Origin of the sequence: Paenibacillus sp. SORGH_AS_0306, from assembly GCF_030819345.1 — a bacterium.
Taxonomy (GTDB): Bacteria; Bacillota; Bacilli; order Paenibacillales; family Paenibacillaceae; genus Saccharibacillus; species Saccharibacillus kyungheensis.
In genome coordinates this window covers 57,672-288,357 of sequence record NZ_JAUTBP010000001.1, presented here as the reverse complement: position 1 = coordinate 288,357, position 230,686 = coordinate 57,672, and the positions used below count along the sequence as shown (strand labels likewise).

Here is a 230,686-nt window from a genome sequence, read left to right as displayed (position 1 = left end):
ATCAGAAATTAACACCACAAGATATGACACGCGGTTATCGGACAGAAGGATTAGCGATTGTTCTTGGCGGTATGTTCAATGCTTTTCCATACAATACATTCGCTCAAAATGTGGGGCTGGTCGAACTGTCCCGCGTCAAAACACGTAATGTGATCGTTGCGGCGGCAAGTATTCTGATTGTACTTGGACTGGTTCCCAAAATCGCTGCACTGGCTACGGTTATTCCTGCCGCTGTTCTAGGAGGTGCTACTGTCGTGTTGTTCGGTATGGTCGTCGCTTCAGGAATTCGGATGCTGACTGAAGTAGACTTCAAAGAACAACGCAACTTGCTAGTTGTCGCTTGCTCGATCTCACTTGGTATTGGCGCAACAGTTGTCCCTGAACTTTTCGCAGGCTTGCCTTCAGCATTACGCATTATTGTCAGTGACGGTACGATCACAGGTAGTTTATCCGCTATTCTATTAAATGTATTTTTCAACTTACCTCTCAAATGGAAACGTCCTGCGACTATTCCTGCGCAAGTTGAACCGATCAAACAACATGGATAGATAGCCAATTCTACGATAGACATAAACATTACCGGATAAGTCTTTCTTGTCTATTGTATGTACTGATACGAGAAATACCGATTCATATACTGACATCCAACCTATCCAAAAGCTACTTTTTTGTGAGTATTCTTTCTCATAAAAAGTAGCTTTTTGGGTATATAACGATAGAGACTATACTGAAATACAAGACACAACTCTCGATTGACGGTTATAATAGAGTCATACTGTGTACACCAAAAATAGATAACAACGATAGGAGCTACCCATGTCTAATCAAAGTATTATCTTTTTCGACATTGATGGAACGTTATTGGATTTTGATAAAAAATTACCAGAAAGCACTAAAAAAGCTGTATTCGAGCTCAAAGCACGTGGTCATGAAGTGGCTATTGCTACCGGTCGTGCTCCTTTTATGTTTGATGATATTCGCAAAGAACTTGAAATTGATACGTATGTTAGTTACAACGGTCAATATGTTGTTTTGCGTGGCGAAGTGATCTATACCAATCCACTGAACAAAGACGCCTTACTTCAATTGACTCAGACAGCGCTAGAGCAAAATAATCCGCTTGTCTATATGGATGCTGAAGATATGAGAGCTAGCGTGCCGGAAGAAGACGAAATGATCACAACCAGTATTCACACTTTAAAAGTAAGTAAATTCCCGACCTATGATCCGTTATATCATCAAGGTAGAGAGATTTACCAGTGTCTACTATTCTGTATAGGAGATGCGGAGAAAAAGTATGAGCAAGACTTCAAATCATTCGATTTTATCCGCTGGCATCCAATGTCTGTCGATGTTCTTCCAGCAGGTGGTTCCAAAGCACATGGTATAGCCAAAATCACCGAAAAATTAGGGTTCCCGCAAGAAAGACAATATGCGTTCGGCGATGGACTGAACGATGTTGAAATGCTCAAACAAATCTATAACAGTGTCGCTATGGGTAATGCTGAACCTGAAGCCAAAGCAGTCGCTCGCCATATTACCAAATCTGTCGATGAAAATGGTATTTTACATGGACTACAAATGGTAGGATTGTTAGACTAAGCCACTGATATTTTATATCCACTATCTTCATTTCTTCCCCTTATTCTCCGATATTTTAAAAGGATGTAGATTCTGCATCTTTTTATGATATCTAGAGAAAAAGGGGATTTTTCACAATGAACAAAAAATGGTTACGTGTATGGATCTGGATGATGGTGTTTGCTATCGTCATACCGGCTCAGACGATTCATGCTGTCAATGTAAAAGGAAGTACATATCAAAGCGTTTCTTTATTTGTAAATGGTAAATTCCAGATCACTCAGCAATACACCCAGTTCGTGAATAACAACAAACTATATATTCCTATCAAAATCATGGATCGGATTCCAGGTATCACAATTCAATATGGTAGTCCACTTACGATTACAGGTAACAAAGGTAGTATTACAGTCAACGATTCCAATTCATTTGCTTATGCCGGGGTTACTTATGTGATGTACAAATCGTTATTAGCGATTACTGATTTGGATGGCAAATATGCGTCCAGTGCTCAAGTATTATTTCTATGGAGCGATGATGAAGGCAAGCGTGCATCCAGTGAGATTTTAACAAATATTAGTCAATTGCCTGCGAATTTCGGTTACTTTGTCGGTGAGAAAATATATCCGTTTTATTATCCGGGAGCCTATTGGATTACCGATATAAGTTATGCTTCTTCCAGCTTGTATATAACGATTCAAAATAAATCAGGTGATACGTATGAGTTCAATAGTCCAGTATCTGATTTGGACTTTCTGTTAGATAGCGAGCTGACATCATTTAATCAGAACTGGCATGGCAAATATGTCTGGTTCGACAATCGTGCGTATAATGGAAGCGGTCTTAACCATCTGGAAAAGTTAACATTTATCGCTGTGCAAGTAAATGACCAAAATGATGCTTTTGTGACGTTACAAAAATCCAATGGCAAGCAAGTCGGGATCAAACTCAATCGACAATATGATGTTGGTATGATGCTAAGTGATATTTTATGGTCCAAAAATCCACGTACTTTATACAATTGGAGCAATAGCGTCTGGACAGCCATCAGTAAAAATAAATTATTAAATAATATGACCCGTGAACAAGTGATATTATCCTGGGGCGAACCTTCTGATAAGAATACGTATCAATCGTCTTCGTTAACGTATGAACAATGGATCTATTCTGGTGCTTATCTGTATTTCTGGAACGGCCGCCTCAATTCAGCGCAAAGTCGATAATACAAAACCAACTACAACAAAAAGAGCTATCGCAGTGATAGCTCTTTTTTGCATAAAATATAATCTATTCATACTTATTCAAATCGTTTACGGTGTTGTTCCCCATACCAATGTGCCTTTATTGTAGATACTTGCTTTATTCCAATCGGTTAGCGCTGTCTGATTAGCTCCATAAGAGTAATCGTTAGCTTCATTGTAATTACTCCAATCGGCTGGATGAATACGAGCTTGAATATCTCCGCTTTGACCTCCGGCTGGAATCGAACCGGCTCCACTACCAAAACTCAATTCAACATAGCGATTCGCTGTTGTTTTGGATGTTGTCGGTGTACCAAATGCACCGCTAATATTCGTTCCACCTACACTCGCCCAGTCGATAAAAAATTGTTGCTTTTGCTGACTCTCATCACTGTAATAGTAACGAATTTTGAGATCACTTAGATTGACCGCTGTACTACCGTTATTTTTGATATTAAAAACAGGTCGAATCGCATTATCGGTCGGATTGCTATCGCCGTTACGATATTGCAATACCAACTTCCCTTTAGGATCGATTGGTGTGGTTGTACCTGTATCGCCACCTCCTGTAGTCGGAGGAGATGTATCGGTATCACCGCCTGTCGTTGGAGGTGTTGTTGTATCTGGATCTGCTGTACTGGTAGTTGCTCCAAGACGAGTCTCATCACGTACAAATTTGCCTGAAGCTGTTAAGTTATTGACTGTCCATCCACCTGTTGAACTTGCTCCTGACTGAAGAGCGGCTGATGCTTCGTTTTTATCTGCAAGTGACCAGTTCGCCCAACTAATTTTGCGATTAGCTAAGAAGTTAGTCCATACTTTCGATTCACTCAGGAATGGCCCTCCATTACCAGATGCATCGCTTGTACCCCATTCTGTTACAAATACAGGTGCTTTTTTGCTTAACGCATAATCGATGCGATCACGTAAAAATTGTCCGTGTGTTCCTGCATAGAAATGCACAGCATACATTGTATTTTTATCAGGTAACTGGTTATCTGCTGCATCGTGTACATCCTGACTCCATGTTCCTGTTCCGACGATAATAATATTGTCTGGATCTTTGGCACGAATCACTTGAGTCACTTCTTGCGCATACGGACGAATCTGTCCATTCCATGTGACTCCACCATTAGGCTCATTGGCTAACTCATAAATAACGTTTGGTGAATCTTTGTACAAGCCAGCCATTTCGCTAAAAAAGGCTTTCGATTGCGTTTTGTAAATATTCGGATCATTATCTGAAAGTATATGCCAATCGATAATCACATAGACACCCAAATCCTGCGCCGCTGCGACCGCTTCTTTCACTTTGTTTTTCAGTGAAGGATTTGAAATATATCCATTCTCTGCGGTATACATCGCTACCCGGAATACAGTAATGCCCCAATCATCTCGTAACCATTTCATCGTATCTTTATTCACATAGTTACCATACCACTGAATGCCATGAGAACTCATACCTTTTAATTGGACAGGGGTACCATTCTTATCCACCAATTGTCCGTTAGCGATCGATAATTGTCCGTGCTTCTGCACTGGTGTTGTAGCTGCATTTGCTTGTGGTACCCAGACAGAAGTGGTTAGCGATAATGTCAATACAGCCGTTAACACAGAAGCACTCCACTTCTTCAACATCGTTTTTTTCATTAATTATCAGCTCACTTTCTTAATTAATGTAAAATTATGTTATTTTAGGACACTCACCTAATATAGAGTAACTTTTGCAAGAAATATAGTTTTTTGTGTAAAAATGACTAATTAATACCATACTATAGGTGATAGTATGTATTACCTTATGTTAGGTATATGAATCTTATTTAGCGCGATTTTCCTTATTTTTATATCGTACCGGTAACGATTGACATATTAGAAAAAAAGCCAGCATAGTTACGGCAATTGTCCGCATCTATACTGGCTTTATCATTTTTATATTTCGTTTATTAGGAATTGATCGTTCCCTCGGTAGGTGCCAATTCAGTCTGTTCGATCTGCATATTCGATTCTTTGGCATACAATACATAAGTAATCAGACTGAATAAAGCAACAATCGCCATCATCCATTGAACATAAGAAGGAGATAACGTATCTAGCATACGCCCTGCTACAACAGAGAACAATCCTCCACCAATCGCACAACCAGCCATAACGATACTGGTATTACGAGCAATATTTTTGGGCATTAGTTTTTTCATATAGACCAGTGTGACTACGTATAGACCTGATAACATCAGACCTAACAATACGATCAAAATATAACTTATTACCGGATTTAGATTCAGTGCAAATAAAGACAGCAATACGATCATACTGATCCAATGAATAAATAAATAGCGACGATAACCGATACGTTCTGCTTCATAACCAGCAAACATCCGTCCGACAATCATAGCCGCCCAGAATACTGTAACACTGATCGGCGCTGTGTCTGCATCTGCCATTCCTGTCTCTAACATCAGCGATGGCAAATAATTCACTAACCCGATATCGGTTGCTCCGTATAAGAAAAATAGAAAAACAAACGATGGTAATAACAGACTGCCACCGACCCATAATCGCTTGAGACGAGCAGAAGGATGATTGGTTGCCGCCGCTGCCACTACAGCACCTACAGGCCCAGAAGAAGCTGCTGTTGCTGGAACGACATGAGGTAGATCGGTCAAATGATGTGGCAAAAATAACGCTTCTACACCTTCAAATCGGCTAAATCGTACGAATAAAGATAAAAAGATACAATACACAGCGATTCCAAGCAACGCATAATTCCACAATCCTGAGCGCACTAGCATACCGATCGCTAATGGGAATAATAGTGAACCTACACCAAATGCAATCTCTAAGCGACTCATAGCAATCGCGGCATTGGATTGTAATCCTTCCAAAATAACAGCCGCAATAACCGATTCAATAATACCGCCCAGAAATCCTGCAATAGCGATACCGACAATTAAGATCGACCATGGTGGTAAAAAGGCGATCAAAATATAACAAATAGCTACACCGATCGCGCCTATATGTAACATTGTTTTTTTCGATATTCGATTCGCTAACCACGGTTGAATCAACATCCCGATAATCGATGCTCCAAATTCTATAAAAATCAGTGCTCCAGCATCTGTATAATCCCGATCATACAATGGCAATAATACGGTAACAATCGCTGCCACCGTCACTTTGATAGCACCCATTAATAAATAAAATAAACTTCCCATCCAAATCAAACGTTTCAAGACTGCCTTCCCTCCTTTATAAGTCTGGTTATACTGACCCAGATACAACGCTAACTGCATGAATTATACTTCTTCTTTTGCACAGATGCATTAGATTTTCACTATTTTTTAAATTTTCATGAAAAGCATTGTTATTTACTATTTTCTTACATTTATAGACAATACAAAAGTCATCTGCATGCTTAGTGTTACAGCATTAGCAGATGACTTGTATACATTTTTCAATATAGCAAAGATTAGATTAATGCATTACTCTTCGTCTATTCTTACATCAAGCACATGTTCAGCTAGATCGACATAATTGTTATCAAGCTCTACTTTCACTTTGCCTTGTCTACGCTTTTCGCGCCATGAGGCTAGATCTGCTTCCGATTCTAATCGTAATTCAGCTAATTCTTCTGCACGATCAAACATATATTTACTTGTATATAACAATGTATAGATACCCTGACCTGCTAGTAAAATAGGACTTGTCCGTTCTTCCCAACGTGTCACTGTGAATTTCACATATAAAAGATTCGCTTTCTGCGGATCAGCAGGAATCTCAGTAATATCAGATCGCTTGACGATATCCCATCTGTCTACTTTGCCATAATAGCTTATACCCGTTCTACCGAGGGATTCAAACTTTCGTCTGGATTCACACATTGCTACATACTCTATCTGCGTAATCACCTGTGTATCCACAAAGTTAGCCAGTGGCACATGGTAGAACTGTTCCGCCAGTGCAATCTGAATTTGCTCTGGTCCACGTACCGATCCCACCAGCATATTTTTGTCTAGCAATTTGTTCTGGTAATATGCTTTTGTTCCACGTGGTGCTGTAGAACGTTCGTAGGCTTTTTCGGGACTATCTTGAATCAATTCGTCTAGAAATTGCTCTACGAGCGTAGTGGCATTCGGCAAAAAAGGTAACGCTCCTACATTTAACTTACGAATACTACGGTAAAAGTGGTGTTCACGAAATTGCTCTTCATCTCCATACGGAAATAATACATACGCGCCAAACATACTGCGTTCATACTTCTCACCAGCAGACGAATGTACAATCGCATCCCGATAACGGTGCATTGTGTTAATATCTTCTTCCTGTGGCCCGGGATGTTGGTACGCAGAAGCATAAGGTGAACCTTCTACAGCGGCGTTCAACTTGTATTTGGCATCGAAAATAAAGCTGTATTCTTTTTTCTGTCCGGCATCTACTTTCATTAAAGAAAGCACATTATCCGGTCGCTGTGGCAACGTCGGAGTAAGTTCTTTGCTCGGCAGACTGTTATAATAAAGCACAAATGTCTCGTTATTACGCGGATTCAGATATTCCATACGAGATTGTTGCCCTCGACCTAATGTGACAAATAATCCGCTATGGTTGAGCCTGATCAGATTTTGCTTAATTAATGGATATTTACGACTCAGCAATTCATTTAATTTCAAAAAGCACCAGTATTCATAGATTTCTGCAATATCTTTCATCGAAAGCCGTAATAGATCACTCTGGATCGATAACCCTTTGAGGAGCAAAAGATAATAACGATACATTTCCCGATACCCTGGTGCCATCTGAAGAACCAGACTTGTACTCATTTGCCGTATCGGTGAAATCTGCTTTAGCCATTCTAACGATAATAACCGCTCTAACCGCGAGATCATCTGGCTAACACGCTTTACAAAAACAGGATCATACGCCCGACTACGAAAATTCTGCGGTCTGGTTAGCTGGTTATACTGTTCTTGTAATTGCTGTAACTTGCTCAATATGCGCTCTAACATCCAGCGTAGAAAACGGTTCTCCGCGGTATCATAAGAGATATGCTTGATCGTATCTAGTAAATGAGTCGGCTGGTAGCGTTCTGCTCCTATCGGTAACCATCCATGCACAGAGTCCTGTTCTAAATACTGCGGATGTCTGGCAAGATACGCATTGTTGCGATTACTTCCCCGCTTGACCCGTGAGGCAGGCTTACGTTCTAGGGATTTGTCCAGCTTATGATGAGGTTGCCGATTAATCCGTTCCATCGCAATCTCCATCTGTTGAAAAAGATGCGTAATCAATGCAAAAAATTCACTCAAACTCTGGTGCTGTGTATCTCGAATACGAACCGACTGATATGTCCGCTTGAGAAAATCAAACGATAAATTGTACACCTGCTCATTCACTTCACGTAGCAACTGGATATAATCTTGCTTGTAATCCAGCTTAGACGGGAAAATTTCCAGTTCGATCGTTATCAACCGCTGTCCTCCGCTATGCAATTCCAACTCTGTAAAGCCGACTTCATTTTTAAAATTCAAAATGCCAGATAAGACCTGCTCACCCTTAGGCGTAACCGCTTCACGAATCGCTAGATTATCATGATGAAATTGAACAGGCAACTGCATATCATCATACTTAATCAGCACAAATTCGTAGTTCTGTTGCTCGTAAAAACAAGGAAAAGACGGTGTAGTCCCGTCCCATCGAATTAATTGATTTGCAGTTGGTGAAAATACAGAGATATCGTCGATCGTCACCTCAGGCGCAAGTGAACGACAGATTAGATGGGCATTCACCCATTCGCCCTGATCGCGATGCAACTGCAATGTCTCCACTACCGGATGATACGGTTTGCCTTTGATATAGATCGTCCCGATACTACACTTCACTTCTAACAGCTCGGTACTCTGATTAAGAAATCCAGTAGGATGTGAATCCATCTTCATCTAACCTCACAATCATATCCGCCAGCTTATGTGCTGTCTGCGGATAGGTCGCCTGTGGCGGTGTATTTCCGCGATCCCATTGTGCCCAGAAGACATCATCATCTTCCATCGGTGACGGAATACGGACACTATCTTGTAAGCACAGACGTAACAGCTTCACCAATACACGCCGTACTCCAGACTGACTTCCTTGGATACGTGGCAAAATCTTCTGCATCATCTGTAGATCAAACGCTTCTGCTTCACTCATCAATCCAAAACGTTCATTATAGATCACATAAAAGCATACGGCATCTCGTATCCGAAACCCTACATGCGCATGAATATCTTCCAGTATCTCGTTCACGGTTACCAATCGCTCGGTAGTACGGGTGATCAAGTCTGCATAATGGTCATAAGCATCGATCAACTGCAAATAATCTGCGCGTAAAAAAGACTGCTCCACCGGTACAGCTTCGACCACCTGTTGGCTCTCCTCACGCAACTTCGGTAACTGCATCAGATCAATAGAGTTGAATTCAAGCGTATTCGCCCGATCGAGCACCTTTTTGCTAAAGGGATAGGTTGTCTCATCCATATTAACGGTTCCGATCAGATATACATTTTCCGGTATACCCAGATTCCCATATCGCTCTAGATCGCTTTCCAATTCTAACGTAGCTGCTGGGATCACCGGATCCGTGACAATATGTCTGCCCTGCCACGATTGAGTCTCCAATAGACTCAAAATATCGCTAAAATAATGTTCGACTCGTGCCAGATTCATTTCATCCAGACAGATAAAATAAGGCTTGTTCCGATTCTCTGGTTGAGATGCTTCAGCAATCACCGATGTGAGTGGGCCAGGCTTGAAGGTGCCAGACAAATCTTTGTACCCGATCAGATCTGTCGGATCACTCCAATCTGGACGTACAGGAATCAACCGAAATTGCCCGTTCAACGCAGTCGCCCCAACCGCTTCAGCGAACAAACGGATCAACCGCGTCTTCCCTGTGCCGGAGATGCCTGCGAGAATAACAAACGGGCGTGTTTTGAGCGAGAGGTAGAAGTTGTCGATTAAGTGGGCTGGGAAGTAGAATCCACGTTGGGTGATGTAGTCGCGGATATGATCCAATACTTCTTTGATCTCAGCATCATGGATAAGTACAATAGATTCTTCTTCGACTTCGTCCACTTCTTCCTCTTCTTCATCATTCAACTGACTTGCCCACTCTGTATTCGGTGTTGCATCTATACTTTGCACATAAGACAGATAAGTCTCTACTGCGTCCCATAGATCGTCTACCAATTGCTCATTATTAGGCATATCATTCAAATCATAACGAGTATAAGCAATCGTAGATGCCTGATAATCTTTGGCATACGTACTTTCACCCAAATCAATATTTCCTTCTAAATTCAATCGCGTTGGCGGTAACATAGCTCTGATTTCTTGTGCTTTTTGTTCAAATTGTTCATAGGCTTTTTTAGTCCCTAGACGGTTCTTCATATCGGTCACACCGTATTGCAATACAAGGTACACAGACTGCAAATCTTCTGCAAACAAATAAGCTACATATAATCCACGTTGGGTAGTATCAGTAATTTGACGGTGCATGATCGCAATCCATGGAATATACGCCCAATTTCCTTGCCCGAGCGAACCTTGTACGCGAAAATAAGTATGAATAAATTGCAGTGAACGGATATGTTCAGGAATTACATTTCGCATATATTGAGCTAAAGGATTACGCTTAAATGGTTCTCTACGCGCTTCTGGATAGTCCATCATAATCCGCATCAAATCATCTCGAATCGAGAAATCCGAAGGCGGTTGTGCATAGTATAATTCCAGTTCATCTATTGTAAATTGGTATAATTCATCTAAAACAGACTGATCCCATTGGTCGTACAGGTCTTTTTTAAAGCCAATTGTATATTGCTCACTAGGCACATGTAAGATGGAAGATAATGCTTTGATTGGCGTGTTCATCACATATTGAATCCGACTTAATTGCACATCTGCCCATCGCGTTGCTTTCACTTGAGAAGGTGGTTCATCTACACGCAGACTTTGTGCTTCTCGTTGTTGTAAGTAGGATAAGAAACGTTCCCTTACTTTAAGCATAGATACTTCATGAAGATTAGACTCTTTCATCTCGTCCAATAGAGATAACATGAGTATCATTTTATATGATTTTTGTTTGTGATTATAAATGGATTGTAATTCTAAAGGCAATGTCATAAGTATTCTCCCGTAAACGAATTAGATATTTTAATTATACTAAAGAAAGATAAATTCTCTAAATATTATGTATACATGCAATATGATAAGTTACTAATTCTTCTATATAAACAGATGTATAATATATAAACATGATTTAGGTATTAAAATGTTGACGATAGCTTATTTTTAAATTCACATAATCAATCCATATCACCTATGATCTAAATTAATTACATGATAAAATAACACTATAATACATTTTAGAAAGGAGAATTAAATATGGCAGTTAGTTTGAGACAAAGACCTGTACTTACAGGCGAAGAAGCCAAACGTTTTATAGAGAAAAATCAAAAAAATGAAGAACTTATGAAAAAACATGCCGAAAAGAAAATGAAGGAGTATCATGAACGATTATCCCATTCCTAATATTGAGAGTTTGCAATTAGACCATAAAATTATATCCATAGAGTATTTACCTCATGTAAAAAATTTCTCTTGTGGTAATCATTCTATGGATTTTTTTCTGCAAGTCGAAGCTTATCCTTCTCACATTATTCGTGAGTCTAGTACAACATTAGTTTTCTACCAGAATCAAATTGTTGGTTATTACACTCTTCAACATACCCTTCTATCCTCTTTGATTGATGATCCTGCTATTTCAAAAGAACAACATGTACTTGATATTGCTAGATTAGCTGTCAGTGATCATTTTCAAAATAAAGGAATAGGCGTAGAAATAGTTAATCACATTTTACATATGGCAATACAATTGAATGAACGTTACATTGTTCTAGATGCGTTGAAAGAAAAATGGACATGGTATCGAGATAAATTCAATTTTGAAAGTTTATTTGAAGTCGATCTTCTTCAAGATAGTCCATTTGTAACTATGTTTATGGATTTATATGATGAGGATTTAATCAAGAAATACTATGATGAATAAGTATTATAATTACAAAAAGATCATTAATTTTAGACAAGTTATTTTTGTGATACATGTTTTAGATTTCACTTGTTAAATATAGAATCTTATTTTTAAAATAATAAATAAAAAGAAAGTGATCCCTTTATAGAGATCACTTTCTTTTTGGATTTATTTCAACTCTATGCGATTCTCTCTACGACTCACCATATAAACCGCAAACAACCCCATCATTGGCGCTAATGTACCTACATTTATCGTCCAATCGCGATACATAATTTGCTGTGCGATACTCGCTGTAAAGATAACTACACAAAAGATCACCGACAAGAACATAAGTGTGTGCAGGGTGCTTGGAACGTTTATAGATCATACGAATAATTCCCCATATAGCTAATCCGTACACCATCACATTAAAGAGTATGACTAATACCAAACCAGATACATCTGACATCCTATAACCTCCTTACTGCATGTTCTATGTATTTCTATTGGGATATACACTTATCTTTTTACTTATTTTACTATAAAATGAAATAAAGTATAAAAGCAACCATATAAGGAGGGTCATTATGGCTTGGGGAGCAATTTTGCCGTTTGTGTTATTTGTGGTGATGCTAGGATTATTCGGGCTGTTTGTGTATGGATTTGTTGTCTTTATTTCTTATCTGAAACGAAAACAATAACAATAACTTTATGCCTACCTGTCTATGTCACTTACCTACTCTATAACTACAACTACATGCTACCTTAAAAAAGCTTACTTCTTGCTCTTTGACCAGAGAAACGAAGCAGGCTTTTTGTTAATCCCTTTTGACTCTTTTAAGCGTAAAATAACTAAAACACATATATCCAATGCTCATATCTATAGAAAAACAAGAAAATTTATCAAAAAGCACCGTTCTTTATTTTTGAATCGGTATACCTATATTTCAAATTTTCGACACTTTTAACAGACTATAATTGGTTGATTTCACTTAAACAGCACTTTCATCCAGTACCTACAACATGATAAAATAGATAGAACGACATCAAGCAAATCGTTCGCCATTATATAGAAGAAACCCAATAGCGTGACCCTCAATTTGTTGTATTCATTGCATGCTTGTACTATACTTTAACTCCCCAGCTATCGCACTTTTTCCATTCTGTTGACGTACTATGGTGAGGACCTTCTGGATCATAGCAAGATTTGATATAGATGTTAGGATATACAGCTTCATAACTTATTGTTAAGTAACTTATTAATTGATATTAAGGTGAGATGATAAATGACAATTGAATTACTAGATCGTTTACGCAAAGATACTGCTGTATACCATGAACAGATTGAAGGAAACTTTTATGCTAAAGGTATTATGGCGAAAACGCTCACTTTGGATGAATACCGTACGTATCTTGCCAAGTTCTATGGCTTTTTACAACCATTAGAACAACAAGCTGTAGAGCATATGAATACGCTAGAATCTGATTCTGGATTTGATATGAATGTACGTGCTAAATCGCCGTTGTTGGAACAAGATTTGATTCACTTAGGTATGACAACAGAAGAGATTCAACAATTGCCATTATGTACAGACTTGCCGGATATTTCGACACCTGCACGTATGTATGGAGCTTTCTATGTTATCGAAGGGTCTACTCTGGGTGGACAAATTATTACCAAGCAATTAATGAAATTTTTGCCGGTTGATCCTGACGGGGGTCTGCATTACTTTAACGCTTATGGTGCAGAGACTCGTGAACAATGGTCGGCTTTCCGCGATCTATTGCTACAAGCTGGTGTAACAGAAGAAAATAAAGAACAAATCATATATACCGCCAAAGAAACATTCAGATTACTTGATCTATGGTTAAGTACCGATCCGAACTAGCACAGTAATGACATCATGATATACAGGAGGCTAACCAACTAATGTCAGTTTCAAAAAACAATGAATATGATTTGCTCAATCGTACGCTTTTAACAGAAGGTAAATTTACCACTCAGGAACCGATCGATCTGACCAATTGTGATAAAGAACCGATTCATATTCCCGGGCAAATTCAACCTCATGGCGTATTGTTAGCCATAACCAAAGATAATGAGCATACGATTGTACAAGCTAGTCGTAATACGATGACTTTATTTGGTATTGAAGCCGAAGAATTGCTAGGTCAGCCACTAGCTTCACTGATCGGTGAAGAACAACTTCTCTCCTTACTTCAATATGATCTTAGTACAGAATCTACTTCTGATCTCCAATATACGCGTTTAATGATTACTCTACAGGATACAAGCACTGAATTTTTTGTGATTTTGCATGAAAGTGAAGGACTGATTATTTTAGAGTTCGAACTGGATGCGATTGATGAATCTACTGTTGTGAATGATTTTGAATGGATTCGTGCCTTTTTCGGACGGGTGAAACAGACCAAAAACCGATTTGAAGCGAGTCAGGTGGCAGCAGAACAGATCAAAGAAATGCTCGGTTATGATCGTGTGATGATCTATGAATTCGATGAGAACTGGAATGGCAAAGTTATTGCTGAAGCGAAAGAAACAGCGCTTGAACCTTTTCTAGGGCATAACTATCCTGCTTCTGATATTCCAAAACAAGCTCGTGAATTGTATCTGCGTAACTGGTTACGTACGATTGTCGATGTCCATTATACACCGGTAGAGATTATTCCAACTGTACAACCGGTAACAGGCAAGCCACTTAATCTAAGTCTATCGATTCTACGCAGTGTATCGCCTCTTCATATTGAATATTTGCATAATATGGGTGTCGGCGCTACTGTTACGATTTCACTGATTCATGATAATCAGCTATGGGGACTGATTACGTGTCATCATTATTCACCTAAATATATTCCGCATCGTGTGCGTAATTTGTGTAATTTCCTAGGTTCGTTCTTCTCTAGTGAATTGTACCAACGTCAGCAGATCGATGATTATGAATCTGAACTAGCTATGCGTCGTCAGGCTTCACGAATAGCGGATGTTTTTATCGGAAATACAAGCTTTGTGCGCGTTATTGAACAACTGCAAGAAGAAGAAACAACGTTGCTTAGTCTTATGAGTGCTTCGGGAGCGGCTATTAGTTATCAGGATAAATTATTGCTATACGGACAGACACCAACAGCTGGACAAATTCGTGAATTAGCCGGTTGGTTAGGTAGCAAAGCCAAAAATCATGTCTATGCAAATTCTCGTCTAAGTCTGGATTATGAGCCTGCCAAAGCTTACAAAGAAAAAGCATCTGGAGCGCTCTATCTTGCTCTTTCTCCAGGGCAACAGAATTATATTATCTGGTTCCGTCCTGAAGTGCTTCAGATAGTAGATTGGGCAGGAGATCCGGTCAAAGCTGTTATTCAAGATAATGATGGTATGCGCCTTTCTCCGCGTAAATCATTTGAGAAATGGAGACAGGTTGTTCAATCTACTTCATTTTCTTGGAAAGCCAAAGAAATTAATATCTTGCCTGAACTCAAAAACGATTGTGCATCGGCAAACCGAAAATCAATTGCAACAAGTAGAAGAATTAGCGCTACAAAATGCTCGTATTTTACGGCAAAACGAACAGCGTTATTTGCAATTGATGGAATTGTCTCCTGTCGCTTTTATGACGATTACAAACGGGCAAATTATTTATTCTAACAGTGAAGCAGCCGAATTGTTTGGCGCCAAAACTACACAGGCGTTAATCGGCAAAGAGTTTGCACAGTATATCGGTAAGCAGTCTCAAGACGATATGCAAAAAAGTCTGGATGAATTGCAGGAAAATGTTGTTCAATTGATCTCGACCAACGGATTCTTTATCGATGTCGATCAGAATATGATGCAATTGGAAGTGACATTAACTTCGATTACGTATGGTGGCAAGCCATCCGTTATGATGATTGCTCGTCTAGTGGCTTCTAATATCGAGCAGGCTGAAGCATATTCTACCATGTCTGATCAATTGCACAGCTATCTAGCTACTGATCCATTAACAGATATTCCGAACCGACCTGCTTTTGAAAAATCGCTAGAGTTGAACTGGGATACTGCGCTTGCAGAGCAACAATATCTGACTGTATTTTTAATCGATCTGGATGGTCTACGAGCTTATAATGCAATTCATGGTCTCAATGGGGGCGATCTGTGTCTACAATGGGTAGCCGATGTATTAGCTATGATAGGTAGTATCCATGATGCTACCATTGCTCGCTTTAGTGGTGGTGCTTTTACAATGATGTTATTAGGATCAGATCAGGCACACGCCAAAAGTCTTGCACAAGAAATCAGCCAGAGTGTGCTCGCTCTACAAATTCCAAGAGACACTTCGAATTCCGGTGAATTTATGACTGTTACAATCGGTGGTGTATCTGTTATTCCTACTTCTTCTATGCGTCCTTCTGACATGATCGATCAGGCTGAACGATCGTTGATGAGAGCCAAAAATAAAGGGAAAAATCAAATTTTCTGCTGTGATGGTGAATAATCATCTAGCTTAATTACAAAACCCCCTTTCGATCTATCCTTGATTCAGTAGGATAGATCATAAAGGGGTTTTTGATATGCAAATTATACTGTTATCACAAAGAATGTTGCTTTTGATGAATCGAATATTTACTATCATCTTGCTCGATCTTACGATATCTTTTTTCATTTTCTGTCCATGAATAGATACCTGCTATAACTCCCAGAGTAACCACAATAATAAGGCTTGCGATTAGTGTCGTAGGGGTCAATAGCAGTAACCATTCGCTCCATACTAATCCATAGCTAAATAGTTGAAATAAGATCACCATGCCTATTAATAAAAGTGCCGCCTTCACACTTTGCCAGATCATATGAAAAGCAAATCCTCGCTGACGAGCTATATTCCACTTCTGATAAAACTTTTTCTCATATCGCTTGTAAGCTACTTCTCTATATATCCCTAGTGCTATCAAGCATAGCAACCCTATATAGTACCAGATAGGATAATAGATATTGGTGAACAAAGGTACTAATAATAACACCAGACTCGTCATCATCGTTCCTATCAATTGTATCTTTCGTTCCCGGTTCATATGTAGGCTCCTTTCTGCTGTATCTTACTTCTGTACGTGCTCTACTCTATTCTATCATTGCTAGTTTGGTGATATCCAATCTATATGTTATTAACGACTTATTGATTATGTTCGCAGTATCATATCGTACATTTCATTGCTTGTATCCTTTGTTTGCAGACGTTATTATACAAAGTGGAAAAGCGTTTCGTCTGTTGAGAAACAGTGTATTAATACAGATTGAAAGGCTTGATCCAAACCATATACATAGACAAGATTAGGGGGCTATCTCGAAGTGGCTGAACAACCAGAAAAAGAAAGTTTGATGTCTTTAGTGAAAAAAGGAAATACCTCTTCGGCTGTAGCGATGATCGGTAATGCTGTACTGGCGATTTGTAAAGGCGGTGCCTTTTTGGTTAGTGGAAGTGGAGCAATGTTCGCTTCTGCGATGCACTCACTTGCCGATGCGGTCAATCAAGGATTCGTATTTGTAGGTAGCGTATTGTCTGAGAAAAAGCCTACACCTCGCTTCCCTACAGGCTTCGGACGGGTGATTAATATCTTCTGTATGATAGCCGTTATTGTAGTTACGATTATGGCATATGAGACGATTCACGAGGGAATTCACTTGTTGCAACATCCAGTCGCTCATACTGGTGGCGTATGGATCAATATTGCGGTATTGGTACTTAATATTTTGATCGATGGAGCGATTCTCATCAAAGCGATGAAAGAAATTTTGAAAGAAGCTCGCGCACCACAAGCGAAAGGCTTTGCACTGATGCCAGCGGCTTTCAAAAATGTAGGACGTGCGGCTCCACCTACACGCCTTGTCTTTTATGAAGATATTGTAGCAGTACTTGGTGCTCTGTTTGCTCTAATTTCTGTTGTTGTTATCGCTCTAACTAACTTTGCACTTCTTGATGGTATGGTAACTACATTGATCGGTCTATTGATGATCGCAGTTGCTTTCCGCGTCGGATACGACAATATGATCGGGCTAATTGGAGTTGCAGCGCCCAAAGATATCGAAGACAAAGTATCACAGATGATTCTTGCTGATGAACAAGTCGCTGATATTCAGATGATGCGTATTATTCAAGAAGGACGCTATTATCATGTAGAAGGTCTGATTGAACTGCACAAAGGACTTACACTTGCTGATGCTGATGATATTAAGTTCCGTGTTCAACAGCAGTTGATGACTAATCCCGATATTGCTGATGCTTCGATCTCTATCATAGAAGATGATGGTATTCATAGCTGGGGTAACAAGCAAGCCGATGTATTAAAATAAAAAGGTAAGATAGAACCTCTAGTGAACTGTTGAGTGAACAGCGAACTAGAGGTTTTTGGCTTGTTCTGAAAAATGCTTTTCAATTAATGAAATAAACATCGTAGCGGCGGCGCTCATATAGCGATCTGTCCGATATAGCAGTTCGATACTTCGTACAGGCGTATGATTTACGATCGGAATTGCGGTCAGTTCATCATCTGACAGAGCCGTAAGTAACGCATGAGGATGAATACTGAATCCGATGCCTGCTTTGACCAGTTGTAGCTGAGACGCGGCTGATCCGTTATCCATCATCGTCTGTACTTTCCACCCTTTCGACTGAAAACAATCGTCAAGTAATTTGCGACCGACAAAACCTACAGGATACAAAATTAAAGGTAACTGCAACAGTTCTTCTAATTCAATCTCTACACGTTGAGCCAGTGCATGATTCGCAGGCACAAACAAACTATAACTTTCAGTACCTAAAGGAATCTGTACTAACCTTTGATCCGGTAAAGCAGCCAATCCGATCCCAATATCCACTTTATCTTCAAATACCATATCTTGAATTTCAATTGTAGGTATAATCTCTAAGCGCACATTAGGAAATAATTGATGAAATGCGATCCAGATCGATCCCATTCGATAATCCAGATCAGACGGCAATACAGCGATTCGTAATGTGCCACGTTGATTAATCTGTAATTCAGCAATCGACATTTTCGCATTTTGTAGATCACGTAACATCTGTGTGCTGTATTGTTGAAGTAATTTGCCTGCTTCTGTAATTCTTATTTTTTTGCCAATCCGATCAAATAAAGGCGTATTCAATTCGTCTTCTAACACTTTGATCTGTTGACTTAATGTCGGTTGAGAAATACCTAGTCGATCAGCAGCTTTGGTAAAATGTAATTCTTCACATACGGTTATAAAATATTGCAGTTGGCGTAATTCCATCGTCAACCTCCTGAATGGTTCTAATTAAATCATAGCCTTGTACTATCATAATAATAGAAACAATAGTATGGCACAATCGTTATTCTTTTCTTATACTATACCTAATTGATCATATTTAATATAGATAAGGAGCTTTCCAATGCGTATACGATATTTAACGATTCTTTTATTATTAGCGGCTCTTAATTTGCGCCCTGCAATTACATCGATCTCTCCTTTACTGGAAAATATACGAGCTGATCTTCATATTCAAGGTGTAACTGCCAGTCTTTTAGTGACTTTGCCTGTTTTATGTATGGGATTATTCGCTCCACTCGCTCTATCATGGAGCAAGCGATGGGGATTAGAAAAAGTGATTACTTTTTCCTTATTATTGATAGGACTTGCTACTCTGTTACGTCTGATGGCTGATTCGACTGTGATCTTAATGAGTAGTGCTTTACTCGCAGGGATTGGGATCGGATTAATCGGGCCTTTACTATCTGGATTTATTAAGCAATATTTCCCTAATCCAGCGGCTATGGTCAGTGTTTATTCGGTATCGCTTGTTATCGGAGCAGCATTAGCAGCAGGTCTAGCAGTGCCTTTACAACAAGTATTAAGCGGTTCCTGGCAATACTCTTTATCGTTCTGGGCGATCTTAGCGATTGTTGCAGGATTGAGCTGGTTGCGATTAGCTCGTGCTCCTCAATCTAAAACAACTACAGCTTCGGTGTCTTTACCTTTACGTCAGAAAAAAGCTTGGCTATTAACGATTTTCTTCGGCTTAATGGCAGCGATATTCTATTCATTGACCACATGGTTATCTCCTATGATGGCACATGCAGGATACAGTAAAATTCAAGCCGGTTATATGATGACTTTATTTACAATTATTCAGATTCCGATCAGTTTTTTAATTCCAATTGGAGTGAGTACATTCGGCAAACGTGCGTGGTGGTTAGTCGGATGTAGTGTTATGGAAATCATCGGACTATTGGCATTACACTTGCCTGTATCCCCCTGGTTAGCGATAGCGATTCTTGGTATTGGTGCAGGTGGATTATTCCCATTAGCTCTTATGCTACCAATTCAAGAAGCTCATAATGCAGGTGAAGCGAATGCGTGGTCTGCGATGACACAAAGCGGTGGTTATACGTTGGGCGCAATAGGCCCATTGATTGTAGGGTTATTATTTGATCATTCTGGAAGCTTTGTCACTGCACAATGGGGTCTGGGTGTAATGATTGTACTGATGATTATTGTGCAATGTTGTATCGGTAACGGAGCCAAAGATGTGATGAAGCACAAGCCTGTAGTTGCAACTGCCAACAAAAGTGCTTGATAGTGCTTGATTCATAGTAAATGCTATTCTCTTCAGACAAATTTTTTATATCGCATAATTTCGGATAGATATTTCCAATCAAGATGCAGTATCCTATTCAGTTAGATTTTAGGTGATTTTAAGCTATACGATATATCTTGTTCATGGTCGGCTAATATACTGAATATATTATTTAGTCAGTCCTATAGTCACAACTGTGAATGGAGGTTCTACCTATGTTACCTATATTATGGATGATCTTGAGTCTACTATTTGTTATCACAGCAATTTATTTTACAAAGCAACAGGTATTGCAAGGGCGGTATGCTGTCTTATGGCTATCCACCAGTAGTTTTATATTAGGTATAGCGTTGCTGAACTTATATCAGACCCCTATTCACTTGTTATAACATCATTGTCTGGCATTATTATTTGTATAGTAAAAAGGCTTCCTTATCATCATTGCTGATGGTAGGAAGCCTTTTTTTGTTCGCTATTTTGATATTCTTACAAACAATCACTTTTATCCTCTGTAGAAACTACCTACGATTTTCAAATGCTTGGAACGCATAATTCGAAAAGGATAAATATAACCATGATTGCCAAGTTTCAACGGACGCGGCCATACATTGATTCCAGATGTAAATAAATACGCTTGATAAATAAATTTCGAACAGTAACTCCGTTCAACCTGATCCAAATTCGTATTCAGACGATACGCTTGAACTTGTTGATAATGCTCTTGTGCCCATAATGCTGCGGCTTGTCCGGCTTGTGGAGATTGTGGACGAAATACGATAAATCGATCTTGATCATAAAATCGCTTGATATACCATTCGACTGAATCTGAAAATACAGGGCCATACGGGTGCACATGATATACTTTGCCGTCTTCCCCTAATATGCCCATATGCCCTGCATAGTACGTAGATTCTGAACTAGGTGTATACAGAATATCGCCTGCTTGCAAAGGCAATTGCCGAATTTGAGAGACTGGAAGATCGGCTTGCTGTTGACGGGTAGCTGTCCATTTGCGCGGTTGTTCTACTACTACACGATGTATCGCTCCTACAACAGCAAGATAGATTTCTGCCCAATTTATTTTTTGGAACCATGATTGGGAGACTGTATTTATTTTATTAAGCTGTAATTTGGCATGTAGATTAATCAAGAGATTCCCACCTTTATTTCAAAGTTACAATGATGACTATCTATCCTATATACGTATCATGTAGCATTTGGTATCACTTCATTCTATTATGCAAATAATTAAATCTACTATATGCTTGAAACAACACCAAAGTACAATTTGAACAGCAAAGGATGTTGATGATGAACATTATTGATTTGCATTGTGATGTTTTGTATAAATTTGGGGAAGCCAAAGGAAAATTAAATTTTGCGGATTCGCCTGAACTGGATACTAATCTTGAGCGTCTAATTGAAGGGCAAGTCAAAGTACAAGGATTCGCTGTCTTTGTAGACCCTGCACTCAAAGACCCTGAGAAATTCCAATCGTGTCTCGATCAGATTCATTATTTTTATACCGAAGTGTTGGAAAAAAATCCACAGATGGTGCATATTACGCAGTGGTCGCAGATAGAGCAATTGCAAGATGATCAGATTGGTGCTTTTCTAACTTTAGAAGGAGTCGATCCGATCGGAAATGATCTGCACAAAATGAATCTGTTGTATCGATTGGGTGTTCTTTCGGTAGGATTAACGTGGAATTATGCTAATCTGGCGGCAGACGGTGCATTGGAGAAGCGGGGAGCGGGATTGACTGCATTTGGTAGAGAATTGATTCTGTTGAACAATAAATATAAAATTTTATCCGATGTCAGTCATTTGTGTGAATGTGCTTTCTGGGATGTGATTGAGATTGCCGATTATCCGATAGCCAGTCATTCCAATGCCAGTCAGATGTTTGAGAATCCTCGTAATCTGAAAAACGATCAAGCCAGTGCCTTATTTGCCAAACAGGCTATGATTCATGTCGTCTATTGTCCATATTTTATAAGTGAGCAGGAGATTGTAACGATCCCTGAACTGATCCACCATATCGATCATTTCTGTTCATTAGGTGGAGAAAAGCTAATCGGACTCGGATCAGACTTTGATGGGATTATGTATCATATTCAAGGCTTAGAACATGCCGGACAAAGTCAGAATCTGATTAATGAGCTGTTGAAGCATTATAGCGAAGAGCAAGTACGAGGATTCGCTTATCAAAATTTTATGAATTATGTACTGCGATAAACAAAAAATTATTATATTCTAAAAAAACCTATCTGAATATACCCTTTAATAAAGTATAGTCAGATAGGTTTTATATTTTAATTAATCTTCAAACGAATACTTGAGTCCCCATTGTCCGCGGACTTGATCGAGTAGACGCATAATATCTAGAGATTCTTCCAGTGAGATAACTTCACTTTCCAGTTCTCCTGCTTGGATCAAACGACCGACTTCTTCGGCTTCAAAAGCATATCCTTCACTTGGACGATCATCTTCGAATTTCTCGACTTCTTCATTGTTAACATATAAAGAAGCTTCGCGGCTGAACAGAAATTGTGGAATACGAATATAACCTTCTGTTCCATGAATATACGCTTCATTCGGTAAGTCTACACGAATCGCACCATTCAATGTTGCTGAACGTCCACCTTCATAAGCAAGCAAGATCGAGAACTGCTCATCGACTCCTGTCTCGCCAATACTTGCAGTACTGTATACTTTCTCAGGCTTCGCTCCAAAGATCATCGAAGCAAACGATACCGGATAGATACCTGCATCTAGCAATGCACCGCCGCCCAATTCTGGATTCAACAGACGGTGTTCCGGGTCCCAACCCATACGGAAACCAAATTCAGCTTTGACCAGACGTACTTCGCCGATCTTGCCATCTCTGATCCATTCACGTACACGACGAATCGGTGGTAAAAAGCGTGTCCACATCGCTTCCATTAAGAACAATTTTTTCTCGCGCGCTACAGCGATCATTTCTTCTAATTCAGCCGCATTCATCGTAAATGGTTTTTCGCACAATACATGCTTGCCTGCATTCAAAGCATCGATAACATTAATCTTATGTAAAGGATGCGGAGTACCTACATAGATCACATCTACGTCAGGATCTTGCAACAATTTGTCATAGCTATCATAAGCTTTGGGAATATTATATTTACCTGCAAATTCATCAGCACTTTCCTGATTACGTGAACCCACAGCATAAGCGATACCGTTAGATGTGTGTCCTAGATCAGCGACAAATTTGTTAGAAATCATTCCTGTACCGATAATTCCCCATTTCAACTTACCTTCGTTCGATGTAGACATATAACTATTCCTCCTATCAGTTGATGTTGCCTTTTGCAGTATTTCGTTATTCTAATACTTCCCCAATAATAGGTTATATTAAGCGTACAAGTTCAGATTTGCGAAGTATAGCAGTATTCTGACCTTTTATAACAGATATTTGTTGTAACATGAATTACTCGCTTAATAGAACAGTCGAAAATGGATATAGATGGATATTACAAAGAAAAAGGTGAAAAAACAGAACTATTCTGCTTTTTCACCTGTGAAGATATCGTCTATTGACTTGATTGATTGTGATCAAGATAGATGGTTATTCAGATATCAGATGCTATTGATTTTGCGTTTTATGATTGTTGAACTTTTTCCCGATCTTTGCCTTTGTCAGATTCACCTGCATTTTTGTTAGCGGCATCTCGATCTTCTTGCATCTCAGCAACCGTTTTGACTTTTAGACGAGCAGCTCCTGCATACTCACGAGTCGGAATCAGTTGATCTGAAGCCAGTCTTTCTTTGGCAGCAACAATTGCATCTGTGTATTGAGGTAACCATGCTTCTCCAGCTACCAGCATTTCATCGACCATTTGCCAGATTTCTTTGGGATTGCAGACAGCGCCTACTAACGGGTCCATCATAAAAGCTTGACGTAGAAGCAAATCATCTCCTGTAATTGCCGCTTCAACAGCTAGACGTTGTACTGAAATACTGACGTTACAGACAGCCGCAGGACCCAGAGGTAGATTGCCTACATGTGGCATAGAAATCCCATTTCGATCGACATAACCCGGAGCTTCGATAATCGCATCATCCGGTAGATTAGCAATCACACCGTTATTGATCACATTAAAATGCCCGCGATAGACACGTCCTGTCTCCAAACCTTCAATAATATACGAACCATGCTCTTCGCCACGCTTTTCCGGTGCAAACTTCATTGGTTCGTCTTTCATCCAGTTAGGGAAATCAGTCTCAAACCAATTACGTCCTTCAGTACATACACGCAAATACCCACCTGTCTCTCCATTGATCCAGTTGTTGAGATCGATCCATTCACCGATTTCTTGAGGACGCTTGCGATACCAGGGTACATATTCACTTAAATGCCCGTTCGACTCTGTACTGTAATAACCGAAGCGACGCATCATATCGATGCGTACTTTCTCAGTACGGCTATATTCTTCATGATTTTCAAATGCTTCTAAAAGCCCTGCGGTTAAATCTTTCCCTTGATGAGACGCTTGAATATACCATGTCTGATGATTGATACCTGCACAGACGATATCTACATCTTTCTTCTCCAGACCATAGACTTCAGCGATCTGGTGATGTCCATGCTGTACTCCATGACATAGACCGACAGTATGGACTCCACCATAGGCGTTGCACGCCCATGTCATCATTGCCATCGGATTCGAATAATTAAGTAATAGTACATCTGGCTTCGAAACTTCGCGGATATCTTTACAAATATTCAGCATTTCAGCTATGCCACGCTGTCCGTACATAATTCCACCTGCACACAATGTATCGCCGACACATTGATCGACTCCATATTTGAGTGGAATATCAACATCGGTTGCAAAAGCTTCCAGTCCACCTACACGAATTGTACACAATACATACTTGGCATCTTGCAGGGCAGCACGTCGATCTGTTGTCGCTTGAATCTGAATCGATAACCCATTTTCAGTAATATCGCGCTGACATAACTGAGTCACCATATCGAGATTGTGTTGACTGATATCGGTAAAAGCAATCTCAATATTATGGAACTCCGGTACTGTTAACAAATCGCGTAACAACCCGCGCGTAAATCCTATACTTCCTGCTCCTACAAAAGCTACTTTAAAAGACATATACATATCCTCCATTCTAAAATACGCTCTACTAGCGCTTACCCACCTAAAGGATTGATTATGCTTTTATTGTAGCGTGATTGTACAAGGAAGCGTTACCAAGATCATGACTACTTTATCGATTTGTTGTCTAATATCCTAACTTAAGCACTTGAGACTTCAAGTGCGACTGCATGTCAATCAAAAGTGATTTTTGCTAAGCAAAATATCTTACTATAAGCACTTGAGACTTTAAGTGTAGCTATTCTTCAACATATTGCCGATCATAACGAACCACATTCCCACGGTATTCCGCAGGAGTCTGTCCGGTATGCTTTTTGAAAAGCAAATGAAAATATTGTCTGCTACTCACACCGATATAATCAGCAATTTCTTGAATCGGAATATCGGTCTGCCCTAAAAGCATTCCTGCCTTTTCCATTCGTAAACGGGTTAAGTAATCGGTAGGTGTAGTATTCATATGCTTTTTGAAAATACGATGAAGATAACCGGGATGAACATTCACCGCAGAAGCAATATGTTCAACACGAATCGGACGATCATAATTTTGATGAATATATTGAATACTACGCTTCACATACCATTCTGTCTGCGATGTACTATTGATCTGTGTCTCCTGCCACAAGCGGGCTATACGAACCAATAACTGAATAAATAATAAATCCGCCATCGTACCGGAGCGATGTTGTTGATCCAGCTCCAATACCAATGACTTCAGTACATAATAGACTTCTTCTGGATCAGACAGCACAAAGTAATGCTGAGGTTGAGATAACAATTCAGCGAGTGCTACTTCTTCGCCAGCCATCTGAAATAGAGAAGGAAGAGGCAATGATGATGAAGCAAAGCCAAATTCTACATTAAGCATCCGACAAGGCGATTCTCCTTCAACGATCAAACGGTGAGGAACATTCGCATCGATGACAATAAACTGACCTTTTTTCAATTGCACTTGAACCGTAATCGCAGATACTGGAGATTGGCTTGTATCTGACTGTACTTGCAATTCGATCAAGCAATGTCCAGAGATCATATACATAATTTCAGTCGATGGATGTTGATGATACGCCATACTGTAGTTATGCCATTGCTTATAATAATAAGCATAAAATTCAGGACGATACGGTTCTTCCATCATGCGTTGACCGAATAGACTTCCTGTCCCCTGTGTATACGAATCTGCATCACGATAAGACTGAATCGGCTGAGTTAACGGATTGGCAAAAGGTCGCTCTGACTTGTGCTCCATCGGTGGCATTGTTGTTCTTCCCTCCTCACTTGAGCAAATATCTTAACGGAATTCTGGTGGTGTACGGCGTGCTACTCCGGTACGGATAGCGGCTTCTACCACTCCACGACGAACATACTCGACTACTTTTTCATTAAATACCCCTGGAATAATATATAGTTCATTCAATTCATCTTCTTTTACAACAGAAGCGATCGCTTTCGCTGCCGCTACTTTCATTTCTTCGTTAATTACACTTGCCCGGCAATCTAGCGCACCACGAAAAATACCCGGGAAGCACAAAACATTATTAATCTGGTTCGGATAATCGCTTCGTCCTGTTGCTAATACACGTACATGTGGCTCAGCCAGTTCAGGTTCAATCTCAGGATTGGGATTCGCCATTGCAAAAACGATCCGATCTTCTGCCATCGATTGAATATGTTCAACAGTTAGCAATCCAGGACGGGATACACCAATAAATACATCCGCTCCTTGAATCACTTCGGTCAGTCCTCCACGTTCTTGATGAGGATTCGTATGTTCTGCGATCCAGTTCCACATATCATGCGGATATTCTTCACCTGATACCAATGCACCACATTGATCAACAGCGATCACATTATGAGCGCCTGCTGACAATAACATTTTGATACAAGCTGATCCGGCTGCGCCTACCCCAAGCAGTACAATTTTGGCATTTTCTAGCGGTTTATCTACAATTCGTAGCGCATTTAATAGACCTGCAAGAACGACTACTGCTGTTCCATGCTGATCATCGTGGAATACAGGGATATCCAGTTCTTCTGTTAAACGACGTTCAATTTCAAAACAACGAGGTGACGCAATATCTTCCAGGTTGATTCCTCCAAACGAAGGAGCCATCCATTTAATCGCATTGATAATTTCTTCGGTATCTTTGGTATCCAGACAGATTGGAAAAGCATCTACGCCGCCCAACTGCTTAAATAACATCGCTTTACCTTCCATAACAGGCATAGCGGCTTCAGGTCCAATATCGCCAAGGCCTAAGACAGCCGTACCGTCAGATACGACAGCGATCATATTCCGTTTGATCGTTAGTGAAAATGCTTTTTGTTTATCTTCGTGTATTGCCATACATACTTTGGCAACGCCCGGTGTATAGACATGAGATAAATCTTCACGGTTTTTAACCGGAAATTTAGGTTGAACTTCGATTTTACCGCCTAAATGCGCAAGGAACGTACGGTCAGATACGTTGACTACTTTAACACCACTTAGTTCTCCAACCGATTTGAGAATACTTTCTCTAACGGTCTCCGGTAGATTAACCGTCAAATCGCGGGTAGTACTTTCAGGGCTAGCATGAATAACGTCAATTGCTACAACGTCTCCACCGGCATCACTAATCGCAGCAGCCACTTCACCAAATGTAACTTGTTTTTTATCCATTTCCAGACGAATGATCATACTTGTTCCGAGCGCCATAAGGATACCTCCTAATAATGTGGGTAAGATGATTTTGCACTATTCATTCTTTTTTAGATAACGCTTACATTATAAAGTTCGGACTTATTATAGCACAGTTTACAGGTAAAAAACTTCCAGTTTCTATCGCTCATTATTCACCTGTGATTAGGTAGGAATAATGATGTACTGATCAGCTTGATTTAGCTTTCTTCACGTCTTACCCATTCCCGTATATACTCCAAAAATCGCTTGGTCGCTGGTGAAGCTTGTTTCATCGAATGTACAGCTAATCCTAATGAACGGTAACTCGGATATTCCAGTTCTAACATTTTCACTTTATGATCCCGTCCTTGTAGAACAAGTTCTGGCAAAATGCTAATTCCCAGACTATTTTCGACCATCGCAATAATCGCATAATCATCTCCGACCGAAAATTTGATATCCGGTGTAATCGCAAAGCGTGATAATAACCGTCTCACATCGTAATCTGATCCTTCGCGCGGCATAATAAATGGTTCATTCGCAATCTGTTCTAATGGAAAATTCTCCAGATGACTGAGTGGATGATCCAGCGGAACAATCGCTAACATCCGATCTTGTTTTAATGGAATCACTTCAAATGAAGCCTGACTAGGAATCGTAATAAATCCACAGTCGATCTGTCCATTAGAGATCCAGTCTTCGATTTCTTGATAATCTCCTTCGACTAATTTGAATTGGATATTGGGATACTCCTGTTGAAAATATTTAATCATTCCTGGAAGCCAATGCACCGATACGCTGGTAAATGTACCCATCCGAATAGTACCTGATTCCAGTCCATGAATCGATGTGACTGTCTGTTTCAATTGCTCATTCCAATTCATAATTTCGGTAATCGGTTGTAATACCTGTTCTCCATTAACCGTTAACCGCACACCTGAACGATCTCGTAACAATAACGGAAAGCCAAATTCAGTCTCTAAACTATGTATAATATGGCTTACACCGGATTGTGTAAATCCCAGCACTTCTGCCGCTCTCGTAAGACTTCCTAGCTCAACGACTTTTAGTAACACTTCAAATTTGTGAATGCTCATTGGTGCGCCTTCTTCCCTTATTTTCCGCTCTTGGTGTAGTCTCCAACATCCATTAGTTTTACTCATGTGATCCATGACAAACATTCAGTGTACTTGGGGATATAATCTTACTATACTGAATTTGGAACATTTTGATAATACGTTATTTTGAAGGTGGGACATTGTGAAGCAGTCCAGAGCAGACTTGTTGATTTTACTAGTGACGTTATGCTGGGGATCATCGTATTTATTTATGAAAATGGGGCTAGGTTCTTTATCCGAATACAATCTAATTGCTCTTCGTTTTGGATTAGCTTTTATTTTGACAGGCATTTTATTTTTTAATCATTTACGCCGGATCGATTGGACTACACTTGGATACAGTGCGCTAATCGGACTTGCTTTGTTTGCTGTATTTGTATTTATTATGTTTGGACTCAAAACGACTACCACTTCCAATGCTGGATTTCTAGTCAGTCTTACCGTTATTTTTGTACCGCTGATTCATTTTATTGTATTTAAAAAGAAACTACGTATGACTCAGACCGCAGGTGTATTGCTTGCGATTGTTGGTATAGGACTACTGACATTAAGTGGCCCTCTAGGTATTCATTCCGGTGATCTTTTGTGCATTTTGGCATCGATCTGCTATGCTGTGTATATTTTGCTTACCAGTGCTGCCGCTAAGATTGTACGCAGTACACTGAATCTAGGTATTTGTCAGCTTGGATTTGCTGGATTGTATGGATTGATCTTTTCATTTATATTCGAATCGCCACATCTTCCTTATACGCTTAATGGTTGGATCGCTGTGTTGGCTTTGAGTGTAGTATGCAGTGCTTTTGGCTTTATTATTCAACCTGTCGCGCAAAAGTACACTACACCTACACGTACCGGGCTGATTTTCTGTATGGAGCCTGTTTTTGCCGCTTTATTCGCTTTTCTTTTTGAACATGAAGTGTTATCTATTCAAGGATATATCGGTGCTGGCGTTGTTCTGCTCGGTGTAGTCATCTCGGAATGGACTTGGAGACCGTATTGGAAAACAAAAAAGAAGCATAATATAGAACGTTTACCACAAGCTATTCAACAAACAGATACTCATCATCCAGAGTTAACCAAAAAAGAACCTGTACATCTCTCTTGATAGAGCGATACAGGTTCTTTCTAGTTATCTTAATCATTCCTACATATGCTTAAAAAGCAGGTACAGCGATATCTGCATATTTCTCTTGCAAAAATTTCTTCACTTCAGGCCCTGCCATATGTGCTTTCAATTTCTGAATCGCTTCTGAATCTTTGTTATCTTCACGAGCTACTAGATTAATTGCAAATGTAGAATCTTCTTTCTCGGTAACCAATGCGTCTTTGACAGGCGTCAAGTTCAGAGGCTTCGCATAAGCAGGCGTCATTGCGACTAGGTCTGCTTCATCATACATACGTGCTAACATCAATAGATCGACTTCTTTGAATTTAAAGTTTTTGGGATTGGATGTAATATCGGCTTGAATTGCGTTCATGCCAACACCGTCTTTGAGTGTAATCATACCCGCTTGAGCAAACATCTGTAATGAACGACCGATATTTGAAGGATCATTTGCTATCGCGATTGTTGCTCCTTCAGGTAAAGCGTTAATGTCTTTGTAATTCTTCGAATACGCACCATAGATCGCATTATAAATAGGTTGAATTGCGACTAGATTTGCACCTTTACTTTCATTATATTGCTTCATGTAAGGAGCATGTTGGAAAAAATTAGCGTCGACTTCTTTATTAGCTAAAGCGTCATTAGGCTGAATATTATCAGACAATACGATCACATCAAGATTAATACCATCTTCTTTAAGCAATGGTTTGACAACATCCAAAATTTCAGTCATTGGTGGAATCAAAGTTGCAATTTTGAGTGTCGTTTCTGTAGATGTACCTTCTGTAGCTGTAGCCGCATCGTTAGATGTCGTTGTTGTTTCTTGCTTCTGACCACATGCTGCTAATAAAAGCATCATAGCGAACATTAAGATCATGATTGATTTGCGAGTCGTTAACACGTTGTTCATAGTTAAAGTTAGCCTCCATTACATATATAATATCCAAATATCATCTAGCGTTTATCCAATACTCTAGCAATCGTACTTCCTACAAACTGTACAGCCTGTACCAAAATAATCATCAAAATAATCATATAGACCATCACATCAGTCTCAAACCGCTGATACCCGTAACGAATCGCAAAATCCCCAATCCCACCACCGCCAACAATACCGACAACAGTAGAATATGAAATAAAGCTAATCGTTGAAGTGGTCAGTCCCAGTACCAGACCTGATCGTGCTTCTACATATAAAAATTTGAAAATGATCTGCCATCTCGATGCACCCATGGATTGTGCAGATTCAACAACTCCTCGTGGTACATCCAACAAAGACTGTTCAACTAAACGTGAATAATAAGCAATCGCTATAATTGATAAAGGTACAGAAGCCGCTTCTGTTCCAATCGCTGTGCCTACCACCAGACGTGTAAAAGGAATCAAAAACACGACCAGTAGCAAAAATGGAAATGAACGAATCACATTGACCAGTGTATTCAGTACGGCTGCCATATACGTATTTTCGTATAACTGCCCTTTTTTGCATAAATACAACATCGTTCCTAACGGTAAACCAAACAGTACCGCGGCTAATAATGAAATGCCTACCATAGAGAACGTTTCACCGATCGCTGACCAAATCTGCGATTGATATAGATCAAGCATTTCGCTAAAAGTACGATCTTGATCCATTAGTTCCCCTCCTTATATCCGAGCAATTGCTCACGATAAGATAAAGTATAGGCAGGAGATGCTGTAAAGCCATCTTGCGCACGTGAAAAGCTTTCGGTGATGATCCCATTTTCCATCACAGACACAGTATCACATAGACTACGTACCACATCCATCTCATGGGTGACAATCACTATCGTTACGCCTAATTGTTGATTAATCTGTCTGAGCACATCCAGAATACCGGAAGTTGTTTTGGGATCAAGCGCAGATGTAGGTTCATCACACAGTAGCACTTGCGGATGATTAGCAATCGCTCTGGCAATCCCGACACGCTGTTTCTGTCCGCCACTGAGCTGTGCAGGATAATCACTGCCTTTATCTAATAAGCCTACCAGTTCCAGACATTCGTACACACGTTGTTGCCTTTGCGACTTCGGTACGCCAGCAAGTTCAAGCGGAATTTCGATATTTTTGCTCACGGTTCGATTGTGAACCAGATTGAATTGCTGAAATACCATACCAATCTGTTGTCTGGCTAGGCGCAATTGATGATCTGTCATTGTAGTTAAACGCTTACCGTTCACAGTAACTACACCTCGATCAGGACGTTCTAATACATTCATCATACGAAGCAATGTAGATTTTCCTGCTCCACTGCTTCCAATAATGCCATGAATCGTTCCACGTTCGATATGCAGACTCACCTCTTGCACTGCGGCATTACTGTTCCCCATCTTGCCAAAATATTTGCTCACGCTTTCCAGCGAAATCATCGTCGTCCCCTCCTCATCTCATAGCCGGTCCGATGAGAACTTTTGATTCAAAGTGTAATACAACTATAGAGAAGCTGTTATACTCAATACTTCTGCTATATTATAAGGAATGTTATATGCTGTGTCACTATTTTTCTCAATAAGATCATTAAATATTCATTTGTTCTCCTATTCTGCTTTATTTAGACAAAAAAACATCCTCTCTATATATAGAGAAGATGTTGGCATCGCTGTATTGAACAGATTTTATGGCTAGAGACATTTGTTGTGACTCTAGATATTATTGTTGCTGTTCTTGTTTTTGTAAAAATTCGCGCGTTTTGCGTAGATATTTCGGTGCATCCATTGGATCTTCAATCATCATTTCAATCAAGCATAGCTTTTGATTCTGTTGTTGTTCTGCTTCTTGAATCGCTTGATCTAGTTGTTGATTGGTATGCACTTGCATTGTATACGCATCTCCGCCGAACGCTTCGATCAATTTGGTATAGTGCCATCTAGGAATATCATTGTACACTTGCTTATCTATATCTACTTTGACATTCAGATACTTTTCAATCGTATAACCTTTATTATTGAGAACGAAAATAATCGGTTTGCATCCTTGTTCTAACATTGAGCTGATCTCTTGAACGGTTAATTGTAATGAACCGTCTCCTGTAAATAACAACACCCGGCGCTGAGGAGCTGCTATACATGCACCAAACGCCGCTGGAGTAGCATAACCGATACTTTGCCAGCCTGCTTGCCCGATATACGTTGCTCCTTCTGGCAATTGAAGCTGAGAAATCCCATACGTAAATGTACCCGTCTCTGCAATTACGATATCATTTGCCGCTAATAACTGTTGAAAACGCGGGTAGTAATTGCCTGCTTGTAACGGTTGGTCTTTGTCCGCAGATAATAACTGTTCTGTATCATATGGAAATTCTGTAACATTAATCTCTGTCTGACTTCTCCAATCCAGTTGAGCAAGCGCTTCTAGCATATCTTTTGCAACAATATTAGGATACACAGACTCGCCAATTTTGACTTGATCCGGTTGAATATTAATAACTTTTGGGAAATCCAATTCAGCTGTGAAATTGGCTGTATTGAGGTCTGACCAGATTAAGCCTGCCGCAATTACAAAATCTGCATTTTCTATCGTACTACGTACTTCTTCACTACCGAATGTGCCTCCATACATACCGATATAATGCGGATGCCGTTCATCGAATCCACTTTTCCCCATCATCATCGAAGCCGCAGGTATATTCAGATTCTCTGCTACTTGTTGTACCGATAATTGCAACCGGTAACGAAGAACAGGGCTATCAGATAATAAAACACCATTGTTAGAGGATTGGATTAACTGCTCTGCATGCTTTATGGCTGCTTGAAGTGAATTGGAATGAGTCGATGTTTGAAAAGAAGGCTCAATATGCGTTGTAATCGGTTCTAACACATGATCCAAAGCAACTACTAGATAGACCGGCTTCTTGGTTGTTTTCGCAGTATGAATAGCTTGAGGTATCTCGATCATTGCATTCTCCGGTGTGATGACTGCATTATACGCTGTAATCGGCTCATATGCTTGACGGAACACATCGTAATTGCCATCCAGTAAGCTATGATGCATCAATTGATGATCTTGTTGTGCTTGAGATTTGGGAGCACCTACAATATGGATAATTGGTACACTTTCGCTGTAAGCACCAGCAATAGCATTACATGCGCTCATTTCTCCGACACCGAATGTAGTAATCAGTGCAGATAGACCTTTGATTCTAGCGTAACTATCTGCGGCATATCCAGCATTTAACTCATTGCGTCCGGTGATAAATTCAAGCCCTTCATATTCTTCTAACGTATCTAATAATGTAAAATTATAGTCACCAGGGATACCGAACACTTCGGTTAATCCTTCGCGCTTGAGACAATCTAACATATATTGACCTAACGTAATATTGGTTACTGACATTATATTTTCCTCCTGTGTATTGCTATTGATTGCGCATAATTTGCCGTTGTACTCTGGTCATATTCTAAGTCTTGCTCTAAAGACATTACCCTATTCTGAAAAAATGACTTCCATTTTCTGATAATTTCTTTGGATAGTTCTCTTTTTTCCTATAATAAGACACCAAAAAGAAGCCTCTATATGCTAGAGGCTTCTTTTGTTACTCATATGCTGATAACCGCATTAATAGGAGTACTGCACCCATACTTTGCCTGCTTCTACTTTGGTAGGAAATACTGTTACGTGTCCTTCGTCCGGTGCTTGTACACTTCCTGTTCGTAGATCAATTTGCCAATCATACAGCGGATCATACAAGATATGCCCGGATACGATTCCTTCTGCAATCGGCCCACCTTTGGGATGGGGGCTTTTATTTTCAAGGGCAAATACTTCTTCATTCGAGGTACGGAAAATCGCTAGCTCTACCTGTTGCAATTGTACAACTCGTCCGATCTGTGGCAAAAATTGATCGATTGAGCCGATTGGATAAAATGTGTGCGTGTTATTCATTATACTTTTTCTCCTTTAGACTTCCATTTTATGAAAAAGAGCTTCACGAGTAGCAGTATCGTTAATCACTTTTTGCCACGGATCTTCCACCTGAGCAAGCGCAAGATTCACACGTTCGATTAATTGCTGGCGATTCTCTACATTGTTCACTACAGCTTCATAGATAGTAGGTAAGCCGATACGCTCTACCCATTCAGATGTTCTTTCTAAATATTTACCTGTTTCGCGGTAATACTGAATAATCGCTCCGCATAGATCAATCAATTCTTGATCCGTTTTGACTTTGCATAACGAATCTGCCAGACGAGCTTTGATTCCTCCGTTACCACCGATAAAGATTTCCCAGCCCCCATCATTGCCGACAATACCGATATCTTTGGTACATGATTCTGCACAGTTACGAGGACAACCGTTAACTGCCATTTTGAATTTGGCAGGGAAATCCAAGCGTTCAAAACGACGTTCTAGATCTGCTCCCATACCCATTGAATCCTGTGTACCAAAGCGGCAATATTGAGCGCCTACACATGTTTTGACTGTTCGTAATGATTTGGCATACGCGTAACCAGAAGGCATATCTAATTCTTCCCACACTTTAGGCAAATCTTCTTTGACTACACCGATCAAGTCGATCCGTTGTCCGCCGGTCATTTTGACTGCTTGTACATTGTATTTGACCGATACATCTGCGATCCGTTTTAACTCTTCCGGTGTGGTTACTCCGCCATACATACGAGGAACTACTGTATACGTACCGTCTTTTTGAATATTAGCGTTCATCCGTTCATTGACAAAACGGGACGATTTCTCATCTTGATATTGTTCTGGATCAAGCATACCTAGATAGTAGTTGATCGCAGGACGACATTTTGAACAGCCTTCAGGTTGTTTCCATTCCAGTACATTCATGACTTCTTTGATCGTTTTAAGGCCTTTTGCTTGGATACCTGCTACAACTTCATCACGACTAAGCGGTGTACAGCTACACATTCCTTGACTGGCTCCAATAGTCGCTCCATCACCTAATATATACTGTAGAATCTGTTCTACAACAGGCTTACAACCACCACATGAACGACTAGCTCCTGTACATGCTTTGATCTCATCGACAGTAGTTAATCCTTTTTCTTGAATAGCACTTACAATATCAAGCTTAGTTACACCGTTACAACCACAGACAATTTCGCTATCTGCCATCGTATCGACAGACGATTTCTTTTTGCTATGATCGCATCCGCCTGTACCCATCAATTCTGCATATAATTCATCGGTCATCGGTGCGCTATCACGAATTAATTTTTGCAATGGAGCTGCATCTGTAATATCGCCGAATAGAACAGCACCGACAATCGTCTGATCTTCTAAAATGATTTTTTTATACGTACGTTTCCAATCATCACGTGCTGTAATCACTGATTGGTATTCATTTTCAATAAATACGCCTGCGGAAAATACATCGACACCTGAAATTTTGAGCTTGGTTGATACGACAGAACCTTCATACGGCTGGATATCGATACCACATAAATGTTTCGCCAAAATCATACCTTGTTCAAATAAAGGCGCAACTAATCCATAACAGTTTTCTCTATGTTGTACACATTCACCGACCGCATAAATATGATCTACCGATGTCTGCAAATAGTCATTAACGATAATGCCCCGACCTGTCTTAATATCACTTTGTGTAGCTACAGCAATATTCGGCTTGATTCCAGCTGCCATCACTACGAATTGAGCAGGCAATGTTGTACCATCTTTGAACAATAATTGTTCTACTCGCTCTCCACCTAGCAACTCTACAGTCTGGGTACCCATCAGGAATTTGATTCCTTGACGTTCTAATTCTTTGCGTAACATCGATGCGGCTACAGAATCGAGTTGACGTTCCATCAGATCATCCATCAAATGAACAACAGTAACATCCATTCCTAGACTAACCAATCCTTTAGCTGCTTCTAAGCCTAACAATCCTCCACCAATCACTGCGGCTTGCGGGTAATGTGCCGCGGCATCGATCATTTGATGACAATCCGCAATATCACGGAAACCGACAACCCCTTGCTTATCATGACCCGGTATAGGCAAAATAAACGATTGTGATCCTGTTGCGATAATCACTTTGTCATAAGGAACTGTCATGCCATTATCGGTATAGATCAGTTGTTGCTCAGCATCAATCCGAGTGACTGTTGTACCTGTGTGCAATGTGATTTGATTTTGCTCATACCATTCATGACTATTCAAAATAATATCGTCAATCGTCTGTGTGCCTTCCAGTACATAAGACAACATGATCCGATTGTAGTTTGGATGTGGCTCGCTACCGAATACCGTAATATCGTATTGCCCGCCTAATTTGATAATTTGTTCTAACGTGGCAACCCCTGCCATCCCGTTACCAATTAGAATCAGTCGTTCTCTTGTTGCTGTCATATCAAAATCCCCCTTTTTTGAATGCGTACCTGTATGTGATTTGTGCCATGAGTATGTTATATATAAAACAATCTTTAATATCTAAAATTTATTAATTATATTCAGTATATTGATCTTATCGAGTACATGTAGTGATCCAAATCACTACATTGTGACTTTGTAAAAATCAACATAAAGCACAAAAAGAGCTACTGATCAAAATCAGTAGCTCTTTCTAATTTATTTTATTGGCTATCCCATTCATTTACATGATTAAACATTCCTATATTCAGTGGCTGTCCCACTTTCACTTTTTTCGATACAGCTTGTAGACGTTTCTCCGAATATACCCCAAGGGAAGGAACATCTTCATGTAGAATTTCTTGCACTTGATGGTAAATGATTTTGCGCTTGGCAGGGTCTGCTTCTGCACGACCGTCTTTTAATAATTGATCTAACTTCGGATTTCTATACCCAACAATATTATTGGCATTATCGGATTCAAACATATTAAAATAACGGCTTGGGTCTACGTAATAATCGCGTGTAAAGATAGTTATATCATAATCTTTGCTGTCTGTTTTCTGCATCAATGTTGGAAAATCGAACTTTTGAATATCTACTTTGATGCCTACAGCTTCCAAATTCTGCTCCAAAATATCGGCTGCTTGCTCACGTACTTTATTACCAACAGGCACAAGAAAACGAATCGTCTGATTAGCATCCCATCCTGCTTCTTGTAACAAGGCTTGTGCTTTGGCAGGGTCATAGGTGTATTTAGGAATATCGGTAGCCGCATATTGATTACTACTTGGAATCGAACCATCGATTAATTCTGCTTGTCCTTTAAGCAACTGTGTAACAATTTGTTGCCGATTCAGCGCATAGGCTATCGCTTGACGAACTTTAGGATTCTGAATTGTCCCGGTATTGAAAAAGATTTCTACCGGCTCTGTCGTCTGACTGGACGTTAGATTGATATCCGGTAAGCTTTTGACTTTATCATATTCAGTGATTGGAATCAGTCCTACAGGTAGCGAGTTCATCTGAATCTCACCTGTCTGCAACTGAGCAACCAAATTAGTAGCAGGTAATACTTTTACAAAAATCTGATCTAGCTTAGGAACTGAACGATAATATTGATCGTTTTTGACCACTTGGAAATATTGATCTTTGAGGAATTTGGCAAATTTGAAAGGACCTATAGTTACTTCTGGCTTTTGAAAATATTCATTCGTAGCTAGCTGATCAGGCGCTACATCTTTGAGAATATGTTCAGGTAAAAAGTAAATTTTGGAAGCAAAACTTTCATTAAAGATATCAGGATCAATCGGTGCTTTGGTTTTAATTTTGAAGGTATGATCATCGACAATCGTTAAGCCTGTGATCTTGTTCTGACCTTCTTTTAATTTACCCGTATCATCTAAGCCTTCGATAAAAAAGAGACGTAGTGTCGTTTCGACTTGCGGATTAAGCGCTGTTAATAAGGTGAACTCTACATCTTTGGTCGTAAAAGGTTGTCCATCGCTCCATTTTGCATCTTTATTCAAATGAACGGTATAATTTTGATGATCTGTTGTATCGATTGAATCTGCTAATTTGGGGGTGAATTTTAATTGATCATCTACGTCTAATAAAGAATCATTGATCAAATGCTGAATTGTCGTTGAAGCTGAATCCCCCTGATCGTTGATCTGGTTAAGCGTTACAGGTGAATTGACGATACCAATAGTGACTGTTTTACCGCCCTCTGAAGCGGCTGTAGCTCCTTGGGTAGAAGCGATTTGGGTGCTGTTATTTGTTGCTCCACATGCAGATAGCACCAATAGTACAGCAACGATCATTGTAGCTAATGTAGCGCGGTATCTCATTTTCATAACCCATCCTCCTTGTTAGACTGTATATTATTTAGGATCAAAAGCATCGCGTAATCCATCACCAACAAAGTTAATCGCCAATACAGTAATCAATAACATAATGCCTGCGGGCAACCATAACCACGGTTGATCAGTCAGCAAGCTGAATGACTGTGCATCGGTTAACATATTGCCCCAACTAGGAATCGGCGGCTGAATTCCCATGCCTAGAAAGCTAAGTCCTGCCTCACTCAAAATAGCTCCAGCTACACCAAATGTGGCATTTACAATAATAGGTCCCAATGTATTGGGTAAAATTTGCCGGAACAAAATACGTGTTTTGCCCATCCCCATTACGATACTTGCTTGTATATAATCCAGATGCCGAATAGTCATTACACTGCCTCTAACCAATCTTGCAACAGTAGGCCATGAGAACAAGGAGAGTACTAATACAATGGTTCCTAATCCTGAACCGAGTACACTTACAACGACCAGAATAATAATTAGATATGGAAAAGACATGACGACATCTGTTACCCGCATCACAATCATATCGATCCAACCCCCAAAATAACCTGCGACTAAGCCTATCACTGTTCCAATCGTCACATAGATTGCCACAGCTCCAAATCCAACAATCATTGATATGCGAGTAGCATAAATTAAGCGGCTGAGCACATCTCTACCAACCTGATCTGTGCCTAACCAGTGGTTAGCTGAAGGGGGAGCAGAGAATTGATCCATGACTAGACTGGGATTATAAGGAGCTATCCACGGAGCGATGATACTAATGATGATTAACAGCAACGTAACCAGTAGACCTAACAACGCTAATTTGTGTTGAGCAAATCGATACCAAATCTGTACACTATACCTTTCATTTCCCGGTTGCATCGACTCTTTCCAATAGGCTTTGAAGCGCTCTCCTTCTGCCTTTAGCCCTTTTTGCCAGAGAAACAATAGTTCTCCTCCTTCCTATACCTGTGTTCTATCTTGCCCATGTTATATGTTCTCTATACGTTATTCATACTGCACACGAGGATCGACCCAACGATATAACAAATCAGTAAATAGATTCACGATCAATACAATCAATGCAGCGACCAAATTCAAGCCCATAATGACAGGATAGTCGCGTGATAAAACTGACTGGATCGTTAACTGTCCAATCCCCGGCCACTGAAAAACTTGCTCTACAATTACACTGCCTCCCAATAACAATGGAACTTCCATACCAAAAACCGTAATGATCGGGATCAGTGCATTACGAAGCGCATGACGATAGATCACAATATAACCGGATAACCCTTTTGCTCGTGCAGTCTGCAAATAATCTTGTTTGAGCACATCTAACATACTGGCACGAACATATCGTACTTTTTTGCCTATAATCGCTACGGATAACACAGTTACAGGCAGAATCATATGTATGACTCTTTGTGTCAAATCTCCTCCTTCTAATGGTTCAATCCCTCCTGTAGGTAGCCATTGTAACTTCAAAGCAAACCAATAAATAAGCGCTAATCCTAAAAAAAATTGCGGTAATGATGTGCCTACAAAAGCCAAACCTGTAATGATGTAATCCCAACGACTATTGCGCTTCACGGCGCTAAAAATGCCGATTGGAATTGAAATCATAATACTCACAATCAAAGAAACAAAAGTAAGTAACAATGTAGGGCCAATACGCTCGCTAATCAATTGAGATACAGGTGCAAATGAACTATACGAATATCCCATATTGCCTTGCAGAAGGCTCACCAGCCATATCCAATATTGAATATAAAAAGGTTGATCTAATCCTAATCGCTCTTTTTTCGCATCAATCATCGCCTGACTGGTATTCGGATCAAGTAACAACTCTGCTGGATTACCTGGTGCAAGATTGATAATAATAAAATTCAAAATTGTAATGCCCAGCAGTACAGGAATCGCAATACCGAGTCTACGAATCACGTAATACAGCATGTCTCCCTTCCTTTCTATTAGGGCTCTATTCAGGACGTATAATGACTATTATTTTTTAATACCAATAAATCTGATTAGTTAAGTCAGAATTAAGTTGTTGCCAAATCATACCTTGTTAACTATGATCTATCAACTGTTTTACTTATAGATATTTTCAATCGGAATATAGAAGAGTTCGAACAGTAGTTCATTTGCCTAACATATCATCTTTTTATCAAATTGGTCATTAGAATAGGTTGGTTTGGAGAGGAAATCGTCTATTTGGAGCTAGAGATGGGCTTATAGTTCCATGGGCAAAAAAGAGTGGCTATGACAAAATACAAATTAACTTAGCAAATGAATCATATAAGCAATGGAGGGTTATCATGACAAAAACATTCAAATACAGGCTTGAACAACAAACAGCTTATAAACATAGCGGTGGTACAATGCGCGAAGTCTCGGTGACCGAATTTCCTGTATCTACAGCAATGACAGGTGTATCGTTGCGACTAGCGCCAGGAACATTACGGGAATTACACTGGCACACCAATGCTTCGGAATGGGGATATGTAGTCAGCGGAAGTTGTCGCACAACAGTTTTGCATCCTGATGGCACAACGTACATAGATAATTTTAACAGTGGAGATGTATGGTATTTTCCCAAAGGGTATGGGCATTCGATTCAAGGGATTGGAACAGACGAATGTCATATTATACAGATTATGAACAATGGTACGTTTACCGAAAAACATACCTTTAGTATTACAGACTTTATTGCGCAGACTCCTATCGAGTTGGTTGCTCAAAATTTGGGCATTTCGATTGCAGAAGCACAGCAATTACCGACACAAGAGTCTTATTTTGCCTCTGGACCTGTACCGGATGATTCGACTCTGGATGCTACAGCACGTAGTACAACAGGGCTTACCAGTACGCATCGCTATCCACTTATGGCTCAAGATCCTAAGCGTGTTCCCGGTGGAGGTACAGAACGGGTAGCTTCGGCACGTCTATTCCCTATTTCTACAAATATGACAGGCGCTATTATCGAGATTCAACCGGGCGCTTTACGAGAAATGCACTGGCATCCCAATACCGATGAATGGCAATATTATATAAGTGGCACAGCACGAATGGCTGTTTTTCTAGGAAAAGGAGAACTGACCGAAGATCAATTTGAAGCAGGCGATGTAGGTTATGTACCTGAAGGTGCAGGGCACTATATTTACAATAATGGAACAGAAGTCTGCCGAATCTTAGTCGGATTCAACAATGGACAACACGAGACGATAGATCTGACCAAATGGATCTCTAGTACACCGGATGATGTGCTAGCAACGAATCTGGAAATCAATCGTGAACAAGTAAGCCAATTGCCGCAACGCCACTGGTTTATCGCTCCTGCTCCTTTACAGTAATCGATCATTATCACTTTCTACCTCTACAACTGACACTGTTTTACTATATAGATCCTTACATGTGGATATTTATGCGGTGTATAGAAATAAGCTGATCGATACCATGTATTGAGACTTACTTATGGATATCTACTGAAAATGAATATCTAGCTAATGATCAATTTCATTTGTTCAAAAGCGACTGCACGTATACTATTTTGATAAAAAAGATCATGTGAATACACCCTAACCTACATGAAGAGATCCAATAATGGTATCTAGCGTAGAGTGTATAACATGATCTTTTTTTATATTACAAGATAGGGTTGTTCATCATATCTTTGGTGATCTAATCTTGTTTTACTGAAGCAAGACTACAGTAGCTTATATTCTTCGAGCAGAAAATCACAGGTATGCTCATCGACTACTTGAATATTGTTTTGCCGAAAAAGAGCTGCGGTTAGACCGGAACCAATGATTTTATTACCGCTAAATGTACCGTCATAGACCATCTGACTTCCACACGAAGGGCTATTGGCTTTTAGCACTGCAACAGTAATTTTTGCTTGTTGCGCTTGTTCCAATGCTCTTTTTGCGCCTGCTTGAAACGATTGGGTTACATCTTCGCCTGAAATCGTGATCACTTTTGCGTTACCTAACCAGACATCTTCGGCTGTTCCCCCTACAATCTCTGCTGGTTCGCGTGGTGTAGTCAGACCACCTAACACTTCAGGGCAAAAAGCTACTGCTTTGCCTTGCTGAATCAGTTGATCTAACGGTTGTACGAGGTTGCTTCTTCCATCATATCTACAGGCAACACCTGTCAGACACGCGCTAATACCAATCATGCTTCACTCCTCCTTTTTACCTACTTTTTTCCGAATCGGTCAAATCTCTTCAAAAGGATCAATATTCGGATTGGTTGCATCGATCATATCAGTCGGCGATTCTGTAAACGATTCTTCCAATTGCTGATCAAGTTGCTGTTCATCTGCGATACTTTGAATATCTTCCGAACTTATACTGATATATACATATCCATCAGACTGCTGTTTTTTTAACGCTTTTTCTTTGAAAAATCGAGGGCTGCCCTCGCCTCCATCTTCATCATAAACTAACAAAATACCATCTGTTTTGCGAAATAACAAATCATCCCGAGCAGTAAATTGCCAGATTCCTTGATAGGGCTGCTTGCTCACCAGACCATAATAGTCGACCCCTTTACAAATCTCTTCATAATAGGTCTTTTTATCTTCACTCCACTTTTCTTCTGGATTGGCAAATGCTGAAATAATCGATAATCGTAATTGAGGATATTGTTCTTTGAGTGCAATCACCACTTCACATGCCCACAAATCTACACCATACTGCCCCGGTGTAATCACCCATTCCAATCCTTCTTCGATCAGTGGAATTAATTTGCTACGCAATGCTTGCTGAATAAAAGGAATACCTTCATGCTTTTGTCCAAAAATATTCAGCTCATGCGCACGATAACCGGTTACCAGTAAATTCTTCATGCCTTGCTGTCCTCCGCTTCTGTTCATGCTCTTCTTCCATCATAACATGAAGCGAAATAAAGCAAAAACCGATCCCTTTTAAATAGAAGAATCAGTAGTTTGTAGCGATCACTAGAAGCATTAACTGGCTGTAGTAACAATACGATTCGTATCACACTATTTCCAATGATGCGGATAACTACCTTACATATAAAACAGATATACAAAATAGATACAAAAAATAAACCTACTCAGTATCGACTGAATAGGTTTACTTCAAGAGATAAGATTGTTTTGGTTATACAGCTTTGGTAATTGCATCGGGTAGCACTGGTATAAATCTGTGCTTAGGTTCCCATTTTCTTACGTTGGTTATTTACTTTTTTGGTCATCTGGCTTTTCATCTTTTTACCGCCGCCGTCAAATCCATTATTAGAACCTTTACCTGGTTGGTTGGCTTGCTTTTTCATCGCCAACAAACGTTTTGCTGCTTCAGCCTGGCTGACTTTTTGTGCTTGCTTGGATTCTTCTGTTACTTCGTTATGTTCTTGTTCTGTACTCATTGTGTTCACCTCAGTCTCATCATAGCATAAGGGATGGTTCAACTCCACGAATACTTTATCTTTTGATGCTGTTGAACTCTTCATTTATTGCCAGATCCGTTGCATACGAATCAACTGATATTCATCATCAAATACCAATTGATACACATCAGGATTAGACAAAGCTTGCCAGTGTTCAAATTGGATCTGCTCATCATAATGTTTAAGCAATAGGGAGATCAAATTACCATGCGAGACCACTGCAATCTGCTTTGCATCAATACGTATCGCTTTATCAAGTACAGCTATCCCTCGATCCATCGCTTGCCGGCTCGATTCCCCACCGGTATAACGCAGATCCAGATCATCAAATGTTAATCTAAGCTTTTCTAACCAATCGGGTAGATTTTCTTGAGACAATACTCGTTCTTGCAGATCAATATCTGTATGAATTGATAATGATCTTCTACTAGCAAGCGGTTCGATCGTGCGATAAGCTCGTTCATAAGGGCTAGATACAATATAATCGATCGAAAAATCATTTAAAAAATCAGCTATATACATCGACTGTTCTTGTCCGAGCGTAGTTAACTGTGCATCAGGTGCTTGCCCTTCTGCCTGACAATGACGAATAAGAAAAATAGACTTCATTGATCACAACTCCCTGATTTTGCTTAATCTTTGCTCTATACCAGTTGTAAATATATATGCATCAAAATCAAGCTGTATATTAGTCGATAGCAATCCCCAAACGTTTCACTAGATCACTCAAATCTTGACCTTTAAGAGCACCTTCAACCAGTGCAGGGAGTAGTGCTGGTGTACAAGCAAAGCTCGGCGTACCATCACGGGTAAATTTTTGTGCTAATTGCTTATCATAAAAAGGTTTCCCTTCATCTGATAAAGCTAATAGACATAATGTTTTGACCCCTGCTTCTTTCAGTTCACGCATACGGCGAATCAAACGTGCCTGACTACCACCTTCATATAGATCAGAGATCAAAATAAACAATGTCTTTTTGGGCTCTTCGATAAATTGTTCACAATAAGCAACAGACTTATCAATATTGGTTCCTCCACCTAGCTGTATCCCGAACAACATATCTACCGGATCATTGTTGCATTGTTCAGTGAGATCAACAACACTGGTGTCAAAAGCGACTACTCTTGTATCCAGAGCAGGCATACTAGCAAAAATAGAAGCGGTTACTGAAGCCCAAATAATCGAATCTGCCATAGATCCACTCTGATCAATATCAATAATCACTTTCCATTCGTGACTACGACGTGCTCGATCAAAATAATAAAACTTTTCAGGAATAATCTGACGACGCTCCTGATTATAATGCTTGAGGTTACGTTGAATTGTTCGCTTCCAATCGATTCCGCTTAATGAAGGCAAAGGAGAATGTTGCCTACGATTTAGCGCTCCTGTTACTGCACGGCGCATATCTTGTTCCAATCGTTTGACCAAATCATCCACTACCGATTGAATAAGTAAACGTGCCGTTTCTTTGGTTTTCTCTGGAATTTTGCCTTTGAGTGCCATAAGAGTGCCGACAAGCGTAATATCAGGTTTGACCTGTGCTAACACTTCCGGTTCAAATAATAGCTGCTTCCACCCTTTACGTTCCATCGCATCATTTTGAATAATAGATACAACATCTTCTGGAAAAAAAGTACGTACATCTCCCAGCCAGCGTGTTAATGTCGGTGAAGAGGGGCCTTTACCTGCTCCTTTTCCACCATTTCGGTTGTTACCTGACTGCGCTTCCTGACCTGAAGTATCATCATAAATGGCTGCTAATGCTTGATCCATAATCAGCTCTTCTTCTGTTAGTGTTATTCCTTCGATTCCGCTAGAAGTCTGACGTTCTAACTGTTGCTCTGCTTCAGCTCCTAGAATCAATCGCCAACGGGACAATCTTTTCTGTTCATCATGAGTAGGAGTCATCGTCAAAAGTCCTCGAACTCAAAATCATTCAGGTCATCGATCATTTTGGCTTCTTCCTCCTTCAATTCTTCGGTCAGAATTTCAGCAGCTTGTTCGGCATTCACGCCCCATAATTCTCCTAATAACTCAGCAATCATATTTTTTTCTGACGGCGAAAAAGTACTGAAAGCACGTCTTAAAAAGACCAGTGCACGTATAAAATCATCATCTTCTAACGATTCGATATATTGATGTAACTGTTCCCATAAGCTGGCACGCGATAATAACATATAACGATTACGACTGGATAATCCTTCAAACCAACCTGCTCCCAGATCAGCAGGGACACCAGGAGATAGTCGGCGTGAGACTTCAGCAGCTAATTGGGTAGCAGATACCTGATTACGCTCAATTAACAGAGAACAAGCAAATCCAGATAGTTTAGCATTTAGATCGTCTCGTTCCATCACTTCTGTCAGTTGTTGTAACCACAGCTCATAATCCAATTGCTCAATATGATCAAGTCCAATCGTATGCAATTCACTGATTGACTTCATCATTTCATGCGCTACATCATCATTACATTGACAACTACTCACCAGAAATAAAGAAGCACGCGTAAATAACTGTTCTAGCAATGGAATCAAAGGTGTTGTATCTATACGACGGATATCACCATACTGAATAATTTTGGATAAGCTTCTTGCCGCCAACGTAATCTGTATCACATCTTGATTATCGACAGCTAATCGTTGTAAGGTCTGACGACCATTTTCTAACTGCGAGACCATTCCACTCTCACAAGCAATTAAGATCAGGTCAGAGGCTTCGGCAATCGTAGAACAACGATCTAACTTTTGCTGTAAAACATAAGCCGCCGCAATTTCGACCGTTTCTCCAAGTAAAGTCGATTCTACTACTTGAATTTCTACTTCAGGCGACCATTGTATTACCCATCGTTCTGCCCATGTAGCTTGATCTTGCCCGGTCTGTTGCTGATGTACAAACTGAATATTTAACAAACGCAAACGGTGAAATAAAAAGGAACGATGTAGATCTAGAAAAGCCGCTTCTTTGGATTGAACACGTCGATTTTCACGCAAATCAAGCATCAAATCTTGAGCAATTGTTGTTTTGTATTTTGTTAACTTTAATTGATGTAACAAGCGATTAAGATCATCTTGAATCGGAGTCTGACTGACCCCTTCAGCTAATTGTCCGATCGTTGTTCCTACATTGATCTGTGCTAACGACTCGGCAATGACTGTTAGATCACCATGTCCGAGTAATGTCTGCGCTGCATCTTGCAGATCACGTAAGACTGGAATATGACCACCATGCAGAGCAGATAGAGATTGCGCCATCCGTACGGCTTCAATAACTTCCGCAGTCGAACGATGAGTACCTGACTGACGCAATAAGCGAGCCACAGAAGATAAATACAGATGAGGTAATTCTTCCAATGCTCCTCGGTTCATCTGTTGCCACATCATTTCATAATAATGAGGGGCATGGTTGCCAGCGCCATATCCAGACATGGACGACAACTTATAATAAGAATACGGCATTAACGTTAGCTTGGTTGAAGAGACCGGAAGACTCTGTAATTCTTGATCTGTCATCGTATCCGATAGATCACTTAATGCAGCTGCATGATACGCACCACAGACCACCATAATCTCGTGTGGTTGATATCCACTTTCTAGCGCTTGCTTGATCTGTCTGCGCATATACGCTTCACGAATAGCATTATAAGCATATTCATTGGTAAAAGAGTCTTTTTCTTCTGCTTCTGTTAATTGACGCATCTGCTCTGAAAACTGTAATATCGTTTGCCGATACGCATGTTCATTGAGATTATGTTCATAATTCCGTTCCCAATACATATCATAATCATCTTCACCAGCTAATTGAGCGATCCGATCATACAGCGATTCATGTACCGACTCTGGCAACACTTCTGCTTGAGGAACCGTCTGCTCTGGATCTGGTACAGGTGGAGATTCTATCTGTTGCTGTCGTTCAAGTCGACGTACATCTTGCAGAGCGATCATAACTGACGAAGGCAAATCAATAAATAGCGATTGTGCTTTGTGATCTGCTGCCCATTTCATCGCTTGATATTCAGGAGAATAGGAAGCTAACGGCCATAGTGCTGTTCGTACAGGCAATTCTTCTGTAAAAGCAAGAATTGCGATCGGTGGCTTTGTTTTGCGCTGTGTAATATGTTGAATCTCTGATGTAGCATCAGAAGGCCCTTCAATCAAAACGATTTTGGGCTTGATCCGATTCAGATCGTCCATTAGATGCTTGGAGCCGCCCGGGGAAAGGTGACGCACTCCGAAAATATGCACACCGATACCAAGCTCAAGCTGGCTACTCACTCGTTCATCTCCTTACAAGCTTGATACAGACCACGCCACTGCTCTCCCCGCTTTTTCATTACATTATCCAGATACTCTTTCCAGACAATCCGATCTTTATCATCGTCTTTGACGATAGCACCTTGCAATCCTGCGGCTAAATCTTCATCGGTCAATTCACCGCTACCAAAGCTTGCTGCTAAAGCCATACTATTCGTTAATAATGAGATCGCTTCTGCGGTAGAAATAACCCCTGCTGGCGATTTTAATTTATCTTTGCGATCCAGTGTCATTCCACTGCGTAATTCGCGGAATATGGTCACGACTTTAAGCAATGCTTCATCTGCCGGTACAGCGGCTTGAAGATCGTAAGCAGAAGCAATTTCGCCTACACGTTTGCGTACGATATCGATCTCCGTCTCCAGACTAGATGGAGCAGGTAACACAATAATATTAAAACGTCGCTTGAGAGCGGCTGACATTTCATTGACTCCACGATCTCGTGTATTCGCTGTTGCAATAATCGAGAACCCTTTGCGAGCATTCATTTCTTTACCTAATTCGGGTACCGAGATTGTTTTTTCAGACAAAATCGATATCAATGCATCTTGCACTTCTGAAGCGCAACGCGATATTTCTTCAAATCGAGCTATACCACCTAGTTCCATCGCACGCATAATCGGACTTTGTACCAATGCTTCTGGTGTCGGGCCATTAGCAAGCAACATCGCGTAGTTCCATGAATAACGTACATGTTCTTCACTGGTTCCAGCCGTTCCTTGTACAACCAGATTAGAATGACCGTAGATAGCTGCCGCCAAATTTTCAGATAACCATGACTTGGCTGTTCCTGGTTCACCGATTAACAATAGCGCACGGTCAGTTACTAATGTAGCAATCGCCATTTCGACCAAGCGCCGATTACCGATATATTTAGGTGTGATTGTTACTTTGCCTGCTTTTCCACCTGTAATAAATGTCAGTACAGATTGCGGTGACATCTGCCAGCCTGCCGGAACTTTGCCACTATCATGTTGACGTAACGCTTCTAACTCGTGCGCATACAATAATTCTGCCGACTGTCTCATCGTATCTTGTAAAGATTCAGGTGTACTCATTATTTCATCCCTTTCAATGTGTGGACTACGAACTCTAATTGTTCTGCTGCATACCCTCTAAACTTGGGAATCGTTGCTTCTCGATTTTCTGGTAACAAAGCCTCTAATCGCTCTATATCTTCAACAGGAAATTCTAAAAAAGAATGAATAATATACGGTTCAAACATATATGAATTGGAATTACGACGATCGTCGATAGCCTGCCACATCAGTTGGCGTTTATCTTCTTTGGAGATACCCAGACGTTCTTCAAGAGCACGTAAAATCAATGTAGCTGTACGATTACGAAACTCTGGATTGTCCTGCAATTTTTGGCGTAAAAATTCTTCTACTCCTGCAACACCCGGGCGAGCCAGAGCGGCTACCAGTTCAACATCATCTTGCTTCATCGCAAATTCCAACCAACGCTTGTCCCATTTTTGTTCTACTTCAGCTAATGGCAAAATCTTTTGCGTATACACATGTTGTTCTTGATGCCCTAATGAGACACTTTCATATGCATTTTCGATTAACATCGGTCTCATCGTCGCTATCACTTTGCCAAGGCGTTTTTTGGCTTCTTTATTAATTTTGGCTTTCATTTGAGCTACCATACCGCCAATATAATGATCGTATACTTGTTTTGGAGACAACATCTGTAGCGATAAACGGAAAGCAGATGGAACAAAATCAGCATCTTTTTCAGACACTTCATATAATAATTCCAAGTCTTTGGAAGTGCCTACATGTTCGATATAACGAGCCGCATCCCATAATAGATTACGCCAATCTGTAATCTGATGAGAAGCACTAAGATTGTACAAATACGTATAATGTTGCAACATATCCTGATAACTTTGATGAACCGTTTCATTTTGACTATGCGTCCACATTTTACCGAATAATAGTAAGCGTTCTGCTATCTTTTCGATTGCTTTGCACTCTACAGATTCTTGATGTTCTGACTGAATAACTTGCTCTACATCGCTGGCAAAAACAGTCGCCAACTGTGCTTCCAAGTCTGTGGATACCTCTTGATAACGAACAGCCTCTACAACATATTCCAAATCTTTACCTGCTGATGCTGTCAAAAGACAGGCTATCGCTTCGCTAGAGTCACTGCCAGCAAGTGCATAATAAGCAGATGCACGCACTGTTTTCTTTTTCTCTTTGGTCCATGCTATACATTCCGGTACATACTGTTCATGCCCGGATAAAAAGCGAATCGCTGTTGCTCGAATATCATCCGATGCAGATCGAGATAGTTCGCCATACCAATCCAGTAGATCCAATTGGTGCTCTTGGGCAATAGTATGAATCGCTGTGAGCTTACGTACTTCTTTTTTGTCTCCTTGAGGATTGAAAATATCCCGCAAATACGGAAGAATCGCTAATCCATAAGAAGGAACTATCTTATAGGTCATCAGTTCTGCGATTTCTGAATACGCATCATACAATCCTTGTATAGCAAGTGGCATTAGTCGAATATCTTGAAATATTCCTTCTTTGAATGCATGATCAATCATTTCAAGACGTCCGCCACCTGTGGTAGACAACGCTTGTACGACAGGAGCTAACTTGCGATAAGAATAGGTTGTAGGTGAACTTAGACTTACATCTTGTGGATGATTCACTCCTAAAGGCTTCAGATCACCTTCAACCGTTACACTGCCTTGAGTATGAAGCACAGACGATAACAACAAAGTAAGATTCTGCAAACGTTCAGCACTACTAACATCATTATTCTGATCCATTATACTTTCGATCTGATCTCCAAGACGCTTAAAAATAGGTGCTTTCTCGCCTAACTGTTGAAATCGAGGTAACAATTTGCGTAAGCGTATATCTTCTACAGCTAATTCACTGCCTGCAATATAGAGTCGTCTCGTTTCTTGATACAATTCTTGTAATAAAGCTGTACTCATACGTATACCCTCCTAACAATCTATAGGTGCTTTTACACTTTTTGCTACATGGGATGATGAACTTTACAGTTGTTGAATCATATATTTCAGTGTTTCTACTGCCAATCAACAATAGCCGAATAGATTTCTCGATACAATTCCTCTAGTAGCGATGTACTCCATATAACTTTCTTCTAGCCATCTACTGGTTTATTAATATAACAAGCGCATAATTCCATTCCCATTAATAATAGAAAGTGGTTGAGCGATTAATTGACCTGTATCCATCTGATGTTCAAATACCAACAGCACCGTCACATTTTGCAACGTTTCTTGTGGTAAGTAAGGAAGTAATCCTGTACTGGTACCAATCGGTAGCGAAATATCGGTAAGTCCTATCGTTTGTCCTTCAGCATCTTGAATCACCAATCGTTGATCATCACTTTGATAAAATTGACTGACTTGAAGCAAAAGTGCTGGATACGGATCAGCCAGTGGATTTTTCAGTTGATTTTTGATCACTTTGATTCCTTCTGCAAATGAACGATAAGCTTGTGCATGAATAGACTGCACATCTTGCTCGGTCACCGCTCGGGTCGTTAGACTTTCCCAACGGACACGCGGATTAAGATCCCCTGGATACACATAAAGAGGCTTCGGACAAGCAATTTCAGTAAATGTATCTTCTTCCCGAATATGCTTGGCTGCTTTGTAAGGTCGATATTGCAACGTTCGGCGGATTTGTTGACTGCCTAATTCCAACCAGTACCCCAGATCAACAAATTCCATTCTTCCCGGATCATCATAGCTCGTAAATGCTAATTGAATTAATTCTGCGTTCTCTGTCATACGCTGATATTGTTCCAATTCGCTAAGTTGCCATGCATGCCCTAACCATTCTTCAATCGTAGACTCCGCATCCAAAGCCAACTCTGGGTCTTCCAGCTTCGACTGTAAATGAGCCCTGCCTTTACGAATCAACGCATGAATAAGCGTTAATTGTTCTACTGCATATGTATAGTTCGCTTCAGGATTGTTTTTCGGAGATAACAGTCCCGCCAGACGACGCAATTCGACTTGCGCACCGGTGAGGTAATAATTGCCCATTTGTTTGACGTGTTCTTGAATACGCTTAACGACTGTAGCATCGACTGTACTTAGACCGTTGCGGATCAATGATAAGGTGAACTTTTCTAAAATATCCAATCCCTCTAATTGAGTCTGGATTTTCTTTTTCAATGCATTTTTGTTGACTGTTTTCTTTTTTGGTGCCTTTTTCTGTGTAGGATCACTTTCTACAGCAGCAGCTTTTTCTTCCCGCTTTTCGATTTTGGCACGTTTATCTGCGATATCTTCCGGAATTGTAGCGGTTGTAAATGTCTGCCCTGAGACGTAAGCGTACATAAGCGCTAAAGCATGTTTGCATGGAAATTGGCGACTCGGACAACTACATCTGGAAGTTGGTTCTTTGTCTGTTTGTATAAAGTCTACAGAACATGCGTAATTGCTTTTGCCACTACCTGCGCACTCTCCAAACAGTAAAGTACCATCCTCTGTTTGATGAAGTTGTACCAATTTATTTTTTTGAATTAATCCTTTAGCATTTTTAATTGCCGCCGCATTAGGTGCAAGTGCGTCTACATATCCCTCTGTCAGTTCAATAGCCATATAAATCCTCCTTTAAATAGTAAAAATATAAGATGTATACGTCTCTATAATATATTCAGTATATCCTGTTATCAGAATTATATATCTCATTATAGAACATTTGTTCCTATTTTTAAAGAGGCATCATTGTATATCGTCAAATCAATAAATCTGATATTGTAAAAGGAGTTCTAACAATCGTTCCTTTGCTTCTTCCTCTGTATCATCATAACAAAGCGCTACTTCATAACCATAAGCATAATTAAAGCGAGCATACCCTTGAATAGAGCGCCAGAATAACAAACAACTGTATGGAGATTCAATCTTCAAATCTGCTGGCATCTGCGTATTAATCTGATCAGCAACCTGTGTTAATTGCTCTGCACTTGAACTGATCGAAAGCAAATTGTTACCTTCTTCAAACGGATGAAATGTCAGCGAACGATGTTGTTGAGATGGAGTCCATGACTCATAATAACGATGTGGTTGCATCTTCTGAAAAGAATCCCCGTAAGACATCGTCAACCATTGATCCATCATTTCGATCCATGAAGCTTGAGAATCATACTGGCGTACTTCGATCTCAGTAGAATGCCTCGGTAACCATAATAGATCACTCACTTGAGGATGAAGAGCTAGAAAGTCTCCATCAATCGTTGTTCCAATCACGATACATTCAGCCAGCTGTTCATTCGTAATCGGGCTATGTTCATCATGTTCCCACAACTGGTATTCTACAAATTCTTGTAACTGCTGAGCGTCTGGACGTTCTATATTCAATACTCCACAATACGTACCTACTCCATATTGCTGTACAAATTCACAATAAGCTTCTGGCAATTGTATATGATGATCTTGCTGAAAACGAAGTAATGTTGCGCGTTCTACAGGTTGTACATGTTCGTTCACCAAATACATACCAATACCTACTTTCTAATCATATTATATTTTTATTGTACAGATAAATAACAGAGGAATAAACATTGGCAGCTAACTCGGAGCGAAAGATTAGATAGACATAACGAATGATCTTTTTTCCTTATTCTTTTGAGATATAAAAAAAGTCCCTCTAATTATGCAGAGAGACTTCACAATATTCACTTATAAATTAGCATGTAACATATTCAAAATACTTCGCAATTCAGAGACAGGTACTTGTCCGGGAGCAGATGATTTTTGGATAGCACCGAATGTAATAGCTGATCCGAATAATTCTCCTGTTAAGCGGCTAATCATGCCTTTGCCTGCCATCGACATTGTAATCATCGGGCGATCAGCATGTTGTTCTTTCATTGTATTGGTTGCATCCAGTAAAGTGATCACATCGCTACTGCTTTGAGGCATAACAGCGATTTTGGTCATATCTGCACCCAATTGTTGGGCACGACATAGACGTGAGATGATCTCTTCTTTAGGTGGTGTCTGATGAAAATCATGGTTGGAAATAATCACAAATGTATCATGTTGATGGGCTGTTGCGATCAATTGTTCAATATCGGTTGCTTCATTAAACAGTTCTACATCTATCAGATCCACTTCACCTGTTGAAGCTACCGCCTGATTCAATGCTACATAATCACTACTGCTTAATTCATATTGCCCGCCTTCTTTGGCACTACGAAATGTAAAAATAAGCGGAGTCGATGGAAGAATATCGCGGATACGTTCCAGTGTATGAGTGACCATATCCAGTTGTTCTACTTGTTCAAAAAAATCAACACGCCATTCGACCATATCAATATCAGCTAATTTGAGGGCATGTGCTTCTTCTACTAATTGTTCAGTGGTACTTCCTGTTAAAGATACGCAAATCTTAGGCTTTCCTTCTCCGATTGTAAGGTGTTTGACTCGTACTGGTTTGAATGTATGAGAATTAGACATTTGATTTGAACTCCTTTGCCATACAAAATAAATGAAGATGTCTTGCGATACTGTATCATAATATCTACTATAGTATAGCCCAATTTGAAGTATGCTGACACCGCAGGCTATTGTAATGTATAAGCTTTTTATTAGAATTTATTGATTAGACGAGTATGAGTATCCGGATCACAAATAACAAATAATTTGGCTTCTGCTGGAATATGTTCAGTTAATTTACGATTAATCGTCATATCGTTGCGATCACTGATCAATGTAGCTCCTTGAGACAGCAGTGCTTGAAAAGCTTCACCATACGTATGCCAGCTTGCATCTGTTGGTATATGATAAATATCTTCGCCGTACTGACGATTGAGCAATTGAGCTAATACATCGTTATTGCCTTCATTAAGTGCAGAGCGAACAGCTAGTCTTGAAATCGCATCATGAGACAATACAAATTCATTAACATGTACATGATGGAAGTTTTTGATATGATTTTCTAACATAATTTCAACAGTAGTATGTACATGGGAAGCTAATCGTTCAATACTGGAAGCGACTAATAAAGATTTGCCATCGACTAAAGAAGCATCATCAATTCGGGAATCTGCAAAAATAATCGCCGCACGCGCAGTACTGATCTCGGCTTGTTGCAATGTCTCGTCTTTGGTTGGATCACCATTGACATAATGGACTTGTGGATGATCGTATGGATGCTTTTCCAATTGGTCGATAATCACGATATCTATTTCTGGATTGCTGGCAAATAATTCATCGATTGCATAGTGTGCTTTTTTGCTCCAATTGATAATAATGATATGATCTTGCCCTACATATTTCAATTTACCTGCTCCTCTTCTTCGGTTATATTCTCCCATCGAATCTACAATCTTACTAATAATTAAGCTTAGTAGACCAATACCGAAAATATACAAAAATACAGTGAATATTTTGCCACTTATACTTTTCATAAAATAATCGCCGTAACCCACAGTTGCCATTGTGGTCAATACCCAGTACAACGCATTAAACCAGTGAGTAAATGTATCCGGTTCGATCATATACGCTATCGTTGCTGACAATAACAAAAATAATAATGTAGTTGTCGCTAATACCGATTTGCGCATTCTTACCATTTTGCGAGAAAGACGAAGAATGATATGCATAATGCTCGGGTGTGCTCCTTTGTTAGAGTAATAGCGATTGGTGAAAAATAACTTGAATGTTAAATAATTCGACAACTGTTTGTCATTCGCCTTTTTTGCTAATCTATCCGTTATAATAAAATGAAATGAATGGAAAGATATTTTGCGTTGCAAAAATCACGTTTGATTGAATGAGGTCGCGCTTTTAATGCCAAGCGCTTAACAGAAAGGATTTAGAGAGGTTATGGATATTTCGCAGTGGTTGTCTTATTTGACGGAAGAAAATTTAAAAAGTTGGATGAGTGAATATCGTTCATTGGGTCCGCTTGCTAGTATGTTATTGCCTTTTCTCAAATCCTTTATCCCTCCATTACCTACGATTGTTATTCTGGGTGTAAATGCGGCTGTTTACGGGTTATGGATCGGTTTTCTATATTCGTGGATTGGTATTACAGCAGGGTCACTGACCGCATTCTGGTTGGTGCGTAAGTTATCAGAACATCGCTACCTGTCACGGCTTGTACATAATCCCAAAGTCGTTACTACAAGACATTGGATTCGAAATAATGGCTTTAATTATATTTTTTTACTGAGTCTTTTTCCTGTAGGTCCGTTTACATTGTTAAATGTGGCTGCTGGACTAAGCGGGATACGATTTCGTTCTTTTATGATAGCGATTATTTTTGGACGGGGGATTATGGTGTTCGCCGTATCATTTATCGGTGCCGATCTGTCTCGTTATCGTGAGAATCCGTGGAATCTGTTGTTGGTGTTGCTGTTTGTGATTATCTGTTTTATCTGTAGTCGTAGTATTGAAGCATGGTTCGGTCGTCGGGATGAGCTTTCTGAACAACAATAATATATTCCAGTGTAAAAAATAACATAAAGATCATAATAAGCGAGAATTTATAGGTATGATTGGGTAAATAAAGATATAGAATCAATTGAACGAAAGGAACGTGGCTATGGATATTGCACAATTCATGTCTTATCTCCAAGAAGGTGATATCAATCATCTGATGGATCAATATCGTGCTCTCGGTCCATGGTTTAGTATATTGCTCGCTTTTCTAATCTCTTTTATTCCTCTATTACCTATTATTGTTGTGATCGGGCTTAATGTGGCGGCGTTTGGATTATGGTGGAGTGTATTGTACTCTTGGATCGGTATAATGAGTGGGGCTATTCTGATGTTCTGGTTAGTGCGTAAGCTTTCCCATTACAAATATATCGATCGCTTTTCTCATAATAAAGCTGTCCAAAAAAGTATACGTTGGATGAAAAATAACGGATTTATGTATATTTTTATGTTTAGTTTGTTACCATTTGGTCCTTTTACATTGCTTCATGTGGCTGCTGGACTCAGTGGCATCAAATTCCGTTCTTTTGTAATTGCCGCAGGTCTGGGTCGGGGCATGATGATCTTTATCATTTCATTTATCGGAGCCGATTGGGCTAGCTATTTCCAGCAACCGTTGAAATTATTATTTGTAGCATTATTCGTTATTATCGGATTTATTTTTATCCGCAAAGTCGAAGCTTGGTTCGGTAAACGAGAAGAATCGGAAATACTAGATATCGAACCCGAACCTCAAGTGTGTAAATAATATGCAAAAGCGCTTGATCTCCACTTGTTTCCTGTGGATCAAGCGCTTTTTTTAGATCGATGTAGATCTATTTCAGGTAGGATCTTGTTCTGCACTGTATAGAATAGTGGCTTTTGATCTCTATCGTATTACCAAGCCGCAATTGTACCATCGGTACGCCACTCTGTTCCACCGATCAATACACCTGTCTCGGGATCACGCAAAATAATCTGTCCCCGTCCAAATCCACCAACACTATTAGCACGCACAATATGATGTCCTTTGCGAATCAGACTTTGAGCGAGATGTTCAGGGAAATTCGGTTCAATCTCGATCACTTTGCCTTCTACCCATTGCCAGCGTGGAGCGTCCAGTGCTGCTTGCGGATGAAGATGGAAATCGATCATATTCATTACCACCTGAACATGACCTTGAGGTTGCATAAATCCACCCATTACTCCAAAAGGACCAAGTGGCTGACCGTCTTTGGTCAAAAAGCCTGGAATAATCGTATGATATGTCTTTTTCCCCGGTTCTAAGCGATTATCATGCGTAGGATCAAGTGAAAAAGAATGTCCGCGATTTTGTAGTCCAATCCCTGTACCGGGAATTACGATTCCTGAGCCAAATCCCATATAGTTACTTTGAATATACGACACCATATTGCCTTCATGATCTGCGGTAGCTAGATACACCGTTCCACTGGATGTTGGCTTGCCTGCTTCAGGTTGTAATGCACGTTCGCCGATCAACGCTCGCCGTTCCTCTGCATAATGATCAGATAACAAATCTTCTAATTTGGTTGTCATTTTATCGTGTTGAGTGATGTATTTGAGTCCATCACTGAATGCTAACTTCATCGCTTCCATCTGCTTATGATGTGTATCTACTGTATCTCTGCCTGCAAATTCATAGCCATTCAACAGATTAAGAGCCATTAACGCAATCAATCCTTGACCGGATGGTGGAATCTCCCAGACTTCATAACCTTTGTAATGGACTCCGATCGGATCAACCCATTCAGGATAATATGCCTCTAGGTCTTCTTTACGCAAAAATCCGCCATACTGACGCGAATAATTATCGATCTGCTCTGCCAGTTCACCACGATAAAACGATTCTGCGCCTGTCTCAGCAATACTTCGTAATGTCTTCGCATGATCTGGTGAACGCCATATTTCACCAATACGTGGTGCTCTGCCTTTTGGAGCAAACGTTGTAAACCAGTGTTGATACTGCTCTTCTGTCAATATGTTAGCAAAACGTTCATACGCCAGATTCCAGTAATATCCTAACGTTGGGGATACCGGAAATCCTTGTTCTGCATAATCAATTGCGGGTTGAAGCACTTCGGTTAAAGGTAATTTGCCGAATTTTTGTGATAGTGCTTGCCATGCAGATGGCGCTCCTGGCACGGTTACTGGAATCCATCCGTGGGTTGGCATCTTGTCATGCCCTGCTTGCCGAATCGCTTCAATAGAGATACTTTGCGGTGCAGGCCCATTAGCATTTAGCCCATGTAGTTTGCCTTGCGTCCAGATGATTGCAAAAGCATCGCCTCCGATTCCGTTAGACGTTGGTTCAACAACAGTCAAGCAAGCGGCTGTCGCAATTGCCGCATCAATCGCATTGCCACCTTTTTTCAAAATATCTAATCCTGCTTGCGCTGCTAACGGTTGCGAAGTAGCGACCATGCCATTATTTGCATAGACCGGTTGTCGTTCTGAAAGATAAGGATGAGATAACGGATCAAAAGGAATCATAAGTACCTCCATAGGATGAATAGTCAATAAGTTATGTATTACTATAGTCTATTTGGATTCATAATTACATTAGATCATCACTTACTAAGTAGAGAGAATGATTATACTTACAATAAAATTAATAATTCCTACGATCATAAGCATAAGGATAGGCGAATACGATTGTTTGGGATTCGGATTCATGCGTGCATCAATACACATACAAAATAAATGGAGTGACAAAGAAAGTGATACCAACCCTAATATAAATGATCGCCCAGGAAATATAAAACCAATGATCGCACAAACTATAGTAGATACAGCAAATAACCATTTTAATATCTTGATCGTAGACACCTTACTATTCAATTCATTCCACATTCCTTTCTTCAAATGTATAGTCTATTCTAGATAATGACTTCCAAAATTACAAACTCTTTACTTTAATGTAGAAGATAATGGTCTGCCTATATATAGAAAAAACTCCAAGCATATGATCTACTTAGAGTTTTTCATTATAATCATTGAACCTATTTATTCTTTTCCAATATAAGATCAAGGCGAGTTATAATACGCAGTAAATGACACATTTGCTGTCAAAATAGGACCTGATTTGCCAGGTGTATATGGTTGTTGGAAGCTAAATGAATCGACCGTAATTAAGCGTGGAAGCTTTTGCAATTGATTCATCCATTCCCGAATCTCGGTATATCCGCCTTCCAGTTCAGCATTCATTCGAATCTGCCCTACATTTACGCCTAGATTCTCAGCTGTTATGTCACCGCTGTTATTGTTATCTACATTTACAAATTCAATATCTGTAATACGAGCATAACTGGTCTGATCGACTTGCTGTAATTGAATTAATAACTTCTCACTTGCTACTGTAGCAGGGATAGCCGCTTGAATCGCCTGTTGTGCATCGGTAGGCTGACTGCCTTTTAACTGAGCAATTTTGGTCTGGATCAGGTTGTATTCTTGTTGCATTTGATTAAGCTGAACATCATACTGTTCGGATTTCTGGGATAAAGGATAGAGTACCCACATGTAAAAAGCTAATAAAATCACAAATAATAAGATAATCCCTAATAAAATGACATTACGATATTTATTGAGCTGTTCCATTGGATACTCCTCCTTCCTCTGATGATCCAGCAGTAGATGATGGCGCATACGTATCGTTAGTTACACTTGGCTGTTGAAGATCGATAGTGTAGATCACTAGATACAAGGAAGCTTGTCCTTTGGTTGGTCGTACTGCTGAATCGACCGAGTTATCTTTGGTCGCTTTGTTGACTGAAGCCGCTTGAACAAAAGGCATACTCCGTAGCTTCACCAAATAATTAGCCGCATCGTTAAAGTTACGCATACTTGCTGTCACTAATAGATTTGAACTACGATTATAAGAAATATCGCGAATCATCCCACTTTTCGGTAATTGTTTGGTCAATGAATCCAATATACTAACCACATCTATACGATAATTCATCACAGCATCGACTACGGACTGATTAGCGGCACCTGATGATCCATTGCCGTTCCATTTAGACAATTCCAACTGTGCCATTGCATTGCGATCACTCCATTGTTGTATCGCACGTTCTTGTTCGGTAATCGTTCCATTTTGACTCATCATATAAAAAATAGATCCGCACATAGCAAGTATCCATAGGGCTATTAAACCTATAGTCGAATATGAAAATTGCTGTTTTTCTCTTTTTTCTTGAGGCAGTAAATTGATAGGTTTGGTATCTTCTCTACGAAGAGCGGCACCTACAGCTACCCGATAGCTATTCAAATCAGGATCAGTCTGAAATGCATGCTGCGTCGTTTCCAGTTCAACCGCTTCGACTTGAATATCGGATAACGATTGACTCAGTTCATGCGCCAGCAGTTCTCGTTCTTGTGGTAATCCAGTCACAAAAATCTCTTCGATCTTCACAGAGCCGTCATGGAGACTGTACTGATAAAAGTTCAACATACGCGAGATTTCAGGAATAATATCATCAATCTGTTGGCGGGATAATGAAGTGTTCAGATCATCCAGAACAGACATATCCTCTAACCCACGAGAAGACTCGATACTACGCATAAACACAGGTTGTCCACTGCGGAACATATAAATATCTAGCAAATGATCTGTAAGATGAATCAACATTGTATTGGAAAAAGAGCGTCCATGTTCGGTTACAATCGTTCTAGCTAATGCTGTAGCCGATAATTCTACAGCCGCTACTTTGATCCCAACATCGCCCAAAAGGCTAATATAGTCTTTAATTAACTGACTTGGCGCAGCAAATACAAGCAAGTGTGTATGTTCTTCATCAATCGATGTCACAATATAATCGTAGACTGGATTTTCGAAAGGTAAATGCAATCCAGTCTCGACTTCAAGTTCTACCAATTGACTGACTTGCTTACTATTGGTACTCGGAATACTCATCGCACGCACCAGAATACGAGAAGGCGGAATCGAAAGTGTTACTGATTCTCCTTTTAACCCTTCCTCGGTCACCCATTTGCGCAATAAATGATTCATACTTTCTGTATCTACGATCTGATTTTCAACAATAATACCTGAAGGGATCGGCAAAAACTTTTTCTTTTCCAATTCCCATTGTTTTTTCTTTTTTAACGATACATAGCGAATCTCTGTCTGTTCCAGCGATAAGCCAACATGAGGTAAATTTCGTTGAAACATAGGAACTACTCTCCTCCTAACCAATAAGCGAAAGATATGCATCAATGATCTGTGATCCGTATACAAAAGAAATCAATGTCCCGGCGGCTAAAAAAGGCCCGAATGGAATCGGTTGTTGCTTGTCTACTTTACCAAGTAGTCTTAATCCAATCCCGATCAGTGTGCCAAGTAAACACGCTATAAAAAGAGCAAGACACACATTAGCCAATCCGATAACCCATCCATACAAAGCAAAAAGCTTTACATCGCCCATCCCCATACCACCGCGACTGATAAAAGCAATCAGCAATAATATACCTCCGCCTGCTATCGCTCCACCTAGATGGGAACCTAGACTAATCGCATCTGGTAACCATGCAATAAGGATTAGAAAAATAGGGGCAAAAAACAGTAACACTTTATTCGGAATCTTCATCACTTGCAGATCAGACAATGTAATAATGACCGACAAGCTAACCAATAACCAACCGACCACTGTATCACTTGTCCAGCCAAAATGCAGAAATATCCATAAAAATAATAGGCCGGTTATCGCTTCACCAATAGGATATTGAATCGATATGCGTGTTCTACAATGCCGGCATCGCCCTCTCGTACCGATATAACTGAGCACAGGAATCATATCCAGTGCTGTTAAGCGATGCTGGCAATGCGAGCAACTGGACGGAGGATGGATAATCGACTGCCCTTCGGGTACACGCCAGGCGACCACATGAAAAAAGGAGCCTAATACCATGCCTAGTACAACAATATAGATATTAATCCATAACATGATGTCCATCGTGATTTGATCTACTTTCTTGTTCATGATTTCAAAAAGACCGGAAACATGGTTCCGATCTTTTGTAGGTTTTTGATAGATTTTATGATTTAATGCTTCATTTGATTAGTAGCTAAATCTTATTTAATTAGTTGCCGGAGTTGCGGGAGTCGCACTAAGCACTTGAGCTGCTGTATATGTTCCATTCGTTGATCCTTGTCCTACAGGTGCAAGCGTAACACTGGTAAGTTCACCCTTGTCTGTAAATATTACAGTAGCCGCTGTTAATTTTGCTTTTGAACTTGGTAAACTTGTATCAGCATTTAAATAACCGCCATCTACCATATTAGCCAATGTTACTGTTCTGTTCGCAGCAGTAGTGAAATCGCCGTTTTTCTCACCAATCACATATAGACGAGCTGCATTATATACTTGTGAAGCTGTCGCTAGATCACCATTTGCTTTGGATTTATTAATAACATTACCGATCATTGGAATCGCGATAACTGCGATAATAGCCATAATTACGATAACTGCTAGTAACTCGATCAATGTAAATCCTTTTTCCTCTTTACCCATACGTTTCATCACTTTGCTCATCATTTTGAATTCCTCCAGTTAATTAAATGTAGTGTTATTCCTTGATGCCATTTCTTACAAATTGTTATATAGACTAAACATCGGCAACATAATTGCAGCGACAATAATACCAACAATAGCGGATAAAAAAGTAATCAATAACGGCTCAAGCAATGACTTTAACCGATCTACCGTATTATCGACATCCATCTCATAAAAATCGGCTACTTTACCAAGCATCTGATCCAGAGCACCTGTTTCTTCCCCGATTGCGATCATTTGTGTGACCATTGGTGGAAATACCCACGCTTTTTTGAGCGGTTCAGACAATGGATTTCCTTTGCGCAACGAGTCCCCTGCTTGACGTAAATACCCTTCGATCACTTTGTTACCAGCTACTTCTTCTACAATCGAAAGGGCTTGTAGAATAGGTACAGAACTTGCATATAATGAAGAAAACGTACGGGCAAATTGAGCAATCGACCCTTTTTGATTCAACTTTCCGAAAATAGGCACTTTGAGCTTGGCATAATCAATCCAATACGCTCCTCGCTCCGAACGCTGAACAATAATATATGAAATAATGAGAAGCAGAAGTACCAGTACCCAGATATACCACTGCTTTTGCAAACTATTACTTAATGACAACACAATCACTGTAATCGCAGGTAGCTGTGCATTCATCGACGCAAACATATTGACAAACTGTGGAATAATAGCGGCTAGCAGATACACCGTTACCGCAACAGCAAGCAACCCTACTGTTACTGGATACGTTAATGCTGATTTGATCTTTTCTCGTGTACCATGACGCTTTTCAAAATAAACTGCTAAGCGATCTAATGTACCTTCCAGATCACCGGATTCTTCGCCAGCTCGTAACATGCTGATAAATAGTGCCGGAAATACTTTGCGATGTTCCTGCATCGCTTGTGATAAGGCAATGCCTCGTATCAGGCTAGCATATACATCTTGCAATGTTTTGCGTAACACTTTACTTTCGGTCTGTTCGGCTAGTATTCGAGTAGCATCCAGAATAGTTACACCTGCACGAATCAAGGTGGAGAACTGCCGACAGAAAATAATAAAATGAATCGTTTTGACCGGACTACCAATATAGATTTCTTTGGAAAACAGCGTCATACGCTGTTCATTAAGCGAGAATACCGTTAAGCCACGCTTACGTAATTCTTCCATCGCTGCTGTTTTGTCAGTAGCATTTAAAGTGCCTTTGAGCTGTTTACCACTATTGGTTCGTACCTGATATTCAAATTGAGCCATTATGCATTCACCTCGGAAAGATATGGCTTACCAACCGCTGGCAAAATTTGTCCACGTTGCAACAGTTCACGAATATTCATATCCAGTGTGTGCATGCCTAACATTCGCCCTGTCTGCATCAGACTTTTGATCTGATGTGTTTTTTCGGTTCGGATTAGATTGGCGATCGCAGGCGTCTGAATCAGAATCTCAGTCGCACATACTCGCCCTTGCCCATCAGCTAAAGGTAATAATCGTTGTGAAATGATCGCTGTTAACACAGAAGCTAACTGGATTCGTATCTGTCCTTGCTGGTGAGCAGGAAAGACATCAATAATCCGATCAACGGTCTGTGGTGCATCACTAGTATGCAAAGTTGCGAATACAAGATGCCCTGTTTCAGCCGCGGTTACAGCAGCAGAGATTGTATCCAAATCTCGCATTTCCCCTACCAGTAATACATCAGGATCTTGTCGTAAAGCTGCCCGAATTCCGTTGGCAAAACTTGCTGTATCATGACCCACTTCCCGTTGATTTACCAGTGAATATCCATGTTCATGCAAATACTCAATAGGATCTTCTAACGTGACGATATGCTTGCGCTGATGTGTATTGATATATCCAATCATTGCCGCCAGTGTAGAAGATTTACCACTACCTGTAGGGCCTGTGACTAATACTAATCCTTGCGGCTTTTCGGTTAATCCTTTGAGCATTGTAGGTAATCCTAGCGACTCTAGTGTAGGAATACGATCAGAGATTGCTCTTGCGGCAATACTGATATGACCTTTTTGCCGAAATACATTGATCCGATAACGTGATCCATTTTCTAGCATATAAGCAAAATCCAACTCGCCTGCTTGATGAAAAATAGCCCATTGATCGTCTCGTAATAACATTCGAGCCATTTCTTCTGTATCACTAGCAGTAAGAAGTGCTCCTTTGCCTGTATGCAACATACCGTGAACCCGCATAATAGGCGCTGATCCGGTCGATACATGCAGATCAGAAGCTTCTGCATCTCGCATGTTACCAAGTAATTCCTTGATATCCAGACCGATATGAGCCATTCATTTCTTCCCCCCTCTGACTGGAATATGATGTTGTGATGTATTGGGATTGGCTAATTAATAAGCAACCGTTTCACGCATAACTTCTTGAACAGTTGTTATACCTTCTATAACTTTGTGCAATCCATCATTCATAAGAGTTACCATCTCTTGATCTTTAGCCGCATTTCTAATTTCTTCGATAGCTGCTCCTTCTGTAATGATACGGCGCAACGTTTTATCAATTTTGAGAACTTCTTGAATCGCTACACGTCCGCGATAACCGGTGTTATTACAGTTACCACAACCTTTGCCACGATGTAGAACATGTACATCTAATCCATGACTTTCTAGCACAATCTTTTCTTGATCTGTCGGTGTGTATGATTCTTTGCAATCCGAACAGATACGACGTACTAAGCGCTGAGCGACAATCCCGATCAGTGAAGAAGCGATCAAATACGGTTCAATGCCCATATCACGTAGACGCATCACTGTGCTTACCGCATCATTCGTATGAATCGTTGATAACACCAGATGACCTGTTAAAGAAGCACGTACAGCAATTTCAGCAGTCTCATCATCACGTATTTCTCCGACCATAACGATATTAGGATCTTGTCTCAAAATCGAACGTAATCCTGATGCAAACGTTAAGCCGATTCCCGGATTGACCTGTACTTGATTGACACCTTCTAATTGATATTCCACCGGATCTTCGATCGTGATGACATTGGCACTTTCGGTATTCAATAGATTAAGCGCCGAGTAAAGAGTAGTTGTTTTTCCGCTACCTGTAGGGCCTGTGATTAACAAGATACCGTAAGGCTGTTCAATCATTTCGCGGAACCAGACTGCATTTTTACGATCAAATCCTAATTGTTCTACAGGCTTTACACCTGTACTTAAATCCAACAGACGAAGAACTATTTTCTCTCCATGCATCGTTGGTAATGAAGATACCCTAATATCGACCATCTTCAGATCAAACTGTAGCTTTATCCGTCCATCTTGTGGCAGACGACGTTCAGCAATATTTAATTTCGCCATAATTTTCAGACGAGCGGTTATAAATCCTTGCATTTGTTTCGGTAAATGACGCTCTGTGCGTAACACTCCATCGATACGGTAACGAATGACTACATCATTTTCACCAGGGTCTACATGAATATCTGAAGCTTTCAAATGAACAGCTTGCTGAATCATCTGATTGACCAGACGTACAATAGGCGAAGCTTCATCGGTAATTTCGGTTTCTTCGATCTCATCTTGACTGGGCAACTCGCCCATCATCAGACTCATCGAATCACGCAACCCATAATAATGAGCAATCGCGCGCTGTAATTCATCCCGACTAGAAATAGCTGGTTCAATCCGAAATCCAGTCGTCATCCGCAAATCTTCGATTGCAAAGTAATCCAGTGGATCAACCATTGCTACTGTTAATTTACTGCCATCTTTCATAAATGGAAGTACCTGATAACGCTTGGCCATACTTTCCGGAATAATCTGTGTGATTGCCGGATCGATCTGATATTTAAAAAGACTCACATGAGGAATACCTAATTGAAGTTCTAACACTTCAATTAATTGTTGCTCTGTGATAAATCCTTGCGCTATTAGTACATCCCCAAGCTTGCGTTTGGATTTATTTTGTTCTGTTAGGGCTTGTTGCAATTGTTCTTGCGAAATTAGACCACTTTCAAATAAAAGATCGCCTAATTTTTTTTTCAGCATTTTCATTCATTTCAACTCCATAGCCATGATGATGACGTACTGATGAGTCTCTATATACCTGTTTGTAAAATAGATGCGATTAGGAACAACAAATTGAGTGAAATGCCTTTGTGAATTAACATCATCAACCGATATAGATATCAGTTACTTCACTTTTATCGGACACTTTTACAAAATTTGTTATATAGCGAAACAAAAATATTAAGGAGAAATTATATATGAAGATGAGAAAGCGCTGGATTCCTTTAGTTATCGTACTTTTATGCCTGATGATTATACCGATCACCCATATGATTGTAGGCGCAGCGGCTGCATATCCTGTGCGAATTTTAGAAATCAGTGATGATGGCACGTCGACTTTAAAAAGCCAGTTGGCTAACGTTTCTAATTTCACAGTGCGCTCGATTCGTATGAAAGAGTTCGTGGCTCAACGCGAAGAGTTAGATGGTAGATATGATGCAATCTATATTGGTAAAGGAATATATAGCACAACAGGTGTTCAAGGAAATAATCACAATACCACTCCTGTGATGAACGATATTACACATCTCAAAGCAGATGATATTGTCAATAGTTATATCAACAAAGGATTGCCGGTTATTTTGCACACGTCTATTTTGAGTCAGACAGCCAATACTTCCAAAGCAACAGCTGATCAACGGATTTTGTATGATACATTTGCCAAATACAATCAGGCGGCTTCCAAAGTGAGCAATGTGTTTTTTGTCGATGATAATGGCTTAACAGCACTGGTAACACAGATGAAAAATTCAAGTTCTACTATTAGTAGCTTACTGATGCAGCGTCCTCAGTTTACGGTTACAGCTGCTCCAATAGATTATTCTGTGAATAAGACCAATGTGTACAAACAAGGGGATACGATTAATTTTGCATTTAACGTTGATCGTATATCTGATTTTAGTAGTGGTGGAGTTGAAGCGAATCTGTATCTAGGAATCGATAAAGTGATTACGATGGGCAGAGATCAACTGGTAGCTACTACTTCGCTTACTCAATCAAATGGAACATTACAATACAAGTTACCCAAAGCATATTCAGGTCTACTATACTGGAAGCTTGAAATTGTAGATCGCCAAAGTAGCGGACAACTGAAAAACTATACAACAGGCATTATTCGCTATCAGGATGAAAAAACAGTCGTACGTGTATTACAAATCCTGCCGTCTGATGGCACTGCTAGTAGTTTGTTAAATACGGCGAATATGACCCAAAGTTATCTGATGGGAAATGATTACAACCTGAATATTACCGTCAAATCTTTCAGTGATTTTAATACTCCGGCTGTATACAGCACGCTCAACGGAACGTACGATATGCTTGTGTTTGGTTTTCGTGATGAATACAATCAATTCGCTCCGTTAACCGATGCATCTGCTACTGCGGTACAGAAATTTATCGCTTCCGGTCAGGGCGTGATGTTCACGCATGATACGATTTATGATAAAAGTAATACCAATTCTAATCGATGGTTAAGCTACTTCCAGCCTAGCTCCGGTCAGATTGCTCCAAAAACGAATATTGGCTTGAATGCAGTCTCTGCTTCTTCCAGTACAGCCGTTGTTAATGATGGGTTATTGACTCAATTTCCTTTCGATCTGAGTCAAGCTCCGACGAATACCGGTGGATATGTAGGGCAAATCAATCTTACCCATGATCAGTACTATACGTTGAATTTGGAAGATCCAGATGTGGTGTCATGGTACAACATTATTGGTAGTAGTCGTGATGCCGCGGATAGTTGGAATCATTACTATACGTATTCCAAAGGAAATGTAACTTATTCAGGTACAGGACATACCAATAGTAAATTCCCTCAATGGGAGCAGAAATTATTTGTAAATACGTTATACCGGGCATTTATCGGTTCTAACCATGCTCCTTATATTACAATCAATGCGCCAACCGATCAGAGCACCAAGCCTTCTTATCTGAAAGACCTTGTACTGAGTTATATTCCTAACGATCTGGATCTGAAAGATCGTAATCTATATGCCAGTGTCAAATTCAAATCAGGCGGTGTGTACTTGCCTGACCTTGAAATTCCCGAAAAAACAGTCTTATCCGGTCAAAATGTTACCGAAACGTTTAACAATCCTTTGCCACAAGGCGGTACACTACAGATCGAAGTAACCGTTCGGGATAAACAAGGTGCTGTGTCTACACAGACCACTACTTTGAATATTGAACAAGCTCGTGCCAATCTGTTAACCGATCGCAAAATTGTGTCCGGTGTACAAAATGGAACCATTCAGCGCAACACTCCGCTGACGTTACAGTATTCGGTTACTCCACAACCGATCGATTTCAAAACAGTGAATACACAAGAACAAGGATTCAGTAAGCTTCTTATTTCTAATATTCAATATACAGAGAAGCTTCCACCCAACCTTGAGATTGTCGGTAATTTGCCAGATGGAATGACCAAAGAAGGTACAGTAGCGACAGGTTATACTTTGAAAAAGACGCTAACAGACATTCCATACAGTCTGACAACCAAAAATAATGTTCAATCGTATACACCGGATAATCCAGATCCGCTTACATTCTCTGTAGCACTTACTCCGGTTAGTCAGGGAACGTATAATCTGGTTAATGCAAAGCTCGAGTATGCAGATATTCATAATGCTTTTGAAAATATCGGCGATCTTGGAACAGCTGGAGATTATAATATCTTTATGCTTGGCGATATCAATATGAATGCTTCTGGATTGTCCACAGAAGGTCGTGTTGCTGGCGCCGGTACAGTTACACTCTCTAGTGGCTTCAATATCGGAACCAAGCTTACTTCGACGGCTGCTGGAACAGGCGTATTGGTAGCAGGTAAAAATTTAAACTTGGGTCTAGTAGGTGGAACGATCAATTATGGTAATGCTGTCTATGGAGGAACTGTAATCAGTCCTTTCTATATCAAAACAGTAAAAGGTACTCCGATTGACTTCGATGCCGCTAGTGCACAATTACTCAAAAAAACAGATCGGTTAGCTACTGTGACTGCTAATGGCACAACCAAAGTAGAAACGTCAGGAGCAATTACTTTAACAGGTACTGATCCTACCACCAATGTATTCAATGTCTCTGGTGCAGCAGTAAGCAAAGCCAGTTCATTTAATATCAATGTGCCCGCAGGTTCAACTGTACTGGTCAATATTGATGGAACGGTTGTAAGTATGAATGGAGGATTAACATTGAGCAGTGGCGTTAATCCGAAGCAAGTATTATTGAACTTTAGTGGCGCGACTGCTCTTAATCTAGGAAATAGTAGTGTTCAGGGTACCGTACTTGCTCCACGAGCAGCAGTCACATTCAGTGGAGATATTAAAGGAACACTGATCGGAGGATCATTAACAGGTTCAGCGCGTAGTGCTTCCCTGAATCCATTTGCAGGCGATATTCAAGTGCCTACTCCTCCACCGACAGAACGAGTTACTATTGTGTTTCCAGATATTATTTTCTCTTCTGTTGCCCGTATCACCAGCTTGCAATTACCTAATGATACGTTATGGGTAGGCGATCAGAAGACATTAATTCCTATCGTTTTACCTGCTGATGCTAACAATAAAATATTGCAATGGAAATCGGACAATCCTGCTGTTCTGACCGTAACACCTACTGGTGAAAATGGAACCATTATAGCCGTTTCACCGGGAACTGCTCATATTACGATTACAGCAACAGATGGTAGCAATGTATCGACAACAGCCACAGTAGTCGTTACCAATCCCGGCGTGTCGATTGTCGGAGCAGATCAGCTCAAAGTAGGCGATAACACTACATTGCAAGCGATCCTCGTCCCTGCTAATCCTAAAGCAACCGTGACATGGTCATTTAAAAATGCAACTGATAAAGACAAAGCTACACTGACACCTACACTACTTGATCCTTGGAAAGTAGTCGTTCGCGGATATGATTCGGGTACCGTCACTCTTGTTGCTACAGTAACGACTAACGGTGCACCAAGTCGTACCTATACTAGCGAACATCCTATTCTAATCACTAGACCGGTCGAGAAAGTAACGATTCAAGGACCTGATACGGTAGCTGTAGGTTCTACAATCAATTTACAAGCGATTATTTCTCCAGCGAATGCAGATACACCGAAGTATAGCTGGTCATTTGAAAGTCCAACCAGTTCTACTCTGGCTGGTATCACATCAGGTACAGGAGATACTGCTGTGATTACAGGTAAGCAAAAAGGAACAGTGACTGTTGTCGTCAATGCTGGTGGTATTGAAGTAAAAAAACAAATACAGGTCGTACAACCAGTACAAGGGCTATCTATTATCGGAGCGAACAAAGTTAATATTAGTGAAAGTATTAAACTACAAGCGATATTAACACCAGCAGATGCAGATATACCTGATTTCAAATGGTCATTCGCTGATCCTACTCAAAGCAGTTATGCTACGATTGTAGGAACAGGCAGTACAGCAGTTGTTACAGGGATACAAAAAGGAACAGTGACGGTCGTAGTTAGCGGAGGCGGGAAACAAGCGCAATTAAATGTAGACGTGATACCTGTGCTAACCGGATTACGATTACCAAGTGAAATTCAGATTTGGGAAGGCGATTCGATGAATCTGAACTCGGTCTTGTTCTTCACCCCTGCGAATGTCGACTTAACAAACGCTCTGCAAAATGCACTGCAATGGAGTACAACCAATACAGACAATATCACTGTAACCAAAGATGGTATTGTGAAAGGAATTCGTAAAGGAACCGCTGAAGCAACTGTGATCTATACCGATCAAGCATCTATTCGAGCAACGGTGACGATTAAAGTACTCGCCAAAAATACCAATGGCGACCGCTACTAATTCATTTCTATATATGATAATCATATAACGATACGAAAAAGGCACTTACAATCTGATATCAGATCGTAAGTGCCTTTTGTTATTGTATTAATCATACATTTTCTTTGGAGAGCTAGAAACTGCTTTAACATAACGATAGTTATTTCAGTTCTAACTTGCCTACACGTACATTCACCTGCTGAATCCGCGGTAAGCCTGCTTGTTGATCTGCATACACACTTTCGTTATACGTGACCCGGAAGCGACTACCTACATTCGAGGACGGATTAACTTCAATATCACTAGCGCCGCCTACAGCATCACCAACGACTGCATTGACCGTCAGATCGCCTTTAGCAAAAAAGCCACCGTCTAACCAGAATACCGAGCCTACACCGTACAAATCGGCTGCCGCTTCGGTATAAAAGAATCCTTTTATCGTTGTCGGTGTACTACTGAATGCTTCAATACGATTGAGCAAAATGCCACCTTTGGATAATAAAACGACCTCTTTTCCATTCAGACCTTTGATCGTCGCATCTTGTAATACCGTTGTATAGTCTGTCGCATTGCTTGGTGTTTTCATCACATAGATCGTTGCATCCAAATCAGCTTCTCCATGTATCGTCACATTGCCTGCGGTAAGCATATTAGCACGTATATTGATCGAACTTTGCTGGTAATTATCAATCGTCAAACTTCCATTAAGCAAAAACCATTTACCTGCTTTTTGTGCATAATTCAATTGGTTAAATGTAACACCATCCAGTTCCAGATCCCCGTTGAACACCACAGATTGATCAAGAGTAGCCAGTGTAACTTTGAGCTTTGCCATTTGTTCTTCATAAGACTGCATAGCGGCAACAGCCGCATTGTATTGATCCCACTCGGTGGATGGAGCACCCACTGCCGGACGAACAGGAGTGGCTGGCTTCGTAGGCAATGTCAATTGCTTGATCCCGTAGCGTTTGGCGACATCTGTCATCAATTGAGCCGGATTCTGATTGGAACTGTTGTACATCGTCTGAATATCATTACGATTCACCGAGACTGCTTCAGCTATTTTATCTATAAATGTCTGATCCATATTGACCTGTACAAATTTCTTTTTGTTTTTGATATTCACTTGTTCCAGTGAAATACCCAGTACTCGTCCTAGACTATCGTTGGCAAGTGTAGCATCCATATTGATAGGTGTGTACTGATTCATGACTTTTTCTTCTTGAATCGCATCTAATGATTGTACATAAGCATCACCGTTCAGATGAGGATATTGAGTAGATTGCGTATGATTAGCTGCTTTGTACGTGTAGCGAGCCGTACGACTCGTAAGCAAGCTATTTCCTGCATAGATGTTACCAATAACATTAGGCGCTCCATTCAGAATCAGATTATGTTCTGACCCTAGCGCATAACTTAGAAATTCTGGGAACGTATCAATATTCACTTCTTGTACCAGTGTACGAATAACTCCATTCACATTAGCTTGAGCTGTTAAAGTCAGCGCATAGCGTGTAAGCTGTGAAGTGGTTCCTTTCTCCGGGCCTTTGTATACAATAGACATCAGTCTGGCTTGTGACGGGCCTGCTCCTGATGCTTGTAGATCGGTACTTGTCTTAATATCGGTATTGATCTGATTCTGAACCTGTTGTGTAATATTCAAAATATCGGCATCCAGACTAACCGGATCAATATTGCGCTTTTGATCCAATTGAGCTGTAATATAAGCAATCGTCTCATCCAGTGACTTCTGCGCCAGATGCAGACTTTGTACATCATTTTCACGTGTTTCTGTACGTTTGGCTCCCCCTACTGTTGCGCTCAGTACAGCCAGTCCTAACACCGTCAATATCAGTACAACAAACATCACCATTACCAGTGCTGATCCTTGTTCCTGTTTAACAGGATGGCATACCCTGTTGCGATCGGGATAGTTTAGCAGTAACTGAATGCTGCGTTTCCATTTTTGCAATATAGACATGGATAACCTCCTTTTCCAATATCCAAATTAAACATCTGAATATCTATCATCAAAATCCAAAATTGCTTTCAAGCACCAGACTTTTATTTTGACCTTGTACCGTCTGAGATAGTGCTAACTTGATCTGAATAATGCCGCTCGTATAGACTGTTCGTCCATCCGATTGAATCTGAATCGATGAACTATCTCCCAATCGAGACTGTATCGCTCTTACCTGATCTTTGGGTTGCACAATCGAAGTAACGGTTGATGAACTACTCACGCTCTGCAAGTCACCGATATATAGTGAACCTGCCTGCATATAAATATTCAATACTTCGATCGTTCCTGTTGTGCCACTAGCTATCGCTGGATCACGTTCTAAGCGAATCCCTATATTTTTGCCATTGACTGTTAATTGACGAACACGATCCGGTGAAAAAGTATACAGTTCGGTAATAATCGAAGACATCAATATATCGCCTTCATCCCGCAACGCATTTTCGACTTTGATCTGGTTATAACTACGCATTCCAAAATGAGCGACTCCATAGATCATACTCATGACCATAGCTAACAAAAGCAATGTAGGCAGCATTTCGACTAACGTAAATCCATCTTGACGACGTAAGCGATCAACGAATTTTCTCATCAGTGATATACCCCTCCACAATCGTTCCCACCTGCCCTGACTTTTCTTCTATTCCATGTATGCTAATCTGAATCGGAAGCAGATAGGGAGACTCTTGCCCTTTGATCGTTGCAGTCGTGCCCGTAGAGGATTGCAGTAAATCTTTCTGATATTTAATCGCTACCCGATACTGCACTCCATTCACCACAGGATTCAATACAGCCGCCAGGACAGCAGGTTGTTCTACCAGTGAAGCATAGATACTACAATTGCTGATTGATTCACACTTTTGGCTATCAATACTAGCATTGGATTGAAAATACGTTTTCCATGTATCAAAATCTTGCTTCTCTGCGTATACCAGTGCATTACGAGCAAGATTCACCATTACTGTTTTATTGGCATTGCTTTTGGCGTACGATAAGGAATCACTAAAATAAGACATTAACACCAACGAAACAATCGCCAAAATTACGATAGCCGCCATCACTTCAATCAAGGTAAAGCCTTCTTCATGTTGGTTATACTTTCTCATCGGTAGGCTCCTTTTTCTTTAGCTATATTTATATATGTAGCATCCGATCATTGTAGATAGTCCCTTATCTACTTCTTCGACTAATTATGCTCTGAACTTTATACATCCTTTTCCAATTTCATACATCTACTTTGTAAACGTGACAAAAAATGGGATTATATTCATAGAGGAATCTGATCTATAGGGCAAATGATACAAATAAATTTGCAACAAAAAAGACAAATAAAAAAAGTGCCCGCAAAGGCACTTTTTGATTGATCTATTATCAGTGGTTGATAGTAATGATAGATAGTAATCCAGTTGTATTAGTACTTAATACGCTTTTTCCAATAAAGCATCACACTGCTGAATAATCTCTTGTTGAGAAGATTTTCCAGACATTTCGTTGATTAGCAATTCTTCGGATAACCGTTGCACTTCTCGTGCTCTTGGATATCTTCGATCATAATAAGCAGATAGAGCTTCTGATAAAGAGTCATGTTGAGCAATCTCTTCTGCTAATACAATCGCGTCTTCTATCGCCATCGCTGCACCTTGTGCCAGATTCGGAGCACTCGCATGAGCAGCATCGCCACCGATGACGACACGCTGGCTATACCATTTTTCCTTCAGCACAATCTGACGAATCATATTAAATAGAATAGGACTGTCAGGTTGGAAACAACTGTTCAGGAAATCTTTTTTCCATTGAAAAGGTTCCAACATATGGCGCACAGTATGATAACGCTGTTCTTTCGGGTCACGATAGTCTTCGTGAACAGGCTTCAGGATAAACATATAACCACTGGTAGCTGTCAGCGGAAAAATACCTACCTTATTGTCTTCATTCAATAACATATAACTCGTTGTCGTCAATGTACCGGCAGGAAATTCAATCGGCACACGCCATGAACCCATCCCTAGATAAGACGACTGAACCTCACGTTGAAGCATAATATTACGCACTTTCGAACGAATCCCATCAAAGCCTACAAGTAGATCTGCTTCTAAAATTGTATCATCTTCAAAATAAACAGTGACTCCATGTTCGTGTTCTTCATATGTTTTCAGCTTTTTATCCCATTTCATCGTAACTCCAAGTGCTAGCGCTTTGGATAACAAAATCTGATTTAATGTAGAACGCCAGATCGAGTTACGTCCAGGTAAATCTTCATTTAGAAACTTTTGATTTACTTCTAGCAGGACATGTCCTTCTTTGTTCAAAATCTGCATACTTTCTAATTGTATGCCTTGCTCCAGACATTCTTCATATACACCTAGATCCTTCAATACTTTAAACGTATTCTGAGGTTGTGTAATGCCTGTACCCGCAGGTGCATCATGAGCATTGCCTTCGCATAAAGTAACCTGAAGCCCTATTTTCTGTAACGAAATCGCAGCCGATAATCCTCCGATGCCTGCCCCGATAATAATTACATGTTCTATTGTGTTCGACATAATGCAGCTCCTTCTGTGTAATAAAACAACTTGATGATTGAACAGCATTTTCAACTGCATCTAGAAGAATAGTTAAAAATAAGCTATATCCCATATTTTACATGTAAAATTTATAATATGTAAGATTGTTATTTTTGCAAAAGTATGGACAAAGAAACATATTAATCACTATTTTCAGAATAAAGGGATATACAAAATAAGTACTATTATATGTCTGCTTATTGGCTTCTATAGATCTACATTTCATTTATAATCCCTATCACTTTTTATAATGAGAAGATGTGGATATGCTTTTTGGTTTAACTTAAATGTATAAAATAGATCATAAAGGTAATATTTATTGCATTGAGTTCGTCTAACTAGAGGAGGTGTTCTTATGAATAAACCAAATCAAAGTCTAGCTATAGCTTCTATCTTATTGCTTACACTTACAATGACGGCCTGTCAAAAGCAAACAAACGCTCCAGCAGCTACAGATTCACAAGCGACGCCAGCAATATCTAGCACTACAGAAAATCAACAGGTGGATGATAATACAGTAACAGACAGTGCAGCATCTTCCGATGACGAAGCAACAGCTTCTGTAGTAGAACGTGAACCTACGAAGTCTTTCAATATGGGAATGGATGATACACGAAAAGCTACACTTACAAAGAGTAAAGATTATTCATTATACGTGTTTGATGGATATACATTAGACACAGCAACCCATCGTCTTCAATCGACGAACAATCCGAAATACTATGCCGAAATCGAAAAAGTATCTTCTGGTTCCAACTTAGATGAGTTGCGTAATCAAGGAATAAAAGAACTGACAGAATATGGCGAAGTCAAAGAGTATAAAGGCGACCAGTTAGCAGAAGGCCCAATGTTCAATGCAAATTTACTTTTACAAGTGTCTGATGAAAAAGGAGTGCATGATTATATCGTCTGGGAAGATCAGCAGAGCAAAGATACTTACATTTTCCGTGCACATGCTCCAGAAGGAAAAGAATCGGACACTTTCTTAACACCCGCACTTACATCGTTATCCAGTATTATGTCTAATCCAGATTCTTAAAAAGGTTAAAAAGTCTTTGTTTACTCACTCGCGAAAATGTCTACTACTGTGTGCATTCGTTATGTCGCAGAAGAATTCAGCTGAACGACATTGTCGACACTGTATCTTAATCTGGAAAATCAGAAAATACATCTGTATTCTGGTCTTCGTCACTGTAGATATCGAGGAGAAATATAGATTATGGTTCCATTTATCGTTTATATTGCATCAAAAAAAGACTCTCCGCGGAGAGTCTTTGCTGTATACATGATCATTATAATAGCGATAACGATAGATTAAGCTTGCTCCACTTGACTCAAGTTTTTACTACGAGACAACTGAATCGCTTTACCCACTTCATGCAAAATAAAATCGACTGAAGCTGGATCATGAACATCGTATTGATCGATATTCAGACGCAATACCGGGCATCCTGTAAATTCATTAATCCATGTCGAATACCGTCCATGCATTTGTTCCCAGTAGGAACGTTCTGTCTCGATTTCCATCTGACGACCACGCAGTTCAATCCGGTTAAGAATCGAAGGTAGACTGCCTTCCAAGTAAACCAATACATCTGGATGCGGGAAATAAGGAGTCATCACCATCGCATCAAAAAGACTGGTATACGTCTCATAATCAGTAACAGACATCGTGCCTTTATCTGCGTGCATTTTCGCAAAAATACCGGTATCTTCATAGATCGAGCGATCTTGAACATAACCGCCACCTGCTTCAAAAATCGCTTTCTGCTCTTTAAACCGTTCTGCTAGAAAATAAATTTGCAAATGAAAGCTCCACCGTTCAAAATCATGGTAAAACTTTTCAAGGTACGGGTTATGATCTACTTTTTCTAAAGACGTTTTGAAATTCAAACGTTCGGCTAACACCGATGTTAAAGTCGATTTACCGACACCTACTGTTCCAGCAATCGTAATTAAAGCATTATCAGGTATGTTGTATTCGTTCATGTATAAGCTCCTTTAGATCAGAAGCAATCTGTGCGAAATGCTCCTTATTTTCCACAAAATCAATCAAGTTGCCATCAATCGTAATAATCTGTGTCGATGGTTCGTTGATTGCAATCGACGCCATCGCTTCTTCATAATCTAGAATTAATTGCTCCAAATAAGCAGTGTCCATCGATTGTTCGAATACACGCTCTCGCTTTTTGATGCGATACAACAATGTTTCTAGATCAGCACGAATATACAGAATAATATCAGGCTTTGGCAGATCATCCGTTAACAAATGGTAGATTTGACGGTATTTATCCCGCTGTACACCTTTCAGTGTACGTTCCGAAAAAATCAGATTTTTATAAATATGATAATCCGAAATCACAGGTTTGTGATTGGCAATGTACTGAAGTCCGGTGTCTTCCAATTGCTTGTAACGATTGCAGAGAAAAAACATCTCCAACTGAAAACTCCATTCATCGATATTCTCATAAAACTTACCGAGAAACGGATTTTCTTCTACAATTTCTTTGATGAGTGGGATATTCATTTCTTGTGCTAGCATCGTCGCAAGTGTTGTTTTACCAGCACCGATAGCACCCTCTACAGCAATAAACGGGGTTTGTTTCATAGATGTGGATGTCCTTCCTGTTCACAATAATCTTAAAATAGACTTATGTATTGTATCACAAGAAGAACGATTATAGATGCCTATGTTAAGAAGTTTTTTGTTCAATATAAGCTTCTAATAATTTGGAGAACCTTCCGATATGGATAGGCTTCGTAATATATTGTTCAAATCCAGCGTCTTTGCCTTTTCGAATATCTTCTTCCAGTACAAAAGCACTGATTGCCCAGACCGGAATCATAGATGTACGAGGATCTGCTTTTAATTGAGTAATTCCTTCAAAGCCGTTCATTCCCAAAAAATGAATATCAGACAATATCAAAAAAGGTTGTACCTTGATCGCCAGACCAATTCCTTCTTGAATCGTGGAAGCTTCTAATAATTCTACCGAGGGTAACTTCTTTTTAAATAAGTGACGCATCAGTAACATATTCACTCCATCATCTTCAATATACAGAATTTTGATGTTCTTGTGTTCCATAGGATCCTTCCTTTCCGAAAAAAGAAAAAGCCGAAAAAAAGGTAGAACTACCTTTTTTTCGGCTTAATCTCAGCGCATATATAATGTCTGTATTATGACCGTATACTTATATAGTGGAGAATGGTTATTCTTCAAACACGTACACAACCATACTCTGATCACGTTCAAAATTCCAATCAGCATACAAATCGACTAATTTTTTTTGAAGAATTTCTTCTAGATCCACATGCTGTTCCAACAGCCGTTTTTCTAATTTACGTTTTGTCGATTTCAATATATTCTCATAACCCAAATCTATTAATTCTTTTTCAAGGAGTATGGTTATACCCTTTCGAAAGATGATTAACAATCTTGGATGAACCCACCAGGAGTCGATAAAAGCAGGCGTTTTTTGAACTTCAGCGGTGACCTTCATCACTTGACGATGAATCTCATTTTTTCCTTCATAATCTTCTGTCTCCATCCAGCTAGAACCGAACAAGCCAGCGATTACGCCGGAAGAATTGTGTCTACCCCAATCATAGTACATATCGGTTACCTCTAAATTCAGGTGTTCATTTAAAAACACTCTCAGTTCAGGTAACATCGATTTCATAATCAATTCGCGAGTATAACGAAAAGCTTGTTCTTCTTCCTGGCTTAATAGAAATTCTTCTACAGGACTCAAAAAATTCCGCAGATGAATCAAAATGCACCGATCGGATAGAACAATATGTACCGATTCCGGGCCTTTACCAAAACGCTTTCTTAGCATTTTATTAACAAAACTGGTTGCTTGACTCACTGATTCATTGTACTGCATAACTCTGCCTCCATACGAATATACTCCATTTTGCTTTATTATTCACATGGAGCGTAAAGATTACAATACAATAAACTCAAATGTGCATATTCTGTAATGATTATATTTTTATTTCATTTATATAGTTATAACGATACCAAATAAAATCGTAAAAAAAAGATTAACAATGACCTCGCTAGGGTATTATATCATTTTACGTTCTGAACAACTACCTTATTTCGTTATTCTTCGAAAGTGTACATAATCATACTATGATCGTTCTCAAAACTCCAATCTACATACAGATCAGCGATCTTTTTGTTGAAAAGGGGTTCCAGATTCGTTTCTTGTTCCAAAAGCGCTTTTTCGATCTTTCCTTTGGTCATTCGCAACATGTGTTCATACCCCATACTGATCAATTCTTTTTCAAGCAGAATCGTTGTCCCTTTACGAAGAATAAATAACGTTTTGGAATTGATCCACCAAGAGTCAATCCATGTAGGTGGTTTTTGCAATTCGGTAGTGGCTTTCATAATATACTCATGTAACTGCTCTTTCCCTTTATAATCTTCGGAATGGCTATAAAGATCATAATCGAGTAATCCTACGATCACACCTGAAGCATTATACATCCCCCAATCATAATAAAGGTCAACCACTTTCAAATCTAATTGTTGCGTGAAAAAATTTCTAAGTTCAGGTAACATCGATTTCATAATTAGTTCACGTGTATATCGAAAAGCTTGTTCTTTTTCTTGACTGAGTAAAAATTTCTCGACTGGACTCAAAAAATTTTTGAGATGTAGAACAATACATTGTTCACATAAATAAATCGATACCGCTTCAGGTCCCTTACCAAAGCGATTTCTTAATAATTTTGTAGTATAACTCGTTGCTTGGTTAATTATTTTTTTACGATTCAATGACTACACTCCCAGTATAATATCCCAATCTATTCACTAGATTCGGGTACATTGATGCTTCGTTTATATCGTTTTTCAAAGCTATAACACATCATGGACGTTCAATATAAAAGACATCATTTTAACCATACAATCTTTGTTTATACATGCAATTAACCTAAATAAAAATAGACCGAAGAAAAGGTATCTCTACCCGTTCTTCGGCCTAATTACAGCGCATTATCATGTCTGAATCATTACCGATCATTCTTATTTATATCTAGTCATACTCAGTAAATATAAGTAAACGATGATCAAGACCCACATTCTAATCGACACTAATATCTATAACCAGCTTATTAAACCATTGATCTTAGATGCGTATTTTCGGAGTCAGTTGTTCATCATTTAATGTGCTTGTTTGTGTATTATTTTTATCATATCTCACTATTTTTCTCAAGCAATACGGTTATACCCTTTCGAAAAATAGAGTTACTCTGGATGTATATATCATCAACAGATGCTCAGCGTACTATTTAAATAGCAGGCATCACATTTCCCCCGGTTACTGGAATATACGCTCCTGTAATATAACTAGCAAGATCAGAAGCCAAAAAAGCGACTACATTAGCAATTTCTTGATCTGTTCCTCTGCGTTGCAAAGGGACATGCTGAATATAGGCACTATCTTGTCGATCAGAACTGTCTACTCCTAGATCACGCTCACTTAATGTCCAACCGGGTGCAACTTGATTCACTGTAATCTGGTGTTCCCCTATTTCTTTTGCCAGAATACGATAAATTCCATCCATTCCACGTTTACCAGCGACATAAGCGGATTGTGTAGGTTCATTTTGCATCGCACATTCGGTATTAATTCCTATCATTCTTCCATATTGTTGCTGGATCATATGAGGAACAAATACTTTGGATAGATGAACAGCCTGAAGAACAGTAGTCTGAAATTGATCTACATAATCCTGCATATTCTGTTCCAATATGGATGTCCACTCATATTGAGAAACAGCATTACCTACAACAATATCAGGCATCTTGAAATTTGTCGATAATGTATCACGCATTTCTATCACATCTGCTAATTGCCCTATATCTGCTTGAATAATAAACACAGAACGTCCTAATTGCTCTAATTCTTGTTGCAATACAAGAGCTTGTTCCTGATTACGAAAATAGTGAAGTATCACATCAGCCCCACTCTGAGCCAGTGTACGTGCCATTACTCTTCCTAGCTGACCTGTAGCTCCTGTGACTAATGCTGTTTTACCATTCAAATCAATAGCAATCATAAGATGCCTCCATCTATTGTTGTGTGGATCGATATAGATAATAGAGAGTAAGAATATTCAAATATGATATAGATTTGACAAAATTATAGTATAAAAATAGTAACAAGTCCAAATGCAATCTGTAATGTAGCAAAAAATATAGTATATAATTACTTTATTTGGTAAAATAACTAAAGTTATAAAGATACTGAATATGAGGTGAATACAGGTTACGCGTAGATTGGAATCATTTGTATACATAGCGATATATACTAGGAGGAATATAGTTGAAAACGATCGTCAAACTAACTTTATGTAGTACTTTGTTGATGGGTAGTCTGGTTACACCTGCTTTATCTTGGACATCTTCAGTTGCTCAAGCTGCTACCAGTGGTGGAGTGAGTATTATGTTAGATGGATATGCTTTGCCTTTTCCGGTTCAACCTGTAGCTATTAAAGGAACAACGATGGTTCCGTTCCGCGCTATCTCTGAAGCACTTGGTATTGATGTTCAATGGAATCAAACTTCCAAAACGATTACAGCTACTAAAAAAGAAGCTTCAACTACCAAAAAAGTAATTTTAACTATGGGAAGTACCCAAGCAACAGTCGACGGCAAAAACGTTACATTGGCTCTGGCACCACAGACGATTAGCAACAATACGATGATTCCGCTTAGCTTTTTCAGTCAGCAATTTGGAGCAGGTGTGAAATGGGATCAAGCCTCCAAAACGGTCTCGATCACTTCACCACAAGAAGATTTGTATACGATGGGATTTTACGCTTTATCTTCGTATGATGAGCGTGCAATGATTCCTGATTTTGATACGATGGCATTTGGTTGGAGTCGAATTGATCTAAATGGCAAATTCACGATTGCGGATACAGGCAAAGAATATCGCTGGCCTCAATCTGCAGGAGCTGATACACCGGAATCGATTATTCAGAATACCACTACACAAGGCACTTCTCCTTATCTCATGGTCTATGCTGTTGATGGACATGGAGAATTAACTAAGAATTTGGAAAATCCAACATTACAACAACAAACGATCAAAGGTATTGTAGATACAGCTAGTCAAAAAGGATTTAAAGGAATAGTACTTGATTTTGAAGGATTAGGATTAACCGGAGACAAGCTTCAAGCGCAAAAAGATTATAATGCATTTATCCAAAATATAGCCACTCAAGCTCATCAAAAAAATCTTAAATTAACTGTAGTGCTCCACCCGCTTAACAGCTCGTATCAAGGCTACGATTATCGCACATTAGGCACGTTAGCAGACGATATTATTATTATGGCGTATGCGTATGATAAAGAGAAAAGCCCTGAACCACTTGCCAAAGTCGATGAAGCGATCTCATTAGCGTTAAAACAGATCAATAAAAACAAACTTATTCTAGGTATTTCATTAGGTAGTGAAAATGCAGATTCAGTCAATTCCAAAATCGGTCTAGCGAAGCGCTACGATCTAAAAGGCATCTCAATCTGGAGACTCGGTATTGTAGGTCAAGCCGCATGGAATAGTATGCACGAGTCTGTTGAATTTAAATAAGCTGACAAGTAAATATAATGAAAAAAAGCTCTTTCCTATTAATGTAGGAGAGAGCTTTTTTTATAGTTGTATCAGGAATGCGAATAGATATAATATTCTATTCATTTTCTGTTTACTTTATGCTATATTGACAACTAAATTATGTTCAGATGAAAAAAGGAGCGATTATAAAATGAAAAGTATAGCTATATTTTGCGGTTCAAGTGATGGAGCTTTGCCTAGCTATCGAGAACATGCAATAGCTTTAGGTCATGAACTAGCTAAGCGTAAGATTACACTTGTCTATGGCGGCGCTACTGTCGGATTGATGGGTGCAGTAGCTGATGCTGTTTTAGAAAAAGGCGGTACAGTCATTGGTATATTACCTCATTTTCTTCAAAATCGTGAAATTGCCCATAACCATTTGACTGAATTGATTATTGTAGACTCTATGCATGAACGCAAAGCCAAAATGGCAGAAATGTCTGATGGATTTATCGTTTTACCTGGTGGTGCTGGTACAATGGAAGAATATTTTGAAATCTTTACATGGGCACAACTAGGATTACATAAAAAGCCTTGTGGTCTAATGAATATAGAGCACTATTATGATCCTTTGATCACTTTATTTGACCAAATGACAAATCAACAATTTATGCAACAAAAATATCGTGAAATGGTGATTGTCGACACCACTCCTGAAGGAATACTGGAACAATTTGCTCATTATAAGCATCCTTCGGTTAAAACGTATCTAACTGAAGATCGTACATAAATTATTGTTCATCTACAAATCAAAGAAGCAGCATTTTCCCATCGGGAATGATCTGCTTCTTTGTTTGATTTCATTATTGTTTTCTCCATCTAGCGATACTCCAGACGATCAGCGATAACAGCATAAAGACTCCACCGGATAGACTCACAGCACTCCAACCGCCGATTTTCCACATATAGCTACTCACCGAAGAACCGATCGCTCCACCTACAAATGTACTGACCATCAGTACCGTATTCAGGCGACTGCGAGCACTATCATTGAGCGCATAGATTCGAGCCTGATTGGAGACTTGGGCTCCTTGTACGCCTAGATCCAGTAATACGATTCCGATCATCAGACCGATCAATGTACCCCCTAACCAGCCGAAAAAGACAAATGAAATCAATGTCACCACAATCATCGCGCCGATAATCCATTTGGGTTGTATCCGATCCGCAATGCGTCCAACAATAGGAGCACCTAATGCACCGACGACACCTACCAATCCGAACAGCCCTGCAATCTGGCTACTATAATGATAAGGTTCTCCTTCCAGATAGAAGCTAAGCGATGTCCAGAATACACTAAAGGAAGCAAAATTGAGCGCTCCGATCAATGCCCCTTCACGCAACACCGCATACTGTCGGATCAATCCACCAATAGATATTAACAACTCAGAGTATGTTGATTTCATCAACGGTTCTACATGTGGCAATTTGCGTCGTAACACTAGAAATAGGACAAACATCATTATCGCCGCTATCCCATACATCCAGCGCCAGCCCCATGTCCCGCCGATCAATCCTGAGATCGTGCGAGCGAGCAAAATACCGAATAACAATCCACTCATGACTGTCCCGATCACTTTGCCCCGCTGTTCCGGTGTAGCCAATTGCGCTGAAAAAGGAACTAAAATCTGTGGAACTACCGTTGTCAGTCCTATCGCAAAACTGGCAATATACATCCAAACAATATGAGTGGAAGCCGCCGCACCTAATAGCGAGATCGTAACCAAAATAAGCAGTGTTGAGATCAGCTTACGTCGCTCTCTAATATCTCCCAATGGGACAAATAACAACATACCAAGTGCATATCCAATCTGTGTAAAAGTAGAGATATACCCTGCTTTATCACGACTAATTCCGAAGGAAGTCGCCATATCTGCAAGCAGTGGCTGATTTATAATATAAGTTAGCAACAGCTAACCCTGAAGCAATCGCCATGATCCACAGTAGACTCTGGCGTAGAACAAATGGCTGTGACTGTTCTGTATTCATACACGACTCCTTTATATTCATTTGGGCTTTATGATTATACACTACAATTCAAATTATGATATTCAAAATTTGGTATATACTTGCAAATAAAAAAACTATATTCAGATCACTTTATCGACAAAGTGATCTGAATATAGTTCTGACCTATCTATATATAATGAAGCTATTCAAGTTATCGCTGAATTAGATTGTGGTTACAGGAACGTTTACTTTTTCACCTGCACGATTAGCAGATAATATTTCCGCTTCTACCAGTTGTACCGATATCAGTGTACTTTCAGGTGTAGCTTGTGACATCGGTTGACCATCTAGCAATCGTTCTACAAAATAACGTAACTGACGATAATATCCCATATCTGATGACAATTGAGCGGTATATCCTTCGCTATCATTAGGATTCACCTGTACGCTCCCTTGCTCAAATACAAGATTACCGTGTTCCAAATTCACACGATACGTCATCGCAAATCCATAATCCCCTTGTAGTGTCCAATCTGCTTGAGCATTGATCACTTTGCCATCTGGATATATATAATTAGTCGATACAATATCATACCCACTACCCGGTACAACATTACGTGCTAACGAAGACACCGCTTCGGGTACACCGAATATCCATTGAATAATATCGACATCATGAATATGCATATCAAGCATCGCTCCACCACTGCGCTCTTTTTGGACAAACCAACCTTTAGGCGTCTCTCCACCGCGAAAAAAAGAACCGCTGATCACCTGACCCAATGTCTGATTCATCACTATTTCTCGCAAATATTCATATGCTGGCCAGAAGCGTAGACATTGCCCGATCATCAACTGCTTCTGGTGAGCTTGTGCCGCTTCCACCATCTGTTGCCCGGCAGATGCGCTTATAGCCATCGGCTTTTCACAAAACACATTATATCCACGAGATAGCAGATCACAAGCGATAGGAGCATGTAAGTATGTTGGTAATGTAAGATCGATAACGTCTAACTGCTCGTGCAACAGCATCGTTTCCAGATTGTCGTACAAATGATACGCAGATAGATCAATCTCGGTAGTATCTGTATCTGTCGCTATATTTCCGGTTACTCTTGTATGCTGTAACTCTTCAATTCGCACATCACAGATCGCTACTAATTGCACATCTAATCCTTCTTTTGCCAGACGAATATAATTTTCTAAATGCATATGCCCCATAAATCCAAATCCCACTAATCCTACTTTTACCATTGTAGATGCCTCCTTTATCCCAAAATACTATCCATAGCATGCGACGTGTTATAAATTAACTGGTTCGAATAGTATTTGTAAGCTGGAATCATCTCCGCAGTGACATAGTTGGTATAGCCAATCTCGCGCAGAGCATTAACAACAGCCGGATAATTCACATCACCTGCTAACAAATCTACAAAGCCTGCTAGCCCACCTACCTCACGGCGATAATCTTTAAAATGTACTTTTTTGATTCGCTCTCCTAAAATACGAATCCAATGCTCTGGATAACCGGAGTAGACTACATTACCCACGTCAAAATAAGCACCGACATACGCTGAATGAATATCATCCAAAAAAGATTTCATTTCAAGCGGTGACAGTAAAAACTTATTCCATACATTTTCGATTCCGATATGCACACCAACTGATTGCGCTTCTGTAGATAATTGGCTTATCGCTTCTAAGGCGCGTTCATATGCAAGATCATAAGCAACGACAGGATAATCAGGGATAAAATCGACCCCTACACCTCCGGGAATCACTAGAATCGCATCCACTTCTAGTGCGGCGGCTACTTCTAACTGTTTACGGCAGATATCGATCGCATGCTGACGAATCTTCTGATCGTCACTGGTCATCGAATATTCCCAGTATAGCCCTGTAGCTAATCCACTAATCTCTAATCCTTGATCGATAACAGTGTTGCGAATTGCAATCAGCTCTGATTCAGAACTATCTAATGCCAGTTCACCTTCTGCTTGTAACGATAATTCGATTCCAGTAAATCCGGCATCACTTGCGATACTGGCACATTCTGCGATACTATAGTTGTCTGCAAATGACCAGATATTAATTCCTTTTTTCACAAAACCGCCTCCTATAGATATAGATTCCGTATAACATTTCAAAGTGATAAATGTATTGATCTCTCGCTTAATTAACGTTATTCTATCAGCAATAAAATGAAATAGATTTAGGAAAAGGAGAGGTTTTTTTGGACAATTCCGGTTTATTTTCTCTAGAAAAGTATCGCAAACAACGTCTTGCTCCTATAGAACAATGGTCTCCTAATATTCATTACGCACAGTATCAGAAGTTACCTACAGGTACATTGAACAAACGAATGATTTATGACTTTGAACTGTTATATGTACGCAAAGGAGAAGCTGTAACTCATGTAGCAGAGCAACGTATTGTGATTCCGACAGGGCATTTATTATTTATTCCAGCAGGGGCATATCACCGCAATGAAGTCACTTCTACCCCTAGTGCACAATTTATCGGGATTCACTTTGACTTTTTCCATGAGCTTCATATTGTGCGTGAAGAAGATTTAATCGTACAGCCACACAAAATTACCGAAAGTAAATTTGCTACTGAAGCGATAGCAGAAGGATTTGCTCCTTTATCTACCCGTTGGTTATATATCCCTACTCCATCATGTGTACAATTAATCGAACAACTGGTGCATGAATTTACGATGCGTTCTCCAGGTTATTTACTTATCTGCAAAGCGATTTTGTTACAGATTCTAGGTCTACTGCTACGCTCTCAAAAATCGTACCATCACACCAACCAACCTGTGCATGGAGATCGTATTTTGGAAATGATGAATATGATCGAACAGCATCCCGAGAATCATTGGAATAATCGTCTATTAGCTGAAGAACTCAATATGAATGAAGATCATATGATCAAAGTATTTAAAAAAATGGCAGGTATGCCTCCGGGCGAATATATTCAAATGCTCCGTCATCGTGAAGCAAGGCGATTATTACAAGAGACAGACGCATCGATTGAAGAAATTGGACGACAAGTAGGTTATGCTGATATCCATTATTTCAGCCGTATTTTCCGTAAAAGTGAAGGCATTCCTCCGCGTGCTTATCGTAAGCTATCGCGTATCTTGTAATGCGCAATTCTATAATGCTTATTCGTATCTTAGGCTATATACAGTTGGATCGATTAATACACTCTAGTTACCTTCTTATAAATAGAAGCAAATAAAAAACGACTATCTACTAAGATAGTCGTTGTCTTACATCATACTTATACCTATTATAAGAGCGGCATCGTTATACTGCTTCTATACAATAGTGTACCTATGAGGTTATGTCTGTAATGATTTATATCAATAACCAACCTTAATGCTATCATTCTCTACAGCTATGCCTTGAGATACAGTCAGCGATAGGCGTTGCTCTTCTGAGAAACCTATTGTCTCGCCCTGTTCTAATGAGACGTTATAACTAATAACATAGTCGACCACCATCATCGTAAATTCAAATACCTCACTTAACGAATGTTCGGAATGAATCACTTCGATCTCGTATTTGCCAAAACGTTCAAGCCCTCTTGTATAAGAACAACGACCTTGTTCATTTTGATACAATCCGATAAATACCCATAATTGTACAGGTAGTTCTCCTTCTTTGAGCATTTGTGCACTTTCTACATAACTTTCAGCAGATACGACCATCGGAGCCATATAAAAAGCTAATGCTTCGTTGAGCTGCATCATGCTACTGACTACTTGTGTAAATAACAAATGCGCTGCAATTGGATTAGGTGCACCGGATACACTGACAATAACATGAGAACGATGAGTAGCTACCACTTGCTCTGCTTCTGGCCACAACAAATTATATTTACAGCATTCTTCCACTTCACGATTAGGTATCGGTGCAGGCATATGAGCGACCACTACCTGCATTCCTTCTACTTCAAATACGATATTTTCTTCATTGGGTTGATTTTCAATCGTAATTTCAGCATCTTTATGTAGATTATCAATAAATGATGACCAATCACAGGTCTCACTGCTTAGTAATGCAAACCCCAGTACCATTGGTACTTCTTGTTGATCAGGTATGGCTGTTGGCATAGGAACAATATGATCGTATGCTGACGTTGAAGTGGATTCTTCTTTAGGTTTACGAAATTTATCAAAAATCCCCATGATATCATTCTCCTTCATTGATCGTATAATTATAATGATTTGTAAAAATAAACCTGTGCATATTGTAGCAGGAATATGAGCAACATTCACTTGTATTCCTTAATTTGATATTCGCTGACGGACTGTAATATAAAAAAAAGAAGAGCACTTTGCTCTTCTTTTCGGGTAACACTTCAATCCACTTTATAAGCTACAATTATTCAGCGTTCTCAAAAGCTGCTTCTACTTGTGGAATAATATCATCCCAGCTTGCATCAGGTAATTTACTTATCGTTACAAAATCACGCATCCCAAAAATATTATCAACACCGTCGATACTGATCAATGCGCTTGCTAATGGATGGTCTGTGCTATCTCCTGCTTTGAGTGAAGTACTAGCTGGACCTTCAAAAATATGTTGATTGGCATTGATTTTGACCGCGTTCGGGTTAGGTGTGTTCTGGATACTCATTTCGATAGCCATAGGGTAATTCCTCCTGATAGTTGGATTAGGGAGTAGATGTTGGTGCTGATTGGATGATCTTACTTGGTGTCGTAAGATTCCCATTTTGCTTTTAACCAGTTGTCGAACTCTTCGCCTTTTTCGCCTTCATACGTGTTATAGATATCCGCACGCATTTTGTGCAATTTCACTTTGAAATCTTCAAAGCTATGGTCTTTCGGCAAGCTCTTTTTGATACGAATTAATGTTTTGGTTAATCCTTTGAACAATTCAGGCTTGGTTTTGGATGGTTGTTGCACATCTTGTCCCAGACCTCGCAATTGCTTGTATGCTGCATCTTGAACAGCGTATACTGGATCATTATTCATCATATGCGTAAGCAGATCAATAATCGGCTGATGGTTGTATTGTCCTAATTCATTGACAGCGTTTAGACGCTCCTGCCAATTGGATTTGCGGTGAGCCGCTTTTTTTAATTCTTCATAATTTTCTGGTAATTCAAATGACGTACTTTCGAACTGTGATTCTTCTGTCAAAACATTCAATCCCCTTCTATTTTCAAATCCCGTTACTCTTTATTATAATTCAGCTTCTATAGCGATTGAAAGACATTTCGCTGAAAATAACAGTTAATCTGTACTTTTAGTGGTAGGTGTAGACTTGGAATTGCCTTTTTTGTCTTTGTCTGCTCTGGTTGCATAAGGTTTAGGTGCACTTTTGGTTTTTTTAGCGCTAGCTTGCCAGCGATTCCAACCTTTTTTCCCCGTCCCGCGACCTGTTCCACCTTTGCTTTTTGCATTAGCCAAAATATCACTCCGTTAGATGTAATACATAAATCTGCCTGTGCATACAGACATCCCTATGCTTCTTTAGTCTATTGTAACAAACCCTGCCACATATCACCAACTGGAAAAACAATAGTTACTTATGTTAAATTGGATATTGATATGTTGAGGTCGATATTACAGGCTACGGATAGGAGATATAAAGTAATGCGAAAAATAGGTTTGTTGATTTATTTAATTCCTTTAGTCGTGATCAGCATTATTGCGTGGAATGATTATGCGGGTGGAATAGAAGAAGCACGAAACAATCCGGCTGCTGTACATAACGTCTTTTATTTGGATAAAGGTCAAAAATTAATCAGTATTGCGGATGGCGAACAAGGTCTGCAAGGAATGATCTACAATACCAGCAATCATCAACTGGAAAACGATATTCCTCTTGCCTCCAATATATTCAAAGACATCGCTGCTGCTTATCAGAATAAGCAATTGATTGTTGCAACAAAAGATAATAATGATAGGTTATCTGTCCATGCGATCGATGCAACAGGCAATAGTAAAGAACTCAGCAATCATTCGATTATCATCAATGATTATTTGAGAAATAGTACATATATGTGGCGCAACCGCCTTGTCCTGGTCAATGATGGTTGGACAAAGCAGAGCAAAGCAGGGCTCTCAGAAATACAGAATGGACAACTACACTCGATAGACCTAAGTGACAGTTCTGTCTTACCTGCTAGACCGACGAATATAGATGACACTCATAATAGCTTTGAAAGTGATGTAGCGATTCCGATGCTGGTGGCTACGCTGAAAGATGGGCGTTCTGCTTATATCAGTGGCATTTTGGATAAGCAACATCGCCCTGCTGTATATCTTCCTCAGGCTGATTTAGTTGGCTATGAAGCAGAAGAACAAGCTGAGCAACAATTTGTACAACATTTCCAAGCAGACCCTACCCGTTTGCTACAAGTAGAAAGCGATTATCCGAAGCAAGTACGTTTTTATAATCAAACAACAGATCAATTAGGCGCATTACTTCCTACTCCCCAACCTGTCTATCAAGCCCAGATATTGTTGCTTAATGATGAGGAAGCACTGGTAACCGGTTCGACAACCAAAGATGAAGCAGATGGCAAATTAATCGGTTATATCTATAATGAAAAAACTAAACAATTTACAGATATCTCTCCACTGCTTACGAACAAAACATACGATCAGATTACGAATGATAATTTCACCTTTTATAAAGAAAATACAACTACACCACTGTATTATTCAGAGACCGATAATTCCGCAGGTTGGTTCAATCCACAAGATGGTTCTATCTCTCAGATCACCAACGCTGAAGTCGAGCAATGGCAAGCAAGTGATCCTGCTAAGCAAAAGTCATGGCAAGGATTTCTGGCGTATCTTTTGGAAGGCGGGCCGATTGTATTCAATTTAATTATCTGGTTGATTATCCCTTTTCTTTTGTTAGTCATTCCGTTCGTAATTCACTTCATGTTGCGTAGACGCAAAACCAAACAGCTCCAAAAAGGAGTAGTGACTCAAGCGACTATTATAGCTCGTGCTGAAACGGGAACGTTTATTAATGAACAGCCTCAAGTACGATTTACAGTGCAATTTGAAGATGAAGGTGTATTACGCAAAGTGAATATCAAAAAAGTGGTTTCTTATTTACAGATGCCTTCGATCGGTGACTCAGCGATGATCAGCTATGATCGCCGTAAGCAGACTGCTATTTTTTTAACAACCGAAGATGTTCCGGCGCAACCTCAATCTCACATATTGTACAATGCAGTTCTGCAAAAAATAGATACGTATGAGCAAGTCAATCGTGGACAAGCTTTATTGTTACATTTTGAGTTGGATGGTCAGACTTATTCTGTTCCGGTAGTACAACCACATGGATTTCAATACCGTCTATGGGACAAAGCCAATCTGATCCAAATTGCAGGTATGACACGTCTACTCAGTTATGGCGTATTGACTGACCTGAACAAAAAAGATGAACTCACTTTACAAGGTGAAATTATATCGATTCAACCTTTTGCTGTGCAAATTCATCAGCGTCAATTGATGCTCATGGAAGTACTGGTATCCCAAAACAATCAACGCATTCAGAAAGTGAGCAGTCAATTTGTACCGTTACAATTAGCATTGTCTGTCGGTAATCAACTTCCTGTCACTGTAAAACAACATGAATTCCAGCGTGATCTCCGCCTGATGCAAGGCAAGCAAGGGAGCGCCAAAGTAATCGCTGTTGAATTCAACGGCACTACCGGAGAGCGTCCACTTGCACGTATTACTGTTCAGCGTGGTGATGCAGAGTATGTATTGGAACAATCGATCGAACCTGTATACGGTGTCGAAGTAGGCGATGAATTATGGATTGCTTATGATGAACAGACACGCGAAGCGATGATTGTAAAGTATGCTTCGATGTAGATCAAATGTAGCTAGAGTTGAGATAAATAGAGCATACAAAACAAAAAAACCTTCTTATCTGCATCGGCAGAGTTGGAAGGTTTTTTGTTTTTATATAATTTTAACTAAACGTAGCAAAATAAGCTCTGGACAAAAGCAATAATAAGAACATTATAATACTCCCTGCAATATAACCGGGTAGCCCAGAAGCACCTTCTTTTTTGAGAAATATGCCACCTATACTCATTATCAACAACCCAAGTGAAGGAATCCCTACAATAAAAGCTAAAATAACTCCATCAAGAAAAAGTATATGTTGAAAATGATCTGTATGTATTAAAATCATAGCCACAAAACATACTATATTTATAATAGCAACGACTGCCCATATTCCTTTAAACCATTTCATCATAGTATATTTCTCCATTCTTTATTTACAAATTCATTCCATTTTAAAATATGTAAATCACTCATAATTGATTTCTTTCTCTTGTGCTATTAAGGTCGAAGTTCCTTGTCTAGTATCTATTAAAAAAGTATCTTTCGGGATGCTGAGTACATCATTTATCGTCATAATATATCGATGTGGTTGATCGGTTGATTCCATATTGACCCATCTCTTATCACTTGATTGAATGATATAAGCATCGCCCAAATCAATAGCAAGATTAATTTTAAATTCTTTACCTGTATGTATATCTTTGAGATACAATCTCACTTTTTCATTACTCTGGAATGTATTGACCAATTCTAATCGGTACTGATATTGCTGATCTGATGTTGTGACCAGTTCATGCGTTTCGATTCGTTCCGTTAGCCAACCGGCAGGTTCAATAGCTTTAAATTGACTTACACTCAAAGCTAATAAAACCACTGTGCACGAAATAAATACCGTATTACTAACCAGACCTTTGGAAAGAGTATTACTCACCAAAAAAATGATCGTAAACAATAATGTCATTATCGAAATAGTGCCATACATGACGACCACTACAGTCCCTATCAAATCCAGACCTCTTTGAAAATTAGCTGTTGCTGTGAGCACCAACCAAATATAAGAAGCAATATTACCTAATATCGCTATGATTACAATTCTTTTCAACCAATCGTTTATACCCATTTCACTGGATGGTATATCTCGCTCATCGTTCTGAAATAAATAGCGTATCTTCATTTGAAAGGTTCCACCTTCTCGATACCGACTTGCTCCACAATCTCGTTAATTCGCTTCATATATTCTGTACTTTCTTGCTCTACTTTCTCATCTGTATAAGGAGGTTGAGCGCCTAATTCTTTGATTTTGAAAAGCTTCATCACATACAATATCCGTTGCTCACATTCCATAGAGGTATCATTTTTCTTGATAGCTGCATCTATCGTTTGGGTACTTAGCGTTTCTCCTTTGACGAACCGGGCTTGCACATTATGTTTAACTTTCACTACCGCTTCTTCGCCAGTATTGAGCGCATCTTCTATCAATTGCATCGATTGATCATATACTGCTTGCTGTTCTTCTTCACGAGCGATACGGGCTTGAAGAACCAATGCATGTTCTACCCATGTCCAGTAATCATAATTTTCTTCAAAAGGAATCTGTGATAGCTCCCCCAGCAACTCTTTGATCTGTGGCTTCTGATCGCTTTGAGTGATATATAAGAGATAACTTAATTTCACCAATGCCGCTAGATACGCTTTTTGGGTCTTTTTATATTTGGCTGGAATCTGTTCTATGTATGAATGTAGTTCGGCTTTCTTTTCGATATGGGTAAATACTTCTTTTAATTGCATCGTAATCTCCTCCATCTGAAATATCACTTTATTATATTCTAGTTGCTTCCACTTCTTCATGATCTTAACATAAAGCCACAACCTTTTCTCGAAACAATGTGAGAAGGTCGTGGCTCTATTGATTGTTATATTTGCTAATTACCGTTGTACGATATAAAGATAGTATACCTGATCCAGTGAAAAATTATACTTTGCAGAAAGCGATCAATTGTTGTAATTCTTCTGCTAACTGTGATAGATGACGAGCAGATGAAGCTACATCTTCCATCGTAGATAACTGTTCTTCACTAGCCGCATTCATTTCATCAATACCCGCAGAACCTTGCTGTGATAGTGCACTTAAATGTTCCATTGCTTCGGCCACTTTTTGAGTCTCTTGCGTGGCATTATTGATTAACGTATTTGTTGAATTGGTTTGTTGGACAGTTGTATTAATAGATTGCTGAATCGCTTCAAATGCAACTGTGACCCGTTGTCCTCCATCAATACTAGCTTGAACACTGTGTACAGAACCTTTTGCTTTGTCGACAGCACTTTGACTTTCTTGTTGTACATCTTTGATTAAGCTAGTAATTGTAGTGGAAGAGCTAGCTGAACTTTCAGCCAGTTTACGGATTTCATCAGCAACTACGGCAAATCCTCGTCCAGCATCACCTGCACGCGCCGCTTCAATAGAAGCGTTAAGTGCTAATAGATTGGTTTGTTGAGCGATCTGCTGAATAGCGGAAGAAGCAAATCCAATCTGCTCTGATTTCGCATTTAGATTCGTAAGCACATTTAATGTAGAATGAATATCGCTTGATAATTGTTCAATACGATTGGTAATATCTCGTACTTCATCAATTCCTTTTTCAGCAGTTTGTTGCATGTTTTCGGTCATTTCGCCCACTTGTTGGCTCGTATGAGAGATTTGATTCATCTGACGTGCCATTCCATTTACTGAATCTGTCACTTGAATAACTGTTTGCGTCTGGGAGGTAAAGCCAGTTGCTAATTCGCCAGAAGACGTAGCAATATGAGAAGAAGCCTGTGCTGTTTGCTCTGCACTAGCAGTTAACTCTTCCGAAGATGCAGACAGCGTCATTGCACTTTCATCTACACTTTTAATAATTTTACGCATACTTGCTATAAGCGTATTAAAAGCGGTAGCCACCTGACCGATTTCATCTTTTGCCTGGTAATCTGCTGCTGCTGTAAGATCCCCTTGAGCCGCTTGATTCATCAATTGTTGAACTTTACGTAATGGACGAGAAATAAGTAATGCAATCCATAAGCCGACCAACAAAGACACGAGCAATCCAATAATAATAAAAGTAACCATAACTATAGTAGACCGACTATACGTATTATCAGCTGTAACTTTACTTTGATTAGCTTCATTTACCATACTGGTACGCAAAGTATCTAAATATTTATTCAAAGTAATACGTGTATTTTCTAAATCAGTGTAATTTGACTGAGCAGTCGTAAGATCGCCTGCACCTACTGCATCTAAAATATTCTGCCGAGCGTCTGAAAATGCTACATTTGTTTCTGTAAGATTGGCTAAATTTTGCTGATTTTCAGGACTAAGAGTCGTTTGTTTAAGCAATTCGTATTGTTTGCCTGTATCCGAAGCTGTTGTAGCCACTTCTTTTATCAATGTTTCTCTTTCCGTCATATCTGTTGTACGCGTAAGTATTAATAGGCGTTTGGCATTGTTACTATAATTAATAATAATCTGATCCATAGCCATCACAGGTTTCATATTTTTCTCGTACATATCTGTTGCAATATTAGACATTTGTTTTGTTGAAGTCGTACCGTTAAAGCCTAAAGCAAGCAATAATAGTAGATTAATAATAATTAAAATTACAATTTTGGTACGAACACTTAGATTCTTCATATTCAATAAACCCCTCTGAAAGTTTTTTAGTTTTTATTAGTAGTAATGCCTGATTGTGTATTACTTCATATCACCAACCTCTATCTATGATGTTTATCTAATTAGGATTTTGAGGTATATCGTTATTCAAACTAATGACTTAGCAGCTTAAATTTTGATCAATTAAGACTTTAGCAATACATTAGCTTCAAATTTAACTATAATTATATGTCGGTAGTACTAATTTAAATATGTATAGCAAATCCACCATTTGTTGTAAAAAATATTATTTTGTCGTTTATTGACGAATAAAAGCGCAAAAAAAACTCCTTATGATTAAGGAGTTTTTTTGTGCTTTTATATTTTATAGATTAACTATTGAATTTAAACCATCACTTTACAAATATCGTTCGTAAATTCTACTGGATCTTGTACCGGCAGACCTTCGATTAACAAAGCTTGATTGTATAACAAGTTTGTATACAGGTTCAGCTTATCTTTATCATTTTCCAGTGCATTTTTAAGTGATTGGAAAACATCATGATTAACGTTAATTTCCAGTACTTTATCTGCTTTTACGCCGCCACCATCTGGCATCGCTTGAAGGATTTTCTCCATTTCAATCGATAGTTCGCCTTCTGTAGACAAGCAGACAGGATGTGATCTTAGACGTTTGGATGCTTTAACATTGGATACTTTACCTGCCAAAGTTGCTTTCATCGCTTCAAACAAATCTTTATTTTCGTTTTCTTCAGCTTCTGTCGTTTGATCTTTTTCGTCTGGCTCAATACCTAGATCGCCACTAGATACAGATTTGAACGCTTTATCTTTGTACGTATTAATCATTTTAATAGCAAATTCATCGATATCGTCAGTAAAGTATAGAATTTCATATCCTTTATCAGAAACCATTTCGGTTTGCGGTAATTTCTCTATACGTTCGATCGATTCACCTGCTGCATAGTAGATGAACTTCTGATCTTCTGGCATTCTGGATACATATTCATCGAGTGTCACTAATTTTTTCTCATGTGAAGAAGCGAACAATAGAATATCTTGTAGGTCTTCTTTGTGCATACCGTATTCGTTGTACACGCCGAATTTTAATTGTCTGCCAAATGATTGGTAGAACTTCTCATAGTTTTCACGCTCATCTTTAAGCATCGACTGCAATTGACCTTTAATTTTGTTTTTGATATTTTTAGCGATCAATTTCAATTGACGATCGTGCTGTAGCATTTCGCGTGAAATATTAAGAGACAGGTCTTCAGAATCGACCATCCCTTTCACAAAGCTAAAGTAATCTGGTAATAAATCGCTACATTTATCCATAATCAATACGCCATTAGAGTACAATTCTAGACCTTTTTCATACTCTTTCGTGTAATAATCAAACGGTGTATTTTCAGGAATAAATAGAATTGCATTATAGACCACTGCACCATCTGCGCTAATATGCACATGTTTTAGCGGTTTATCGAAGCCATACCGTTTTTCGTTATAAAAGTTCTCATAATCAGCATCGATTAATTCGCTTTTGTTTTTGCGCCAGATTGGAATCATGCTATTTACTGTTTGCTCTTCAGTATATTCTACATATTCTGGCTCTGCATTTTCGTCTGCGTTATCATTTTCAACAGGACGACTACCGCTGATATCCATTTTGATTGGATAACGGATAAAATCAGAATACTTTTTGATGACCGCTTTCAAACGGTATTCTTCCAAATACTCATCGTATTGATCATCTTCTGTATTTTCTTTGATTTTGAGTGTAATGATTGTACCTACTGTATCTTTGTCTGTTGGAGTAATAGAATAGCCCTCAGTACCTTCAGAATGCCATTGGAACGCTTGATCGCTTCCTAGTGCCTTACTGATGACAGTCACTTCATCTGCCACCATAAATGCCGCATAGAAGCCTACACCGAATTGACCGATAATATTGTGACCATCTTTCGCTTCATTTTCTTTTTTGAAAGCAAGCGAGCCACTTTTTGCAATAATCCCTAGATTATTTTCAAGGTCTTCTTCAGTCATACCAATCCCTGTATCTGCAATCGTTAACGTTCTAGCCGCTTTGTCCGCAGAGACTTTGATATAATAATCTTCTTTGTGGAATGTTAACGAATCATCTGTTAATGCTTTATAGTAAATTTTATCAATCGCATCACTTGCATTGGAGATTAATTCGCGCAAAAAGATTTCCTTTTGCGTATAGATCGAGTTAATCATCATTTCTAATAATCGTTTGGATTCCGCTTTAAATTGCTTGGTAGTCATGAAAAGTAAGTCTCCCTTCGATTCTGCTTTTTTTAGCACTCAGGCAATACGAGTGCTAATCGCTACCTTTTATATACCATATACTGATTTTGAATGTCAATTCTTATTGGTTAATTTGTGTCTTATATCTGGCAGTAGTATGATAGACAACATACATAAGCTATTTTTACTCTACCTATATGAAGATAAGGAGCGAACGATATATGCCTCCCTTTTCCAACTTGCTTGATTTGAAACCGTTATCTGGATTTGATTGGTCTTGTTTTAACGGAAATATCGCTACCGCTGTGTCTTATTTTGGTGATGATTATTTACAAGCTTTTGCCCATTCATGGACTTTTTCTCAATTTGGAACAGATCCATTTTCGTATGATTTACTTGGTCATGAATCCTATACGTATGAAGATATTTTGAAATATGCTAATACTGATTATACGTTACATCGCGAGATTTCTTTACCTGATGCATTGAGCACTATTTATCAGGAACTGGAAGCTGGCAGACCGGTATTGGTCAAATGTGACTCCTTCGCCTGTCCTTGGTTCCCTGACAATTATCATGCTCTGCATAACAAACACTTTTTTATTATCGTAAACTATGATCCACAAACCGATATGTTTGCTTGCACAGACGTTTCTTATATGACGCACAACTATACTCAAAGTGTAGCTGACTTTAGTCAGGGATTTATGAATGAGATCATGACATTCTCTCCTCGTACTTCTACGTTAGATTTAGAAGATACAGATATGGATCTTGTATTACTGAATATCGCCAAAACAAATCTAGGGCTCCAACCGCAAACATACTCTATTTTTGAAGCTATGCGCGTATTTGCAGATCAATTTGAGCAATGGTATCAACTTGCTGTGATGGAAATGAACCAATTCAATCCAGGTGCTGCGAACAAATTGCATCTTGAATTGTTGTATATTGTTCAGTCACGAATGCAATTTTTGAAATTTGTAGAATATCGAGCAGATCTAGAACAGGTCAATATGCAATGTATTCGTGCTGCATTTACCCAATCCATTAAAAGCTGGTCTGTTATTCGCATGATGTACCTTAAATTATATGAACCCAAAGCGAATAAAGAACACATTTTCAATACGCTACCTGAAAAAATCAAAGCAGTAGCAGCGATGGAAGAAGATATAGCATATACCATTTTGCATATGGAACAGATGCGTCTATTAAATGACCAACTATCTCCTCGTCACCGTCACACCTTTTCCACTCTCTAATAGGCACTACAATGAAAAGCATCAAAAAAAGAACAGCCCTTTAATCGGGTTGTTCTTTTTGTTGTAGACATATCATCTTTTATCGTAAATCTTCCCAATCGCTAAGCGCTTCTTCAATCACTCTTTTTCGCAAAGGTTTACTGATATAGGCGTTCATTTTAGATTCTGAAAGTAAATCTACATTCAGAAGATCTGTAGAACAAGCAATAATATAAGGCTGTTTCTCATGTTCTGAAATAGAAGATCGAATTTGTTGTACAGCTTCGATCCCACCCAATTCGGGCATACGCAAATCCATAAATATCATATCATATGAATATTGAGTAGCTAGTTGTACAGCTTCTTTACCATGCTTTGCCCCTTTGACTTTATGCCCTAATTTTCTCAACATTTCCATTAACACATACCGGTTAATGTCATTGTCATCAGCAATCAAAATCTCAAGGTTTTTTGTTTTCATATATTCGGAAGAATATACCACCTCTCTCGTAAACCTGGTGATGCATCTATCCGATCATTAGCCTGCTTTTTGCTGTTGTTTTTTGTTTTTGACTTTAAGCGAAGTATCAATATCTTTGAATCCGATAAATTTCTTCGTATCTTCGTTCCAAATACGGAAACGCAATGATTGCAAGCTAGTTAATAATGTAATCGTCTGTACATCTTGCAACACCGGACTTGTATTATGCGCGGACTCCAAGAAATAATTGGGTACACGAGAACTTAAATGATGAATATGATGGAAACCGATATTACCGGTAATCCAGTGCAAGATTTTAGGAAGTTTGTAGAACGAGCTACCATGCATAGCTGCTTTGACATAATTCCAATTTTCTTCTTCTTCAAAGTAACTTTCTTCAAACTGATGCTGTACATAAAATAACCAGATACCGCCTACACCAGACATAAAGAAGATTGGACCTTGAATCATTAGAAATGCTTGCCAGCCGATAGCCCAGCAAAGTAAACCGATAATAGCAACAAGTGCTACATTGACCATATATGTGTTCATGCGCTCTTTTTTCGGAGCGCCTTTACGGTTAAAACGGTAAATTAATAAAAACGTATAAATCGGACCGATTGTAAACATAATCATTGGATTACGATACATACGGTACACCCAACGGCGTAATGGAGATAATGCTAAATATTCATTTACAGTTAGTGTCCAGATATCGCCTGTTCCGCGTTTATCCAGATTACCATTTGTTGCGTGATGCATAGAGTGGCTATAGCGCCATTGATCATAAGAACATAAAGTCATAATACCTGTAATATTACCTACAATTGTATTTGCTTTACGGTTTTTGAAAAAGGAACGGTGACAACAATCATGAAAAATAATAAAAGTGCGGACAAGGAATCCACCAGCAAGTACCATAATAGGAATCGTTAACCAGTAGGATACGGATAAACTAAGGTATGCAAGATACCAGAGGCCGAAAAAGGGGACAAGTGTATTAATCAGTTGCCATACACTGTACTTCGTATTTGATTTCTCATAAGGAGCTAAACTTTTGCGCCAATTATCTTGGTCTTTCGTCACACGCGTAGTGGACATATTTAGGTAATTCCTCTCTTGGGATCGATTCGTAACCTACTTCACAATGATTCCACAGTAGTCACTCATGGAATCCCCGAGAAAGATTAAGTTATCACATAGGGCATTTTGGACAATTTTTGAAAACTTAGTACCTGCCTATAACTCTATTGTATTACGTTCTATAGGTGCTTGTAAACCAAGCTAGCTCTTTTCACATGATATCCATACAATATGTCTAAAAACCAAACTTTTCCATATAACCATATATACATAACAAAAAGATTATTCTAAAATGATAGCTATTTTGCCTATCTTCAGAATAATCTTTTTGCTTCATCGGCGAGCTTTTTATTGATTATCTATCAGGGAAATTACCTGGGAAATAATTGATACAACGTTGGTTGAAAATCAAAATAGAATAGCCAAACCAAAACCTGATGTTATCACCTTTTGGTTTTTACCTATCAAATATTTATCTCTGTATTTTCCCACTTACTTTTATAATGTTCATTTCATAAATACGATATAACGCTTCGCTTTCCTTATTTAATCTTAAATGTATAACCTTACATATTCTTAACTTGACTATTCAAATTTAAGACTCTATAGTTATTTATTGTAATTAAATACATAATTTTTACATTTACTCTCAGCTTCATTTTAACTACTTGTTTTCTTTTTGTAGTGGCTCAATATGCAAGTATTCGAATTCAACATGACAGCCATCTCCTTGCGGGCTACATGCGTACACACCACATTGAAAAGGTGTCTGATCATTTTGATCTTCGAATAAATGAGCGATCCGTATCTGGTTCCATTGGGGCTGTTCAGATTCATCTTTTTCTTGCTCTGCATACTCAATCGTATAATCACCAGCTTCACGACGAATACGGAATAACAATTCGGTCTCACCGGCAACAAAATTTTGCGTAGACCAATCCGAGTATCCATTGTTGGTGACAACCGCACCTAACTTGGCATGACCGTCCGTTTCGAATTCAACAGACGTTTTGAGCCAGCAATGTTCTGAAAAACGAATCATCAATCCAGCTTGATCATATTGATGAACTGGATATGTACGTACTTTCGTTGTCATAATGATGTCACCTGTCATTTCGGCAAATAAAAAATGTCCATTGTCCACTCGAAAGTCATAATGTGTTTTTTGCCAGAAATCTGTTTTGGCGAGTGGCTTAAACGTAAGTACCTGTTTGTCGGAAGATACTTCCCATTCTTCTGGTGGGCAATGCCATTGTAATCGTTCATCCATTGCTTTACCTTGAAAATTTTCTAATAACTGATTCATTCACTATCACTCCTTATAGGCTAAATACATAGATGGCAGTCACTGTACAACGTCTGCCTTCATTCATTATGTTGATCATAGATGGAAATTTCAAGTGTATTTGATTATTTATGGAAGGGTGATGATGTTGAAAAGGATTTTTGGATTAAGTTGTGGCTTTTATTTTTTGATCGGAATTACCAGTGTTTTGTTAGGTGCTCTGCTCCCTGTTATATTGCCGCATTACGGTAAAGATTACAGCGATGGAGGCACACTGTTATTTCTACAGTTTATGGGCTTTCTTGTAGGGGTAATTGTATCGCCATCTTTATCCGCAGGGGTAGGACGCAAGTATATGTTATTGATTGCACTTGGTGCGATTACGATTGCTTATGCGTTGATGGGGACATTGCCTGTATGGGGTTGGATGGTCACAATGACGATTTTTGTTGGCTTTGGTTCAGGAATTATCGAATCTTCGATTGGAGCATTTACTATCGAATTCGCTGAAGCGCAAAAAGCGGTCGCCATGACCAAGTTAGATGTTTATTTTGGCGTAGGTTCATTATTGATTCCTGCTCTTGCTAGTCTGTATATTTTCTTAAATGTATGGCAGCTCTCTTTCTATACGGTTGCATTAGCTACCTTATTGCTATTGATATTCTGGATGACGATGCCAGCAGATAGTTCTGCACAGCTTCGCCGTATTCAAGAACATGATGCCGATCATACCGGCGCTGTTGTGAAACGAAAATACAGTGGCAAACAATTACAATTTCTCAGTATTTTTATTTTGTTCTTCTTCGTATATATGGGTCTTGAATTAGGCGTAATGAATTTCTTGCCTTCTATTCTGATCGAAAGCATCTCTATTAGTGATTCAGCCGCTTCGCTCAGTGTCACTTTTTTCTGGGCAGCTATGACGATTGGTCGATTATTTGTCGGACGTATAGCAGAATCGATTCGTTATGTTCCTTTTCTAATAGGTAGTTCACTTGGCATGATGCTAATGATTATTGGACTTGCTCTGGTTTCTCATCCTGTCGCTATGTATATTCTGATTTTTGGTATCGGATTATTTATGTCAGGTCTATTTTCTATCGCTCTTGTATTCGCGAACGTGCTGATTCCGGGCATGACTGAACGTACAACCAGTATTCTAATTGCTGCTGGCGGTATTGGTGGCTCTGTATTGCAATACGTGATCGGTTGGAGCATGGCGAATTGGTCAGTCGGGCCTACCTTGTGGGTATTTGCTGGATTTGCACTGGTGTTGTTAATAAGTATTGCTTTTACTTCTCAATGGAGTTCTTCTCAAGCCAAATTAACATCAAGAGTACAATCATAGAAATCACTCTGTAAAGGAGGTGAGGAACAGCGTTCCAGTAATCGATTGTAGTTGTAGTGCTGACAGTCTATTTTGGCAGATCAAGTCTATTTGAACTTAAAATCAGGAGGCAAAACATGCAAACTTTAACTGAGAATCGGTTTCGTTATGGTAGAGGTATTAAATTAATTGACGATACAGGCACAGAATATATAGACGGTGTATCCGGTACATTCAACCTTTCTCTAGGATATAATCACCCTTATGTTGTAGAAAAAGTACAAGAGCAAGTTGGTAATCTAACGCATATGTCGTCTACTTTTACAGAACCTTATGTAGATGAAGTGTTATCGCATTTGTTAGAATATGCACCTAATGGGATCGATGCAGGCTGGATGCGTGACATCACGGGTTCCACTGCAAACGAATGCGCAACTAAAATCGCTCAAAAATACACCGGTGATACTGATATTGTCAGCCTTTTCTACTCTCATCATGGACAGACTCAATTTGCTACAGGTATTTCGGGTAATGCTTTCCGTCGTAAAGGATTCCCCAATTCATCTGTTCCCAATTCTCTGCATGTCCCTGCACCTTACTGCTATCGTTGCCCGTTCGATGCGAACCCTTCCAATTGCGGAATGAAATGTGTAGAAGCACTAGCCGACCAGCTTGAATACGGTGGTTCTGGTTCTACCGCTTGCATGATTATCGAACCGATTCTAGGTAACGGCGGTAATATTATACCTCCACCTGAATATTTCAAAGGCATTCGTCAGTTATGTGATGAGCAAAATATCATCTTAATCGCAGACGAAGTACAGACAGGTATCGGTCGTACCGGTTATATGTTCGCAAGTACATTATTCGATATCAAACCTGATATTATTACGCTAGCTAAAGGGCTTGGTGGAATCGGTGTTCCTGTTGCTGCGGTATTAATGCAATCTCGTCTAAATGTACTTGAAAAACATGAACATTCATTTACGTCTGGTAGCAATCTGATCTCTGTCACCGCAGCTAAATCAACATTGGAAGTTGTGTCTGAACCTGGATTTATGGAAGAAGTACAACGCAAAGGCAAATTGCTTGGCGATTTACTTTTAGATTTGGAAGAGAAATATAGCTGTATCGGTGAAGCTCGTGGTGTTGGTCTTATGTGGGGTCTAGAAATTGTAGATGAATACAATGCTCCAGATACCAACAAAATGAATGCGATTATCAATTTCGCTTTTGCTGATCAACAATTAATTCTACGTGGTTCTCGTTATGGATTTGGTAATGTCGTGAAAGTGCGTCCATCCCTTACAGTTACTGATGAAGAAATTGTAGAGATTATTCGCCGATTGGATCTCGTTTTGTCGTCTTTAGATTAAAGCGCTTTTACTTAATTGCGAATAAATTATGTATATACGTTGTTAGATGAATATAAAAGAATACGCTTATAGTTAATATGAGGAGGAATATTATGTTATCACTTGTCTACAAATCAGCGTGGGATGTTGCTTTAGAAGAAAGACCTCAACCACAAATTACGCAAGACAATCAAGTATTGGTACGGATTCATGCAACAGGTGTATGTGGAACAGACCTCGGTATTGTGAGCGGCAAATATCATGCCAAATCTTCAATCATTCTAGGGCATGAATCGGCTGGAGAAGTCGTACAAGTGGGCGACAGAGTCACTACTCTACAAGTCGGTGATCGAGTTGTGATCGATCCTACCTACTATTGCGGTCAATGTAATATGTGCCGGACAGGAAGGCAGAACCATTGTTTACATAAAAGCACGACCGAGACAGGAGTAAGTAGTGACGGTACATTTACCGACTACTATGTAACTGAAGATCGGTTTCTTTACAAATTAGCAGATCATGTTAGTTATGCAGAAGCGACGCTAACAGAACCGTTGAGCTGTATGCTCACAGGTATTAACCAAATTCAACTTCTGCCTAATTTCCGTACGATTATTTTGGGTGCAGGCCCAATCGGAATGTTATACAGCTATGCTCTAGCTTCCAAAGGAGTATCCGGTAGCATTGTTGATATCTCACAAGATCGTTTGCATATTGCAGATGCGATAGCGCCGGAACGTTGGGATACACATAACTCATTTGAAAGTGCTCTAGAACACATCTCTCCTTCTGATCGTCAGGTTGATCTGATTGTAGATACAACGGGTGCAGTCGGCACAACCGTATTATCTAACCTTGCTCATGGTGGTTATATGATGCTGGTTGGTTTGCGCGATGGAGTCAGTTCTTTTAATCCTAAAGAAATCGTGGATCGTAGTCTCAAAATTATCGGTTCGATCGATTCTCTAGGTACATTTGCAACAGCTCATTATATGATCGAACGCAATCTGATCCCGGCAAGCAAATTGATTACTCATACTTTTGCACTGCAAGATTATGAAGAAGCGTTCCAGACGCTAGGTTGTAATATCAGCAGTGGAACATTGACACCATCTTCAAATGCGATTAAAGTCGTTTTACAATCTACTTAATAGATCTGAGGAATGGAGGTCAATACCATATGGCATCAAAGCATTTGAATAACGCTTCATCTTCTTTGTGGCAGGACCCATCGATTCAAGCCGTTATTTTTGATATGGATGGCGTTCTGATCGACAGTGAACCGATTTATTTTGAAATTGAAAAAAGTTCTTTTCAGCATCTGGGTGCTACAGTAGAAGAAACGGAACATCATACGTATGTAGGTGTGACATTGGAATCGATGTTTCAGCAAGTAATGGATAAGCACAAGCTGGATCATGTGATGGAGGAAGTTCTGGCTTTTCATAAAGACAATGTGATGAAAGTGATGCAAGATCACAAGGAATTGCAAGCATTTGACCATGTAGAACAATGGATTGAATGGTTATCTGCATCAGGGATAAAGCTTGCGGTCGCTTCGTCTTCTCCACGTTCGTTGATCGAATTGATTTTAGAGCGTACAGGATTACGCCGCTTTTTCACAGTGATGGTTAGTGGTGAAGAAGTAGCACATGGTAAGCCTGCACCGGATATCTTTTTGCATGCGGCATCATTATTACAAGTAGAACCACAACACTGTGTCGTAATCGAAGATTCTCGTAATGGTGTACGTGCGGCTAAGCTTGCAGGTATGCGTTGTATCGGTCATCAGAATCCAGGTTCAGGTAATCAAGATTTGAGTGAAGCAGATATGATCGTGGATCATTATGCAGAACTACTGGAATTACGTGATTCTTTGCATATCGGTGTTCGTTTATAATAATTACGTATTAATGTAGAAATATCAAAAGCCTTATTCCTGTATATGGAGTAAGGCTTTTGTTTTGCAAAAATAGATGTACCATTTAGTAAATGAAATTCTGTATGCGCTTCTGTAATCACTTCTGTATGCCCTACCTTTATACACTACAAATAAAAATCTTGCGCTTGCGGACTCAATGTACGAATATGTTCTAAGTAGACACTCACCTGCTGGTCTTGCACCCTATCATATTCAAAATGTAATTGTGTTGCTACATCTAAAGCGACATTTCGGAACAAATCACCTGTTTGGTGTAGAGCTTGCCAGATCTGTTCATTATCTGCTTGAGGATATGTTGCTAACAATTGTGTCCATATAGCTGGATCTACATATTGTTGTAAATACTTATGATTTTTGCCTACGCTTACTTGAAAGTCTGTATGAATTCCAACTTGCCATGTGATCATCTGTAGTAACATAGGACGAACATACTTATTGAGATGATCAATCGCATATAGAATTTCTTGTCGCCACAATCCTTTTGCAATATAAGTCGATACCCACCACAATTCATTACAGCAATCTGCATACTGTTGCGCTGTCGGACACTGAATATGGTAATCTTTATCTGTTGGTGGCGACAGTTCAGGCATTCGCTGATCTTTATCCAGTAATACTTTAATCAACCGATCTTCAGCAATATAAGTCGCTTGAAGAGATAATGGAAATAATCTTAGATCAATCCGATTGCCATCAGCAAGCAACATGAGATAAGCATATCGTCCATCATTATTTTCTAGGAAATCGCCTGTAGCGTCTGGCATTTGCATAATAATCTTCTCACCGAAATAATCTGTCCAATCATCATCTTCTACAAAAGATGGCACATCCGTTACCAGATACACGATATCGTAATCTTGAAAAATATCAGTCGGTACATTGCGATTCACACGCGAACCATTCATCGCTACTACTCGCACCCGTTCATCCTGCTCGGCAAAGTTCAAAATCAAATCCATCATCTGTTGCTGATTACGCATCGCACATCATCCTTTCTTTAGAAAAGTAAAATGTCTTCGCTCATATAGAAACTTTTTTTGAGTACAAGCAACTTGTGATGGGATATCCAAATACTGTGGTCTATTTATCTTTTATATTCTTGCTCATAGATCCTATGCACATGCTCACTAATTACAGGCGCCATCTGTTTAAACTTCAATGGAGCCGATTTCCCTTTCACAATATAATCACCTGCTACAAATAACGAATGATTCTCTCCTAAAGCCGCTTCATATAATAAAGATGCTCCACGAGTCGGTGCTGGAAAAAATAATCTAGTCAGAATTTTGATGAAGAATGGAATGCCTGATCGTTTACCCGAACGTAGCGTATTATTGCCCCCGGGATCCACACTTAACAACTTGATTCCTTTGTGATGCTCAAATTCAGAAGCACGTTCAAAAGTCCAAAGCGATAAAGCTAACTTAGCGGTTGCATAGGCTCCAAATAACGGTTTAAATTTTGTCGGATGTTCTAACTGATCAGGATCGAATGTTAACAATGTAGCAAATACAGCACTGGATGTATTGATCACTGTGCGTAGGGTTCCCTGTTGAATTAATTGCTCAAGTTCTTTCAGAATAATATATGGAGCTACAGTCTGTGTATCAAAGTGAAGCTCACGCCCTTGCGGGGAAAAGCTTAATTCAGGATAACTTCCACCTGCATTATTATATAATATATCAATATGGGTTTCTTGGGCTTGAATCTGTGTGAGTGCTGTTCGTAACTGCTCAAAATCAGATACATCAGCCACATAAATACGTAAGCGCTGATCTTGTATAGCTTGCTGAATTTGTATATCATCAGTAGCAAATGAAGATCGAATAATCGCTATTACCTGCCATTGTTGCTCTAGTAATCGTTGAGTCAAAGCAAGACCGATTCCGTGATTAGCTCCAGTAATACATGCAATACGTGTTAAAGATGTAGTATTCATTCTATTTCCTCCTATATACAAGTGAACAATTGGAACCCCGTAACAAAGGGTTGAGTTCACTCTACAACTTGGAGTCGAATCGAAGTCAACAGTAAACCTAATTCAGCTATTCTATAAAGCAATTGCTATAGGGAGATTACAGATAAGTACGTAGATTGACTTGGAGTCGACTCCAAGTTATAAAATAACGTTACAGTCTTAAAGGAGTGATAGGATATGTATTCATCTGAAGAATTTTCAATCAAAGAAGCAGCCAGCCAAAGTGGCTTATCTGAAGATACGATTCGTTACTATGAGAAAATTAAATTACTTCCTTACGCTCAGCGCAAATCTAATCGTCATCGTATATACCATACAATGGATATTGAAAAAATGAAATTAGTGGTATGTTTGAAAAAGACGGGTTTATCTTTAGAAGAAATGAAACCCTATCTAAATCTATCGTTTGATAGTGATCTGACTGATTATCCTGATCTCTACGAAATGCTCCAACAGCATCAACAAACGATTGATAAACATATTCAGTCGCTACAACAGATATCTCATTTTATTGATATTGTGTTAGAACGTACACCCTCTTTGCGTCCTCCTGCAACGTCCTGTACAGATGATGCTCAAGATCATCGTGTTCCTTTGAACAGACACAACCTTTTAAAAAGTTCTGTCTCTTAATTATTATAAACAAAAAGAACAAGTCCAAGGCATTACGCCTAGACTTGTTCTTTTTAGTTTACAACCTTTTATATGGTTCTCAAAAACTGATTAAAGCATGGTTCAGTTCTTCTAAAACAGCAATTTTTTCTTCTGTTGTTGAACTGCTTGTTAATGCATTTTTACGATTTAGAGCCGTTTGTAATGCAGTGATATCTTGTCCAGCCGTAGCAGTATTGATCTTGGATTGAGCTTCTACAGACGCTTGCTCGATCCATGTATTTACTGTAGGAACTTTAACTAAAACAGTCATTTCCAAATCAGCTTCACCTAGAGATAAATGTAATGTCACATTATAATCTGCCGCATAAGCACTTCCATTATATTGAGCTAATCGTATCGTATCTTCTGTATCGGAAGTGGTTAAATACGTATCGTCTGTTACACCTACTGGATGACCATCCACAATATGAGGTAATAATTCAATATCAGAAACAAACGTATTGATATTACTATTAATTGAATTGGATAAGCGCAATGATATATCCTCATCTACTTTGGTATCATAAGACAATTCGCTATATGATGAGATAAGTTCCATCTCACGTTCTAAGTCAAGCATATCCAAATCTCCTTGATCAGGAGTTTGATGATAAATAGAGATAGGTGGCTTATTAACTAACATATTTTGATCGAAAAAGCTGATTTGATCACGATCTACATTCATATCAAACACATGCCAGTAAGGTTCTTCTCCATCGCCTACAGGGATATGATAAGTTTTCATCGGAAGTCTGTATGCGCCATTATATACTTTTACAGTAGCTGATGATTTTCGCAATGTTGATGCTTCTCCATTATTAGCAGTCGCACTATAATTTTGTACATAAAACGTGTATATGCCATCTACATGTTTATTAATAGTGATCACTTCTGGTCCGTAAGAACTCATATTATCTGTATCTAAAGATACATAATTCTGATTCTGATAATTGTACTGTCTATTTTCGGTAGAAGTATGGAATCCATAGCCATCAGGTGTAGGTCCTAACAAATGAGCATCCTCATCGTAAGGTAATTCATCCCATGTTAACACAATACTAATTTTGCCTTCTGTTGGCATTCTGGAAACAATAGCATCTTGTTCATAATTATATTTGTCTGCCAAAGATGTAGCAATCAGATAGGAAGGAATATATCCTTCTTTTTTCAACTCGCCTGTGTATGTACCAGGCGGAAGAGTAGCTATATAATCTCCATATTCATTGGTTGTAACAGTTGCTGCGATTGGTCCCTCTGTCACACCTACTCCACGACGAAAATTAATTGTCATTCCTTCTACATAAGCACTATTTTCTTCTGAAATCCACCCTGTAAATCCATTTATACGTAGATTGCCTTTTGTAGTTATTAATAAACGGCTTGCAGGTGAGGACGGTGTAATTGTAATCTCTAATACTTTATTATAAGCATATTTTAAATTAAGCGGATCGAATTGGATTACGCCTGTCACACTATCATAAATAACATTTGTTAGCGTATAAGGTTTACCATTTAACGTAGCCGTTACTTCCATATCGCTAAGCAATAATTCATTTGTTGGTTGATTTAGATGTAAAATCGCTTGTCCATTTCTAACATCCAAACTTTGCATAGGTTGTTGCACGACGACAGGTGTGGACGATTCTTGGTGTTTGTTATCGTCTTTACGAATATTAGTAACCACTTGCTCCCCGCCGACCATACCACCTTCAATTCGGGCTGTTACGCCTGCACTGGTTGTTGTCTGGTTAACTCGTGGTGTAATCGTTGTTCCTGCTACATTAATGTAGGCTTTCTCAATCGTGCCGTTACCACTCACTTTGGCTACACCGTTCAAAGTTAATGATTGGATCGAGGAAGATGTTGTCGTGCTGATCTTATTATCTGTCGTTCCTGAAGCCACTGCTAGATTATCCACAGAACCTGTAAGCAATTGAGTTAGCACAGACGATGATGAAATATCCATACTATCAATACGCCCTTTTAGTGAGACTGTTGATCCTGCTGGAATCTGATTAGACAAGACTACATTGGTAAATCCTGAACCTGTAGTTAGACCCTTTTCTTCAAGTAAACCTCCAGATTGAAGGATCATCTGTTGAACACTTGTTGTACCTGTAGTGACTACACGTACATTGCCGTCTTTTTTATTGATTACTGTTGTATTAAGTGTAGAATCTTGCAGATGAATACTGTTGATACCGCCACCATTGATCGTTGTTGTTCCTTTGACAGTAACATGATCTAGAATAGCATCGCCTTCACCAATACCTGCACCCAATAGAAGATCGCCTTCGATCACCATATTGCGCAATGTACTGCCAGCACTATTCAACTGCATATCACCTGTGATCTGTTGTTGACCGGATGCCGGCCCATAGACACCTGCTGTGTTGTATGTAGTCGTAGGCGAATTTGATTTGGACGTATTCGTATTATTCGATGATTGCAAAGAACGTTCTAATACCGTTACAGCTTCCGCACGTGTTGTTGTATCTTTGGGACGGAATCCTTTTTCATCACCATTCATCAGACCATTGTCGATAACGGCTCCAATAGAACCTTTACTCCAAGAAGGACTATGGACGGTATCTTTCATGCGTGTAGCTGAACTCGATGATTTTAACTTTTTCAATGAAGTCAAAATAACTGCTAATTCTTGACGTGTTACTTTTTGATCGGGATGGAATGTATTGTTTTTGTATCCTTCCATATATCCCTGTGACTTGGCGATTGCTACATCGTGATAGAACCAATCAGAAGGCTGTACATCCTGATAAGCTATTGATCCGGCTTGTGTAAATCCAAATGATTTGTTGATCATAGCGGCTAGTTGCGATCTAGTGACACTTTGATCTGGTTGTAAGCTTCCATCTTGAAATCCGCTGATATAACCTTTATTTTGCCATTCTGTCAGCACATCTTTTGCCCAGTGATTCTGGATATCGCTTGCTTGAGCTGATTTTGTTGCTGTTAACCCCCATGTAGGCAAAGCAATCGCTACGCTCAGTAGTAACATCATCCACTGGCGATTTCTCTTTTTCATGTTCCCCAACATCAATTCCCCCAATGAAATGTAAGTCTAATCCACTTTTTGTACCTTTAGACTTAGGTACATAGACATATTTATTCATATTACTACATATTTTTTGTTTTGGGAATTGATTTTTCCTATAATGGAATTGTATGGATAACGATTAAAACCTTATGTCTGACTTGCCAAATTTATTATTCTCTGTTAACATACTGAACAAACGTTCAGTATTATTTCTTCTATATATAACGCTCTATACTGTATGATTCAGAACACCTCAAGAATCGGAGTGAAAACTCGTGAATAAAAAGCAATTGCAAACCGAACAGACGAAAAAAAGAATGGTAGATGCGGCTCGCGCCCTATTTGTGCAAAAAGGGTTTAAAGCGACATCAATTGAAGATATTGTGGCAGCGACTGGTAGCAGTAAAGGAAATATCTATTACCATTTTAAAAGCAAAGAAGGTCTTTTTCTTTATTTGTTAGATGAATGGAATCGAGATTGGGAAGAGAAATGGTTAGAAAAGGAACATCTTTTTCCAACTACAGTCGAAAAATTATACGGGCTTGCCGAGCATCTGGTACGTGAAGATCTGAGTCATCCACTTACCAAAGCAGCCGATGAATTTTTTAACAGCGATGAGAAAGATAATGATGTCGAAGAACGAGTCTCTACAATGATGGATTCTCATTTAAGCTTTAATCAGCAATTGATCCAACAAGGAATCGACAAAGGTGAGTTCAAAGCCAATGATGCTTCCAAGTTAGCGATTATTATGGAAAGTCTGATTATTGGACTTAGCCAAATGTCCCGTCAATCCAGTATCGAAGAAGCATTGAGTGTATATGAATTAGCTGTACAGGTGTTGCTGTATGGGATTGCACATCCTGCTCCTTCTTAGCGTTTTACAACCATACTACTATAGATAGAATAGTGTGATCTGCTTTATCAATAAGATGATAAGCAGTAACATATTCTATTAATGTCATATTACAGACCGAACGTTCAGTATTTGAAAATGATGAAAAGAATAGATGGAGGATTTATTCATGTTGTTATTACTTCGTAACAGAGGCGCTATATTACTTCTGATGATTAATATTTTTCTTATTTTTACAGGTGTAGGGTTAGTTATTCCTATTATGCCTACCTATATGAATGAACTTCATATTAACGGTAGTATGGTTGGATTACTGGTTGCTGCCTTTTCACTTAGTCAGTTAATCTGTTCCCCGATTGCTGGACGATTATCTGATACATGGGGACGTAAAAAAATGATCGTCTCCGGGATGATTATTTTCGCAGTGTCTGAATGGCTATTCGGGATTGCAAATGATCCTACACTATTGTTCGCTGCTCGTATGTTAGGCGGTATCGGTGCAGCCTTTATTATGCCTGCTGTAATGGCTTATACCGCTGATATCACATCAGATGAAGAACGTGGTAAAGGGATGGGTTATATTAATGCCGCAATCACGACTGGATTTATTATAGGGCCGGGAATTGGTGGCTATATTGCTGAATTTGGTATTCGTGTTCCTTTCTATGCAGCAGGAATCGCCGCGGCTATAGCAGCTATTATTACATTGTTAGTGTTGCCTGAATCACTAACAGCCGAGAAACGTAAAGCGACAATCGCTGAAGCCTCTCTAACCAAGCAACCCAATATGTTTTTACAGTTGATTCATTCGTATCGTGAATCGTATTTTCTTAGTCTGGTGATTGTATTTGTGATGTCTTTCGGCTTAGCCAATTATGAGACCGTATTCGGATTGTTTGTCGATCACAAGTTCGGATTTACACCGAAAGATATTGCCTTTATTATCACCTTCGGTTCGATTGCTGGTGCTGTTGTACAGGTCAGTGCATTTGGCTGGATCGTGAATACATTTGGTGAGAAAAAAGTGATCTCATGGTGTCTTGTGTTCGCATCAGTATTTGTACTGTTAACGTTATTCGTCAATCAATACTGGATGATATTAGTGGTTACTTTTATCGTGTTCTTATCGATCGATATTTTGCGGCCTGCCATCAGTACACAATTATCCAAAATTGCTCACAATCAGCAAGGTTATGTCGCTGGTCTAAACTCTGCTTATAGCAGTCTAGGTAATATTGCAGGTCCGATTGTAGCCGGATTATTATTCGATATTAATATCGGTTTCCCTTATATGGCGGCAGCGATAGTATTATTCTTATGTTTTATACTATCCCGTAATACCAAGAAGCTTGATGTATAAATAACATATTCAGCATCACCAAAAAGAGTATCTATTCAGCATCTAGCTGTAGATACTCTTTTTTGCTTTTGTTATCGCCAATCCTCTGCTCTAAAGCAATACCGATCATCTTGCGGCGGATCAATCATTCGATAAGCTAATGGTGCTAAAAAAGGTTCTAATTGTTCTGCGGCAACTACGCTGGTTGCTGTTACTTCTACCGGATGTTCTAGATTCGTGATACTGAGCTTCATACGATCAGGATACATCCATATAAAAGCTTTTACTCCTACAATCATCACATGTTTGGGATGTTCTATTTGTGGATATTTCCAATTTGCTGTAGTAGATGTAGAGGAATCCGATGCTAATACAATCGGTATATCTAACTGTTCAAACACTTCATGTAGTTCTTGTTCTGACTGAATCCGAATCGCAATTAAAAGAGAATCGCCATCTCCTACATGCCCTCCATAAGCTCGACAATATCGAAAATATTTCAATCGCTTAGACCATTCTAATAATGTATCCAATGAATGACGTTCAAAAAAATAACGTTCCCATAATTGTTGCTCTGATAAAGGTTTATGAAGTGGTTGTTTGTTCTTTTTTCTACCCCACATTAGTGTCTCCTCCTGCTATGAAAGATTAGGTTACATTTGCTTTGGCTAAAATATTTTCTACAAAATCAGTCTTGAGTAATGTATATTGTTCCCGATCTTCTGTCTGCTTAATAAGCTGTTGCTTCAGTTGTCCGTAAGCGATGACTTCCTCAGGATGTTGACGAAGATAATTGCGAAAAGTAAGGTGTCTATGTAATTCTTGATTATCTTGAGCACATACATACACATGCTGTTTCATCCAGACTCGCTGATCTGAATTCCAGGGCACATAATCATCTATTCGTCCAAAAGCTTCTCTTCCCTCGACATCCAGGTCTCCTCGATAGTTGTAACCGAGAGTATGTAATGCTGTAATAACACTGGATAATTGCTGTCTACTAGGGATAATGATATCGATATCTAGAATCGGCTTAGCACTTTGTCCTACCACTGAAGTACTCCCTACATGTTCAATACCTATACATTGTCCTGTCAGTTGCTTTGCTAAAATACGTTTAATCTGTTCAAATTGTTCTGCCCACTCTGGCTGGTACGTTTGTATATCTATCATAGCGCGCCTCCTTTATTTGAAGTTAATCATGTAGACTTTATGTATTCATTATCTATTACCTATAAAAAATAGCGCTTCAAACAGAATACTACCTGCTTAAAGCGCTATTGTACTACTTTCTTAAGATCCATGTACAACTCTGTACTCTACTTATTGAGATACTGTAATTGGACTTTTATCGTCTAACAAAGCAAGATTATTGGTTACGATAGTATCTCCATCGTTAATACCACTGTTGATAAATACTTGTGATCCGGTTGCTTTGCCTAAAGTAACCTGTTTACGGATCGCTACATTTTTTTGTACAACATAGACGTACGATTTACCGTCGATCGTTTGGATTGCTTTGGAAGGAACAATAATTCCTTCTTTGGCACTAGCATCTACAAAGCTAATATCTGCTAACATTCCTGATTTGAGCTTATTGTCTGCATTAGAGACGGCAACTTTCACCGGATACCCTTTACCACTCTCATCCATCGGGCTAATATTTTTCACTTTGCCTGTTTTAAGAATATTGGATGAAGTGACTCGCACCTGTACAGGATCACCGATTTTAACATTGTTGATTTGATCTGCTGGAACATAGATCAATGTATTGACTGTACTTAGATTAGCAATAACAAGTGCTGGTGAAGATGTAGATGCCATCTCACCGACTTCTGCATTTTTAGTACCGATAATACCGTTAATTGGAGAAGTAACCACTGCATCATCTAAAGCATCTTGAGCAATATTTACATTCAGTTCAGCTTGTTTTTGCTTTTGCTGACTGGCTTCAATACCTGATGTACTTTGAGATACTTCCAGTTGTTTCTGTGCATTGCTATAACCGCTGTTAGCATTCTCATAACTGCTGGTTGCATTTTCATAAGCACTTTGAGCTGTACTCAAATTTTTCTTTGCAATAACCAATGCTTTTTGTGCTGCATTTAATTGTTCTTGCGCATTAACCTGTGCATTTTTAGCATTATCATTTGCTGTTTGTGCTGTCGCTTGAGCGGTCTGTGCTTGTTCCAATTGCGCTTGTGTTGCTAGACCATTTTGAAATAATGATTGTGTACGTGTTAATGTTTTTTGCGCAGCAGACAATGTTTCTGTCGTTTGCTTAATATTATTAGCCGCACTAGAAACGGCTGTTTTGGCTTGTTCTACCGCTGTTGTCGCTTGATTAATCGATCCGTTCGCCTGGTTGATCGAACCTGTTGCTTGATCGATTGCACTTTTAGAAGAAATAATCCCATTTTTAGAACTTACCACTCCAGAATTCGCAGACACCATACCGGATTGTTGTGAATCCTGAGCGGTTTTGACTGCTGCTCCTGCCGCTGCTACATCTGCTTGTGCTTTTGCCAAATTGTTGCGAAGATCATTGTCTTCGAGTTTGAGAAGCACTTGTCCTTTTTTCACTTCTGTTCCGATATCTACAGGTAATGATACAACTTTACCGCCCATTTTTGGCACAATATTAACCGTTTCTGAAGGGGTTACTGTACCTGTATAGATTTCACCTTTGCCGATCAATCCTTTTTGTGCCTGACTGACTTTGACAGTCACATTCATTGCCTGTGTTGTTGCCGCTGCACTATTGGAAGAACAGCCGGATAACACAACCGTTCCAACCAGCAACGCTGCTAATGGTAATTCCCACTTTGTTCTTTTCATTCGTGTTCCCTTTCTTTCTATCTATATTGGATGAAAAGCTTTCCTATCTGAAAGCATATCGATATACGATTATTCTTTGATCACTTTGACACCTTTACGTCGACTAATAAACAAGAAAATAAATGGAATCGAACAGAATAGCGGAATAGAAGATACTAAGAACGTATCGGCGATTCCTCTGGAATAAGCATCAAGTGTAATCAATCCTGAAGTAATACTTGCCCATGAGCTTCCCAGTGTGGCTTGAAGCGTTTGTGCTCCATCCAGTGTGATCGATTCTGATATTTGTTGTGAATGTAGTGCTGTACGACTTTGCATTAAGAATGTCAGAATAGCAATCGCCATTGACCCTGCTATCGTACGTACTAGATTCGATGCTGTAGAAGCTTTACCGACTTTTTCCGGTGCCACAGCGTTCATCCCTACTGTAGATAATGGCATCATACAGATTCCGATTCCCATACCGCGGAACATCAATACGACTTGTAGCCATAGATGTGAAGTATCTGGAGTCAGTGTGTGTAGATGATAGGTCATAATGCTCGTTAACGTTAAGCCGAATAACGCAATCGGTACAATCCCGATTTTATCAAATAATTTACCAGCAATCGGCATCATTACCGCCATCGCAATCGCCTGTGGCAACAAGATAATACCGGTGTGTACAGGAGAGACCGATTGAATATTTTGCAAAAATAATGGAGATAAAAATGTTCCTCCGTATAGCCCCATCATAACAAAACTCGAAGTAATAACACTGATCGTAAATTTATAATTTTTAAATAAAGAAATATCGATAACTGGGTTGTCTTTGCCACTTTCGACAAAAATCAAAAATACCAGTGACCAGAAAGCTACAAAAAATAATCCGACAATTTTGAAAGAACTCCAACCATCGCTTGAACCACTGGATAGTGCATATAATAATGTTCCTGCACAGGTAGCCGCTAATAAAAAGCCTGCTAAGTCAAATTTGACGATAGCGCCTTTTGGTGGTTCTTTGATTAACACAATAACCATCAAGATCGCGAACAGTGCAACAGGGATACAGACGATAAACAAAAACCGCCAGTTAAACCATTCGATCAAGTATCCACTGAGTGTTGGCCCGATAGCAGGGGCAGCCATTGCTGCTACACCCCAGATCCCAAGAGCCATCCCAATTTGTTCACGAGGCATAATTTTATATACAATCGTCATACTAAGCGGCATAATTACACCGCCACCTAATCCTGCCAAAATACGTGCAGCGATTAAAGACGAGTCACTCCAAGCAAAAATACAAAATGCTGTTCCCAGTGTAAATACACTCAGTGCAGCGATCAAAAATTTCTTATAACCAATACGCTGCTCCATAAATCCCGTAATCGGAACGATTATTCCTGATGCGAGAGTATAGCCGGTAATCACCCATTGAATTCGTGACGTTGTTGATCCCAAATCGGTGGTCAACTGCGGAATCGCTACATTGATTAGACTGTTATTCAAAATAGCGACAAAGGCTCCTAATATAATCGCTATAAAAGCAAGCCAGCGTTCTCTAGGCGAATCTGCGGGAGGAGCGGCGGCAACGACTGTGTCAGCCACATAAACCTCTCCTTACGATGTATGAATTTTCACAACCACATTTGTTCCAGGAATCAATTTGAGGTCTTTAGGTACATTGAGCGCAATTTCAACAGGAATACGCTGTGTGACTTTGTTAAAGTTACCACTTGTATTGGTAGCTGCAATAGTAGCAAAAACCGAGTTAGACGCTTCACCAATTTTGCGGATTTTACCTTGAATTGTGTAATCTCCATCTGCATCTAACGATACATCGACCACTTGACCTGCTTTGACGCGATTGATATCTGTTTCTTCGATATTCGTAGAGACATATAGATCATTCATATCTGCTACAATCGCTACAGGAGAACTTGGTGTACCGATCTCATGTTCTTTGGAATACACTTTTAAGACTGTTCCATCTATCGGTGAACGTAGAACAGACTTGCTAATCATACTTGAATCTAGACCGGATACATCTTGTTCAGCAATCGGTTCGTTGCGTTTTAATACATCGCCTTCTTCAACATCAATATGATTAAGCTCTGCTGTAATCTGTGGCATCACTTTATATTGTGTTGCTGAAATGCGGGCATCTTCTGTTTTGACAAAATGAGTACCTTGATACCAGTAATAATAACCTAACGTGCCACCGCTAATGACTAGTAACACGATGAGAATTGACAATACGATCTTCCTTCTCACTTACTCCACCCCTGTAGTTCAACTTTTTTTATTGTTACAACAAGCACTGTTTAACATACCTGTTATGAACGTCAATATGGCTATAATCATGTGTCCAGTATGCAAACACACAAAGACAAGGAATTAGATGATGTTTATCTCCAAAAGTCACCCAAATTCCTTATACATTTCTACTTAATCCTCGCTTCAACAAATCCAATTCCAACTCGTAATGTTCAATAATGTCGTCTATCGGAACTTCTCTCGCAAAAAAACGAATAAAATTCTGAATCGTGATCGCTACAATAATTTTAGTCAAATGAAGAACTTCTTTCTCATCAGCTACATTCAGACGACTACGATTGATCGAGCGGATAAATTCATCGGTACGTTCTTTTGCCTCTGGATTATTCACATTCAGTGCTAAGCGATGCTCTACTTTGTAACTCATATTCAAAAAGATATTTTGAGCAAAATAGCGATATTCATGATGTTGAAATCGTTCTAACATCATTTTGAAAAATTCATTAAAAGCTATAAAAATATCCCCATCATTTTCTTTGAGAAGCAACAGCACTTTCTCACGATTATGCTTGTTATACTCTTCTAAAATATAAAAGAAAATATCAGCTTTATCGTCAAAATACTGATAAAAACTTCCTCTAGGAATACAAGCTTCTTTGATAATGTTCGAAATCGAAGCATCTGCCAGAGAGGCTCGCGAAAATTCTTTGAAAGCCGCATCGATTAACCCTTTGCGTTTTTCCTTAGGCAAATTAAAAAAAGTCTGAGTAGGCATGGATTCACTCCAAATTAAGCATTTTGTATCATATACTGTTATTTCAAGTGTAAAAAATTACATAGACAATTATAATGTGACACAGTGTCACATGTCAATAGTCTGGTGCTCCATATCTTCATATTTCTTTCCTTATCTTTATATTTACATTATATACAGGATAATATTTGTATTTTTCGGCTTTATTTTTATCTCTAAAATAGGTAAAATCACTAATTTTTGTATGAATTTATTACCAATTTTTATGGTATTTACTTTGGATAATCAGTGCTATATTACATTTTAGAAAACGCTTTCATTACTTATTTAGCAGGAGGTGGTCACGCTTACAATATTCTCATATATATGTAACCTGTTAGTGCAACGACTGTTTGTCAAAGGAAACACATGTTGTTTTCAAGATGTACAGCTCATTACGTTTACAGATTGTCCATAACTTTCACAAAGGAGACTTTATTAATGAAACGTAAATCCAAATCATATCTTTCATTGACTGTGATTGCGGCTCTACTACTTTCTTTATTTTCCTCTTCAATGGCTTCAGCAGCTTCAGATGAAGAACGTTCCCTTTCTACCGCAGCCGCAACAGGGATTCAATCTTATGTTAGTGCAATGCAACCGGGTTGGAACCTGGGGAATTCACTTGATGCGACAGGTGCAGATGAGACTTCATGGGGCAATCCTCGTGTGACCAAAGAATTGATTCAACAAATTGCTAATCAAGGATACAAAAGTATTCGTATTCCTGTAACCTGGGATCAACATACAGGCAGTGCTCCTAACTATACGATTGATGCCGCTTATATGAATCGTGTACAAGAAGTGGTCAATTGGGCGCTGGATGCTAATCTGTATGTAATGATCAATATCCATCATGATTCATGGTTATGGACAAGCTATATGGGTCAAAATCATGATCCTGTACTGGCTCGTTATAATGCAGTCTGGACACAGATCGCAGATCGCTTCAAAGGATCTTCGAGTAAGCTGATGTTCGAAAGTATTAATGAACCTCGCTTTACCGAAGGTGGAACTACAGATCCGGCAACAGCTTACAAATTGCTAGATGAACTGAATACGTCTTTTCACAAAATTGTAAGAGCATCCGGTGGTAACAATGCTACCCGTGCTATCGTTCTTCCTACATTAGCAACTTCTTCTACACAAGCAGATTTGGATGCTCTATCTCAGACGATTGCCAAATTAAACGATCCTAATATTATTGCTACGGTTCACTACTATGGCTTCTGGCCGTTCAGTGTGAATATTGCAGGCTATACCAAATTTGAAGCCGATACGCAAAAAGATATCACAGATACATTTGACCGTGTCTACAATTCATTTGTAGCTAAAGGGATTCCAGTCGTCATCGGTGAATTTGGATTATTGGGATTTGATAAAAATACAGGCGTAATCGAACAAGGTGAAAAGCTGAAATTTTTCGAATTCTTTTCTAACTATGTACGTCAAAAAAATATGACTACGATGTTATGGGACAACGGTCAGCACTTTAGCCGTACTACCTACAAATGGTCTGATCCTGAATTATACAATGTGATGAAAGCAGGCTGGACAGGACGTTCTTCCAACGCAGAAACAGACCTATTGTATTTCAAAAAAGGAGCAACGATTCAGGACAAAACAGTCAAATTGAATCTGAATGGCAATACATTTAGTTCTCTTTCTAACGGTAGTACAACGCTGGTCAAAGGAACAGATTATACGATCAGTGGAGATACACTTGTTATCAAATCCAGTCTATTAACGAAATTGCTTTCTTCTGGTAAATTAGGTGTGAATGCTACACTAACAGCTAAATTTAGCAAAGGAGCCAACTGGAACTTTAATGTAATCTCGTATAATACACCTACATTAAGTGCTACAACAGGCACAACCAGTTCATTCGCTATTCCGACTACCTTTAATGGTAACCAATTAGCAACAATGGAAGCGACGTATACCAATGGTGGTAATGCAGGTCCGCAAAACTGGACTCCTTTCAAAGAATTTGCTACTGCATTTAGCCCGGATTACAGTGCAAATGTTATCAAATTAACACCAGACTTTTTCAAAGAAACAAACGATGGTGAAGTATTGCTCAAATTCCATTTCTGGAATGGCGATATCTTGAATTACAAAATCACGAAGAGTGGATCAAGCGTAGTTGGTAAAACATCTTAATTGAGCTACCATTTTAGAATAAGATCCATATCCAATAAAAAAGACAAGCTACGGAGCTTATGCCCGTCAGCTTGTCTTTTGATTTACAATAATGGTTGGAGATGTAATTCACTTATGTCTTTCCAATGACCATCTATGTGCTTCCCAAAATTAGCAAAAAAATGTGTATGATAACCTTCTAGTTGCCAGATAATACGACCTGATACTACAATCTCATCATTGCATTTCAAATGATAATATACCGTCTGATGTTCATCTTTCCAATGATCGGTTACTGTTTCGACATGATATCCTCTACGAAACATATCTGCTAATAATTCCTCAGAGTTATGTTCTTTCAAAATATCGATATCTACCCCTACCAAGTGATGTAGTTGCTTCAATACTTTGTAAATGCACTCTTGAAATTGATTAGAAACCTGATCAATGTAAGTTTCCATCAGCTTGTCCAAATTAAACATCTCCCAAACGTCATATTAGTATCCACGCTTCATTATATACTAATTTTATCCATTTTAGATGTTTAATTGAAATTAATAAAGTTATTTTATAAGTTATTAGTTATATCTGTTTCATAATTTAAGTTATTGTTATTTTCAATTAAAATTTACCCGATCAGATCGCTCCAAAATAGAATATATTCTATATGATTATCATTGATAAAGTATTTTCTTATCAATCAGAATGCGTTTGCAAATCGTCTTCGATAATAGCAAATGTAATATGATCTTGCCATACTCCATTGATTTTTACATTTTTACGAGCAGTGCCTTCTTGAGTGAATCCTGATTTCAATAATACTTTGGTCGAACCGATATTGTGTGGCATAACTCCTGCTTCGATACGATGTAATTTTAGTTCCTCAAAAGCATACTTCACTACTGCTTGCACAGCTTCACTCATATATCCTTTACCATTGTAGTCCTGATCCAAAAAGTATCCGATCCAACCACTTTGCAAATTACCACGCACCACTTCAGACAAAATCACTTCACCAATCACTGTCTCTGTATTTTTTAGAAAAATAAGAAAACAATAACCGGTATCTTGTTCGCTAGACTCCAAAAAACGATGTACTCGTTCTGCTTGACCTTCGTATGTATAGAATAATTCATGACGTATGCCAGCAAATGCTTTGAAAAATTCTCTATTTTTCACTTCTAAAGCGAGTAAAGATTCTGCATGTGCTTTAGTAAGTGGCTTTATTGTTAATCGCTCCGAATATATACTCATATGTAAGCTCCTTTAGTTGGGAATATACTTGTTATATTATCCTTTAGTACCTGATTATTACAATGTCATATGACGTCCATGTCGTGCAAGATACTCTTCTTTTTGTTTGTAATCAGGCATAATACTACCTAACCGTCTCCAAAATGAACGATCATGATTCATATGCAGAAGATGACATAATTCATGTACAATCACATAATCGATCACTTCTACAGGAGCCATAGCGAGACGATAATTAAACGTGATTTTTTTGCTCGAATGACAACTACCCCATTTGGTTGTAGACTCTTCGATTTCAATACTTTTTGGCTTCACACGTAATTGTTTCTGGTAGCCTTCGATCCGTTCTAATACGATTTTTTTACAACTGGTAAAGTAAAACTTTTTGAGTCTGTGACGTAATTCTTCTTCGTTCGCATCGCCTACTTCAATAAGCTCATGTAGAAAATACTTTTTACCTAAATACAAAAACTGTCCTTGCTCTTCATATTCTTTTGCTTGAGGAACAGCATTTGCTCTAGCTTGATCTAGCTTACTGGTATTATCCAACAGCCATTGCTTATTGCGCTCCATTACACGTAAAATGTCTGCTTCAGGTGTTCCATTCGGTGCTTTGACCGTAATTAAGCCTATCGTCTCCAACTGAATAGCGATCTTGGTACGCTTGCTATATTGCACATTAAATTCGATTGTTCGCTCATCAAATTGTATTTTCATAACATTCTCTTTTCTATAACATAGGATATACGCTTATGCTCTCGAATCATTTTTATAGCGCATATACATCTATATTGTTTTATTTACTATATTATCATTTTAGATGAAGAAACCAAAAAGAGAGGCGTTATGCCCCTCCTTTTATTAATATCATTATTGTATTTAGAAATAAAGCCAATACGATCAAGTTATGGACTAACCATACCACCGTTAGCATTGATCGTCTCGCCACTTACATAGCTAGACTCTTGGCTTGCTAAAAATACATAAGCTGGAGCCATTTCTACTGGCTGTCCTGCACGTCCGAGTGGTGTATTGGAACCGAATTCTTTCAATGCTTCTGTAGGTTGTCCACCTGCTACTTGTAGAGGTGTCCATACTGGACCCGGTGCTACAACGTTAACACGGATACCTTTTTCACCAACTTGTTGTGCCAGTGCTTTACTGAACACGTTGATTGAACCTTTAGTTGTTGCATAATCGAGCAACCCTGGTGAAGGTGAGTACGCTTGGATAGATGATGTATTAATAATTGAACTACCTGGTTTCATATGCTTGATAGCTGCTTTGCATAACCAGAATAGAGAGTATACATTTGTTTTGAATGTTGCATCAAATTGTTCTGTAGTTAAATCAGCAATCGATTCAACAAACTGCTGTTTACCTGCTACGTTAGCTAGAATATCGATTCCACCTAATTTAGCTACAGAGTCTTCGATCAATTGTTCGCAGTACTTCTCATCTTTCAAATCGCCAGGCATCGCATAAGCTTTTTGACCTGCTTCTTCGATCAATTTTACTACTTCTTGAGCATCGGCTTCTTCTTCAGGTAAGTAAGAAATTACAACGTCTGCACCTTCACGAGCAAAAGCAATTGCTGCTGCGCGTCCGATACCACTATCTGCTCCTGTTACAAGTGCTTTGCGTCCTGTTAAGCGACCTGTTCCGCGATAACTGGTTTCTCCTGAATCGGGACGTGGAGTCATCTCTGTTTGCAAACCGGGTTCTGGTTGTTTTTGTTGCCAGTCTTCGTTTGCCTTAGGATATTGAGTTGTCGGATCTTGCTTTAGATATTGGTCAGCCATGATTGAATTTCCTCCTCGTAGATGATGTTTATAGTCGTCGTTCTGGAAATTAATGAGCTCTTTTTCTATGTAACCGTCATGGCTTGTCTTCAAACAAAAAGCATATCCTTTTTTTCTAAACATGTCAGAAAAAAGAATATGCTTCGTATTATGGTATCTTTGTAGGCATTATAGTATGAAATGTAATATCTAATTAATCTATCCGCTGATCCGATTTCTTCCCAATTCGAAATACATAATAACTAACAATGACAATCGCAATAAATACAATTCCGACGATTAATGAGTTATGTGTATCCGGATTGAACCACATGCCGATCAGCACCAGTGACAAAAAGATAATCACGATATAATTACTAACTGGAAAAAATAAAGATTTAAATGGATGTTCATGAATATCATTTTTCCATTTTTTGCGAAACTTAAATTGGCTAAATGCCATCGCTAACCATGGAACCATCCCTGGTAATATACTGGCACTGTAAATGTACAAAAATAATTTGGAATCTGGAAACAAGTAATTGAACAGCACGCCTACCAATAGTAAAGCAATTGTCGTCATAATACTGTTACGTGGTACACCACTTTTTGAAATTCTAGCGAAAAACGGTGGTGCTTGTTTGTTTTGCGCCAGTGTATATAGCATTCGTCCTGCACTATAAATACCACTATTACAACCAGACATCGCTGCTGTTAAAACAACAAAATTAATAATACCTGCCGCCGCTACAATCCCTACTTTGGCAAATGTTAAAACAAAGGGGCTTCCTGTCGTACCGACTTCATTCCATGGATAGATCGTCACGATCACAAAGATTGCACCTACATAAAAAATCAATATCCGCCAAACGATATTTTTGATCGATTTTTTCAAAGTCACTTTTGGATTTTCAGCTTCTCCTGCGGTAATCCCGATCATCTCGATGCCCTGATATGCCGCAGTCACAATACATAATGCAAATAAGAATCCTTTTAACCCACCTGCAAAAAATCCGCCATGGACATACAGATTAGATAAGCCGATAGGCACTCCACCATTACCAAGTCCAAAAAAGATCATACCTGTGCCGATCACCAGCATCGCACTAATCGCGATCACTTTAATCATCGCAAACCAGAATTCAAATTCTCCATAAAACTTAACCGCCGCTAGATTCGCTGCCGCTATAATACCGACACCGGCTAACGCTGGAATCCACTGTGGAATCTCCGGGAACCAGTACCCTACATAAATACCTATAGCAGTAACTTCCGCCATCCCCACCGTTACCCATAAAAACCAGTAACTCCATGCCGTTAAGAATCCAGCCAACGGACTAATATACTTATGGGCAAATGTAGCAAATGAACCTGTGACCGGTTCAACGATTAACATTTCGCCCATCATTCGCATCACAAATAACATAATTACACCTGCTACCAAATACGCCAACAGCACAGAAGGCCCTGCCCATTGAATCGTACTGGCTGATCCCATAAATAGACCGACACCTATCGTTCCTCCGAGTGCAATCAGCTCAATATGGCGTGTTTTGAGACCTCTAGTTAATTGTTTCGTTTCCAAACAAAACGCTCCCTTTCAACTGTGTTCATTATGTACAACGATTATAATATAGCTGTAAATGTATTCGCCTTGACATACATTAACGCATTACAGAATTGCTTCAACAAATTGTAAGGGAATATGTAATGAAATACAACTACTATTATCACTAAAAGATAGATACCTTATTACGAAAAAAAAGTAGACCTTTTCAAGTCCACTTCCTTATTGTTATATGATATTATTTCTGCATTGTTTTATACGATTTTGGCGGAATGTCATATAAAGAAACTTGGTGTGGTTTTTAAATATTTATCTATTCTGACTTGAATTGAATCTGCTCTAAATAAAGCCCTTCTGCATCTGCCATGCCACCAGTTTGTAGCTTTTCTTTGGATAGCAAAATCGTAGGAATATCTGAAGCTTGCTTTTCCCCTAATCCTACTTCGATCAGTGTACCGACCATTTTACGTACCATATTGTACAAGAATCCATTTCCAGATACACGGAATTGTACAAATCCGTCCACTACCTCGACATCTAATGTGTAAATGGTACGTAATGTATCTTTTTTCTTCGACTTGGCATTGGAATAGACTGCAAAGTCATGTTCTCCCAAAAAGTGAGCGCAAGCTTCTTTCATCTTGGCGATATCTAGCTTTTTGGCAACATGCATACTGTACTTGCGCATAAATGGATGACTATATGCTTCGTTCCATATTTTATAAATATACGTTTTGTTCGTCGCATGATATCGTGCATGGAACCGATCATCGACTTTTGCCACTTCTGTAATGCTGATATCAGGCGGTAAATAATGATTCAGGAAGTTAAATATTTTAGACTCTGGCAAGTCTTCTTTAATTTTAAAATTAGCCACTTGATACAGTGCATGTACGCCTGCATCGGTACGGCTAGAACCTGTAATTTCGATCGGTTGATCCACCAGTACAGAGATCGCTTTTTCAATCTTACCTTGCACTGTATTGTCACTATCTCCAAGCCGTTGCCACCCTTTATACCGCCCACCATCGTATTGGATGATTAATTTGTAATTGTTCATGTATACTCCCTTTGTGTTGGATAAAATAATTACTTTGAAGATATCTACTGTATCATATTATGTATATTTCGTTTGGTTTTTAAATAATTGATTTTTAGTCTTCTATTTTTGTAGGTTCCCATGCGTATTTACAAGTATCACACCTAGAAGTCATGCCACCCTTTATTACTTTGATACATCCGAGTAATGTTAATAGCCCGATTAAAATAATTATTCCTAGTGCAATAGGATGTTCCATTAACTGATGATCCACAAAACGAGATATAGCAAAACAAATTATTGCACCACAAATAACAAATACGCAAGCATTTCCCCATCCTGATTCTGTAGTAACTTTTGCCGAACCGCATCTTGGACAACGTTCCCATTCATAAGCCATACTTCATTCCCCTAACATTCTATAATAACTTTCCATAAGCTCTTAGTACTATAATGCGATCTAAAATAATAAAAAAATGATTTTGGCAAAGCAAAATATCTTATATTTATCTATTACGACATATGTAGCTGAATATTTCACACTTCACAATTCATTTCTGCCAAAAATGGATTATGAGCGATCACTCGCTTTATATTCTGCTGTGCTTGTGGTTGTACAGTAATACCGCCCTGACGAGCAAGTAATATCCACCGCAGACAGGCAAGCGCTTCAAATAATTGTAATTCTTTTTCAGCTATCGGATGTTCTGCTAGATAAGCATCACGGAATATGTGAGCATATCGTTCTGAAATATAGATTTTCTGCAAAGTGATCGACCAGACTGCATCATATCGAGCATCCCCTAATTGCCCATTTGTCCAATCGATTACGGTATATCGATCCTGCTTGTTTAAAATATTTCCCAGATGAAAATCACCATGAATAATACAACTCTGCTCTAGCGTAATCATAGGCATAACCTGATATAGCATATCGCTAATATCTGTATACATTGCTACGTCTGGAAAAAAGTAATCTACAAAATCGTATTTTGGCAGTAAAGCATATTCGCTTTCTGTAAGCTCAACATGATGGATAGCAGACAATAAGGTAGCTGTCTGTACAATTTTCTTTTTGTTCATTTTGGTAAGTGCTGTTCCGTCAAATGTTGTTAGCAATACTGGATATTGATCATCAAGCATCCCCCAACCCATCGGCTTAGAGACAGCGATCTCTTTGACAAAAAGAAACTGTAATAACTGATATTGTGCTCTCACATCCGGCTTCGCCTGTTGATTCCATATTTTCAATACCAAGTCACCTTCAGCATATGACAACTTGATTACTTGTGCTTCAAATCCTTGATCTAGCGGATGCTCTGTTATCTCATATTCAGGTTGTAATAACGTATGTAAACTATCGTCTTGTTCATTCCATTTTATCGTGTGAAGAATATTAGCCAACAAGGTTCCTCTTTTCTGGCAATATGTACTACCTGTATTTTACATATATCTTATCATTTCTACAGATAGGATACATCTCAGAATAGGTAGCGATAATAATCTGCTTTAGCATAACTATGTATCCCGAATTAGATATCTACTTTTTCATACAAAAAAGAGGAGCTTATCACTCCTCTCTTTAGCTATATCAGTTATCCATTACGAGTCCATCACACTGATTTTTTCCACAGTATTCGTATTATCTTTATACCAGATCATCAGAATCTGCCCTGCTTTGAGATCAGATAATTGAAGTGTCGTTGCTGTACGATTATTGTTAGTTTGTGGCATCATCGCTGTGATTTGAGATATGCGTACATTTTCACCTACAGTTATCGTTTTTTTCACTCCTGTACTGCTTATATTAGACGTGTTACCATCTGGTCGAACTGTTGTAGGAGTAGAGTCGGTATTCGGTGTATTGATATTAGGTATGCTGTTATCAGGCATACGGTTTGAGCGTGGTGCAGTTGCATCGGTTGGGCTAGACATTGTAGCACTATGATCACTCGGAGGCGAAGAACGGCGTTGTGCTTGCTCCATCACATCGATTGTAAGCTGACTACCGTTTACAGACACTACTTTGCCTATCAGATCAGCATTTATCATTCCACGCATGGCATTGCGATTGCCCGCGCCGCCCATTCCACTAGCATTCTTCAACGTGATCTGTTGCGCAGTAATCGCACTACAAGATGTTAGGACTATCATTCCGCACAGTAACAGCATAAGAAGAGATACTGAATATTTAACTTTACGCATATTAAGACTCCTCTCGAACAGAAGTACGTAATCGTAAAAAGTCCTGTCGGATCAGCCATTGATACGTATCTTTAAAGCCCATATACGATAAAATAATCAGCAATGGATAGACAGGATAGATATATCTAGACTTAATTTCCCACAAAATATAAAAGCCTACAAATCCTAAAATGACTAGAATCAACGACATTTCATCAAATCGCTTCGCTCGTAGACTACCGATCAGACGAATTAAAATAAAGCAGTACATTAAGAAATTCATCGTATATAAGAGCCATAATATGCCACTACGATAAGGTGAATTGCCTGCAAATAGCTCGGTAGCAAATGTAGGATAACTATACCCACCCATAATCAAACCTGTACGTGAACCACCTGAAGAACCGTCGTTACCTATACCATATCTTTCAATTTGGTACGTTCCTTCTGTCCATGTCCAGATAATTTTTTTATAATACATCGTGACAAGATCTGTTAAGCTTGCTGTCGATAATTTCTGCGCAATCGATTCTTTGAACAACTCTGTACTTAGCGCTTTGTTATAATCTGCATCTCGCTGGTAAATATTATAACTTTCGCGGTTATCCCAGAATCCAAATGTTTTGAGGTTAATCCCCATATTCAGCCACATATAGATTGGTGCAGCATTGATCGTAGTCGAAGTCTGCACTTTACCTGTTGCTTGTAATAGCGCATTTTGTGTCCAGCTTGGAATATTGAACAAAACAGCAAACAAACATAACGACAGCATAACCTTTTTCCAACCGATCTGCTTCATATGCAGCAGAAGTGAAATCACCATCGCCAGTAAAAAGATAATGCCTATACTTCTAAAATAGTTACCAACAGTCACTAAAATAGCGGCAAAGATTAAATATTTAACCGACTTTTCTTTCATAAAACGAATCCCAAAATACAGTGCCGACGTAAGCAATGTCGTCGCAATCACATCGTTGTAGATAAAATTGCTCATAAACAAAGCAGGAAGATATGTTGCGGCAAATACCAGTACTCCATAATCATGACTTCTGGAATTGGGAGTAAGCTGTTTGTAGATTAGATAAATCATCAGCGTTGTGATCAGAGCAAAAACAATATTGGCTAACTTAATCGTTACATAATTATCCGGGAACATCGCTAGTAGTGCTTCGATATACAACACAGTCGAATAATTAAACGGGAACATATGCAGATACCCGGTCTGATTAAATGTAGAATAATCGCCTTTATACAGCATATTCATCGCCAGTGAAACAACGGTCTGTGAATCATCTGTAGGCAAACGGGTAAACAGAAAAATAATGACCACCTGAATCGCACACGAACCTAGCAGAACAAGTGGAATCACGATCTGAGGACGATACTTATTCAACTTTAAGCATAAACGGTACATGATCACACTGAATATCAGCAACCCAATAATCAATAATAGAAATGTACCTAGATGCTGTTGTTGCAACATCGGTGTATCTCCATACACCACATAATTATACTGTGCTCGAATAAAAAACGAAGAGGCGATAAACAAGCTGACAAAGAAAATCAATAAGAAATAAAACGTTTTTTGAATACCTTTCAACATTGAAAAACTCCTTTGCGGTAACATGGTAGTAGGCATACTAAAAATGCCAGCGATATTTCAAAAATTGAATGCAAACTGTTCCCGTTCCATTCGGTGTCATCCATCGCAAGCAATTCTTATTCCCACTCAAAAATAGTGATATCCGCAATGTCGATCTACTATTTTTTGGTCTATCGGTGCTATTGGTAGCATACTTATTCTCTCTTTAGTTGCTTCTGGAATCTTATTATAAAGGGTCAACCTGAATTATTGATGAAAATTGAAGTCTGCTGTAGACAAATTTTTAAGTGTTCTCTTATAGATACTGTATGTATTTTTAATCTAAGGAGGTTTTAGTATGGATTATGAGCAATCCAAACATCATATTCTAGAACAAGCTAATCTATATATCGCTAATCACCGCCATTATAAATGGTTTCAACATTCCGGTTCGGTCTATGAATTGGAGACACTTAAATTATTAGATATCAAAGGCATTACCACTTTTGCTCCTTTAAAAGAATTTCCTTATCTTAAAAGTCTAGAATTCGGTACAACCAATAGCACATTAACAATCCCGGATCTGGTCGGTTTAGAGCAAGCCAGTCATTTAGAACGATTAGCTTTTGTCAGCAAAACAAAGATCAAGCATAATATCGAAGTCATCGCCCAGCTCTCCAACTTACAATCGCTAGGATTATACAATGTACAACAGACGTTGCCAGCACACTTGCTATCTGAGCTCACTTCTCTGCAATCTGTCAGCTTATCTAAGCACAATTACAATAGTTCAGCTTCTCTTCCTGCTTCTCTAGAAGAGATCAGTATCACTGTAGATGGTCTAGATACATTACCATCTATTCCTCCTGCAACTGGTGTAAAAAAAGTGCTATTAAACGGTAATCGTTGTCAGATCCATACCCTTCATTCGTTTGCGATTTTTCCAAATGTGGAAGAAATCAAAATCACTGCTCCCAAAACCTTAACAGACCTTGCTTATGTATCGAAGCTTCAGCGACTTAAAGTATTGGATATTAACTTTGCACCTGTAAGTGATCTCACCGCTCTAGATCAACATCCAGCGATAGAAGAAGTAAGACTACGCGGATCATTGGTAGAACAACTAGATTCAATTACGAATTGCCCTGCACTCCGAACGTTATATTTAGAAAAATCGAAGTTACAATCTATCGCAAATATACGTACTCAATTCCCCCAATTACAACAATTATGGATATGGGGGACCAAAGTGAAAGATTTAAGCCCTTTGACAGATATGAGTACTTTGCAAAATCTAGATGTAACGATGCTCAAACCGAAATCGTGGGACTTTTTAGCAACATTAACTGGTTTAGAGATATTGGATTTATTCAAAACATCTTTTGCTGATGCTCAGTTGTTGTTGGAACTTCCGAATTTGAAAAAGGTACGGTTAGCCAATAGTGCTGTAGATGTGGAATCGGATGCTTATCACACATTGGAACATGTTATTTTATCGCGAGGTGGGGTTCTTACATAAGAAACAGATGTGATGGTTATTCTGCTTCATATGCAGGGATATACATGTATTCAAATAATCAAAGTAAAAAATATAACTCTGGAAATTTGTATTTATAATATTCTGTGCCTTGCTTCTTCAAAAAAATATAAGGTGGTCTATCTGGTGTTTTTCTCGCTTTCATTAATTGGTCTTTGTATACTCCATCTCCATATACGAATTTTTCCATATAATTCGGTCCATAATCAACTGTACCCATGTAAGAAAATTGATAGCCTCCATAAGCTGTTACTTGTGGTGCATGAGCCATTATTCTTTTTGTAGTGGCATACAAACCTACTTTATTATGAGAAGCTAAACTGATTTCGATACCAACATAGATAACCAATATACAACAAAATCCAAGAATCCATTTTAATTTTCGATATCTTTTCATATATATCTCCATTTCTATTTAATTTTCCTACAATCTTATGGAATTAAACTTGTACATATCAATTTATTTTACAGTATTATACTCTGATTATATTTATATAATAAATTATTTGATCTAATTGTTTATTGAGTATCATTTTAATTGTAACTCTACCGTTTATCTACATCGACTTATGTGTAATGGTTAGCAACGTTGTTTATACACATTTCAACGATTAGGAAAGGTGGGAAATGATATGTCTGAACATTTAACTACAGATCCAGAAGCGATTGAAACGGTCAAAGAACTGATTAAAGATATTGATACCGCTATGCTGACTACAATTTCGGGAGGACGTCTGGTATCCCGTCCGATGAAAACACAAGAAATCGAATTCGATGGCGATCTATGGTTCCTAACGAAAAAAGATACATCCAAATACGAAGATATTTTACAAGACCCTCGTGTTAATGTATCGTATGCAGGCAAATCCTATGTATCGATTAGTGGTACTGCTGAATTCGTCGATGATCCTGCTCGTAAAAAAGAAATGCTTAATAAAATCATCGAAAAAATTCTGGATACCTCTCCAGACGATCCGAATCTAACATTGATCAAAATCCATACCGAAACCGCAGAATACTGGGAAAGTGGCAGTGCGATCAAAATGGTCACTCATTTGCTCAAAAAAGCAGTCGGCAAAACCTCTGATCCGAAATCCGAACCAGGATTGAATGAGACGGTAGATTTGAGCAATGCTCCTAAGAGTTAAGGAATGAAAAAGAACCACTTTGCAGAAAGTATGCGAAGTGGTTCTTTTATTGTATTCAATAATTAATGAATAGTTGCAACTATTAAAATTCCTTGAGTTTTTCAAAATAAGCCATTAATTCAACAACTTCTGTAATTAAATCTTGATTTCTTTTATCTAATTTATTTAATAAATTATCAAGTTTCTCTTCAATTTTTAAATTAATATTAATTTTACTAATAGGTATTTCAAAATCGAAAGAACCTTTAATCAGATTTTTTTTATAATTAGATAACCCTTTATTAAATGACTTCTGTAAATCTACTTGTTCAATGACTCCATGACAAGAAGCACATAAAGTTACTAAGTTATCTAAGTGATGAACTCCTCCTAAATTTCGAGGTATTTTATGATGAATATGAAGATCAACTTCAGATTCGCAAACTAAACATTTATGTCCATCGCGCGCTCTAACTTCATTTTTCAGTGACTCTTTAAATGGAATATTCCACATATCTGCGAATATTAATCTTCCTCCGCTAATAATATTTTTTTCTATAACGTCAATATGAGGTTTAATAATAGATTCTACTCGATAAAGGATTAAATCAGCTAAAGAATTCTCATCTTCTTCTAATGATATAATTTGTTCTATTTCTTGAGCTTGTGTATTAATAATATCTCTTTCATAAATAAGCTCAGATAGTTTTGATATTAAAATTAGCAACTCATTATTTCTTGGTTCTAAAATTAATAGTTTTTTTGCTCTATTATAGAAAGTATCAATATTCTCATCTGCCCAATTTTTTATTTTTATTTTTATTTTTTGGGATAAGAGTGGATGCCATTGTAAATTTTCGATTGTATATGACTTAGTTACTTGATTTTTTTTTACGTAAGGATCGCCATTTTTATATTTTTTAATAATTTCAAGTGAATCAATATAAATTTCTTTATTATGTTCTTCTAGTTCTTTATATTCTTCTAATTTTTTCTTATTTAATTCTGAAGATTTTCGTTGCTCAATTTCTGCATTCAAATTTCTTAGCATATCTTCTAATTCCCAATTATCATAATCATCTTTATCGGCTAATTGAGTAAGATTAATATCTCCCCATTTACTTAAATGCTTAATATTATTTACTGATGCTAATTGAGATATGGAAGTAGTTAATTCCTTCTTTTTTTTAGGATCAAGCAGACTATGATTATTTTGAACTTTACTATCAATTATAATCTTTCTCTTCTTTGAAGTTTTTGTTTGTCTAATTTCATGATTTTTATCAATATCGTTTAAAGAATACCTATTAATTTTTTTAAAATAATCATTAATATCCATTTAATTCCTCCTTTGATTCAAATTAGATATTATAATAAATCTTTAATAATTAATAGATGAAATCTTTTTTTATAACTAATATATAGATTATAGAGTGGTAGCTAATGTTATAACTCATATAACAATTTGCAGTAAGAATAAGATAATTTAAGCTAATATTGTCTTATATATTCAAAAATTTCATTTTTTCTACGATCCAAATATCTCCTACTTTAACGCTATACAATACATGTTCTCTATTATTGAAGGATATATTCTCTTGCTTATATACTTTATTTTGAATACACCTATTCTCTTTCTCTGTTATCCATCCTAATCTCATATCTGCTTGTAGTTCAGATAATGAATAATAGTCTGCTTCTATCGCAAGTTGCCACTCAAATTTTTGGATATATAATGCTTTTCCATATGGATATACAGGAAAATCTTTTTGAATAGGGCTGAGGTCAAAGGTATGATCATAAAAGTGAAGCTGTTCTCGAAAAGCGACAACGATTTGTGAAGAGATAAAATTAGGATCATATAACCATATTTTCAAATAAAAAGGCTCATTTAGTAACTTCAGCTGCTTATGCCAAGATTCGTATACTTCGATCATCGCTCCAAAGATTAATCTAGCATACCAGACTGGTGGATTGCGTTTGGTTAATTGATAAAAAGGATGTATCCATAGCTTTACATAATCTCTATGATGCCGTTCCAATTGTGCTATATCCAAATGAATATAGCGTTGTTTCCAATTTTCAATCTCTTTAATTCTGCGTTTCCATCCACGAATTTTCTTTTTGTTGTAATCCAAATTAGGCATAAACTCTCCTTGTCTATCTAATTTGTGTTAAAGAGCAAACATTTTAATATCATCTAATGCGGAATCAGCATGATCTCTTACAATTTCACTCTCATCTTGCAATCCAGCCTGTACAATAGGCAGTACTAACTCTTTATCTATCATTCCAAATCGTCGTGCCAGATGACCAAAACATAAGATCGCGATTCCTTTTACATTATCATGAGGATGCTGACTGTATTGAATTATCGTATCTTGGATAAACTCTGGATCGTCTACATATAACGCTAAAGAAACTAATCCCCTAACAATAGCATCAGGATCATCAGAATAAATTAATGTAAGCAATTCTTTATGATTTTCTAAAATATGATTATCGTACATGCCATGTTTGTAAGAAATAAAATTTAATTCTTGTTCAAGCCTATTGATATTTTCCCATATTTGCGAAGCCAATTTATTATTTGAAGTTTGCAATTTCTCGAATTCATGAATTGCATCTTTTTTAATACGAAGCTTTTTCTGATTTTGGATAGAGTCAGAGTTTGTTTCTCTATACATTGTATAATTGTGTTTAAAATTATGTCTTGCTTCTGTTAATGAATAATCTGCATTAGGGCCGCCTTTTACTCGATCTGCATCCAAATCGTTTTGACCATCATCTTGCCAATTACATAGCCAGCAAATATCGTGTCTTCCTTGTTCGTCTAGTGTAAGATAACCACAACAAGGGCATTGAAATGTATTCATATTGCACCTACCTTTCGAATATATACTTCTACTGAATATCTTTTTCATATTTAATTGTTATTAACCATTCTTCTATGTAATCTCCCTTCAAAAACTATACCGTTATAGTGTACTTTTAAAGGGAGATTTTGATATTTCAATCTGTATAAGTCAATGTTCTACGTTAGCTGTAGCAATCATAGATGATTAACCATTAATGTACGATAACCTGAACTAACGATTTTCTGACGTTTGGACTGAGACTTATCATCGTTCATTATCATTTGTGCTACTTCAAGTCGCTAGACCGTTTTAGTTGATTTCATTATATCGCTCAATTGCCTTGCTCAGCAGGTAATTGAAGTTCTCTGGCGTTCCATCGGTTGTATCCAAAAACTGACCGCTTAGGTCGGAATCAGATACCGGTTCTTTTTTATTGATACGTTCAATAATTTTCGAAGCTGCTGCTTTGGCTTCTGTAGCAGAATGAACGTAATTCTCAATACTGAAACTGTTCATGCCTTCTTTTTGAATCTGTTGCTGGTCTTTGGAAAGAGTCACAAGTGTATTCAAGTCAGCAGTCATAAGATCGTATTTGGCTTTGAATTTCTTCATATCAAGTTCAAGCACATTACTGGCATTGATCCCTTGCTCACTCATTTCGATAGCCGTCGCTTCAGCATCAATCATGAATTTCAAAGCATTATACCGAATCTGCTGTCCTGAATCTTTAAAATTTTTAAGATCAGCTAGACGTTGCTCAGCATCCATTTGTTGCAAAGCTTTAAAGTATGCTTTAGCCGCTTGCTCATAAGCAGAATGAGTCGTGATGAGCTTGGTGTGTAGCTGTTTTCCTTTAGCAAAATTATCATCGACATAACCTTTGCTATCATAGTAGACTTTCATCTCATCAAGAATAGCTAACAGCTCTTTGATCACTGGTGTTAGTTGAGTCACTGTAGCGTCTGCACTTGCAAAAGCAGGTTGTCTTGTCGTATAACCTTGTGCTTGATCAATCACCTCTCGCTGTGATGCCGGGACATCCAGCATGATAAAGCTCAAGTTCTTCTCAATAACAGGCTTCTTCTCGGTACCAAACTTCTCAAAGTAATGAAGCAACACCTCATTGATTCTGCCTGTCATCAAGTTGTTAAGCATGACATAAGAATTGTATTTTTCAATTTTTTGGCTCTCGCCTTTGTTCATACCTGCACCTGCTTGATTGATACTAGAGGCTATGCCCGAACAAGCAGACAATGCTGTAACTAGCAGAATACTGGTAATAATAAAAGATAATTTTCGCAAAATCATAATTCCCCCGACTGATTATTTGACCTATTTGTTCGTCTGTTTATGTATGTACATATGGTCTACTCTATATTAGAGTTCTTTGACGAGTTGGTCTTGAGTCTGGAGTAGGGTAATTACACGGTGTTTGCTGTGTTTTGAGGAATAGATATAGGATTACAGTAGGTAAAAACGGAAATAGAGCAAACTATATCTTATCTTCTATTAATAAGGGGTTGTTAACATTAGATTATGATTCGCAAGTATAATATGAAACACTTTGCTTTTCTTTATAAAAGGTTTTTTATGATCACCAATATGTACTGCTTTCGATTTACTACATGATCCATCTATCGAAAAATCCAGACTTATCGAAGAAATCATTCTTCAACTTTATTGCAGAATAGGAGTCTGTGTTAACGTTCATCCTCATGATCTCAAAGACTATTTAAAGGCTTGGGATTATTGGAAAGTATTTATTTCTTAGCGGTCATTTTCAAATAAATGAGTAGGTGAATAAACATCAAGTAATACCACATACATCTATAGTGACAATATACTTTTTTACATTTTATACTTTTAATGTTAAGTTAAATCATTATAGGCGAAAGAGGGCTAAAAATGATTTAAGACTCACTAAAAGTATAGACATTAATAGTAATTTACGTCATTATCTTTATAACATTCAAAGCTCTTTATGATTGAAAGGAGTACTGATTTGAGCCAATCATCCGAACGAATAATACGTCATTTTCAGAAGCAAGACATACCGTTGCTCGAAGAGTTACACCAATCAGTCAAAACAATAGAAGATGCAATATTTTGGTGGGTGGGAGAGGAAGATAACTGGAGTAACGTCTATTGTGCTTTTGAACATGGAAAAATAGTCGCCAAAGGGCAAGTGAGTATTATTAGCATTGTATCTACAGGTTGTACAGAAAAAAATAAGCATTCTATCTACATAAATCTTAAAACTATATCAGAAAGACAACATGATTATATCTTGTTAGATGAGGTATATAACTATCTTTTCAAAAGAGCGATGGAATTAAAAGCAACCTTACTTCAAGAATATAAAACTATCCTTTGCGTAGGCAATGATTCCAAAGAAACAGCGAACAATCAGTTTTTTATTCAAAAAGGATATCATCCTTTAAATAGCTTGTATCATATGACAAGAGATTTGACTCAACCTATACTGAAATTGAAGTTAGCCGAAGACTTTGAATTTTCCTATTGGAACATGAATACACCTAGTGAAGAAAAAGAGTATCTTGAAATAGATACTGAAATTTGGCCTGAAGCTCCATTAGGATTAACAGCATTGTCTGAACATAAAAGTAACGCTTTATGGACATCTATGATTGTCAAACAATCTTCAACCATAGTAGGCGGATTGATGGCATGGCAAGAAGAAGATCATGGTGTGATCGAAGATGTATTTGTACGTGAATCCTGGCGTAAGCGAGGAATTGCAAAGTTCTTACTGACAAAAGCTTTAACTTATCATCAAAATCATCAACTGCCTTTTGCTGAGCTTACGGTTTTAACGACTAATCAATCGGCGTTACATTTGTATGAATCGGTAGGATTTTATACAGAAGGAGAAGAAGTTAGATATTTTGTAGCACTTGATTAAGGTGTCTTATTCCTCTCTACTTTCTTGCTTTTGTATGATGTTGTTTTATCTATTTCTTTTAAAGTGAACAATTCGGATGTGTATAAAAAAAGAGCCACTCTACGATAAATGCGTAAAGTGGCTTTTTTAATGCCGTTTATTTTCAGGCAAAATTCAAAAAACATAGTCATGTCTAAAGGCGCAACTCGTGGAAATACTGCACAATAGGATGCTTTAATTTAACACTGTCTGACATACTCACAATCCGCTTCTTTCCTACTCTTCGATCCATCAAAGCCAAAATATTCAATAAGATATCCTGACTTTCTAGACTCTCATCAATCGGCGTGGCTAAGAATTTGGTCGCGGTTGCTGTAAAGTTCGATTTACTAAGTGCAGTCTGCGCGGATAACAGTTCTTTGGCAAGCCCGTTCATTTTGCGATTACGTGCCATGACGTGAAGACGATCTTCGGGAACAGCTCCATTGGTTTCTTTACGAAGGGCTTCGATCTCCTCTATGCTAACAGGAATACGCAGATTGGGATCGTTTTTAATTTCTATTTCACTTTGGTACCAAGTGATTGGACTGGTTTTGTCGTTCATATTGAAGATGTTCTTCTTATCTACGGTGATATAACAGTTACCCGATTTGCCGGTCAGATAACTGTAACTGGTTGCACGGTATTCTACTTTTCCTTGTAGTGCAGGAGCGAGAAAACCTTCTAAATTTTGCTTCAATTTACTCCAGGACATAGTTCCTCCTATATTGTGAAAGCCTAACGACCAGTTGAATGGCTGTCAGGCTTTGTTTGTAAATTACCTATTGTTCAAGATGACAGTCATTATATTATATCATTTAGATTCAATTCATATCTCTTATATTTAGAAAATCAACATTCTCAAAAAATTTATAAATCTATTATTATATAAATACACTTCCATTTTATATTTCTATTTGAATATATATACAATATTATTATAATAAATATGGATAACTTTAATAGGGAGAATCACTATGGCAAAAAAAATTATATTTATATTATTATTCGTAATTTTAGTTACAAATTTATCCTTACCACAAATGGTTAGCGCTTATGGCAACAGGTCAGGTAATCTTTATTTAACTTCATACGATGGTAAAGTATATCTTGGCAATTTATCTACTAATGTTAATAATCGTTCTTCAGTTTTCAATTCGTCTGGAGGTTACGGTAGTTCTCTAAGTACCAAAAGTATTTGGAATCAATATGGACTTTACGGTAGCGACTATTCACTATATAGCGCTTGGAATATAAATACTTTAACTCCACCACGAATAATGTTCAATAAAACTACTATTGGTTATGTATCAGCAAATCCATATAAATTAAATGCTATTCATCCAGCTAAACTTTGGAATTTTGCATACACTTATTAATTGCTTAGATGTTCCAATAATATTGTGAATAATATAATCTTATTAATCAGTATCACTTTCTAATAACCTTATAAAATAAAAATGTCCTCTCTTGAATAAGAGGACATTTTTACATTAATCTTGTAATTACTCTGTTTGTGCCTAACTAATACACTTCTACTATTCTTGTACCGTCTCTAATTGCTTCGCCGCAAACTCATCAAGTAATGCTCGAACTTCACTGGTATTTTTAGCGCTCATCAATTCATTTCTTAACTCACTGGCTCCACGAAATCCACGAACGTAAATCTTGAAAAAGCGAGGAAGTGGCTTGAACGAACGAGGTTCAATTTCAGAATATTTGTCATGCAGATCCATGTGTATTCTGAGTAGATCCAGCAATTCTGTACTGTTATGTTCTCTGGACTCTTGTTCAAACGCAAACGGGTTACTGAAAATTCCGCGCCCGATCATCACACCATCTACACCGTACTGCTCCACTAATTTCAAACCAGCTTCCCGATCAGCGATATCTCCGTTGATCGTAAGTAGCGTCTGCGGTGCGATTTCATCACGAAGCTTTTTGATCTCTGGAATCAGCTCCCAGTGTGCAGGCACTTTGCTCATTTCATCTCTGGTACGTAAATGAATCGACAGATTCACAATATCTTGCTTGAAAATATGAGTCAGCCAATCCCGCCACTCGTCCACTTCTGCAAATCCAAGACGTGTTTTGACACTGACAGGTAGACCGCCTGCTTTGGCTGCTTGAATAATCTCTCCTGCCAGTTCAGGACGACAGATCAGCCCCGCTTCCTTTGCCATTCTCGGCTACATTCGGTACAGGACAACCCATATTGATATCGATCCCTTTGAAGCCTTGCTCTGCCATACCGATACTCATCTGCCGAAAAAATTCAGGCTTATCTCCCCAAATATGAGCCACGATCGGCTGTTCATCCTCAGTAAACATCAACCGCCCACGCACACTATGATGCCCTTCGGGATGACAATAACTCTCCGTATTCGCAAACTCCGTAAAAAACACATCCGGTCTAGCCGCCTCACTCACGACATGACGAAACACCACATCCGTCACATCCTCCATCGGAGCCAGTATAAAAAACGGCTTCGGTAAATCACGCCAAAAATTGTCTGTCATGTTAAAAATCCTTTCGTTCTATATGAAGAATCAGCTTTATCCTATATTGATTAGGAATTCTACCTCAAAATTTCATGTGATAGTTAAATATACATAGGTACTTATAACATCATTCTCATGAAATGAGTTCTTTAACCTAGAAGCTATTATACTAGATTACGCCAAAAAAAGAGAGGATATTCCTCTCTTTACTATTTTCGAATAGATTTCTAATGACATTTAAGTAAATCTCATAAATATATTGAATTATGTTTATAGAAGAATTCATACAAGAATCTAACGCTAATTGTAAAAGAAGAGCTAATTATCTTTTATACTGAACTCGTAAACGATTTATATGAAATAACTTTATTTTCTTTGAAAATATCATATTAAAACAAGATCCACCCAATATAATATCAGGTGGATCTTGTTTTACTTTACTACATCTATTCTTGAAATCTATCTCTCAAGCGATCCCTTGCACGAACGAGCTTGATCTTCAGATCATCAAGCCACTGCGGTGCATCTACTATATCCGATCCTTCTAGCGTCCATAACAATTTTGAAAATTGATACAACTTCATGAACCTTTGGAAATATGGAAATGTTCTTACATCCTCTTCACTTAATGGACGGATCGAACGATAACCTTGCAAGAATGACTTCACTGGCGAATGCTCTACATTCATATCATCATCCAAAAAATCATCCAAGGCTGTCACAATATCATGCGCATACCAACTGTATACTGCATCATCAAAATCAATAACATGAAACGAACGGTGCTTCTCCTCATAAAACAAATTGTCCAACTGAAAATCATAATGAATCAGACCATAATTACTACTTGAAATAGGCAAAAATTGAAGATATGCCGTAAGCGTATTCAATTCCTGTATAGCTTCTTTCTCATTCGGATAAGATTATAATATTATATTTATTTTCTGTAGTATATCCTGCCCGTCCCATTGTCTGTTAGAACTTGGATCGTATAATTCAGATAACTGATGCAGGGAAGCAAGTGATTTCCCCCAATCTTCACATTAAACTTCGGTAATACTCTCGTCTAATCCAACACCTGTAGCTGCATGAAATACAACCGCAAAATATGCTCCTTCTGGATGCTGTACCGTTTCTATATACTTTCCATTAACAGAAAGAACAGGAGCCACACAAGGATAGTCATTCGATCTCAAATATTCCATAAAGGCAAGCTCACCTTTAATCTGTTCAATTGAACTCTCTTGCTGATAGCTGAATCGTAAAAAGTACTTTTCTTGCTTATTCTCAAACGCATATACAAAGTTAGAACTGGCACGCCAGAACATTAAGCTTCCTTCGTCATGCTCCCAATGTTGTATAAGACTTTGGGCAATAGTATCCTCAGACAGACCTCTAACCATATTACTTAACTTCATCATTTCGTTGTTTTCCTCCCGTTAGATAAGAGAGGACTACACTTCACTAAGAGGCTAGCCCTCTCTGACCTATGTAATTTGGATGATTAACTCTTTTCAAAAATCATCACTCCTTCCATAATTGGAAATAACCTGCACATATAGGTTACCATAAAATGGAATGAAAAATGAAGCTTCAGGAAATTTAAAAAAGATAACATTTTGATATTATCCACGACTACAAATTTGCAATAAGATTGTTCTTCTTAAAGTAGGATTGTATGATAACACTGAGAAATAATATATTGGGAGGAAGAACAATGATAAAACCCAAAAGACTTAGATCTGGTTCGAAAATAGCGATAATTTCACATTCAGCTGGTCTACCTTATTTGTTCCCAGACATTTATGAGCTTGGTATAAGAAATCTTCAAGACCACTTGGGATTAGAAATTATTGAGATGCCAACCGCAAGAATGTCCCCAGATGATTTATACAACAATCCCCAAATTCGTGTAGATGATATAAATAAATGCTTTGAGGATGACAGTATAGATGGCATCATCACTTCAATTGGTGGCTATGAATCGGTTAGAATACTGCCATTTTTAGATACAAAGACAATATTAGCAAACCCCAAATTTATCATGGGTTTTTCAGACGCGACTACTTTCTTAACTTATTTAAACCAATTGGGTATGGTCACTTTTTATGGACCTTCTGTTATGGCAGGTTTAGCCCAAATCAAAAGCCTTCCATCCAAATATACTGAACATTTAAAAGCAATTTTATTTCAAGATAGTTTCCCTTATACATACTCTCCATTTGAGAAATGGACTAATGGATACAAAGATTGGAGCAACTTAGAGACGTTAGGTGAGTGTGAAGAATTTCATCATAACGAGAATGGATGGACATTTTTACAGGGAAGCTCCACCGAGAAAGGGTATTTGTGGGGTGGATGTATCGAAGTATTAGAATTTATAAAATCAACTATCTATTGGACTAAGGAATCGTTCTGGGAAGATAAAATCTTATTTTTCGAAACTTCAGAAGACAAGCCTTCCCCTATGCAAGTTGGATACATGTTACGGAATTATGGTATGCAAGGAATCTTTTCAAAAATTAAAGGAGTCATTTTTGGAAGAGCGAAAGATTACAGCGAAGAAGAGAAACTAAAACTTAATGAAATAATTGTGGAAATCATACAAGGTGAGTTCGGTATAGGTGATATTCCTATAATCGTTGATTTTGACTTCGGACATACAGACCCTAAATTAATTTTACCACTCGGGTGCCAAGTAGAGTTAAATCCCATAACAAAAGAAATAATTCTGTTAGAAAGCCCATTCTCTGGATAAATGTTTAGGCTAAAGAGAAAAGTTTGCTAAAAAATCAGACAACCGCCTCAAACCTACATAGTGGTCGTCTTTTTGTTTAAGATTTAAAATTGTGCGTTAACAAAAATAATAAAAGAGGGGTTCAGTGCCCCTCTTTTCTGCATCCACCAATATACCTCAACTATCAATCTTTTCTAACCAACACCGCCACACTCTCCACATGTGTCGTATAAAGTATAGGAATGCGCTTCCCCCCTTTTATTTCCGAAGGACTTTTTTTGCTTGATTATCTTACTCTCCACCAAATTCGTGAAGCCTGTCTTATAAATAAACATTAATCTATGCGGGTCAGACTGTGCAGGATCAGTTGAATCCCCTACAGTAACCTTCTCCACAATACTCTCAAATACATTGCGGTCAAAGGAAGAAAGCACCTCATTCTTTTGCAGCACCTTTCTAAGATGCTCTAGTCTCTTCTCCACATCCAATTCCTGCCGCGAGCTTTGCTCTAGCTGCACCTGCTCATTTAACAACTCATTAAGTTGGCTCTCCAACTCCGCATACTTGCTCTCATAGGTAGCGCGATCTATTTTTTCATCTAAGCACAAGTTAATAAGCTTGCAACGCTTTTGCTACATGAGCTTGATTTCATTATTCACTTTATTTAATTTTCTCATATGATTCTGATTACCGAGAACAGTCTCCATGTTCTTCATCAGCTCATCTAATACATCCATATGATTGCTGCACAATCTTCTGTAGGATTCAAGAAAAGCACTCTCAATGACATTTTCAATTAAAGCCTTGCTATGAGGACAATACTTCTTTCCTTTTTTGGTTGCCGTCACACATTGCCAAATCGTCTTTTCGGGCGTCGTGCCGCTATGCCAATTACGCCTTGATAAGTTACTACCACAAAACGCACACTCCAGCTTGCTGCTAAAAGCAAACTTCCTGCTGTATTTATCGCGTTTCCCTTTTTCAACGCCTCTTAATCTTGCTCCTCTTCGATGCAAAATAGCCTGTGCTTTTTCAAAAACCTCTTCACTCACTATTGGCTCATGATGATTCCTAATATAAAACTGGTCTTCTTCGCCATGATTCTCCAGTCTTCTCTTTGAGATCGGATCAACGGTAAAGGTCTTTCCTTGAAGCAAATCGCCCTTGTACTTTTCGTTTTTAACGATACCAAGAATCGCTGTATCTTGCCAATTGCTTCGACCCGAACTCGTTTTATAGCCCGCGGCGGTTAATTCCTTAGCAATCATATAAGCTCCGTAACCCGCTATGTAACGCTCGAATATATAACGAACCAGTTCGGCTTCCTTTTCATTTATAGATATTTTCTTTGTCTGTACATCATAATCATAGCCCAAGCAACTTTGAAAGCCAACTAGCTCGCCGCGCTTCATTTTCATCTTTAAGCCCTTTTTTTACATTGGAAGAAATATTTTCAACCTCTTGCTGCGCTACTGAGCTTAAAATGACCAGTAACAACTCGCCATCCATTGTCATGGTATTAATGTTCTCGTCTTCAAAGAGTACAGCTACATTCTGCTCCTTCAGCATCCGTACATACTTGAGTGTATCCAATGTATTTCGGGCGAATCGGGAAATGGACTTGGTAATAACCATATCAATTTCCCCATTCATGCAGTCATCAATCATGCGTTGGAAGTTCTCACGCTTGTTGACCTGTGTTCCGGTTACTGCCTCATCTGCGTAAATATCAACAAACTGCCAATCCGAACGTTTGTTTACCAGCTCAGTGTAATAGGCAACCTGCGATTTATAGCTGCTAAGCTGTTCTTCTGTATCCGTGCTTACTCTTGCATATGGGGCTACTCTTAAAATATCGGAAAGCCCTCCAGTTTTTCGGTCAGTTATTTTGCGGCTGGCCTTAATCACTTCAACTTCATATGCCATTGTTAATCCTCCTTCAGCTCTTATTATCTCGGAATCAGTATAATAAGACTGGGTGCAATCAACAATTGTGCGAATCAGGTTGTCAGGTCGGAAATCACACCATAGTCTTTCATGATCTTGTTTTTGAACGCATGAAATTCCTGTTCGGTTATCAGAGATATGGACAATAGCTGCTTAAGCATAGCAATTTGCATGCTATATCGGATTAAATTATGCTTCATACGATACCTCCCAATAAAAAATCGACAACATTCATCATTAAAGGGATTCGTTTAAGAAAACAAATAGGTAGGCGCGAGCTTGAATGAAAGGGGCATGCAAATGCCCCTTCTGCTCTGTTTTGGTTTGACAATTTACTTATCCGGCGAACGATGGTGAGTCATTCTCATAGGTAGCTAACCTCTCCCAGGTTCTCTGCGAGCTGCCCCCATTGCGATAAGCTGTGGCTGGACAGAAGTATCATTATACCTTCGCATGAATCGTCGCCTTAAATGGAACCATCATTTATTTACTGCATGGCAAAAATCGCTCGCATCCTAATAATACAAGATGTTTATGGCGCACCTGCAGACTGGCTTTCTCCTTTTGGAGCATGCGAAGAATGTACCGGATAAGATGAGTATTTTGTTTTCAATGAACAAGGAGGTTTTATCCCTCTACTTATCGTTTCATTTATCAATCAAAATCGGAACAACTTTTTAAATTTAAAAGTTTACATGACATTATAGTTAATTTAGAATACCGAAAAAAGCATTAGCTCAATTCGATAAAAACACCCTATAGAGATTCCGTTAATTGTGTATACTGATAAAGTAAGAACAGTCTAGTAAAGGGAGGAGAGTGCTCTCTTTTGAAATATATTAGTGTCCAACAAGATGCTAATAATTGGGGTATTTTTGATCGAAGGGTTAGTATTCTATGTGCGCAAAAGGAAAAATTATAAGTTCAATAAAAGAAGGTCGCTCATATAAAATTCCTTCTGAGGCTCAGTAAATGGTAGGCACGATGTTTGTCCACGAAACAAAAGAATGATAATGGGCAACCATGCAGAGGCTTCTCCATGTCACGGCGAATTCATGAAGAAACATATTACACAAATATTGGTTCGACAGAACCGGAACATTAGAAGTGAAACTCCTCTGTCACTCAATTCCGCAATTCCCTAGAATGAATCTTTCTTTAGTCTCTTTTTTGAAGTAGAATTATGTCTTCAGAACACATGTAAGAAGAATTCATCGTCTATTTAATCGGTAAAATTTGTATTCATAAATTCACCGTGTTCTCCATATGGCTTCGTGTTATAGCAATTATGGGAAGTTTTTTAAGAGCACTGATGAGTAATGTGTTAAGAAAACAAATGAATAATAAACCTACTTAGGAGAATTGATGATGAATAAAAAGAAATCTATAATTCAACAAGATGACCATATTATTCTTCCAAAAGCCACTTTACGTCGCTTTGCTGATAATAAGACAAAAAAAATATGTTGTCTTAAATTAAGCGATTCAAATAATTTAGCGATAACTAAGCATTATCCCAAATCTTTTCACACTAAACCCAATTACTATAATCCAGAATTTGATAATATAGTGAAACGATATGAAACACTAATTGGAAAATGGCATAAAGAAATAATGAATGCGATTAAAACTAATACCATTGAATCTTTGATTACTAATCGTCTTGAAGAACTCAAAAAAGACATAATAGAATTGATCACTATACAATTCCATCGTACTGTTTTAGCTGATGAAAAATTATTAGCGCAATATATAGAACAAGAAAAAAAACGATATGAGGAATTTAGTGCAATTTTTTTCAGAAGTGGTAGAATACCAGAAGGCTTTTTAAACAACAAGCAACGATTTTTCAACAAAGAAATTGATCAGGTTCAGTATTATTCACAAAACATATTGGGACAACCCAACGAGGGAATCGAAAAGACTTATAAAGATTCTATTCCTTATATTTTTTATATCCCAAATGAAATTGATTCCACGTTTCTGCTTCCCCCTCAACATTTTGTACCAAATAATGCATTTGCAAGGTTCATCTTATCGCCAAGACTTGCGTTGGCTTTATATAAAGATAATTCTCCCCAGCGCACTATTATTCTAAAAAAAGAAGATGTAGACTGTTTAGTTCCAAGAGCTATTGAAAGTGCTTTATCAATATCAAAGGAATATCAAGAAATTATCGGTGAAGAAAAATATCTTCATTATATAAAAAGTAAAATTGAAAAATATATGTCAATGATTAAAGAAATCGCAGAAGAGCAAATAATTTTAATTAGTGGAGATGAAGAAATTTTACAAGATGACCAAACCATTCTTGAAATGATAGTTTCTATAATGTACTTTAAACCAGAAAGTAAAAAAATTATCATAGAGACAGGGGTACTATCAAGCAAATTATTAAAATTGGATGAAACAACAAAAAATGAAGGCTTGTATATGTTTGCAAAGTGGGAATACAAAATTGTTTTAATACATCAACACGATTTAAGCAATTCGAACTCTGGTATTGCAATAGCCAAAACTAAGGAAGATGCAATAAAACTACTTTCATAATTAATTTGAGCGTGTCTAAAAACTCGGATTAATGAGTTTTCAGACACGTCCTAGTCTCGGAGGGTTCTTACCTTTCATTTTACAGACCTTATTATCGTTATATCTTCCTCGCCCCTCTAGATTAACAATTATCTATATACCACTTTACAGCCATCAAGGGAGTCAACAGCACGGCATATTGATCCTTGGCTGTGGTGTAGTTGTCATCATCCTCATACAACTCAACCGTTTGTACAACAACTCTTTTCACTGCATGAATCGTACATTTGAGATAATCCGCAGGTATTTTTTTATGCTCTGCTAAGCATTGAAGCCACTCTCCGAAGGCAATATCCTCTTTTTCGCCAAAACGAACGTCAATAATACTTAAGGACTCTGTTTCATAATAGTGATTTGCGCACATATACAAAGATAGCTTATATTTTTTTCCGACACTATTATCATTGTATGGAATACTCTCTTTCAACATAAATGTATTCAATATATTAGATTCATAGTCACAGATCGAGCAACTGGTTGAATAGCCGAACAGCTTATTGCTCAAGTCCCGGGTAAAATATATTTTTCTTTTCCTAGCATCACTTCGGAACTCATACCTCTGGACGACACTCTTTAGAACCTCAAACTCAGTTGATGACAGATCATGCCGTGGCTTTAAATAAGGCGAAAACTGATCATACAACTTTACAATAGGTCTGTCCACCTTCTTAAAGACTGTATGGAGCATGTCGCACGTTTGCAACAATCTGTCCAGCAATTTAGCAATTTCGGCCGTTGTGACACGCTTCGGATTACCGGACTGCAACCTTCCAGGCAACAGGCAGATCAGATCTTCGGACCGTATTTCGTCATTAATATGACTAAGCAAACGAATCCTTTGGATCTTATCATCCTTAACTCCCATAACATAGATCTCCTTGCCGAAGTCCAGAGATTTACCATCAGAATCCCTTTTCTGCAATCCTTCAATGAAAACAATCTTGTCCAACAATTCTCTGATGGTCAGAGGTGACTCCCCTGTCACACGGCTAATCGTATCCACATCAAAGTCAGGGTACTCGTCTGTCAGACTAACGGTCACAAAGAAGTAATTGGACAGCTTGCTGTTCTCGAACAAACTAGGGTTTTCGATTTTGGTAATCTCCCTTAGTTCCTGATATCGATTCTGGCAGTCAGATACATCATATTGTGCGATTTTAATGGAATTGTACTTGATCTTCAGCAGGTTTGTTTGATCTGCTTCATAAGTGCAAGTAAGCTGCCTCGTACCGTATTCGTAATATTGATAATTCATAAATCGTTTAATACATGTCAGCTTATCCGAACGGTCGACATCTCGCAGCAGATGATCCTGAAATAAATCTAACAAAAATTGATGAAAGGTATATTCCGATTTTAGAGGAGTGTCTTGGTCTCTGTCCCCAACGTTTGCGACCAAGTCGGTCTTGGCCAGCAACGTAATATCATCCAACACAAAGTCATTTGCAAATAAATACTCCCTACCGCCGACTGTTAACGTCCGTTCCCCATCATAATGTCTGACAAGGGATCGACTGTCCTTAATGGCCTGCATTAATTTGGCCAACGTTGCCTGAGTAAACATCAGGTCCACTTCCGCTGACAGCAACGCAAATGTTGCTTGATCCCTGGGGGTTAGTCCATTTAAAAGCTTCGTACTCTTGCTTATTTCAGGTTTAATTTTACTATTCTCTTCATACTGATCATACTGCATAATATAAGTTTTTAGCAGTTTTTCCTCATCGCGAGAAACGAGATCAAACCGATGCTTCAACTCTATAAACTTGCTGTATTCGGATTTCCGATGTGCTCCGTTACCTGGATTAACAAAAATAAAGCAGCCTTTTGGTATGTCTTTCTGATTGGGCATGACCATATTAAACACTTTAAAATCACGCAGTCTAATATAGTTGTCCTTCAATTTAACGCTCGTATGATCAAGTAGAACGTTGAAGACCTTGTCCCATTTTTCATCTGCATTTGCAGTTTTCCGCTTATAATCAATAAAATCGAATAAAAACGACAAACGATACGAAAAGATAGGCTCGGCTTTTTCCTGACTCTCAAAATACAATTCGTGTTCAGACATTGTGCGAATCATCGCTTCTACATCTTCGGCTATGAACATTTCAACCCTGTTGCGCTTGTTATCCTGTACTCCTTTGCGATCGCTCGTAATATAGTATTTTTCATCTTCATTGTCAAAATAGTCTGGGGCGGTTGTTGGAATGTTGATATAGAATACAGGCAGATCGGGATTAGATGATTGACCGGTCAGCTCATAAGTTGAAAACAAATTGTATCTCCACTTGTCAATATAATCCGGCATCTTCTCACTAACTCGTGATGCTGGCAACAAATACTCAAACATACTCCGCTTTCCTTGGTACAAATCCAGTACAACGCCTTCTTCGTTCTTGCTGAAGGTTACCCATCTTTTTGCCCCGGCTATCTTGCTGCAAATGGAATACTCGGTGTCCCCAATTTTTATTTTAATCATCTTTTCCGGCTTCTTGACCGCTGCGAATATAAGGTCAACCGGTGTTAAGTATTTTCCCTTATCGCCGTCTACAAGCGTAGACAAGTCTTGCTTGACTTCTTTATACAACTCGGCCGATAAACCCAGCGTAAAAATCGTTCCTGTATCCCTGTCTGTCTTGGCTTGACTAAGTAAAAGTTCAGTAATTTGAATTGTGCGAAGGTTAGAAATCTCAATACTGCGAATGCTCATATACAGTTGCAGGCAGTCGGCGCCTTCCCTGTGGAGAGATTCAATACGCACGTACTCAGCGGAAAGCATCGCCCCTTTAGCCCCAATCCCAAAAGAACCTGTTTTGTTGCGATCCTTGGATGTATGTTTCTGGCTCAAAAAAGAAATAACGTCAGACATCTGAAAACCTATCTCATTGTATCGTAATACAATTTCCCGATTGGATGGGTCAAATTCAATACTCACTACCGGATTCTGTTCATAAGAGCAATCCAGAATATTTTGCATGATTTCCCGAATCAGCGATTCCTTTAAGTAGGGGGTAATTCCAGCTCCTCCGTTATCTACGTCGTAGATATCGTTGTAGTGTTCTTGTATCGCACATGCGGCCTCCCCTGTATTAAGAAGCAGCCAATTCGCATTATCTTTGACCAACTCTGCATTTTTTGTACTCAAGCCTCTGTTTATGTTACGAATTGCCTCCGAGATATGGTTCATCTTATGCTCCTCTATTGAATTGTTCAATCAATTCTCTTAAACTACAATTCTCCCTGTTATCCTCGGCAGTTCTCCATACTTTCCACACATTGTAGACCACTCCAAAGACAAGATCCTCACTTACCTTGTCTCGTTGGATTCTTCTATGAAGAAAAGCTGCAACAGCATCCAACGATTTAAGTGTGCTGATTTCTTGCTGCAAAATTGAAATTCCCTCATCGTACCGCTTGATGTCGGCTGCGAACGATGCATACGCAGGCGTATAAATCTGTTCCTTCAATACAGCATAGGTTAATCGGGTTCCATTTTTGCCGTATACCACTGCACGGTTTTCCTCTTCCGCAAACTGACGGATCTTGTTGGACAGATTATCGCCGCTACCGTAGCCCATCCGAGTAAACAAATTCCTCAAAACCTCCTCCGCCGCCTCTATAGTAAGAGCATCAATGTCTTCCTTCGTCCTGATCAGTTTCATTAGTCGCTCCCGATCTTCCTGCATTATTTGTTTTACGGATGTAATCCTGACGTAGATCTGAATTAATTCAGTAAGCCATTGGATATATCTGGTGGAGCTATACAACAGATTTTTGCTCGGCAACAACGGAATCACATCATTCTGGAATCGGTGAAATAGTCTGTATAGATATACCGTATCGAATAGTTTGTTCGTATCTTCAAAGTAATACAGGCTCAGTTCATTAAATTGTTCCATGTTAGTTACCCTGTCGATTCTACCAAAGCGCTGCTCCAGATCAGCCGGCGTATCCGGTAACTCGTAATTAATGAGATGATTGAATCTGGACAGATTAATGCCCACAACACCTATCTCATGCGAAATAACAAGGATTCGCTTTGTACTAAGCTCGCTGTTCTTATTGTCCAACATCGCTATTTTGTTTCGCCGTTCTTCGGGCAAATACGTTTTCCCATGCATAGCTTCGATTTGATCCTCGCCAAACCGACATATGAGCGCTTTTCTCAGATAATCGATTACTAACCGATGTTTGGCAAAAATAACAATTTTATTATCCACGCCTTCCTGGAGGATTCGATCCGTTACAGTGATAAGCTTCGCCAATTTATCATCAAACTGCGTTATGACCTCTAGATCGCTTTCCAGATAGGAATGCTTAATGAACCTTTTGTACACCTCGTCGGAAGCAAATGCACGGCTATAATTAAAGATACATCCCAGCTTTCGCTCCAGATCTATACTAAAATAGGTTGATTCTATACGCTGTGCTGTTACTTCATCGACAGTATACGCAATCGGTATAACCTTTCTATTCCGAAAATCCTGCTTATTCAGCATCATTTCTTTAAAGTTACGGGAAATCGGATAGTCTGTGCTGAATGACACGGAACGAAGCGGATCAACGGTCTTATCGTTTAGATCAATAGATTGGTTCAATAACTTGCTCACTAAATTGCATTCCTGGTTGAAATTATCTCCTGAGGTTTTGATGGGCGTAGCACTCAGAAACAACACACTCTTAGCGCGAAATTGCTCAAGAGCACGGTATCGTTCGGAGGCCTCGTTCTTACTTCCATGCCCCTCATCCAGAACGATTAGATCCCAATCGATGTTATGGGTCTTTATCCGATCAATAGCCGCATTTGAGTTTATCTGATCACGACTGTCATAGGTAACAATACATAGATTGGAGAGCTCGTTCAATTGCTTCGAATCCGGCCCGTAAACGTCAATCGCTTCTTTATTGCCATTAATAATTTTAAAATCCAACCCGAACTTAACCAGTAATTCGTTATACCAATTAAATACCAGATTTGATGGGCAAACGACCAGGATTTTATTCCCGCCGTTCATTAAACTATTCCAAATTACAATGCCCGACTCAATTGTCTTCCCGCAACCAACCTCATCAAAGACAAAAGCAAAACCGTTATGTCTGACCTTTTCCAGAATAGCAAACTGCAGCGGAAGCAATCTCTTCTCTGATCTCTCCATCATTTGAATATTTTGCAGTACGATATACTGAATCCTGTTTGTCATAATCTTACTCCTCGGTAATCGAACTGTCCGCTTTAATGTCAATGCGATCATGCAGCAGCTCATAGTTGTTGTAAAATAACACGGTAGCACGCCTTAGACAGCCTGTTGTCTGGTAAGCATTGAGTTATAGCCGCGGATGGTGTCTTACTCTAAACCTTTTATAAAACCACTCTTATTCAATATATGTACTAACTCAGTTAATCCTTTTTCATTGTTGAAATGGCTCGTAAAGCTTTATTATAACTTAAAGCTAAAACTCCAAACTTGGTATAGGGTTGCTTGAGAAACGACATTCAATCCAACTCAAGTGCTGACCTTATTAAGTTAAACATTTCTTCTCCATGAGCGCTTGCCACTTCTTCCGTCCATGCGTTGGCATCGGTAGTTAAGTCAGCCATTCTTCTTAGTTTCATGCTTTGCCCAACAATCCCGTTGCTAAAATTCGCCTTTTTAGCAAGTGGCAAATTATTCGAAAACTTAGAGTTTAACCCACTTGAAATAAGGCATAGGTTACCGAAATGATTCAGGTCTTGCTCGTCCCATTTGACATTGCTGTCGATGGGATGCTGCGGATACCAATGTTCCACCGATTTACGGAATTCGAATTGGAAATCCTGCTTCGTTTTTTGCCACAACAAGTAATCCAAGTAATTGAACACTATGTGCGGAGTGATTAGTCCTATAGAAAACTCGCCATCGTTCATATATTCCCCCACTGCCGCTTTTGCGATGTTTTCCAGCTTGTCTGAATGTTCATTTGAGTCATAGCCATCCATATCAAAATAGAGCCACGCAAGGAACTCTGTAGCCCAATGCATGACCAGCGGGGATGTATACGTTACCCTTAACATGGATTGCAACATTCGACTTGCGATTGAGTCAGTAACATCCACATAGTACGCTTTTGGCTGCCTTTTAGCATATTTTCTGCTATTGCTCCATGAAACCTTGAGTGATTTAAGACTCCATCTTCCTTCCGTATCGTCGCTGCTGAACTCTCTTTTGAGCATAAAATTATCGAATAAAAATCTACATCTTAACAAGCATAGCCCGAAACGCTCTATAGTTTCACCAACATGCTGTTTACGAGGAAATACTGTTTCGAAACGTTGAATGAGTTTTTTGTCATCAATCAGTTCTCCACTCCACGTTTTTTTAGTGTCCACTTCAGCCTCATTTTCCTCTACTTCAAAAATCTTTAATACGTGCAAGAGAAAATGTCGAAATGTTAAAAAACTTTCAAAACGTATATTGTCCTCATCTGAATGATCGAGGCGAGATGTATTTATTGATGTAACGTCTGCGCTCTCAGCAATCTCACTTATTGAACGCATTGCCGTGCTGTCTGTTTTGCAACTTTCTAAATAATACCCGTCAGAATCATCAGGGTAACAATCCCAGTCATCTCCAAAGTAGTGCTTTCTCTCAGCTACGTCAAAGTGCATTTGCACATAGCCCGCCATATCGCTGCAAGCATCCCATATGCGAGCAAAAGCATCCCTTTTCTTTCCATCGGTTATCATCTCTATTAATCTGGACTTTACGATATCCTGCTGCTCCAGTTGCTCACCACGATTGTTCATAATTTCAAAATATTTGTTCAGGTCGGTGTTTTGGGGGACAATTACTCTCAGAAGATTGACCTTTTCCAGTTTTCTCTTTAATTCTTCAGTTTTCAGAGTTCCTGATGAATCCTCAACTTTACCAAGAATTTTCTTACATATAACATTAAAACCTGAAAGTATACCGCCATCTACATTTTTCCGCCAGCCAACCTCATCAATGCTTGTCAACCTTACCAGTGTATTATCGGACTTCGGTCGGTATTCAAAAGAGACAGCGTTTCTCTCAAACGGAAAACTTAGTGCAGTAAGCAATAGGTAGAGAGCCGTCAATCGTTGCTGACCATCAATCACCTCAAACTTTCCATCTTTGCGCTCAAACACAATGAGGCTACCAAGATAATAATTATCCGTCTCAAAGTTTAGTATGTCATCAATCAGCTGCTCAATTTCTTTATCTTCCCATGCGAATGCCCTTTGATAAAGCGGTATGATGTACTTGTTCTCACTGAAAATATTCCCTCCTACAAAAACAGTTTTAATGTTATGGACGTTGTTTGTCATTATTCAGCACCACCCGACAATCCCATTATTTTCTGCACTACGTTTAAAAGTAAATTTTTATCATCGTTCCTGGGAGAATAACTTATCTCTTCCGAAGACAACACAGGAATCATTATTCTTAATACATCCGACTTCTTCATACACTTTTGCAACAAATAAAATAGTGGTATAGTTTCTTTGTCACCCACTTTTTCCCCGATGGCGTAATTTCGCACTGTATCAAAGCCTAATTTTTGCATTTGCAAGCGAACCATAAAAGCCCAAGCGTACAGCCGTTTGATAACTCGGTCGTCAAAATTTCTGAATCTGTCACAGTAGTACAACACCACACAATAAAACAATTGTTTGGCATAAGAGAATCCAACACCTGTCCCGCTCAGGAATAGTTCAAGTTCGGCCTTTGAAACTGCCCCCTTCACATCCGAAAGCAGATTAAGGTAATGATCTACATATTCAAAAAAGTTCTTGCCTGATACAAAGGTCTGGTCAATTTGAAATATAGGCATCCCCTTAACCGTTCGCATAGCATAGTAGTATTGTAGATCAAAGCTGACTCCTTTGAATTCGTCAATGTCTGCAGATGTGAACCTATGGCCTTTATTTTTTTCAATCCAATGTTTTATAGGAAACAGGTAATCTTGAAAGAGAATATGAATTTCCTTTGGATCTGTTCCCTCCCATTTGTCTACCGTGTGTTTCATTTCATGTGGATGGTCGCGCATTTCTCGCAAATGGAACGCTTTCAATAGATCATGGGGATCCAAAGCCCTACCACGCGTGTTTTGTGAGTCAAATAACTGAAATGCTTCTGGGAGATTTTTCGTGGCCACAACTACAAACTCTAAAACACTCGATATCGCTTCAATAAAGCGCTTTTTTTCAATTAAGCTTTGCTCTGCGAAATATGTCCTAATTGCCAAGTAATTTCGTCTTATATTTTCTTCCGATATTTTGGAAGAGAGTTTAGTCTCTAACATTGGCACATTATATGATGCCTCCAGAGCTTTGCAAATAAGGGCTAGCGTAATAATTCTCTGTTGCCCATCAAAGATATTTAACGTTCCGTTGGTTTCGTCGTTGTGGAAAATAATCGTTCCAACGCGATATTTGAAATCGGGATATTTCTTAATCTGATCTATGGCAAATTCAAGGTCTTCCATAAGAGCAGATACATTTTTAATACTCCACTTATATGGACGCTGATAGTTAGGCAAATGAAGATTTTTTAGCTGAAGAACCTTATCAACTGGTACAATTTCTGGATGTTCAAACACTCTTCTCCCTCCTAATAGTAGCTGATTTTAGCAGAATATCCTTTGAATTGGTTATCGTCAAAGAAAGTTAATGTCTATTACTCGGAAGACGTTGAGATATACCTGCATCTTCCAGCCTCTTGTTCCATTGATATAAGGTTTCATCTGAATGAGATGCTATTAACCATCTATATACCATGTGTTCATGCGTCATTTTCCATTGATGTCCAGCCTTCGAAATGAAATCCTCAGCATAAAACTGATGTAGATTTAATCCAATACATAATGCCAGAACCGCTGGTAACTCCTTTGTTAACGCTTCCTTATTCCTGTAATCGCTTATTATCCTAGAACTTAATCCAGACCGTTCAGCTAGAATCTCATTGGTTATGCCTCTTCTTTTTATGTGACATTCCAATGTTCTTGAAAAACTTCCTGGCAGATTCAATAGTTCATCCGAAATTTTTTTGGAGAAAACACTTATTTTTGCGGTCTCCTCTGCACGCTCTTGTGCATTTTGATTATCTATATAGTCAGGATTGTACGTTGCCTCAACAAAATTGACAGCACTAACATCCCTACAAAGAAAACACCTTCTATAAAAGGAATCATCATATAATTTGCTGATGCGATTTGTTCTATTAAAGATCAAACAGCACTCATCAACATGCTCTATTGCATACTCAGTCAACTCTATTGAACCATCTTCGCGACGTAGTACATATTGAGGATCGTTAATACAAAACATGGAATTTACATAAACAACTTTACCTGAGAACACCATATCAGAAAGAACTTTCGACATTTTTATTACATTAAAAGCATTTATTTCATCAATGGCAAACGTTTGATTCCTTCCTAATGTGCCACTTTGGAAGGAATATGGCAAATAGTATCTGCCATCGACATATACAAAAGTCCCTGCTGCTTGTTCAAACCCAACGTCAATTGCTCGTAATTTTGCTGCTAATTTGGATACGCCAAAAAAACTAGCAAGTTCCTCAATTGCAAGTTGCAAAATCTCAGCATTGCGCAGATCTTGCTTTTCATCATGTAACCGTACCAATATTTCATTCAGTTTCTGTTTTGTAGTTTTTAGAGGCATTAAGATTCTTGGTGTTAGAACGTTTGCTTGCCATTCCATCCAGTGTAAAGCTTTATCAATCCCTATCGTATCTCTTCCGTATTCCTCAACTACTTCACAACTTATTGAAACTACGTCATTATTCAGCAGCTTCTGTAATTCAAAAAAATTTGCATGGAGATCGTGATGAACACATTCATGAACAATTGTATTATTATGAGAACCAATATTTCTCATAAAAGATACATTAGGATTTACCAATATGGTTCCCAGATCAACTTTTTCTGTTCGCGTGTATTTCATGTCTTTCTCGAATACTTCCACCTGAGCCTCACCAAAGTACGACTGACCAAAGATGTTATCTGGCAAAGGTGCATAATGCATAGTTAAACACATATTGTCCAGCAGTTCGGCCATGTCTAATGGCATTGGATTCTCCAGTGCTTCTGGATAATACTTTTGCAAGAATTTTTCAGCTTCATTATCCAGATCTTCCGAATATAAATAAGGGACAAGGTACTTTGATAGTGCGTTTTCTTTACCAAATCTCTCTTTACTGTAGTCCCTAACATCAATTACCATGACTTTTCGAAGGCCTGATATTAGATGTCCATAGAAGGATAAAATAAACCATTTAGACTGCCTATCAGCTTCATAGTCACGTTTACCGATCCCTTTTAAAACAATTTCAGCCTGAATAGTAGTATTGAAAAAAATTTGACGGTGTTCGATACCATAGAATGTAATGCTTCTTACACGGATATTCTCTACCTCAATGTATGAGGGATCTAATAAACGATAAGAATCAAGCGACCTTCTTCCTTTTTGAAGGATGGAGTTTTTTATGGATTGATGCATTTCATCATAGTAAATATCTTCGAGATAAGCTTCGAATGATCTATAGTTCTTATGCACCTTATCACCTTCCTACCTGATTCTCATCACATCTAATCTTCGAATTAATAATACTGCTCAATATACTCATAAGCTTTATCAAAGACTTCTTTGTCTTTAATTTTGTATTTAACCCAGACAACACTCCGAAGAGCTTTCTTCACTTCCTGTTTTCCTGCAGTTGTACCCTGCCAACCATCGAATCGTACAATCTTAACGATATCATCTATATCGCCAACAATTCGTTCAACGATAATTGGTGTCTTTGAATTCCTCAACCCATCAAAAAGCTCTGTTAATGCCGCCTTGCCCTTATCCACTTCTTCCTCGGGAACTACTTCTTGTTCAGCTTCTGCAGCTTCCCGCGCAAGTTCTAATAGCAGTTTAAGAAACTCAATACTGGTTATTAGCCCTTGTTCGTGCTTTTCACGGAGATTTTCAAGTTTTTCTCCTAACTTAACGAACTTGATTTCATTACTGTGTTTTCGAATTCTAGCGACCAAGTCAATTTCAACTTTGATCGTTGTCTTTCTCAAATTCTTTTGTTTTTCAATAAATTCATCAATTAAATCTGCATCCATCGTAAGAATTTCCATATCATCATGTACTTCTCCGACTTGCAGATTCTCGTGAACTAGTTCCAATGTTTTCGCCCCAAGAGACGCCCAAATCAACCCGCCTCTTCCATCAGTAGGTTTCACGGATTCGAATACTCTTGACAGCCATTGATAATCAAATTTCATCGAATTCAAAAACGGATCTGGTGATAGAGCATCCCACGCTCGATTAAGTACTTTATAATCCGCTCCAAATTCGTCCTTAATTTTATTGTTTGGCAAACATTCTTGTGCAGCAATTAAACCTTCCCAACCATCTATTGTACGGTCTACTCCCATGAAATAACTCAAACACTTGCGCATTAATGCAGGAATTTGTTTTTTGACTTCTTCAATATTCGAGATGACCTTTTTCATGCTTGATTCGTCAAAATCTAAAGCAGTTGCGACATTATCAAAGATACCTATGTAGTCAACAATCAAACCATGAGTCTTACCTTCATCATAGGTTCTGTTAGTACGACAGATGGCCTGCAGCAAATTATGATCTTTCATTGGCTTATCCAGGTACATAGCCTGCAATATAGGTGCATCAAAACCAGTAAGAAGCTTTGACGTTACAATAACAAGCTTCAAAGGATCGTTAGGTTCTCTAAACCTGTCTAAAACCTTACCTTCTGCATCCCTATCACGTTTATACGCTTTATACTTATCATCTTTATCATTATTAGTGTCCATTACAATAGTAGTTGCTTCCGGACCTAGCAATTTATCAAGTTCTTCTTTATACATAAGACAGCATGCTCTGTCATAACAAACAACCTGACCCTTGTAACCATTCGGTTCAATTTTCGCCTGGTAATGCTTCGCTATATGCTCACATATCTTTCTGATACGTTTCCGGTCATACATAATAGCTTTCATATTGACCCTTCGAGACAGCTCTGCTTTATCTTCTTTAGATAAGTTCTCTGTTAGTGCTTCGAATTCAGCATCGAGCTTTTCTCTATCCACATGTAGGTCAACTGGTACTGGTTCGAAGTTCAATGGTAGGGTCGCATTGTCACGAATTGAATCTGAGAAGGAATACTTGCTCATATATCCACTTTTGTCCTCGACTGCACCAAATGTATTGAAAGTGTTTTTATCAATACGGTTAATTGGTGTACCTGTAAGGCCAAAGAAAAATGCATTTGGAAGAGCAAGACGCATTTTACTACCTAGATCGCCTTCCTGAGTTCTATGAGCTTCATCCACCATAAGTATGATATTGTCTCTAGGGTTAAGTTCCTTTTTAACATCACCAAATCTAAAGATTGTTGTTATAGCAATCTTTCTCTGGTCTCCTAAGAAGAAGGATTCTAAGTCATCTTTTGAGCCTAGACTTACAAGATTAGGAATATCTGATGCATTAAATGTTGCAGTTATCTGCGTCTCTAGATCAATTCGGTCATCAACTATAACTACTGTTGGATTGTTTAATTCAGGTATCATTCTAAGTTTCTGTGCTGCAAAAACCATCAGTAAGGATTTCCCAGAACCTTGAAAATGCCATATTAGTCCTTGTTTTGGGAATCCAGCCTTTACACGCTCTACAATAAGATTCGCGCCTTCATATTGTTGATAACGACATATGACCTTATATTTGCGATACTTTTTATCTGTTGCAAATAAAGTGAAAAACTGAAAAATGTACATGACCTTATCAGGCGTAATCATATCTTCAACACTGATTTTCACATCAGCGAGACTGCCTTCACTTTTATGATCCGGAGTATGCCATGGCCCCCACATACCAACGGGCATGCAAACTGAACCATATCTGTAACATTTGCCTTCTGTAGCGAAATTGAATATATTAGTTACAAACATGCCTGGTATGCTTTTTTCATAGGAAGCTATATCTCTCGCAGCATCCAACCATGTAATAGAATTACGAACAGGCGTTTTCAACTCACCAACCACCACAGGGAATCCATTTATCAATAGAACAATATCTAGTCTCTTACCGTTCTCTTTTTGTGGATAAACCCATTGGTTTGTAACAACATATTCGTTCAGCCCTAAGTCAGCTTTGGTCATCGTCCCAAAGAATCGAATAGGAATCATGCGTCCATCTTTACCGAATGGGTATGAATTCTCTTCAAAAATCATCTTCTTAAACATTTCATTCTGCGTAACCAGGTTATGTGGTTGAACCGTCAATATGAGCGTACGCAGCTTATAGATAACTTCATCTGCGCGAGATGGTTCTTCAGCAATTTCAGGATTAAGGCGGATGAGCGCCTCTTTAACCATAGATTCAACCATTACGTCAGAATATTCACGTTGCAGATCTTCAGCGGCGATAAAATTCCAACCATTGTCTTTGATCGATGTAAGAACCATTTGCTCAATCGTATTGTCTTCATTAAACATTATATGACCCTCCAATCCTTATCAAAAAATATATTTAATTAACCAAAGTTCTTTAACATTAAGGCTTTAATAGTGGTTTCAAGGTTATCAATATTTTGTTTCAATTCAATTTTTGATTTATTGGTCTGTTGTAGTAACTCCAAGAACTTATGTTGCAGGTTTATTGGCGGTATAATTATCTCTATATTTTGCAACTCCTGCGCGTTTATGTTTGCTTGACCAATGGCTGCTTTACACATGTCAAAAAGGATATTTTTGCTGTATTTTAAATTAAGAAAAGTAGATAAATACTCCGGTAATATATCCTCATTAACTCGTACACGTATTATATATCCTGCAATCACCATGGGCTTATCCAAATTAAACATGCACGTTTTGCCTACTAATTCTTTACTATTAGTTCGATTAAATAGCACATCACCCTTTTTCACAACACACTTTTCAATCTCATTATCCGACATATCAATATACTTCAAATCACTTAAATCTAGCTGTCCATCATAAGTAATATTATTCATCCTTAGATAGGGATATCTGCCACTTTCAGTAGCCGGCTTGCTTGTACCGTATTTTACTTCTGATACGATATCTCGAATAGTTCCCTTTTTAAAACTCTTCACATTATCATTTGGAAGTCCGAACATCTCGACAAATTGTGATTTTATAAGCTCATCAGTATGATAAAGCAATTTCTTGTAAGCATCTCTTGTATCATTGGCAGCCCATAAAAGTTCTGAAAGTTTCTCTTGCTTATCAATTTGTGGCAACATAAACTCGTATTCCAATAAAACTTTAGGAGACAACCTCTTAGACATTGTTCCGTCAGAAAATTTTTCAGCATATCCCCAGAACCCATCTGTATTTAAAACGAACGGAATAATGCGCCTCAACAGTTTGTCCTCAACACGTAATACTATAGTGTCACCAGATGTAATCCCATTAAACTTTACAATAGATGCCCTTTTCAAATAGACATTACGTCGGGCAATTAAAATATCACCTGACTTGAAGACTTTCATAGCAGATTTTAATAGACTTGTATTACCATATTTCTTGATCTCAATCTCACCTGATACATAATGTTCAAGACCAACAAATTTATCATATTCGCAATTCGCTGGATCATCTACACGTTCAGATATTACCTTTACTACATCACCAAGTTTATATTTTATCAATACTCGTCTCCACCATTCTCAAAAAGCATGTATTTCAACGTCTCAAAAGATGTTCTAAAAGTATCACTGCTAGCAAGCCATCCATCCAGTGCCTCTTCCACTGAATATAAAGTCTCCTCATCTTCGATGCTGTTAGACCCACTTACATAAAGTGGAATGCTTAGTTTACTGTCATATCCGATAATCTGCTCTACTGTAGCAATTGCTGAAAAACCATCTTGAACAGTAAATTCGGTGTAAATTTGTGCTATCTTCTGTATATGATCCTCTTCTAAATAACTCTCTGCATTTTTTCTAGTCACTTCATTTTTCGCATTTATGAATAATACCTGCCCTTTACGAAAATGTGCTTTTCTCGTTCGGCATATAATAATACATGCCTCCATCGGTGAATTGAAGAATAGATTTTTTCCGATCCCAATTACACATTCTATCAAATCACTTCTTACAAGCTTTTCACGCATCTCTCTTTCTTCATCTCTAAACAAAACACCATGTGGGAATAGAATTGCACATCTACCTGTTTTTGGATTTAGACTCTTTAATATATGCTGAAAAAATGCGTAATCTGCTCTTCCTTGAGGTGGTATACCGAGAAAATTCCGGCCATATTTATCAGCTAAAAATGCTTCTCGATCCCATTGTTTAATTGAATAAGGTGGATTTGCAAGTACTAAATCAAACTGCATTAACTCGCCATGCTCCACAAAAGCAGGTTTCTTTAAAATATCGTCATTGACTATATGAAAGTCCTTTACACCGTGTAAAAATAAATTCATTCTTCCAATTGCAGATGTAAGAGAATTGATCTCTTGCCCGTATGCTTTTACATTTCTCCATTCAAGTCCTTGTTGCTTCAAATAAGCGATGGCTGAAATAAGCATGCCTGCGCTACCACATGTAGGATCATAAATACTTTCACCAGACTGCGGTTTTAGCATCTCTGTCATAAGATGAACTACGGTACGATTTGTATAAAACTCCTGTGCAGTGTGCCCACTATCATCAGCAAATTTCTTAATCAAATATTCATAACCTTGTCCGAGTTCGTCCTCAGGACAATTTTTCATACTGAGCGTTTTTGAAGAGAAATGCTCAATAAGGTCTTTAAGTAATTTATCGGGTAATCTGTTTTTATTGGTCCAAGCACCCTCCCCAAATACACCTTGTAATTTTTCGGGATTTGCTTTCTCAATAGCTCGAAAAGCATTTACAATTGCAACGCCCACATTTTCTGATACTGATCTGACATCGTTCCAGTGAAAACCTTTTGGAACAATGAATCTATGATTTTCTTCCCACTCGAGTGCATCCTCATCCCCATCATACTTCTCGAGGATTTCTGCACATTCTTCATCATAAACATCACAAATTCTTTTGAAAAACAGGAGTGGGAAGATGTATTGCTTATAGGAGCCTGCATCAATATGAGTTCGTAAAAACACCGCTGAATTCCATAAATATGATTTTAGCTCATCTAATGTAATTCTATTACTCACTAATGTATCCCCCTTCTACTAACAAGTATTTTAATTTTTTTTCTGCTTCAACAACTTCAACTAATGCTGCCAAAAATGCCTTCTTAACCACCAGGGGACGAATAGTTTCTATTGGTGCTTTCTCAATATAGCTGTTCACAGAGAGTGTGTATTTTTTTAACTTTATATCTTCAATGGTTGTTACTTTAGATTTTTCGATAACTGACTCGTAGTTTCTGAAAAGATTGTAAATTTCTTCAACATCTTTCTCAGTCATTATATTTTGAGCTCTTTGTGCAGTATAAATCTTTGATGCATCTATCAGGCAGACTTTCCCTTTATGTTCTTGCACTTTATTGTTGTTTAAAATAAGAATACATGCTGATACGCTTGTACTGTAAAATATTCTGCTGACTAATGTAATAACACATTCTAACTTGTCAGATTCTATTAATTGCTTACGGATTTCTCCCTCTTTCCCTCCCTGGAAAAGAACTCCCTGGGGAAGAACGACCGCACATCGTCCATTCTTTTTATCCATAGATTTCACCATGTGCTGGAGCCAAGCAAAATCAGCACTGGAATCCGAAGGACTCCCCCATAAATTTCGTCCGTATATATCTGAGGCAAATTGATCTGCACCCCAAGCTTTTAACGAAAAAGGCGGATTTGCGATCACACAATCAAATGTTTGTAATTCTCCACGATGTACGAAGAGTGGCGATTTCAAAGTATCACCTTGTTTAACCTTAAAATCTCTTGCTCCATGTAAAAATAGATTCATTCTTGCTATTGCTGAAGTTGCCAAGTTCTTTTCTTGACCATAGATCCTGCCATACGTGCTTTTATCATCATGTACATTTCGAATTGCTTCGATCAACATACCACCAGTACCACAAGCTGGATCATAAACCGTCTCGCCTGGCTTAGGATCTAGAATTTTGACCATTAATTTTACAACCGATCGAGGCGTATAGAATTCACCTGCATTCTTCTTTGAAAGATCAGCAAATTTTTTGATTAAATATTCATAACTATCTCCCATCACATCAGATGAGTAGTTTTCATTGCCTACTTTAATTTCTGACATGTGTTCAATAAGATCCTTTAAGCGTTCATCTGACAGTTTATTTTTATCAGTCCAGTTTGCATCATCGAAACTAGAAAAAACGCCATAAAGTGTATCAGGATTTGCACGTTCAATGCCGTTCATAGCATTGACTATTGCAACACCAACATTTTCGCTTACTTCACGAACATCCTGCCAATGACATCCATCGGGAATGATGAATCGATGATTTTCTGGAAAACTAGCAAATTCTTCATCACCACCAGATTCCTCTAGCGCGACTTGAGTTTCCTCGTCATAAACATCAGACAGTCGTTTGAAAAATAAAATTGGTGTTACATAGCTTTTATACTCATCCTGATTAATTGGGCCACGCAAAATATTGCAGGCTTCAAAAAGGTGAGAAAATAGCTTTTGACTTGTTGTTTCTTCTGGCTCCGAAGTACTGTTTTTCAGTGCTTCATCAGCAGCATCCATTGCTGATTGGATCATTTCTTCTCTACCTCCCGTTTTTATTTTGGCTCCTGCAGACTCCTCTTTAATGCTGACGCTCCCTAAAGACTGTACCTTTTCCAGCTTTGCGGGATATAAGTTTTCGAACTCAAGCAGTATCTTCAGGAGCCGCTCATCAAGAAATGTCAGTGCGTGCTTTCTGATATGTGTCGGCACCCCGTAGTAGGCTTCTGCCACACTTCCCGTGATTGCCGCCAACGTATCACTATCGCCACCAATAGAGACAGCATTCCGGATTGCGTCTTCAAAATTGAATGACTCAAAGAATGCAACAAGTGCTTGCGGCACTGTTTCTTGGCATGTCTCATTAAATTGGTATGTTTCCCGAATTCCATCAAGCGTAAAATTTATGGGGTAGTAGTGCTTATCAATGTAATCGCGAATCTCCAAGATGTTCTTTCCGCTACGAGCCAGAAAGACTGCAACAGCAATAGCCTCCGCACCTTTTATCCCCTCAGGATGATTATGTGTTACAGTTGTCACCTTGTGCGATAGCAATTTAGCTTCTTTAATGGAAGTAGCTACATAGCCACAGGCGCTAACTCTCATTGCTGCACCGTTACCAAAACTGTTGTATGGTTCAGGAGAATCACTATACATCCATTTTCGGAACATTCCTCCATACCCTTTGCTTGGATAGGCTCTTCCAATAACTTGCATGGATTTAACAACTTGATCACTCAAGTAACTAAAGTCACGTTTACAGATCATAAGTGCTTCACATATCGCTAATGACACTATCGAGTCATCAGTGAAAAAACACTTATATGTTAAAAATTCAAAATCTTTCGAGCGATGATTATCCCATTCAAATCTGGAACCGACAATATCGCCAATAATAGCCCCAATCATGAAATTCCCTCCCTGGTGCCGGGCAAATACTCTTAGTGAAGCCTCAGCGTACATACAAATTTTTTAAATAAATCCCCGTTACAACAAAGTTATTTATATCAACATTTTATTATTTCACATTCATAATAGTTTTTTGAAGACGCTCCATAACTTCAGTCCATCTACCCTCAGCAAGTCGAATGCTTTCTACATATCTGGAACGTTCCATCTCATATTCTTCTGCGATCACCTTTTGTTCATCGACCCTGGGCAACGGAATTTCTAACGTTTTTCAAGTCTTTATAGCTAATATTATTAACGACCGTTCCTTGCTGTTTTCCTGCTAAAACTTTGTTCCCCAATGGACTATCCAAGAAAATTTTTAGATATGTCCCTAAAAGCAGTTTTTCATTGGGTCTTATTACAATAATGTTTGATGAGGCGATACAAGGATACTTCTGTTCTTGATAAATTGCTATTCTGATCGCTGTTCCACGTGCTGGTAGTAATAAATCTCCATCTCTAAGTAAGTAATTTGCAACTTTACGCTCTTCCTCTTCGATGTAATCAAGACCCGCATAATCAATGTCATAATCATTAAGATTCGATATATTTACAACACCAAAACTACCGTTGTCATCTTTTTTGTTGATCGTCTTTCCGCGAAAAACTTCAGCAACATTACCTAATTCTTCTTTTTTAATACTTGAGTTCTGATAATGCTGCCAATCTTCATCGACCATCGCAAAGATATGATCAACATTCCAGTAACCCATTTCCAATAACTCTTCCAACATAACAAATGTATCATCTATAAGGACCAGTTCATTGATTCCATTTTTTTTAATGTTGCTTGAAGCAGCATCGTACCTCTTAATCATTACATCTTCTGTTCGGCCAGTTGTGATCGTAAACATATACGTCTTAATAGCAGTAGATGAAAATACCCCAGTTGGTAGCTCAGCTATTTCCTCCAATTTATACATGCCTTGTATAAACTCTCTTAAATCTTTAATCGATCCCGCAGCAAAAGTTATCCGGGCTGGAAGTACAATTACCAATACCCCCGAGCTATTCAAGTGTAAGAGTAAATTCTCTACAGCTATCATTTCATATTCCCTACAAATGAAATCTCCGTTATCTTCTCGTCGTTCTCTTGCTCCAAATATAGGTACAGCCAGAATTAAATCAAACTTCCTTGCTGAAAACTCGTACTCATAAATACTTGTCTGCTCGACAATTACATTGACATACTCCTTAAACATTTCATCGAGAAGAACTTTACTCACGCTATTCATGGTAGTTATGAAGAATTCACAATCAGAATGTCGAGTTACTAATTCAGTAAGGTAAGGTACAAATTTTTCAGCTTCAGGTATCAACACCATCTTAGTGTTTGGATTAAAATGTTTTTCAAATTCTGTAATCAGAACTTTTGGTATGTAAAACATCCCTTTAGGATCTGCAGATGCCATTACCATTTCCCAATCAATATCTTCATCATCCATAGCCATAAAAGCACCAAAAAACGTTTTAGAATCCGGGTATGGATTTTTCATTCCGTAACTATTTGATAATGAAAGCATTAGCTCATAAGCTTTCTGCTCAGTAGGCTTTCTTAAACTTGATAAAAATTCATCTTTTGTCTTTTTTAAAAGGAACAATGCAACTTGTAACTCTGACTGAGCAGTATATCCCCTCAACGTATTATAACGATTCCAAATATAGTTCACCTGCTTGTCATTGCGCATCTTTATCCCTCCCTTGCAAAACAACTCACTGTTATTTTCATACATAAAACATAGCATCATACATAATTCGCGTCAATTAATATTTAATTTTGGTATGTTAATACCAAAAAATAGATAATATATTTTCTGATTTCTATTGCTTCATAGGCACAACCAAATAAATTTCGCGAAAACATGAAGTCCGACTTCGTGTTTCTTTTCGAGGATTATCAGAGAGCCCTTGCAAATAAACAGTATTTTGTTTATTTGTAAGGGCTCATTTTTTGTCCAATATCATGAAGTCTGACTTCCTGTTAGGACGATTATGACTGAATTACTATTAATACATAGATTGAAACCTTCGCACAACAGCCACCTGCAGGGCATTCCGGTGTTGTGTGAACTACAACTAAATATTTGCAATCGACCACCGGAATTGAGGTTGCAATTCGAAATGGAGAAATCCTATTGAATTGCCACCAACCATCCGTGGTCTGGTTTGTAATATCAAAAAAGCTCTCCATTTCGGCTCAAACCGAAGGAGGGCTTTTTACATGTCAAGCAAAGAAAATCAGAGTCAACCAAAGAACAGTAATTTTCACGATGGTACGTGGCACGTAATTATTGACGGCCAGCAAATACCTGCCTCCGAAGAAGTCTATAGAGCCTATAAACGTCCAGCTTGGGTAGAGCGTAAGCGCAAAGAGCGAGAAATACGCTGTTTAGATGAAAAAGGTAATCGTTGTACCAAAAGTTGTCGTGAATGCGATTTAGAGCGTGCGAAAAATGGACTTCCGCCAATAGAACGGACAAGCGGTACCCTTTCATTGGATAAGTTCACCGAGGATGGTTTCCAAGTATCCGACACAGTCGATTTGAGTGAACTCGTAACGGACAAGCTGCTTCTCGAAGAATTGTTCGCGGCCCTGGAGAAGTTGGACCCAGAAAACCGCAGGATTATGGAACTCTTCAGTATCGGCAAATCCGAGCGGGATATCGCCGCCGATATTGGATTGTCACAGAAAGCGATTAATAAAAGGAAAACGAAGCTGTTCGCTCAACTAAGAGAAGGCCTGAAAAATCTTCGCTAGTTCCGGTACTCAAAACGATATCTTCTGTCCTGTGGATAGTGAGGGAGCCCCCCACCATTCATTTTCAGAAGGTTCAATATGAATAGTGAAGGTTATATGAAGACTCAAATCTCACTAGGAAAGGAGGAATACCCAAATGAATATACTTCTTGATATCATCCATTGGTTCATAAATAACCTAAATACACTTCAGCAAGTTCATGATAGTACAATAGACGAGTTGATAAGATACTACAAATTATATGTAGCGTACCATCAATTCCGTGAAACCCATCAAAAACTCAGTCCACCCGATCAAGAAAAAGTGGATTCTTCAGAGAATGACTTCAGAAAGAACGATAAGGCTTAATTAAACAAGTGCAATCTGAGAATTCACTCAGCTGAACGTTAAAACTATTCGGTGGCTTGTAGAACTGTGAACTCCACCAGTCACTGATTCCTCTTTGTCTTTATTATGAGCTTTACCCTAAAAGCAATCTAAATAATTACGCCACTGCTTGTGGCTGGTTTACTCACTACAGTACGCAGTGCATTGCTGCATAACGGCGGTCGGTCGAACCACATTTCCTCGCTCATCATAATTTGTAGAGAGACAATGATATTTCTAGCTATAATCAATGCGCGTCAAGGTCTACATATCAAAGTAAATGGCCCCCCCCTAACTGAAGTGGATTAACACCGATGTGTATCTTGTATTAACTTCCCCTCACAAGAAGTGAACAACACTCTACATGCACCGTATGCGGGAACATGTCCACTGGTTGAACTTCTACCGTCACATATCCACCATCTTCCAGCACACGCAAGTCTCTCGCCAGTGTCGCTGGATTACACGACACATACACCACACGCTCCGGTTGCATTGCTAGAATCGTCTCCAACAACCTCGGATCGCATCCTTTTCTCGGTGGATCGACAACAATCACATCTGGTGTAATTCCGTTCTCTTTCCAACGCGGAATCACATCCTCCGATGCGCCCACTTCAAATTCGACATTCGTCATCCCATTCAATACTGCATTAGAACGAGCATCTTCGATCGCTTCTTTCACAATCTCCACGCCATATACTTGCTTCGCATGTTGCGCCAAAAAGAGTGAAATCGTGCCTATTCCGCAGTACGCATCAATAACCGTTTCTTTGCCTGTCAGTCCAGCATATTCAACGGTCTTACTATATAACACATCCGTCTGCACCGGATTCACTTGATAAAAAGAACGTGCCGATATCGCAAACTTCACATCACCGATATAATCGTGGATCACTTCGCGTCCCCATAATACTTTAGTGGTATCGCCGAAAATGACGTTCGTTGTCTTTGTATTCACATTCTGGCAAATACTGACCACTTGTGGCATTTCGAGACGGATACGGTCGATCCATTCGCTTGGGCGTGGTAGACGTTCTCCGTTAGTAACGAGGACCACCATCATCTCGCCGGTACGGAAGCCGACTTTGACGACCACATGGCGCAATAGACCTGTGCCTGACTCTTCATTATATGCAGATACGCCTAACTCTTTGCCGATCTGTTTGACTTTAGCGATCAGTTCATCGTTACGGGTATCTTGAATGAGACAGGTATCCATATCGATAATACGATGACTGCCACGCGCGTAGAAACCAGCAACCAATTGACCGTTGATTTCACTGATTGGCACCTGTGCTTTGTTCCGATAACGCCACGGTTCAGCCATCCCCAGTGTTGGCAGTACTTTGATGCCTTTATTTTCGGACTTCTTCTGTGTATCTGTATTGTGATCTAGATGAAGCTGAACCTTTTCGTCTACCGTTACATTCAGCTTACCGATTCGTTGCAAATTATCTATCACATGCTGACGTTTCCATTCCAATTGAGCATCATAACTCATATGTTGTACCTGACAACCACCACATTGATTGTAGATCGGGCAAGGGGCTTCGACGCGATCTGGACTGGCTTCTAGGATGGCGGTCATTTTGGCATAACCGTATTGTTTTTTTGTTTTTAGTACTTTGGCTTTAATCTTCTCACCCGGTAGAGCGCCTTGAACAAACAGTGTATATCCTTCTGCTCGACCTACGCCTTCTCCATCATGATTCATACCGATAATCTCTAATTCCAACTCGTCATTTTTGGCAACAGGTAAGTTCGCCAGCGCAAGAGCTGTCGCTTGACTCGGTTGTTGCCGATTGTTGCTATATTTTCTGCCGCCTCTGCGGTCTTTACTCATCTCATTTAGCTCCATTTCTTTATACACATGACTGCATTTCATTAATTGCTCAAGTCTATCCAATATTTCACTTCACAAATACATTGTCCACTACGAATGGACATTCCGAAGAACAATTCCTCTAAAGATTGTATAGAAAATTACCTATACTTACAATAACTATCCATGTTTTTTCATAGAATATTTAACGTTTCTATCTCAACAAGCTCCAATTGAAAATAGTTCATGTGCACACACCAATTCTATTATAACGCAATAGTACTTCTACAGGAGATGTTAGGTTCATTTTAAAATAACGATTAGAATGTATATGCCCCTTTGATCTTGTCATGTAAAAGTGATCTCTGTTAAAATTTATATAGTATCTACCGGTTATACATACACAAGTTTTAACCGTATTGGCGAACAGATATAGTATAAGCAGATGAAATTATATCTGTTTGTGCGAAGAGTACTTGCTATACATATAACAATAGCTTCGGCAAAAGGAGTACATGATGAAAGCTACGATTAAAGATATTGAAATCGATTATGAAATGTTTGGCGAAGGTACACCGATTTTATTTTTACATGGCAATGCTTTGGATAAAATAAGCATGAAGCATTCGTATGAACCTATTTTTCAAACGATCTCTGGATACCGACGTATCTATGTAGACTTACCAGGGATGGGCGACTCTCACAGTAGTCTGTCGATCAACAGCACTGATGATATGTTAGACGTCCTTCTAGCCTTTATCCAGCAGGTTATTGGTCATGAGGATATTCTATTATTTGGACATTCCTACGGGGGATATCTCAGTCTTGGGATTATGAATAAACTGCAAGATCGGGTCAAAGGAGCCTATCTTACTTGCCCTGTGGTGATCGGACAATTTAGCCAACGACGAGTCGAGCAGCAAGTTCCTATCATAGAAGAAGAGGTTCATACAGATACAAGCACCAGTGAATATCAGAATTACTTGAGTATGAATATTCGGATTAACGCTAAAACATGGGAGCTGTATCAACAATTGATTGTTCCGGGAGTACGCCGGGCAGATCATGACTTTATGGATCGGATTCAACGAGAAGGTCAACAATATTATCGTTATGCATTAGAAGAGCAACTTTCTTTGCATCATAACACTGTTCTGCATGTATTGTTAGGTAAAATGGACAATGTGGTTGGTTATCAAGATCAGATTGATTTCTTTACGAAATATTCTTACTCGACCACCACTATCTTAGGAAATAGCGGTCATAATTTGTTTATTGATGTAGCCGAAGATAATCATGAATGGGTTACACATTTTTTGAACAAAGTAAATCAACAATCTTCTAATTAGTATGACGTTCTAAAAGAATCGGAACAAACGACCATTTGCTCTGTAAAAATGAAATGGTATCTGATTATACTAGTAAAATTAGTACTGATTTTGTTATTGTGCCCAGCACTTATTATATGAATATAAACGTTATAGCTAATATGCAGCATTCAAAAAAGCGCCTATTTCCCAAAGGAAACAGGCGCTTTTCAACGTTGAGATCGTTTATTTCAGATCCGAGAATACTTGTAATTTCTGTGGCAAAATCTCAAAAATCCCCGGTAATGATCCACCGAGTTCACCGTCTAGATTAATTTGTACATTATTACTAGGCGCTTCAATCTCTAAGCGATTGGTCTGGAAATAAATAATCTTCGGATCGTTAAGATGTTCTCCACGAGCGGCGATAGAGATTAAGCGAATAAATTCGGCGATATTACACTTTTTAACACCGATAAAATCAAATAATCCATCATCTATTCGTGCTCCCGGCGCTAACTTTTCAAATCCACCGACTGAATTGGTATTAGCAACTAGAAAAATCATAAATTCTTCGTGTAGCGGTTCTTGCCCGGCAGCTGTAATTTTTAATTCGGTTGGTGTTAAGTTAACGACTTTCTCGATGCCTTTCATATAATATGCCATCTGTCCGATCATCGTTTTGAGTCGACTCGGTACTTCATAAGTCAGCTCAGTCAATGATCCTCCACCAGCAATATTAATAAAATAGCGATCGTTAAAGCGACCCACATCGATCGGTCTCGCATTCTGACGAATCACCAGATCGCAATAATCTTCCCAATGTCTCGGTACGCCTAAAGCACGTGATAAATCATTGGTTGTACCTAGTGGAAATACGCCAAGTGGCGGTGGATTATCATATTCAGCCATGCCGTTAATGACTTCATAAATCGTACCATCGCCACCAGCGGCAATAATCAATTCATATCCATCTTCGATCGCTTTGGCGGCTGAAATGGTTGCATCACCTTCACCTGTTGTCGCATGACAACTGGCTTCGATACCGCCTTTGTCTAACCGATCCAAAATATCCGGCAAACGGCGCTTCATTTCCTCCCGACCTGAAGAAGGATTATATATCAGTCTCGCTCTTTTCATCCCATCATGCCACCTAATATGAATTATGTTGTTATGAGTTGGTTCAACAGTGACTGAATCTGACGCTCCATCCAGTGAGATAACAGTGGATGCGGCAACAATGCTGTACCTGCATATTCATAGCTTAACCCTTCCACACGCCCCGGAATCACTTGATTCAGGAATATCCCTTTGCTTAGAAAAAGTGGCGCAATCAGCACTTTATAGCCGCGTGCTGTCCATTCTTCTGTTTTGGCGCGCAGACTATCTGGATTAAGTAATGCATAGTCAGTATGAGCCACTTCACTAACCTGTCCTACCCGCTGAGCTAACGAAGAAATACCTTTTTCCCAGCGTTGTCTGAATCCGTCATGAATACTGCCGTGACCGACGACTAACACCACTTCATTTTCAGGTGCAAAAGATAAATCTTTGACTTGATCCCAGACCATCCGAGCGATATCTTCATCATCATCGGCTGGATATCCGAAATGAACATTCGCTTGAATCGTAAAAGGTTCCAGATCGGTCTCGCGATCAGGAGTTTCTTTGACACCCAAAGCATACGCAATCTCATCCATATGTGTACTACCAGAGGACACAAATAGCGGAACAACCAAAAGATCGGTTACCCCTTGCGCTTCCAATTCATCGATTCCATCCTGAATAAATCTTCCCGGAACATTGTCCAGGAAGACTGCATTTACAGGTAGATCGCTTGGCAGATGAATATGAGATACCGCTTCATCAATCTGCTCCATCCAAGACGTTTCCGGCGAACCATGACTAATTATTAATACACCGGGCTTCATAGAGATTACCTCCCTAGACGTTCCAATGTCATTTTGTATCCATCATTACCATAATTCAGGCAACGTTTTACACGAGAAATGGTTGCTGTACTTGCACCCGTTTCTGCTTCGATCTGATTATAAGTTGAACCTTTACCTAGCATACGTGCGACTTCAAGGCGTTGTGACAGCGACTGAATCTCGTTAACTGTACACAAATCATCAAAAAACACATAGCATTCTTCTAAATTTTTTAGTGTCAAAATCGCTTCGAATAATTGATCAACACTTTTATCATCAAGTTTTTTAAGTTGCACGATGTGATCATCCCCTACTACGGTTACTGTACCTACATTGTATAGATTACTGGTTATTTTTTCAAGCATTAACGATGTACAGCATTACAGGATACCAGATTTTTGCTTTAGCAAAATATCTTACTTCACGCGTCTAGCAAGCATTACCTTTCATTAAAGCCTGTTTTACAATGAAATGTCCTCTGAGCAAAAACAATTATTTAAACCATCCACGCTTTGTAAAAGCAGTCATCATACCTGCTCCCAAAGCAAACATCAGCAACAATACACCGAAATAGCCATATTTCCATTTAAGCTCTGGCATATTTTCAAAATTCATACCATAAATTCCGGCTATTAACGTCAGTGGCATAAATATAGTCGTAATCACCGTTAACGTTTTCATAATCGTATTCATCCGATTGGAGTTGAGTGAGATATAACTATCCCGTAGATCAGATGTCATTTCACGATTAGATTCAATCATATCAGACAACTTGAGCAAATGATCATAAATATCACCAAAATATGAGTGATGCTGATCAACTTTCTGAATATGTTGTGAATTAATAACCCGATACATCAGATCACGCATCGGAATAATAGTACGTCTTAACTTCAGTAGACGAGAACGTAATACAAATACTTGAGCTAACAGATCATCGACCGGTTCATCTGGCCCTGTATTTTCAAGTTCATTCAACTCATCTTCAATCTCATATACACAGGGGAAATATTCATCAACAATTTTGTCTGTCACGATATAAGCCGCAGCAATAGGGCCGTTCGCCCATTTGGGACGATTGCCTTGCTGACTGTAACTAATAATCCGTTGCCATGCGGATTCAATTTCCCGTAGATCACTATGATGAAATGATACCAAAAACCGATCACTGACAAACAAATCGACTTCTTCGACCAGTAACGTCTCAGGATGCATCGCATGAAGAACAAGAAATTGTACATCTCCATAGTAATCAATCTTCGGACGTTGAAGCACATGCAGACAATCTTCTACAGCTAATGGATGAAAATGAAAAAAAGTACTTAACAACTTGGACTCTTCTTCAGTAGGTTGATTAAAATCTACCCAGTACCATAAGTAATCGCCAGACTCTATCTCTTCTAACTGTATATTCTGTACAATATCATGTTCTTGAGTAACACCGATAATGCGAATCATTGACCACGTTCACTTCCTTTGTATCAAATATAGACGGATCATCTGCGAGAACGTCCACTGCTATCCCTATTTTACTTAGAATCGCCACAAAAAACCGCCGTTCGCAAGAAACGGCGGAAGTGATCTATCATGATCCGATTTATATTAGAACAAATCGAATAATACTTTGAAAATAAGGCCAGATAATACAGCTGCAATTGGAATCGTAACGACCCATGCAATCACGATACGTCCAGCAAGTCCCCATTTTACTTCGCGGAAGCGCTTGGCAGAACCTACACCCAGAATAGCAGATGTAATCGCATGTGTTGTACTTACAGGTAAGTGAGTCAATGTTGCTGTGAAAATAACCGATGCTGCTGAGATATCCGCTGCAAATCCGTTAATAGGCTCGATTTTGAAAATTTTGGTTCCCATTGTTTTGATGATTTTCCAACCACCTACAGAGGTTCCAAGAGCCATCGCAGTTGCCGCTGAAATTTTAACCCATAACGGTACATCCAGATTATCTTGCACACCAGCTGCTACAAGAGCAAATGTAATAATACCCATCGCTTTTTGCGCATCATTTGTACCATGTGTAAATGATTGAATCGCTGCTGTCAAAATTTGCATCGTGCGGAATCCTTTGTTAACAGTATGCGGGCTACGTTTGGCAAAAATCCATTTCAGAATCGTCATCACAATATAACCAATCGCAAAGGCAATCAAAGGAGACAAAATCAATCCTTCTACAATCTTGATAAATCCGCTCCAATTCACAGAACTTGAACCTGCTCCAACAAATACAGCTCCTGCTAGTGCACCAATCAAAGCATGTGAAGAAGAAGAAGGAATTCCGAACCACCATGTTGCCAAGTTCCAGATAATTGCAGCAATCAGTGTCGCAATAACGATCTCTATACCGTTATCCAAAGTTGCTGGATCTGCTACACTACCACCTATCGTTTTGGCTACGCCTGTGAACGTGATCGCTCCCAGAAAGTTCATCACTGCCGCCATCAAAATCGCTGTACGTGGCGGTAACGCTCGAGTAGAAACCGATGTAGCAATCGCATTTGCTGTATCATGGAATCCATTAATAAAATCGAACGCTAAAGCCAAAAATACGACGATAGCCAGTATCCATATTGAGGTTTCTACCATATCATTCATCGCCCAGATGGATCTCTTGCACTCCAATCAAGAGAATCTGCGCAATCCTACCTCCTTAGTTATCTGTTACAGATTATTGCATCTCTGCATATTACATCCATCTATACTCAGCAAAATGGATCATATGCGTATCTTGTAAGCAATTTTAGGAATTGCGCATAATAATAGATTCGAGTCTATTCGCTACATCTTCGCAAGCATCAGTCGTTGTTTCCAAACGCTCATATATTTCTTTTTTCTTAATAAGTTCGATCGGGTCTTTTACTGTGGCAAACAAATCTTTAATACAGTTACGCAATACGTCATCACCCTGATTTTCCAGATCGTTCAGACGAATCGTGTGTTCACGAATAGCCAACAGTTTTTTATGAGACAACAAGTGAATAGCTTTTTGAATTTCATAAGCAGATTCACGCAAAATTTCAGCAAATTGAACAATATAGTTATCCGGCTCAGTCATATGATACATATCAAAACGAGAAGCACAAGCTTCCAGACCGTCTAATACATCATCCATCGTTGTCGTCAAATCCATAATATCATCACGCTCAATAGGTGTGATAAATGTTTTGTTCAGTTCGGTAATAATGGTGTGCGTGTAATCATCACATTGATTCTCGTAAATCTTCATTTGCTTCGTAAACTCTGGAATATCCTTCAAGTTAGGTACTTGTTCCGCAAAGTAATCTGCAGCCTGCACAATTGCATCTGCCATGTTCTCCAGCGTTTGAAAAAAGATATCCTTTTTCTTAACACGCATTTCTATAACCCCTTTTCGAAATTTTGCCGAAAAATGTCGTAAATTAGAATTATGAAAACAAAATGATTTCATAACAACCTTTGTTATCTTATCAATCTGTACATAGGTTTGTAAAGATTCTGTTTACATTTATCATACAAAAATCATACAAAAATCGACTTTACTTTCATCATTTTAGCATATTTTTCCTTATTTACCCGTTTTCGCTCAACTTTTTACCATCTATTGTTAAATGATTTTCAAACGACGGGCTATTAGGAACAATATTGTAATACGTTACGCCAGGGACAAGCGGCACTTCTTGACCACTGCTCATAAAGCGAATTACATCACCACTTTTTTTACTCCATTGACCTTTAATCTGTTGACCCTTTTGAAATAAAATAGCTTCTCCGCCAGCGTCCAGATCCAGACTTAATCTACCAATATCATCTAATACTTTGTAATCTCCACCCAGCACGATAACATTGGATGCGGTTAATGGCTTTCCACTGTTCAAATCAATATGAGGTTCATTGTTCATACTGCGAGTATAGACTCCACTTTTAGCATTGTAGTCATAACCTACTTTATAACTTTCCAACAAAAATTGAAGTTGGATCGATGTTGCTTTGACTCCTGTAGTAGCAGGTGTTGTGCTGGTTGTAGAATTTGTATTATCTGTAGGAACGGTAGCACTCTGGTTAGGAGTAGCACTGTCAGCAGGCTTATCATTATTATCGGCAGAATCGGTATAGTTATCGAGTGATTCTGTATTTGTAGTATCTGTTACTTCTGTTGTAGATTTCAAAAAAGGATATGTTGGAATAGTTACTTCTTGTTTGTAATCTTTTTTGAGCGCGCCTTCACGTAACTTCTCTTCATTGGTATACAAATTATGAGGAGCTTTGCGACTGGAATCTCGCCAGAATGGAGCACTTGCATTAGTAATCTCATCGAGATGTTCTTTGTGTCCTTGTTGCAAGATACTGTAAGCTTCAGGGCTACCACCTGCATGAACCAGTAATGCACCGATACTTTCTCCGATTCCGATCAAATACGGGCGAATACTTCGCACAGGGCCGATCGTCACATCCCCACGATAACTCTGATATACAGCAATTAGACGGGTAATTCCTCCCTCTGCTAGCACTTCATAGACCATATCGGCTTGAGCTAATCCAGATTGCGGACGGGCAGCAGGAGCATTATTGATCATCACTGCAATTGGTCTGGATAGAGAAGGCTGATCAACAGGCAATCCTGTAAGTGGCGCTGTATAGACGACTTCTGCGGGTTTTTCCGGTGTTATCAGTTCTGTCACTTTGGCTGGTTCCGGTTGTTGCTGTGGTGCAGGGGTAGCCACTTCCTCAGATCCGCAAGCGATTAAGCTCATCGTTAGCACAAGCGGTACTGACCATTTGGTGACTTTCCATAATCGGGATTGATTCATTACAATAGTATCCTCCTCGGTGTTGAACATCATTAGACAGATCAGTAGCTCATTCTGATGTGCACTAGCAGGATACACTCCTACTATAGAACACGCATATGAACTCCAAATGAATTCAATAGTTTCTTTCTTAACGTATGTATGATTCAGAAGATGTTAAACACAGCTTACTATGTATTAAAACATAAGCTTCTTCTATATAGAATACATATAGCGTAATTCACACATTCAAAAGCTCAAAAGTGTTCTCCTAACTATATATACCATATTTTAACAGTACAATAATAAAATATTAAAAATTTATATAAGATTGTGATTTTTATCACATTTAAAAATTTAGTTGTGATTTAAAATAAAGACATGGAAGAGATGATCATCACCAACTCAACAAGTTAACACAGACTTAAAAAAATAATACATTATTCAGGGGAGTGGCAATCATGAACAGATGGCTAAGAGAAAATAGTGTGGCAATGTGGTTATTAACTATCTTACGGGTATACATCGGATTCAAATGGATCACAGGTGGATGGGAAAAATTAAGCAGTGGTGGATTTGATGCTAGTGGATTTTTGACAGGTGCTATCGCTAATACAGGCGGAGAACATCCAAGTGTACAAGCAGGCTGGGGAGCATTCTTACAACACTTTGCTTTACCAAATGTCGGATTATTCAATGTTCTTGTTCCAATCGGTGAATTCCTTGTCGGACTTGGATTGATCTTAGGAGCTTGTACTACACTAGCAGCATTAATGGGAATGGTAATGAACTTTGCCTTCTTATTCTCGGGTACTGTAAGCACTAACCCTTACTTGTTACTTGCTGAAATCTTTATCGTAGTTGCTGGCGCAAACGCTGGTAAAATTGGTCTGGATCGCTGGATTGTTCCTTACCTACGTACTCGCTTTTTCAACCGTCGTAACAAACAACAAGATACCTTGCCTAATCAGCATAAAATAGCTTAACGATACAAATAAACGCATTACTTGGCTTCTACAGAATGATCGATGTTATTCGCAGTAACATACAGATCATCATAAGGATAGCGGAAAGAACCTACTGTTACGTTACACTATACAAACAGAAAATAGTGTTTACCATTCAAAGTCATTCGACACACCGTACTGTAAGCTACGGTATACCGAATGACTTTTTTTGATGGGATTAACAAACATGTATTCAGCATTACATCATATGGTGGTGATTAGTTCGCAATCAATCGACGGGTAAGCGTATTTAACTGCTGCGTCGCTTGCTCTATATCCGTCTGTCCTGCGATCGCAGAGATCACTGCTATTCCGTCTGCTCCCGCGGTAAAGATCGGCTCGGCATTACCTGCATGAATTCCTCCAATACCGACTAATGGAATCTCAATATGATGGTTCTTAAGTGCTGTAATAGTGCTTGTTCCTTGTACGGCTTGCGCATCAGCTTTAGAGATTGTAGGATAGATCGGTCCTATGCCTAAATAATCAGCGCCATCTTCAATAGCTTGTCTGGATTCAGCTACGCTATGAGCAGATACACCAATAATTTTATCATCCCCTAGACGTGCCCGAATCTGATCCGCAGGTGCATCTTCTTGTCCTACATGAATTCCATCCGCATTCAGAGCGATGGCTAACTCTACATCATCATTCACAATAAACGGAATCTGATGAGTGTGGCATATCTGTTGCAGACGTTCTGCAAGCTTATAATACGCTTGCCCTGTTAAAGCGCCAACCCCTTTTTCCCGAAATTGAAAAAGAGTGATCCCTCCTGCAATAGCAGACCTTAATACTTCTTCTGGTGGTTGATTACAATTGACGCTTCCCATCACTAGATAAAGGCGTAAATACTGGCGTATATGCTGAGTATCAGGCTTGGTGATCATAGACTCGGCTCCTTTGCTGATAAGCAAAATGATTGGTAGGCCCATGACCGGAACCGATACCCAATCCATCTTCAATCGCTGCTTGAATAAATTGCTTCGCGGTATGTACAGCTTCATAAATAGTTTTGCCTTTAGCAAGTTCTGCTGTTAATGCCGCTGAAAAAGTACATCCTGTGCCATGAGTATGAGGCGTATCAATCCGCTGACTTTCCAAATAATCAAATTGCTTTCCATCGTATAACAGATCAATTACAGTAGACGTCGATGTATCATGTCCACCTTTGATCACTACATATGTTGCTCCCATTTCTACAAACTGCTTGGCGGCTTGTTCGCGCTGCTGTAGATTGGTAATCGATAGACCTGTTAATAACTCGGCTTCTGGCAAATTAGGCGTGATAATCTCTGCCAGCGGAATCAGATCAGAGATCAGCGCCTGCAACGCTTCTTGTTGTAACAGCACAGAACCTCCTTTAGCGACCATCACCGGATCAATCACTAGATGTTGCCATTGATACTGTTTTACTTTTGCTGCGACATAACGAATAATCTCTGCACTAAATAACATCCCTGTTTTGACAGCGTGGGGTTGTAGATCCGTTCCGATCGAATCCAATTGCTGTACAACACCTTCAATCTGAACCGGATAGACACCTTGTACCCCTGTCGTATTCTGCGCTGTGATAGCAGTAATAACAGACATGCCATAGACACCGAGTTCTTGAAATGTTTTGAGATCGGCCTGAATGCCTGCGCCTCCTCCACTATCTGAACCTGCAATCGTCAATGCTTGATACACGTTCATCTTGTCTCGCTCCTTTATCATATGAATGTATGTTCAATATTAAGCTTTGGATGAAGTGATCTGGGCTCGTGCAATTACGATCTCCGGGGTAACTAGAGACAATTGATTGATAAATTGCATCTGAAAACTGCCTGTGCCTTGCCCTGCTGTCTGTTCATAGGCAATCTCTGCGGCTATACCGTAAAATGCTAAAGCTTCTGTTACGGCTTCCAGACGTTCTTGAGCTTGTGTAGGATCAGCGACTGCGATAAATGCACCGACTACGGCACTTAGTAGACAACCACCGCCTGTCACTTGCGTTAATATCTGATGACTGTTAGCAATGGTATAGGTGTTCTGTCCATCGGTTACGACGTCTTTTTCACCGGTGATCGCTACAATGCACTTTAATTTTTGAGCGGCCTGCTCTGCGATCTGGATCATATTGCCTTCGCCTGCTCCTGCATCGACACCTTTGATCTGCCATGATTCGCCGATCACATTAGCCACTTCAGCTACATTGCCACGTAACACATCTACTTGAACGTGTTCGATAATTTGCAAAGCCGATTGTGTACGATACGGGGTAGCTCCTGCTCCGACCGGATCAAATACAACAGGCACACCTGATTCATTCGCTGCACGTCCTGCACGTTGAATCGATTCGACGGTGTATGGATCAAGCGTACCGATATTAAGTACAACTGCATTTACTATAGCTGCCACATCGGCTACTTCTTCATGCGCATATGCCATAAAAGGAGAAGCTCCCAGCGCCAGCAATCCGTTCGCTGTAAAATTAGTCACGACCATATTGGTAATATTGTGAATCAGTGGATGTTGCGCCCGTACTTTGGCTAGAAAAGTCATTGATATTGCCTCCTATAACGTAATAAAGACCCATCCATCTCCAGAAGAGACAAATGGGTCAAACATTCATTCAGGTATATCACAACATGAGTGAAAATTCAGCCTCCACTTCCCTCCGCTAGTATAATCCAGATCAGGTTCCAAGGGTCCGAAATTGAATTTTCGTCTCAGCCAACAGGCTCCCCTAGTGAAATCAGTAACTATTCGATTGTTCTTTCTTACCATACCACTGGTGAATGATCTGGTAAAGGATTACACTAGAAGAAATCGCGTTTGTAACTGCCAAGCGCTTGATGTAAGATATTTTGCTATGCAAAAATCATGTTGGATTATACTAGAAGAAGTCGCGCTTATATTGCCAGGCGCTTAGCGAAAGATATTTTGCTATGCAAAAATCATGGTTGATTACACTAGAAGAAGTCGCGCTTATACTGCCAAGCGCTTAGCGAAAGATATTTTGCTATGCAAAAATCATGGTTGATTACACTAGAAGAAGTCGCGCTTATATTGCCAAGCGCTTAAATCATCCAGTGTTGCCAATCGGTCTGAGCGACTTTGCGTTCGGTGAGCCATTGGCGGGTTTTATCTAGCAATTCCCGGCGGTGGGTTCCATTGGAATACGTGTGATCTGCTTGGAAAATAATTTCTTTATCACAGCGTCCTTCTGAACGTGTCCAGAATACTTTTTGATACAAAAAGGCATAATCTACTGGAATCACATCATCCCCTGTACCATGAATCACCAGCACATCGCCACCAAATTGCTTGGCTTCTTGAAACGGTTGGAAATTGCCTAGCGAATCAAAGTATACAGGTGTAAACGAGTAACCTAAATGATCCGCTTGTCCTTCGATCACAGCTTGATCGTATTTGTCCCGACCGGTTAATTTGATAATATCGTTAAATGGATGTCCTACTGCTGACCAGAGGACTAGACTTTTGACACGATGATCGCGTACAGAAGTAAGAATAGCTACAGCACCACCCAGACTATGACCGATCAATGTGACGCGGGTGGGATCAATGTCACTGCAATTCATTGCATAATCCAGTACAGTACGAGTCTGAGCGACCATTGATTCAAGTCCTTCTTTGCCATAGTCGCCGCCACTTTCACCGCAACCTGCATAATCAAAGCGAACCACCATATAACCGTCAGCCGCCAATTCACGGGCTGTACTAACAAATAGGCGATCCACTCCAATACGGCTGCCAACAAAACCATGGCAGATCACAATTAGCGGTGTACGGCTTTTGCCTCGTCCTGCTGATTGTGGTTCCTGTTCAGGATAATGAATACTAGCTGTCAGATCCAAGTCGTGATGTCGAATGACGATATTGCGTTCCATGATGATTCCTCCTCTTAAATAAACAATTCCGATCAGTTTAATATGCTTTAATCTTGAAACCATATTATCATTAACGCTAGATCATTGTCAACGCAAGGAAAGTATGGCAAAATAGTAGCTTCGAACAACGAGAATGGAGGAATGAATAATGAGCTCAATACGCCAAATGGTTAAAAATATTAACGTCGTACGGGATCAATTAAAACCAGAAAATTTGGATTATTATGATGATGTTATTGTACATGTACGGGATGCACGAATTGATCGTGAAGCAGGCGAAGAATTGCTTTTAGAAATGGGTCATCATTTGCTAGAAGCGCAGAAAAAAGGTAAAACTGCCAAACAGTTATTCGGTAAAGAATCGATAGAGTACGGCAATATATTAATTCGTAATTTACCGGAAAAGAAACAATTGAGCAAGCCGATGTATTACTTGATGATTCCGTGGGTAGCGTTAACATGGGTATTTCTTATTCAAGCATTAATGGGATTGTTCAAAATCAGTATTAGCGATTCAGGCATTGTCGGGCAGATCAATGTAGCGACTCTTATTATTGTAGCTGTAGGTTCGATTGCTCTGGTCGAAATGCTTACAAGATTTACCGATCAGCCTGTTGAACAAAGTGATGCGACAAAGCCAGGCATGCAAATCAATGCACGCGCTATCTTAACGTATCTGGTGATTTTGGTACTGATTTTTGGTGTGGGAATCTTTTTACGTGAAGTGATGCCTGTGATTACGATTGCTCCATGGGTAAGTTTGTTGTTATTTGTGATCGGTGTAGTCGGACAGAAATTTATTTTTATGCGTAAATAAAAGATCAGCAAGCCTATGTATTATTGAATAAATCAAAATAGATAGATTGCATTTTATTTTGCCAAAGGTATACCTATCGCTTACAATAAATAAGATTGATGAATATCGTTAGCTTATACACAAATCTTATTCATATTCTACGAACAGGTATAGTTAAAGGAGGGTTATGCTTTGCCACCTCGCACCGGGCTTAGTCTTCATTCTATTTTGCAAGCAGCTACAGAAATAGCAGATGAACGTGGATGGAATGAAGTGACACTTACGATATTAGCTCAGAAGCTAGGGGTTCGTTCGCCTTCTTTGTATAATCATGTGAACGGATTACCGGGATTACGTCGTGAAATGGCATTAACAGGATTGGATCAACTCAAAGACGCATTGATGCGGGCTGCGGTAGGACGATCTGAAGATAAAGCGATACGTGAAATGTCGCGGGCTTATCTGGAATTTGCTCGGGCTCATCCAGGATTATATGAAGCTACGTTCTATACATCAGATATAGATGATGCAGAGATCAATGATAGCAAACATCAAATGTTGGAATTATTCATGCAAGTATTAACCGGATTTGATTTGAATGAAGAAGCCTTGATTCATGCGATACGTGGACTACGCAGTGTTTTGCATGGCTTTAGCTCACTAGAACGTATCGGTGGATTTGGCTTGAATGTCGATATAAATCAAAGTTTTGAATTGATTATTAATACTTTTCTGCAAGGTCTGCATACGGTAGAGTCCAATCATAAATAAGCAAATACACCACTTGTATAGAGATCGTAACGTTTAAATATGTTACTTCTGGCTGTAGAGTGGTGTATTTTTTGTGCTTTTTAGTAACAGAATCATCGTTAGATTAGTAAAGAAAACCTCTTTCTTTTACAAAATACTTATAATTTTTTAGAAATAATGAATATAGTTATTGATTTAACTAATACTATTAGTTTATAGTGTAATCAAGAGGTGATTGATATGAAAATAATTAGCAAGAACAACTTACATCAACTTATTTTTTTACCACGCATATTTCCCGTAAATTGTTATATCGTTGAAGAAGAGTCCAGTGTGACTTTAATTGATGCAGGATTGCCAAATAGTTATAAAGGTATTCAGCACGCGATTTCTCAGATCGGCAAACCGTTAGGCGCTATCGTTCTAACTCATATCCATGATGACCATGTCGGTTCATTAGATACATTACATCAGCTTTATCCTGATGTACCTGTCTATGTATCACAGCGAGATGCACGCTTAATGAGCGGTGATATGAGCTTGGATGCAGATGAACCTCAGACTAAGATCAAAGGCAGTGTTCCCAAGCGTCTACAAACTCGCCCTTCTGTTTTGCTCCATGAAGGTGATCGAATAGGTTCTCTTCAAGTCATCGCCACACCGGGTCATACGCCAGGCTCTATTTCGCTGTGGGATACTAGAGATCAATCACTTATAGCTGGTGATGCTTTGCAGACTAGAGGTGGGATTGCTGTAGCAGGTTCAGTACGTCTGACATTCCCTTTCCCTGCTCTGGCAACATGGAGCAAAGAACGATCTCTACAAAGTGCTCGCAAATTAGTAGCATTACAGCCAAGTCTACTTGCTGTAGGTCATGGTGCGATGATCACCGATCCGTATCAAGCTATGCAAGATGCTATTCAGCACGCAGAACAACGTTTGCCCTCTTCCTTATCAATCAAACAATCGCTGTAATCGTAAAAGAAACGCCAAAAAACCGCACAGATCTAACTTCATCCTGTACGGTTTTTGCTTTTGTACTCACGCCATAATAAAAATAGAAAATACGGTGCTCCAATGACCGAAGTAACCAAGCCTACAGGAAACTCCAGAGGTGGCGCCAGAACACGTCCAATCACATCTGCTAGTAACATCATGATCGCCCCTACCAGTGCTGCTACTGGCACAAAATAACGATGACCACCAGATACCAAGCGCCTTGCAATATGAGGGCTCACCAGACCTACAAAGCCTACCATACCTACAACTGCTACCGAACCGCTGGCTAATATCACTGTCAGTAGCAACAACATAGCACGCATCCACTCTATGCGTAATCCTAGCCCTTTGGAAGATTCTTCGCTTAATCCGAAAATATCAATAGATTTTGCTAATATCCAGACGATAGGTACAATAATTAAGATAATAGGTGCTAATTGTATCACCTGCTCCCAATTACGTCCCCATAACGAACCATTTAACCATAAAAGAACGGTATTCGTATTCGCAGACGATTGTGTAATCAGTAATTGTACCAGTGTGCTTCCACAAGCACTGACCGCAATTCCGACCAATGCCAGCCGAACAGGATCGACTCCATTTCGATAAGATAATAGATATACACAAAAAGCACCGAGAGCTCCACCGACAAAAGCTGTTAGCGATGTCAGCCATGTACTCTGTATATCTACAGGCAAAAGAAGTACATTACAGACTGCTCCTAAAGCAGCTCCTGCGGAAATCCCTAGTGTATCAGGAGCGGCTAAAGGATTGCGCAAAATGCTTTGTGCCACCAGACCAGACACTGCAAGCCCGCTACCTACTAAGATCGCCAATATAATGCGAGGCAATCGATAATGAAAAATAATATAGGCTAGATCAGCATCTCCATACTGTGTAAATGCTCTGCCGATATCTTGCCAGCTTATATCGACAGCACCTACTTGAATACTTATCATGATCAAAACAAAAGTAATCACAATAAGCCCGATCATGATCATAACATTCCGCTTTTTCCCGATAGAATGACTCATAATGAACTCCTGCTCTGCCGTCTAGCTAAATACACAAAATAAGGCGCACCAATTAGAGCTGTTATGATCCCTACAGGCGTCTCTGCTGGAAAATGTACAAACCGAGAACCGATATCTGCAAGCGTTAATAAAATAGCTCCAAATACTCCAGCAAAAGGAATCAACAAACGATAATCTGTTCCGATAAGATAACGTGTAATATGCGGTACGATTAATCCGACAAACCCAATCGGCCCAACAATAGAAACCGATATGCCTGCTAACAAAATAACGATCACACTACCAACCACACGTACTGTCCATATTTTCTGACCGAGTCCGCGTGCGATATCTTCACCTAGACTTATCAGAGATAACGAACGGCTAAGACCTATAGCCATGATCAAGCCAATAATGCTTACGATCGTTAATAATCTGAGTTCGTCCCATTTGACTCCTGCTGCTGATCCGGCAAGCCAGAACAATATTTTGCTAGCCGATTCTTCATTAAAGATCAATAATCCCTGTGTAAACGAAGATAATAATGCTTGAATAACCACACCGATTAATGCCATACGAACTTCAACTTTGCCTCCGCGAATCGCAACACTCATTATCAATACAATCATTACTGTTAGCAGTCCACCTGCAAAACCTGCTCCTGCTAGAATCCATCCATTGACAGCAGGTAAAACAATCGTACACAAGACGATCATAAAAGAAGCGCCTGCATTAATTCCAAATATACTAGGAGAAGCTAATGGATTACGGGTCAAAGCTTGCATAATACAGCCAGCAATACTGAGATTAGCACCAATTAGCATTACCGCTATTGCGCGCGGCATTCTTAGAATATGCAAAATAATATGTTCTTTGATTGTCGTAGAATAATGAAATACATAATCGATCACTGTCGGTAAAGAAATCCAGGACGAACCTATCATTAGCGAGAGCATCAATAGTATGATCAAGATTGCTAGACTCCCTACTGCTAAGATCAGCTTGTTGATCATTTAAAATAAGTAGTCGCTTCACTCATAATATGGTTCAATGCCGGAATACTGCGTTGTCTAGACCATTTGGCTAATTCAACTTCATGCGCTTTGCCTGTTTGCACAGCTTTTAATTGATTCCAGAGTAGATTGTCTTTTTGACCTGCTAATACAGATGGATCATCTTCGTTAATCAAAATGAGTAGTTGATCAGGATCGATCGCTAATAATTGTTCTGTAGTCATTAGTTGACTTACTTCTTCTGCATCGGTCAAAGCATAATTCAGACCTAACGCTTGAAGAAATGAAGCATGAAACGCTTGATCTGTCCGTACTTGGAACGAATTGCTTGCTTCTTCATCAGCCGCAATAATAAGCACAGACTGATTGCTGTTAATCGATTGCTTTACATTGTCCAATTGTTGTTGATGTTCTGCTAGCATTGCTGTTGTCTCATCTACTTTGCCCAAAGCTTCACCGATCGCCTGAGTAGAGTTCATAATATCAGAGTAATTTGCTGTATCATTTTTGAAAACAATTGTAGGTGCAATCGCTGATAATTCTTCATATACATTGCTATGACGACTTGTATCTGCAATAATCAGATCCGGCTCAAGGGTACGTATCACTTCCAAATTCGGCTCCGAGCGTGTACCTACAGATGTATATCCTTCAATATAAGCTAGCGTGTCTTGTGGGAACCGTTCAGGTTTATTATCATCTGCTACACCAACAGGTTTGACTTGTAGTTCTGCCACAGTCTGGGTAAATCCTTGCTCTAGTACAACGATACGCTTCGGTTGATCAGGCACTTCAGTACTGCCAAGATCATGAGTGATCGTGCGTGTAGAGCTTTGCGTCGCATTTTCTTCACTTGCACTTTGCTTACTTGAAGCGGTCTGACTTGTTGAAGAAGCAGGAGCTGAACAAGCACCTAGTAAAAGAGTAAAACTCAGAAGCAGCATCAACACTGCTGAACGTCTTATCGGATTATGCATCATTAAAGAACCTCCACTTACTATAATGTTTTGAGAATCATTATCACTATAGCGGTGTCCATCTAACCCAACAATAGAGAAATCGGACATGGTGGATGTCATATTGAGACTTTGTACGTTCTGGCGATGTTGTTGACGATAACGTATCGGAGACAAGCCCATATACTTTTTGAACATACGACTAAAATAATATCCATCTTGATAGCCCACATTAATCGCAATATCTTGTAAGGTTAGCTCTGTCTGAATCAGCAGTTCACTCGCTTTTTGCATACGAAACTGAATCAGATAATCCGATGGACTTTGACCAATATCACTATTGCGGAATAATCGGGCTAGATGACGTGGACTGCATTCTAATATAGTAGCCAGCGAATCAATCGTAAGCGGAAGTTCATAATGCTCGTGAATATAACGAATAGCTTGCGAGACAAGATCTGTAGTTGTGTGCTGGTGACCTACGGTCTGTAACTGTTCCAAAATGTCATATACGATTTGCAAAAAAGAAGTACGGACTTGCAATTGTTGTAATGGATGAACATACGTCCATGCTTGGTGCAATTGTTTGATTTTATCGTGCAACAGAATAGGATGATGTGGTTTAAGTTCATACGCAGTATCTAATACCGAATGATGCTCTAATAACGAGCGGGCAGATGAATTGAAGGTGAATAATTGTGGTCGATATAATATCAGATAGTATTCTAATAACTCGTCATATACTTCAATCTGAAAGATACTTTCTTTCCCACTATGAATCATATGAAATCGTTCTGTTGTGTATGTGTTATCATTGATCGTAATCAACGCATTCCCACGAACAGTATATAAAAATCCGTTTTCCGGTACATAATATGGTAGCGATAATTGCTTAGCTGTCAGTACATGATGCTGAACATCCATGACTTGAATAGAAGCTTGATTCCACAGCTTGATATAATGATCTAGATTCATGATTAACCCCTTTGAACAAACCTATTCTACTTGAATACCTATCTATACTTCTTTCTATTTTAATGATAATCATTATCAATTACAATCCATTTCATACTTTACATCCTTCTATGATCTCAATCGCGAGCAAAAATGACATTGTATTTACTTTCGGTTCACCTCAGATAAGCAAGGGTAGGGATATACATAAAGCTTTGGTATCGTTATTTTGTTGAATCTGATGTGGATATGTATTTATATTTTTCTATTGAGGAGAATGATTACTAATGAGATTATCCAATCCGATCACTATATCTGCTGTGACCACATTGCTTGTTTTACAGACGCTAGGATGTAGTCAACAACAGACATCTGCGCTCCCTACGGTTAATTCTTCATTTGAAAGCACGGCTGAACTTGCATCTCCCGCCAAAAAAAGTACCACTAGCCAGGCATCAACATCTTCTTCATCTACAATTACTGTTGCTCATTTCAAAAAAATGCTAACAAGCAGTTCCAAACTTCCTCAAGCAGTCTCTTACCTCAAAAAGAATATTAAAAAAGTGACTCCTTCCACTGGTACTTTACTGGTTCTAACTTTGGAAAATGCTCAAAATAAATATCTGGATGCTTGGACAGATCAATATACTGAATCGATCCAAAAGAAATTAATGAATATGTATACTTCAACTGGCGTATATGGTGATGAAAAAATAGAAGATATGATCAAACGTACTACCGATCCAGCGCTTAAAAAGTTACTGTCCAACACCAAAAATAGCGGTTATCAAATTATCAATGTCGAAGGCTATTACATGCCTATTATCGACTACGATCAGTACGATGCGTATGACGACTATGTCACCAAAGATATTAATGATTATGTAGATATTATGGCTGAAGAGTCAGATGAGCCAGCGCTGATGGATGCAGGGCTTGTGATCGGATGGGATAAGTTATTAGTACGCACACTGGATATGGAGCAATTTATGTTAAAATATCCTCATTCTAATCGCCTATCGGTTATTCAGCAAAATTATAGTTATGCTGTTTATACGGTATTCTATGGTGCAGACAACACTCCCCTATTTGATAGCACGTCCAAAACTATCGATCCTGATGCCAAAAAGCAATATCTCGATTTGTTAAGTGATACGGATACCGCAGAAGATTATCCGTCTAGTACACTTCTTAGTGACCTGCATGGATTGATGGATTTGGCAGCACAATCTAATTACAAACTGACATCCAAGCTAGAAGCATACCGAGCACAAGTCGCTCCTCTGGAATTATAGAACTTCCGCCAAAAGTGCAACATAACCTGTGATCTGACCGTCTTTGCTAGTATAGGGAGACGGTTTTTACTGTTTTGGATCAATCGTGAAAGTTGTCGATTTTGTCATTTTAGGGATATCATAGATAACTATGGGTAATAGAAAAAGGACACCATTCTACCTAATAGGTCTTTGACTTCGCAAAAATCTGTTCTAATTGAATGTGTCGCATTCTACTAGTATATGCTAAAAGTGATGTTTGCTAAGCAAACGATTCTTCACTATTTATGACAAAGGAGTTTTATGATGAAAAAAATCAGTTTAATCCTAACCAGTATTTTGTTAATGTCTGCTCTTGCAGCATGTAACAGTAATTCCAGTACGACCAATCAACCTGCAACCACGCCTACTACTGAAAATACAGGCACAGGTAATCCATCAGCTACCAATCCAGAAGCAACGACACCGACAGAAGGTAGTACTTCTACTGATCCGGCTAGCACAGAGTCAGCTTCTGCTCAAAATGCTAAAATCGTAGCAAACAAAAAAGTTGTTGCGAGTATGTACCAAGACGTACTCAATGGGCATCAGACCGATAAAATAGATATGTATCTTGCAGACGATTACAAAGAACATGATCCTATGATTGCTACAGGTAAAGAAGCGTTCAAAACATACATCGCTTCCTTTATCAAAGCGAACCCTGATTACAAAGTCAATGTCAAAGGTATGATCGGTCAAAATGATCTAGTTGCTGTCATGAATTACCCAATGGATAATCCAGATGATCCCGGTCAAGCGGCTGTAGACATTTTCCGTGTAACTGACGGTAAAATTGTAGAGCACTGGAATACGGTCCAACCGGTAACAGGTGCTTCTAGTATGATCCAAAATCTACTACCAAGTGCGTCTACAAGCGCAGATGTCGCTGCTACCGATAAAGCAGTCGTAGCTTCTAATGCTCAATTTGTAAGCAACTTCTTTAACAGCTTTTTTGTAGAGCATAATACGGATGCGGCTTCAGGCGTTGTGAGTGAATCATTGGTTCAGCATAATGTGAAAATGAAAGACGGTATTGAACCATTAGTGAACAACTATCTTGCTCAATTCCGCGCTAACCCGGACAGCACTGCTACTGTAGTTAATATGGTTGCAGAAGGGGACCTTGTATTGATCCAAAGTCAGATGAAAAAGAACGCTGACGATGCCGGTCAATCTGTAGTCCAAATCTTCCGCGTAGAAAACAATGAAATTGCTGAAATGTGGATGCTTTCTCAAAACGTCCCTGCCAAAACAGTGAATGAAAATGGTATGTTTTAAAAATATAACTGTTTCCCTATGATATTTATCTATAATAGAAATTAAAAAAGCTTCTCCTTTTATATGGAGAAGCTTTTTACTTTTAATCTATTTTTATGAAGTAAATTTAAGTTATTGCTTAGGCGAAAGAAGGCTTTTTATAATTGACATGTCCACTAATGACACGGTTATATTCTTGATTAGTTCCATCTGGCGCAGGTCCAATGTAAATGGATGAACTAGAATTGCTTGCAGAAGGCATAGATTTGGAATTGCGTAAAGATCTAGAATGAATATAACCTACATTAGAAAAAACACCTGAATTCGAAAATTTTCCTTTAGCTACATTTTTATGTCTCATTCCCATTCCCCTCCTATTAAATAATGTATAGTATCTAATAACTCTTCATTAGCATCTAAAATATCCCATAATTCTTGTTCTTTCAAACTAATCTGTCCTGTAATATGAATTGTCAAAACATATTGAGTTCCAATAGGATAACATAGCATATAAGTAGGTGCAACACGATTGCTCTTTTTCAAATAAGACCATTTTTGTTGTTTATAAGCGTCTACTACAGCAATTCGTGGTTCTTCTGCTTGCTTATGTTCATTGACATGATAAGGATAAAAAAAGCCTTGTCCTACATCTCCACCAATTTGTTTTATTCCTTCATCTTGAGCTTGCCAAAAAGCAGTTCCTGTTACATAGTATTCTAACGGAATAGAGAATGATACTTTCAATGCACTGCACATATCATCAAATTTCTCTCGCTTCTCCTCTTGCAAACTTTCTTGGTTCATAATCAATAAGAAATGAAGAATTTTCTGCTTCTGTTGTAATTGCAACTTTTGATGTTCTAGTTCTGATTGAAGATTAATATACTTTCCAGAACGTTGAATGTATTTGCTAATTTCACCACAAGCGATATCTACAGCGGCTGTCCAGTTGGAATCTGTGCGATGTTCATAATGTAATGGAGTTAATCCTTGTAGATCAGATAACAAACGATATTGTTGTACTAAATCTTCTTTGTTAACTACAGGTTCAATATATTCAGGAAGAATACAAAATACTCTTTTACGTCCTAACTTCCCCCAAAATAAGCCCATTTCAAACAATGTATTATCACGAGTTGCAAAATAAAGCTGTCCGCGATGCTGAATAATATCATCAGGTGCAAAAATAAAAACTGCAAAATCACTGATATCTAACTGTTTTTCAATAGATTCCATTGTATACTCATTAGCAGGAAAAGCACCTGCGTACCAAGGCGTCACTTGAGCATAATGACTTAACTGTGTATTCACTGCTCTTGCTATTTCAATAGATTCTTTAGAAGAACCAATAAACAAATTGGGTTTGCTAACAGACTCTAACAATTATTTTCCCCATTTCGAATAATAAATACCTTTTATACAATTATAACCCATAACACTTAATCACGCTATATCATAATCGTATTCTATAAAATAATGTACAAAAAAAGAAGCTCACCTATTAGCTCAGGCAAAGCTTCTTTTTTGTGTATGGAGATAAAAATAGAATATATTATTCAAAAGGTGAATTATTTATACGTATGAGCAATCGCATTAGCAGCTACAATCGCATTGTAGACATCATCTGGAGTTACAGGGAAAGGCATATGTCCCATTGTATCGTCTGGTGCACAAGCACTTTCAGCCACTTGGCGCCATTCAGCTTCTACAAATTCAGTCATGCCTAAATCTTCAAGTGTCAATGGAAGACCTACTGCTTTGATCAAGTTGACTACTGTTTCGAACTCTTCTTTAGGCGAGTTCTCTAACACCAATTGTGCTAACAAACCGAATGTTACTTTTTCACCATGTTGTGCACGGTGGATCGAAGGAACAGCTGTCATTCCGTTATGAATCGCATGAGCAGCAGCAAGTCCGCCAGATTCAGCACCTACACCGCTCAAATAGATTGTTGCTTCGATCGTATTTTCGACTGCTTTGGTTACTACTTTTTGTTGAACAGCTTTAGTTGCACTGACTGCATTATCAAGCAACATTTCATAGCATAATTTAGCTAATCCAAGTCCGGTAGCTGTTGGTTTCATCAATGCTAAGTTATCTCCATTAGAAGCATAACACGCACGAGCTTCAAAATAAGTCGCTAACGCATCGCCGACACCCGCAGCGAAGAAACGAACAGGTGCGCCTGCAAGAATACCCATATCGGCAAGCACCGTATCCGGGTTATTAGGTAAGAATAAATATTCATCGAAAGAACCATCTTTTTTATAAATAACAGCAAGTGCTGTACAAGGTGCATCGGTAGACGCAATTGTTGGGAAAATAACTACAGGAAGCTGCTCATAGTAAGCAGTCGCTTTCGCTGTATCTAGTGTTTTACCGCCACCAATTCCGACAATAACGTTAGCGCCAGATTGTTTGACCAATTCGCGGTGACGCATTACTTCTTCTTTGGTACATTCATATTCAAATTTCTCAAAATGTGCTTTATGATTAGCTGCTGTAAATGTAGGTTCAGCTTCTGTTTGTGCACGTTCTAATATAAATTCATCACAAATAACATAAGCATGATCACCATAACCACGCGTATAATCATTTAATTTAGATAATAAATGCTGACCTGTAATAAATTTTCTAGGTGAAGTTACGGATCTGACGAAATCTGCCATAATGAACACATCCTTTTGGATAATTACAGTCTACTACTTTATATTCCTGACCGACAGAGAGACCTTACTTTCTTCGCTTGCAAGACGAGGCGACTACAATCTAGCGCCGTGTGATACTTATCACTACAGACAACTATACTCCTTCATGCATCCAAACCATGTGAGTTTTGTCACTGACAATCTTTTCTAAATGCGCTATGGTGAAGCGTTTGCAGAAGAAATATTAGTTCATTTGGAGAAATAACATAGAACCACAGCACCATAAAATTTTACTTTGCTGAATCCGATATTATATAAGTAAAGATATTTTGCTTTGTAAAATCACTTTTTATTACAGTTTGTCGCGCTTTTACTGCCAAGCGCTTAGAAAGGAGAAAGTAGTTATGCGGGCTCGACATTTATTTGTACTCATGCTCTATATTTCAATCGCATTTGTGATCACGTTCTACATACTTAGCTTAAAGTATCCGCATGCCTCAGCTTTTTCGTATAAGACTTGTAAAGCTTCCTATGATACCAAAAATGATTTGTTTGCTAATTTGCTCAATGCTGGTGAAGATAATGTGGCTTCAGCTTCAGAGTCGATCAAAACTGCTCCTAAAGGCAAAGCTGCACGTATTCCTGTATTGATGTACCATTATGTCGTACCTGAGAAATACAATGTAGAAAAGAAAAATAATGCTCGGATGAGCTTAGAATCTTTTAGCAAAGGTATGAAATATCTACACGATAATGGCTACAAAACAGCCACTTTGTCCGAGCTAGAGCAATATGTGAATGGAGAAATTCAATTACCTGAAAAGACGGTTGTCATTACATTTGACGATGGATACCAGAATAATGTGGTCTACGCGTATCCAGTATTGAAGAAATATGGATTCCACGCTTCGATCTTTATAGTAGGAACTAAGCTCAAAAGCAAAACACAAAAATTTCTACCTAAAGAAAAAACAACGATTTCGCGTAAAGAAATGAAAGCGACCAAAGATGTATTTGAATACAATAGCCATACGTACAACCTTCACTACAAAAACACGATTCAATGTGGAGATACTGCGGCGGTCGGTCTAGAAAATGATCGTCTCAAAAACGATATTGAATTAATGAAAACCAAAACAAAGATCGATACGCCTTACTTTGCTTATCCTTATGGAGAGTATCAAGATCAGATGATCTATACGTTACGAGAAAATGGATATCGTATGGCGTTCACGGTTAGACCTGGCTTTGTTCATCCGGGTGATGATTTGATGCATTTACCACGACTAAATGTCAATTCGCATACCGAACTAAAACATATTCTTCATCTAAAAGATTAACCACAAATACCTGACATCTACGATGCGTTTGACGCCAATCATGTAGAGATCAGGTATTTTTTTCATACCCATTATATTATCAAAACGAATGTATAAGGGTAATATATATTGAAAGTAAGCTATGTAATTATTCAAAGGAGCCTACACTTGATGACATTAGCAGAATGTTTGAGTCATTTACATCATGATTTATTACTTGTGAATATGCACAAGCCCGGTTATCTTACCCGTTCTGTTGCTGAATTGCAAAAAACGATCCCTCCAGACCAGTTGCATGAGGACGGTTATGAACTGCGTACTCATGGCTTTAACTTTGGACGTACTCAGAAAAAAGCGATTGGCAAAGTAGGCGGTCCTAATTTGTGGAACGAATGGTAATTCGCTTTTACACAGCGTTAACAATTGAACGTTATAATGACTCTATACGAGTTGTTTTGACACCTTATGACAAAAGTATTTGCATACCCCACATTTGGTATTCCGCATACTGCACGTTACACTAGATTAGAGAATATGATTGGATAACAATGATTAAGCGGAGGCATTATGGAAAACAAACATGTAAACCATCCTACTCATTCAAGCTATATTAACCGTGATCTAAGCTGGATCGAATTCAATAGTCGAGTACTGGAAGAAGCGCAAGATTCAGAAGCTCCACTGTTAGAACGTATCAAATTTTTGGGGATTGTATCCCGTAATTTAGACGAATTTATGAGTGTACGTGTTGCTGGGATTCGCAATCAAATCAAAGAAGGCTATCTCAAAAAAGATTTTACCGGCTATACTCCGTCTGGTCTATTCAAGCGTCTGACCAAAAAAGTAGAAAAAATGGTTCATACTCAATATCGTACATACCGCGAACTTATGCGTCTACTTGGCAAGCAGGGCATTACGGTCAATCGTTATACCGATCTTAGTGCCACTCAGCGCAAAGCGGCAGATACGTATTATGAAGATGTAATTTTCCCTGTACTTACACCGATGGCTGTCGATCAGAGTCGCCCATTCCCGCTTGTTCATGGACTGAATGTGTATTTGTCTGTCGTGCTTGAACATGGAGGTAGAGAACCGATTACTGAAGATGAGCATGATGCCTTTTATTTTGCAATTGTTCAGATTCCATCCAATCTTCCTAGATTGGTAGCACTACCTCACCGTCAAAATAGTAAAAAACAACAATACATTATGATCGACGAATTAATTTGTCATCATATTCATACATTATTCGGCGGATATCAGCCTGTAGGCGTGAATGCTTTCCGTCTGACACGTAATACAGATCTGGATATCAATGAAGAAGAAGCAGAAGACTTGTTAGAAGAAATCGAGAATAAATTACGTAAACGTCGTCGTGGTGCTCCTGTACGTCTTGAAGTGGAGAAAGATTTTCATCCATTTGCTCTTCGAATGTTACAAGAAGAATTCGACGTATCTGAAGCAGTATACGAAATCGATGGCCCGCTTGATCTTGGATTTTTGTTGCCATTTTCAGATTCGGTGCAAAATCATGAATCGTTACGTTATCCGCCAGAAATTCCGCGTTATGCACCAGAATTTCCAGAAGGTAGCGACACCGACTTTTTCAGCGTCTTAAAAGAACGTGATGTATTGCTGTATCATCCATACGAATCATTTGATGTGATTAGTGATTTTATAGAACAAGCTGCTGAAGATGATGATGTGATGGCGATCAAAATGACATTGTATCGGGTCAGTGGTCGCTCTTCGATTATTCAGGCACTTGCCAAAGCTGCTGAATCTGGCAAACAGGTTACAGTAGTGGTAGAACTGAAAGCAAGATTTGATGAAGAACGTAATATCGCCTGGGCACGTACGCTGGAAAAAGCAGGTTGTCATGTAGTCTATGGTCTGGTTGGACTCAAAACACATGCCAAATTAATTCTAGTGGTACGCCGTGAAGCAGATGGGCTCAAACGTTATATCCATATCGGTACAGGTAATTACAATGCTTCTACAGCAAAATCATATACAGATATCGGTCTGTTAACGATGAATCCTCATATTGGTGAAGATGCTTCTGAAGTGTTCAACCATATTACAGGATATACAGAAAGTCATGAATGGCAAGCTGTCGCTGTCGCACCGGATACGATGATGAACAAATTTATCGAATTGATCCAGCGTGAAGCCGAACATGCACGTAACGGCAGACCTGCACGCATCATTGCCAAAATGAACTCATTATCTAACCAGCAGATTATTGATGAACTATATATCGCTTCTCAAGCAGGAGTGAATATTGATCTCATTATACGTGGAGTGTGCTGTCTACGTCCGGGTGTAGTTGGTCTGAGTGAGCGAATTACAGTTCGCAGTATCGTCGATCGCTATCTAGAACACTCTCGTATTTACTCTTTTGAAAATGGAGGCGATCTTGAGATCTGGTTATCCAGTGCAGATTGGATGACTCGTAATCTCACTCGTCGTGTTGAACTGATGTGTCCATTATTCGATAAAAGCACAAAAGCCACTATGCAGCGCATTCTGGATCTTATCCTTGCGGATAATATCAAAGCCAGATTGCTACTACCTAGTGGCAGTTATGAGCGATTTGATAACGGAAAACCTCCGTTACGCAGTCAATTCAAAGCGTGGGAAATTAACTCTTGGAAACCATATGTACCACCAGTCTCACTCTCACGTCCCACTCCTTCTCCAAATCTCTAACGGCTTCTGTAATTTCATGTGTTTCCATAGAGGCTTCGGTATGACAGTGAACTGTCAGCTCGAAGTCTCTTCCTTTGCGTACAGCGACCAAGCGATCCACAGGTTGTGTCTCACTTACATCCATCGCAGCAGCTAATTGCAATACAGCGCCTAAGCGGCGAATACGCTCTTCGTCTTTGGGATGAAGAATATCGGCATACTCTGTCGAGATGCGTCTTTTTTTGATTTTGCCTTTGCTACCAAAAATAGCGATAAAAGCAACTAGAACTGTTTCCCGGTGATTAAGTCCGGCTACTGCACGGGTTGTCAGCAAATAGCGGGTATGTTCTTCAAAGTCATGATAACCAATTTTCATACCTACCCGATATAATAACGAAGCGGTACGTAATATTTTGCGATTAGAAACGTCTTCCTGACCTTCTCCAAGCGCTTCATATAGTTCAGAAGATAACTGTTGTACCCAGCGTAAATGGCGTTGACGTGGCAAAGGCTCTCCATGTAGCGCTGCACCAATCTCATACTCTAATACATCTTCGACAATCACATTATCTTTACCGCGTTCCCATTCAAAAAACAATCCATCCCGTAACCCTGTTCCACTAATCACATAATGCGAACAATGCATATAACGGAATAATGTATTTAAAATAATAACGCCCGGTACAATAATATCACTGCGTGTTTTGGATAGACCGGCAATACGCTTACGTTGATCATTACTCATCGCAGGAAGCTGTTGATAGTAATAATCCGTATCTTCTGCTTCTAATGTATAATGGTGAATCTGTTCCAGCGAATATTTTAATTTGCGTTGATGCATTTTACCTACAGCACGAATCGTTCCTCCCAGACCGACCATAGGAAGATCAGGATATTGACTGATCCAATCATGCTTTTCTGCGGCATCCAGTACCAGTTGTTGCAGTTCATTAACAGACGATTCGTCCCAGCGTCCTGTCGTCTCGTTCCCAAACCGTACATTCATATTGACAGCTCCGAAAGGGAAAGACACTGTAGAGACGCGAGCCCGATCGCGGAACAAAGTGACTTCTGTACTTCCGCCACCAATATCAATAATATATCCATCTTCGATATCGATTCGGTTCACTACCCCGATAAAGCCATAATGCCCTTCCATTTCACCGGGTAATAACTCGATGGTAATTCCAGTTTCACGATTCAAATATTCAATTACTTCTTTGCCATTGCTAGCGTTGCGTATAGCCGCTGTAGCGACAGCTCGAATCTCTTCTACTTCATAAGCAGCACTGACATCAGCAAACTGCTTTAAAACAGGCACGATGACACTGACTGCTTCCAGTGGCATATCTCCTTGAGGAGTAACAATAGCACTGAGTCTAGCAGATTCCCGACATTCTTTAAGAACCTGATATCCACCACCATTGCCTGTTTCATAAATAACCAGTCGAATCGAGTTCGATCCTATATCCATAATGCCTACACGGCGACGTTCTTCCTGTTCTTTCATGGTAGCTCCTCCTGACCTGTACAAGCTTCTATTTACAAAATATGAATCATATCTTGATTACAGTTAAAGTCAGTCTATCTTATTTGCATCATTGTCACAATCGTTTTTCGATTAAACCTGTGTACATATTTACTTACGTAGTTATTCAAATTTTGTATGGATAGTATATTTTTTATAGAATATCTTTCTAACCGATAAAATCTAATCCCTATAAATATCCGCAACATATAGTTTGATGTATTAAAATAAAAAAAGCGAAAATCCTCAGATAATATCCAGAGAATTTTCGCTTTTGTATATTCACTATCTAGTATCTACTTAGTAGAACTTATAGCGATTAGAAATTATAGCAATTCAAGCATCGCTTTCGCTGTGCTTTCACTAGAAGCAGGGTTTTGTCCTGTTACTAATTTACCGTCAACGATTACATGATCTGCAAAAGCAGAAGCCGCTACAAATGCTGCACCTTGCTCACGCAATTTGCTTTCAAGTAAGAAAGGAACATATTTCGTCAATTTCACCATATCTTCTTCTTCATCAGTGAAACCTGTAATGTTTTTGCCTTGTACATAGTAGGTACCGTCTGCTTTTTTCACATCGACAAGAGCACCAACACCATGACATACAGCACCAACTACGCCGTCATGAGCTTCTGTATCATGAATCAATTGAGCGATTACTGGGTTGCTTGCAAAATCGACCATAGGGCCATGTCCACCAGCAAATAATACGCCATCAAAGTCGCTTACATTGACGTCTGCAAGAGCTTTGGTGTCTTCAAGCATATCAGCTACCGATTGCAATTCCGCAGGAATCCCGTCTGGAATAGAGTTTTTATCGATGGTTACTTTACCGCCTTTAACCGATACGATAGTAGGTTCTACACCTGCATCTTGAAATACATGATAAGGTGCAGCCAATTCTTCTAACCATAGTCCTGTAGGGTGTCCGTTCATTTCTGTAGCACTTGTCGCTACTAACAATACTTTTTTAGTCATATTAATCGACTCCTCTATTTATATTTAGAAAACATCAGTTAATGATTTCTGTTTTAGATTATGAACTTTTATACATAATACATATTTAGTATTATACAACTTTTTTGTGCACAATCAAATTTTCAGCAAAAAAATTTTGACTATAAAAAATAAACAAGATTACTTTGGCATCTTCGTCCTTTATTACTTTACCCTTAAATCAAAGATGTCAAACGATATACATAAAAATGATTACTTATCATGTTTGTTATTTTATACTTTTTGCTACAAGTCATCCTATCTCCACCAGAAGAAAATATCTAATACACTGTGCAAAAAAGATTCTATTTTTTTCTCTCTTTTTCGCTTAGATCCTTTTGTTTTGCGTCGCATACTTTATTATCTCCTTATTCTCTTTATATTACTTTTTATTAGGATACAGCTATGGTAGCAAAAAATAAACAGATTAAAGGATATCCCTCTAATCTGTTTATTACTTTCATTGTACTTCATGGGTCAGATATTTCGCTGTCTAACCTTACTTATCAAATCTGCTTGGTGGGATCACTCTGCTGTAGTCCATGTTGATACAAATCATAAAAATGATGTGTGGGTCCCGGGCCTGAACCTATATGAAGTGAATGACGAATCGCTGTCGTCACATAAGCTTTGGCCTGCTTCACCGCTTCGTGCAAATTATCAGTTAAGGCAAGCCCTGCTGCAATAGCAGAAGAATACGTACATCCTGTACCATGCGTATTCAAAGTGTCTATTCGTTTTTCTGTAAAGTAATACATCTGCTGACCATCATACAGTATATCTGTAGCTTCATCGCCAAGCGAATGTCCACCTTTAACAAGAACATGACGGACGCCTTGATCGGCTATTCGCTTAGCGGCTTCTTCCATATCATGTATAGATTCAATCGTTATCCCTGTGATCCGCTCTGCTTCTGGAATATTAGGTGTCAGTACATCCGCAAATGGTAAAATATCTCGAATCAATGTACCTACAGCATCTTGTTTCATGAGTGGGCTTCCATTTTTGGCATACATCACAGGATCGATCACAATATGCTTCGGACGATACTGCTTCAGCTTATACGCAACAGCTTCCATACATTCATGATCGGATAGCATGCCAATCTTGACAGCATCTGTTCCAATATCTTCATAGATTGCATCGATCTGATCACTGATTACTTCTGGGGTGATATTCTGAATACTTATCACACGCGCTGTATTCTCAGCCACTACAGATACAATCACACTCATACCGAATACACCATACGCGGAAAATGTTTTGAGATCCGCCTGTATTCCAGCACCTCCACTACAATCAGAACCTGCAATCGTTAGTAGTTTTTTCATCATCAGTCTCCTAATCTTACTAGAATAGAAGTAGCTTTGGTTACTGAACAGCTACAGTTGCTAATCGATCTGTAATCGTTACTTTGGCTTGTTCAATCCAATTTCTTGCATCCGGTCCCATTTTGAATATTTTGTTATCAGGATGAGTAGCAATCGGGATCAATTGGCTATAAATCGGGAATTGTTGCTGCATTTTTTGGTATACACTATGTCTTGCAGGTAACAAATATTGAGGATACACTTTAGCTTCATTTGGAGAAATAGCATCTACCATCGTTTGACTCGCTGTAATCACATTTGCCAATTTGATCGCAATATCTTGCTTGGCAGGATCTGTAATTGCCGAATTCACACCAACCATATCTCCATAAAAAACAGGAATATCTGTTTTACTTGACATTGAGATGGTTTTAAAATTCACCTCATCTGCATAATCACCCATACTGGACATCGCTTCGGTATATCCAATAAATGCACGACCTATACCACTACGGAACCAATCTGCTCGGATATAAGCATCGTTGTTGTCAGGCCAGTACTCAATCTGATCTTTACCGCCCATTTTTTGTAATTGTTTTAGACTTTTAAATGCTTTTGAATTTAACGTATTAGGATCAGGCAAAACAGTATAATCCGTATATTGTTGACGGGTATCTAACAACGCATCCAGATACATGGCTGCTTTGGTAGTACCACCAGACATGTCGATCAGCAATCCTTCGTTATTGTCAGGAATAACGCCTGTTGATTGTCGTTCACCTAAAATGCGATATAAGTCCGGTACGCTACGGACAGAGGCAAGAGCTGTATCATCTTCTCGATAAAATAATAAATTAGTACACACAATTTGTGGAATACAGTAGGCTGCTCCATTTATTGTGCATCCTTCCATTGCAAAATCAATAATATCTTGGCGATCTTGAATTTGATTTTGTGGTATCGCTTTCAAATATCCTTTGTCTACAAAATGAGATAAAAAAATCGCGTCAAACACAAACACATCTACATTCGCATCTGGATCGGCTTCATATCCATCCCATTTAACAAAATTTAAGCGTACATTAGGTTCAACTTCTGCCCAATTTTTTACGACTGCTTGCTGAAAACGCTCGGGATCAGGAACATAATCATATAAAGCCACATTAATGACCGTCGGTTGATCGGTAGCTGCTGCATAACTGTAACTCGCATTCGGCATAATACCAAATATCAGCAAAAACGAAATAAATACCAAAAACCCTTTTTGGCGAACTGTACTATTCCTCATTATCATTATCCCACCTCTTCGTAGCAATTTGTCTATCCCATGCTTACACCGATTTGATAGCTTTATAGATCACAAAAGGAGCATGATACTGTTCATCACCCCATTTCGGATGATCATATTGCTCTTCGTACTCGCGCAATTTGCTTACCGAAATATCATCAATACAGGGTTCCATGATCTGAATCGAATCAAACCCTGCTTTTTCTAACATCTCTTGATAAAAACGCTTGGACCAATAAAAATCATTTAAGATTAAATCTGAACTTTCAGGAATCTTGAGAAACTGTTGTTTGCGGTCTCCGTCTGTATATTTCTTTCCTTTTTCTCCATTGCGAAATGTAGTGAACTCATACCCTGTTGCATCTGGATTCGAATCCAATACCAATAACGGCTTGCCCGGCTTCAATACCCGGTAGATTTCTGTAAGCATATGATGAATATGATCTATACTAGAATTATTGATAATCACAAAACAGTTCACAGCACAATCTATCGAATCCGATTCTAAAAAATCCAACTGATTATTGTGAATCAACTGATAATTGATCTGTGGATGTGACCGTTGAGCGGTTGCTATTTTTAGCATATTTTCTGATTCATCTACAGCAATAACTTGATAACGTTCATGTTGCTTTGCGATGCGCTCCGCTACTTTTCCAGGTCCGCATCCATAATCAAGTACTGTACGAATGGTAGGATCTGAATCCAGAACAGCGAATAAATAGCGGAATCCTAATATATCTTCTAACATATCGTTATACGCGTTGAATTGACTGGATACATTATTTTCTTTCCAAGAAGTATGCATTACGATTCCTCCATTGTGATCGAAAAGTAAGATTCCCACTTCTGCTGAACAAGTATCTGATAAAGTGGAATCAATTCTTGGTAAAGCGTATGATCTACTGCTTGCTTTTGTTGAATCGATTGATACACAGCTAATAACAAAATCACTTGCTTCCAGTAATCGTCTATATCCAAACAACGAATATCTGCTGGCTCCAGAGTGACTATACCTGTTCTAAGTTGCTGTTCGTATTCAAAAACAACTTGCAAATCTGACCTATTATCTTTTTGCGGCATATGCGGAAAAGGATACGCTGGTACAGCTCCAATCTGTTTAGCTTTGGAAAGTACTGTCTTGGTCTGAGCATAATCTGTTTCGTAAATGTGTACAGAAGCTACATTATGATAATAGGCGCCCACTTCTAGTCCAAGCTCAGTAGCCATAAGTTCTTGTAGAAAAGTAAACGAAAACACATCACTCAACATGCCACGATAAGCATCATTTGCACGCATATAACTGCTCATATGCAATTGATTTTCACGGATAAAAAACTGCAATCCAAGTGTACAAGACACATCAATATTTTCTAGTTGAAGTACTTCATTCGGGTCAAAAATAGATAGAAATGCACGTTTGGAATCAGGATCTTCACGAAGCACTTCTTTAATACGCTCCCATTGATTTAAGCGCTTGTCGCCATAAGTAAATAGCTTTGGCCCATAGGCTGTGCCTGTCAGTGTCCGACCATCTGCTGAATATTTACTCATATTGCTGGCATAATAACGGATAAAGTCCAAATCATTACTCCCTGATAAATACCATAACGCTTCTGCAAAATTAAAAATAATATTGGTTTTCCGCTCAGGTACATAACAAATACGTTCAACTGGCGATTCAATTCCATACGTATAATTCAGAATTTCTCGGCTTCGGTTACCACGCGGCTGATTGTAGAATTGGGGCTTATGATACACTTTAGCAAGAGTATACAAATATGCATCATGAAAATGATTAAAGATCATAAGCAATAAGCCTTTCTTGCAATAGCTGTTCCAACTGCTGAATACAATCTTCTTCCGTATGATACGTTACATAATCAACCGGACATACCGTGTGTAAACCTCTAACCAGATAAGCATATTGTTCAAGATCATGATCCAATAGCAAAATCATATTTTTTTGCATAGCAGACGCCCAACCTATTTCTATATGTGTTCCTGGTGATGCTGGGATACCGGGCAAAGCTACAAATAAATCACATTTCTCAATCTCATCAAAATCAATTTTGGTACATTGTTCTGGAGGCATAAACTTCTGCCCCCACTGTTCTCTTTTATGCGCATTATGTACCTCATAACCTCGATGTTCAAAAAACTCAATTAATCTGATCAAAAAATCCTGTGTACCTTTTTCTAAAGTAGAAGTTTCCATATTCATCAGATTTTTAAAAGGAGCTGCTAAAAATAATTTTTTATTCATATTCTATCCTCCAATGATGAATTTAATTCCAATATATACTAAATAATATCATTTAATGTTATTTTAGTAAATAAAGGGTATTTATACAGAAATGTTTTCTACTATGAGGAAAGTGTATAATAGACTCAATATTTAATGATGATATTTCATTTAGGAGGAACTACTTTGTCTGTCGTTATTGATGAACTGTATGCAGGGATTGCTGTCATTATTTTTAATGCCGAGGGTCATGTTTTTTTACAACAGCGGCTTGATGTCGGACAATGGGGCATCCCTTCAGGACATGTTGAAAAAGGGGAAACCGTCACACAAGCAGTTGTACGAGAGATCAAAGAAGAAACAGGACTAGACGTAGAAGTGACACGCTTAATCGGAGTTTATTCGGATCCAGATAGCCAGATTTTTGAATACCCTAATGGAAAAAATGTTCATTTTATTACCAATTGTTTTGAAGCGGTGATTATCGGTGGCGAGCTTATCGTTGACCCTAAAGAATCACTTGATTATCAATTTTTCCCTACCGACCAGTTACCTACCAATTTACTTCGTATGCATCCTAGATGGTTAGCCGATGCACTAGAACAGCGTCCTCAAGCTTTTATTCGCTAACTCTTTTTTATACAGGTCAAAAATATCAAGCTAGTGATGTCTCAAATCAAATGACTATCGAGAATAAAAAAGAAGGTAGACCTGTATCAAGGTTTACCTTCTTTTTGCTTACTCAAACTTTTATTTCAATTTCCTTACCACCCTTTTTTTACCAACCATAAGCAAAAATATTGTTACTATTTCAAGAAGGTGATGTAACTTTTTATATATTCATTTCGTTTACAATAAAGTGCAGATGTCATGTTTCTGCTTAAATGGATAGCTGGGATTAGCGAATTTATTTTCGTTAATTACTTGTTGCGTCCATTTAAAAAAAGTAGTATTTGTCCGATAATAAGATTTGACCACCAGTATAAAGGAGTACTTAGATACGCATGAAAAAGCATTGGAAGAAATACTCACTTGCCCTAATGGCAGTGTTGCTCGTTGTCTATGTTCTAGGGGTTAATTTCCCCAAATCGTCTGTTCTTGCACACAAAATATGTAGCTCCTGGGTAGCCGCTCAAAACGAATTATTTTACTATGAGCATCATAATGTATTAAATGAACGCAATGTCGCACTAGCCGCAGATTATGTTGTTCCTACAGGTACAGCCGATAAAATCCCTGTACTGATGTACCATTATATTACTCCGCAAAAAGATAATACTGAACCGACAAACAATTCTATTGTGAATTTGGAAGCTTTTGAAGCAGATATGAAATACTTGCACGATAACGGTTATCATACAGCAACACTACAGCAGTTAGAAAAATATGTAGATGAAGAAATATCGTTACCCGAAAAAACAGTGGTAATCTCATTCGATGATGGATATCAAAATAATATTATTTATGCGTATCCTATTCTGAAAAAGTATGGTTTTCATGCCACCCTATTTGTAATTGGTTCACGTATTCAAGCCAAAACAACAGTGTTCGATCCACACAAAACAAGCTATGTGTCCAAAGAAGAAATGGAAGCTTCGAAAGATGTATTTGAGTACAACAGCCATACGTACAACCTGCATTACAAAACATTACTTCACTGTGGCGATGATTATGCCGCAGGTATGAATGAAGCTAGCTTTATCGCGGATGATAAAATTATGCGTTCTGAAGCAGGCATCAATACACCATATTTTGCGTATCCTTTTGGAGATTTCCGGATGCAAATGGTCTATGCACTTAAAGAGTCAGGTTACCGAATGGCATTCACTGTCCATCAAGGATTTGTTCGACCAGGCGATGATCCGTTAACATTGAAGCGATTAACCGTCGTATCCAATACCAATATCGGAGAATTGCTGAATATGGATCATGATCCTGACGGTACATCCCCTGTTGCACCTTAATCTAAGAATGATTATCCAATAAAAACAAGCAAAAAAGCGACTTCTGGATAGATATACATCCTATCCGTTGAAGTCGCTTTTTTGCTTATAAATAATAGAAAAACTTAATTGGCTGTCGGCAATGCAGGCAGGTCAGCTGGATTTGAAGGTTCAGTTGGACGATCAAGCAAACCGCCTACTCCATAATCTGCAAAGTTTTTGATAAACTGCAATGCTTCGGCACGAGTTAATGCTTTGCTTCCTTTGAATGAAGCGATCGATACTTGAGAAGCATCACTACCGTTAGCCAGACCCAAAGCTAACATATATTGAATCGCATTATTACCGCTGTAATTGACACCTTCCGCAGAAGAGATTAATTCAGCCACTTGAGTACGGGTTAGAATTTGATTACGAGTTGATGCATTGGTATAGCTACTCACCGGATAATTTAAAGCTTTGGCACGAACATAATAAGGATTCGCCCAATTGCCTGTTTTGCTACTGGTCACTTCGGGTTCAAACGTACGAATCAACATCGCCAAAAATTCGGCTTCACTGACTGTTTTGTTCGGTTTGAATTGACCGTCTTTGTATCCGTTGACTAAGCCAGCTTCATAACCCCATTGAATCGTATCTTTTGCCCAGTAATTATTGGAAATATCTGAAAAAGGAAGTCCATCTGCCGCTTGTGCTTTAGTAGCAAACATAGTGCCGAACAAAGACACTACCAGACAAAGCGTAAGTCCAATCTGAAATACTGATTTTATTTTCATCGGTGTGCACCTTTCTGATCTGTGTTATTTTAACGTGTTGTAAATTGCAAGATTAGCGGAGTCGTCGATGTGACTTGTTGATCACTATTCGCTGATGGCTTCGCTTGGATGCCTTTTTCAATAATGATATTATACGTTTCATTTTTGGCAAATCCACTAGCTGTTGGTGTGATAAAGATACGATTCCATTTGACAGATAGATTCACATTGGTGACTACTTCTCCGTTACTATTAAGCACGGTGACATGATCGGCTGTAATCGAAGAAGGATCGATATATTTATATTGTTTATTTTTGAGTGCAACTTGCAAGCTGATACTTACCGGAATCGAAGGAGATAATTGCGCTTTGCTTGGCAAGTCTTTAATACCCATAGACTGTTTGATTTGTGCTAATTGCTTCTGGAAATTAGCATCTGTTACGTTTTTGCCATCCAATTTAGCTTTTAACCAGTCTGAGGCTTTACCTGATGTTTTGGCTGTATTTAGTTGTTGTGTTGCTTGTTGAGTCGGTGTTGGTGTTGGAGCTGCCACAGGGGCAGTAACACTTGTACTCGGTGTAGATGGTTGGCGTGGAATACCGCCACCTCCACCACCGCCGCCTCCTCCGCCCCCACCACCTGATGGAACAGCCGCTACCAGATTAGTAGGTGCTGGCGTGGTCACGACGGGTACAGTTACGGCTGGTGTTGGATTCACGACAGGTGTTGGTGCTGGAACGACAGGCTTACTTTCAACGATCGGTGTAGAATCGCTAGGTGTAGATAGTGTCTGACCGGAGATAAATTTGCCTGTTGATTCATTACCTGTTGTATCTACTGTTTTTAATGTAAATGAGTACGTTGTCGATGGAGATAAATCTTCTGCTTGATATACATTTTGAGTAACAGAAGTCACGAATTTGCCTGCACCATTGTAGATATTTACTTTTGCAAAATCTTTGTCTGCCGGGTTTTGCCAGTTCAATGTTAAGGAGTGAGTCGTTGTGTTACTTACAGTTAAGCCACTCACTTCTGCTGGAGCTGTTTTGTCTACTTTAGGAGCGAACGTAACAAATCCATATCCATATGAATTATCTCTTCCTGTTGCTCCTAGATCGACCGTATAATTTTCCAAATCAGTACGTAGATTCGCTATGGATTCGGAAGGATGTTCTTGTTTTAAAATTGCTAGTATACCTGCAATATGAGGAGCTGCTTGAGATGTACCGCTAGCTACAGCATATTTGCCATTAAGATACGTAGACACAATATCAACCCCAGGTGCAGAGACTTCTACTTTGGGCCCTGTAGATGAAAAATCACCACGATTTAAATTTTTGTCTACTGCTGCAACAGCGATTACACTACTGTATTGTGCAGGGTAATTGACTGTATCTGTGCCTGCTCCACTATTTCCCGCAGAACATACAACCAAAATTCCATTTTTATATGCTTTGTCGACCATATCGTGCAATGCTTGTGAATCATATTCGGTTCCCAAAGACATATTGATAATATCCATATGATTTTGGATCGCCCAATCTATACCTTCTAATACATCTTGCAAATTTCCTTTACCATCTGCGCCCAATGCTTTGACACCGTATAATTGCACTCCAGGAGCTGTTCCTGTTACAGCGCCATCGCCGCTATGAGCTGCAATAATCCCGCTGACATGAGTACCATGTCCATTATCGTCTGCATAAGATGTTGTATAATCTACAGTCGATACACCGCCAGCAATAGTGAGCTCACTATGAGGGGCTACACCAGAATCAATCACAGCAACTTTGATGCCTGATCCGTTATATCCTTTATCCCACATTTGGTTAGGCTGTACTGCTTGATAATTCCATTGTGATTGTTCGGTGGCATTGACTGTCGAACCTAACACTTGAAAATCAGATGAATCGGTGACTTGAAAAGGAACATTACGTTCGATATAAGCAATATTAGGATCTTGCACAAGGTCTTGTAATTCACCTGCACTGACAGTAGCAGAAACCGCAGGCAATGTTTTAAATTCATGCTGTACTTCTACACTTTGATCGATAGCTGCTTCTTTACCTGCTGCATTTTTGTAGACAATTACCACTTCTTGATCTGGCCCTGTTGCAGAAGGAACTGATTCTTCCCCGTACACTAAGCCGGTATGAACTAGAGATAATGTAAGCAACGAAGAAGCTACGATAGCGATATATTTTTTCATTCACTGATTCTCCTTTGATAGATAAAATGAAAGCCTTTGATGCAAGATACTATTTATAGTACGCACATTTTCTCAATTAAGATTACGTAAAATTAAATAGCGAAAAATATAATTTTAGACAGTAAAACACGACGTTACATTCTACTCAACTAATGCCTTTTCTACTCTTTCGAGCAATTTCGACATTTACCTTATAGCATTTATCGGATGGCTTTTAGGAATTATGTATACTAAATAATAAAAAAAACGTCCTTTCCAATGGAAAGAACGTTTGCTTACGTAACTATTTAGTTATCCATACCAAATAATGCAATACGAAAACGATTGTTGCCACGCAACATATCTATTTTAGCATCGAGATACAGGTAATTAACCTCTTGGTACTTCTGTTGCGTTGAACAGTTTTGCATCCAAAGGTGCCCCTGCAAATTCTTGCATATCTTTAACGAATTTTTGGAAATGAGCGCTTGCGTTGTGTTCTTGTACCGCTTGCTCATCTTTCCATTCTTCAACCATTGTGAACAAGTTCGGTTGGTGAAGATCACGCATTAGTGTGTAACGGATATTACCTGCTTCTGCTTGAGAAGCACTAACCAAACCTTCTGCTTCTACTAAAAATTCTTCTACTCTGTCAGGTTTAATCGTGATATTAGCATGAATAACAAACATATAAGTAAACCTCCTATAAGTATATAATGTAATATGATTTTTTTAATGTTCTAAAAATCTCACTTACTAATTATAACCTATATGATGTCAAAACCCAAATTATATTGTAAACCTACGAAATTTAGCTACGGCTAATAACACATATAGATATACAAAAGGCTACTTCCCGAAAGAAATAGCCTTTGTATAGTACAGACTTATTTACTTATTAAACTACAGGCAACTGCATCACTTCATATACTTTAACGTTCAAAGGTGCAGCCGCCATATCTTTTGTATCATTGATATGCTTCAGAAAATGAGCACTTTGTTCGTGGGCGGTAAGCGCTTCTTGGCTTTCCCATTCTTCAACCATGGTAAATAGGTTGGATTGATGTAAATCCACCATCAGTGTATAACGAATATTGCCTGCTTCTGCTTGTGAAGCACTCACAAAAGGATCAGCAAGTTGTAGAAAAGTTTCTACGTGTTCTGGTTGAATCAATATTTCAGCATGAATTACTAACATTGGGGTAAAGCCTCCTATAAATAATAAACTGGCACGACTTATTAATTATATAGTAATTCCGCTCAAAACCCAACTATAACTCTAAGAATACTCATTAGATAAGCAAATTGAACAAATTCAGATCCCGATTAAGCTCTGTATATTTAATCCCATGAGCTTCCATTCGTTCGACCAGTGCACCGTAATCTTCCGGTGTACTAAGTTCGATACCGACTAACGCTGGCCCATTTTCTTTATTATGTTTTTTGGTATATTCAAAGCGGGCGATATCATCATTTGGCCCTAATACTTTTTCCAAAAATTCACGTAGAGCACCTGCACGTTGTGGGAAATTAATCATAAAGTAATGCTTCAATCCTTCATAGATCAGTGAGCGTTCTTTGATCTCTTGCATACGATCAATATCGTTATTACCACCACTGATAATACAGACAACCGTTTTTCCTTTGATCTGCTCGCGGTACATATCAAGCGCCGCAATAGGCAAAGCTCCTGCTGGCTCCGCTACAATCGCATTTTCATTATATAGATCCAGAATCGCCGAACACACTTTACCTTCGGGCACTTTCACGACATCGTTTAACACCTCACGACAAATATCGAATGTGAGCTGACCGACACGCTTCACTGCCGCACCATCAATAAATTTATCAATTTCACCAAGTGTGACGACTTCATTACGAGCAATTGCTTCACTCATAGACGCCGCACCTGCTGGTTCGACACCGATCAATTGAGTAGTAGGACTCATCGTATGCATATATTGCCCAACACCAGCAGCCAGACCCCCGCCGCCAATCGTTAGAAAAATATAATCAGCCGGTACATCTAGACTTTCCATAATCTCCATCCCGATCGTACCGTTACCGGCAATAATCTTCGGATCATCAAATGGATGAATAAATGCCATACCTTGTTCTTCACATGTTTTCATCGCTTCTTCATAAGCATCGTCAAATGTATCACCGACTAGAATTACTTCTACATTTTGACCACCGAACTTTTTCACCATTTTTACTTTTTGGTTCGGTGTTGTGCTTGGCATATAGATTTTGCCATGAATATTAAGCGCATAACATGAAAAGGCTACACCCTGCGCATGGTTACCTGCACTAGCACATACAATGCCTTTGTCCAATTCTGCTTGAGAAAGACTACGAATACGGTTATACGACCCGCGAATTTTGAATGAACGAACGACTTGCATATCTTCACGCTTTAAAAAGATATTGCATTCGTATTTTTCAGATAATGTATTGTCTCGCTGTAACGGGGTACGCACAATTACTTCGCGTAATACATGATGAGCACGGACGATATCTTCCATGCCTACGATTTGCGGATTATATTCACCAGTTGCTGTCATTGATTCTCTCCTCACTCCAAACGCCTCATTGATCTCAACCATCTCTATACGGTTCTCAACGTTTTCTCATTTATCTAAAGTACTCCTAACGTACCCTATTTTCAAGCTTAACCGAAGAATTTGTTGAAAATTAATCTAAAACCAACAAAAATCTTACATTTCTTTCTATATACAAAAAAACCTTTTCCCTAAAGGAAAAGGCTTAAATGCAGGTAGCAACCATCGCCCTATTACTCAACAACGATGACATCGACACCCATATCTTGTAAATCTTGAATCGCTTCTTGAGGCAACTGATCATCGGTTACAAAACGATTCAAATCTTCCATACCCATCAGACGTACTAATGATTTGCGGCGAAACTTCGTACTGTCTGTTAACAGAATCAATTCGTCTGAAATCTCAATAATCTTTTTCTTTAATTGTACATGTGCTTCAGAAGGTTCGGTTAACCCGCGTGTTAGATCAAAGCCATGACAGGAAAATAGAAATTTATCGACATGATAACTTTCGACCATTTTCTCTGCATGAATACCTGTATTCGCCATTGAATCTCGATCCAGGTAGCCTCCAATCACAATCACATTGATCTCGGTTTTTTGTACCAATTCGTTAGCAATCGCTAGTGAATATGTCAGTACAGTTAATGATCGATTAGGCAATTGTTTGACCAAATGCAGGCAAGTTGTACTTGCATCCAGCGCAATCACATCACCGGGTTCAATCAAAGATAAGGCATATTCGACAATTGCTTTTTTCTCTTCTAGGTTCTGTGTCTCACGCTGAACAGCAGGAGATTCATATTGTTCCCGATTACGGTTAAATACGGCTCCGCCATGCGTACGAACTACAGCGCCTTCATGTTCCAGACGTTCCAGATCACGTCTTATTGTCTCTTCAGTTACTTGAAAACGGCGACTGAGTCCGGATACCCGTACAGTTCCTTCCGCTTCCAAAATTCGCAGCGTCTCCAGCTTGCGTTGTGCTGCGGATGTAGTGTCTTGTCGCTTTGGATTCTTGCTGCTCATGGAGTTACACCTGGCCTTACTATTGTATATTGTCAAACGTATATAGGTCAGCATCTAGTACAATGCTCATTCGTGTCGAAACGATTCGTGTAAGCGTTTATCAATAGCTTTAGCTATATACTCTAATGATACCGTATTTACCTTACAGTAACAATAAAAAATGAAAGAGAATGTCTACTTTAGTCGTTTATTCGTACAAATAAATTTCAATTTCATAAAAAATTTGTCAATAAGTGACTCTGTTCAGACATCTATTAGCATTATGATCGGATAACAATAATGGCTCACAGATATCTTTTTGTAGATAAAAGTATAAACTATCATCCAACCCAAATATGTTGAAATCATCTCTATTGTATTCATAAATTTTGGCTAGATCTCATAAAAAAAGCCTGTATAACTCAACAAGGATAAACGACCTCCTTATATACGCTACACAGGCTTGAATTATTTCTATGCAAAAATGATTACACAATTCGACTTAAAAAATGATTTAAAAAGCGTGAAGAATCTACATCTAAAGCAACATCAATATGTGGTAATAAAGTATCGTGTTTGCCTGTTGTATTTCCTAGTGTATCTTGTTCTGTACATTCTACATGTACTGCATATGAGGTTGTGCGCACGATCGTTGGATCAATCGCTACGCCGACAGCTAATGGATCATGTAGAGCACAACCTTTACCACCTGTTACAATCTCATTGTATGCACCCATATAAAATTCAGTCATATCTGCTAAAAAAACAGATAACAAACTGTTTTCCCGTCTCCACTCATCCAGATGAACACCGGTTAACAATGTTTTCATCGTGACATCCAGTCCAACCAATGTAATCGGCATGCCAGAGGTTAACACAAGCGCCGCGGCATCAGGGTCGGAATAAATATTGGCTTCAGCATATGGAGTGACATTCCCAGGTACCGTTACCGCTCCTCCCATGATTACTAATCGTTCAATAGTATGTACGATCTCTGGATTGGTCTGAATAGCTTTGGCGATATTGGTTAGAGGGCCTACAGCAACCACAGTCACTTTTCCAGGAGAAGCCATAATTTGCTGAACGATAAAGTCAGATGCACTCATCGTCTCTGCTTGACGCTCAGACGGTTCCCGATACTGATTACCAATACCATCTTCTCCATGAATATGACGGGCAAATGGCTTCGTATATTCTCGACTCATCGGCTTGCTTTCTCCAGCATAGACTGGAATTTCTTCTCGCTCTAATTTGTCGAGCACTACCAGTGTATTACGTGTTGCTTCTTCTACTGTAATATTGCCGAATACCGTCGTCACTCCCAAAATATCCAATTCAGGTGAATGAGCCGCATAGGCTAGCGCTAATGAATCATCAATCCCTGTATCTACATCTAAAATAACTGATTTCATATATCCCGTCCCCTTCTTATATGTTCATTGCATTTTATCATATGTAGTGAAGGTGTAAAGGGATACAAATTGAAATTCATTCTATCTATACAACAGATACTAAAACAACACTGCTGTAAATTAACTATATTTGGTTTTTTAGTATAGTATTATTCATAATTTGTGTAATACCTAACATGAATATTTTAATGATACCGTTTACGTGATACCTATTTAGCTGAAAAGTAGAATGAACTATAGTCAATAGCTTGTTTTTTTTGTAGAATGGGAAGACATGTGATGTAAGATATCAATTTGAGATATCTATTGTAAGCAATACTGATCGTAAGTAGATTTGTTCTAGCTCGATCCAGGTATACGCACTACAACAATTGCTGATGTACATGAAGAAGTCAATGAAATGGAGGATTTTATGAAGAAATCTAGGGTAATGTGGTTAGTAATGGCTCTCCTTCTTTTCTTTGGAGTATCTACAGGAAGCTTTGCCACGACTGCAACTGCACAAGCACAGGAAGGCAAAACTTATCAAATCGGTACCGATGTTACATTTGCTCCTTTTGAATTTCAAGATGCTGACCAGAAATTTGTAGGAATCGATATGGATATATTAGCAGCAATCGCTAAAGATCAGAACTTTAGCTATGAAGTCAAACCGCTAGGGTTTAATGCGGCTCTTCAAGCACTACAGACGGATCAGGTCGATGGTATGATTGCTGGAATGAGCATCACTGATGAACGTAAACAAACATTTGATTTTTCAAAGTCCTATTTTGAAGCTGGCGTAGCTATGGCAGTCAAAAAAGGCAACACAGATATTAAATCTTATGAAGATTTACGTGGCAAAAATGTTGCTGTCAAAATTGGAACACAAGGATATACATTTGCTGAATCGATCAAAGATAAATATGGTTTCAGCCTAGTTCCTTTTGAAGATTCTGCACAGGTCTACGATGATATCAAAACAGGAAATTCAGTTGCTGGTTTTGACGATTATCCTGTACTCGCTTATGGTATTCAACAAGGCAACGGACTGCAATTAGCTCCAACTGAACAAGAAGCTAAAGGTTCGTATGGATTTGCTGTAAATAAAGGCAAAAATGAAGAATTACTACAAAAATTCAATGCAGGTTTGGCGAATATTCGTAGCAATGGCGAATATGATCAGATTCTAAAAAAATATTTAGGTGAATCCGGAAATGGTGTACCTGCTGTAAAGCTAAGTAGATTCGAGTTGATTCAACAGTCCTTCCCTTACTTGCTTAAAGGATTATTGAATACAGTCGTATATACAATCGTTTCTCTATTCTTCGCATTTATTTTAGGTCTAATTTTTGGATTTATGAAAGTAAGTCATAACCGCATCTTACGTATTATCGCAACTGTATTTGTTGATATATTCCGTGGTATTCCACTACTTGTATTAGCATTCTTTATCTACTTCGGTCTACCAGGAGCATTTGGATTTACGATGCCATTGTTTGTCGCTTCAGTGCTCGCGTTGAGTCTGAATGCAGGGGCATATGTAACTGAAATTATTCGTGGTGGTATTCAATCGATTGATCGTGGACAAATGGAAGCTGCTCGTTCACTAGGGCTACCTTATCGTACAGCCATGATCAAAATTATTATTCCACAAGCTGTTAAATTAATGATTCCTTCTTTCATTAATCAGTTGGTTATTACGTTGAAAGATACATCGATTATGTCTGTTATTGGTCTTGTAGAATTGACGCAATCCGGTAAAATCGTTATTGCTCGTACTTTCCAATCGTTCGATATCTGGTTGGTCGTAGCTATTATGTACCTGATCGTGATTACCATTCTTACTAAAATCTCTAACCACATCGAAAGGAAGGTCAGCAATGGATAAAATTAAAGTTACCGGTCTGAAAAAAAGCTTTGGTTCCAATCATGTACTGAAAGGTATCGATCTGGAAGTTAAAGAAGGCGAAGTGGTATGTGTTATTGGTCCATCCGGTTCTGGTAAAAGTACCTTCCTTCGTTGTATTAATCGTCTGGAAGATATTACAGCAGGTACCGTTATTGTCGATGATCACAATATCAATGACAAACAAACCGACATCAACAAAGTACGCGAAAATATCGGAATGGTATTCCAGCATTTTAACCTTTTCCCGCATATGAGTGTAATCAAAAATATTATGTTAGCTCCAACTGAACTCAAAAAGTCTTCTCCCGCAGAAGCTCGTAAAATTGCGCTTCAACTGTTAGATCGTGTCGGTCTTGCAGATAAAGCAGATGCTCTACCTAACCAATTATCGGGTGGGCAAAAGCAACGTGTCGCAATAGCGCGTGCACTGGCTATGAATCCAGATGTGATGTTATTCGATGAACCGACTTCTGCACTTGACCCTGAAATGGTTGGTGAAGTATTGGGTGTTATGAATTCCCTTGCTAAAGAAGGAATGACCATGATGATCGTAACTCACGAAATGGGCTTTGCTCGCGAAGTGGCAGATCGTGTAATCTTTATGGATGGCGGTTATGTTGTCGAAGATGGTACGCCTGAAGAAGTATTTGGTAACCCTCAGCACGAACGTACGATTAGCTTTTTAGAAAAAGTACTTTAAGTTATAAAGCAACATGGTAGCATGAGCATTAAGATGTTCGATTGTAGAAATCTGATTGATCTTAGTTGTTAGGTATAATGTCAAACGTTTAATTGATATAATAAACAAAAGACTGCGAATAGATTATTCGACAGTCTTTTGTTTTATCATCGTAGATTGTAGATTGATCATCGTTACCAATACATAGTAGAAAGGTGTAGATCGATATGAAAAAATCAGGTTTGCTGTTAGGATCAGGCGTTCTTTTTCTAGGGTTACTGTATTTGATTCATTTTCTATTACCCTACGACTTTAATGATATTCTTAGAGTCGTCACCATCATTTTAATTATTGCTACACTAGCTCTTTCAGGTACAATGGTCAGTGGAGATCGAATGCGTGCGAATCAAGCAATCGATCCTAGTTCCAGAGATCGCAATATGGTGAACTCATGGAGTATGTTGTTGTTCAGTTTACCTGTCTATATAGTAATGATTGTCTCGTATGTTTGGGGATAAGTTGATTAATAAGTAGCATTTTATTATTGTAGCTTTATCTTACTAGCTATTTTCTCATAACAAATAACACACTAAAAACCCTGCTCGCCTGATGGATAAGCACTTTTCACTACAAAGTGTTCTGTATCCAAAAATGGTGTGCAGGGTTTTTGATATTTATCATATTCCTATCTATTCTATCAGTAGTAAATGTAATTACTTATTCGACATTGCTGTGTTTGGCAAATACATCACCATGTTGAACTTGCTTGAGCTGTCCGTAATTCAAGCAGACTGCGTCCAGTAATACATGTGTACATTGATCAAATAAAGAACCTAACGGCTGAATACTTGGCGCTTCACCTTCTCGTCTGTACTTGGTTGCTGCTGGAATATGCAAGATTGTATCTGCTAGAGTACCTAGTGGCGATGATTCGTCGGTAGTCACCGCCACAATATGGCATCCTAACTCTTTGGCTTTGTCTGCGGTCCATACAGCCGCTTTGGTGGTGCCTGATCCAGATACAGCGATTAGTAGATCACCCGCAGCAAGTGCAGGTGTGACCGTTTCTCCAATCACATGGGAATCAGCCCCTAGATGCATCAACCGCATTGCAAATGATTTAGCCATAAATCCAGATCGTCCTTCACCGGTTACAAAAATACGCTGACTATTTACTAATTGGGTAGCTAGCTGTTGAATCGTTTCTTGTGGAACCTGCGTGATCACCTGACTAATCTCAGCAATAATCTGCTCTGCGGTTGCTGTCGATTGAACTTGGTTCATTGAATATCACTCCCTGTTATATAGTTATAAAGAAGCTAAAGGGTTAACGTTTGGGATAGCAAATTGATTAATCTGTTCTCGAATCTGTTGCGCCGCTTGTTGGGGTTGAGCAGCTTGAGTAATCGCAGAACCCACAATAATCACAGACGGAGATTGCTGTAAAATTGTCGGTAATGTCGTTAACGTAATTCCGCCTGCTACCGCAATCTGAGGTGTTGCATCATTAGAATGAGAAGTAGCATGAGCTTCATGTCTATTTAATTGCCCAGCCTTTTGTCCGTTATGCTCTTGCTCGTCTTTGCTAACATGATGGCATAATACAGCATCTGTATAGCGCTCAAGATCTTGAATTCGATCAGGCGATACGCTGAGCAGATCAATCATTGTCTGCCCCTGATAGCGACGTGCTGTCTGCATACATAATTCTAATGTAGCATCTGGCGCCGCTCCCATAACAGTAGCGACATCTGCTCCTGCTTCAAAACACAGCTCGAATTCGTATTTCGCATTATCAAAAGTTTTGATATCGGCAACAATGATTTTATGTGGAAAAGCTTGCTTCATCTGACGTACACTTTCGATGCCAAATTCTTTGATTAGGGATGTACCCACTTCGATCCAATCAACATGTTGCTCTACTTGTTTGGCCATCGTTATCGCTTCCGGGATAGTCATTCGATCTAGCGCTAATTGCACACGTACTGGTTGTTGTTCACTCATACTCCTTCACTCCTTTACCAAATATAGACTATATTTTTTTACATCATTAGATATACAAGAATTACGCTGTTGTATTGTTGTGTTATTTTATCTGTTCACTACTCTTTGGATTACGTCGCACTGACTTTGCGTTTCCATTCTGGAGAAGCTTGAGGTTTCTGCGTCTGTGGCTTGCGTACCATCATTGTTAAGATCGCCGACAGAAGCAGTGATCCCGCCATAAACATATACGACGCATCGAACCCACCTGTCAGATCATTTAGATACCCTACAATATAAGAACCGGCAAATGAACCTAATGCTCCCATACTGTTAATCAATGCCATAGCTCCACCGGCTACATTACGTGGCAAGACTTCCGGTACAATCGCAAAAAACGGGCCATACGGCGCATACATCGCTCCACCAGCAATCACAAGTAGTACAAATGAAATCCAGAAATGATTTGGTCCAATGAGATAGGAACCGTAAAAAGCAAGCGCACCAATCAATAAGAACGGCCAGACAAAGTTTTTGCGACTTTGCATTTTATCAGAAAAGAATGAAGTCACTAGCATCAAAATAACAGCCAGTACATACGGAACAGCGGCTAACCAGCCTGTTGATACCATATCCATATTCGGTGCTTTGGCAATAATAGATGGCAACCACATCACAAATCCGTACACTCCAATACTCCAGAAAAAGTATTGCAGACTTAACTTAATAACCGTAGGCGAACGAAAAGCTTCGCGGTAATTTTTTACTTGCTTCATTCCTGCTTGTTCACGTTCTAATTCATCTTCTAATGCTTGTTTTTCTGCATCGGTTAACCATTTGGCTTCTGAAGGCTTATCTTGCACTACTTTCCACCATACAAATGCCCAGATAATAGCTGGCATCCCTTCTATAATAAACATCCAACGCCAACCGACTGCGGTCACTAGATAACCGGAAATAATCGACATCCACAAAACAGTTGCAGGATTACCTAAAATCAGAAAAGTATTTGCACGTGAACGTTCTTTGTTCGTAAACCAGTGCGCATTAAAAACAAGCATTGCTGGCATGACCGCGCTCTCAACAACTCCAAGTGCGAATCGGATAACGATCAACAGATTGACATTGGTGATCATCCCTGTAGCGGATGCAAGTCCACCCCATAGAATTAATGACCAGAAAATCAGTTTTTTCGCACTTTTTTTCTCTGCATAATGAGCACCTGGAATTTGGAAAAAGAAATAACCTAGAAAGAAAAGCGCTCCCAGTAACGATGACATCGCTGCTGAAATATTTAGATCATGTGCCATACCTGATGCCGCGCCAAAGCTATAATTCGCACGATCCAGATAAGCGAGGCTATACGTAATAAAAATAACCGGAATCAGTCTTAACCAACGAGAAGCAGGTAATGCTGTCTTTTCTTGCATGTTTATTTCACTCCTTCCAAAGATGGGTCATAACGAGTAACGTCCTCAACGACTATATCTGTTGCTGGATATCTGGGATGGTGTTCAATCATATATTGTAATTCATTTTCCGAAGGGTATCCTTCATGATCGCCGATCGATTGGACTGCTAAAGCTCCAATGGCACATCCTCTAGTGATCGCTTCTTTTATTGTCAGTCCAGCTAACCAACCACTAACAGTTCCAACAGCAAATCCATCTCCTGCACCTACCGTATCAATCACTTGCTCGACGATAAAACCAGATACTGTGCCTGATTGTTCCTGCGTGCGATAATAAGCACCAGCCGGGCCTAATTTAACGACAACGACTTTGACTCCTTGCTGCAAGTAAAATTCAGCAATTTCTTCAGGTATTGATGATCCTGTTAATATCTGTCCTTCTTCAATACCTGGCAACACGATATCAGCTTGAATAGCAAAATGGTTGATCGTCTCGATCATTTCAGTATGACTGCTCCACAATGCAGGACGCAGATTAGGATCAAATGAAATACTTCGATGGTGAGCACGCATCTGCTGAATTACATGCTGTGCAAATACACGATTACGATCTGATAATGCTAACGGAATACCTGTCATATGCAAATGACGTGCTGAGCTAAAATAAGTAGCATCCAGATCAGTTATACTCATCTGACTTGCTGCTGATCCACGACGGAAATATTGAACTTGTGGATCACCGCTGATGACTTTGGACTTGAGCTGAAATCCTGTAGGACGTTCTGGATCTATCTGTACATGATCTAGATTCACATGTTCACTCGCTAGCTTATGTTGGACAAAAGTTCCAAATGCATCGGCACCGACTTTACTTGCCCAACCCGATCGAAGACCGAGACGTGCAAATCCAATCGCTGCATTGGCTTCTGCTCCTGCTAACCGTTTACTAAATAAAGCCACATCATGCAGATCGCCTACTTCTTCAGCTACAAACATAGTCATTGCTTCGCCAAATGTCACAATGTCCAGTGATATATTATCACTTTCTACAGGTAAGTTGGATAATGGTAAAAGCTTATTTCCATTTACTCTAGCAGTATCTGTTGGATGATCCATCGCAATGTTGCCCCTTCCTGCTGTGTTTAGTACATGGTTGTAATATTTAATCTCTGTATCATCAGATAAAGTAAATTCGATCGCCCGCCATGCTTGATTCGGAAGAATTTCAATTACTTGTCGCCATAATGCTTTTTCCTCTATCGGTAAAGGAAGTGTTAGATATCTATTCTCTTGCTGAACCGAATGCTTCGCATGAATATAAGTCACATAAGGTGATAAACATTGCGCCGCTTCCAGTGCATCTTGTCCTGCATACAACCAGTTACCGATATCGAATGTCATTCCGATCGAATACCATTGCGAATGCGCTTGCAAAGTAGCTAATTGTTCAAAAAACGAAAGTATATGTGCAGGATCTCCCCCGTATGTTGTCTGATCGTTTTCTATCCATAGATGAATTGGAGATACCGATGACTGTTCAGCAAAAAATTGATCCAAACTTGTAAGCAATACATCTATAGAAGATTGCACATTATTATAATGACCAAGTGATAACTTGACTGCCTCTGCTCCTAATCGCTGCGCTTCTGTGAAAGAACGATATACTATTTCTTGATTCAGTCTATGATTCTTTTGCCATAACGAAGCAGGTACAGAATAAACAGTATACAAAAGATTAGCTTGTTGAATCGCTTGTCTACACTGTTCTAAAG

The 230,686-nt window shown here is 38.9% G+C and carries 196 protein-coding genes, 1 pseudogene and 1 riboswitch (2 of these 198 only partly in view); of the genes and pseudogenes, 53 read left to right on the top strand and 144 right to left on the bottom strand.

The genetic code is table 11. The annotated features are described in order from the left end of the window. From QE450_RS01240 to QE450_RS01230, 3 genes are all read left to right on the top strand, one after another. Positions 1-548, top strand: partial view of a nucleobase:cation symporter-2 family protein gene (locus QE450_RS01240; protein ID WP_273615051.1) — the 3' end only. Its footprint begins 778 nt before the window's first position; only the last 548 of its 1,326 coding nucleotides appear in the window; its start codon lies off the left edge, out of view; the stop codon is at positions 546-548. A 268-nt stretch (positions 549-816) separates the two neighbouring features. Continuing rightward, on the top strand, positions 817-1,602 hold the full coding sequence (locus QE450_RS01235) for a Cof-type HAD-IIB family hydrolase (RefSeq protein WP_273615050.1): 786 nt from the start codon (positions 817-819) through the stop codon (positions 1,600-1,602). 116 nt (positions 1,603-1,718) lie between these two features. Next, positions 1,719-2,804: a hypothetical protein gene (locus QE450_RS01230; protein WP_307296111.1), complete on the top strand. Its 1,086-nt coding sequence runs from the start codon at positions 1,719-1,721 to the stop codon at positions 2,802-2,804. 87 nt (positions 2,805-2,891) lie between these two features. On the opposite strand, the gene QE450_RS01225 is transcribed toward QE450_RS01230, so the two are convergent. The 4 genes from QE450_RS01225 to QE450_RS01210 all read right to left on the bottom strand — a co-directional run bounded on the left by QE450_RS01225 (position 2,892) and on the right by QE450_RS01210 (position 10,976). Beyond that, positions 2,892-4,472 carry a cellulase family glycosylhydrolase gene (locus QE450_RS01225; protein WP_307296108.1) on the bottom strand — a complete coding sequence of 527 codons (1,581 nt, stop codon included), beginning with the start codon at positions 4,470-4,472 and terminating at the stop codon, positions 2,892-2,894. A gap of 293 nt (positions 4,473-4,765) precedes the next feature. After that, positions 4,766-6,052, bottom strand: coding sequence for an MFS transporter (locus QE450_RS01220; protein WP_307296106.1), 1,287 nt, complete (start codon positions 6,050-6,052; stop codon positions 4,766-4,768). Between the two features lie 249 nt (positions 6,053-6,301). Continuing rightward, positions 6,302-8,746 carry a restriction endonuclease-like protein gene (locus QE450_RS01215; RefSeq protein WP_307296104.1) on the bottom strand — a complete coding sequence of 815 codons (2,445 nt, stop codon included), beginning with the start codon at positions 8,744-8,746 and terminating at the stop codon, positions 6,302-6,304. Next, complete coding sequence (locus tag QE450_RS01210; RefSeq protein WP_307296101.1) at positions 8,718-10,976, bottom strand: MrcB family domain-containing protein; 2,259 nt, start codon at positions 10,974-10,976, stop codon at positions 8,718-8,720. Before QE450_RS01210 ends, QE450_RS01215 begins: the two co-directional genes overlap by 29 nt. A gap of 261 nt (positions 10,977-11,237) precedes the next feature. Here QE450_RS01210 and QE450_RS01205 point away from each other — a divergent pair, with 261 nt between their 5' ends. Next, positions 11,238-11,384, top strand: coding sequence for a hypothetical protein (locus tag QE450_RS01205; RefSeq protein ID WP_274170835.1), 147 nt, complete (start codon positions 11,238-11,240; stop codon positions 11,382-11,384). Then, a complete protein-coding gene (locus tag QE450_RS01200) occupies positions 11,362-11,901 on the top strand; it encodes a GNAT family N-acetyltransferase (protein WP_307296098.1) in 540 nt (179 codons plus the stop codon). The genes QE450_RS01205 and QE450_RS01200 overlap by 23 nt, the downstream gene beginning before the upstream one ends. A 175-nt stretch (positions 11,902-12,076) precedes the next feature. Here the strand turns inward: QE450_RS01200 and QE450_RS01195 are convergent, their stop codons facing one another. After that, on the bottom strand, positions 12,077-12,334 hold the full coding sequence (locus tag QE450_RS01195) for a hypothetical protein (protein WP_307296096.1): 258 nt from the start codon (positions 12,332-12,334) through the stop codon (positions 12,077-12,079). Between the two features lie 817 nt (positions 12,335-13,151). On the opposite strand from QE450_RS01195, the gene QE450_RS01190 reads away from it, so the two are divergent. The 3 genes from QE450_RS01190 to QE450_RS01180 are packed head-to-tail and all read left to right on the top strand — an operon-like array spanning position 13,152 to position 16,349. Beyond that, complete coding sequence (locus QE450_RS01190; RefSeq protein ID WP_307296094.1) at positions 13,152-13,754, top strand: biliverdin-producing heme oxygenase; 603 nt, start codon at positions 13,152-13,154, stop codon at positions 13,752-13,754. A gap of 41 nt (positions 13,755-13,795) precedes the next feature. Beyond that, positions 13,796-15,523, top strand: a complete 1,728-nt coding sequence (locus QE450_RS01185; protein ID WP_307296091.1) for a GAF domain-containing protein — start codon at positions 13,796-13,798, stop codon at positions 15,521-15,523. After that, positions 15,465-16,349, top strand: coding sequence for a sensor domain-containing diguanylate cyclase (locus QE450_RS01180; RefSeq protein ID WP_307302546.1), 885 nt, complete (start codon positions 15,465-15,467; stop codon positions 16,347-16,349). Before QE450_RS01185 ends, QE450_RS01180 begins: the two co-directional genes overlap by 59 nt. A 94-nt stretch (positions 16,350-16,443) precedes the next feature. Here the strand turns inward: QE450_RS01180 and QE450_RS01175 are convergent, their stop codons facing one another. After that, on the bottom strand, positions 16,444-16,923 hold the full coding sequence (locus QE450_RS01175) for a hypothetical protein (RefSeq protein ID WP_307296089.1): 480 nt from the start codon (positions 16,921-16,923) through the stop codon (positions 16,444-16,446). Positions 16,924-17,197: 274 nt separating this feature from the next. Here QE450_RS01175 and QE450_RS01170 point away from each other — a divergent pair, with 274 nt between their 5' ends. Further along, complete coding sequence (locus QE450_RS01170) at positions 17,198-18,199, top strand: cation diffusion facilitator family transporter (protein ID WP_307296087.1); 1,002 nt, start codon at positions 17,198-17,200, stop codon at positions 18,197-18,199. 45 nt (positions 18,200-18,244) lie between these two features. Here QE450_RS01170 and QE450_RS01165 read toward each other — a convergent pair whose 3' ends face one another. Then, a complete protein-coding gene (locus QE450_RS01165) occupies positions 18,245-19,138 on the bottom strand; it encodes a LysR family transcriptional regulator (RefSeq protein WP_307296084.1) in 894 nt (297 codons plus the stop codon). Positions 19,139-19,277: 139 nt separating this feature from the next. Between QE450_RS01165 and QE450_RS01160 the strand changes: the two genes are divergently transcribed. Continuing rightward, entirely contained in the window at positions 19,278-20,462 is a 1,185-nt protein-coding gene (locus QE450_RS01160; protein WP_307296082.1) for an MFS transporter, read from the top strand. Between the two features lie 215 nt (positions 20,463-20,677). Beyond that, complete coding sequence (locus tag QE450_RS01155) at positions 20,678-20,851, top strand: hypothetical protein (protein ID WP_301261808.1); 174 nt, start codon at positions 20,678-20,680, stop codon at positions 20,849-20,851. Positions 20,852-20,964: 113 nt separating this feature from the next. On the opposite strand, the gene QE450_RS01150 is transcribed toward QE450_RS01155, so the two are convergent. Further along, the gene (locus QE450_RS01150) at positions 20,965-21,612 is read right to left on the bottom strand and encodes a C40 family peptidase (RefSeq protein WP_307296079.1); all 648 of its coding nucleotides are present in this window, start codon (positions 21,610-21,612) and stop codon (positions 20,965-20,967) included. Positions 21,613-21,773: 161 nt separating this feature from the next. Between QE450_RS01150 and QE450_RS01145 the strand changes: the two genes are divergently transcribed. Then, positions 21,774-22,700 carry a dipeptidase gene (locus tag QE450_RS01145; protein ID WP_307296077.1) on the top strand — a complete coding sequence of 309 codons (927 nt, stop codon included), beginning with the start codon at positions 21,774-21,776 and terminating at the stop codon, positions 22,698-22,700. Between the two features lie 81 nt (positions 22,701-22,781). Here the strand turns inward: QE450_RS01145 and QE450_RS01140 are convergent, their stop codons facing one another. The 5 genes from QE450_RS01140 to QE450_RS01120 form a co-directional block, all read right to left on the bottom strand. Further along, entirely contained in the window at positions 22,782-23,780 is a 999-nt protein-coding gene (locus QE450_RS01140) for a Gfo/Idh/MocA family protein (protein WP_274170847.1), read from the bottom strand. Between the two features lie 326 nt (positions 23,781-24,106). Continuing rightward, positions 24,107-25,615: an alpha-glucosidase/alpha-galactosidase gene (melA, locus tag QE450_RS01135; RefSeq protein ID WP_307296072.1), complete on the bottom strand. Its 1,509-nt coding sequence runs from the start codon at positions 25,613-25,615 to the stop codon at positions 24,107-24,109. A 241-nt stretch (positions 25,616-25,856) separates the two neighbouring features. Next, the gene (locus tag QE450_RS01130; protein ID WP_307302544.1) at positions 25,857-26,753 is read right to left on the bottom strand and encodes an AraC family transcriptional regulator; all 897 of its coding nucleotides are present in this window, start codon (positions 26,751-26,753) and stop codon (positions 25,857-25,859) included. A 153-nt stretch (positions 26,754-26,906) separates the two neighbouring features. Further along, positions 26,907-28,313, bottom strand: a complete 1,407-nt coding sequence (locus QE450_RS01125) for an NAD-dependent malic enzyme (RefSeq protein ID WP_274170849.1) — start codon at positions 28,311-28,313, stop codon at positions 26,907-26,909. A gap of 182 nt (positions 28,314-28,495) precedes the next feature. Next, complete coding sequence (locus QE450_RS01120; protein WP_307296068.1) at positions 28,496-29,374, bottom strand: LysR family transcriptional regulator; 879 nt, start codon at positions 29,372-29,374, stop codon at positions 28,496-28,498. 163 nt (positions 29,375-29,537) lie between these two features. Here QE450_RS01120 and QE450_RS01115 point away from each other — a divergent pair, with 163 nt between their 5' ends. Then, positions 29,538-30,500, top strand: coding sequence for a DMT family transporter (locus QE450_RS01115; RefSeq protein WP_307296065.1), 963 nt, complete (start codon positions 29,538-29,540; stop codon positions 30,498-30,500). A gap of 49 nt (positions 30,501-30,549) precedes the next feature. Here the strand turns inward: QE450_RS01115 and QE450_RS01110 are convergent, their stop codons facing one another. The 9 genes from QE450_RS01110 to QE450_RS01070 form a co-directional block, all read right to left on the bottom strand. Beyond that, entirely contained in the window at positions 30,550-31,410 is an 861-nt protein-coding gene (locus tag QE450_RS01110; protein ID WP_307296063.1) for a MetQ/NlpA family ABC transporter substrate-binding protein, read from the bottom strand. Positions 31,411-31,454: 44 nt separating this feature from the next. Next, on the bottom strand, positions 31,455-32,135 hold the full coding sequence (locus QE450_RS01105) for a methionine ABC transporter permease (RefSeq protein ID WP_307296059.1): 681 nt from the start codon (positions 32,133-32,135) through the stop codon (positions 31,455-31,457). Further along, positions 32,135-32,890, bottom strand: coding sequence for a methionine ABC transporter ATP-binding protein (locus QE450_RS01100; protein ID WP_301261818.1), 756 nt, complete (start codon positions 32,888-32,890; stop codon positions 32,135-32,137). Before QE450_RS01100 ends, QE450_RS01105 begins: the two co-directional genes overlap by 1 nt. Before the next feature lie 280 nt (positions 32,891-33,170). Next, positions 33,171-34,853: an alpha-keto acid decarboxylase family protein gene (locus tag QE450_RS01095; protein WP_307296054.1), complete on the bottom strand. Its 1,683-nt coding sequence runs from the start codon at positions 34,851-34,853 to the stop codon at positions 33,171-33,173. A 222-nt stretch (positions 34,854-35,075) separates the two neighbouring features. Next, entirely contained in the window at positions 35,076-35,402 is a 327-nt protein-coding gene (gene nirD / locus QE450_RS01090; protein ID WP_307296051.1) for a nitrite reductase small subunit NirD, read from the bottom strand. Positions 35,403-35,417: 15 nt separating this feature from the next. Next, entirely contained in the window at positions 35,418-37,838 is a 2,421-nt protein-coding gene (gene nirB / locus QE450_RS01085) for a nitrite reductase large subunit NirB (RefSeq protein ID WP_307296050.1), read from the bottom strand. A gap of 224 nt (positions 37,839-38,062) precedes the next feature. Then, the gene (locus tag QE450_RS01080; RefSeq protein WP_307296048.1) at positions 38,063-39,694 is read right to left on the bottom strand and encodes an ABC transporter substrate-binding protein; all 1,632 of its coding nucleotides are present in this window, start codon (positions 39,692-39,694) and stop codon (positions 38,063-38,065) included. Between the two features lie 27 nt (positions 39,695-39,721). Further along, positions 39,722-40,570 (bottom strand): oligopeptide ABC transporter permease, encoded by an 849-nt coding sequence (gene opp4C, locus QE450_RS01075; RefSeq protein WP_301261967.1) that lies wholly within the window; start codon positions 40,568-40,570, stop codon positions 39,722-39,724. 126 nt (positions 40,571-40,696) lie between these two features. Beyond that, positions 40,697-41,644 carry an ABC transporter permease gene (locus tag QE450_RS01070; protein WP_273615010.1) on the bottom strand — a complete coding sequence of 316 codons (948 nt, stop codon included), beginning with the start codon at positions 41,642-41,644 and terminating at the stop codon, positions 40,697-40,699. Positions 41,645-42,009: 365 nt separating this feature from the next. Between QE450_RS01070 and QE450_RS01065 the strand changes: the two genes are divergently transcribed. Beyond that, complete coding sequence (locus tag QE450_RS01065) at positions 42,010-43,044, top strand: cupin domain-containing protein (RefSeq protein ID WP_307296043.1); 1,035 nt, start codon at positions 42,010-42,012, stop codon at positions 43,042-43,044. Positions 43,045-43,397: 353 nt separating this feature from the next. Here QE450_RS01065 and QE450_RS01060 read toward each other — a convergent pair whose 3' ends face one another. From QE450_RS01060 to QE450_RS01005, 12 genes are all read right to left on the bottom strand, one after another. Beyond that, the gene (locus tag QE450_RS01060; RefSeq protein ID WP_307296040.1) at positions 43,398-43,871 is read right to left on the bottom strand and encodes a 2-thiouracil desulfurase family protein; all 474 of its coding nucleotides are present in this window, start codon (positions 43,869-43,871) and stop codon (positions 43,398-43,400) included. A gap of 39 nt (positions 43,872-43,910) precedes the next feature. Further along, the gene (locus tag QE450_RS01055; RefSeq protein WP_273616235.1) at positions 43,911-44,543 is read right to left on the bottom strand and encodes an SLOG family protein; all 633 of its coding nucleotides are present in this window, start codon (positions 44,541-44,543) and stop codon (positions 43,911-43,913) included. A gap of 326 nt (positions 44,544-44,869) precedes the next feature. Continuing rightward, the gene (locus QE450_RS01050) at positions 44,870-45,085 is read right to left on the bottom strand and encodes a hypothetical protein (protein WP_273615007.1); all 216 of its coding nucleotides are present in this window, start codon (positions 45,083-45,085) and stop codon (positions 44,870-44,872) included. An 84-nt stretch (positions 45,086-45,169) separates the two neighbouring features. Next, positions 45,170-45,715, bottom strand: coding sequence for a histidine phosphatase family protein (locus tag QE450_RS01045; RefSeq protein ID WP_307296037.1), 546 nt, complete (start codon positions 45,713-45,715; stop codon positions 45,170-45,172). A 79-nt stretch (positions 45,716-45,794) separates the two neighbouring features. Further along, positions 45,795-47,018: a VWA domain-containing protein gene (locus QE450_RS01040; RefSeq protein ID WP_307296035.1), complete on the bottom strand. Its 1,224-nt coding sequence runs from the start codon at positions 47,016-47,018 to the stop codon at positions 45,795-45,797. Between the two features lie 2 nt (positions 47,019-47,020). Next, complete coding sequence (locus QE450_RS01035; RefSeq protein WP_307302542.1) at positions 47,021-49,300, bottom strand: DUF5682 family protein; 2,280 nt, start codon at positions 49,298-49,300, stop codon at positions 47,021-47,023. A gap of 77 nt (positions 49,301-49,377) precedes the next feature. Continuing rightward, complete coding sequence (locus QE450_RS01030; RefSeq protein WP_301261829.1) at positions 49,378-50,478, bottom strand: AAA family ATPase; 1,101 nt, start codon at positions 50,476-50,478, stop codon at positions 49,378-49,380. Further along, entirely contained in the window at positions 50,478-52,382 is a 1,905-nt protein-coding gene (locus tag QE450_RS01025) for a HEAT repeat domain-containing protein (protein WP_307296028.1), read from the bottom strand. The genes QE450_RS01030 and QE450_RS01025 overlap by 1 nt, the downstream gene beginning before the upstream one ends. 192 nt (positions 52,383-52,574) lie before the next feature. Then, positions 52,575-54,029: an SWIM zinc finger family protein gene (locus QE450_RS01020; protein ID WP_307296024.1), complete on the bottom strand. Its 1,455-nt coding sequence runs from the start codon at positions 54,027-54,029 to the stop codon at positions 52,575-52,577. 141 nt (positions 54,030-54,170) lie between these two features. Then, positions 54,171-54,926: an SMI1/KNR4 family protein gene (locus QE450_RS01015; protein ID WP_307296021.1), complete on the bottom strand. Its 756-nt coding sequence runs from the start codon at positions 54,924-54,926 to the stop codon at positions 54,171-54,173. A gap of 183 nt (positions 54,927-55,109) precedes the next feature. After that, positions 55,110-55,889, bottom strand: a complete 780-nt coding sequence (aroD, locus tag QE450_RS01010; protein ID WP_273614999.1) for a type I 3-dehydroquinate dehydratase — start codon at positions 55,887-55,889, stop codon at positions 55,110-55,112. A gap of 131 nt (positions 55,890-56,020) precedes the next feature. After that, a complete protein-coding gene (locus QE450_RS01005; RefSeq protein WP_307296018.1) occupies positions 56,021-57,037 on the bottom strand; it encodes an ion channel in 1,017 nt (338 codons plus the stop codon). 223 nt (positions 57,038-57,260) lie between these two features. Between QE450_RS01005 and QE450_RS01000 the strand changes: the two genes are divergently transcribed. Together QE450_RS01000 and QE450_RS00995 are read left to right on the top strand one after the other, a co-directional pair. Then, a complete protein-coding gene (locus tag QE450_RS01000; RefSeq protein WP_307296015.1) occupies positions 57,261-57,875 on the top strand; it encodes a TVP38/TMEM64 family protein in 615 nt (204 codons plus the stop codon). 106 nt (positions 57,876-57,981) lie between these two features. Beyond that, on the top strand, positions 57,982-58,623 hold the full coding sequence (locus QE450_RS00995; RefSeq protein WP_307296013.1) for a TVP38/TMEM64 family protein: 642 nt from the start codon (positions 57,982-57,984) through the stop codon (positions 58,621-58,623). Positions 58,624-58,751: 128 nt separating this feature from the next. On the opposite strand, the gene QE450_RS00990 is transcribed toward QE450_RS00995, so the two are convergent. The 8 genes from QE450_RS00990 to QE450_RS00955 form a co-directional block, all read right to left on the bottom strand. Further along, positions 58,752-60,365: a gamma-glutamyltransferase family protein gene (locus QE450_RS00990; RefSeq protein ID WP_307296010.1), complete on the bottom strand. Its 1,614-nt coding sequence runs from the start codon at positions 60,363-60,365 to the stop codon at positions 58,752-58,754. A 534-nt stretch (positions 60,366-60,899) separates the two neighbouring features. Continuing rightward, positions 60,900-61,469 carry a type II secretion system protein GspM gene (gene gspM, locus QE450_RS00985; protein ID WP_274170871.1) on the bottom strand — a complete coding sequence of 190 codons (570 nt, stop codon included), beginning with the start codon at positions 61,467-61,469 and terminating at the stop codon, positions 60,900-60,902. Then, positions 61,453-63,045, bottom strand: coding sequence for a pilus assembly protein PilM (gene pilM / locus QE450_RS00980; RefSeq protein ID WP_307296007.1), 1,593 nt, complete (start codon positions 63,043-63,045; stop codon positions 61,453-61,455). Before pilM ends, gspM begins: the two co-directional genes overlap by 17 nt. A gap of 16 nt (positions 63,046-63,061) precedes the next feature. Beyond that, positions 63,062-63,826 carry a prepilin peptidase gene (locus QE450_RS00975; RefSeq protein ID WP_307296005.1) on the bottom strand — a complete coding sequence of 255 codons (765 nt, stop codon included), beginning with the start codon at positions 63,824-63,826 and terminating at the stop codon, positions 63,062-63,064. Positions 63,827-63,949: 123 nt separating this feature from the next. Beyond that, positions 63,950-64,408, bottom strand: a complete 459-nt coding sequence (locus QE450_RS00970; protein ID WP_273614991.1) for a prepilin-type N-terminal cleavage/methylation domain-containing protein — start codon at positions 64,406-64,408, stop codon at positions 63,950-63,952. Between the two features lie 51 nt (positions 64,409-64,459). Then, a complete protein-coding gene (locus QE450_RS00965; RefSeq protein WP_307296001.1) occupies positions 64,460-65,665 on the bottom strand; it encodes a type II secretion system F family protein in 1,206 nt (401 codons plus the stop codon). After that, positions 65,665-66,714 (bottom strand): type IV pilus twitching motility protein PilT, encoded by a 1,050-nt coding sequence (locus tag QE450_RS00960; protein WP_307295999.1) that lies wholly within the window; start codon positions 66,712-66,714, stop codon positions 65,665-65,667. Before QE450_RS00960 ends, QE450_RS00965 begins: the two co-directional genes overlap by 1 nt. Positions 66,715-66,771: 57 nt before the next feature. Continuing rightward, positions 66,772-68,436, bottom strand: a complete 1,665-nt coding sequence (locus tag QE450_RS00955) for a GspE/PulE family protein (RefSeq protein ID WP_307295995.1) — start codon at positions 68,434-68,436, stop codon at positions 66,772-66,774. 212 nt (positions 68,437-68,648) lie between these two features. Here QE450_RS00955 and QE450_RS00950 point away from each other — a divergent pair, with 212 nt between their 5' ends. Further along, on the top strand, positions 68,649-73,265 hold the full coding sequence (locus QE450_RS00950) for a DUF5057 domain-containing protein (RefSeq protein ID WP_307295993.1): 4,617 nt from the start codon (positions 68,649-68,651) through the stop codon (positions 73,263-73,265). A gap of 139 nt (positions 73,266-73,404) precedes the next feature. On the opposite strand, the gene QE450_RS00945 is transcribed toward QE450_RS00950, so the two are convergent. The 4 genes from QE450_RS00945 to QE450_RS00930 form a co-directional block, all read right to left on the bottom strand. Next, positions 73,405-75,225: a hypothetical protein gene (locus tag QE450_RS00945; protein ID WP_307295990.1), complete on the bottom strand. Its 1,821-nt coding sequence runs from the start codon at positions 75,223-75,225 to the stop codon at positions 73,405-73,407. 49 nt (positions 75,226-75,274) lie between these two features. Then, a complete protein-coding gene (locus tag QE450_RS00940) occupies positions 75,275-75,856 on the bottom strand; it encodes a PulJ/GspJ family protein (protein WP_307295988.1) in 582 nt (193 codons plus the stop codon). After that, positions 75,840-76,370: a type IV pilus modification PilV family protein gene (locus QE450_RS00935; RefSeq protein ID WP_307295983.1), complete on the bottom strand. Its 531-nt coding sequence runs from the start codon at positions 76,368-76,370 to the stop codon at positions 75,840-75,842. The genes QE450_RS00940 and QE450_RS00935 overlap by 17 nt, the downstream gene beginning before the upstream one ends. A gap of 312 nt (positions 76,371-76,682) precedes the next feature. Next, positions 76,683-77,807: an FAD-dependent monooxygenase gene (locus tag QE450_RS00930; protein WP_307295981.1), complete on the bottom strand. Its 1,125-nt coding sequence runs from the start codon at positions 77,805-77,807 to the stop codon at positions 76,683-76,685. A gap of 376 nt (positions 77,808-78,183) precedes the next feature. Between QE450_RS00930 and QE450_RS00925 the strand changes: the two genes are divergently transcribed. Next, the gene (locus QE450_RS00925) at positions 78,184-78,867 is read left to right on the top strand and encodes a hypothetical protein (protein ID WP_307295978.1); all 684 of its coding nucleotides are present in this window, start codon (positions 78,184-78,186) and stop codon (positions 78,865-78,867) included. A 275-nt stretch (positions 78,868-79,142) separates the two neighbouring features. Here the strand turns inward: QE450_RS00925 and QE450_RS00920 are convergent, their stop codons facing one another. The 6 genes from QE450_RS00920 to QE450_RS00895 all read right to left on the bottom strand — a co-directional run bounded on the left by QE450_RS00920 (position 79,143) and on the right by QE450_RS00895 (position 83,904). After that, positions 79,143-79,817, bottom strand: coding sequence for a deoxynucleoside kinase (locus tag QE450_RS00920; RefSeq protein WP_273614981.1), 675 nt, complete (start codon positions 79,815-79,817; stop codon positions 79,143-79,145). Next, the gene (locus QE450_RS00915) at positions 79,795-80,436 is read right to left on the bottom strand and encodes a deoxynucleoside kinase (RefSeq protein ID WP_274170886.1); all 642 of its coding nucleotides are present in this window, start codon (positions 80,434-80,436) and stop codon (positions 79,795-79,797) included. The genes QE450_RS00920 and QE450_RS00915 overlap by 23 nt, the downstream gene beginning before the upstream one ends. 85 nt (positions 80,437-80,521) lie before the next feature. Beyond that, positions 80,522-80,914 carry a response regulator gene (locus QE450_RS00910; protein WP_273614979.1) on the bottom strand — a complete coding sequence of 131 codons (393 nt, stop codon included), beginning with the start codon at positions 80,912-80,914 and terminating at the stop codon, positions 80,522-80,524. 124 nt (positions 80,915-81,038) lie between these two features. Beyond that, positions 81,039-81,716, bottom strand: a complete 678-nt coding sequence (locus tag QE450_RS00905; protein WP_273614978.1) for a Na-translocating system protein MpsC family protein — start codon at positions 81,714-81,716, stop codon at positions 81,039-81,041. A gap of 221 nt (positions 81,717-81,937) precedes the next feature. After that, positions 81,938-82,618, bottom strand: a complete 681-nt coding sequence (locus tag QE450_RS00900) for a Na-translocating system protein MpsC family protein (RefSeq protein ID WP_307295973.1) — start codon at positions 82,616-82,618, stop codon at positions 81,938-81,940. A gap of 515 nt (positions 82,619-83,133) precedes the next feature. After that, positions 83,134-83,904: an SDR family NAD(P)-dependent oxidoreductase gene (locus QE450_RS00895; protein ID WP_307295970.1), complete on the bottom strand. Its 771-nt coding sequence runs from the start codon at positions 83,902-83,904 to the stop codon at positions 83,134-83,136. A 266-nt stretch (positions 83,905-84,170) separates the two neighbouring features. On the opposite strand from QE450_RS00895, the gene QE450_RS00890 reads away from it, so the two are divergent. Next, on the top strand, positions 84,171-85,439 hold the full coding sequence (locus tag QE450_RS00890) for a stalk domain-containing protein (protein WP_373461896.1): 1,269 nt from the start codon (positions 84,171-84,173) through the stop codon (positions 85,437-85,439). A 172-nt stretch (positions 85,440-85,611) separates the two neighbouring features. Further along, complete coding sequence (locus QE450_RS00885; protein ID WP_307295968.1) at positions 85,612-86,193, top strand: LOG family protein; 582 nt, start codon at positions 85,612-85,614, stop codon at positions 86,191-86,193. Between the two features lie 73 nt (positions 86,194-86,266). Here the strand turns inward: QE450_RS00885 and QE450_RS00880 are convergent, their stop codons facing one another. The 3 genes from QE450_RS00880 to QE450_RS00870 all read right to left on the bottom strand — a co-directional run bounded on the left by QE450_RS00880 (position 86,267) and on the right by QE450_RS00870 (position 89,518). Beyond that, complete coding sequence (locus QE450_RS00880) at positions 86,267-87,373, bottom strand: MFS transporter (RefSeq protein WP_307295965.1); 1,107 nt, start codon at positions 87,371-87,373, stop codon at positions 86,267-86,269. A gap of 262 nt (positions 87,374-87,635) precedes the next feature. Beyond that, a complete protein-coding gene (locus QE450_RS00875) occupies positions 87,636-88,667 on the bottom strand; it encodes a Gfo/Idh/MocA family protein (protein ID WP_307295962.1) in 1,032 nt (343 codons plus the stop codon). Between the two features lie 14 nt (positions 88,668-88,681). After that, entirely contained in the window at positions 88,682-89,518 is an 837-nt protein-coding gene (locus QE450_RS00870) for a sugar phosphate isomerase/epimerase family protein (protein ID WP_274170893.1), read from the bottom strand. 128 nt (positions 89,519-89,646) lie between these two features. On the opposite strand from QE450_RS00870, the gene QE450_RS00865 reads away from it, so the two are divergent. Beyond that, positions 89,647-90,564 (top strand): AraC family transcriptional regulator, encoded by a 918-nt coding sequence (locus QE450_RS00865; RefSeq protein ID WP_307295957.1) that lies wholly within the window; start codon positions 89,647-89,649, stop codon positions 90,562-90,564. A 219-nt stretch (positions 90,565-90,783) separates the two neighbouring features. Here QE450_RS00865 and QE450_RS00860 read toward each other — a convergent pair whose 3' ends face one another. From QE450_RS00860 to QE450_RS00845, 4 genes are all read right to left on the bottom strand, one after another. Continuing rightward, positions 90,784-91,611, bottom strand: coding sequence for a DUF4261 domain-containing protein (locus tag QE450_RS00860; protein WP_274170895.1), 828 nt, complete (start codon positions 91,609-91,611; stop codon positions 90,784-90,786). A 196-nt stretch (positions 91,612-91,807) separates the two neighbouring features. After that, the gene (locus tag QE450_RS00855; RefSeq protein WP_069326812.1) at positions 91,808-92,074 is read right to left on the bottom strand and encodes a NifU N-terminal domain-containing protein; all 267 of its coding nucleotides are present in this window, start codon (positions 92,072-92,074) and stop codon (positions 91,808-91,810) included. A gap of 59 nt (positions 92,075-92,133) precedes the next feature. Beyond that, on the bottom strand, positions 92,134-92,589 hold the full coding sequence (locus tag QE450_RS00850) for a HEAT repeat domain-containing protein (RefSeq protein WP_273614969.1): 456 nt from the start codon (positions 92,587-92,589) through the stop codon (positions 92,134-92,136). A 93-nt stretch (positions 92,590-92,682) separates the two neighbouring features. Continuing rightward, entirely contained in the window at positions 92,683-92,859 is a 177-nt protein-coding gene (locus tag QE450_RS00845) for a DUF3934 family protein (protein ID WP_069326814.1), read from the bottom strand. A 186-nt stretch (positions 92,860-93,045) separates the two neighbouring features. On the opposite strand from QE450_RS00845, the gene QE450_RS00840 reads away from it, so the two are divergent. Then, positions 93,046-95,292, top strand: coding sequence for a hypothetical protein (locus QE450_RS00840; RefSeq protein ID WP_307295943.1), 2,247 nt, complete (start codon positions 93,046-93,048; stop codon positions 95,290-95,292). A gap of 100 nt (positions 95,293-95,392) precedes the next feature. On the opposite strand, the gene QE450_RS00835 is transcribed toward QE450_RS00840, so the two are convergent. The 5 genes from QE450_RS00835 to htpG all read right to left on the bottom strand — a co-directional run bounded on the left by QE450_RS00835 (position 95,393) and on the right by htpG (position 101,206). After that, on the bottom strand, positions 95,393-95,683 hold the full coding sequence (locus tag QE450_RS00835) for a hypothetical protein (RefSeq protein WP_307295940.1): 291 nt from the start codon (positions 95,681-95,683) through the stop codon (positions 95,393-95,395). 54 nt (positions 95,684-95,737) lie between these two features. Further along, positions 95,738-96,445, bottom strand: a complete 708-nt coding sequence (locus QE450_RS00830) for a hypothetical protein (RefSeq protein ID WP_307295939.1) — start codon at positions 96,443-96,445, stop codon at positions 95,738-95,740. Then, positions 96,442-97,059, bottom strand: coding sequence for a DUF6707 family protein (locus QE450_RS00825; protein WP_307295938.1), 618 nt, complete (start codon positions 97,057-97,059; stop codon positions 96,442-96,444). The genes QE450_RS00830 and QE450_RS00825 overlap by 4 nt, the downstream gene beginning before the upstream one ends. 184 nt (positions 97,060-97,243) lie before the next feature. Continuing rightward, the gene (locus QE450_RS00820; RefSeq protein ID WP_307295936.1) at positions 97,244-98,944 is read right to left on the bottom strand and encodes a methyl-accepting chemotaxis protein; all 1,701 of its coding nucleotides are present in this window, start codon (positions 98,942-98,944) and stop codon (positions 97,244-97,246) included. Positions 98,945-99,307: 363 nt separating this feature from the next. Continuing rightward, complete coding sequence (gene htpG, locus QE450_RS00815) at positions 99,308-101,206, bottom strand: molecular chaperone HtpG (protein ID WP_307295934.1); 1,899 nt, start codon at positions 101,204-101,206, stop codon at positions 99,308-99,310. Positions 101,207-101,409: 203 nt separating this feature from the next. Between htpG and QE450_RS00810 the strand changes: the two genes are divergently transcribed. Further along, on the top strand, positions 101,410-102,450 hold the full coding sequence (locus QE450_RS00810) for a BtrH N-terminal domain-containing protein (RefSeq protein WP_307295932.1): 1,041 nt from the start codon (positions 101,410-101,412) through the stop codon (positions 102,448-102,450). Between the two features lie 79 nt (positions 102,451-102,529). Here the strand turns inward: QE450_RS00810 and QE450_RS00805 are convergent, their stop codons facing one another. From QE450_RS00805 to QE450_RS00795, 3 genes are all read right to left on the bottom strand, one after another. Next, positions 102,530-102,910 carry a response regulator gene (locus QE450_RS00805; protein WP_273614959.1) on the bottom strand — a complete coding sequence of 127 codons (381 nt, stop codon included), beginning with the start codon at positions 102,908-102,910 and terminating at the stop codon, positions 102,530-102,532. 57 nt (positions 102,911-102,967) lie between these two features. Continuing rightward, positions 102,968-104,011 (bottom strand): Delta(5) desaturase DesA, encoded by a 1,044-nt coding sequence (gene desA / locus QE450_RS00800; protein WP_273614958.1) that lies wholly within the window; start codon positions 104,009-104,011, stop codon positions 102,968-102,970. A gap of 646 nt (positions 104,012-104,657) precedes the next feature. Continuing rightward, positions 104,658-105,299, bottom strand: coding sequence for a DUF1349 domain-containing protein (locus tag QE450_RS00795; protein ID WP_307295923.1), 642 nt, complete (start codon positions 105,297-105,299; stop codon positions 104,658-104,660). A gap of 127 nt (positions 105,300-105,426) precedes the next feature. Between QE450_RS00795 and QE450_RS00790 the strand changes: the two genes are divergently transcribed. From QE450_RS00790 to QE450_RS00775, 4 genes are all read left to right on the top strand, one after another. Next, the gene (locus QE450_RS00790; RefSeq protein WP_273616233.1) at positions 105,427-106,626 is read left to right on the top strand and encodes an MFS transporter; all 1,200 of its coding nucleotides are present in this window, start codon (positions 105,427-105,429) and stop codon (positions 106,624-106,626) included. Between the two features lie 116 nt (positions 106,627-106,742). Next, a complete protein-coding gene (locus QE450_RS00785) occupies positions 106,743-107,981 on the top strand; it encodes an aspartate aminotransferase family protein (RefSeq protein ID WP_273614956.1) in 1,239 nt (412 codons plus the stop codon). A 92-nt stretch (positions 107,982-108,073) separates the two neighbouring features. Continuing rightward, the gene (locus tag QE450_RS00780; protein WP_274170903.1) at positions 108,074-109,111 is read left to right on the top strand and encodes a zinc-dependent alcohol dehydrogenase; all 1,038 of its coding nucleotides are present in this window, start codon (positions 108,074-108,076) and stop codon (positions 109,109-109,111) included. A 29-nt stretch (positions 109,112-109,140) separates the two neighbouring features. Beyond that, positions 109,141-109,860: an HAD family hydrolase gene (locus tag QE450_RS00775; protein WP_307295920.1), complete on the top strand. Its 720-nt coding sequence runs from the start codon at positions 109,141-109,143 to the stop codon at positions 109,858-109,860. Between the two features lie 146 nt (positions 109,861-110,006). On the opposite strand, the gene QE450_RS00770 is transcribed toward QE450_RS00775, so the two are convergent. Both QE450_RS00770 and QE450_RS00765 read right to left on the bottom strand, forming a co-directional pair. Further along, positions 110,007-110,882, bottom strand: coding sequence for an aminoglycoside 6-adenylyltransferase (locus QE450_RS00770; protein WP_307295918.1), 876 nt, complete (start codon positions 110,880-110,882; stop codon positions 110,007-110,009). Positions 110,883-110,986: 104 nt separating this feature from the next. Then, the gene (locus tag QE450_RS00765) at positions 110,987-111,841 is read right to left on the bottom strand and encodes an SDR family NAD(P)-dependent oxidoreductase (protein ID WP_307295914.1); all 855 of its coding nucleotides are present in this window, start codon (positions 111,839-111,841) and stop codon (positions 110,987-110,989) included. 216 nt (positions 111,842-112,057) lie between these two features. Between QE450_RS00765 and QE450_RS00760 the strand changes: the two genes are divergently transcribed. Then, positions 112,058-112,513 (top strand): MerR family transcriptional regulator, encoded by a 456-nt coding sequence (locus QE450_RS00760; protein ID WP_273614951.1) that lies wholly within the window; start codon positions 112,058-112,060, stop codon positions 112,511-112,513. A 79-nt stretch (positions 112,514-112,592) separates the two neighbouring features. On the opposite strand, the gene QE450_RS00755 is transcribed toward QE450_RS00760, so the two are convergent. Further along, the gene (locus tag QE450_RS00755; RefSeq protein ID WP_307295910.1) at positions 112,593-115,592 is read right to left on the bottom strand and encodes an S-layer homology domain-containing protein; all 3,000 of its coding nucleotides are present in this window, start codon (positions 115,590-115,592) and stop codon (positions 112,593-112,595) included. Between the two features lie 275 nt (positions 115,593-115,867). Here QE450_RS00755 and QE450_RS00750 point away from each other — a divergent pair, with 275 nt between their 5' ends. Continuing rightward, positions 115,868-116,470 carry a TetR/AcrR family transcriptional regulator gene (locus QE450_RS00750; protein ID WP_274170907.1) on the top strand — a complete coding sequence of 201 codons (603 nt, stop codon included), beginning with the start codon at positions 115,868-115,870 and terminating at the stop codon, positions 116,468-116,470. Positions 116,471-116,618: 148 nt separating this feature from the next. Beyond that, entirely contained in the window at positions 116,619-117,809 is a 1,191-nt protein-coding gene (locus QE450_RS00745) for an MFS transporter (RefSeq protein ID WP_273614949.1), read from the top strand. Between the two features lie 71 nt (positions 117,810-117,880). On the opposite strand, the gene QE450_RS00740 is transcribed toward QE450_RS00745, so the two are convergent. The 6 genes from QE450_RS00740 to QE450_RS00715 all read right to left on the bottom strand — a co-directional run bounded on the left by QE450_RS00740 (position 117,881) and on the right by QE450_RS00715 (position 123,657). After that, positions 117,881-118,411, bottom strand: coding sequence for a hypothetical protein (locus QE450_RS00740; protein WP_307295905.1), 531 nt, complete (start codon positions 118,409-118,411; stop codon positions 117,881-117,883). Positions 118,412-118,436: 25 nt separating this feature from the next. After that, a complete protein-coding gene (locus QE450_RS00735) occupies positions 118,437-118,961 on the bottom strand; it encodes a GrpB family protein (protein WP_307295903.1) in 525 nt (174 codons plus the stop codon). A 150-nt stretch (positions 118,962-119,111) separates the two neighbouring features. Then, complete coding sequence (locus tag QE450_RS00730) at positions 119,112-120,626, bottom strand: efflux RND transporter periplasmic adaptor subunit (RefSeq protein ID WP_273614946.1); 1,515 nt, start codon at positions 120,624-120,626, stop codon at positions 119,112-119,114. 69 nt (positions 120,627-120,695) lie between these two features. Continuing rightward, entirely contained in the window at positions 120,696-122,213 is a 1,518-nt protein-coding gene (locus QE450_RS00725; protein WP_273614945.1) for a DHA2 family efflux MFS transporter permease subunit, read from the bottom strand. 12 nt (positions 122,214-122,225) lie between these two features. Continuing rightward, positions 122,226-122,879 (bottom strand): HlyD family secretion protein, encoded by a 654-nt coding sequence (locus QE450_RS00720; RefSeq protein ID WP_273614944.1) that lies wholly within the window; start codon positions 122,877-122,879, stop codon positions 122,226-122,228. Between the two features lie 160 nt (positions 122,880-123,039). Next, a complete protein-coding gene (locus tag QE450_RS00715; protein WP_273614943.1) occupies positions 123,040-123,657 on the bottom strand; it encodes a TetR/AcrR family transcriptional regulator in 618 nt (205 codons plus the stop codon). A 459-nt stretch (positions 123,658-124,116) separates the two neighbouring features. On the opposite strand from QE450_RS00715, the gene QE450_RS00710 reads away from it, so the two are divergent. Continuing rightward, a complete protein-coding gene (locus QE450_RS00710) occupies positions 124,117-125,838 on the top strand; it encodes a cellulase family glycosylhydrolase (protein ID WP_273614942.1) in 1,722 nt (573 codons plus the stop codon). 83 nt (positions 125,839-125,921) lie between these two features. Here the strand turns inward: QE450_RS00710 and QE450_RS00705 are convergent, their stop codons facing one another. The 10 genes from QE450_RS00705 to QE450_RS00660 form a co-directional block, all read right to left on the bottom strand. Then, on the bottom strand, positions 125,922-126,290 hold the full coding sequence (locus QE450_RS00705) for an MAGE domain-containing protein (protein ID WP_307295894.1): 369 nt from the start codon (positions 126,288-126,290) through the stop codon (positions 125,922-125,924). Positions 126,291-126,513: 223 nt separating this feature from the next. Further along, the gene (locus QE450_RS00700; protein ID WP_301261872.1) at positions 126,514-127,071 is read right to left on the bottom strand and encodes a GNAT family N-acetyltransferase; all 558 of its coding nucleotides are present in this window, start codon (positions 127,069-127,071) and stop codon (positions 126,514-126,516) included. 57 nt (positions 127,072-127,128) lie between these two features. Beyond that, the gene (locus QE450_RS00695; RefSeq protein WP_273614939.1) at positions 127,129-127,788 is read right to left on the bottom strand and encodes a M48 family metallopeptidase; all 660 of its coding nucleotides are present in this window, start codon (positions 127,786-127,788) and stop codon (positions 127,129-127,131) included. Between the two features lie 188 nt (positions 127,789-127,976). Further along, a complete protein-coding gene (locus tag QE450_RS00690; protein ID WP_273614938.1) occupies positions 127,977-128,873 on the bottom strand; it encodes an SDR family oxidoreductase in 897 nt (298 codons plus the stop codon). A 193-nt stretch (positions 128,874-129,066) separates the two neighbouring features. Then, positions 129,067-130,437 (bottom strand): amino acid permease, encoded by a 1,371-nt coding sequence (locus QE450_RS00685; protein ID WP_273614937.1) that lies wholly within the window; start codon positions 130,435-130,437, stop codon positions 129,067-129,069. A gap of 295 nt (positions 130,438-130,732) precedes the next feature. Further along, positions 130,733-131,479: a tRNA pseudouridine(38-40) synthase TruA gene (gene truA, locus QE450_RS00680; protein ID WP_307295887.1), complete on the bottom strand. Its 747-nt coding sequence runs from the start codon at positions 131,477-131,479 to the stop codon at positions 130,733-130,735. 94 nt (positions 131,480-131,573) lie between these two features. Further along, positions 131,574-131,858, bottom strand: a complete 285-nt coding sequence (locus tag QE450_RS00675) for a hypothetical protein (protein WP_307295884.1) — start codon at positions 131,856-131,858, stop codon at positions 131,574-131,576. A gap of 137 nt (positions 131,859-131,995) precedes the next feature. Then, the gene (locus tag QE450_RS00670) at positions 131,996-132,862 is read right to left on the bottom strand and encodes an aminoglycoside phosphotransferase family protein (protein ID WP_307295882.1); all 867 of its coding nucleotides are present in this window, start codon (positions 132,860-132,862) and stop codon (positions 131,996-131,998) included. Between the two features lie 198 nt (positions 132,863-133,060). Continuing rightward, positions 133,061-133,663: a hypothetical protein gene (locus QE450_RS00665; RefSeq protein WP_307295879.1), complete on the bottom strand. Its 603-nt coding sequence runs from the start codon at positions 133,661-133,663 to the stop codon at positions 133,061-133,063. A 1-nt stretch (position 133,664) separates the two neighbouring features. Then, positions 133,665-135,245: a glycosyltransferase family 39 protein gene (locus QE450_RS00660; protein ID WP_307295877.1), complete on the bottom strand. Its 1,581-nt coding sequence runs from the start codon at positions 135,243-135,245 to the stop codon at positions 133,665-133,667. A gap of 337 nt (positions 135,246-135,582) precedes the next feature. On the opposite strand from QE450_RS00660, the gene QE450_RS00655 reads away from it, so the two are divergent. After that, a complete protein-coding gene (locus QE450_RS00655; RefSeq protein WP_307295874.1) occupies positions 135,583-136,743 on the top strand; it encodes a leucine-rich repeat domain-containing protein in 1,161 nt (386 codons plus the stop codon). Positions 136,744-136,801: 58 nt separating this feature from the next. Here QE450_RS00655 and QE450_RS00650 read toward each other — a convergent pair whose 3' ends face one another. Next, positions 136,802-137,158 (bottom strand): hypothetical protein, encoded by a 357-nt coding sequence (locus tag QE450_RS00650; RefSeq protein WP_307295870.1) that lies wholly within the window; start codon positions 137,156-137,158, stop codon positions 136,802-136,804. Between the two features lie 235 nt (positions 137,159-137,393). Between QE450_RS00650 and QE450_RS00645 the strand changes: the two genes are divergently transcribed. Then, positions 137,394-137,909: a pyridoxamine 5'-phosphate oxidase family protein gene (locus tag QE450_RS00645; protein ID WP_307295867.1), complete on the top strand. Its 516-nt coding sequence runs from the start codon at positions 137,394-137,396 to the stop codon at positions 137,907-137,909. An 82-nt stretch (positions 137,910-137,991) separates the two neighbouring features. On the opposite strand, the gene QE450_RS00640 is transcribed toward QE450_RS00645, so the two are convergent. The 4 genes from QE450_RS00640 to QE450_RS00625 form a co-directional block, all read right to left on the bottom strand. Next, positions 137,992-139,227, bottom strand: a complete 1,236-nt coding sequence (locus QE450_RS00640; RefSeq protein WP_307295864.1) for an HNH endonuclease — start codon at positions 139,225-139,227, stop codon at positions 137,992-137,994. A gap of 163 nt (positions 139,228-139,390) precedes the next feature. Continuing rightward, positions 139,391-140,035 carry a hypothetical protein gene (locus QE450_RS00635; protein ID WP_307295859.1) on the bottom strand — a complete coding sequence of 215 codons (645 nt, stop codon included), beginning with the start codon at positions 140,033-140,035 and terminating at the stop codon, positions 139,391-139,393. 27 nt (positions 140,036-140,062) lie between these two features. Beyond that, positions 140,063-140,764, bottom strand: coding sequence for a CPCC family cysteine-rich protein (locus tag QE450_RS00630; RefSeq protein WP_307295857.1), 702 nt, complete (start codon positions 140,762-140,764; stop codon positions 140,063-140,065). A 291-nt stretch (positions 140,765-141,055) separates the two neighbouring features. Further along, complete coding sequence (locus tag QE450_RS00625; protein ID WP_307295855.1) at positions 141,056-142,054, bottom strand: YiiG family protein; 999 nt, start codon at positions 142,052-142,054, stop codon at positions 141,056-141,058. 673 nt (positions 142,055-142,727) lie between these two features. Here QE450_RS00625 and QE450_RS00620 point away from each other — a divergent pair. Continuing rightward, the gene (locus QE450_RS00620; RefSeq protein ID WP_307295853.1) at positions 142,728-143,669 is read left to right on the top strand and encodes a GNAT family N-acetyltransferase; all 942 of its coding nucleotides are present in this window, start codon (positions 142,728-142,730) and stop codon (positions 143,667-143,669) included. A 172-nt stretch (positions 143,670-143,841) separates the two neighbouring features. On the opposite strand, the gene QE450_RS00615 is transcribed toward QE450_RS00620, so the two are convergent. Further along, entirely contained in the window at positions 143,842-144,402 is a 561-nt protein-coding gene (locus QE450_RS00615; protein WP_307295851.1) for an SF0329 family protein, read from the bottom strand. 262 nt (positions 144,403-144,664) lie between these two features. On the opposite strand from QE450_RS00615, the gene QE450_RS00610 reads away from it, so the two are divergent. Further along, positions 144,665-145,066: a hypothetical protein gene (locus QE450_RS00610; protein WP_307295848.1), complete on the top strand. Its 402-nt coding sequence runs from the start codon at positions 144,665-144,667 to the stop codon at positions 145,064-145,066. Positions 145,067-145,225: 159 nt separating this feature from the next. Here QE450_RS00610 and QE450_RS00605 read toward each other — a convergent pair. The 3 genes and pseudogenes from QE450_RS00605 to QE450_RS00595 form a co-directional block, all read right to left on the bottom strand. Further along, positions 145,226-146,207, bottom strand: a pseudogene (locus QE450_RS00605) (tRNA dihydrouridine synthase). A 428-nt stretch (positions 146,208-146,635) separates the two neighbouring features. Then, positions 146,636-147,079, bottom strand: a complete 444-nt coding sequence (locus tag QE450_RS00600; RefSeq protein ID WP_307295845.1) for a phosphotransferase enzyme family protein — start codon at positions 147,077-147,079, stop codon at positions 146,636-146,638. Positions 147,080-147,232: 153 nt separating this feature from the next. Further along, positions 147,233-147,610 carry an aminoglycoside phosphotransferase/kinase family protein gene (locus QE450_RS00595; RefSeq protein ID WP_307295842.1) on the bottom strand — a complete coding sequence of 126 codons (378 nt, stop codon included), beginning with the start codon at positions 147,608-147,610 and terminating at the stop codon, positions 147,233-147,235. A 296-nt stretch (positions 147,611-147,906) separates the two neighbouring features. On the opposite strand from QE450_RS00595, the gene QE450_RS00590 reads away from it, so the two are divergent. Next, positions 147,907-148,947 carry a S66 family peptidase gene (locus QE450_RS00590; protein WP_307295840.1) on the top strand — a complete coding sequence of 347 codons (1,041 nt, stop codon included), beginning with the start codon at positions 147,907-147,909 and terminating at the stop codon, positions 148,945-148,947. Between the two features lie 173 nt (positions 148,948-149,120). Here the strand turns inward: QE450_RS00590 and QE450_RS00585 are convergent, their stop codons facing one another. From QE450_RS00585 to QE450_RS00575, 3 genes are all read right to left on the bottom strand, one after another. Further along, positions 149,121-149,480, bottom strand: a complete 360-nt coding sequence (locus tag QE450_RS00585) for a hypothetical protein (protein ID WP_307295838.1) — start codon at positions 149,478-149,480, stop codon at positions 149,121-149,123. Between the two features lie 78 nt (positions 149,481-149,558). Next, positions 149,559-150,344 carry a recombinase family protein gene (locus tag QE450_RS00580; RefSeq protein ID WP_307295835.1) on the bottom strand — a complete coding sequence of 262 codons (786 nt, stop codon included), beginning with the start codon at positions 150,342-150,344 and terminating at the stop codon, positions 149,559-149,561. After that, entirely contained in the window at positions 150,292-150,852 is a 561-nt protein-coding gene (locus QE450_RS00575) for a recombinase family protein (protein ID WP_307295832.1), read from the bottom strand. Before QE450_RS00575 ends, QE450_RS00580 begins: the two co-directional genes overlap by 53 nt. Before the next feature lie 1,389 nt (positions 150,853-152,241). On the opposite strand from QE450_RS00575, the gene QE450_RS00565 reads away from it, so the two are divergent. Further along, a complete protein-coding gene (locus QE450_RS00565) occupies positions 152,242-153,423 on the top strand; it encodes a hypothetical protein (protein ID WP_307295827.1) in 1,182 nt (393 codons plus the stop codon). A gap of 121 nt (positions 153,424-153,544) precedes the next feature. Here QE450_RS00565 and QE450_RS00560 read toward each other — a convergent pair whose 3' ends face one another. The 10 genes from QE450_RS00560 to QE450_RS00515 form a co-directional block, all read right to left on the bottom strand. Then, positions 153,545-156,649 (bottom strand): hypothetical protein, encoded by a 3,105-nt coding sequence (locus QE450_RS00560; protein ID WP_307295824.1) that lies wholly within the window; start codon positions 156,647-156,649, stop codon positions 153,545-153,547. 1 nt (position 156,650) lies between these two features. Next, complete coding sequence (locus QE450_RS00555) at positions 156,651-158,663, bottom strand: SNF2-related protein (protein ID WP_307295822.1); 2,013 nt, start codon at positions 158,661-158,663, stop codon at positions 156,651-156,653. A 293-nt stretch (positions 158,664-158,956) separates the two neighbouring features. Further along, positions 158,957-160,789 (bottom strand): DUF262 domain-containing protein, encoded by a 1,833-nt coding sequence (locus QE450_RS00550; RefSeq protein WP_307295819.1) that lies wholly within the window; start codon positions 160,787-160,789, stop codon positions 158,957-158,959. Beyond that, positions 160,789-162,063, bottom strand: coding sequence for a DUF262 domain-containing protein (locus tag QE450_RS00545; protein ID WP_307295816.1), 1,275 nt, complete (start codon positions 162,061-162,063; stop codon positions 160,789-160,791). Before QE450_RS00545 ends, QE450_RS00550 begins: the two co-directional genes overlap by 1 nt. Positions 162,064-162,130: 67 nt before the next feature. Beyond that, positions 162,131-164,041 carry a hypothetical protein gene (locus tag QE450_RS00540; RefSeq protein ID WP_307295813.1) on the bottom strand — a complete coding sequence of 637 codons (1,911 nt, stop codon included), beginning with the start codon at positions 164,039-164,041 and terminating at the stop codon, positions 162,131-162,133. A 44-nt stretch (positions 164,042-164,085) separates the two neighbouring features. Continuing rightward, positions 164,086-166,995 carry a type I restriction endonuclease subunit R gene (locus QE450_RS00535; protein ID WP_307295810.1) on the bottom strand — a complete coding sequence of 970 codons (2,910 nt, stop codon included), beginning with the start codon at positions 166,993-166,995 and terminating at the stop codon, positions 164,086-164,088. Positions 166,996-167,033: 38 nt separating this feature from the next. After that, positions 167,034-168,173, bottom strand: coding sequence for a restriction endonuclease subunit S (locus QE450_RS00530; RefSeq protein ID WP_307295808.1), 1,140 nt, complete (start codon positions 168,171-168,173; stop codon positions 167,034-167,036). Then, positions 168,170-169,672, bottom strand: a complete 1,503-nt coding sequence (locus QE450_RS00525) for a type I restriction-modification system subunit M (protein ID WP_307295805.1) — start codon at positions 169,670-169,672, stop codon at positions 168,170-168,172. The genes QE450_RS00530 and QE450_RS00525 overlap by 4 nt, the downstream gene beginning before the upstream one ends. Next, positions 169,665-172,085 carry an N-6 DNA methylase gene (locus QE450_RS00520; protein WP_307295803.1) on the bottom strand — a complete coding sequence of 807 codons (2,421 nt, stop codon included), beginning with the start codon at positions 172,083-172,085 and terminating at the stop codon, positions 169,665-169,667. The genes QE450_RS00525 and QE450_RS00520 overlap by 8 nt, the downstream gene beginning before the upstream one ends. 236 nt (positions 172,086-172,321) lie before the next feature. Next, positions 172,322-173,815 carry a restriction endonuclease subunit S gene (locus QE450_RS00515; RefSeq protein WP_307295800.1) on the bottom strand — a complete coding sequence of 498 codons (1,494 nt, stop codon included), beginning with the start codon at positions 173,813-173,815 and terminating at the stop codon, positions 172,322-172,324. Positions 173,816-174,348: 533 nt separating this feature from the next. On the opposite strand from QE450_RS00515, the gene QE450_RS00510 reads away from it, so the two are divergent. Continuing rightward, complete coding sequence (locus QE450_RS00510; protein ID WP_307295798.1) at positions 174,349-174,885, top strand: hypothetical protein; 537 nt, start codon at positions 174,349-174,351, stop codon at positions 174,883-174,885. 695 nt (positions 174,886-175,580) lie between these two features. Here the strand turns inward: QE450_RS00510 and rlmD are convergent. Then, positions 175,581-177,098 carry a 23S rRNA (uracil(1939)-C(5))-methyltransferase RlmD gene (rlmD, locus tag QE450_RS00505; RefSeq protein ID WP_307295795.1) on the bottom strand — a complete coding sequence of 506 codons (1,518 nt, stop codon included), beginning with the start codon at positions 177,096-177,098 and terminating at the stop codon, positions 175,581-175,583. A 497-nt stretch (positions 177,099-177,595) separates the two neighbouring features. On the opposite strand from rlmD, the gene QE450_RS00500 reads away from it, so the two are divergent. Continuing rightward, positions 177,596-178,426 (top strand): alpha/beta hydrolase, encoded by an 831-nt coding sequence (locus tag QE450_RS00500; protein WP_307295792.1) that lies wholly within the window; start codon positions 177,596-177,598, stop codon positions 178,424-178,426. A 204-nt stretch (positions 178,427-178,630) separates the two neighbouring features. Here the strand turns inward: QE450_RS00500 and QE450_RS00495 are convergent, their stop codons facing one another. The 7 genes from QE450_RS00495 to QE450_RS00465 form a co-directional block, all read right to left on the bottom strand. Further along, positions 178,631-179,524: a diacylglycerol kinase gene (locus QE450_RS00495; protein ID WP_273614919.1), complete on the bottom strand. Its 894-nt coding sequence runs from the start codon at positions 179,522-179,524 to the stop codon at positions 178,631-178,633. A 23-nt stretch (positions 179,525-179,547) separates the two neighbouring features. Continuing rightward, a complete protein-coding gene (locus tag QE450_RS00490; protein WP_307295789.1) occupies positions 179,548-180,315 on the bottom strand; it encodes a sirohydrochlorin chelatase in 768 nt (255 codons plus the stop codon). Between the two features lie 5 nt (positions 180,316-180,320). Next, on the bottom strand, positions 180,321-180,611 hold the full coding sequence (locus tag QE450_RS00485) for a YerC/YecD family TrpR-related protein (RefSeq protein ID WP_069327488.1): 291 nt from the start codon (positions 180,609-180,611) through the stop codon (positions 180,321-180,323). Between the two features lie 196 nt (positions 180,612-180,807). Beyond that, positions 180,808-181,773 carry a magnesium/cobalt transporter CorA gene (gene corA / locus QE450_RS00480; RefSeq protein ID WP_273614917.1) on the bottom strand — a complete coding sequence of 322 codons (966 nt, stop codon included), beginning with the start codon at positions 181,771-181,773 and terminating at the stop codon, positions 180,808-180,810. Between the two features lie 144 nt (positions 181,774-181,917). Then, positions 181,918-182,919 carry an inorganic phosphate transporter gene (locus tag QE450_RS00475; protein ID WP_273614916.1) on the bottom strand — a complete coding sequence of 334 codons (1,002 nt, stop codon included), beginning with the start codon at positions 182,917-182,919 and terminating at the stop codon, positions 181,918-181,920. Positions 182,920-183,073: 154 nt separating this feature from the next. Further along, complete coding sequence (locus tag QE450_RS00470) at positions 183,074-183,688, bottom strand: DUF47 domain-containing protein (RefSeq protein ID WP_069327490.1); 615 nt, start codon at positions 183,686-183,688, stop codon at positions 183,074-183,076. Between the two features lie 193 nt (positions 183,689-183,881). Next, positions 183,882-185,120 (bottom strand): DUF3048 domain-containing protein, encoded by a 1,239-nt coding sequence (locus QE450_RS00465; RefSeq protein WP_307295783.1) that lies wholly within the window; start codon positions 185,118-185,120, stop codon positions 183,882-183,884. Positions 185,121-185,557: 437 nt separating this feature from the next. Between QE450_RS00465 and QE450_RS00460 the strand changes: the two genes are divergently transcribed. Next, positions 185,558-186,085, top strand: a complete 528-nt coding sequence (locus QE450_RS00460; RefSeq protein WP_273616231.1) for a DoxX family protein — start codon at positions 185,558-185,560, stop codon at positions 186,083-186,085. A gap of 239 nt (positions 186,086-186,324) precedes the next feature. Here QE450_RS00460 and thiE read toward each other — a convergent pair whose 3' ends face one another. The 4 genes from thiE to QE450_RS00440 form a co-directional block, all read right to left on the bottom strand. Next, on the bottom strand, positions 186,325-186,996 hold the full coding sequence (gene thiE / locus QE450_RS00455) for a thiamine phosphate synthase (RefSeq protein WP_307295780.1): 672 nt from the start codon (positions 186,994-186,996) through the stop codon (positions 186,325-186,327). Continuing rightward, on the bottom strand, positions 186,980-187,801 hold the full coding sequence (gene thiD, locus QE450_RS00450) for a bifunctional hydroxymethylpyrimidine kinase/phosphomethylpyrimidine kinase (protein ID WP_307295778.1): 822 nt from the start codon (positions 187,799-187,801) through the stop codon (positions 186,980-186,982). The genes thiE and thiD (QE450_RS00450) overlap by 17 nt, the downstream gene beginning before the upstream one ends. A gap of 39 nt (positions 187,802-187,840) precedes the next feature. Then, positions 187,841-188,650, bottom strand: coding sequence for a hydroxyethylthiazole kinase (gene thiM, locus QE450_RS00445; protein WP_307295776.1), 810 nt, complete (start codon positions 188,648-188,650; stop codon positions 187,841-187,843). 93 nt (positions 188,651-188,743) lie between these two features. After that, positions 188,744-188,846, bottom strand: a riboswitch (TPP riboswitch). Between the two features lie 322 nt (positions 188,847-189,168). Next, the gene (locus tag QE450_RS00440; protein ID WP_273614912.1) at positions 189,169-189,999 is read right to left on the bottom strand and encodes an alpha/beta hydrolase; all 831 of its coding nucleotides are present in this window, start codon (positions 189,997-189,999) and stop codon (positions 189,169-189,171) included. 148 nt (positions 190,000-190,147) lie between these two features. On the opposite strand from QE450_RS00440, the gene QE450_RS00435 reads away from it, so the two are divergent. The 3 genes from QE450_RS00435 to QE450_RS00425 all read left to right on the top strand — a co-directional run bounded on the left by QE450_RS00435 (position 190,148) and on the right by QE450_RS00425 (position 192,520). Then, positions 190,148-190,816: a DUF1129 family protein gene (locus QE450_RS00435; RefSeq protein ID WP_273614911.1), complete on the top strand. Its 669-nt coding sequence runs from the start codon at positions 190,148-190,150 to the stop codon at positions 190,814-190,816. Positions 190,817-190,987: 171 nt separating this feature from the next. Beyond that, entirely contained in the window at positions 190,988-191,566 is a 579-nt protein-coding gene (locus tag QE450_RS00430) for a TetR/AcrR family transcriptional regulator (protein ID WP_301261911.1), read from the top strand. 219 nt (positions 191,567-191,785) lie between these two features. After that, entirely contained in the window at positions 191,786-192,520 is a 735-nt protein-coding gene (locus QE450_RS00425) for an MBL fold metallo-hydrolase (protein WP_307295770.1), read from the top strand. A 38-nt stretch (positions 192,521-192,558) separates the two neighbouring features. Here the strand turns inward: QE450_RS00425 and QE450_RS00420 are convergent, their stop codons facing one another. Genes QE450_RS00420 through QE450_RS00410 form a run of 3 tightly spaced genes read right to left on the bottom strand, consistent with a single transcriptional unit; the run spans position 192,559 to position 196,501 of the window. Further along, positions 192,559-193,578 carry a FecCD family ABC transporter permease gene (locus tag QE450_RS00420; RefSeq protein WP_307295767.1) on the bottom strand — a complete coding sequence of 340 codons (1,020 nt, stop codon included), beginning with the start codon at positions 193,576-193,578 and terminating at the stop codon, positions 192,559-192,561. Continuing rightward, a complete protein-coding gene (locus QE450_RS00415; protein ID WP_307295764.1) occupies positions 193,575-194,528 on the bottom strand; it encodes a FecCD family ABC transporter permease in 954 nt (317 codons plus the stop codon). The genes QE450_RS00420 and QE450_RS00415 overlap by 4 nt, the downstream gene beginning before the upstream one ends. A gap of 38 nt (positions 194,529-194,566) precedes the next feature. Next, entirely contained in the window at positions 194,567-196,501 is a 1,935-nt protein-coding gene (locus tag QE450_RS00410; protein WP_307295761.1) for an AraC family transcriptional regulator, read from the bottom strand. Positions 196,502-196,767: 266 nt separating this feature from the next. Here QE450_RS00410 and QE450_RS00405 point away from each other — a divergent pair, with 266 nt between their 5' ends. After that, positions 196,768-197,775, top strand: a complete 1,008-nt coding sequence (locus tag QE450_RS00405) for a hypothetical protein (protein ID WP_307295759.1) — start codon at positions 196,768-196,770, stop codon at positions 197,773-197,775. Positions 197,776-198,060: 285 nt separating this feature from the next. Further along, entirely contained in the window at positions 198,061-199,074 is a 1,014-nt protein-coding gene (locus tag QE450_RS00400) for a nuclear transport factor 2 family protein (RefSeq protein ID WP_307295756.1), read from the top strand. A 118-nt stretch (positions 199,075-199,192) separates the two neighbouring features. On the opposite strand, the gene QE450_RS00395 is transcribed toward QE450_RS00400, so the two are convergent. The 3 genes from QE450_RS00395 to QE450_RS00385 all read right to left on the bottom strand — a co-directional run bounded on the left by QE450_RS00395 (position 199,193) and on the right by QE450_RS00385 (position 201,722). Next, positions 199,193-199,414 (bottom strand): hypothetical protein, encoded by a 222-nt coding sequence (locus QE450_RS00395; protein WP_273614903.1) that lies wholly within the window; start codon positions 199,412-199,414, stop codon positions 199,193-199,195. Then, complete coding sequence (locus QE450_RS00390) at positions 199,411-200,436, bottom strand: nucleotide-binding protein (RefSeq protein WP_307295750.1); 1,026 nt, start codon at positions 200,434-200,436, stop codon at positions 199,411-199,413. Before QE450_RS00390 ends, QE450_RS00395 begins: the two co-directional genes overlap by 4 nt. Before the next feature lie 185 nt (positions 200,437-200,621). Beyond that, positions 200,622-201,722, bottom strand: coding sequence for a glycerol dehydrogenase (locus QE450_RS00385; protein ID WP_274170951.1), 1,101 nt, complete (start codon positions 201,720-201,722; stop codon positions 200,622-200,624). Between the two features lie 383 nt (positions 201,723-202,105). Here QE450_RS00385 and QE450_RS00380 point away from each other — a divergent pair, with 383 nt between their 5' ends. The 3 genes from QE450_RS00380 to ppk1 all read left to right on the top strand — a co-directional run bounded on the left by QE450_RS00380 (position 202,106) and on the right by ppk1 (position 205,732). Beyond that, on the top strand, positions 202,106-203,041 hold the full coding sequence (locus QE450_RS00380; RefSeq protein ID WP_307295745.1) for a polysaccharide deacetylase family protein: 936 nt from the start codon (positions 202,106-202,108) through the stop codon (positions 203,039-203,041). Positions 203,042-203,191: 150 nt separating this feature from the next. Further along, positions 203,192-203,419, top strand: a complete 228-nt coding sequence (locus tag QE450_RS00375; RefSeq protein ID WP_273614897.1) for a hypothetical protein — start codon at positions 203,192-203,194, stop codon at positions 203,417-203,419. Between the two features lie 168 nt (positions 203,420-203,587). Beyond that, positions 203,588-205,732, top strand: coding sequence for a polyphosphate kinase 1 (ppk1, locus tag QE450_RS00370; protein ID WP_273614896.1), 2,145 nt, complete (start codon positions 203,588-203,590; stop codon positions 205,730-205,732). On the opposite strand, the gene QE450_RS00365 is transcribed toward ppk1, so the two are convergent. The 7 genes from QE450_RS00365 to QE450_RS00335 form a co-directional block, all read right to left on the bottom strand. Continuing rightward, positions 205,665-207,221, bottom strand: a complete 1,557-nt coding sequence (locus tag QE450_RS00365) for a Ppx/GppA family phosphatase (protein WP_273614895.1) — start codon at positions 207,219-207,221, stop codon at positions 205,665-205,667. The two genes, ppk1 and QE450_RS00365, sit on opposite strands and share 68 nt — an antisense overlap. A gap of 344 nt (positions 207,222-207,565) precedes the next feature. Then, positions 207,566-208,219 carry a type 1 glutamine amidotransferase domain-containing protein gene (locus tag QE450_RS00360; protein ID WP_301261918.1) on the bottom strand — a complete coding sequence of 218 codons (654 nt, stop codon included), beginning with the start codon at positions 208,217-208,219 and terminating at the stop codon, positions 207,566-207,568. Between the two features lie 524 nt (positions 208,220-208,743). Further along, positions 208,744-209,568, bottom strand: coding sequence for a bifunctional hydroxymethylpyrimidine kinase/phosphomethylpyrimidine kinase (gene thiD, locus QE450_RS00355; protein ID WP_307295740.1), 825 nt, complete (start codon positions 209,566-209,568; stop codon positions 208,744-208,746). Between the two features lie 40 nt (positions 209,569-209,608). After that, the gene (gene bcmE, locus QE450_RS00350; RefSeq protein ID WP_307295738.1) at positions 209,609-210,835 is read right to left on the bottom strand and encodes a thiamine pyridinylase; all 1,227 of its coding nucleotides are present in this window, start codon (positions 210,833-210,835) and stop codon (positions 209,609-209,611) included. 43 nt (positions 210,836-210,878) lie between these two features. Beyond that, entirely contained in the window at positions 210,879-211,643 is a 765-nt protein-coding gene (locus tag QE450_RS00345) for a class I SAM-dependent methyltransferase (protein WP_307295735.1), read from the bottom strand. Beyond that, the gene (locus QE450_RS00340; protein ID WP_307295733.1) at positions 211,643-212,644 is read right to left on the bottom strand and encodes a thymidylate synthase; all 1,002 of its coding nucleotides are present in this window, start codon (positions 212,642-212,644) and stop codon (positions 211,643-211,645) included. The genes QE450_RS00345 and QE450_RS00340 overlap by 1 nt, the downstream gene beginning before the upstream one ends. Continuing rightward, on the bottom strand, positions 212,634-213,101 hold the full coding sequence (locus QE450_RS00335) for a nucleoside 2-deoxyribosyltransferase (RefSeq protein ID WP_273614888.1): 468 nt from the start codon (positions 213,099-213,101) through the stop codon (positions 212,634-212,636). The genes QE450_RS00340 and QE450_RS00335 overlap by 11 nt, the downstream gene beginning before the upstream one ends. Before the next feature lie 165 nt (positions 213,102-213,266). Here QE450_RS00335 and QE450_RS00330 point away from each other — a divergent pair, with 165 nt between their 5' ends. Together QE450_RS00330 and QE450_RS00325 are read left to right on the top strand one after the other, a co-directional pair. Then, complete coding sequence (locus tag QE450_RS00330) at positions 213,267-213,710, top strand: NUDIX domain-containing protein (protein ID WP_307295729.1); 444 nt, start codon at positions 213,267-213,269, stop codon at positions 213,708-213,710. A 374-nt stretch (positions 213,711-214,084) separates the two neighbouring features. Beyond that, a complete protein-coding gene (locus tag QE450_RS00325) occupies positions 214,085-215,044 on the top strand; it encodes a polysaccharide deacetylase family protein (RefSeq protein WP_274170962.1) in 960 nt (319 codons plus the stop codon). A gap of 104 nt (positions 215,045-215,148) precedes the next feature. On the opposite strand, the gene QE450_RS00320 is transcribed toward QE450_RS00325, so the two are convergent. The 7 genes from QE450_RS00320 to QE450_RS00290 form a co-directional block, all read right to left on the bottom strand. After that, positions 215,149-215,799: an S-layer homology domain-containing protein gene (locus QE450_RS00320; RefSeq protein WP_301261925.1), complete on the bottom strand. Its 651-nt coding sequence runs from the start codon at positions 215,797-215,799 to the stop codon at positions 215,149-215,151. 29 nt (positions 215,800-215,828) lie between these two features. Then, positions 215,829-217,988: a S8 family serine peptidase gene (locus tag QE450_RS00315; RefSeq protein WP_307295724.1), complete on the bottom strand. Its 2,160-nt coding sequence runs from the start codon at positions 217,986-217,988 to the stop codon at positions 215,829-215,831. Between the two features lie 369 nt (positions 217,989-218,357). After that, positions 218,358-218,657 carry a putative quinol monooxygenase gene (locus QE450_RS00310; RefSeq protein WP_273614883.1) on the bottom strand — a complete coding sequence of 100 codons (300 nt, stop codon included), beginning with the start codon at positions 218,655-218,657 and terminating at the stop codon, positions 218,358-218,360. Positions 218,658-218,865: 208 nt separating this feature from the next. After that, the gene (locus QE450_RS00305) at positions 218,866-219,165 is read right to left on the bottom strand and encodes a putative quinol monooxygenase (RefSeq protein ID WP_273614882.1); all 300 of its coding nucleotides are present in this window, start codon (positions 219,163-219,165) and stop codon (positions 218,866-218,868) included. 94 nt (positions 219,166-219,259) lie between these two features. After that, positions 219,260-220,531, bottom strand: a complete 1,272-nt coding sequence (ilvA, locus tag QE450_RS00300) for a threonine ammonia-lyase IlvA (RefSeq protein WP_274170966.1) — start codon at positions 220,529-220,531, stop codon at positions 219,260-219,262. A 230-nt stretch (positions 220,532-220,761) separates the two neighbouring features. Then, positions 220,762-221,559 (bottom strand): DeoR/GlpR family DNA-binding transcription regulator, encoded by a 798-nt coding sequence (locus tag QE450_RS00295; protein WP_204825615.1) that lies wholly within the window; start codon positions 221,557-221,559, stop codon positions 220,762-220,764. A gap of 467 nt (positions 221,560-222,026) precedes the next feature. Then, the gene (locus tag QE450_RS00290; protein WP_307295713.1) at positions 222,027-222,950 is read right to left on the bottom strand and encodes a nucleoside hydrolase; all 924 of its coding nucleotides are present in this window, start codon (positions 222,948-222,950) and stop codon (positions 222,027-222,029) included. 412 nt (positions 222,951-223,362) lie between these two features. On the opposite strand from QE450_RS00290, the gene QE450_RS00285 reads away from it, so the two are divergent. The 3 genes from QE450_RS00285 to QE450_RS00275 all read left to right on the top strand — a co-directional run bounded on the left by QE450_RS00285 (position 223,363) and on the right by QE450_RS00275 (position 226,038). Beyond that, positions 223,363-224,820 carry an amino acid ABC transporter substrate-binding protein/permease gene (locus QE450_RS00285; RefSeq protein WP_274170967.1) on the top strand — a complete coding sequence of 486 codons (1,458 nt, stop codon included), beginning with the start codon at positions 223,363-223,365 and terminating at the stop codon, positions 224,818-224,820. Beyond that, a complete protein-coding gene (locus tag QE450_RS00280) occupies positions 224,813-225,541 on the top strand; it encodes an amino acid ABC transporter ATP-binding protein (protein ID WP_204825619.1) in 729 nt (242 codons plus the stop codon). Before QE450_RS00285 ends, QE450_RS00280 begins: the two co-directional genes overlap by 8 nt. A gap of 206 nt (positions 225,542-225,747) precedes the next feature. Next, on the top strand, positions 225,748-226,038 hold the full coding sequence (locus QE450_RS00275) for a DUF5316 family protein (RefSeq protein WP_307295708.1): 291 nt from the start codon (positions 225,748-225,750) through the stop codon (positions 226,036-226,038). A gap of 199 nt (positions 226,039-226,237) precedes the next feature. Here QE450_RS00275 and hxlB read toward each other — a convergent pair whose 3' ends face one another. From hxlB to QE450_RS00255, 4 genes are all read right to left on the bottom strand, one after another. Continuing rightward, a complete protein-coding gene (gene hxlB / locus QE450_RS00270; protein ID WP_273614876.1) occupies positions 226,238-226,804 on the bottom strand; it encodes a 6-phospho-3-hexuloisomerase in 567 nt (188 codons plus the stop codon). Positions 226,805-226,828: 24 nt separating this feature from the next. Then, entirely contained in the window at positions 226,829-227,524 is a 696-nt protein-coding gene (gene hxlA / locus QE450_RS00265; protein WP_307295704.1) for a 3-hexulose-6-phosphate synthase, read from the bottom strand. Between the two features lie 110 nt (positions 227,525-227,634). Continuing rightward, the gene (locus tag QE450_RS00260; protein ID WP_273614874.1) at positions 227,635-228,933 is read right to left on the bottom strand and encodes an MFS transporter; all 1,299 of its coding nucleotides are present in this window, start codon (positions 228,931-228,933) and stop codon (positions 227,635-227,637) included. A gap of 2 nt (positions 228,934-228,935) precedes the next feature. Next, positions 228,936-230,686, bottom strand: partial view of a PfkB family carbohydrate kinase gene (locus QE450_RS00255; protein ID WP_307295700.1) — the 3' portion only. The gene runs 151 nt beyond the window's last position; only the last 1,751 of its 1,902 coding nucleotides appear in the window; its start codon lies beyond the right edge, outside the window — the gene reads right to left on this strand; the stop codon is at positions 228,936-228,938.

Bases quoted from the DNA above. Each gene is read 5' to 3' on its own strand.
- QE450_RS00285 (WP_274170967.1), top strand. From the start codon at position 223,363: ATGAAGAAATCTAGGGTAATGTGGTTAGTAATGGCTCTCCTTCTTTTC.
- QE450_RS00515 (WP_307295800.1), bottom strand. From the start codon at position 173,815: ATGCGCAATGACAAGCAGGTGAACTATATTTGGAATCGTTATAATACG.
- QE450_RS00885 (WP_307295968.1), top strand. From the start codon at position 85,612: ATGAAAAGTATAGCTATATTTTGCGGTTCAAGTGATGGAGCTTTGCCT.
- QE450_RS00425 (WP_307295770.1), top strand. From the start codon at position 191,786: ATGAAAATAATTAGCAAGAACAACTTACATCAACTTATTTTTTTACCA.
- QE450_RS00805 (WP_273614959.1), bottom strand. From the start codon at position 102,910: ATGAAAACAAAAAACCTTGAGATTTTGATTGCTGATGACAATGACATT.
- QE450_RS01140 (WP_274170847.1), bottom strand. From the start codon at position 23,780: ATGTCTACATCGAACGAAGGTAAGTTGAAATGGGGAATTATCGGTACA.
- QE450_RS00695 (WP_273614939.1), bottom strand. From the start codon at position 127,788: ATGAAAATACAATTTGATGAGCGAACAATCGAATTTAATGTGCAATAT.
- QE450_RS00745 (WP_273614949.1), top strand. From the start codon at position 116,619: ATGTTGTTATTACTTCGTAACAGAGGCGCTATATTACTTCTGATGATT.
- QE450_RS00580 (WP_307295835.1), bottom strand. From the start codon at position 150,344: ATGAAAATGAAGCGCGGCGAGCTAGTTGGCTTTCAAAGTTGCTTGGGC.
- QE450_RS01195 (WP_307296096.1), bottom strand. From the start codon at position 12,334: ATGTCAGATGTATCTGGTTTGGTATTAGTCATACTCTTTAATGTGATG.
- QE450_RS00655 (WP_307295874.1), top strand. From the start codon at position 135,583: ATGGATTATGAGCAATCCAAACATCATATTCTAGAACAAGCTAATCTA.
- QE450_RS00765 (WP_307295914.1), bottom strand. From the start codon at position 111,841: ATGAATACTACATCTTTAACACGTATTGCATGTATTACTGGAGCTAAT.
- QE450_RS00560 (WP_307295824.1), bottom strand. From the start codon at position 156,649: ATGAACCATATCTCGGAGGCAATTCGTAACATAAACAGAGGCTTGAGT.
- QE450_RS00690 (WP_273614938.1), bottom strand. From the start codon at position 128,873: ATGGCTGACCAATATCTAAAGCAAGATCCGACAACTCAATATCCTAAG.
- QE450_RS00710 (WP_273614942.1), top strand. From the start codon at position 124,117: ATGAAACGTAAATCCAAATCATATCTTTCATTGACTGTGATTGCGGCT.
- QE450_RS00380 (WP_307295745.1), top strand. From the start codon at position 202,106: ATGCGGGCTCGACATTTATTTGTACTCATGCTCTATATTTCAATCGCA.
- QE450_RS00495 (WP_273614919.1), bottom strand. From the start codon at position 179,524: ATGAAAAGAGCGAGACTGATATATAATCCTTCTTCAGGTCGGGAGGAA.
- QE450_RS01175 (WP_307296089.1), bottom strand. From the start codon at position 16,923: ATGAACCGGGAACGAAAGATACAATTGATAGGAACGATGATGACGAGT.
- QE450_RS00650 (WP_307295870.1), bottom strand. From the start codon at position 137,158: ATGAAAAGATATCGAAAATTAAAATGGATTCTTGGATTTTGTTGTATA.
- QE450_RS00385 (WP_274170951.1), bottom strand. From the start codon at position 201,722: ATGGCAGATTTCGTCAGATCCGTAACTTCACCTAGAAAATTTATTACA.
- bcmE (WP_307295738.1), bottom strand. From the start codon at position 210,835: ATGAGGAATAGTACAGTTCGCCAAAAAGGGTTTTTGGTATTTATTTCG.
- QE450_RS00825 (WP_307295938.1), bottom strand. From the start codon at position 97,059: ATGCAATTAAAAGAAGTATTTACCCATATCGAAAAGAAAGCCGAACTA.
- QE450_RS00440 (WP_273614912.1), bottom strand. From the start codon at position 189,999: ATGGAACGCAATATCGTCATTCGACATCACGACTTGGATCTGACAGCT.
- QE450_RS00470 (WP_069327490.1), bottom strand. From the start codon at position 183,688: ATGCGTGTTAAGAAAAAGGATATCTTTTTTCAAACGCTGGAGAACATG.
- QE450_RS00375 (WP_273614897.1), top strand. From the start codon at position 203,192: ATGACATTAGCAGAATGTTTGAGTCATTTACATCATGATTTATTACTT.
- QE450_RS00635 (WP_307295859.1), bottom strand. From the start codon at position 140,035: ATGCCTAATTTGGATTACAACAAAAAGAAAATTCGTGGATGGAAACGC.
- corA (WP_273614917.1), bottom strand. From the start codon at position 181,773: ATGATTCGCATTATCGGTGTTACTCAAGAACATGATATTGTACAGAAT.
- QE450_RS00665 (WP_307295879.1), bottom strand. From the start codon at position 133,663: ATGCGTAAAGTTAAATATTCAGTATCTCTTCTTATGCTGTTACTGTGC.
- opp4C (WP_301261967.1), bottom strand. From the start codon at position 40,570: ATGCAACCGGGAAATGAAAGGTATAGTGTACAGATTTGGTATCGATTT.
- QE450_RS01080 (WP_307296048.1), bottom strand. From the start codon at position 39,694: ATGAAAATGAGATACCGCGCTACATTAGCTACAATGATCGTTGCTGTA.
- QE450_RS01050 (WP_273615007.1), bottom strand. From the start codon at position 45,085: ATGAGTACAGAACAAGAACATAACGAAGTAACAGAAGAATCCAAGCAA.
- QE450_RS00465 (WP_307295783.1), bottom strand. From the start codon at position 185,120: ATGAATCAATCCCGATTATGGAAAGTCACCAAATGGTCAGTACCGCTT.
- QE450_RS00950 (WP_307295993.1), top strand. From the start codon at position 68,649: ATGAAGATGAGAAAGCGCTGGATTCCTTTAGTTATCGTACTTTTATGC.
- pilM (WP_307296007.1), bottom strand. From the start codon at position 63,045: ATGTTTCAACGAAATTTACCTCATGTTGGCTTATCGCTGGAACAGACA.
- QE450_RS00995 (WP_307296013.1), top strand. From the start codon at position 57,982: ATGGATATTGCACAATTCATGTCTTATCTCCAAGAAGGTGATATCAAT.
- QE450_RS01070 (WP_273615010.1), bottom strand. From the start codon at position 41,644: ATGCTGTATTACGTGATTCGTAGACTCGGTATTGCGATTCCTGTACTG.
- QE450_RS00675 (WP_307295884.1), bottom strand. From the start codon at position 131,858: ATGGCTTATGAATGGGAACGTTGTCCAAGATGCGGTTCGGCAAAAGTT.
- QE450_RS00510 (WP_307295798.1), top strand. From the start codon at position 174,349: ATGTCAAGCAAAGAAAATCAGAGTCAACCAAAGAACAGTAATTTTCAC.
- QE450_RS00625 (WP_307295855.1), bottom strand. From the start codon at position 142,054: ATGATTTTGCGAAAATTATCTTTTATTATTACCAGTATTCTGCTAGTT.
- QE450_RS00785 (WP_273614956.1), top strand. From the start codon at position 106,743: ATGCAAACTTTAACTGAGAATCGGTTTCGTTATGGTAGAGGTATTAAA.
- QE450_RS00565 (WP_307295827.1), top strand. From the start codon at position 152,242: ATGAATAAAAAGAAATCTATAATTCAACAAGATGACCATATTATTCTT.
- QE450_RS01125 (WP_274170849.1), bottom strand. From the start codon at position 28,313: ATGGCGCTCGGAACAAGTATGATCATTCGTCTGGAAATGGATAAAAAA.
- QE450_RS00305 (WP_273614882.1), bottom strand. From the start codon at position 219,165: ATGTTAGTAATTCATGCTGAAATATTGATTCAACCAGAACACGTAGAA.
- QE450_RS00500 (WP_307295792.1), top strand. From the start codon at position 177,596: ATGAAAGCTACGATTAAAGATATTGAAATCGATTATGAAATGTTTGGC.
- QE450_RS00735 (WP_307295903.1), bottom strand. From the start codon at position 118,961: ATGATAGATATACAAACGTACCAGCCAGAGTGGGCAGAACAATTTGAA.
- QE450_RS01045 (WP_307296037.1), bottom strand. From the start codon at position 45,715: ATGAAGTCTATTTTTCTTATTCGTCATTGTCAGGCAGAAGGGCAAGCA.
- QE450_RS00755 (WP_307295910.1), bottom strand. From the start codon at position 115,592: ATGTTGGGGAACATGAAAAAGAGAAATCGCCAGTGGATGATGTTACTA.
- QE450_RS00715 (WP_273614943.1), bottom strand. From the start codon at position 123,657: ATGCCTACTCAGACTTTTTTTAATTTGCCTAAGGAAAAACGCAAAGGG.
- QE450_RS00975 (WP_307296005.1), bottom strand. From the start codon at position 63,826: ATGGACATCATGTTATGGATTAATATCTATATTGTTGTACTAGGCATG.
- QE450_RS00365 (WP_273614895.1), bottom strand. From the start codon at position 207,221: ATGAAAGAACAGGAAGAACGTCGCCGTGTAGGCATTATGGATATAGGA.
- QE450_RS00490 (WP_307295789.1), bottom strand. From the start codon at position 180,315: ATGAAGCCCGGTGTATTAATAATTAGTCATGGTTCGCCGGAAACGTCT.
- QE450_RS00830 (WP_307295939.1), bottom strand. From the start codon at position 96,445: ATGAAGATACGCTATTTATTTCAGAACGATGAGCGAGATATACCATCC.
- QE450_RS00775 (WP_307295920.1), top strand. From the start codon at position 109,141: ATGGCATCAAAGCATTTGAATAACGCTTCATCTTCTTTGTGGCAGGAC.
- QE450_RS01065 (WP_307296043.1), top strand. From the start codon at position 42,010: ATGACAAAAACATTCAAATACAGGCTTGAACAACAAACAGCTTATAAA.
- QE450_RS01030 (WP_301261829.1), bottom strand. From the start codon at position 50,478: ATGAGTACACCTGAATCTTTACAAGATACGATGAGACAGTCGGCAGAA.
- QE450_RS00960 (WP_307295999.1), bottom strand. From the start codon at position 66,714: ATGGCTCATATCGGTCTGGATATCAAGGAATTACTTGGTAACATGCGA.
- QE450_RS01160 (WP_307296082.1), top strand. From the start codon at position 19,278: ATGCGTATACGATATTTAACGATTCTTTTATTATTAGCGGCTCTTAAT.
- QE450_RS01190 (WP_307296094.1), top strand. From the start codon at position 13,152: ATGACAATTGAATTACTAGATCGTTTACGCAAAGATACTGCTGTATAC.
- QE450_RS00630 (WP_307295857.1), bottom strand. From the start codon at position 140,764: ATGAATACATTTCAATGCCCTTGTTGTGGTTATCTTACACTAGACGAA.
- QE450_RS00435 (WP_273614911.1), top strand. From the start codon at position 190,148: ATGAGCTCAATACGCCAAATGGTTAAAAATATTAACGTCGTACGGGAT.
- QE450_RS00590 (WP_307295840.1), top strand. From the start codon at position 147,907: ATGATAAAACCCAAAAGACTTAGATCTGGTTCGAAAATAGCGATAATT.
- QE450_RS01210 (WP_307296101.1), bottom strand. From the start codon at position 10,976: ATGACATTGCCTTTAGAATTACAATCCATTTATAATCACAAACAAAAA.
- thiD (WP_307295778.1), bottom strand. From the start codon at position 187,801: ATGAACGTGTATCAAGCATTGACGATTGCAGGTTCAGATAGTGGAGGA.
- QE450_RS00700 (WP_301261872.1), bottom strand. From the start codon at position 127,071: ATGAGTATATATTCGGAGCGATTAACAATAAAGCCACTTACTAAAGCA.
- QE450_RS01215 (WP_307296104.1), bottom strand. From the start codon at position 8,746: ATGGATTCACATCCTACTGGATTTCTTAATCAGAGTACCGAGCTGTTA.
- hxlA (WP_307295704.1), bottom strand. From the start codon at position 227,524: ATGAGTGAACAACAACCAGTACGTGTGCAATTAGCGCTAGATCGAATG.
- QE450_RS01100 (WP_301261818.1), bottom strand. From the start codon at position 32,890: ATGATTTCGCTGGAAAGCGTGAGCAAATATTTTGGCAAGATGGGGAAC.
- QE450_RS00820 (WP_307295936.1), bottom strand. From the start codon at position 98,944: ATGAAGAATCTAAGTGTTCGTACCAAAATTGTAATTTTAATTATTATT.
- QE450_RS00615 (WP_307295851.1), bottom strand. From the start codon at position 144,402: ATGTCCTGGAGTAAATTGAAGCAAAATTTAGAAGGTTTTCTCGCTCCT.
- QE450_RS01015 (WP_307296021.1), bottom strand. From the start codon at position 54,926: ATGTATTTGGTGAACGAACATGTACAACCTGTAGAACGCGCAACATTA.
- thiE (WP_307295780.1), bottom strand. From the start codon at position 186,996: ATGATCACCAAGCCTGATACTCAGCATATACGCCAGTATTTACGCCTT.
- QE450_RS00920 (WP_273614981.1), bottom strand. From the start codon at position 79,817: ATGAACGAATACAACATACCTGATAATGCTTTAATTACGATTGCTGGA.
- QE450_RS00940 (WP_307295988.1), bottom strand. From the start codon at position 75,856: ATGAGAAAATTCGTTGATCGCTTACGTCGTCAAGATGGATTTACGTTA.
- htpG (WP_307295934.1), bottom strand. From the start codon at position 101,206: ATGACTACCAAGCAATTTAAAGCGGAATCCAAACGATTATTAGAAATG.
- QE450_RS01055 (WP_273616235.1), bottom strand. From the start codon at position 44,543: ATGAAGAATTTACTGGTAACCGGTTATCGTGCGCATGAGCTGAATATT.
- QE450_RS00610 (WP_307295848.1), top strand. From the start codon at position 144,665: ATGGCAAAAAAAATTATATTTATATTATTATTCGTAATTTTAGTTACA.
- hxlB (WP_273614876.1), bottom strand. From the start codon at position 226,804: ATGAACCAAGTTCAATCGACAGCAACCGCAGAGCAGATTATTGCTGAG.
- QE450_RS00760 (WP_273614951.1), top strand. From the start codon at position 112,058: ATGTATTCATCTGAAGAATTTTCAATCAAAGAAGCAGCCAGCCAAAGT.
- QE450_RS00320 (WP_301261925.1), bottom strand. From the start codon at position 215,799: ATGAAAATAAAATCAGTATTTCAGATTGGACTTACGCTTTGTCTGGTA.
- QE450_RS01235 (WP_273615050.1), top strand. From the start codon at position 817: ATGTCTAATCAAAGTATTATCTTTTTCGACATTGATGGAACGTTATTG.
- thiD (WP_307295740.1), bottom strand. From the start codon at position 209,568: ATGAAAAAACTACTAACGATTGCAGGTTCTGATTGTAGTGGAGGTGCT.
- rlmD (WP_307295795.1), bottom strand. From the start codon at position 177,098: ATGAGTAAAGACCGCAGAGGCGGCAGAAAATATAGCAACAATCGGCAA.
- QE450_RS01110 (WP_307296063.1), bottom strand. From the start codon at position 31,410: ATGAACAACGTGTTAACGACTCGCAAATCAATCATGATCTTAATGTTC.
- QE450_RS00645 (WP_307295867.1), top strand. From the start codon at position 137,394: ATGTCTGAACATTTAACTACAGATCCAGAAGCGATTGAAACGGTCAAA.
- QE450_RS01200 (WP_307296098.1), top strand. From the start codon at position 11,362: ATGAACGATTATCCCATTCCTAATATTGAGAGTTTGCAATTAGACCAT.
- QE450_RS00945 (WP_307295990.1), bottom strand. From the start codon at position 75,225: ATGTCTATATTGCAAAAATGGAAACGCAGCATTCAGTTACTGCTAAAC.
- QE450_RS00895 (WP_307295970.1), bottom strand. From the start codon at position 83,904: ATGATTGCTATTGATTTGAATGGTAAAACAGCATTAGTCACAGGAGCT.
- QE450_RS00550 (WP_307295819.1), bottom strand. From the start codon at position 160,789: ATGACAAACAACGTCCATAACATTAAAACTGTTTTTGTAGGAGGGAAT.
- QE450_RS00260 (WP_273614874.1), bottom strand. From the start codon at position 228,933: ATGCAAGAAAAGACAGCATTACCTGCTTCTCGTTGGTTAAGACTGATT.
- QE450_RS01095 (WP_307296054.1), bottom strand. From the start codon at position 34,853: ATGTCAGTAACCAATATTACGTTAGGTCAATATATGTTAGATTGTCTC.
- nirB (WP_307296050.1), bottom strand. From the start codon at position 37,838: ATGACAGCAACAAGAGAACGACTGATTCTAATTGGTAACGGGATGGCA.
- QE450_RS00910 (WP_273614979.1), bottom strand. From the start codon at position 80,914: ATGGAACACAAGAACATCAAAATTCTGTATATTGAAGATGATGGAGTG.
- QE450_RS00595 (WP_307295842.1), bottom strand. From the start codon at position 147,610: ATGATGAAGTTAAGTAATATGGTTAGAGGTCTGTCTGAGGATACTATT.
- QE450_RS01225 (WP_307296108.1), bottom strand. From the start codon at position 4,472: ATGAAAAAAACGATGTTGAAGAAGTGGAGTGCTTCTGTGTTAACGGCT.
- QE450_RS01020 (WP_307296024.1), bottom strand. From the start codon at position 54,029: ATGGCTATTGAACTGACAGAGGGATATGTAGACGCACTTGCACCTAAT.
- QE450_RS00970 (WP_273614991.1), bottom strand. From the start codon at position 64,408: ATGATGAGCAAAGTGATGAAACGTATGGGTAAAGAGGAAAAAGGATTT.
- QE450_RS00295 (WP_204825615.1), bottom strand. From the start codon at position 221,559: ATGAGCAGCAAGAATCCAAAGCGACAAGACACTACATCCGCAGCACAA.
- QE450_RS00405 (WP_307295759.1), top strand. From the start codon at position 196,768: ATGAGATTATCCAATCCGATCACTATATCTGCTGTGACCACATTGCTT.
- QE450_RS00360 (WP_301261918.1), bottom strand. From the start codon at position 208,219: ATGACTAAAAAAGTATTGTTAGTAGCGACAAGTGCTACAGAAATGAAC.
- QE450_RS00340 (WP_307295733.1), bottom strand. From the start codon at position 212,644: ATGATCTTTAATCATTTTCATGATGCATATTTGTATACTCTTGCTAAA.
- QE450_RS00915 (WP_274170886.1), bottom strand. From the start codon at position 80,436: ATGAAACAAACCCCGTTTATTGCTGTAGAGGGTGCTATCGGTGCTGGT.
- QE450_RS00400 (WP_307295756.1), top strand. From the start codon at position 198,061: ATGAAAAAAATCAGTTTAATCCTAACCAGTATTTTGTTAATGTCTGCT.
- QE450_RS00310 (WP_273614883.1), bottom strand. From the start codon at position 218,657: ATGTTTGTTATTCATGCTAATATCACGATTAAACCTGACAGAGTAGAA.
- QE450_RS00640 (WP_307295864.1), bottom strand. From the start codon at position 139,227: ATGGATATTAATGATTATTTTAAAAAAATTAATAGGTATTCTTTAAAC.
- QE450_RS00860 (WP_274170895.1), bottom strand. From the start codon at position 91,611: ATGGGGATTTTTGATAAATTTCGTAAACCTAAAGAAGAATCCACTTCA.
- QE450_RS01130 (WP_307302544.1), bottom strand. From the start codon at position 26,753: ATGATGGAAGAACCGTATCGTCCTGAATTTTATGCTTATTATTATAAG.
- QE450_RS00770 (WP_307295918.1), bottom strand. From the start codon at position 110,882: ATGCGTAATCAGCAACAGATGATGGATTTGATTTTGAACTTTGCCGAG.
- QE450_RS01025 (WP_307296028.1), bottom strand. From the start codon at position 52,382: ATGAGTACAGCTTTATTACAAGAATTGTATCAAGAAACGAGACGACTC.
- QE450_RS01180 (WP_307302546.1), top strand. From the start codon at position 15,465: ATGGAATTGTCTCCTGTCGCTTTTATGACGATTACAAACGGGCAAATT.
- QE450_RS01035 (WP_307302542.1), bottom strand. From the start codon at position 49,300: ATGGACGATCTGAATCGGATCAAGCCCAAAATCGTTTTGATTGAAGGG.
- QE450_RS00955 (WP_307295995.1), bottom strand. From the start codon at position 68,436: ATGAAAATGCTGAAAAAAAAATTAGGCGATCTTTTATTTGAAAGTGGT.
- QE450_RS00345 (WP_307295735.1), bottom strand. From the start codon at position 211,643: ATGCATACTTCTTGGAAAGAAAATAATGTATCCAGTCAATTCAACGCG.
- QE450_RS00620 (WP_307295853.1), top strand. From the start codon at position 142,728: ATGATTGAAAGGAGTACTGATTTGAGCCAATCATCCGAACGAATAATA.
- QE450_RS00410 (WP_307295761.1), bottom strand. From the start codon at position 196,501: ATGAATCTAGATCATTATATCAAGCTGTGGAATCAAGCTTCTATTCAA.
- QE450_RS00520 (WP_307295803.1), bottom strand. From the start codon at position 172,085: ATGATTGGGGCTATTATTGGCGATATTGTCGGTTCCAGATTTGAATGG.
- QE450_RS00280 (WP_204825619.1), top strand. From the start codon at position 224,813: ATGGATAAAATTAAAGTTACCGGTCTGAAAAAAAGCTTTGGTTCCAAT.
- QE450_RS00930 (WP_307295981.1), bottom strand. From the start codon at position 77,807: ATGTCGAACACAATAGAACATGTAATTATTATCGGGGCAGGCATCGGA.
- melA (WP_307296072.1), bottom strand. From the start codon at position 25,615: ATGTCTTTTAAAGTAGCTTTTGTAGGAGCAGGAAGTATAGGATTTACG.
- QE450_RS00335 (WP_273614888.1), bottom strand. From the start codon at position 213,101: ATGAATAAAAAATTATTTTTAGCAGCTCCTTTTAAAAATCTGATGAAT.
- QE450_RS00840 (WP_307295943.1), top strand. From the start codon at position 93,046: ATGCGAAAAATAGGTTTGTTGATTTATTTAATTCCTTTAGTCGTGATC.
- desA (WP_273614958.1), bottom strand. From the start codon at position 104,011: ATGTCCACTACGCGTGTGACGAAAGACCAAGATAATTGGCGCAAAAGT.
- QE450_RS01205 (WP_274170835.1), top strand. From the start codon at position 11,238: ATGGCAGTTAGTTTGAGACAAAGACCTGTACTTACAGGCGAAGAAGCC.
- QE450_RS01060 (WP_307296040.1), bottom strand. From the start codon at position 43,871: ATGATTGGTATTAGCGCGTGTCTGACAGGTGTTGCCTGTAGATATGAT.
- QE450_RS01000 (WP_307296015.1), top strand. From the start codon at position 57,261: ATGGATATTTCGCAGTGGTTGTCTTATTTGACGGAAGAAAATTTAAAA.
- QE450_RS01155 (WP_301261808.1), top strand. From the start codon at position 20,678: ATGTTACCTATATTATGGATGATCTTGAGTCTACTATTTGTTATCACA.
- QE450_RS00990 (WP_307296010.1), bottom strand. From the start codon at position 60,365: ATGATTCCTTTTGATCCGTTATCTCATCCTTATCTTTCAGAACGACAA.
- QE450_RS00730 (WP_273614946.1), bottom strand. From the start codon at position 120,626: ATGAAAAGAACAAAGTGGGAATTACCATTAGCAGCGTTGCTGGTTGGA.
- QE450_RS00795 (WP_307295923.1), bottom strand. From the start codon at position 105,299: ATGAATCAGTTATTAGAAAATTTTCAAGGTAAAGCAATGGATGAACGA.
- QE450_RS00905 (WP_273614978.1), bottom strand. From the start codon at position 81,716: ATGCAGTACAATGAATCAGTGAGTCAAGCAACCAGTTTTGTTAATAAA.
- QE450_RS00855 (WP_069326812.1), bottom strand. From the start codon at position 92,074: ATGGCTATCGAAATGAGTATCCAGAACACACCTAACCCGAACGCGGTC.
- QE450_RS00660 (WP_307295877.1), bottom strand. From the start codon at position 135,245: ATGTTGAAAGGTATTCAAAAAACGTTTTATTTCTTATTGATTTTCTTT.
- QE450_RS00275 (WP_307295708.1), top strand. From the start codon at position 225,748: ATGAAAAAATCAGGTTTGCTGTTAGGATCAGGCGTTCTTTTTCTAGGG.
- QE450_RS01005 (WP_307296018.1), bottom strand. From the start codon at position 57,037: ATGCATATCATTCTTCGTCTTTCTCGCAAAATGGTAAGAATGCGCAAA.
- QE450_RS00925 (WP_307295978.1), top strand. From the start codon at position 78,184: ATGAATAAACCAAATCAAAGTCTAGCTATAGCTTCTATCTTATTGCTT.
- QE450_RS00420 (WP_307295767.1), bottom strand. From the start codon at position 193,578: ATGAGTCATTCTATCGGGAAAAAGCGGAATGTTATGATCATGATCGGG.
- QE450_RS00810 (WP_307295932.1), top strand. From the start codon at position 101,410: ATGCCTCCCTTTTCCAACTTGCTTGATTTGAAACCGTTATCTGGATTT.
- QE450_RS01165 (WP_307296084.1), bottom strand. From the start codon at position 19,138: ATGGAATTACGCCAACTGCAATATTTTATAACCGTATGTGAAGAATTA.
- QE450_RS00935 (WP_307295983.1), bottom strand. From the start codon at position 76,370: ATGAGAAAGTATAACCAACATGAAGAAGGCTTTACCTTGATTGAAGTG.
- ilvA (WP_274170966.1), bottom strand. From the start codon at position 220,531: ATGACAGCAACTGGTGAATATAATCCGCAAATCGTAGGCATGGAAGAT.
- QE450_RS01230 (WP_307296111.1), top strand. From the start codon at position 1,719: ATGAACAAAAAATGGTTACGTGTATGGATCTGGATGATGGTGTTTGCT.
- QE450_RS00555 (WP_307295822.1), bottom strand. From the start codon at position 158,663: ATGACAAACAGGATTCAGTATATCGTACTGCAAAATATTCAAATGATG.
- QE450_RS01185 (WP_307296091.1), top strand. From the start codon at position 13,796: ATGTCAGTTTCAAAAAACAATGAATATGATTTGCTCAATCGTACGCTT.
- thiM (WP_307295776.1), bottom strand. From the start codon at position 188,650: ATGACTTTTCTAGCCAAAGTACGGGCGCAACATCCACTGATTCACAAT.
- QE450_RS00290 (WP_307295713.1), bottom strand. From the start codon at position 222,950: ATGAAATCAGTTATTTTAGATGTAGATACAGGGATTGATGATTCATTA.
- QE450_RS00315 (WP_307295724.1), bottom strand. From the start codon at position 217,988: ATGAAAAAATATATCGCTATCGTAGCTTCTTCGTTGCTTACATTATCT.
- QE450_RS01145 (WP_307296077.1), top strand. From the start codon at position 21,774: ATGAACATTATTGATTTGCATTGTGATGTTTTGTATAAATTTGGGGAA.
- QE450_RS00575 (WP_307295832.1), bottom strand. From the start codon at position 150,852: ATGGCATATGAAGTTGAAGTGATTAAGGCCAGCCGCAAAATAACTGAC.
- QE450_RS00535 (WP_307295810.1), bottom strand. From the start codon at position 166,995: ATGTTTAATGAAGACAATACGATTGAGCAAATGGTTCTTACATCGATC.
- QE450_RS01105 (WP_307296059.1), bottom strand. From the start codon at position 32,135: ATGGATCAAGATCGTACTTTTAGCGAAATGCTTGATCTATATCAATCG.
- truA (WP_307295887.1), bottom strand. From the start codon at position 131,479: ATGAACAATTACAAATTAATCATCCAATACGATGGTGGGCGGTATAAA.
- ppk1 (WP_273614896.1), top strand. From the start codon at position 203,588: ATGGAAAACAAACATGTAAACCATCCTACTCATTCAAGCTATATTAAC.
- QE450_RS00965 (WP_307296001.1), bottom strand. From the start codon at position 65,665: ATGGCTCAATTTGAATATCAGGTACGAACCAATAGTGGTAAACAGCTC.
- QE450_RS00395 (WP_273614903.1), bottom strand. From the start codon at position 199,414: ATGAGACATAAAAATGTAGCTAAAGGAAAATTTTCGAATTCAGGTGTT.
- QE450_RS00780 (WP_274170903.1), top strand. From the start codon at position 108,074: ATGTTATCACTTGTCTACAAATCAGCGTGGGATGTTGCTTTAGAAGAA.
- QE450_RS00740 (WP_307295905.1), bottom strand. From the start codon at position 118,411: ATGTGGGGTAGAAAAAAGAACAAACAACCACTTCATAAACCTTTATCA.
- QE450_RS00875 (WP_307295962.1), bottom strand. From the start codon at position 88,667: ATGGTAAAAGTAGGATTAGTGGGATTTGGATTTATGGGGCATATGCAT.
- aroD (WP_273614999.1), bottom strand. From the start codon at position 55,889: ATGTCTAATTCTCATACATTCAAACCAGTACGAGTCAAACACCTTACA.
- QE450_RS00325 (WP_274170962.1), top strand. From the start codon at position 214,085: ATGAAAAAGCATTGGAAGAAATACTCACTTGCCCTAATGGCAGTGTTG.
- gspM (WP_274170871.1), bottom strand. From the start codon at position 61,469: ATGGAACAGCTCAATAAATATCGTAATGTCATTTTATTAGGGATTATC.
- QE450_RS01120 (WP_307296068.1), bottom strand. From the start codon at position 29,374: ATGAGCATTCACAAATTTGAAGTGTTACTAAAAGTCGTTGAGCTAGGA.
- QE450_RS00835 (WP_307295940.1), bottom strand. From the start codon at position 95,683: ATGATGAAATGGTTTAAAGGAATATGGGCAGTCGTTGCTATTATAAAT.
- QE450_RS00475 (WP_273614916.1), bottom strand. From the start codon at position 182,919: ATGGTAGAAACCTCAATATGGATACTGGCTATCGTCGTATTTTTGGCT.
- QE450_RS01040 (WP_307296035.1), bottom strand. From the start codon at position 47,018: ATGACTCCTACTCATGATGAACAGAAAAGATTGTCCCGTTGGCGATTG.
- nirD (WP_307296051.1), bottom strand. From the start codon at position 35,402: ATGAATAACACGCACACATTTTATCCAATCGGCTCAATCGATCAATTT.